This window comes from Flintibacter hominis, from assembly GCF_014287965.1.
Taxonomy (GTDB): domain Bacteria; phylum Bacillota; class Clostridia; order Oscillospirales; family Oscillospiraceae; genus Lawsonibacter; species Lawsonibacter aceti.
Genome location: NZ_JACOPO010000005.1, coordinates 1 through 225,865, shown reverse-complemented (window position 1 = coordinate 225,865; position 225,865 = coordinate 1). Strand labels below are relative to the sequence as shown.

At 58.6% G+C, this 225,865-nt stretch carries 225 protein-coding genes, 2 pseudogenes and 3 other annotated features; of the genes and pseudogenes, 155 read left to right on the top strand and 72 right to left on the bottom strand.

What is annotated here, in order from left to right:
* The 4 genes and pseudogenes from H8S11_RS14270 to H8S11_RS09605 form a co-directional block, all read left to right on the top strand.
* The coding region (locus H8S11_RS14270; protein WP_436233174.1) for a hypothetical protein at nt 1-68 on the top strand (68 nt) is incomplete at its 5' end.
* 10 nt (nt 69-78) lie between these two features.
* Nucleotides 79-777: pseudogene (locus H8S11_RS09615) on the top strand (DNA topoisomerase); the annotation flags it as partial.
* The gene (locus H8S11_RS09610) at nt 764-1,300 is read left to right on the top strand and encodes a hypothetical protein (RefSeq protein WP_117515662.1); all 537 of its coding nucleotides are present in this window, start codon (nt 764-766) and stop codon (nt 1,298-1,300) included. The pseudogene H8S11_RS09615 and the gene H8S11_RS09610, both read left to right, overlap by 14 nt.
* A 12-nt stretch (nt 1,301-1,312) precedes the next feature.
* On the top strand, nt 1,313-3,172 hold the full coding sequence (locus tag H8S11_RS09605) for an antirestriction protein ArdA (protein ID WP_117515664.1): 1,860 nt from the start codon (nt 1,313-1,315) through the stop codon (nt 3,170-3,172).
* 380 nt (nt 3,173-3,552) lie between these two features.
* On the opposite strand, the gene H8S11_RS09600 is transcribed toward H8S11_RS09605, so the two are convergent.
* Nucleotides 3,553-3,783, bottom strand: a complete 231-nt coding sequence (locus H8S11_RS09600; protein ID WP_059004488.1) for a helix-turn-helix domain-containing protein — start codon at nt 3,781-3,783, stop codon at nt 3,553-3,555.
* 157 nt (nt 3,784-3,940) lie between these two features.
* On the opposite strand from H8S11_RS09600, the gene H8S11_RS09595 reads away from it, so the two are divergent.
* Nucleotides 3,941-4,426 (top strand): hypothetical protein, encoded by a 486-nt coding sequence (locus tag H8S11_RS09595; RefSeq protein ID WP_166462244.1) that lies wholly within the window; start codon nt 3,941-3,943, stop codon nt 4,424-4,426.
* Between the two features lie 196 nt (nt 4,427-4,622).
* On the opposite strand, the gene H8S11_RS09590 is transcribed toward H8S11_RS09595, so the two are convergent.
* The 4 genes from H8S11_RS09590 to H8S11_RS09575 all read right to left on the bottom strand — a co-directional run bounded on the left by H8S11_RS09590 (nt 4,623) and on the right by H8S11_RS09575 (nt 7,305).
* On the bottom strand, nt 4,623-4,976 hold the full coding sequence (locus tag H8S11_RS09590) for a DUF6050 family protein (RefSeq protein ID WP_117515666.1): 354 nt from the start codon (nt 4,974-4,976) through the stop codon (nt 4,623-4,625).
* Nucleotides 4,977-5,068: 92 nt separating this feature from the next.
* Nucleotides 5,069-6,418 carry a relaxase/mobilization nuclease domain-containing protein gene (locus H8S11_RS09585; RefSeq protein WP_117515668.1) on the bottom strand — a complete coding sequence of 450 codons (1,350 nt, stop codon included), beginning with the start codon at nt 6,416-6,418 and terminating at the stop codon, nt 5,069-5,071.
* Entirely contained in the window at nt 6,379-6,708 is a 330-nt protein-coding gene (locus H8S11_RS09580; RefSeq protein ID WP_117515670.1) for a plasmid mobilization protein, read from the bottom strand. Before H8S11_RS09580 ends, H8S11_RS09585 begins: the two co-directional genes overlap by 40 nt.
* 240 nt (nt 6,709-6,948) lie before the next feature.
* Nucleotides 6,949-7,305 (bottom strand): helix-turn-helix transcriptional regulator, encoded by a 357-nt coding sequence (locus H8S11_RS09575; RefSeq protein ID WP_002584957.1) that lies wholly within the window; start codon nt 7,303-7,305, stop codon nt 6,949-6,951.
* A 398-nt stretch (nt 7,306-7,703) separates the two neighbouring features.
* Between H8S11_RS09575 and H8S11_RS09570 the strand changes: the two genes are divergently transcribed.
* The 6 genes from H8S11_RS09570 (at nt 7,704) to H8S11_RS09545 (ending at nt 12,437) form a co-directional block, all read left to right on the top strand.
* Nucleotides 7,704-7,889, top strand: coding sequence for a cysteine-rich KTR domain-containing protein (locus H8S11_RS09570; RefSeq protein ID WP_003431289.1), 186 nt, complete (start codon nt 7,704-7,706; stop codon nt 7,887-7,889).
* Between the two features lie 16 nt (nt 7,890-7,905).
* Nucleotides 7,906-8,889, top strand: coding sequence for a 23S rRNA (adenine(2503)-C(2))-methyltransferase RlmN (gene rlmN, locus H8S11_RS09565; RefSeq protein WP_002584956.1), 984 nt, complete (start codon nt 7,906-7,908; stop codon nt 8,887-8,889).
* A 473-nt stretch (nt 8,890-9,362) separates the two neighbouring features.
* Nucleotides 9,363-9,800, top strand: coding sequence for a sigma-70 family RNA polymerase sigma factor (locus H8S11_RS09560; protein ID WP_118359292.1), 438 nt, complete (start codon nt 9,363-9,365; stop codon nt 9,798-9,800).
* The gene (locus H8S11_RS09555; protein ID WP_003431293.1) at nt 9,784-10,026 is read left to right on the top strand and encodes a helix-turn-helix domain-containing protein; all 243 of its coding nucleotides are present in this window, start codon (nt 9,784-9,786) and stop codon (nt 10,024-10,026) included. The genes H8S11_RS09560 and H8S11_RS09555 overlap by 17 nt, the downstream gene beginning before the upstream one ends.
* Before the next feature lie 427 nt (nt 10,027-10,453).
* The gene (locus tag H8S11_RS14265; RefSeq protein WP_117515676.1) at nt 10,454-10,663 is read left to right on the top strand and encodes a transposon-encoded TnpW family protein; all 210 of its coding nucleotides are present in this window, start codon (nt 10,454-10,456) and stop codon (nt 10,661-10,663) included.
* 91 nt (nt 10,664-10,754) lie between these two features.
* Nucleotides 10,755-12,437, top strand: coding sequence for a recombinase family protein (locus tag H8S11_RS09545; RefSeq protein WP_199720393.1), 1,683 nt, complete (start codon nt 10,755-10,757; stop codon nt 12,435-12,437).
* A gap of 70 nt (nt 12,438-12,507) precedes the next feature.
* Here the strand turns inward: H8S11_RS09545 and H8S11_RS09540 are convergent, their stop codons facing one another.
* The 3 genes from H8S11_RS09540 to H8S11_RS09530 are packed head-to-tail and all read right to left on the bottom strand — an operon-like array spanning nt 12,508 to nt 13,256.
* A complete protein-coding gene (locus H8S11_RS09540) occupies nt 12,508-12,702 on the bottom strand; it encodes a hypothetical protein (protein WP_147572510.1) in 195 nt (64 codons plus the stop codon).
* A gap of 25 nt (nt 12,703-12,727) precedes the next feature.
* Nucleotides 12,728-12,937 (bottom strand): helix-turn-helix transcriptional regulator, encoded by a 210-nt coding sequence (locus tag H8S11_RS09535; RefSeq protein ID WP_147572509.1) that lies wholly within the window; start codon nt 12,935-12,937, stop codon nt 12,728-12,730.
* A gap of 4 nt (nt 12,938-12,941) precedes the next feature.
* Nucleotides 12,942-13,256 (bottom strand): DUF6442 family protein, encoded by a 315-nt coding sequence (locus H8S11_RS09530; RefSeq protein WP_186852952.1) that lies wholly within the window; start codon nt 13,254-13,256, stop codon nt 12,942-12,944.
* A 463-nt stretch (nt 13,257-13,719) separates the two neighbouring features.
* On the opposite strand from H8S11_RS09530, the gene H8S11_RS09525 reads away from it, so the two are divergent.
* Both H8S11_RS09525 and H8S11_RS09520 read left to right on the top strand, forming a co-directional pair.
* Complete coding sequence (locus tag H8S11_RS09525) at nt 13,720-14,529, top strand: AAA family ATPase (protein WP_186852951.1); 810 nt, start codon at nt 13,720-13,722, stop codon at nt 14,527-14,529.
* Nucleotides 14,530-14,532: 3 nt separating this feature from the next.
* The gene (locus H8S11_RS09520) at nt 14,533-15,729 is read left to right on the top strand and encodes a vWA domain-containing protein (RefSeq protein ID WP_186852950.1); all 1,197 of its coding nucleotides are present in this window, start codon (nt 14,533-14,535) and stop codon (nt 15,727-15,729) included.
* Between the two features lie 39 nt (nt 15,730-15,768).
* On the opposite strand, the gene H8S11_RS09515 is transcribed toward H8S11_RS09520, so the two are convergent.
* The 3 genes from H8S11_RS09515 to rpsO form a co-directional block, all read right to left on the bottom strand.
* Nucleotides 15,769-17,643, bottom strand: coding sequence for an LTA synthase family protein (locus tag H8S11_RS09515; RefSeq protein WP_186852949.1), 1,875 nt, complete (start codon nt 17,641-17,643; stop codon nt 15,769-15,771).
* Between the two features lie 207 nt (nt 17,644-17,850).
* The gene (locus H8S11_RS09510; RefSeq protein WP_147572503.1) at nt 17,851-20,001 is read right to left on the bottom strand and encodes a polyribonucleotide nucleotidyltransferase; all 2,151 of its coding nucleotides are present in this window, start codon (nt 19,999-20,001) and stop codon (nt 17,851-17,853) included.
* Nucleotides 20,002-20,266: 265 nt separating this feature from the next.
* The gene (gene rpsO / locus H8S11_RS09505; RefSeq protein WP_008982127.1) at nt 20,267-20,533 is read right to left on the bottom strand and encodes a 30S ribosomal protein S15; all 267 of its coding nucleotides are present in this window, start codon (nt 20,531-20,533) and stop codon (nt 20,267-20,269) included.
* Nucleotides 20,534-20,910: 377 nt separating this feature from the next.
* Here rpsO and H8S11_RS09500 point away from each other — a divergent pair, with 377 nt between their 5' ends.
* Nucleotides 20,911-21,063, top strand: coding sequence for a ribbon-helix-helix protein, CopG family (locus tag H8S11_RS09500; protein ID WP_186852948.1), 153 nt, complete (start codon nt 20,911-20,913; stop codon nt 21,061-21,063).
* 45 nt (nt 21,064-21,108) lie between these two features.
* Here the strand turns inward: H8S11_RS09500 and H8S11_RS09495 are convergent, their stop codons facing one another.
* The 3 genes from H8S11_RS09495 to ileS all read right to left on the bottom strand — a co-directional run bounded on the left by H8S11_RS09495 (nt 21,109) and on the right by ileS (nt 26,126).
* On the bottom strand, nt 21,109-21,621 hold the full coding sequence (locus tag H8S11_RS09495; protein WP_147572501.1) for a macro domain-containing protein: 513 nt from the start codon (nt 21,619-21,621) through the stop codon (nt 21,109-21,111).
* Between the two features lie 16 nt (nt 21,622-21,637).
* Complete coding sequence (locus H8S11_RS09490) at nt 21,638-23,002, bottom strand: Na+/H+ antiporter NhaC family protein (protein WP_186852947.1); 1,365 nt, start codon at nt 23,000-23,002, stop codon at nt 21,638-21,640.
* Nucleotides 23,003-23,348: 346 nt separating this feature from the next.
* Complete coding sequence (gene ileS / locus H8S11_RS09485) at nt 23,349-26,126, bottom strand: isoleucine--tRNA ligase (RefSeq protein ID WP_186852946.1); 2,778 nt, start codon at nt 26,124-26,126, stop codon at nt 23,349-23,351.
* 315 nt (nt 26,127-26,441) lie between these two features.
* Nucleotides 26,442-26,697, bottom strand: a binding site (T-box leader).
* A gap of 180 nt (nt 26,698-26,877) precedes the next feature.
* Here ileS and glf point away from each other — a divergent pair.
* Together glf and H8S11_RS09475 are read left to right on the top strand one after the other, a co-directional pair.
* Nucleotides 26,878-28,041, top strand: a complete 1,164-nt coding sequence (gene glf, locus H8S11_RS09480; RefSeq protein WP_186852945.1) for a UDP-galactopyranose mutase — start codon at nt 26,878-26,880, stop codon at nt 28,039-28,041.
* Between the two features lie 95 nt (nt 28,042-28,136).
* Nucleotides 28,137-29,165, top strand: coding sequence for a glycosyltransferase family 2 protein (locus tag H8S11_RS09475; protein ID WP_186852944.1), 1,029 nt, complete (start codon nt 28,137-28,139; stop codon nt 29,163-29,165).
* Nucleotides 29,166-29,245: 80 nt separating this feature from the next.
* On the opposite strand, the gene H8S11_RS09470 is transcribed toward H8S11_RS09475, so the two are convergent.
* A complete protein-coding gene (locus tag H8S11_RS09470) occupies nt 29,246-29,398 on the bottom strand; it encodes a hypothetical protein (RefSeq protein WP_186852943.1) in 153 nt (50 codons plus the stop codon).
* A 133-nt stretch (nt 29,399-29,531) separates the two neighbouring features.
* Here H8S11_RS09470 and H8S11_RS09465 point away from each other — a divergent pair, with 133 nt between their 5' ends.
* Nucleotides 29,532-29,702, top strand: coding sequence for a ribbon-helix-helix domain-containing protein (locus tag H8S11_RS09465; RefSeq protein ID WP_186852942.1), 171 nt, complete (start codon nt 29,532-29,534; stop codon nt 29,700-29,702).
* Nucleotides 29,703-29,716: 14 nt separating this feature from the next.
* Here H8S11_RS09465 and argB read toward each other — a convergent pair whose 3' ends face one another.
* The 5 genes from argB to H8S11_RS09440 form a co-directional block, all read right to left on the bottom strand.
* On the bottom strand, nt 29,717-32,080 hold the full coding sequence (gene argB / locus H8S11_RS09460; protein WP_207721965.1) for an acetylglutamate kinase: 2,364 nt from the start codon (nt 32,078-32,080) through the stop codon (nt 29,717-29,719).
* Between the two features lie 108 nt (nt 32,081-32,188).
* Entirely contained in the window at nt 32,189-32,905 is a 717-nt protein-coding gene (gene cuyB / locus H8S11_RS09455) for a cysteate racemase (protein WP_147572493.1), read from the bottom strand.
* Between the two features lie 59 nt (nt 32,906-32,964).
* Entirely contained in the window at nt 32,965-34,185 is a 1,221-nt protein-coding gene (locus H8S11_RS09450; RefSeq protein WP_186852940.1) for a carboxylate--amine ligase, read from the bottom strand.
* Between the two features lie 60 nt (nt 34,186-34,245).
* A complete protein-coding gene (locus H8S11_RS09445; RefSeq protein ID WP_147572491.1) occupies nt 34,246-35,313 on the bottom strand; it encodes an alanine racemase in 1,068 nt (355 codons plus the stop codon).
* A 212-nt stretch (nt 35,314-35,525) separates the two neighbouring features.
* Complete coding sequence (locus tag H8S11_RS09440) at nt 35,526-35,981, bottom strand: hypothetical protein (RefSeq protein ID WP_186852939.1); 456 nt, start codon at nt 35,979-35,981, stop codon at nt 35,526-35,528.
* Nucleotides 35,982-36,237: 256 nt separating this feature from the next.
* On the opposite strand from H8S11_RS09440, the gene H8S11_RS09435 reads away from it, so the two are divergent.
* The 13 genes and pseudogenes from H8S11_RS09435 (at nt 36,238) to H8S11_RS09375 (ending at nt 50,049) form a co-directional block, all read left to right on the top strand.
* Complete coding sequence (locus H8S11_RS09435; RefSeq protein WP_186852938.1) at nt 36,238-36,885, top strand: GNAT family N-acetyltransferase; 648 nt, start codon at nt 36,238-36,240, stop codon at nt 36,883-36,885.
* A 373-nt stretch (nt 36,886-37,258) separates the two neighbouring features.
* On the top strand, nt 37,259-38,674 hold the full coding sequence (miaB, locus tag H8S11_RS09430; RefSeq protein ID WP_147572488.1) for a tRNA (N6-isopentenyl adenosine(37)-C2)-methylthiotransferase MiaB: 1,416 nt from the start codon (nt 37,259-37,261) through the stop codon (nt 38,672-38,674).
* Nucleotides 38,675-38,699: 25 nt separating this feature from the next.
* Nucleotides 38,700-41,306 (top strand): DNA mismatch repair protein MutS, encoded by a 2,607-nt coding sequence (gene mutS, locus H8S11_RS09425; protein ID WP_186852937.1) that lies wholly within the window; start codon nt 38,700-38,702, stop codon nt 41,304-41,306.
* A gap of 10 nt (nt 41,307-41,316) precedes the next feature.
* Nucleotides 41,317-42,072, top strand: a complete 756-nt coding sequence (locus H8S11_RS09420) for an AAA family ATPase (protein ID WP_186852936.1) — start codon at nt 41,317-41,319, stop codon at nt 42,070-42,072.
* A gap of 72 nt (nt 42,073-42,144) precedes the next feature.
* Nucleotides 42,145-44,175: a DNA mismatch repair endonuclease MutL gene (gene mutL / locus H8S11_RS09415; protein ID WP_186852935.1), complete on the top strand. Its 2,031-nt coding sequence runs from the start codon at nt 42,145-42,147 to the stop codon at nt 44,173-44,175.
* A gap of 164 nt (nt 44,176-44,339) precedes the next feature.
* Nucleotides 44,340-45,014, top strand: a complete 675-nt coding sequence (locus H8S11_RS09410; protein WP_186852934.1) for a hypothetical protein — start codon at nt 44,340-44,342, stop codon at nt 45,012-45,014.
* Between the two features lie 21 nt (nt 45,015-45,035).
* The gene (gene miaA, locus H8S11_RS09405) at nt 45,036-45,977 is read left to right on the top strand and encodes a tRNA (adenosine(37)-N6)-dimethylallyltransferase MiaA (protein ID WP_147572481.1); all 942 of its coding nucleotides are present in this window, start codon (nt 45,036-45,038) and stop codon (nt 45,975-45,977) included.
* A 67-nt stretch (nt 45,978-46,044) separates the two neighbouring features.
* The gene (gene hfq / locus H8S11_RS09400; protein WP_147572480.1) at nt 46,045-46,281 is read left to right on the top strand and encodes an RNA chaperone Hfq; all 237 of its coding nucleotides are present in this window, start codon (nt 46,045-46,047) and stop codon (nt 46,279-46,281) included.
* A gap of 144 nt (nt 46,282-46,425) precedes the next feature.
* Nucleotides 46,426-46,512: pseudogene (locus tag H8S11_RS14260) on the top strand (RNA chaperone Hfq); the annotation flags it as partial.
* A 104-nt stretch (nt 46,513-46,616) separates the two neighbouring features.
* Nucleotides 46,617-47,882, top strand: coding sequence for a biotin/lipoyl attachment domain-containing protein (locus tag H8S11_RS09390; RefSeq protein ID WP_147572478.1), 1,266 nt, complete (start codon nt 46,617-46,619; stop codon nt 47,880-47,882).
* A 50-nt stretch (nt 47,883-47,932) separates the two neighbouring features.
* Nucleotides 47,933-48,658: a YggS family pyridoxal phosphate-dependent enzyme gene (locus H8S11_RS09385; protein ID WP_186852933.1), complete on the top strand. Its 726-nt coding sequence runs from the start codon at nt 47,933-47,935 to the stop codon at nt 48,656-48,658.
* A gap of 26 nt (nt 48,659-48,684) precedes the next feature.
* A complete protein-coding gene (locus H8S11_RS09380; protein WP_147572476.1) occupies nt 48,685-49,185 on the top strand; it encodes a cell division protein SepF in 501 nt (166 codons plus the stop codon).
* Between the two features lie 123 nt (nt 49,186-49,308).
* Complete coding sequence (locus H8S11_RS09375) at nt 49,309-50,049, top strand: DivIVA domain-containing protein (protein ID WP_147572475.1); 741 nt, start codon at nt 49,309-49,311, stop codon at nt 50,047-50,049.
* 38 nt (nt 50,050-50,087) lie between these two features.
* Here the strand turns inward: H8S11_RS09375 and H8S11_RS09370 are convergent, their stop codons facing one another.
* Nucleotides 50,088-50,309 carry a hypothetical protein gene (locus H8S11_RS09370; protein WP_147572474.1) on the bottom strand — a complete coding sequence of 74 codons (222 nt, stop codon included), beginning with the start codon at nt 50,307-50,309 and terminating at the stop codon, nt 50,088-50,090.
* Nucleotides 50,310-50,418: 109 nt separating this feature from the next.
* Here H8S11_RS09370 and H8S11_RS09365 point away from each other — a divergent pair, with 109 nt between their 5' ends.
* From H8S11_RS09365 to H8S11_RS09285, 17 genes are all read left to right on the top strand, one after another.
* The gene (locus H8S11_RS09365; protein ID WP_186852932.1) at nt 50,419-50,592 is read left to right on the top strand and encodes a ribbon-helix-helix domain-containing protein; all 174 of its coding nucleotides are present in this window, start codon (nt 50,419-50,421) and stop codon (nt 50,590-50,592) included.
* Between the two features lie 39 nt (nt 50,593-50,631).
* Nucleotides 50,632-50,845 (top strand) — a binding site (T-box leader).
* Between the two features lie 177 nt (nt 50,846-51,022).
* The gene (locus H8S11_RS09360) at nt 51,023-52,444 is read left to right on the top strand and encodes a glycine--tRNA ligase (RefSeq protein ID WP_147572472.1); all 1,422 of its coding nucleotides are present in this window, start codon (nt 51,023-51,025) and stop codon (nt 52,442-52,444) included.
* Between the two features lie 361 nt (nt 52,445-52,805).
* Nucleotides 52,806-53,582 carry a TIGR00282 family metallophosphoesterase gene (locus H8S11_RS09355; protein ID WP_147572471.1) on the top strand — a complete coding sequence of 259 codons (777 nt, stop codon included), beginning with the start codon at nt 52,806-52,808 and terminating at the stop codon, nt 53,580-53,582.
* Nucleotides 53,583-53,584: 2 nt separating this feature from the next.
* The gene (locus H8S11_RS09350) at nt 53,585-54,667 is read left to right on the top strand and encodes a metallophosphoesterase family protein (RefSeq protein WP_186852931.1); all 1,083 of its coding nucleotides are present in this window, start codon (nt 53,585-53,587) and stop codon (nt 54,665-54,667) included.
* The gene (locus H8S11_RS09345; RefSeq protein WP_186852930.1) at nt 54,664-56,916 is read left to right on the top strand and encodes an ATP-binding protein; all 2,253 of its coding nucleotides are present in this window, start codon (nt 54,664-54,666) and stop codon (nt 56,914-56,916) included. The genes H8S11_RS09350 and H8S11_RS09345 overlap by 4 nt, the downstream gene beginning before the upstream one ends.
* A gap of 68 nt (nt 56,917-56,984) precedes the next feature.
* Nucleotides 56,985-57,596, top strand: a complete 612-nt coding sequence (gene lepB, locus H8S11_RS09340; RefSeq protein ID WP_240286383.1) for a signal peptidase I — start codon at nt 56,985-56,987, stop codon at nt 57,594-57,596.
* 192 nt (nt 57,597-57,788) lie between these two features.
* Complete coding sequence (locus H8S11_RS09335) at nt 57,789-58,181, top strand: zinc ribbon domain-containing protein (protein WP_186852929.1); 393 nt, start codon at nt 57,789-57,791, stop codon at nt 58,179-58,181.
* 10 nt (nt 58,182-58,191) lie between these two features.
* Nucleotides 58,192-59,016, top strand: coding sequence for a purine-nucleoside phosphorylase (locus tag H8S11_RS09330; protein ID WP_186852928.1), 825 nt, complete (start codon nt 58,192-58,194; stop codon nt 59,014-59,016).
* A gap of 34 nt (nt 59,017-59,050) precedes the next feature.
* Complete coding sequence (locus tag H8S11_RS09325) at nt 59,051-59,323, top strand: hypothetical protein (protein WP_186852927.1); 273 nt, start codon at nt 59,051-59,053, stop codon at nt 59,321-59,323.
* A 1-nt stretch (nt 59,324) separates the two neighbouring features.
* Nucleotides 59,325-60,629, top strand: a complete 1,305-nt coding sequence (locus H8S11_RS09320; protein ID WP_186852926.1) for an amidohydrolase — start codon at nt 59,325-59,327, stop codon at nt 60,627-60,629.
* Nucleotides 60,630-60,701: 72 nt separating this feature from the next.
* The gene (locus H8S11_RS09315) at nt 60,702-62,537 is read left to right on the top strand and encodes a putative polysaccharide biosynthesis protein (protein WP_186852925.1); all 1,836 of its coding nucleotides are present in this window, start codon (nt 60,702-60,704) and stop codon (nt 62,535-62,537) included.
* Between the two features lie 97 nt (nt 62,538-62,634).
* Complete coding sequence (gene mazG, locus H8S11_RS09310) at nt 62,635-63,435, top strand: nucleoside triphosphate pyrophosphohydrolase (RefSeq protein WP_186852924.1); 801 nt, start codon at nt 62,635-62,637, stop codon at nt 63,433-63,435.
* A 76-nt stretch (nt 63,436-63,511) separates the two neighbouring features.
* A complete protein-coding gene (locus tag H8S11_RS09305; RefSeq protein ID WP_147572462.1) occupies nt 63,512-63,787 on the top strand; it encodes an HU family DNA-binding protein in 276 nt (91 codons plus the stop codon).
* A 64-nt stretch (nt 63,788-63,851) separates the two neighbouring features.
* A complete protein-coding gene (locus H8S11_RS09300) occupies nt 63,852-64,094 on the top strand; it encodes an RNA-binding S4 domain-containing protein (RefSeq protein WP_147572461.1) in 243 nt (80 codons plus the stop codon).
* Nucleotides 64,095-64,127: 33 nt separating this feature from the next.
* Nucleotides 64,128-65,165, top strand: coding sequence for an FAD:protein FMN transferase (locus tag H8S11_RS09295; RefSeq protein WP_366461046.1), 1,038 nt, complete (start codon nt 64,128-64,130; stop codon nt 65,163-65,165).
* Nucleotides 65,162-65,539 carry a NusG domain II-containing protein gene (locus tag H8S11_RS09290; RefSeq protein ID WP_186852923.1) on the top strand — a complete coding sequence of 126 codons (378 nt, stop codon included), beginning with the start codon at nt 65,162-65,164 and terminating at the stop codon, nt 65,537-65,539. The genes H8S11_RS09295 and H8S11_RS09290 overlap by 4 nt, the downstream gene beginning before the upstream one ends.
* On the top strand, nt 65,520-66,032 hold the full coding sequence (locus H8S11_RS09285; RefSeq protein ID WP_240286399.1) for a Gx transporter family protein: 513 nt from the start codon (nt 65,520-65,522) through the stop codon (nt 66,030-66,032). The genes H8S11_RS09290 and H8S11_RS09285 overlap by 20 nt, the downstream gene beginning before the upstream one ends.
* A 39-nt stretch (nt 66,033-66,071) precedes the next feature.
* On the opposite strand, the gene H8S11_RS09280 is transcribed toward H8S11_RS09285, so the two are convergent.
* From H8S11_RS09280 to H8S11_RS09205, 16 genes are all read right to left on the bottom strand, one after another.
* A complete protein-coding gene (locus H8S11_RS09280) occupies nt 66,072-67,340 on the bottom strand; it encodes a TRAP transporter large permease (RefSeq protein WP_186852922.1) in 1,269 nt (422 codons plus the stop codon).
* On the bottom strand, nt 67,337-67,822 hold the full coding sequence (locus H8S11_RS09275) for a TRAP transporter small permease (protein WP_186852921.1): 486 nt from the start codon (nt 67,820-67,822) through the stop codon (nt 67,337-67,339). Before H8S11_RS09275 ends, H8S11_RS09280 begins: the two co-directional genes overlap by 4 nt.
* A 101-nt stretch (nt 67,823-67,923) precedes the next feature.
* Nucleotides 67,924-68,991 (bottom strand): TRAP transporter substrate-binding protein DctP, encoded by a 1,068-nt coding sequence (gene dctP / locus H8S11_RS09270; protein ID WP_186852920.1) that lies wholly within the window; start codon nt 68,989-68,991, stop codon nt 67,924-67,926.
* On the bottom strand, nt 68,992-69,684 hold the full coding sequence (locus H8S11_RS09265; RefSeq protein WP_186852919.1) for a DUF2848 family protein: 693 nt from the start codon (nt 69,682-69,684) through the stop codon (nt 68,992-68,994).
* Nucleotides 69,685-69,707: 23 nt separating this feature from the next.
* Nucleotides 69,708-70,496: a carbon-nitrogen family hydrolase gene (locus H8S11_RS09260; RefSeq protein ID WP_186852918.1), complete on the bottom strand. Its 789-nt coding sequence runs from the start codon at nt 70,494-70,496 to the stop codon at nt 69,708-69,710.
* Between the two features lie 245 nt (nt 70,497-70,741).
* Nucleotides 70,742-71,392: a GntR family transcriptional regulator gene (locus tag H8S11_RS09255; RefSeq protein ID WP_186852917.1), complete on the bottom strand. Its 651-nt coding sequence runs from the start codon at nt 71,390-71,392 to the stop codon at nt 70,742-70,744.
* A gap of 242 nt (nt 71,393-71,634) precedes the next feature.
* Nucleotides 71,635-72,444 carry a helix-turn-helix domain-containing protein gene (locus H8S11_RS09250; RefSeq protein WP_186852916.1) on the bottom strand — a complete coding sequence of 270 codons (810 nt, stop codon included), beginning with the start codon at nt 72,442-72,444 and terminating at the stop codon, nt 71,635-71,637.
* Nucleotides 72,445-72,591: 147 nt separating this feature from the next.
* Complete coding sequence (locus H8S11_RS09245) at nt 72,592-74,454, bottom strand: glycoside hydrolase family 13 protein (protein ID WP_186852964.1); 1,863 nt, start codon at nt 74,452-74,454, stop codon at nt 72,592-72,594.
* A gap of 112 nt (nt 74,455-74,566) precedes the next feature.
* Nucleotides 74,567-75,505, bottom strand: coding sequence for a uridine kinase family protein (locus tag H8S11_RS09240; RefSeq protein WP_186852915.1), 939 nt, complete (start codon nt 75,503-75,505; stop codon nt 74,567-74,569).
* Between the two features lie 45 nt (nt 75,506-75,550).
* Entirely contained in the window at nt 75,551-77,008 is a 1,458-nt protein-coding gene (hemZ, locus tag H8S11_RS09235; RefSeq protein ID WP_186852914.1) for a coproporphyrinogen dehydrogenase HemZ, read from the bottom strand.
* A gap of 12 nt (nt 77,009-77,020) precedes the next feature.
* Nucleotides 77,021-77,635 carry an MBL fold metallo-hydrolase gene (locus H8S11_RS09230; RefSeq protein ID WP_186852913.1) on the bottom strand — a complete coding sequence of 205 codons (615 nt, stop codon included), beginning with the start codon at nt 77,633-77,635 and terminating at the stop codon, nt 77,021-77,023.
* A gap of 124 nt (nt 77,636-77,759) precedes the next feature.
* Complete coding sequence (dtd, locus tag H8S11_RS09225) at nt 77,760-78,200, bottom strand: D-aminoacyl-tRNA deacylase (protein ID WP_186852912.1); 441 nt, start codon at nt 78,198-78,200, stop codon at nt 77,760-77,762.
* A gap of 27 nt (nt 78,201-78,227) precedes the next feature.
* Nucleotides 78,228-78,437, bottom strand: a complete 210-nt coding sequence (locus H8S11_RS09220) for a hypothetical protein (protein WP_186852911.1) — start codon at nt 78,435-78,437, stop codon at nt 78,228-78,230.
* A 21-nt stretch (nt 78,438-78,458) separates the two neighbouring features.
* Nucleotides 78,459-80,693, bottom strand: a complete 2,235-nt coding sequence (locus tag H8S11_RS09215) for a RelA/SpoT family protein (RefSeq protein ID WP_147572443.1) — start codon at nt 80,691-80,693, stop codon at nt 78,459-78,461.
* A gap of 41 nt (nt 80,694-80,734) precedes the next feature.
* Nucleotides 80,735-82,798, bottom strand: coding sequence for a single-stranded-DNA-specific exonuclease RecJ (recJ, locus tag H8S11_RS09210; RefSeq protein WP_186852910.1), 2,064 nt, complete (start codon nt 82,796-82,798; stop codon nt 80,735-80,737).
* Between the two features lie 372 nt (nt 82,799-83,170).
* Complete coding sequence (locus H8S11_RS09205; RefSeq protein WP_186852909.1) at nt 83,171-83,623, bottom strand: hypothetical protein; 453 nt, start codon at nt 83,621-83,623, stop codon at nt 83,171-83,173.
* Nucleotides 83,624-83,914: 291 nt separating this feature from the next.
* Here H8S11_RS09205 and mnmG point away from each other — a divergent pair, with 291 nt between their 5' ends.
* The 5 genes from mnmG to secG all read left to right on the top strand — a co-directional run bounded on the left by mnmG (nt 83,915) and on the right by secG (nt 87,851).
* Nucleotides 83,915-85,792, top strand: coding sequence for a tRNA uridine-5-carboxymethylaminomethyl(34) synthesis enzyme MnmG (mnmG, locus tag H8S11_RS09200; protein WP_186852908.1), 1,878 nt, complete (start codon nt 83,915-83,917; stop codon nt 85,790-85,792).
* 16 nt (nt 85,793-85,808) lie between these two features.
* Nucleotides 85,809-86,054, top strand: a complete 246-nt coding sequence (locus H8S11_RS09195) for a DUF7336 domain-containing protein (RefSeq protein WP_147572439.1) — start codon at nt 85,809-85,811, stop codon at nt 86,052-86,054.
* On the top strand, nt 86,051-86,947 hold the full coding sequence (locus H8S11_RS09190; RefSeq protein ID WP_186852907.1) for an MBL fold metallo-hydrolase: 897 nt from the start codon (nt 86,051-86,053) through the stop codon (nt 86,945-86,947). Before H8S11_RS09195 ends, H8S11_RS09190 begins: the two co-directional genes overlap by 4 nt.
* A 105-nt stretch (nt 86,948-87,052) precedes the next feature.
* A complete protein-coding gene (locus H8S11_RS09185) occupies nt 87,053-87,430 on the top strand; it encodes a RidA family protein (protein ID WP_147572437.1) in 378 nt (125 codons plus the stop codon).
* A gap of 187 nt (nt 87,431-87,617) precedes the next feature.
* Nucleotides 87,618-87,851 (top strand): preprotein translocase subunit SecG, encoded by a 234-nt coding sequence (gene secG / locus H8S11_RS09180; protein WP_147572436.1) that lies wholly within the window; start codon nt 87,618-87,620, stop codon nt 87,849-87,851.
* Between the two features lie 105 nt (nt 87,852-87,956).
* Here secG and typA read toward each other — a convergent pair whose 3' ends face one another.
* Nucleotides 87,957-89,786 (bottom strand): translational GTPase TypA, encoded by a 1,830-nt coding sequence (gene typA / locus H8S11_RS09175; RefSeq protein ID WP_147572435.1) that lies wholly within the window; start codon nt 89,784-89,786, stop codon nt 87,957-87,959.
* Nucleotides 89,787-90,327: 541 nt separating this feature from the next.
* On the opposite strand from typA, the gene H8S11_RS09170 reads away from it, so the two are divergent.
* Entirely contained in the window at nt 90,328-90,618 is a 291-nt protein-coding gene (locus H8S11_RS09170; RefSeq protein ID WP_186852906.1) for a hypothetical protein, read from the top strand.
* 314 nt (nt 90,619-90,932) lie between these two features.
* Nucleotides 90,933-92,456: a peptidoglycan DD-metalloendopeptidase family protein gene (locus H8S11_RS09165; protein WP_186852905.1), complete on the top strand. Its 1,524-nt coding sequence runs from the start codon at nt 90,933-90,935 to the stop codon at nt 92,454-92,456.
* Between the two features lie 43 nt (nt 92,457-92,499).
* Here H8S11_RS09165 and rbr read toward each other — a convergent pair whose 3' ends face one another.
* On the bottom strand, nt 92,500-93,102 hold the full coding sequence (gene rbr / locus H8S11_RS09160; RefSeq protein ID WP_240286421.1) for a rubrerythrin: 603 nt from the start codon (nt 93,100-93,102) through the stop codon (nt 92,500-92,502).
* Nucleotides 93,103-93,291: 189 nt separating this feature from the next.
* On the opposite strand from rbr, the gene H8S11_RS09155 reads away from it, so the two are divergent.
* The 40 genes from H8S11_RS09155 to H8S11_RS08960 all read left to right on the top strand — a co-directional run bounded on the left by H8S11_RS09155 (nt 93,292) and on the right by H8S11_RS08960 (nt 116,990).
* Nucleotides 93,292-94,740 (top strand): nicotinate phosphoribosyltransferase, encoded by a 1,449-nt coding sequence (locus H8S11_RS09155; RefSeq protein ID WP_147572432.1) that lies wholly within the window; start codon nt 93,292-93,294, stop codon nt 94,738-94,740.
* A gap of 151 nt (nt 94,741-94,891) precedes the next feature.
* Entirely contained in the window at nt 94,892-95,251 is a 360-nt protein-coding gene (locus H8S11_RS09150; protein WP_366461035.1) for a PadR family transcriptional regulator, read from the top strand.
* 11 nt (nt 95,252-95,262) lie between these two features.
* Nucleotides 95,263-95,928 carry a hypothetical protein gene (locus H8S11_RS09145; RefSeq protein WP_186852903.1) on the top strand — a complete coding sequence of 222 codons (666 nt, stop codon included), beginning with the start codon at nt 95,263-95,265 and terminating at the stop codon, nt 95,926-95,928.
* 4 nt (nt 95,929-95,932) lie between these two features.
* Nucleotides 95,933-96,298, top strand: a complete 366-nt coding sequence (locus tag H8S11_RS09140) for a hypothetical protein (protein ID WP_186852902.1) — start codon at nt 95,933-95,935, stop codon at nt 96,296-96,298.
* Between the two features lie 14 nt (nt 96,299-96,312).
* Entirely contained in the window at nt 96,313-97,155 is an 843-nt protein-coding gene (locus H8S11_RS09135; RefSeq protein WP_186852901.1) for a permease prefix domain 1-containing protein, read from the top strand.
* Nucleotides 97,152-97,856, top strand: a complete 705-nt coding sequence (locus tag H8S11_RS09130; protein ID WP_186852900.1) for a hypothetical protein — start codon at nt 97,152-97,154, stop codon at nt 97,854-97,856. The genes H8S11_RS09135 and H8S11_RS09130 overlap by 4 nt, the downstream gene beginning before the upstream one ends.
* Nucleotides 97,857-98,288: 432 nt before the next feature.
* Entirely contained in the window at nt 98,289-98,600 is a 312-nt protein-coding gene (rpsJ, locus tag H8S11_RS09125) for a 30S ribosomal protein S10 (protein WP_147572427.1), read from the top strand.
* Nucleotides 98,601-98,862: 262 nt separating this feature from the next.
* Nucleotides 98,863-99,591, top strand: coding sequence for a 50S ribosomal protein L3 (gene rplC / locus H8S11_RS09120; RefSeq protein ID WP_186852899.1), 729 nt, complete (start codon nt 98,863-98,865; stop codon nt 99,589-99,591).
* A gap of 19 nt (nt 99,592-99,610) precedes the next feature.
* The gene (gene rplD, locus H8S11_RS09115; RefSeq protein ID WP_186852898.1) at nt 99,611-100,231 is read left to right on the top strand and encodes a 50S ribosomal protein L4; all 621 of its coding nucleotides are present in this window, start codon (nt 99,611-99,613) and stop codon (nt 100,229-100,231) included.
* Nucleotides 100,231-100,530 (top strand): 50S ribosomal protein L23, encoded by a 300-nt coding sequence (gene rplW / locus H8S11_RS09110; protein ID WP_147572424.1) that lies wholly within the window; start codon nt 100,231-100,233, stop codon nt 100,528-100,530. The genes rplD and rplW overlap by 1 nt, the downstream gene beginning before the upstream one ends.
* Nucleotides 100,531-100,545: 15 nt before the next feature.
* Nucleotides 100,546-101,379 (top strand): 50S ribosomal protein L2, encoded by an 834-nt coding sequence (gene rplB, locus H8S11_RS09105; protein WP_147572423.1) that lies wholly within the window; start codon nt 100,546-100,548, stop codon nt 101,377-101,379.
* Between the two features lie 14 nt (nt 101,380-101,393).
* A complete protein-coding gene (gene rpsS / locus H8S11_RS09100) occupies nt 101,394-101,666 on the top strand; it encodes a 30S ribosomal protein S19 (RefSeq protein WP_147572422.1) in 273 nt (90 codons plus the stop codon).
* 12 nt (nt 101,667-101,678) lie between these two features.
* Nucleotides 101,679-102,011 (top strand): 50S ribosomal protein L22, encoded by a 333-nt coding sequence (gene rplV / locus H8S11_RS09095; RefSeq protein ID WP_147572421.1) that lies wholly within the window; start codon nt 101,679-101,681, stop codon nt 102,009-102,011.
* 15 nt (nt 102,012-102,026) lie between these two features.
* Nucleotides 102,027-102,875 (top strand): 30S ribosomal protein S3, encoded by an 849-nt coding sequence (rpsC, locus tag H8S11_RS09090; RefSeq protein WP_147572420.1) that lies wholly within the window; start codon nt 102,027-102,029, stop codon nt 102,873-102,875.
* A complete protein-coding gene (gene rplP, locus H8S11_RS09085; RefSeq protein ID WP_147572419.1) occupies nt 102,875-103,306 on the top strand; it encodes a 50S ribosomal protein L16 in 432 nt (143 codons plus the stop codon). The genes rpsC and rplP overlap by 1 nt, the downstream gene beginning before the upstream one ends.
* Nucleotides 103,306-103,503 (top strand): 50S ribosomal protein L29, encoded by a 198-nt coding sequence (gene rpmC / locus H8S11_RS09080; RefSeq protein ID WP_147572418.1) that lies wholly within the window; start codon nt 103,306-103,308, stop codon nt 103,501-103,503. Before rplP ends, rpmC begins: the two co-directional genes overlap by 1 nt.
* A gap of 15 nt (nt 103,504-103,518) precedes the next feature.
* Nucleotides 103,519-103,779 carry a 30S ribosomal protein S17 gene (rpsQ, locus tag H8S11_RS09075; protein WP_023346506.1) on the top strand — a complete coding sequence of 87 codons (261 nt, stop codon included), beginning with the start codon at nt 103,519-103,521 and terminating at the stop codon, nt 103,777-103,779.
* Nucleotides 103,780-103,791: 12 nt separating this feature from the next.
* Nucleotides 103,792-104,160, top strand: coding sequence for a 50S ribosomal protein L14 (rplN, locus tag H8S11_RS09070; protein WP_147572417.1), 369 nt, complete (start codon nt 103,792-103,794; stop codon nt 104,158-104,160).
* A gap of 15 nt (nt 104,161-104,175) precedes the next feature.
* Nucleotides 104,176-104,493: a 50S ribosomal protein L24 gene (gene rplX / locus H8S11_RS09065; protein WP_147572416.1), complete on the top strand. Its 318-nt coding sequence runs from the start codon at nt 104,176-104,178 to the stop codon at nt 104,491-104,493.
* A gap of 20 nt (nt 104,494-104,513) precedes the next feature.
* The gene (rplE, locus tag H8S11_RS09060) at nt 104,514-105,065 is read left to right on the top strand and encodes a 50S ribosomal protein L5 (protein ID WP_147572415.1); all 552 of its coding nucleotides are present in this window, start codon (nt 104,514-104,516) and stop codon (nt 105,063-105,065) included.
* A 15-nt stretch (nt 105,066-105,080) separates the two neighbouring features.
* A complete protein-coding gene (locus tag H8S11_RS09055; RefSeq protein WP_147572414.1) occupies nt 105,081-105,266 on the top strand; it encodes a type Z 30S ribosomal protein S14 in 186 nt (61 codons plus the stop codon).
* A 706-nt stretch (nt 105,267-105,972) separates the two neighbouring features.
* Nucleotides 105,973-106,371 carry a 30S ribosomal protein S8 gene (rpsH, locus tag H8S11_RS09050; protein ID WP_147572413.1) on the top strand — a complete coding sequence of 133 codons (399 nt, stop codon included), beginning with the start codon at nt 105,973-105,975 and terminating at the stop codon, nt 106,369-106,371.
* Nucleotides 106,372-106,385: 14 nt separating this feature from the next.
* Nucleotides 106,386-106,931 (top strand): 50S ribosomal protein L6, encoded by a 546-nt coding sequence (gene rplF, locus H8S11_RS09045; RefSeq protein WP_147572412.1) that lies wholly within the window; start codon nt 106,386-106,388, stop codon nt 106,929-106,931.
* A 17-nt stretch (nt 106,932-106,948) separates the two neighbouring features.
* A complete protein-coding gene (gene rplR, locus H8S11_RS09040; RefSeq protein ID WP_147572411.1) occupies nt 106,949-107,308 on the top strand; it encodes a 50S ribosomal protein L18 in 360 nt (119 codons plus the stop codon).
* Between the two features lie 18 nt (nt 107,309-107,326).
* Nucleotides 107,327-107,827, top strand: coding sequence for a 30S ribosomal protein S5 (gene rpsE, locus H8S11_RS09035; RefSeq protein ID WP_147572410.1), 501 nt, complete (start codon nt 107,327-107,329; stop codon nt 107,825-107,827).
* Between the two features lie 14 nt (nt 107,828-107,841).
* Nucleotides 107,842-108,024 (top strand): 50S ribosomal protein L30, encoded by a 183-nt coding sequence (gene rpmD, locus H8S11_RS09030; protein ID WP_050623215.1) that lies wholly within the window; start codon nt 107,842-107,844, stop codon nt 108,022-108,024.
* Nucleotides 108,025-108,039: 15 nt separating this feature from the next.
* Entirely contained in the window at nt 108,040-108,480 is a 441-nt protein-coding gene (gene rplO / locus H8S11_RS09025; protein WP_147572409.1) for a 50S ribosomal protein L15, read from the top strand.
* A 1-nt stretch (nt 108,481) separates the two neighbouring features.
* Nucleotides 108,482-109,864: a preprotein translocase subunit SecY gene (secY, locus tag H8S11_RS09020; protein ID WP_147572408.1), complete on the top strand. Its 1,383-nt coding sequence runs from the start codon at nt 108,482-108,484 to the stop codon at nt 109,862-109,864.
* Nucleotides 109,865-109,886: 22 nt separating this feature from the next.
* On the top strand, nt 109,887-110,519 hold the full coding sequence (locus H8S11_RS09015) for an adenylate kinase (RefSeq protein ID WP_186852959.1): 633 nt from the start codon (nt 109,887-109,889) through the stop codon (nt 110,517-110,519).
* An 11-nt stretch (nt 110,520-110,530) separates the two neighbouring features.
* Nucleotides 110,531-111,295 (top strand): type I methionyl aminopeptidase, encoded by a 765-nt coding sequence (map, locus tag H8S11_RS09010; protein WP_147572407.1) that lies wholly within the window; start codon nt 110,531-110,533, stop codon nt 111,293-111,295.
* Complete coding sequence (locus H8S11_RS09005; RefSeq protein WP_147572406.1) at nt 111,288-111,587, top strand: KOW domain-containing RNA-binding protein; 300 nt, start codon at nt 111,288-111,290, stop codon at nt 111,585-111,587. The genes map and H8S11_RS09005 overlap by 8 nt, the downstream gene beginning before the upstream one ends.
* Nucleotides 111,574-111,792 (top strand): translation initiation factor IF-1, encoded by a 219-nt coding sequence (infA, locus tag H8S11_RS09000; RefSeq protein WP_020989775.1) that lies wholly within the window; start codon nt 111,574-111,576, stop codon nt 111,790-111,792. The genes H8S11_RS09005 and infA overlap by 14 nt, the downstream gene beginning before the upstream one ends.
* Before the next feature lie 247 nt (nt 111,793-112,039).
* Nucleotides 112,040-112,153, top strand: coding sequence for a 50S ribosomal protein L36 (gene rpmJ / locus H8S11_RS08995; protein WP_008982609.1), 114 nt, complete (start codon nt 112,040-112,042; stop codon nt 112,151-112,153).
* 18 nt (nt 112,154-112,171) lie between these two features.
* A complete protein-coding gene (gene rpsM, locus H8S11_RS08990) occupies nt 112,172-112,540 on the top strand; it encodes a 30S ribosomal protein S13 (RefSeq protein ID WP_147572405.1) in 369 nt (122 codons plus the stop codon).
* A gap of 14 nt (nt 112,541-112,554) precedes the next feature.
* Nucleotides 112,555-112,956, top strand: a complete 402-nt coding sequence (rpsK, locus tag H8S11_RS08985) for a 30S ribosomal protein S11 (protein WP_147572404.1) — start codon at nt 112,555-112,557, stop codon at nt 112,954-112,956.
* Nucleotides 112,957-112,978: 22 nt separating this feature from the next.
* On the top strand, nt 112,979-113,581 hold the full coding sequence (gene rpsD / locus H8S11_RS08980) for a 30S ribosomal protein S4 (RefSeq protein WP_147572403.1): 603 nt from the start codon (nt 112,979-112,981) through the stop codon (nt 113,579-113,581).
* A 134-nt stretch (nt 113,582-113,715) separates the two neighbouring features.
* On the top strand, nt 113,716-114,666 hold the full coding sequence (locus tag H8S11_RS08975) for a DNA-directed RNA polymerase subunit alpha (protein WP_147572402.1): 951 nt from the start codon (nt 113,716-113,718) through the stop codon (nt 114,664-114,666).
* A 189-nt stretch (nt 114,667-114,855) separates the two neighbouring features.
* Nucleotides 114,856-115,200, top strand: a complete 345-nt coding sequence (gene rplQ / locus H8S11_RS08970) for a 50S ribosomal protein L17 (RefSeq protein WP_147572401.1) — start codon at nt 114,856-114,858, stop codon at nt 115,198-115,200.
* Nucleotides 115,201-115,361: 161 nt separating this feature from the next.
* The gene (locus H8S11_RS08965) at nt 115,362-116,183 is read left to right on the top strand and encodes an amidohydrolase family protein (protein ID WP_186852897.1); all 822 of its coding nucleotides are present in this window, start codon (nt 115,362-115,364) and stop codon (nt 116,181-116,183) included.
* A 300-nt stretch (nt 116,184-116,483) separates the two neighbouring features.
* The gene (locus H8S11_RS08960; protein ID WP_186852896.1) at nt 116,484-116,990 is read left to right on the top strand and encodes a hypothetical protein; all 507 of its coding nucleotides are present in this window, start codon (nt 116,484-116,486) and stop codon (nt 116,988-116,990) included.
* 81 nt (nt 116,991-117,071) lie between these two features.
* On the opposite strand, the gene H8S11_RS08955 is transcribed toward H8S11_RS08960, so the two are convergent.
* On the bottom strand, nt 117,072-120,023 hold the full coding sequence (locus tag H8S11_RS08955) for an S-layer homology domain-containing protein (RefSeq protein ID WP_186852895.1): 2,952 nt from the start codon (nt 120,021-120,023) through the stop codon (nt 117,072-117,074).
* A 427-nt stretch (nt 120,024-120,450) separates the two neighbouring features.
* On the opposite strand from H8S11_RS08955, the gene H8S11_RS08950 reads away from it, so the two are divergent.
* The 5 genes from H8S11_RS08950 (at nt 120,451) to H8S11_RS08930 (ending at nt 127,501) form a co-directional block, all read left to right on the top strand.
* Complete coding sequence (locus H8S11_RS08950; protein ID WP_147572335.1) at nt 120,451-121,077, top strand: TetR/AcrR family transcriptional regulator; 627 nt, start codon at nt 120,451-120,453, stop codon at nt 121,075-121,077.
* A complete protein-coding gene (locus H8S11_RS08945; protein ID WP_186852894.1) occupies nt 121,074-122,450 on the top strand; it encodes a TolC family protein in 1,377 nt (458 codons plus the stop codon). Before H8S11_RS08950 ends, H8S11_RS08945 begins: the two co-directional genes overlap by 4 nt.
* An 11-nt stretch (nt 122,451-122,461) precedes the next feature.
* Entirely contained in the window at nt 122,462-123,631 is a 1,170-nt protein-coding gene (locus H8S11_RS08940; RefSeq protein WP_147572333.1) for an efflux RND transporter periplasmic adaptor subunit, read from the top strand.
* Nucleotides 123,632-123,637: 6 nt separating this feature from the next.
* The gene (locus tag H8S11_RS08935) at nt 123,638-126,760 is read left to right on the top strand and encodes an efflux RND transporter permease subunit (RefSeq protein WP_186852893.1); all 3,123 of its coding nucleotides are present in this window, start codon (nt 123,638-123,640) and stop codon (nt 126,758-126,760) included.
* A gap of 183 nt (nt 126,761-126,943) precedes the next feature.
* On the top strand, nt 126,944-127,501 hold the full coding sequence (locus H8S11_RS08930; RefSeq protein WP_186852892.1) for a hypothetical protein: 558 nt from the start codon (nt 126,944-126,946) through the stop codon (nt 127,499-127,501).
* Between the two features lie 91 nt (nt 127,502-127,592).
* Here the strand turns inward: H8S11_RS08930 and H8S11_RS08925 are convergent, their stop codons facing one another.
* The 4 genes from H8S11_RS08925 to H8S11_RS08910 all read right to left on the bottom strand — a co-directional run bounded on the left by H8S11_RS08925 (nt 127,593) and on the right by H8S11_RS08910 (nt 136,592).
* Complete coding sequence (locus H8S11_RS08925) at nt 127,593-130,784, bottom strand: S-layer homology domain-containing protein (protein ID WP_186852891.1); 3,192 nt, start codon at nt 130,782-130,784, stop codon at nt 127,593-127,595.
* 549 nt (nt 130,785-131,333) lie between these two features.
* Nucleotides 131,334-132,044 (bottom strand): type II toxin-antitoxin system PemK/MazF family toxin, encoded by a 711-nt coding sequence (locus H8S11_RS08920; protein ID WP_186852890.1) that lies wholly within the window; start codon nt 132,042-132,044, stop codon nt 131,334-131,336.
* A 187-nt stretch (nt 132,045-132,231) separates the two neighbouring features.
* A complete protein-coding gene (locus H8S11_RS08915) occupies nt 132,232-133,890 on the bottom strand; it encodes a ribonuclease J (RefSeq protein ID WP_186852889.1) in 1,659 nt (552 codons plus the stop codon).
* A 341-nt stretch (nt 133,891-134,231) separates the two neighbouring features.
* A complete protein-coding gene (locus H8S11_RS08910) occupies nt 134,232-136,592 on the bottom strand; it encodes a sugar phosphate nucleotidyltransferase (protein WP_186852888.1) in 2,361 nt (786 codons plus the stop codon).
* Nucleotides 136,593-136,721: 129 nt separating this feature from the next.
* Here H8S11_RS08910 and H8S11_RS08905 point away from each other — a divergent pair, with 129 nt between their 5' ends.
* The 11 genes from H8S11_RS08905 (at nt 136,722) to H8S11_RS08855 (ending at nt 149,100) form a co-directional block, all read left to right on the top strand.
* Nucleotides 136,722-136,940 (top strand): DUF1653 domain-containing protein, encoded by a 219-nt coding sequence (locus tag H8S11_RS08905; protein WP_147572394.1) that lies wholly within the window; start codon nt 136,722-136,724, stop codon nt 136,938-136,940.
* Nucleotides 136,937-137,269, top strand: coding sequence for an arsenate reductase family protein (locus H8S11_RS08900; RefSeq protein WP_186852887.1), 333 nt, complete (start codon nt 136,937-136,939; stop codon nt 137,267-137,269). The genes H8S11_RS08905 and H8S11_RS08900 overlap by 4 nt, the downstream gene beginning before the upstream one ends.
* A gap of 59 nt (nt 137,270-137,328) precedes the next feature.
* Complete coding sequence (locus tag H8S11_RS08895) at nt 137,329-138,324, top strand: helix-turn-helix transcriptional regulator (protein ID WP_186852886.1); 996 nt, start codon at nt 137,329-137,331, stop codon at nt 138,322-138,324.
* Between the two features lie 276 nt (nt 138,325-138,600).
* Nucleotides 138,601-141,636 (top strand): S-layer homology domain-containing protein, encoded by a 3,036-nt coding sequence (locus H8S11_RS08890; RefSeq protein ID WP_186852885.1) that lies wholly within the window; start codon nt 138,601-138,603, stop codon nt 141,634-141,636.
* Between the two features lie 427 nt (nt 141,637-142,063).
* Nucleotides 142,064-142,978, top strand: coding sequence for a prephenate dehydrogenase (locus H8S11_RS08885; RefSeq protein ID WP_186852884.1), 915 nt, complete (start codon nt 142,064-142,066; stop codon nt 142,976-142,978).
* A gap of 459 nt (nt 142,979-143,437) precedes the next feature.
* The gene (locus H8S11_RS08880) at nt 143,438-144,613 is read left to right on the top strand and encodes a cation diffusion facilitator family transporter (protein WP_186852883.1); all 1,176 of its coding nucleotides are present in this window, start codon (nt 143,438-143,440) and stop codon (nt 144,611-144,613) included.
* A gap of 105 nt (nt 144,614-144,718) precedes the next feature.
* Nucleotides 144,719-145,411, top strand: a complete 693-nt coding sequence (locus tag H8S11_RS08875; protein ID WP_147572387.1) for a response regulator transcription factor — start codon at nt 144,719-144,721, stop codon at nt 145,409-145,411.
* 50 nt (nt 145,412-145,461) lie between these two features.
* Nucleotides 145,462-146,889, top strand: a complete 1,428-nt coding sequence (locus H8S11_RS08870) for a sensor histidine kinase (RefSeq protein WP_147572386.1) — start codon at nt 145,462-145,464, stop codon at nt 146,887-146,889.
* Between the two features lie 30 nt (nt 146,890-146,919).
* Nucleotides 146,920-148,164, top strand: coding sequence for a S1C family serine protease (locus tag H8S11_RS08865; RefSeq protein ID WP_186852882.1), 1,245 nt, complete (start codon nt 146,920-146,922; stop codon nt 148,162-148,164).
* Nucleotides 148,165-148,300: 136 nt separating this feature from the next.
* Complete coding sequence (locus tag H8S11_RS08860) at nt 148,301-148,804, top strand: NUDIX hydrolase (protein ID WP_186852881.1); 504 nt, start codon at nt 148,301-148,303, stop codon at nt 148,802-148,804.
* A gap of 53 nt (nt 148,805-148,857) precedes the next feature.
* Nucleotides 148,858-149,100 (top strand): hypothetical protein, encoded by a 243-nt coding sequence (locus H8S11_RS08855; protein ID WP_186852880.1) that lies wholly within the window; start codon nt 148,858-148,860, stop codon nt 149,098-149,100.
* Between the two features lie 41 nt (nt 149,101-149,141).
* Here H8S11_RS08855 and H8S11_RS08850 read toward each other — a convergent pair whose 3' ends face one another.
* From H8S11_RS08850 to H8S11_RS08830, 5 genes are all read right to left on the bottom strand, one after another.
* On the bottom strand, nt 149,142-150,074 hold the full coding sequence (locus H8S11_RS08850) for an LCP family protein (RefSeq protein WP_243201004.1): 933 nt from the start codon (nt 150,072-150,074) through the stop codon (nt 149,142-149,144).
* A gap of 374 nt (nt 150,075-150,448) precedes the next feature.
* The gene (locus H8S11_RS08845; protein ID WP_186852879.1) at nt 150,449-151,915 is read right to left on the bottom strand and encodes a hypothetical protein; all 1,467 of its coding nucleotides are present in this window, start codon (nt 151,913-151,915) and stop codon (nt 150,449-150,451) included.
* Nucleotides 151,912-152,418 (bottom strand): RNA polymerase sigma factor, encoded by a 507-nt coding sequence (locus H8S11_RS08840; RefSeq protein WP_186852878.1) that lies wholly within the window; start codon nt 152,416-152,418, stop codon nt 151,912-151,914. The genes H8S11_RS08845 and H8S11_RS08840 overlap by 4 nt, the downstream gene beginning before the upstream one ends.
* A gap of 108 nt (nt 152,419-152,526) precedes the next feature.
* The gene (locus H8S11_RS08835; RefSeq protein WP_186852877.1) at nt 152,527-153,540 is read right to left on the bottom strand and encodes an alpha-hydroxy-acid oxidizing protein; all 1,014 of its coding nucleotides are present in this window, start codon (nt 153,538-153,540) and stop codon (nt 152,527-152,529) included.
* 81 nt (nt 153,541-153,621) lie between these two features.
* Nucleotides 153,622-155,313, bottom strand: a complete 1,692-nt coding sequence (locus H8S11_RS08830; RefSeq protein ID WP_147572378.1) for a Na/Pi cotransporter family protein — start codon at nt 155,311-155,313, stop codon at nt 153,622-153,624.
* Between the two features lie 348 nt (nt 155,314-155,661).
* Here H8S11_RS08830 and H8S11_RS08825 point away from each other — a divergent pair, with 348 nt between their 5' ends.
* Nucleotides 155,662-156,357 (top strand): YjjG family noncanonical pyrimidine nucleotidase, encoded by a 696-nt coding sequence (locus tag H8S11_RS08825; RefSeq protein WP_147572377.1) that lies wholly within the window; start codon nt 155,662-155,664, stop codon nt 156,355-156,357.
* A gap of 59 nt (nt 156,358-156,416) precedes the next feature.
* Here the strand turns inward: H8S11_RS08825 and H8S11_RS08820 are convergent, their stop codons facing one another.
* Nucleotides 156,417-158,012 carry an ABC-F family ATP-binding cassette domain-containing protein gene (locus H8S11_RS08820; protein WP_147572376.1) on the bottom strand — a complete coding sequence of 532 codons (1,596 nt, stop codon included), beginning with the start codon at nt 158,010-158,012 and terminating at the stop codon, nt 156,417-156,419.
* A 663-nt stretch (nt 158,013-158,675) separates the two neighbouring features.
* On the opposite strand from H8S11_RS08820, the gene H8S11_RS08815 reads away from it, so the two are divergent.
* Nucleotides 158,676-161,813, top strand: a complete 3,138-nt coding sequence (locus H8S11_RS08815) for an S-layer homology domain-containing protein (protein WP_186852876.1) — start codon at nt 158,676-158,678, stop codon at nt 161,811-161,813.
* Nucleotides 161,814-161,891: 78 nt separating this feature from the next.
* On the opposite strand, the gene H8S11_RS08810 is transcribed toward H8S11_RS08815, so the two are convergent.
* The 5 genes from H8S11_RS08810 to H8S11_RS08790 all read right to left on the bottom strand — a co-directional run bounded on the left by H8S11_RS08810 (nt 161,892) and on the right by H8S11_RS08790 (nt 165,926).
* Nucleotides 161,892-162,371: a hypothetical protein gene (locus H8S11_RS08810; protein WP_186852875.1), complete on the bottom strand. Its 480-nt coding sequence runs from the start codon at nt 162,369-162,371 to the stop codon at nt 161,892-161,894.
* A gap of 218 nt (nt 162,372-162,589) precedes the next feature.
* Nucleotides 162,590-164,317, bottom strand: coding sequence for a phospho-sugar mutase (locus tag H8S11_RS08805; RefSeq protein WP_147572338.1), 1,728 nt, complete (start codon nt 164,315-164,317; stop codon nt 162,590-162,592).
* A 93-nt stretch (nt 164,318-164,410) separates the two neighbouring features.
* Entirely contained in the window at nt 164,411-165,253 is an 843-nt protein-coding gene (locus H8S11_RS08800; RefSeq protein WP_366461012.1) for an RluA family pseudouridine synthase, read from the bottom strand.
* A 47-nt stretch (nt 165,254-165,300) separates the two neighbouring features.
* Nucleotides 165,301-165,726, bottom strand: coding sequence for a hypothetical protein (locus tag H8S11_RS08795; protein ID WP_147572339.1), 426 nt, complete (start codon nt 165,724-165,726; stop codon nt 165,301-165,303).
* Nucleotides 165,723-165,926, bottom strand: coding sequence for a helix-turn-helix transcriptional regulator (locus H8S11_RS08790; RefSeq protein ID WP_147572340.1), 204 nt, complete (start codon nt 165,924-165,926; stop codon nt 165,723-165,725). The genes H8S11_RS08795 and H8S11_RS08790 overlap by 4 nt, the downstream gene beginning before the upstream one ends.
* Before the next feature lie 172 nt (nt 165,927-166,098).
* On the opposite strand from H8S11_RS08790, the gene H8S11_RS08785 reads away from it, so the two are divergent.
* From H8S11_RS08785 to H8S11_RS08690, 20 genes are all read left to right on the top strand, one after another.
* Nucleotides 166,099-166,392: an XRE family transcriptional regulator gene (locus H8S11_RS08785; protein ID WP_147572341.1), complete on the top strand. Its 294-nt coding sequence runs from the start codon at nt 166,099-166,101 to the stop codon at nt 166,390-166,392.
* Entirely contained in the window at nt 166,389-167,651 is a 1,263-nt protein-coding gene (locus tag H8S11_RS08780; protein WP_186852874.1) for a PBSX family phage terminase large subunit, read from the top strand. The genes H8S11_RS08785 and H8S11_RS08780 overlap by 4 nt, the downstream gene beginning before the upstream one ends.
* A 97-nt stretch (nt 167,652-167,748) precedes the next feature.
* Nucleotides 167,749-168,888: a serine/threonine protein phosphatase gene (locus H8S11_RS08775; RefSeq protein ID WP_186852873.1), complete on the top strand. Its 1,140-nt coding sequence runs from the start codon at nt 167,749-167,751 to the stop codon at nt 168,886-168,888.
* Entirely contained in the window at nt 168,885-169,817 is a 933-nt protein-coding gene (locus tag H8S11_RS08770) for a hypothetical protein (RefSeq protein ID WP_186852872.1), read from the top strand. Before H8S11_RS08775 ends, H8S11_RS08770 begins: the two co-directional genes overlap by 4 nt.
* A 56-nt stretch (nt 169,818-169,873) precedes the next feature.
* Nucleotides 169,874-170,260: a hypothetical protein gene (locus H8S11_RS08765; protein ID WP_186852871.1), complete on the top strand. Its 387-nt coding sequence runs from the start codon at nt 169,874-169,876 to the stop codon at nt 170,258-170,260.
* Between the two features lie 21 nt (nt 170,261-170,281).
* Nucleotides 170,282-171,295, top strand: a complete 1,014-nt coding sequence (locus tag H8S11_RS08760; protein WP_186852870.1) for a phage major capsid protein — start codon at nt 170,282-170,284, stop codon at nt 171,293-171,295.
* A 1-nt stretch (nt 171,296) separates the two neighbouring features.
* Nucleotides 171,297-171,572, top strand: coding sequence for a hypothetical protein (locus H8S11_RS08755; protein WP_186852869.1), 276 nt, complete (start codon nt 171,297-171,299; stop codon nt 171,570-171,572).
* A 70-nt stretch (nt 171,573-171,642) separates the two neighbouring features.
* Nucleotides 171,643-171,963: a hypothetical protein gene (locus H8S11_RS08750; RefSeq protein WP_243201003.1), complete on the top strand. Its 321-nt coding sequence runs from the start codon at nt 171,643-171,645 to the stop codon at nt 171,961-171,963.
* On the top strand, nt 171,960-172,463 hold the full coding sequence (locus H8S11_RS08745; RefSeq protein ID WP_186852868.1) for a hypothetical protein: 504 nt from the start codon (nt 171,960-171,962) through the stop codon (nt 172,461-172,463). Before H8S11_RS08750 ends, H8S11_RS08745 begins: the two co-directional genes overlap by 4 nt.
* Nucleotides 172,460-173,518 carry a phage tail sheath subtilisin-like domain-containing protein gene (locus H8S11_RS08740; RefSeq protein ID WP_186852867.1) on the top strand — a complete coding sequence of 353 codons (1,059 nt, stop codon included), beginning with the start codon at nt 172,460-172,462 and terminating at the stop codon, nt 173,516-173,518. Before H8S11_RS08745 ends, H8S11_RS08740 begins: the two co-directional genes overlap by 4 nt.
* A gap of 51 nt (nt 173,519-173,569) precedes the next feature.
* Entirely contained in the window at nt 173,570-173,959 is a 390-nt protein-coding gene (locus tag H8S11_RS08735; protein ID WP_147572349.1) for a hypothetical protein, read from the top strand.
* A 53-nt stretch (nt 173,960-174,012) separates the two neighbouring features.
* The gene (locus H8S11_RS08730; RefSeq protein ID WP_207721964.1) at nt 174,013-174,345 is read left to right on the top strand and encodes a hypothetical protein; all 333 of its coding nucleotides are present in this window, start codon (nt 174,013-174,015) and stop codon (nt 174,343-174,345) included.
* A complete protein-coding gene (locus H8S11_RS08725; protein ID WP_240286547.1) occupies nt 174,339-174,593 on the top strand; it encodes an anaerobic ribonucleoside-triphosphate reductase in 255 nt (84 codons plus the stop codon). The genes H8S11_RS08730 and H8S11_RS08725 overlap by 7 nt, the downstream gene beginning before the upstream one ends.
* On the top strand, nt 174,590-175,156 hold the full coding sequence (locus H8S11_RS08720; RefSeq protein ID WP_147572351.1) for a hypothetical protein: 567 nt from the start codon (nt 174,590-174,592) through the stop codon (nt 175,154-175,156). The genes H8S11_RS08725 and H8S11_RS08720 overlap by 4 nt, the downstream gene beginning before the upstream one ends.
* A 41-nt stretch (nt 175,157-175,197) precedes the next feature.
* On the top strand, nt 175,198-175,770 hold the full coding sequence (locus H8S11_RS08715) for a LysM peptidoglycan-binding domain-containing protein (RefSeq protein ID WP_240286545.1): 573 nt from the start codon (nt 175,198-175,200) through the stop codon (nt 175,768-175,770).
* On the top strand, nt 175,767-176,717 hold the full coding sequence (locus H8S11_RS08710; RefSeq protein ID WP_147572352.1) for a hypothetical protein: 951 nt from the start codon (nt 175,767-175,769) through the stop codon (nt 176,715-176,717). Before H8S11_RS08715 ends, H8S11_RS08710 begins: the two co-directional genes overlap by 4 nt.
* An 11-nt stretch (nt 176,718-176,728) precedes the next feature.
* Nucleotides 176,729-177,115: a hypothetical protein gene (locus tag H8S11_RS08705; RefSeq protein ID WP_147572353.1), complete on the top strand. Its 387-nt coding sequence runs from the start codon at nt 176,729-176,731 to the stop codon at nt 177,113-177,115.
* Nucleotides 177,116-177,125: 10 nt separating this feature from the next.
* Nucleotides 177,126-177,500 carry a hypothetical protein gene (locus tag H8S11_RS08700; RefSeq protein ID WP_186852866.1) on the top strand — a complete coding sequence of 125 codons (375 nt, stop codon included), beginning with the start codon at nt 177,126-177,128 and terminating at the stop codon, nt 177,498-177,500.
* Entirely contained in the window at nt 177,494-178,552 is a 1,059-nt protein-coding gene (locus H8S11_RS08695; protein ID WP_207721963.1) for a baseplate J/gp47 family protein, read from the top strand. The genes H8S11_RS08700 and H8S11_RS08695 overlap by 7 nt, the downstream gene beginning before the upstream one ends.
* Nucleotides 178,549-179,112, top strand: a complete 564-nt coding sequence (locus H8S11_RS08690; protein ID WP_147572355.1) for a DUF2313 domain-containing protein — start codon at nt 178,549-178,551, stop codon at nt 179,110-179,112. Before H8S11_RS08695 ends, H8S11_RS08690 begins: the two co-directional genes overlap by 4 nt.
* Before the next feature lie 42 nt (nt 179,113-179,154).
* On the opposite strand, the gene H8S11_RS08685 is transcribed toward H8S11_RS08690, so the two are convergent.
* Nucleotides 179,155-180,093: a D-2-hydroxyacid dehydrogenase gene (locus tag H8S11_RS08685; RefSeq protein ID WP_186852865.1), complete on the bottom strand. Its 939-nt coding sequence runs from the start codon at nt 180,091-180,093 to the stop codon at nt 179,155-179,157.
* Between the two features lie 171 nt (nt 180,094-180,264).
* Between H8S11_RS08685 and recG the strand changes: the two genes are divergently transcribed.
* The 6 genes from recG to H8S11_RS08655 all read left to right on the top strand — a co-directional run bounded on the left by recG (nt 180,265) and on the right by H8S11_RS08655 (nt 187,363).
* Nucleotides 180,265-182,361 carry an ATP-dependent DNA helicase RecG gene (gene recG, locus H8S11_RS08680; protein ID WP_186852864.1) on the top strand — a complete coding sequence of 699 codons (2,097 nt, stop codon included), beginning with the start codon at nt 180,265-180,267 and terminating at the stop codon, nt 182,359-182,361.
* Nucleotides 182,362-182,371: 10 nt separating this feature from the next.
* Nucleotides 182,372-182,824: a GNAT family N-acetyltransferase gene (locus tag H8S11_RS08675; protein WP_186852863.1), complete on the top strand. Its 453-nt coding sequence runs from the start codon at nt 182,372-182,374 to the stop codon at nt 182,822-182,824.
* A gap of 19 nt (nt 182,825-182,843) precedes the next feature.
* A complete protein-coding gene (locus tag H8S11_RS08670) occupies nt 182,844-183,233 on the top strand; it encodes a C-GCAxxG-C-C family protein (RefSeq protein WP_186852862.1) in 390 nt (129 codons plus the stop codon).
* Nucleotides 183,234-183,530: 297 nt separating this feature from the next.
* On the top strand, nt 183,531-184,577 hold the full coding sequence (gene mutY, locus H8S11_RS08665) for an A/G-specific adenine glycosylase (protein ID WP_186852861.1): 1,047 nt from the start codon (nt 183,531-183,533) through the stop codon (nt 184,575-184,577).
* Nucleotides 184,578-184,623: 46 nt separating this feature from the next.
* The gene (locus H8S11_RS08660; protein WP_186852860.1) at nt 184,624-185,502 is read left to right on the top strand and encodes a radical SAM protein; all 879 of its coding nucleotides are present in this window, start codon (nt 184,624-184,626) and stop codon (nt 185,500-185,502) included.
* A 19-nt stretch (nt 185,503-185,521) separates the two neighbouring features.
* Nucleotides 185,522-187,363, top strand: a complete 1,842-nt coding sequence (locus H8S11_RS08655) for a 5'-nucleotidase C-terminal domain-containing protein (RefSeq protein WP_186852859.1) — start codon at nt 185,522-185,524, stop codon at nt 187,361-187,363.
* Between the two features lie 154 nt (nt 187,364-187,517).
* On the opposite strand, the gene rlmH is transcribed toward H8S11_RS08655, so the two are convergent.
* The 4 genes from rlmH to hemW all read right to left on the bottom strand — a co-directional run bounded on the left by rlmH (nt 187,518) and on the right by hemW (nt 191,713).
* A complete protein-coding gene (gene rlmH / locus H8S11_RS08650; protein WP_147572362.1) occupies nt 187,518-188,000 on the bottom strand; it encodes a 23S rRNA (pseudouridine(1915)-N(3))-methyltransferase RlmH in 483 nt (160 codons plus the stop codon).
* The gene (locus H8S11_RS08645; RefSeq protein ID WP_147572363.1) at nt 187,994-188,806 is read right to left on the bottom strand and encodes an MBL fold metallo-hydrolase; all 813 of its coding nucleotides are present in this window, start codon (nt 188,804-188,806) and stop codon (nt 187,994-187,996) included. The genes rlmH and H8S11_RS08645 overlap by 7 nt, the downstream gene beginning before the upstream one ends.
* A 103-nt stretch (nt 188,807-188,909) precedes the next feature.
* Nucleotides 188,910-190,205, bottom strand: coding sequence for a UDP-N-acetylglucosamine 1-carboxyvinyltransferase (gene murA / locus H8S11_RS08640; RefSeq protein WP_186852858.1), 1,296 nt, complete (start codon nt 190,203-190,205; stop codon nt 188,910-188,912).
* A gap of 260 nt (nt 190,206-190,465) precedes the next feature.
* Nucleotides 190,466-191,713, bottom strand: coding sequence for a radical SAM family heme chaperone HemW (hemW, locus tag H8S11_RS08635; RefSeq protein ID WP_262669983.1), 1,248 nt, complete (start codon nt 191,711-191,713; stop codon nt 190,466-190,468).
* A gap of 293 nt (nt 191,714-192,006) precedes the next feature.
* On the opposite strand from hemW, the gene H8S11_RS08630 reads away from it, so the two are divergent.
* The 9 genes from H8S11_RS08630 to H8S11_RS08590 all read left to right on the top strand — a co-directional run bounded on the left by H8S11_RS08630 (nt 192,007) and on the right by H8S11_RS08590 (nt 204,087).
* Nucleotides 192,007-193,152 carry a D-alanyl-D-alanine carboxypeptidase family protein gene (locus H8S11_RS08630; protein ID WP_186852857.1) on the top strand — a complete coding sequence of 382 codons (1,146 nt, stop codon included), beginning with the start codon at nt 192,007-192,009 and terminating at the stop codon, nt 193,150-193,152.
* Between the two features lie 195 nt (nt 193,153-193,347).
* The gene (glgB, locus tag H8S11_RS08625; protein ID WP_186852856.1) at nt 193,348-195,411 is read left to right on the top strand and encodes a 1,4-alpha-glucan branching protein GlgB; all 2,064 of its coding nucleotides are present in this window, start codon (nt 193,348-193,350) and stop codon (nt 195,409-195,411) included.
* Between the two features lie 77 nt (nt 195,412-195,488).
* A complete protein-coding gene (locus H8S11_RS08620; RefSeq protein WP_147572368.1) occupies nt 195,489-196,697 on the top strand; it encodes a glucose-1-phosphate adenylyltransferase in 1,209 nt (402 codons plus the stop codon).
* A complete protein-coding gene (gene glgD / locus H8S11_RS08615; RefSeq protein ID WP_147572369.1) occupies nt 196,694-197,809 on the top strand; it encodes a glucose-1-phosphate adenylyltransferase subunit GlgD in 1,116 nt (371 codons plus the stop codon). Before H8S11_RS08620 ends, glgD begins: the two co-directional genes overlap by 4 nt.
* Nucleotides 197,810-197,860: 51 nt before the next feature.
* Nucleotides 197,861-199,297 carry a glycogen synthase GlgA gene (gene glgA / locus H8S11_RS08610; RefSeq protein WP_147572370.1) on the top strand — a complete coding sequence of 479 codons (1,437 nt, stop codon included), beginning with the start codon at nt 197,861-197,863 and terminating at the stop codon, nt 199,295-199,297.
* A gap of 243 nt (nt 199,298-199,540) precedes the next feature.
* Complete coding sequence (locus H8S11_RS08605) at nt 199,541-201,976, top strand: glycogen/starch/alpha-glucan phosphorylase (protein WP_147572371.1); 2,436 nt, start codon at nt 199,541-199,543, stop codon at nt 201,974-201,976.
* Between the two features lie 93 nt (nt 201,977-202,069).
* Nucleotides 202,070-202,873: a histidinol-phosphatase HisJ family protein gene (locus H8S11_RS08600; protein WP_186852855.1), complete on the top strand. Its 804-nt coding sequence runs from the start codon at nt 202,070-202,072 to the stop codon at nt 202,871-202,873.
* A 19-nt stretch (nt 202,874-202,892) separates the two neighbouring features.
* Nucleotides 202,893-203,327: a ribose 5-phosphate isomerase B gene (rpiB, locus tag H8S11_RS08595; protein ID WP_147572373.1), complete on the top strand. Its 435-nt coding sequence runs from the start codon at nt 202,893-202,895 to the stop codon at nt 203,325-203,327.
* 271 nt (nt 203,328-203,598) lie between these two features.
* Nucleotides 203,599-204,087 carry a hypothetical protein gene (locus tag H8S11_RS08590; protein ID WP_186852854.1) on the top strand — a complete coding sequence of 163 codons (489 nt, stop codon included), beginning with the start codon at nt 203,599-203,601 and terminating at the stop codon, nt 204,085-204,087.
* 54 nt (nt 204,088-204,141) lie between these two features.
* On the opposite strand, the gene H8S11_RS08585 is transcribed toward H8S11_RS08590, so the two are convergent.
* Nucleotides 204,142-206,553, bottom strand: coding sequence for an S-layer homology domain-containing protein (locus H8S11_RS08585; RefSeq protein ID WP_186852853.1), 2,412 nt, complete (start codon nt 206,551-206,553; stop codon nt 204,142-204,144).
* Nucleotides 206,554-206,912: 359 nt separating this feature from the next.
* Nucleotides 206,913-207,147 (top strand) — a binding site (T-box leader).
* Between the two features lie 65 nt (nt 207,148-207,212).
* On the opposite strand from H8S11_RS08585, the gene ilvB (H8S11_RS08580) reads away from it, so the two are divergent.
* The 5 genes from ilvB (H8S11_RS08580) (at nt 207,213) to ilvC (ending at nt 212,778) form a co-directional block, all read left to right on the top strand.
* On the top strand, nt 207,213-208,841 hold the full coding sequence (ilvB, locus tag H8S11_RS08580) for a biosynthetic-type acetolactate synthase large subunit (protein WP_186852852.1): 1,629 nt from the start codon (nt 207,213-207,215) through the stop codon (nt 208,839-208,841).
* Between the two features lie 14 nt (nt 208,842-208,855).
* Nucleotides 208,856-209,341: an acetolactate synthase small subunit gene (gene ilvN, locus H8S11_RS08575; RefSeq protein WP_147572328.1), complete on the top strand. Its 486-nt coding sequence runs from the start codon at nt 208,856-208,858 to the stop codon at nt 209,339-209,341.
* A gap of 151 nt (nt 209,342-209,492) precedes the next feature.
* Entirely contained in the window at nt 209,493-211,196 is a 1,704-nt protein-coding gene (gene ilvB, locus H8S11_RS08570) for a biosynthetic-type acetolactate synthase large subunit (protein WP_186852851.1), read from the top strand.
* Between the two features lie 15 nt (nt 211,197-211,211).
* Nucleotides 211,212-211,778: an acetolactate synthase small subunit gene (ilvN, locus tag H8S11_RS08565; RefSeq protein WP_147572326.1), complete on the top strand. Its 567-nt coding sequence runs from the start codon at nt 211,212-211,214 to the stop codon at nt 211,776-211,778.
* The gene (gene ilvC, locus H8S11_RS08560) at nt 211,759-212,778 is read left to right on the top strand and encodes a ketol-acid reductoisomerase (RefSeq protein WP_147572325.1); all 1,020 of its coding nucleotides are present in this window, start codon (nt 211,759-211,761) and stop codon (nt 212,776-212,778) included. Before ilvN (H8S11_RS08565) ends, ilvC begins: the two co-directional genes overlap by 20 nt.
* A gap of 56 nt (nt 212,779-212,834) precedes the next feature.
* On the opposite strand, the gene H8S11_RS08555 is transcribed toward ilvC, so the two are convergent.
* From H8S11_RS08555 to H8S11_RS08540, 4 genes are all read right to left on the bottom strand, one after another.
* Nucleotides 212,835-213,074 carry a hypothetical protein gene (locus tag H8S11_RS08555; RefSeq protein ID WP_186852850.1) on the bottom strand — a complete coding sequence of 80 codons (240 nt, stop codon included), beginning with the start codon at nt 213,072-213,074 and terminating at the stop codon, nt 212,835-212,837.
* A 449-nt stretch (nt 213,075-213,523) separates the two neighbouring features.
* Nucleotides 213,524-213,754: a hypothetical protein gene (locus H8S11_RS08550; protein ID WP_186852849.1), complete on the bottom strand. Its 231-nt coding sequence runs from the start codon at nt 213,752-213,754 to the stop codon at nt 213,524-213,526.
* A gap of 290 nt (nt 213,755-214,044) precedes the next feature.
* Entirely contained in the window at nt 214,045-215,097 is a 1,053-nt protein-coding gene (gene spoIID, locus H8S11_RS08545) for a stage II sporulation protein D (RefSeq protein WP_186852848.1), read from the bottom strand.
* Nucleotides 215,098-215,162: 65 nt separating this feature from the next.
* Nucleotides 215,163-216,107, bottom strand: coding sequence for an L-lactate dehydrogenase (locus H8S11_RS08540; protein WP_147572321.1), 945 nt, complete (start codon nt 216,105-216,107; stop codon nt 215,163-215,165).
* Nucleotides 216,108-216,316: 209 nt separating this feature from the next.
* Here H8S11_RS08540 and H8S11_RS08535 point away from each other — a divergent pair, with 209 nt between their 5' ends.
* Nucleotides 216,317-216,955: a recombinase family protein gene (locus H8S11_RS08535; RefSeq protein ID WP_147572320.1), complete on the top strand. Its 639-nt coding sequence runs from the start codon at nt 216,317-216,319 to the stop codon at nt 216,953-216,955.
* A gap of 207 nt (nt 216,956-217,162) precedes the next feature.
* On the opposite strand, the gene lepA is transcribed toward H8S11_RS08535, so the two are convergent.
* Nucleotides 217,163-218,971, bottom strand: a complete 1,809-nt coding sequence (lepA, locus tag H8S11_RS08530; RefSeq protein WP_147572319.1) for a translation elongation factor 4 — start codon at nt 218,969-218,971, stop codon at nt 217,163-217,165.
* Nucleotides 218,972-219,155: 184 nt separating this feature from the next.
* A complete protein-coding gene (locus H8S11_RS08525; protein ID WP_186852847.1) occupies nt 219,156-219,851 on the bottom strand; it encodes a helix-turn-helix domain-containing protein in 696 nt (231 codons plus the stop codon).
* 239 nt (nt 219,852-220,090) lie between these two features.
* Here H8S11_RS08525 and pta point away from each other — a divergent pair, with 239 nt between their 5' ends.
* On the top strand, nt 220,091-221,065 hold the full coding sequence (pta, locus tag H8S11_RS08520; RefSeq protein WP_147572317.1) for a phosphate acetyltransferase: 975 nt from the start codon (nt 220,091-220,093) through the stop codon (nt 221,063-221,065).
* A gap of 238 nt (nt 221,066-221,303) precedes the next feature.
* On the opposite strand, the gene H8S11_RS08515 is transcribed toward pta, so the two are convergent.
* The 4 genes from H8S11_RS08515 to H8S11_RS08500 form a co-directional block, all read right to left on the bottom strand.
* Nucleotides 221,304-221,768: a helix-turn-helix domain-containing protein gene (locus H8S11_RS08515; protein WP_243201002.1), complete on the bottom strand. Its 465-nt coding sequence runs from the start codon at nt 221,766-221,768 to the stop codon at nt 221,304-221,306.
* Nucleotides 221,769-221,952: 184 nt separating this feature from the next.
* The gene (locus tag H8S11_RS08510; RefSeq protein ID WP_186852845.1) at nt 221,953-222,861 is read right to left on the bottom strand and encodes an RluA family pseudouridine synthase; all 909 of its coding nucleotides are present in this window, start codon (nt 222,859-222,861) and stop codon (nt 221,953-221,955) included.
* On the bottom strand, nt 222,848-223,333 hold the full coding sequence (lspA, locus tag H8S11_RS08505) for a signal peptidase II (RefSeq protein WP_147572314.1): 486 nt from the start codon (nt 223,331-223,333) through the stop codon (nt 222,848-222,850). The genes H8S11_RS08510 and lspA overlap by 14 nt, the downstream gene beginning before the upstream one ends.
* Nucleotides 223,334-223,422: 89 nt before the next feature.
* A complete protein-coding gene (locus tag H8S11_RS08500; RefSeq protein ID WP_186852844.1) occupies nt 223,423-224,673 on the bottom strand; it encodes a M16 family metallopeptidase in 1,251 nt (416 codons plus the stop codon).
* A gap of 147 nt (nt 224,674-224,820) precedes the next feature.
* Here H8S11_RS08500 and H8S11_RS08495 point away from each other — a divergent pair, with 147 nt between their 5' ends.
* Nucleotides 224,821-225,576 carry a M23 family metallopeptidase gene (locus tag H8S11_RS08495; protein ID WP_262669499.1) on the top strand — a complete coding sequence of 252 codons (756 nt, stop codon included), beginning with the start codon at nt 224,821-224,823 and terminating at the stop codon, nt 225,574-225,576.
* A gap of 55 nt (nt 225,577-225,631) precedes the next feature.
* On the opposite strand, the gene H8S11_RS08490 is transcribed toward H8S11_RS08495, so the two are convergent.
* Nucleotides 225,632-225,865, bottom strand: a 234-nt coding sequence (locus tag H8S11_RS08490; protein ID WP_186852843.1) for an S-layer homology domain-containing protein, incomplete at its 5' end; no start/stop codon positions are given.

Genomic DNA, 225,865 nt, shown 5'->3' with positions numbered 1-225,865 from the left:
CGAGCAAAGAAACCATGAGCGACAAAATCAAGCGGCTTATTTTGAATGACTGCGAGAAAATTTCTTAAACACCCTTGACAAAGCGTACCAGAGGACACCCTTCTGTCGGCCATGGAGAATGCGGGCAAGGAAGATATGCCGGACGAGGCAGAACGCAAGGGCCTGGGCACCCCGGCGACAAGGGCGGCCATCATTGAAAAGCTGGTGTCCGGCGGGTTCGTGGAGCGCAAGGGCAAGAACCTGATCCCTACAAAGGCAGGCGTTAACCTGGTCACGGTGCTGCCGGAGCTGCTGACCTCTCCCAAGCTCACAGCGGATTGGGAGCAGCGGTTGAACGAGGTGGCAAAGGGCCAGGCGTCGCCGGAGGACTTCATGGACGGGATCGAGGCAATGGCGGCGGAGCTGGTGCGGAAATACTCCCACATTTCCGAGGATGGGCAAAAGCTGTTCCAGCCGGAGAAAGAGACGGTGGGCCTCTGCCCCCGCTGCGGCAAGCCGGTCTATGAAGGCAAGAAGAATTTCGCCTGTTCGGACCGGGCCTGCCAGTTTGTCATGTGGAAGAATGACCGTTTCTGGACCAGCCGCCGCAAGGAAATGACCCGGAAGATGGCGGCCGACCTTCTGAAAAAAGGCCACACTTCCGTCAAGGGGATGTGGTCGGAGAAGAAAGGTTCCACCTATGACGCCGTGGTGATCCTGGACGATACCGGCGGCAAGTATGTCAATTTCAAGTTGGAGTTTCCCAAACGAAAGGATGGTGTGCATGGCAAAAAGTAAAACCGAGGTCAACTTCATGGAGCATTTGAAGCCGCTGCTCCCCGCAGGCGGTGACGCAAGCGAACTGGAGGCAGCGGCCCAGGCGCTTGCCGGACTTTCCCCGGAGGACCGTGACCTCCTGGCCGCTGTCCAGGAGTCTCCCTTCCGACTGACCACCCTGGAGCAGTTCCGGGAGTTTCCCGCGAATACCGAGTATTTCATTCTGGAGCCCAACATCCGCAAGGTGGAGGATGTGGGCTGGCGCTATCTGGCGCAGCATTTGGATGTCCTTCTGCCCCCGGAGCTGCTGGACGCCATTGATCCCGTTCCTTTCGGCAACCACGCCATGCGGGAGGAACAGGGGTGCTTCACCAGTAAAGGGTATCTCACCCTTTCCGGCGACGAGTGGGAGCATGAGCGTCCCAGGGAGAGGCAGACGGAGAAAAAGCCCTCCATCAAGGAGCGGCTGGAGCAGAGCCGGAAGGAATGTGCCAATCAGAGCAAGGCGCAGCCCCATCGGGAAAAGTCTGCGCCGGAACTGTAAGGAGGTGTCGTTATGCCCCATTATGACTATGACAAAGATTATCCCTTTGCCGCTTTCATCACCAACCTGGGCAAGTACAACGAGGGCGCCCTTGTGGGCGAATGGGTGAAGTTCCCCACCACGGCGGAGGAACTGAAAAAGGTCTTTGAGCGTATCGGGATCGGTGCGAAGGACGACTTCGGGCAGACCTATGAGGAATGGTTCATCACGGACTACGACTGCTATGTGGACGGCCTCTATGACCTGCTGGGTGAGTATGCAAACCTGGACGAGCTGAACTACCTGGCTTCCAAACTGGATGATATGAGCCAGGATGAATATGAGCGGTTTCAGGCGGCTATGGAGATCGGCGATCACACGGGCAGCATCCAGGAGCTTATCAACCTGACGGAAAACCTGGACTGTTACGATGTTTACCCCGACATCCATGACCACGATGATCTGGGCCGGTATTATATCGAGGAACTGGACGCCATGCAGGTGCCGGAGCATCTGCGCAATTACATCGACTATGAAGCCTACGGGCGGGACATCGCCCTGGAGGAAAGCGGCCAGTTCACCGACCTGGGCTATGTGCGGGATACCGGGGACAGCTTCCATGAGTATTACGATGGTGAGCGCGGTAGCATCCCGGAGGAATACCGAGTAATGACCTTCCAGGATGACATCCCCGAAGAAGAAATTTCGGAATGGGCCATGGATCTTGCCTACGATATGGACGAGTTTTTCCGGCAGAACGATCCGCAGTATGCCGCCGAGCACCCGGAGGAACACGCGGCAAAGGAAGAAATCTACGAAAACCTGATGGCCGGGCGCATCTCCGCCCTGGACGAGAAACTGGCCGCCCTGGGGCAGACCCAGGAGGACTATCTGCCTTCGGAGATCGAGAAGTTCAAGGACGCCACCGGCTATGAGGAATTTCTGGATGTGGACCCCCAGGCGATCCGGGAGGCCATTGAAAACCCGGATCAGTCCCATGTGGACGAGATGCTGTCCTTTGCGGAGCAGGCAAACCGGGAGTATGAAGCGGAGTTGTACGGGCAGCAAGCGGCGCCCACCCCGGATGACCGAGAGACCGGCGAGACGGTGCGGACTCCCAGGGGCACCTTCCATGTGACGGATATGAGCCGGGAACAGATGGAGGCGGCCGGATACGGTTTCCACCACGAGTCCGAGGACGGAAAGTATCTCATCATGGCCAACGGCAGCCGCGCCTTTGCCATCCCCAGCGGAGACGCACCCGAACATACCGCGCCGGAGAAGTTGACTGTCCTGGTGGTGGAGCCCATGAAGGAACCCTATGTGAAGGAAATCGACCCCGGCCTCCATGCGCTGCAAGCGGAGGTGGGCGGCGACATTGCCGCCTCCTATCCCTTTGACGATCCGGTGGGGCTGGTGCTGAACGACGAGGGCAAGCTCATCGGTCTGGACCTGAACCGCTCTCTCCGGGACGAGCATGGGGAGATTTACGACATTGTGGCAGGCACCTTCTTGGTGGTGGGCCTGGGGCCGGAGAGTTTTGCGTCCCTGCCCCCGGACATGATCCAGAAATACACCGAGCAATTCAAGCGGCCGGAGCTGTTCGCCAGCATCAACGGGCAGATCGTATCCGTTCCCGTGGAGCCGGAAAACCCGCTGCGCACGGCGGAAATGACCCTGGAGGATGACTACGGCATGATCGACGGGATCATCAACAACGGCCGCCGTGGTGAGGAATTGGAGAAAGCCCAGACCGAGGCGCGCAGGACCACGCCGGAGAAAAAGCCTTCCATCCGGGAGCGACTGGAGGACGCAAAACGGGAGTGCGCGGAACGGAAAAGCCCGGACAAGCCTGCCCCGCAGAAGAAGCCCCCGGAGCTGGGCGACTTATGAGCCGGAGCAAGAAATGGCGTCTGGAATGGGCGTTCTTCCTGGGCGAGAACGGCAGACGCCAGTATAACAAGCTATGCAAGGGCTGTATCCATCCCTGCAAGCAGAGTTTCCGGGCGGTGGTGTTGTCCTGTCCGCACTATCTTTCCCTCCGTTCCAAAAAGTGCGGGAATTAGGGTTCAAAACAGTCAAAGAAACCGGCTGTGACGGCTTTTCCGTGTAGGGGCAGTATGATTTCCCATGTGGAGCGGCAGGGCGTTTCTGCATAGGAAAAACGCCGGATTTTCACCTTTTATCAAGCAAAATGGGAGCGTCAACATCGGATGCAGTTATCCGAGGTTGGCGCTCCCATTCTTTTTTTGTTCTGGCTGCGTCGCAGTCGATCAGTCATCCTCTAACAGCTTGGAGGGCGGGATTTTCAGCACTTGGGCGATCTTGAACAATGTTTCAAGAGATACGCCACGAACCGTACCTGTTCCTTCTACCTGACCAACGAAGTTGACACTTTTCCCGATCCTCTCCGCAAGGACCTCCTGTGTCATCCCCGCCTTTTTTCTGTAATATGCGATCTTCAAGCCCAAAGTGATATAGCGTTCTGGAAACTCCGTTTGCATAATATCACCTCCTGATATTATGCTACCAACAAAACAGGTAAATTATAATTGAGACCAATTAAAGAATTATTTACTTTAAGTCAATGTTTGTATATAATGAGAAGTGGATTGTTTACTTTGTTGGAGGGACTGGCTTGAAAATGGCGAAGATAGAACCGTGAACATATTTACTGTTAGTTTTTTTGGACACCGGATCATCCCGGAGTTTCGTGAGGCGGAGGATCGTGTGGAGGCGCTGGTTCATGCGCTGCTTTTGGAAAAGGAGTATGTGGAGTTCCTGGTCGGACGGGACGGAGATTTTGACCAGATCGTTTCCTCCGCTGTCAAACGCCAGCAGCGACTTGTTCGGGATGACAACAGTTCCTTGATTTGGATACTGCCATATCCCACGGCGGAGCTGCGCAACAATATGGAAAACTTTGAAACCTATTATGATGAAATCGAGATATGCGGCAGCGCGGCCAGCAGCCATCCAAAAGGCGCTTTTCAAATTCGCAACCGGCAGATGGTGAAGCGAAGCAATCTCGTTGTATTCTATGTGGACCATACAGGCGGCGGAGCTTATCAGACCATGCGCTATGCGCAGAAAGAAAAAAAGAATATACTAAATCTTGCTGGGGAAGGATACGGAGAAAAAGAATGAGCGCCATCATCTTTCGGTGATGGCGCTCATTTTCAGTAGCAGTAGTAGGCGCTGTGGGAATGTGTGTAAACGGTCAAAGGGGCGGCGCTGTGGGAAACAGTGTTTGCGGGCTGTGGGAAAGCTGACAGCTTTTCCATCAGGTCGTAAATATTTGTTTTCCATCGGTGGAGCGGCCGTTTTCCACATTTCCATAGTGCTATTCTGGAATATAGGAAGTCCCTCTTGTTATGAACAGTCGATAGATGGTCAAGGGAATATACCAGGTAGACACCAGCAGTCGCCAGACCAGGACGAAACCGCCGATCACTCCGCCAATAATAAAGTTCAGCAGAAACAACGGAAGGGCGGTTCCCAAAGAGCCGCCCGGCACGATCCAGGCAAACATCCGTGGGATGCCAAAAGGCAGACCGCAAAGGATGAACAGCCATACATAGTCGGTGACTCCATCTTTTGTGCAGACGGATTTGAAAATGCAGTACAGCAAAGCCGCCACCGCCACGGGCAGCACGCTCTTTTTGAAAAACTCTTTGATTACTTCGGATTTCGTCACAGTCAGCACCTCCATTCCTGGTTCCATTATATCAGCCGGATAACCATGCGCCCAGGGGTTTTGCAAAGACTGTCAAAAGCGCCCAATCCCCGTTACTCCAAGTCGTTGCTCCGCTGCCGCTGCTGTTCCTGTTCCTTCGGCCTTTCCAGCAGGGCGTCCACATTCTGGCGGAGGGTGTCATATTCCTTTTCCTCCCGTTGTATCTTCCGAAGTTCCGTTTGCAGGGCGGCCTTGCGGGCGGAGAGTCCTTCCAGTTCTGCTTTCACCTTATCGGAGGAAGGAAGTTTGGTGAGCCCGGCCTTTTTGATTTCCCTGGCGGCCGCCTCGAATAAGATAATCTCGCTCTCAAAGCCGCGCAGGAATTTTTCCTTGTCCTTTGATGCCTTGTATCGGTCATAGACAGGTTTCAGCTTGCGGTAGGTGTCGATCTGCTTTCCCAGGAGGGCAAGGTCGGCGATCCGCTGTTCCGTATCCCGCAGACTTTCCCTGGTACGGATGGAGGCGGCGGCAACGGCGTCACACCGTTCCACCAATTCCTCATAGCTGCCGATGCCGTGTTCGGTGAGAAAGTTCATGGTGGCGGCCGCCCGTTTCAGATTCTCGATGGTTGCCCACCGCTGGTATCCGGCACTCTGCTGGGCCTTGATATTGTTCTGAATGTCAATGAGCAGGCTGACCTTCCCGCTGCGCTGTTGGGGCTGTCTGGAGGGCCTGGGACCTCCGGCAATGCGGGAGACAACGGCTGCTTCCGTGTAATCGGCGCCCAGGGTTTTGAGCCGGGTGAACCTCTCCTGGTCCGGCGCCCTGGCGGAGATATACTTTCCCCGCTTGATTTCGTACCCTTCCCGCTGCAACCGGGCAAGCAAATCTTCCAGGCTGGAGGACACGGGGATCAGCCGGTCGATGGCGGCTTTCAGCTTTGCCTTGTAGCTGGTGCCGTTCTGTGCGGCCTGATGCTCAATGTAGCTCTTGCCCTTATCCCGGCCAGGGACGATGACGGACAAGCCGTGTTCTTTGCACAGCCGGTCGCTGGCCCGGCGTATCTCGTGATAGCTGCGCTTGTTGGAATGGTAGTGCTTGTGGTCGGTGAAGCTGACCGCATTGAAAATCAGGTGATTATGGACGTGATCCTTGTCAATGTGAGTGGTGAGGACAAATTCATATTTGCCGCCCAGGACCTCCCGTGCCAGTTCCATGCCGATCCGGTGGGCTTCCTCTGGCATGACCTCCCCAGGTTCAAAGGCTTGGATCAGGTGACGGCCCAGGTGTGTGCCCTTGTCGATGGAATGGCGGCGTGTCCATTCAAATTCAATGTCGGCGGTCTCGGCGGCGCAGCCGAAGGAGGACACCAACAGCTTCCCGTCCGTCTTGTCAGGATTGCAGATATAGTCAATCGCAGCTTTCAGCGTTGACTTAATAGGATGCGTCTTTGTAACTGCCATATCTGATCCAGCCTTTCCCGGATTTCCTCCATGTCGGCCTGATAGGTGGGGCCTCCGGCGTTGACCCGCTTGGCAATCTGATTGATGTTCCGGCCAATGGCGGACAGAAGTTTGTTCATCTCCTTAATGTCCCTGGTGTCCACCTGGATGATATATCCGTCAATCGCCATCTTCCGCAGGTAGGCGCCGATCCGCTTTGTCTGGAGCTGGGCCATCTTCTGTTCCATCAGTTCCTTTTCCTCGGCGGTCACATAGAACTTCACCTGGATATTTCGTTTTCGGTTTGCCATCGTGGTATCTCGCCTCTTTTCGTATCAGGGTTTGGGATGTTCCCAACAAGCATTTTTCGGGTTTAGGGAGAGGGTTCCCTAAAGCCAAAAATCGCAAGCGGGTACTCGTTTGCTGTGCTTGCTATCTACTCCATACCCCCACCGAAAGGCGGTATTTGTTGCGCGTTCCTTTGATTTTGGACGCAAAAAAAGATTGCAGCCGCCATGCGCTGCAATCTCCCGATTTCTCATATTGTGAGGTTAATCCTCTGCTTTTTCGACTTCCGTTATCTCCCTTGCTGTTGCGGTTACAATCCGTATGCCTTTATCGCTCATACCGTCCAGCAGCGCGTCAAGCTGCCGCCGCCCGGTGGATTTCTCCGCATTGCTGTTCGGGAAGAAAAATTGATCTACCGAAATATGATACCGGGTTACAAGGTCATAGAATACCTGTAAACTCGGCTGTTGTCCCTTGTTCTCGATATTCGCAAGGTAGCGCGGGGAAATATATAACTCGTCGCTTACCTTTTTGCGGCTCTCGCCGTATTCATTTCTCGCGGCTTTTATAGCTGCCCCGAAAGCCTTAAAGTCGTACAATGGTACGGGTCTTTTTGCCATTTTCATTCACCCTGTTACATTTTACAGTTCACCTTTCTTTTTGGATATGTCCACACAATTCATATCATTAGGTTAAATACTTCCTGTTGTGTATTGACAGTAGACTGATTTTCTGATAAAATAAAATTTATGTAAAAGGAGGCGGCGTTTATGTTGCATAGCATGCGTATTAGATAAGCATTGAAAAAAAGGATTTTCCCATTTTCAACATGGGCTTTTTTGTCATGCTTATTTTGCGGATGCTATACAAAAAACTAACGACGTATAGATATAGTATAGACATAGTGCAAGCTATGCCTTAGTTTTGTTGTACTGCTCTGTGCATTATAAATGCAGGTCAATGCTCATGTTGAGGATTGACCTGCATTTTTTTGTGTAAAAAGGACGAGTGAAATATAATGCTTAAAAAATATTGGATAAAATGTCCGATTTGTAACGGAAAGACGAGAGTTCAAGTATTTCATAATACTGTATTAAAAGATTTTCCTCTTTTCTGCCCTAAATGCAAATTGACGCATATCATTGATGTAGAAAAATTAGAGATTGTAATCAAAAATACAGAAAAACAAACTTTTATTATTTAGAAGAAAGGATATAAAAATGAAACGTTTACCTAAATATACGCCTGCGGAAGTACGGAATGATCCATACGGATTTACTTACAAAGAAATGTCGGAAGTTATTGGCGAGAATGAAGCAAAAGCCTTATATGAAGAATTATATAAGCAATTACCACGCAAAAAAAATCTATCAATGTTGGTAAAAAATATTTGCAAAAGCAGTGATACTGAAAAGTATGTTTACGAACTGAAAGACAACAAATACATTGAAACGGTTTTTATCAAGCGGCGAGATGGTGGAACTGTTTGCGTGAGCACACAAGTCGGTTGTCCTGTTGGTTGTATTTTTTGTGAGTCCGGGCGAAATGGCTTTGTTCGTAATCTAACATCGTCAGAAATCGTACAACAGATTATATTGTTGCGTCGAAAAGTAAACCGTATCGTTTTTATGGGTATGGGAGAGCCTTTATTCAATTATGACAACTTGATAAAAGCAATCCATATTCTCCGAGATAGATATGGGCTCAACTTTCCAACCGACGGCATTACCATATCAACAGTTGGTCCGGTCGATCAATTAAAAAAATTGCGCGAGGAACATCTTAAAATTCAGTTGACAATATCTTTACACGCAGCAACACAATCTGCAAGAAATCGTATTATTCCTCACATGCGCATATATGCTATTGAAGATGTTGTTAAGCAAGCCTTATCCTATTCTGAAAGGCATAATCGCAAAATTGTCTTTGCGTATTTGCTTTTACCGGGTATAAATGACCGGCCCTCAGATGTAAGACAACTTGCAAAATGGTTTCGGGGCAAAAAAGTTATGATTAACGTGTTACAATACAACCCAACAAGCAATTCAAGAATTAAAGCACCACAGAAACGGGAAATAGTTGCATTCAAACATCAATTAGAGCAAGCAGGACTTGAAGTTACTATGAGAGTTTCTCATGGCAGAGAGATTAACGCGGCTTGTGGACAGTTAGCTAACACATATAATAAATTCAAAAAAAAATGATTAAAAGTGCCAGACGCATAGACGCAGAGCCGATAACGCATTAGGTCAAAAAACCTATGTGTTATCGGCTTTTTTATTTAATATTGCGCAAAAGCCGCTGTTCCCTATTATAGAATGGATTGCGGGTAGTGTATTAAAGTCGCCCTTTTTTAAGGATACGGCGGTATCGGGGAGGTATCGCCGTGTCCATTTTTATTTACTGTAACCCGCCTAATGCTTTGCGGTCAAAAAAAGCTATGCTCCGCAAGCGGGATATTCCGGCTATGAGTATGAACTGTCAATACATCTAAATACTTCTTACATTTCCTTTGCGCTCGTCCGCGTCTTGCGGACGGGCGCATTTTGCTTTTTTCAACTTTTTTCTGAAAAACGCACTCAAGAGCCATCTCCCGAACGGGTACGGAGCGAAAGGGGCAGAGAGGACAAGCCCTTAACTCCCGTCCTCTACTCCACGCGGGAAGGAGGTGAACTCTATGGAGCTATCTTCTTCCGACAAGGAAAGAATACAACATCAGTACGACGCATTAGCAAAGAAAACTTTGGTTGGCGAAGCGAAAAGCCACCGCCGCACTCTTGCGAAACGCGCAGCACGCGAAGTACCTTTTTCGGATTTGAGCGAAAGCGAACTCGCGCAGCTTTTCACAACGGACGAATACGAAAGCGATTATTTCCGTTTTCAAGTGTCCGGCTTTGATGTACTCGTCAAAAATGAACTGCTTGCCGAAGCCCTTACCGCTTTGCCTGAAAGAAAACGCGATATTGTTCTCTTGTCCTACTTCTTGGATATGAGCGACACGGAAATTGGCGAACTGCTGAATGTTGTACGCACGACGGTTTTCCGGCATAGGAAATCCGCGCTTGCGAAGATCAAACAATATTTGGAGGGAAAAGCAGATGATGAACACCGTTAGGAAATCTGAAAATCTGTTGCCGTTCCCTGTCATTTCCGCAGCGGCAAACGGCGACACAAACGCCATGTGCGCGATCTTGAAGCATTATGAGGGTTACATAGCGAAACTTTGTACCCGAACGTTGAAAGACGACGCGGGCAATACTTACTCCTATGTGGACGAAGAAATGCGTAACAGGCTGCAAGTGCGCCTTATTACCCGCACTCTTGCGTTTCATGTAGGCTAACTCTTTAAGCCCATGCGGGGAGCGTATACCCCTTTCCACGCTTCCCGTTATGGGCTGTTTGTCGTTCCGTAAAAGCATATCGGAAACGGTATGTTTTTACAGGCTGACAAAGCCTTATTGTTCCTTGACAAAGAAAGCCTTCGGGCAGAATAAGGCAGACGGATACAATTTGTCTGTGTGGAGCCGGTCGGCCGGTGCGCCATGACCCTGTTGCAAGTCCGCAGGACGGGACCCCTACCAAACAGGTGAGCGACAAAACCAGGCCGCAAAACAGGTGTGGCAGCCTGTGGGCGAGGATACGCAGACAGGATAATGAGACTCCCGCGTTGAACGCCCTCAAAGCATTGCGCGGCGCACCCATCAGCATGGGCCGGGGTGAGATTCCCGTGGAGCTGCGGCCAGCAGCCGTCCGTTTTCTGCCTCTTTTATGGTTTTAATGAAATGGCATGAAAGGGGCCTTATTATGCAGAAAATTCAATCTGAAAATAAATATGCCCCGCCTATGCGGAGCAAAAAGAAGATCGGCAACACGACCTTTATCGTCAATTCTTTTTTCCCTCAAACGGGAAATCAGACGATAGCCTCCAAACTGGAGAACCTGATAAAAGCCGATGTTCAGAAACAAACTGTGACTTGAAAACCTCTTAACAGGCAGACAGGGAAAAGAAAGCGCGGTATAATGAAGTTGGACTTCAATATCGTGTTTGACTGCCAGATAGGAGGTATTTATGTATTATCAGTCAAACACCGCTGCCGCGCTTCAATTCCCTTACACGGCTATGAGCTCCGAAGAACTTACAGCTTTGTATTGTCGCTTATCCCGTGATGATGAATTGCAGGGTGACAGCAATAGCATTGTAAACCAGAAAAAAATCCTGGAAAAGTATGCCCGTGAGCATGGATACAGCAATTTCAAATTCTATGTTGATGATGGCATCTCAGGTACGACCTTCAACCGCCCAGGCTTTCAGCAGATGATTGCAGACATTGAGGCTGGCCTTGTCAAGAGGGTCATCATCAAGGATATGTCACGTTTCGGACGTGATTATCTGCAAGTCGGCATGTATACGGAAATCATGTTTCCCGAACATGATATTCACTTTATTGCGGTGAATGATGGTGTGGACAGCACTCAGGGTGACAACGAGTTTATGCCCTTCCGCAATATCATCAATGAATGGTACGCTAAAGACACCAGCAAAAAAATCCGTGCCGTTATGAAAGTGAAAGGCAATGCAGGAGAACATTTGACTGTTTTGCCTCCGTATGGATACATGAAATCGTCTGATGACAAAAAGCAATGGGTGAAGGATGAAGAAGCCGCCCAGGTAGTTTATGAAATTGGTCTCTATATCATGGATGGTTTGGGACCCTCGCAGATTGCAAGAAAACTGACGGAAAGAAAAATTCTTACTCCGGCTGCTTACTATGCGAGCAAGGGCAGAACAACCAATGTCACAAAGAAAGGTTCTCCTTACGCTTGGGATTCTTCTACGATTGCCGACATCATGGACCGCTGGCGTGAATACCTGGGGCACACAGTTAATTTCAAAACCCGTAAAAAATCCTACAAGAGTAAAAAGACCTTGCACAATCCAGAAAGCGAATGGAAGATTTTTGATAATACCCACGAAGCCATCTGGACGGAGGCGATTGCCGATGCAGCAAGGCTCGCAAGGCAGACGCGGCGCCGACCCACAAAGATGGGAGAAATGGGTATGTTCTCCGGCATGATGTTCTGTGCCGACTGCGGCTCCATTATGTACCAATGCAGGGCAACCAATTTCCGGCGCGATCAGGAATACTATCTGTGTTCCGGCTATCGGAAAAGCCGTGATGTATGTGGGCAGACACATTCTATCCGAACTGTTATCCTGGAAGAATTGGTTCTGCAAAATCTGCGCGAGATCGTTTCCTTCGCATCACAGCGCAAAGACGATTTTGTGAAGATGGTCATGGATGCGGATATGCGCCAACGTAACCAAGATTTGGCAAAACGGCAGAAAACATTGGCCGATGCCGAAAAGCGGATTGCAGAGCTGGACACCATTTTCAAGCGGCTCTACGAAGATACTATTTCGGGAAAACTTTCTGACGAGCGTTTTCAAAAGCTCTCTACCGATTACGAGAAAGAGCAGCATCAGCTTCAAGATGTAGCGGCTGCTCTCCGTGATGAAATCGAAGCAGAGGAACAAAAAAGCGCCAATGTGGAAAGGTTTCTCTCCGTTGTAGAACGGTATACGGAAATTCCTGAATTAACCCCATGTATCTTACATGAGTTTGTCGAGAAGATCGTTGTCCATGCCGCCAGCGATCCAAAGGGCAAGAACCGCACCCAGGAAATTGACATCTACTATAAGGGCATTGGAGCCCTGGAAGTATCGAAAGTTACTTCATCAAGGCAAGAATGAGAAAAACGGCATAGCCGAAGCTATACCGTTTCTCTCTTGCCCCACGATGTTTTCTTATCGGGAGGCACCTTTATCCAGACGTCTCTTTTTTGTCGATTTGCTCCGGTTTGTCAGAATACTGGTCCGGATGGCAGAGAAAACGATTTCCACAGGTGGCGCATCCCCGGCCGCACCCCCGCTTTTTCCCATAGTCATTGTACAACAGGACCGCGATGGGGATACCAATGACCCCGATGGAAAACAGGGCTACAGCAAAATATTCCATAGAAGTCGCACCCTCCTCAAAGCCGTCAGTCAAAGTAAAAAAGGTCCTCAAATTTTTTGTCTAAGGCGATGCTCAGGACCAGAGCCAGCTTGGCCGTAGGGTTGAACTGCCCCGTTTCGATAGAGCTAATGGTCTGGCGGGATACACCCACCAGCTTGGCCAGTTCTCCCTGGGACAGATTTTTTTCCGCACGGGCTATCTTCAGCCGGTTCTTTAAGATCAGCTGGTCATCCATTTTATCACCGCCCCTGTGTAAAATATCTTACCAGACAGAATACCAGAAATGCAAGAGAAATAAGCCCAGTGATGATATCAGAAATGTTTTTTCGCTTGGTCAGCCGGTACACTCGGCTGCCCACACAACTGGCCCAAAACATGGCTAACACCTGGCTGCTAGGCAGGTCGTGGAGCCGATTATAGATGAGAATGACCAGCCCAACCAGAAAGACGAAAATCAGAGAGAAGGACTCCCCTTCCACTTGGACGGTGCGTTCCATCTCATCTTGGCGCATGTTTTCCTTCCTGCTTTTTTCTAAAATTTTCTCTTTGTCCATAACAGTTCCTCCATCTCCCCTGTGGGACGTTTTCTGATTTGAGGCCCCGGCTTATGGAGAAAGCATATCACATAGAAATTTTTGTGTCAAGTATACTTATCAAAAAAATAATAAAACTTGTCAAAATGGAGTGGGGTCATCCTCTACTGGTTAGGGAGATCGACAACTTACAGAGGTAGCCGGTATTCCCAAGAGGATATCTGTCCTGGATTGCCCTTACAGCCCTAGAGAGGGAACGCGGCGCCGTTTGCAAAGTCAGAGCAGCAGAATAAAAATTTCTCCACAGGGGGAATTATGAATAATTTCTGACCATTTTTTTGGCAAGAAATAGGTGCAGTTTTGGGGAGGTCAGGTGATTCCAGGTAATTTCAGGGAAAGGGGTTGCTTTTCTCTGCAAAAGACTATAAAATTCGGAGCATAGACTACACAGGCCCGAATCCCCGGGCCGGGAAGGATATTTGGAATGAAGGAATTTAGAGGAAGTCAGAATTATGTGGCCTCGGAGGAGCTGCTCCGGGCGGCCAATATCGCCATGGTGCTCCAGAAGCCCCTGCTCATTAAGGGGGAGCCAGGTACCGGAAAAACTATGTTGGCCGAGGCCATCTCCCAGGCGCTGGGGAAAAAGCTCATCATCTGGAACATCAAGTCCACCACCAAGGCCCAGGACGGCCTGTATGTCTACGACGTAGTCCAGCGGCTCTACGACAGCCAGTTTGGTGGACAGGGCGTGGACGATATCGAGAAGTATGTCAAGCTGGGCAAGCTGGGCGAGGCGTTTACTGACGAGGAACAGGTCATCCTCCTCATCGACGAGATCGACAAGGCGGACCTGGAGTTCCCCAATGACCTGCTGTGGGAGCTGGACCGGATGGAGTTTCATATCCCGGAGACAGGGCGAACGGTCAAGGCCAATCACCGGCCGGTGGTTATTATCACCTCCAACGCGGAGAAGGAGCTGCCCGACGCCTTTCTGCGCCGGTGTGTGTTCCACTATATCGAGTTCCCCGACAAGGAGCTGATGGCAGATATCGTCCGGGTCCACTTCCCGGACATCGACAACAAGCTGCTTACCCAGGTGTTGGAGGCATTTTACAAGATCCGCTCCCTGCCCACCATTAAGAAGAAGCCCTCCACCAGTGAGATTATCGACTGGATTCAGGCCCTTCAGCACGGCGGCGTCAATGTGGATAAAATCGTCAAGGAGGTCCCCTATCTGGGGGTGCTGCTGAAGAAAAACGAGGACATCGATACGCTTCGGCGGCAGTGGCGGTGAGCCATGTTTGAGGATTTTCTGTATCTCCTGCGGAAGAACGGCCTAAAGGTGTCCCTCACTGAGTGGATGGCCCTGGTGGAAGCCATGGACAAGGGGCTCCACAGCTCCAGTTTCACGGGCTTTTACCACCTGTGCCGCTGTCTTCTGGTGAAAAGCGAGGCGGACTTTGACACCTTCGACCGCTGCTTTCTGGAGTATTTTAAGGACGTGCCCTTCCAGCAGGAGGTGTCTCAGGAGCTGCTGGACTGGCTGAACAGGCCCGAGGTGTTGTCCGACTACGCCAGCTGGGATGAGGAACAGGCGCTGAAAAACCTGGGCTTCTCCGAGGAGGAGATCGAGCGGATGCTGAAGGAGCGTATGGAGGAGCAGACCGAGGAGCACAACGGGGGGCGTTACTGGGTAGGAACCCACGGAATGTCCACCTTTGGAAACTCTGGACTGTCCCCCAAGGGCATTCGAGTAGGGGGCCAGAGCATGTACCGACGGGCCTTCCGGGTGGCCGGGGAGCGGAAGTTTCGGGATTTCCGCCGGGATAACACCCTGGATACCCGGCAGTTCCAGGTGGCCCTACGGAAGCTGCGGCAGTTCTCCGGACTGGTGGACCTCCCCCCCACGGAGTTCGACGTGGACAACACCATCAAAGACACCGCCGACAATGGCGGCGTGCTGAAGGTGCGATACAAGCGGCCCAGGGAAAACACGGTGAAGGTGCTTCTTTTGATGGACTCCGGGGGGTCTATGGACTATTACAGTCAGCTCTGTTCAGCTCTGTTTCAGGCGGTGTCCAAGTCGGGCCATTTCAAGGATCTGAAGGTGTACTATTTTCACAACTGCGTCTATTCTCGACTGTATCAGGACCCCATGCTCATGAGCCGAAACTCAGTGCAGACAGATTGGGTGCTGTCCAATATCCCCAGCGACTATAAGCTGATCCTGGTGGGGGATGCCCAGATGGCTCCCCATGAGTTGCTGGGCGGCTACTACGGCGGCAGTCGGGAGGACGGGCCCAAGTGTGGCATGGACTGGCTGCGGCTGCTGAAGGGACGCTTTGGCCATACGGTATGGCTCAATCCCAGTGAGCGGCCGGGGTGGGGCCAGTACTGGTGCCAGACTTATGATGCCATTTCCCAGGAGTTCCCCATGTTTCCCTTGACAGTGGACGGCCTGGAGGAGGCCATGAAGAAACTCCTTGTTCGGTAATCAAAAAGGCCCCCGCCTGATATCAGGCGGGGGCCTTGTCTATTCAACGGGGAGGAGCTGGTTCTCTCTGAAATATTCGGCGGACAGAAACTGGTCCAGCAAAGCCTGATCCTCAGGCGCTAGTATATCAGTGAGCTGGCCGTCCACCAGATAGAGCCCCTGGGTGTGGACCAGGGGGGTGACGGCCCGGACCTGCCTGGACAGCTCCATAAAGCCGGGGCCAGTCCAGCCGCACTGGTCAAAGAGCTCTGTCATCAGGAAGCAGGGGGAGAAGTCTCCCCCGTCCCCCACAAAGTCCCGGCCCAGGGTCTCCTTGGCGGCAGAGTTGGCCCAAATCACATAGGGGGTGGCATAGTAGTCATAGAAGCCGTTCAGGGTGGACAAATCAAAGGTGGCCCCCATCTCAATATAGGCGGAGTTGCCGTTGCCGCCCCAGGGCTTGTGGTCGCCGAACAGGACCAGCACCACCGGCTCCTCCATCTCCTCCAGCCCCTGGACGAGAGTGGTGAGGGCCTGAAGGGTCTCGGCCACGCCGTTGAGATAATTGTTCCAAATATTACAGCTCTCCTGGCTTAGACCGGAGCCCTCTGGGGTGAGGTGCCGGGGCCCGGAGGGCAGCTCGGTACTGTATGGGCCGTGGTTCTGGTAGGATACAGAGAAGGAGAAGCAGGGGCCGCTCTGGACGCGCTCCTTCATCTGGGCCAGCAGCTCCTGGACCAACAGGGGGTCGGAGTGCCACTGGGCGAATACCGGGTCCACCAGCTCCCCATAGTGGTTCTCTGTGAACCAGTATTCCTCAAAGCCCAGGTACTGGTTCACGTTCTGGCGGTTGTAAAACCAGCCGAAGCCGGGGTGGCTGCCAAAGGTCTGATAGCCCTGGTCCTTCAAATACCACACATAGGAGTCGGTGTCCTTCCAAAACTCATCATGGGTGGAGTAGCCGGTGAGGAAGGCCCACTCGCTGTCCACCGTGCCCCCGGCAAAGATGTTGGTCAGCAGGTCGCCGGAGATGGACTGGGCCTCCAGCTGGTGCCAGGGGGCGTAGACCTGGGCCACCCCCTCCTGCCCGGCCAGGGCGTCGAAGTCGGTGAGGTCACAGAAGGCCTCCAGCATGATTCCCATGACCGATACCTTCTGACCCTCCGGGATGCTCTGGTCCTCGTACTGCTGAAGCAGGCTGTCGGCCTCCTCTTTGTCGTAGTTTTCCGGTGGGGTGGGAAGCATATCCCGGAAGGAGTGGAGAAAGGGGTACAGTCCACCCTTGGACAGATAGACCTCCACATCGGACCAGGCGTAGCGGATGGCCTGGGTGGGAGTCTGGTCATAGACAGTGGGGTTGAGGTAGAGGGACACAAAGGCGACGCCAATCAAGGCCAGACAGGACAAGGCGCCGAAGGTCCGCTCCCGCCAGCCCCGAATGCCATGGGGCATAAGGAAGATGGTAAAGAGCAGCCCGGCCACAAAGCAGAACAGGGCAAACCACACCAGCCAGGTCAGGTCCAGTGTGTAGTTGCCCACGATACCCCCGGCCTCTGCCGCCAACAGCAAGTCAGAGGCCAGCAGGGGGTCCGACCGGAGCCGGATCTTGAAGTAGTTGGCCAGAGCGATGGCCAAAACGGGCAGAAAAGTACAGATAAAGGCGGCCCAGCTCCGGCGGAACAAGAAGTAGAACAGCCAGATCAGCAGGACAGGAGGCAGAAGATTCAAGAACATGAGCAAGGGGCTGGAAAGATAGGCGCCCAGCAGATGCCAGGAGTTCAGACTGACATAGGCGGTAGCGGAAAAAAACAGGGAAAGGCCGCCGACGCAGCACCCCATTCCCGTCAGGGCCAGGGCCAGCCAGATGGTGTGAGCCCGGCCGCAGTGCTCCTGGGAGCCGTCGGGCAGTCGCATGATGGTAAGCAGCGTTTTCATTGGGAGGCACCTCTTACTATGGGGAGAAAAGGCCGGGTGGGAGAGAACGGCCGTGATTTTGGTCCCCAAATGACACTCCGTGTGGGAATTGTTGATATTATAGCACATATTTTGGAAAAGTAAAAGAAAACTCCCTCTGTGCTTTGAGGGAAAAGCAACGAGGTGGACAGCTTTGCTGTCCACCTCGTTTAAATGGTAAGAACAGATTTATTTGATGGGCTCGCCGGATTCTTTTCTGGCGCGGATCTCACGCAGGGCGTCCTTATAGGACAGGTTGACCCGGCCCTTGTCGTCAATTTCAGTGACCTTGACCCAGATCATATCGCCGATGTTGACCACGTCTTCCACCTTGTCCACCCGGTGCTCGGCCAGCTTGGAGATGTGGACCATGCCGTCCTTGCCAGGGGCCAGTTCTACAAAGGCGCCGAACTGGAGGATGCGGACCACCTTGCCGTAGTACAACTCACCCACCTGGGGGACAAAGACGATGGTCTCGATCATCTTCTTGGCGGCGTCGCAGGCCTCGGCGTTGGGGGAGGCGATGTGGATGGTGCCGTCATCCTCAATGTCGATCTGGGCGCCAGACTCGGCGGTGATCTTCTGGATGACGGAGCCGCCCTTGCCGATGACCTCACGGATCTTGTCGGGATCGATCTTGACGGTGATCATCTTGGGGGCGTACTTGCTCACCTCGGCCCGGGGGGCGGAGATGCAGGGCAGCATGATCTCGTCCAGGATGGCGAACCGGGCGTCACGGGTGATGTCCAGTGCCTCCTTAATGATCTCATGGGTCAGACCGTCGTTCTTCAGGTCCATCTGGATGGCGGTGATGCCGGCCTTTGTACCGGCCACCTTAAAGTCCATCTCGCCGTGGAAGTCCTCTACGCCCTGGATGTCAATGAAGGTAGTAAAGCCGCCGTTGTCGTCCTGGATCAGACCGCAGGAGATGCCGGCCACAGGGGCCTTGATGGGTACGCCGGCATCCATCAGAGCCAGAGTGGAGCCGCAGATGGAGCCCTGGGAGGTGGAGCCGTTGGAGGACAGTACCTCGGACACTACACGGATGGCGTAGGGGAACTCCTCCACAGAGGGGAGCACAGGCACCAGGGCCCGCTCGGCCAAGGCGCCGTGGCCGTACTCCCGGCGGTTGGTGGAGCGGGGGGCACGGGCCTCGCCCACGGAGTAGGGGGGGAAGTTGTAGTGGTGCATATACCGCTTCTCTTCCTCTTCCCAGATGGTGTCCAGCTTCTGGCTGGCGGCCAGAGTGTTCAGGGTACACACGGACAGCACCTGGGTCTGGCCCCGGGTAAACAGGCCGGAGCCGTGGACCCGGGGCAGGACGCCCACCTCGGCGGCCAGGGGACGGATCTCGTTTTTGGCGCGGCCGTCCACACGGTGGCCCTCCAGCAGCCAGGCCTTGACGATCTTCTTCTGGAACTTATAGGTGAACTCTTCCAGGTACTGGTCCATATCCGGATACTCCTCCAGATACTTCTCGTGCCACTTGTCGATCATGGCGTTCCAGCGGGTCTCCCGGACATTCTTGTCGTCGGTGTCCATGGCCTCCTTGGCCTCGTCCATGAACTCGTCCACGATCTTGTCGAACAGCTCCTGGTTGAACTGGGCGTGGTCATACTCCATCTTGGGCTTGCCGATCTCGGAGACGATCTGGTCAATAAAGTCGATCTGCTTGCGGATCTCCTCGTGGGCCTTCACGATGCCGGCGTACATGATCTCGTCGGGGATCTCGTCGGCGCCGGCCTCGATCATGACCACCTTTTCCCGTGTGGCGGCCACAGTGACGTCCATGCGGCTGGTCTTGCGCTGCTCCTGATTGGGGTTCAGGACAATCTGGCCGTCACAGTAGCCCACCTCCAGACAGCCGATGGGGCCGGCGAAGGGGATCTCAGAATAGCTGACGCAGGCGGAGGCGCCGATCATGGCGGCCACCTCGGGGGAGCAGTCGTAGTCCACACTCATGACAGTGCACTGAATGCACACGTCGTTGCGGAAGTCATAGGGGAACAGGGGACGCATAGGCCGGTCGATCAGGCGGCTGGCCAGCACGGCGGGCAGAGAGGGGCGGCCCTCCCGGCGCATAAAGCTGCCGGGGATGCGGCCCACGGCGTATAGCTTTTCCTCAAACTCCACGGACAGGGGGAAGAAGTCGATGCCGTCCCGGGGACGGGGGGACACCGTGACCGCCACATGGACCGTGGTGTCACCGTACTTGACCCAGGCGGCGGCGGAGGCCAGCTCGGTGGTCTTACCCACTTCAATGGTCAGAGGCCGGCCGCACAAGTCCATGGTCCAGGTCCTGTACTTGGGGAACTGTTTGTGCTTGATGATAGTTGACATCTCGGATTCTCCTTTGTTTCAAATTTTTCCGAACGTCCAACAACTCTTTAGCACTTGAATACAGGCCGAAACGGATAGGATCGAGCCAGAAAGTTCCTTTCCTGGGTTCTCGCCTTCGCCCCGGTCTAAGCACCCCTGCTGGGAAATTCGGCGCTTCGGCTCATATTCAACTGCTAAAAAAGTGCGGGAAATTCGGAGTTTTCGTTTGGTTTTATATGCGAACATAGGGCAGCACGCGGAACGCGCTGCCCTATGCGGCATAAACTTATTTTCTAATGCCCAGCTTGGCGATAATAGCGCGGTACCGCTCGATGTCCTTGGCCATCAGGTAGTCCAGCATCTTGCGGCGCTTACCGACCATTTTCAGCAGACCGCGGCGGGAGTGGTTATCCTGCTTGTGGACCTTCAGGTGCTCGGTCAACTCGTTGATGCGGGCGGTTAGAATGGCGATCTGGACCTCGGGGGAGCCGGTGTCAGTGGGATGGGTGCGGTTGGCCTCAATAACGGCCGTCTTTTCGTCCTTGCGAATCATGAAATTTCCACCTTTCTTAATTGCGGCATACTACTTTCCCGTCTAACGGTAAAGCCGCTTGTTGTTTTACCCTAAGGGCTGGGTAGCGGGCGGGCAGAACCCCGCGCACCTGCGCGGGCCATATCCCGGAACCAAGCCAGTGGGCATACCGACGCATTCTCATGCTGGGTTAATATATCACAATTTTCCCCCTATGTAAAGAAAAAAGTCCCGTATTCCAAGGAAATTTTTTATCTTTTCCCAGATCCGCAAGATGTAGTGGTCCTGCTGCCCGCCAGAGGCGAAGAGTTGAAGCGTAAAAATAATGCGAAATAATACAAAGTCATGCGACCGACGGAGCCTCCATTTCGGTATGATAGAAAAAAGGAGGTGATCCTGTGGCCAAGTCAGACGCTCAGATCAGCTTACGGCTGTCCAAAAAGCTCAAGGAGGAGTTAACGGCCCAGGCCAAGCGGGAACGGCGCAGCGTCACCGCTCTGATCCTTCGGGTGATGGAGGAGTATCTGAAGAACAGAGAAAGCGAAAAATAGCCTAAAAACAGCGGAAGGACCAATTTATTGGCCCTTCCGCTGTCTTTAGTTCTCTGGACAAAGCTGGCGCAGCACAGCCTGAGCCTGGGCCAGTATCTGGGGGGTGTAGAGGACCAGGGACACATCTAACTCTGGATGTTTGGCTTCAAATTTCAGGATCGCTTTTTCTGCTACTGTGAGGGCCTCCATTCTGGGTAGATGAAAGGCTCCGGAAAAGACCAGGGGGAAGGCCAGAGTTCTGCACCGGCACATCAGGGCTTGCTGCATGGCGTGGCGGTAGCAAGCCTCCATCAGCCGCTTTCCAGTTCGCAGGTCCCCCATCCACTCACCCAGGGCCACATGGATGATATACTTACAGGGAAGACCGAAGGACGGGGTGACTACTGCCGTACCCACAGGACAGCGGCGCAGTTTTTTGCAGGCGGCAGTAAGGGCCCTGGTATCAGCGGCGGCAAAAATGGCATCGCAGATGCCGGGAGACCGACGCAGATCGGGGGAGGCGGCATTGACGATGGCATCTGTCTCTATTTTGGTAATGTCACCAGTGAGTAGTTTCATAGGGTAAGACCTCCTGTCACAGTAAGAATCCGCACAGCAGATAGCCTGCCGCAGCGATGGCGGCGGCCAGCATGGCATAGGGAAACTGGGAAAGGGCGTGGTCCATATTTTCCATTTTACAGCAACTGGAGGTAAGAACGGTGGCGTCGGAGTAAAAGCAGGCGTGGCTGCCTAATACTGCTCCAGATACCACGGCTCCCATAACAACCAGCAGATTGGCATCCAGAGAAACGGCTAAGGGCAGGATAACGGGGACCACGATAGCGGGGATGCCCCACACACTGCCAGTGGAAAAGTTGAGGGCGGCTACCACCAGGAAGGTAATGCAAGGAAAAAATTCTGCGCTCATAAAGGGCTGAACCAAATTAATAATGTAGGGAGCAATGCCGATTTCGTTCATGGCCTCCTGCATGACAAAGGCAAAGTAAATGATGGCCACGGTGGGGATCATATTGCAGAAGCCGTGCATGGCCAAGTCGCAAGCCTTGGACAGGGACATGATCCGCTGGGGGACATACAGGAGCAGGCAGATAGCGATGGCGGCTATGACGGCCAGAAACAGCTCACCCCCCACGATAGCCAGGACGATGAGTACGCCGATGGGAATGACGAAGTTCCATACATTGCCCTGTATATCAGGGGCATCATCCTCGCCCTCCAAGTTCATCAGTTCGCTCTCTGGGGAGTAGACCGCTCCGGTCTTCGCCGCCCGCTGGTAGGCCGCCCGCATCTTGCCCATAGGTGGGATGACGGACAGGGCGAACAGGGGCACGATGACCACAGCGGCGATAGCATAAAACACAAAGGGAATGACCCGGTAAAAGGTAGAGATGCCGCTCCCGTAGCCCAGTTCTGGGACGCCGGCCTCAGCAAAGAAAAGACCGGAAAAGAACACAGCCCAAGTGGAGAAGGGGAGCAGAGCGCAGACCGGGGCGCCGGTGGAATCGATAACATAGGAGAGGGACTCCCTGGGGATATGGTGTTTGTCCGTTTCTTTTTTCATGCAGATGGATAGAGTCATGATGTTGAGATAGTCGTCTACAAAAATCAGGATGCCCATAATCCAGGTGATAATCAGTGTGCTTTTTGGCCCTCGGCACAGCTTGTCCAGTATTTTGGAAAAGCCCATGGTGCCGTGGGAGGCCCCCAGGAGGGCAATGAGGCTGCCAAACAGTAAACAAACCATAAATACCCACTGGTGGTCATAGCTGGTGGCCACCCGGAAAAAGGCGTCCATCCAGCCGAAGATAAATTTGGGTCCATCAATGATCAGATAGGCAACCAGGGTGCCCGCGATTAGGGGCTCCAGAGTTCGTCGGGTTTTTAATGCGATAGCCACCACTGTTACGATGGGCAGCAGGGTCAAGATGCCGTGATTCATATGAGGTACCTCCCTCTGTTTGGCACAAGTATAGTGTCAGAGGGATTAAGGAGGGCAAAGAGTTTGTCCGGAGGCATTAAAATAAAATAAGGAGGCGCCTGTGGAGTGAAGGGAAGGACTAGGGCAGTCCGATGATACGGCCGGTGTTATGGCGTAGCGGTGGATGATTGGGGTCTCCTGAGGGGAGAGTACGACTTGGGCGGAATAGACTCATGGACAAAAGAAAAAAGTTGCCTGGACATCCGTCCAGGCAACTTTTTTCTTTCCAGTTCCATTGCGCTTCCTGCGTGAAGCGATCATTATTTGAAGGTTCGGCGCAGGAGAACGAATCGAGAGGGGGTGGCTGTTAAAGCGCCTCAAAAGAGGTAGACTTTGCGATGACGCCTGCGCATCTGGGGCAGAGTGTGGGATGAGCCATATCGGCACCCACCAGGGGATGGTGCTTCCAGCAGCGCTCACACTTCTGACCGGCGGCCTCGGACACAGAGACAGCCAGCTCGCCGCCCACCGTGATCTCCACCTGGGAAACGATGAACAGGTCGGCCAGGAGGGCGCTGTCCATCTCGGCCAGGAAGGCGTCCTCGGACGGGACGGTGAGGGCCACGTCGGCCTCTAGGCTCTTACCGATCTTCTTCTCGTTCCGGGCTGCCTCCAGAGCGACGTTGACCGCGTCCCGGACGGCAATGATCTTATCCCACTGGGCCATCTGCTCCTGGGTGAGGGCATAGTCGGCAAAGGGCTTGTTCATCTCGTTGAGAAGCACGTTCCGGCCGTCGTCCTCCGCCCGGTGGGGCATGGCCAGCCAGATCTCGTCGCAGGTGAAGGCCAGGATGGGGGCAAACAGCTTGGTCATGGTGTCCAGGATAAGGAACAGGGCGGTCTGGGCGGAGCGGCGCTCCAGGCTGTCCTTGCCCTCGCAGTACAGCCGGTCCTTGATGATGTCCAGATAGAAGGAGGACAGCTCCACCACGCAGAAGTCATTGATGGCGTGGGACACCACATGGAACTCGTACTCATCATAGGCGGCGAAGCACTTTTCAATGAGCTGGTTCAGCTTGGTAACGGCCCAGCGGTCCAGCTCCAGCATCTCCCCAGGCTGGACCAGGCAGTTGGGGTCAAACCCATCCAGATTGCCCAGGCAGTAGCGGGCGGTGTTGCGGAACTTTAGATAATTCTGACTGAGCTGCTTGAAGATATTGTCCGAGCAACGCACGTCCACATGGTAGTCGGCGGAGCCGGCCCACAGGCGGATCAGGTCGGCGCCGTACTTCTTAAAGATGTCGGCGGGGTCTACACCGTTGCCCAAAGATTTGTGCATGGCCTTACCCTCGCCATCCACGGTCCAGCCGTGGGTGACGCACTCCTTAAAGGGAGCGCCCTGGCCCAGAGCGCCCACGGCGGTGAGCAGGCTGGACTGGAACCATCCCCGGTACTGGTCCAGGCCCTCCATATAGACGGTGGCGGGCCAGAAGCCCTGGTCCTTCTTCATGGAGGCGTAGTGGGTGGAGCCGGAGTCGAACCACCCGTCCAGAGTGTCCTCCTCCTTGGTAAAGCCTGCTTTGCTCCCACAGTGGGGACAGGAGAAGCCGGCAGGCAGAATGTCAGCGGCCTCCATCTCGTACCAGGCGTTAGAGCCCTTCTCACCAAAGAGCTTGGACACGGCGGAGATGGTGTCGTCGTTGCAGATGGGCTTGCCGCAGTCCTGACAGTAGAACACGGGGATGGGCAGACCCCAGCGGCGCTGGCGGCTGATGCACCAGTCGGCCCGCTCCCGGATCATGGACTTCATCCGGTCAATGCCCCAGCCAGGGATCCACCGCACGTCGTCGCAGGCGGCCACGGCCTGCTCCTTGAAGGCGTCTACAGAGCAGAACCACTGGGGGGTAGCCCGGAAAATGATGGGATTCTTGCAGCGCCAGCAGTGGGGGTAGGAGTGGACGATGTCCTCGCTGGCGAAGAGGGCGCCGCTCTCCTTCATATCGGCCAGAATGACGGGATTGGACTCCTCGGTCTTCATGCCGGCGTATTTTCCGGCGTAATCGGTGTGGCGGCCCCGGTCGTCCACGGGCACCACCATCTCGATTTTGTAGCGTTTGCAGGTCTCGTAGTCGTCTGCGCCAAAGCCGGGGGCGGTGTGGACACAGCCGGTGCCTGAGTCCATAGTGACATACTCGGCGGTGCAGAGCTGGCTGGTCTTGTCCAGGAAGGGATGCTGGGCCAGCATATACTCAAAGTCAGCGCCCTTGAACTGCTTGACGATCTCATAATTCTCAAAGCCGCCGATCTTCATCACCTTGGCGCACAGGGCCTCGGCCATAATATACATTTCGCCGTTGTCCGCCTTTACCAGCACATAGCTCTCCCGGGGGTGAACAGCGATGGCCAGGTTGCCAGGCAGGGTCCAGATGGTGGTGGTCCAGATCACAAAGTACATTTTGGACAGATCGCCGTACTGACTGAGCTTGCCCAGATCGTCCCTGACCTGGAATTTGACATATACGGTGGTACAGGGGTCGTCCTGATACTCGATCTCCGCTTCGGCCAGGGCGGTCTCATCCTTGGGGCACCAGTACACAGGCTTCAGGCCCTTATAGATGTAGCCTTTCTTGTACATCTCGCCAAAAACCTTGACCTCCTCTGCCTCGAAGCCGGGGTCCATTGTGAGGTAGGGGTTCTCCCAGTCCCCCACCACGCCCAGCCGCTTAAAGCCCTCCCGCTGGATATCCACATACTTCTGGGCGTAGTCGTGACAGGCGGTGCGGAATTCGGGGACGCTCATCTGCTTGCGGTTGAGTTTCTGCTCCTTGATGATAGCGGACTCGATGGGCATACCGTGGTTGTCCCAGCCGGGGATATAGGGGGTGTAGCGGCCCCGCATGGCCGCGGCCCGGACCATGAAGTCCTTGATGGACTTGTTCAGAGCGTGGCCCATGTGCAGATTGCCGTTGGAGAAGGGAGGGCCGTCGTGCAGGGAGAACAGGGGCTTGCCCTCGTTCTTCTTCAGCAGCTCGTGATACAGGTCCAGCTTCTCCCAGCCCTCCAGCATACCGGGCTCCCGGGCGGGCAGTCCGGCCCGCATGGGGAAATCGGTCTTGGGCAGGTTGATGGTCTTGTTGTAGTCCATTGGTTTGCTTCCTCCTATTTCAGGTCTTTTTTAGACTTTTCTATCAGATTACATGGGAATGTGACTAAGCCGCAGTGCCGGCAGAGCATCGTATGGGGAAATTGGGGAAACGGGTCCCGGGTAAACATACTGGTGGTATCGTCACCGTGGGGCCCCAGCTCCACCACGTCCGTCGGACCGCGGAAAAACCGTAATTCCTGTTGAGTCCAGAAGGGGTATTTTTAGGTGTGCATCGTCCCCTCCTCCATAGGGCGTCCACATTGGGGGCAGTCATAGAAGCCGCTCCTTTCAAAAAAGAAAACGCCTCTGTCCCCCGAAAGAGACAAAGGCGAAACATCCTCTGCGGTACCACTCTTCTTGCCGCGGGAAAAGACCACGGCCACTCAAGCCTGCCTGGTAACGGGGGCGTCCGGAGGCGCTTACTGTCAGGGAAGCCTGATCTCACAGCGCTTCCCGGTTCGGCCCTCTGCTCCAAGGTGATTTTCCCCTCCCCCTCCTGTCCGCCTCGCACCGGACCGGCGGCTCTCTGTACCATTCAGGGGTGGATACTCGTCCTTTTCATCGCGTGTTTCTATATGCAGTTGATATCTTATCTGCTTTTTCGGGGAATGTCAAGGGGGATGGAACAGCATATTACGCTTATTTTATCCAATCTTCAAGGAATTTTAATTTCCTTTTCCGGGAAAGTGTGATATGATACAAAGGAACATCTATAACGGCCAGCAGGCCGGAAAACGAGGTGGGATGGAGCTTGGAGGAGAAATTTGACGTTCTGGCCGTGGGAGCGGGCTATGCCGGCGCCGTGGCCGCCCGCGCTTTGGCGGATCAGGGGAAACGGGTCCTGGTGCTGGAGCGGAGGGACCACATTGGCGGCAATGCCTATGACCGTCCGGACCAGGCGGGGGTGCTGATCCACCAATACGGCCCCCATATCTTCCACACCAATGACAAACAGGTCTTTGACTGGCTTTCCCGGTTCACCCGGTGGCGGGACTACCAGCACCGGGTGGTGGCCAATATCCCGGACGGCCGGGGCGGACGGATAACCTATCCGGTGCCCTTCAACCTGACCTCCCTGGAAACGGCCTTCGGTCCGGAGGAGGGGAGACGGCTGGGGGATAAGCTGACCGCCGCCTATGGAGCGGAGAAAAAGGTCACCATTCTGGAACTGCGGCAAAATCAGGACCCGTCAATCGCCGCCCTGGCGGATTATGTGTACGAGCACGTCTTTGTCCACTACACCATGAAGCAGTGGGGCCAGAGGCCGGAGGACATTGACCCAAATACCACCGCACGGGTGCCCGTGTTCCTGTCCAGGGACGACCGCTATTTTCAGGATACATACCAGGGGATGCCTTTGGAGGGCTATACCCCCATGTTTGAAAGGATGCTGGACCATCCCAGCATCACCGTGGAGCTGGGGACGGACGCCTTGGGTCGGTTGGACCTGTCCGGTAACACACTGAAGGTAGACGGCGCCCCCTTTGACGGCCAGGTTATCTACACCGGCCAGGCGGACGAGCTGTTTGGCTTCCGGTTCGGCCCCCTCCCCTACCGCACGCTGGATTTTGCCTTCGAAACGCTGGAGCAGGACGACTTCCAGGGGTACGGCACAGTCAATTACACAGTGGACGAGGACTTTACCCGCATCACTGAGTTCAAACACCTGACCGGCCAGGCGGCGCCCGGCGTGACTACGATTGTAAAGGAATATTCCAAGGCGTATACCGGGGAGAGGGGCGAGATCCCCTATTATGCGATCATCAACCCGGAGAACAACGCCCTATACGCGAAATACAGGGCGGAGGCGGACCGGTTCTCCAACCTCCATCTGCTGGGCCGTCTGGCCGAATACAAATACTATAACATGGACGCGATTGCCGGGAAAGCACTGGAGCTGGCAGAAAAACTCTAGCCAATTCGGAGCCCGGCGGGGCGACTGAGAGGCTAAAAGCGCGGCGGGAACTTGGTTCCTGCTGAGGAAATCCACGTACAATGGGAGAGAAAGACATGGAAAAGCTCATTACTTTCGCGGTCCCCTGCTATAACTCGGCGGCCTATATGGAGCACTGTGTGGACACACTGCTCCAGGGAGGGGACGATATTGAGATCATCCTGGTGGACGACGGCTCCACCAAGGATGAGACCCCGGCCATCTGTGACCGTTACCAGGAGCGGTATCCCGGTATTGTCCGGGCCATCCACCAGGAGAACGGCGGTCATGGAGAGGGAGTCAACCAGGGCATCCGAAACGCCCAGGGCGTCTACTATAAAGTAGTGGACTCGGACGACTGGGTGGACGTGGACGCGCTGAAAAAGGTGCTGGACAAGCTGCGGCAGTTCCAGCGGGACGAAAAGCCCATCGATATGATGATCGCCAACTATGTCTATGAGCATGTGGAGGACAACACCCAAAAGGTAGTGAACTACCGGAACGTATTTCCCGTGGGCCGGGTCTTTGGCTGGGAGCAGATCGGGCGGTTCCGTCCCTCCCAGTATCTGCTGATGCACAGCGTCATCTACCGCACTCAGCTGCTGCGGGACTGCGGGCTGGAGCTGCCCAAACACACCTTCTATGTGGACAATATCTTTGTCTATCAGCCCCTGCCGGCGGTGAAGAATATGTACTACATGGATGTGGACTTGTACCGCTACTTTATCGGTCGGGCGGACCAGTCGGTCAACGAGAAGGTGATGGTCACACGGGTGGACCAGCAGCTGCGGGTCACCTATCACATGATCGGCTCTCACGATCTGCGCCAGGTCAGCGCCCAGCACAAGAAGCTGGGCCGCTATATGTTCAACTACCTGGCCATGATGATGGCTATTTCCTCCATTTTCCTGATTATCGACAATTCCCCCGAAGCACTGGGTAAGCGGACCCAGTTGTGGGAGTACCTGCGGACGGTGGACAGCGCGGTGTACCACAAGATGAAGTACCGGGCGGTCTCCGCCTTTACCGCCTTCCCCGGCTACCAGGGGCGGCGGCTGTCGGTGGGGCTCTACCGGCTGGCCCGGAAGATTTATAAGTTCAATTAAAGAGCGCGGGGCCGCCCATGGCTGTCATGGGCGGCCCCGCCGGCAATATGGGGCAGTCCTCTCCCCCGCGCCCCGCGCCTTCACTCCTCTGGTGGAAGCCGGCGGATGTGTTCCCGCAGGAGCTTTCGGATGTAGCTGGGGACAGAGCGGCAGTCCCGGTCCGCCAGATCCTTCAGGGCGGTGTAGAGCTCCTGGGACATTCGGACGGATACAGTTTTGTATGATTGTTCCATAGTATCACCTCAAGCAAACGATACCATATAGTTACCATGAAGTCAATATATGGACACTACTTGACGGTGAAAAAAATTACTGTTACCCTAATGACAGTAGATAGTAACTATATAGTACATAGGTGATGCGATTATGGGAGAAGCAGTATTGGTCAATCGAAAAAAACTCATCACATCCCTTGCCAATGAGCTGGTAGAGCCCTTTGACAAGCTGTCTAAAAAGACAAGGGTCCCCAAATCCCGCCTGATTGACGAGGCTGTGGAGGACTTGTTGAAAAAATATGAAAAAAGGATGGCCGAGTAGGCCATCCTTTTTGTTTATCCTGTGATCGTCGTTCCAGAGGCCCGCTGGCCCAGCATATGGAGCAGCAGGGAGTGCTCCACCCGGCCGTCCAAAATGGACACCTGGCCCACTCCGGCCCGAATGGCGTGGATGCAGCCCCGCACCTTGGGCACCATGCCCCCGGCGATGAGGCCCGTGTCGATGAGCTCCTCCGCCCGCTTGACGTCCATGTGGTCCACGGCGGTCTTGCTGTTGTGGCTGTCGATCAGGATGCCCCCCACGTCGGTGAGAAAAACCAGGCTCTCCGCCCCCAGAGCCTCGGCCACCGCCCGGGCGGCGTCGTCAGCGTTGCAGTTCAGGCCGTCGCCGTCTTCTCCCAGGGCGATGGGAGAGACCACGGGCACAAAATCCCCATCCAGCAGGGTGGTCAGCACTCTGGGGTCTACACGGGTGATGCTTCCCACCCGCCCCAGAGCCGGGTCCTTGACCACGGCGGTGATGAGCCCGCCGTCCTTGCCCGAAATGCCCACACCGGAGACCTCTAACCGGGCCAGGTCCCGGACGATGGCCTTGTTCACCTGGGCGGACAGGGCCATCTCCGCCGCCTCCAGGGCGGCCTCGTCAGTGACCCGGTAGCCGTTCTCAAAGCGGGTGGGCACCTGCAGCTTGTCCAGCAGGGCAGTAATGTGCTTTCCGCCCCCGTGGACCAGCACCACCCGCATACCCACCATCCGAAGGGCGGCCACATCTTGGAGGGTGGTGTCCAGGGCGGCCTCCGCCCCAATGGCGGAGCCACCGTACTTGACCACTACGGTCTTCCCCTCATGCCGATTCAGAATGGGCAGGATGGACAGCAGATTGCGTACCTTTTCCATGCCGTCCAGACCATGCTGGACATCGTACTCCCGCAGGAAAGCCTGGACATAATCCACGTCAGAGGGGGTGTCCACATACTCATTCCCCCGCTTCTGGCGGGTCTCCGCCCCCTTTCCAGTGATGAGCAGGACGGAGGGGACATGACAGCCCAGGACAGCCTGGCGGATAGCCTCCCCCCGGTTGGGCTCAATGGACCACTCGCAGTTCTGTCCGGCCACATAGGAGGCGATCTCCCGGCAGATGTCCAGGGTGTCCTCCTCTCCGCTGTCCTCCTCGGTGAGGACCACCAGATCGGAGTATTTGCCCGAAATCTCCCCCAGGTCCTTCCGCCGGTCCAGGGCCTTTTTCCCCGGACAGCCAAAGACGGTGACGATCCGCCGGCCGGGATATTCCGCCTGGACAGAGCGGAACAGCGTTTCGAAGCTCATTCGGTTGTGGGCATAGTCTACGATGGCGGTGACCGTTTCATCAGCATTAGAGTAAATCTCCATCCGGCCGGGGACCCGGGCCTTCATCAGCCCCACATAGACACACCGCTCCGGGATGTTCAGCGCCTCGCACACGGCGATGGCGGCCAGCGCGTTCTCCACGTTGAACAGGCCGGGCATAGTCAGCCGAAATTCCCGCAGATAGCGCCGGGTGCGGACCCGGAACAGAATGTCGTTCCCCCGCTTGCGGACCTGGGAGGCGTAGACATCCGCCTCCTGATCCTTCTGAGAAAAGGTGAACAAGGGCCTGCCCGCCGCCCGGGCCGCCTCTAGCACCCGGTCGGCGTAGTCGCAGTCCAGGTTGACGCAGTTGACAGCCCCTTGGGAAAAAATTTTCAGCTTGGAGGAGAAGTAGTCCTCAAAGTCCGGGTGCTCAATGGGTGAGATGTGGTCAAGGCCGATGTTGAGAAAGCAGGCGGCGGCGAACTCGGTACACAGAGTCCGGTGGTATTTCAGGGCCTGGCTGGATACCTCCATGGTGAGATACTCCATCCCCGCTTCCACCCCGTGGGCAAAGTGGCGTTGGAGCTCCAGCGGTTCGGGTGTGGTGAGGTGGGACTCGAACCGCTCCACCCCGTCATAGGTGTCAATGGAGGAGATGATGCCGCTCTCCGGCTTCTCCCGCTCGGCCATATACTCATCCAGGATATATTTCAAATAGTAGGCGGTAGAGGACTTCCCCTTGGTGCCCGTCAGGCCGATGACCTTCAGCTTTCCGGAGGGGTGGCCGTAGAACAGGTCGGCCAGGGGAGCGATGGCCGAGCGCATATCATGGACTTGAAGGCAGGGCAGGTCAGACTGGGGATAGGGGACCTGGCTCACATAGGCCAGCGCCCCTCTCTCCTGGGCCATTTCCAGAAATTCCGGCTTAAAGTGGGCTCCCTTGCAAAGAAACAGGGTACCGGGGACCACCTCTCGGGAGTCGTAAGACACCAGAGCCACCGGGGCGGTCTGGTCTATTTCCCTGGGAATGGGGGCGGCTAAGAGGCCGGAGCGATCCAGCAGGGCGATGTAGTCCTTCAGAATGTGCGCCATGATGAACACCTCGATTTCAGGGTTGAGAGGGAAGATATTGTGTTTGTCCCAGGCAAACCGATTTTAAGGCGTCCGGCAGGGCCGGACACAAAATCTCTATGCTTCACGCTATTTGATGAAGATGTGCCGCAGGGGCTTGCGGCAGGCCTGGACCGACCGCTCGGCCAGGACGGCCATGGCGTCTGTGTAGAAGGGAGGCAGGTGGTGCCTGTCGGCAAAGACGGACAGCTCGGTGCAGGCCAGCACGCCACAGTCGCAGCCCTGTTCCTCCAGGTCCCGGTGGATGGCGGCGAACTTCTGGGGGTCCCCGTCCCGACCGGACTTCACATCGTCGTAGATCAGGGACATGACCAGCTTCTGGGCCGGCGGCGTGGGTACTGTCGCCTGAATCCCCACAGCCTCAAATTCCTTTTGGTATAATCCGGACTGAATTGTACCATCCGTAGCGAGGATGCCAGGGCGCTTCAACCCCTGGGAGGCCAGCAGACGGGCGGTTTCCCGTATCATGTGGAGGATGGGCACCCCTACCTGCTCCTGCACCCTGTCCAAAAAGAAGTGCGAGGTGTTGCAGGGGACGGCGATGACGGTACAGCCCGCTCCCTCCAGCAGGCGCGCGTCGGCCAACAGCCGTTGAAAAACAGCCTCCCGTTCCCCCTCGCTGCCTAAAATAGCCTCGGTGCGGTCGGGCATCTGGCTGTCCGAGAGGATCAGGGCGTTGACGTGCTCCTGGTCACAGGAGGCCTCCGTCCGGTCAATGACAAATTGATAAAAGGTATTGGTTGCCTGGGGGCCCATTCCCCCCAGAACGCCTAAACGATATTCCATAAAATCACCATGGTGGGAAGAAGAACAGCAAAAAAGAGGAGCCGCAGGTCCTGTGCCGGTCAATCCTCCGCGGGTATCTTGTTATACTGGTCGAACCGCTTGATATTCCCCAGGTGGTTTTTCATCACCCGGAGCCGCCGCTTGAGAGAGCCATCCTTGTCGTAAACCAGGGAGTGGCTGTCCGCCCCGGCTTTAATGAGGGCCCGCATCTCCTGGTGGTACTGCTTTGGGGTGAATTTGAAGGCCACCTTCCGGGGAACCATGCGCCACAGGGAGCGGTTGCGGGTCATCTCAAAGGGCAGGTCCTTCCCCTCCACACGGTCCTGGACGACCATCTTGGCGATGTTGTGGCCCGCCCCGGTGACGTAGTAGTTGCTCCGCCCCTGGCGGCAGTTGATCTCAAAGGCCTTGTACTTCCCGTCCCGGCTGTCGTACTTGATGTCAAAGTTGGAGAAGCCGGTGAAGTGAAGGGCCTCCAGGAGAGTTTTGATTTTCAGCTCTAGGGCCTCGTCGCACTCAGTCAGGATGACGGCGTGGTTTCCGATGCCGTGGGGGGAGTGTTCCTCCAGCAGCACATGGCCCAGGCACATGGTGGTCACCCGACCGTTCCGGTCGGAGTAGCTGGTCAGCACCCGCATATAGCTGTCATCTCCGGGGATGAACTCCTGAAGGACCATGTGGTCCGGGTAGCCGGCGGCATATACATGGTCCAGAGCGGCCAGCAGCTCCTCCCAGCTCTGACAGATGTAGACCTTGGCCAAGGAGTGGTCCCCACAGGCCCAGTAGGCCACGCTGTCAGCGGGCTTGGCAATGTAGGGCGGACCCCAGGGGAGCTGAAAGTCGTGGCCCATGGACTTGTCGTAGATAAAGGTGGCCGGGTGATCGATGCCATGCTGGTCGCACAGGGCGTAAAACTTTTCCTTGTTGATGAGGGTGTCCAGCAGGTCTCCGTCAATGTAGGGGGCGATGACGTTGGCCGGCAGGCTGTCCTTACAGTGGGCGGCCAGCTGGACATAGCTGTCCCCGCAGCCCAGCAGGAGGACTTTTTTGTCCGGAAACTCCCTGGCTACCGCCTCTGTGTTCCGGCGGAAGGCCGCCTCGCTCTCGTTGTCGGGGCACACCCGGTAGTCGAGGATGGCGGAGCCGTGGCAGGGGAAGGAGGGATATTTGCCATAGGCCACGCTCCTTACCCCATAGGCCTCATGAAAGGCCCTGGCCACGGAGTACACGTTGATGTCCCCGCCAAAGAGGAGGGGCTGAAATTGTAAAGGATCGGACACTTGATAGGACTCCTTTTTCTCAAGAGTAAAGGGTAAAGAGGGGGCGTGCCAAAAGGCAGGTCAGCGGTACTCAATGACAAAGCCCCTGGCAAACAGAGGGTCCATCTCAAAGACCGCCAAATCCCCATAGGCGCATTTCATGTTGGTTACATCCAGAATAGTCTCGCTGGCGCCCACGGGGCCCAGCACCCGGGCGCGCTGCTCTCCGACGCGGACGGTGCGTCTCCGGCTCCGGCGCCACTGGGCCAGCAGGGCGGTCAGGCCGGACTGCCGGGGGCGCTCCACGCCAAAGCCGTTCTGATAGCCCACGGGTAGGACGGCCACTCGGGTAGGCTTTTTCAGCACAAGGGGCTTGTCCGCCCCGATGGTGTGGCCCCTGGGCAGCCAGCGGACCTCGGCCAGAGGGGCTTCCCCATAGCCAACGGTTCGCAATCCGTCGTCCCGGGTCCGTCGGCACCGCCCCAAAATAGCGGAGCCGGCCCGCACGCCGTCCAGCCGGGCGCTGTCGTCGTGGAGCAGAGAGAAGGAGCCGGCGGCATGGACCACTCCGGTCTCAAAGCCGGCGGCATGGATCGTGTCCAGCACCTGGTGGAACTGCTCCAGCTGCTGCTTGGCCTCCGGGTCGTTGGGCTGGGCGGCGTGGAGCTGAGTATAGATGCCAGATAGAGCCACATTGGGGAGAGAGCGATAGGCCAGCAGGATCTTCTCCGGCTCCCCCACCAGAAAGCCTCCAAAGCCCATCCCGGTGTCCACCTGAATGTGGGCCTCCACCACGGTGGAGCGGTTCTCCGCCAGCGCGTTCAGAGCCATCCCGGTGTCCACCGAAGAGATGGTGCACACCGCGTTTAGGTCCACCAGCCGCTCCAGCTCCTCCCGGTCAGTGGTGGAACGGAGCATCAGGATTTCCTCGTCCACAAAGCCGGCCTCGCGCAGCGCCTGGGCCTCGGACACTTCAGACACCGCAAAGTGGCCGATACCCTCGTCCCGGAGAAGCTGGGCCAGGGCCGCGATGCCGGCGCCCCCTCCGTCCCCAGACAGCACGCCATAGATCACCGCCCCGGCGGCCCGCTCCTTGATCACCGCCAGGTTGTTTTTGACCGCCGACTTTTCGATGACTAATTTACGCATATGGATGGCTCCCCTCTATCTCTCCAGGATATATCTTACCCATATTAACGCTTCATTTTACCACTATTTGAAATAAAAGGCAACGGATAGATGGCGCCTCCCCTTTCCCCTTTGGACCGATTTAGGCTTACCTAACAATTCGTTCGTCGAAATGACGAAGAGAGGCATATTCTCAGTTGATAACTGATACATAAGTCGGAATTTCCTTGTTATTATCGCTTTATTTCCATGCAATAAAAGGAAGGCCTATTTGGATGCATTTTATCCGGGGTATTCCAAATATCTGCACTATCAATGTCCTTGATATGTTTTGTGGTAAGATCAGAAATGGATATTGTTCTTCTGTGAACTACAGGGCTGTCCTCAAATTCATAGCAGTCCATCAGCCACACATGCCAGAGCTCTATAGAATCAGTATTTTGCAGCGCGTTTTTTATATATGCAATTATTTGCTTGGCTCTGCCATCGGTATAATTCCATTCCAGATAGACAGCGTTTCTCTTTTCGGTATAGTCCTCAACATCTGTAAAGGTGTACAGGCAATAGTTATCATCCGCGCCGCCATCATGTACTGTGCCATCATCAATATGTATATCCAATGGGTAATCCTGTGAAGGTTCTATTTCAGTCAAAGGATAGTCTGAAGCGATAAATGTACATACACTCATTGGAGATGCCCCCTTAAAATATTCCAATCTGTCCTTTTGGTTTAATTTATCACATTGTTTTGTTTGTATCAATGCTTGGTAAAATCGATGGAGTTAGACTCCATGCATTCAAAAGGAAAAAGGGATAATGGATCTCACCGGGACATCCCTATGGAGAAAAAGGAAGCGGACCTCTGTTGTACGGGGGAAGAAAGCGTGGTAAACTAAACAATACGGGCACGGCCAGACAGCGGCCCGCAGGATCGGAGGAACATCTATGAGAAAAGACATTATTATCCGGAGGGAAACAGAGGACGACCGGCCCAGGGTAGAGGAGATCGTCAGGCGGGCCTTTTATAACTTGTATATTCCCGGAGCCGCGGAGCACTACCTAGTCCACATCATGCGCTCCCACCCGGACTTTATTCAGGAGCTGGACCTAGTGCTGGAGCTGGAGGGACAGGTCATCGGAGCGATCATGTACACCAGAGCCCACTTGGTGGACGAGCGTGGGAAGGAGCGGGAGATCCTCACCTTTGGTCCGGTATGCGTTTTGCCGGAGTATCAGCGCATGGGGTACGGAAAGAGGCTGATGGAGGCATCCTTCCAAAAGGCGGTGGAGATGGGCTACGACACCATTGTAATCTTCGGCGCACCGGGCAACTATGTGAGCCGGGGCTTTAAGAGCTGCAAGAGGTACAACGTCTGCCTGGAGAACGGCTCCTTCCCGGCGGCCATGCTGGTAAAGGAGCTGGTCCCCGGCTCCCTGGACGGCAGGAAGTGGGTGTACCGCCAGAGTCCCGTCTTTGAGTTTAGCGAGGAGGAGGCCCTGGCCTATGACGACACCCTGGAGCCCCTGGAGAAAAAGGAACTGCCCTGCCAAGAGGAGTTCTATATCCTAAGCAGCGCGATGCTGCCGGAATAGACCGATATAAAAAAGCAGGCAGCTCGTCGAAAAAGTAGAAATACCCCAAATTTTGTGTAAGAGCCTCGCGGAGTTCCATCGTCCGCAGACGACAGAATGAAATTTGTTTTTCCGAGGATATGCGCCTGGAAAAAACACTTCTCAGCCTGCAAGTGTGCGAGCACAGCGAGTGCGACGCAGCAGGCTGCAGGTCTTCGAAAGAAATGTTTGCGTTTTGGAGAGGGCCTGTTGACTTTGTCGAAAGGCCTGAGAGGGGGCGCCAGATCGGCGCCCCCTCCTTCTTGTGTTTCCGCTCAATAAATGCTATAATATAATGATTCAGTATGTGCGCCCGAAACAGGGCGGCAAATACCCCTGTATCGGGAGGAACAACATGGAAAAGACCACTACGATCATCCCCCAGGGCGACGTAGAGCGCCAGCTTTGGTACTGCGAACAGGTCGCCGCCGTCACCGCCCAGTGGCCGGAGCGGCCTCTGGCCTTTGTGGACACCTATGGCTGCCAGCAGAACGAGGCGGACAGCGAGCGCATCCGGGGCTATCTGAAAAAGATGGGCTTCGGCTTTACGGACGACGAGGAGCGGGCCCGGATCATCGTCATCAACACCTGCGCCATCCGGGAACACGCCGAGCAGCGGGTGCTGGGCAACGTGGGCGCGCTGGTCCATGTGAAGCGCCGCCACCCGGAGCAGCTGATCTGCCTGTGCGGCTGTATGATGCAGGAGCCTCATGTGGCTGAAAAGATACGCCAGTCCTACCGCCATGTGGACCTGGTCTTTGGCCCTCACGCACTGTGGAAGTTTCCGGAGATGATCTACACCCTGCTGACCCAGCGGGGCCGCATCTTCTCCAACGCTGACGAGGCGGGTTCCATCGCTGAGGGCATTCCGGTAGTCCGCCAGGATAAGGTGAAGGCATGGGTGTCCATCATGTACGGGTGCAACAACTTCTGCTCCTACTGCATTGTGCCATATGTCAGGGGGCGGGAGCGGTCCCGGAGGCCGGAGGATATCCTCCAGGAAGTGGAGGAGCTGGCGCGGGAGGGCTATAAGGACATCACCCTGCTGGGTCAGAATGTGAACTCCTACGGCAAGGATTTGGAGGAGCCGATGGATTTCGCCGACCTGCTGGAGCGGGTCAACGCTATCCCTGGGGAGTTTCTCATCCGCTTCATGACCTCTCACCCCAAGGACGCCACCCACAAGCTGTTTGAAACCATGGCTCGGTGTGAGAAGGTGGCCCCCGTCCTCCACCTGCCCTTCCAGGCGGGAAATGACCGGGTGCTGAAGGTGATGAACCGGAGGCATACCAGAGAGCAGTATTTAGAAAAGATTCGGGACCTAAAGTCCCTGATCCCCGATATCGTACTGACCTCCGACATCATCGTGGGCTTCCCTGGGGAGACCACCGAGGAGTTTGAGGACACCTTGAAGGTGCTGGAGGAGGTCCGCTTTGACGCCCTGTTCACCTTCATTTTTTCCCCCCGGGTGGGGACCCCGGCGGCCAACATGGACGATCCCATGCCCCGGGAGGAGAAGCTGGCCAACTTCAACCGGCTGACCGCCCTTCAAGACGCCATCTCCGAGGAGAAGCACCGGGCCTATGTCGGCAGGACCGTGCGCTGTCTGCTGGACGGACTGTCCGACGACGAGCGGTACGACCTTACCGCCCGCACCCCCGGAAACCGCCTGGTCCGAGTGGTGGGCGGCAGGTCCGCCCTAGGCCAGTTCCGGGATGTGAAGATCACCGACGCCAACAAGTGGTCCCTGTTTGGGGAGCTGATTGAGTAGAGAGAGAAGAAAGTAGGTGCCCCCTATGCCGGCAGAAACCACCCCCATGATGCAGCAATACCTGGATATCAAGGCCCAGAACCCGGACTCCATCCTATTTTTCCGGCTGGGCGACTTCTACGAGATGTTCAACGAGGACGCCAAACTGGTGTCCAAGGAGCTGGACCTGACGCTGACCACCCGGGACCGGAACAAGCCCCCGGAGGAGCGCACCCCCATGTGCGGGGTCCCCTATCACTCCTGTGACAGCTATATCGCCCGGCTCATCGCCAAGGGCTACAAGGTGGCCATCTGCGAGCAGACCGAGGACCCGGCTCTGGCCAAGGGCCTGGTAGACCGAGAGATCATCCGGGTTATCACTCCGGGCACCGTCATCGCCTCCTCCATGCTGGAGGAGGGGAAAAACAACTACATCTGCGCCGTCTACGCCGACTCGGCCGCCTTTGGCCTGTGCCTGTGCGACATCTCCACCGGCGAGGTGTACGCCACCTCTTTCCCCGCCGGAGCGGAGGCCCTGGACCACCTGGAGAACGAGCTGGGTAGATTTCACCCCGCCGAGGCGGTGCTGTCCGACGGGGCGTTTCAGCTTGACGGCCTGGTTCCCTTCCTGCGGGAGCGGCTGGACTGCCCCTGTGAGAACGGTGGGGAGGCCAGGTTCCGCCTGGACGCCGCCCGTCCCCTGGTGGAAAAGCAGTTTAAGGCCGGGCTGGACACCCTGCCTCGGGGGGACGAGGGGGCGGTCCAGGCCGCCGGCGGCCTGCTGACCTATCTCTACGAGACCCAGAAGACAGACCTGTCCCACATCGCCAACTTTACCTACTACACCGCCGAGCAGTTCATGGAGCTGGACCTGACCGCCCGGCAGACCCTGGAGCTCACCTCCACCCTCCGGTCCAAGGACAAGAAGGGCTCCCTGCTGTGGGTGCTGGACAAGACAAAGACCGCTATGGGCGGCCGCCTGCTCCGGGGCTGGATGGAGCGGCCCCTCCTCTCCCCAGTCCAGATCGGCCGGCGGCAGCAGGCCGTGTCCGACCTGGTGGAGGACATCATCACCCGGGAGGAGCTGGCCCTCACCCTGCGGGAAGTCACCGACCTGGAGCGGCTCATCGGCCGGGTGGTCTATGGCTCCGCCGGCGGGAGGGACCTGGTGGCCCTGTCGGGCGGCCTGGCCCGACTGCCCCGTATTCGGGAACTGCTGGGCCACTGTCCCTCCGCCCTGCTCCAGTCCCTCCGGGAGGAGCTGGACGACCTGCCCGAGGTCCGGGACCTGCTGGACCGGGCCCTGGTGGACGAGCCCCCCTTCTCCGTCCGGGAGGGCGGCTTTATCCGGGATGGCTATGATCCGGAGGTGGACGAGCAGCGCAACCTGCTGGAGCACTCCGCCGAGCTGCTGGCCCAGCTGGAGGCCCGGACCAAGGAGCAGACGGGCATCAAGAACATGAAGATCAAGAGCAACAAGGTCTTTGGCTATTACATCGAGGTGGCCAAGTCCCAGATCGACCTGGTGCCCCCTGAGTGGGCCCGGAAGCAGACTACGGTGAACGCCGAGCGGTACATCTCCCAGGAGCTGAAGGAGCTGGAGCACGCCATCCTGTCCGCCCAGGATAAGGTGACTGCCCTGGAGTACCAGATCTTCTGCCAATTAAAGGGGGCCGTGTGCGCCCAGGTCTACCGGGTGCAGAAGTCCGCCGCCGCCGTGGCCCAGGTGGACGTGCTCAACTCCTTCGCTGCTGTGGCCGCCGCCAACGGCTACTGTATGCCTCAGGTGGACGCCTCCAACTCTCTGACCATTGTGGAGGGCCGCCACCCCGTTGTGGAAAAGGTGTTGAAAAATGCCCTCTTTGTCCCCAACGATACCCACATGGACTGCGGCCAGGATATGTGCGCCATCATTACCGGCCCGAACATGGCGGGCAAGTCCACCTATATGCGCCAGGTGGCCCTCATTGTCCTCATGGCCCAGATGGGCTCCTTCGTCCCAGCCAAGTCGGCCCATATTGGGGTGGTGGACCGGGTGTTTACCCGCATCGGAGCCAGCGACGACCTGTCCGCCGGCCAGTCCACCTTTATGGTAGAGATGACCGAGGTGGCCGCCCTGCTGAAAAACGCCACCCGGCGATCCCTGCTGATCCTGGACGAGATTGGCCGGGGCACCTCCACCTATGACGGCATGGCCATCGCCCGGGCGGTGCTGGAGCACTGCGCCGACCCCAGGCGGCTGGGGGCCAAGACCCTGTTCGCCACCCACTACCATGAGCTTACTGCTCTGGAGGGCCAGATCCCAGGGGTGAAGAATTACAACATCGCCGCCAAGAAAAAGGGCTCTGACGTCATCTTTCTGCGGAAGATCGTCCGGGGCGGGGCCGATCAGAGCTACGGCGTGGAGGTGGCCAAGCTGGCCGGGGTGCCCGACCGGGTGGTGCGCCGGGCCAGGGAGATTCTGGAGGAATTGGAGGCAGGAGTACCCCAGCCCGCTGCCGGGACACAGCCATCGGTTGAGGAGCAGATCTCCCTGGGCGACCTGGGGGGCCAGACCGTGCTGAAGAAGCTGCGGATGACCGATGTGAACGTCCTCTCCCCCATCGAGGCGCTGAATCTGTTGGCCGAGCTGAAGCAGGATCTGGCCCAGTGAGGGGAGCGCCATGGACCGCCGCTATATCGACCGTATCTACTTAAATCAGCCTGTCCCGGCGGACAGCTATCTTGCCGCCCTCCCGGCCGTCCGGGCCCTGGGGGGCCGGGACCACCCCCTGACCTTCCCCGCTCCCGTCACCTTTTTGGTGGGGGAGAACGGCACGGGCAAATCCACTCTGTTGGAGGCCATTGCGGTGGCCTGTGGCTTCAACGCCGAGGGAGGCACCCGAAATTTCAGCTTTTCCACCCGTGACACCCACTCTCCCCTGCACCGCTATCTGACGGTGGGGCGAAGGAGCTACCCACGGGACGGCTTTTTTCTTCGGGCGGAGAGCTTCTATAACGTGGCTACCAACATCGATGAGATGGACGAGGAGCCGGGGCCGGGCGGACGGGTCATTGACAGCTACGGCGGGGTGTCCCTCCACCGGCAGTCCCACGGGGAGAGCTTCCTCTCCCTGGTGGAGCACCGCTTTGGCGGCCAGGGCCTATACCTGCTGGACGAGCCGGAGGCCGCCCTCTCCCCTGCCCGGCTGATGACTCTGCTGGTCCACATCCGCCATCTGGTGGGACGGGACTCCCAGTTTCTCATCGCCACCCATTCCCCGATCCTGATGGCTTACCCCGGCGCCTGTATCTATCAGTTGTCAGAAACAGGGATCTCCCAGGTGAACTATCGAGATACAGAGCACTATCAGCTGACACGGCGGTTTCTGGAGGCCCCGGAGCGGATGATGGAGCTGCTGTTTCAAGAGGAGGGCTGACCATTTCCCGGAAGGTCGCCATGGAAAGCGGCCCCTCCGCCCCACAGCTTAGAACAGAAAAAGAGGTATATCATGCCAAATATCCAAGTGTTAGACCCCCATGTTGCCGACCTGATCGCCGCCGGTGAAGTCGTAGAGCGGCCCGCCAGCGTGGCCAAGGAGCTGATGGAGAACGCCATCGACGCTGGGGCTTCCGCCATCACGGTGGAGATCTCCCACGGAGGAATGACCTTCCTCCGGGTGACGGACGACGGGAAGGGCATCCCCGCCGGGGAGCTGAAAACCGCCTTCCTCCGCCACGCCACCAGCAAGCTGCGCACTGAGTATGACCTGGAGGCCATCGGAACCCTGGGCTTCCGGGGGGAGGCTCTGGCCGCCATCTCCGCCGTGTCCCGTGTGGAGGTGATGACCCGGACAGCGGACGCCCCTCTGGGGGCCTCCCTGGCCCTGGAGGGCGGAGTACCGGGACAGGTGGAGGAGGCGGGCTGCCCCCTGGGCACCACCATGGTGGTGCGGGACCTGTTCTACAACACCCCCGCCCGGCTGAAATTCATGAAAAAGGACGCCGCCGAGGGGGCGGCCGTCTTTGCCGTGGTCCAGCGGGCGGCCCTGTCCCACCCGGAGGTGAGTGTGAAATTTATCAGGGACGGCAAGCAGGAGCTGCTCACCCCCGGTGACGGACAGCTCCAGTCCGCCGTCTATTCCGTCCTGGGCCGGGAGCTGGCACTGGGCTTCCGCCCGGTGAAGTCCAGCGGCGAGGATATGACTGTGACCGGCTTCGTGTCCATGCCCGCCTGCTGCCGGGGCAGCCGGAGCTGGCAGTTCTTTTTCGTCAACGGCCGCCAGGTGAAAAGCCCGCTGATGGCCGCCGCCCTGGAGCAGGCATATCAAAACCAGAAGATGGTGGGCAAATTTCCAGGCTGTGTCCTCCATCTGGAGTTGAGGCTGTCCGCTGTGGATGTGAACGTCCACCCCGCCAAGACCGAGGTGAAGTTCGGCCAGGAGCGCCAGGTATTTTCCGCCATATACCACGCGGTCCTCTCCGCCCTGGAGCGCGACCGCTCCCACCCCCAGGTGGAGCTGAAAAACACCGTCCTGGCCGGGGTGAGGCCCCAGGATACGGTTACGCCGAACCAGACCCGGCTCGGAGGTCCGTCCTGGGCGGCGGAGGGACGGCAGGGGGAAAGGCCCCCCGTCCCACCCCAGCCCCCCCGCCGGGAGAGCGTCCCGTCCGGCGTGGTCCAGGTCCATGACACCAGCTACCAGGGTCGACCGGCCGCCCCCGCCGGAGAGAGGAAGCCCGTTGGGCGCTTCAGCCCCAGCCCTCTGGCCGCCGTCCTGACCCCGGCCGCCCCGGCGAGGCGGGAGGAGGCGCCCGGCCGTGCCACAGGGAGCCCCATTCCGCCAAAGGGCGATTCCACCGGGCAGGGGGAGCTGCCCCGTAGGAATCAGGAGGCTCCGCCGCAAGTGACGGTGGCGGAGGAGCGGCCTGGTCAAGAGCGGGACGCCTCCGCCGGGGACACCCCCCTTATCCCCCAGGAGGAGGGCTGGCGCTTGGCCGGGGAGGTGCTCAACACCTATATCATCGTGGAGCGGGGGGACACGGTGTATTTGATCGACAAGCACGCCGCCCATGAGCGGATGAACTTTGACCGGATGAAGGCGTCGGGCTATGACCCCATGGCCCAAAGCCTGCTGGCCCCCGCCATCTGCCGCCTGTCCGCCCAGGAGCGGGAGGTCCTGCTGGCCCACGGGGCGCTGCTGGAGGAGTTCGGCTTTGAGGTGGACCAGCTGGGGCAGGACCTGGCGGTCCGTCAGGCCCCCTTTGACGTGGCGGTGGAGGATATCCCCGCCACCCTGGAGGAGATCGCCCAAAAGCTGCTGACTACGGGCGGGGCGGACCCCGCCGCCGCCCGGGATGAGCTGCTCCACACCATGGCCTGCAAGGCGGCCATCAAGGGGGGCTGGAAGACCAGTCCTCAGGAGCTGGAGCGGGTGGCCCAGGCGGTCATGGAGGGCAGCGTAAAATATTGTCCTCACGGTCGGCCGGTAGCCATCGAGCTGACGAAAAAGGAATTGGAAAAACAGTTTAAAAGAGCCTGATAGGGCAATATTTTACAGGCGCAGCCGCCGCAGGGGGGAATCTATTTTCCCCGAGGAGAAATCAAAAAAGGGCTCCCGGCGTGGAAGCCCCCTTTCCATAAGGAAACGGAGCGTCGAAAAGCGAGGGGCGGCAGACCGCCCCCGGTGGTTGGAGGTGAAGATCCATGGCGATCGAATGGAATCGGTATCTGGCCCGCTACCAGCAGGAGCGGGGCGGCTATTTCTTCGGCAACGGAGACTCCTGCTGGGACGGATATCTGGTACTGGCGGAGGGGGAAAAGACCCCCCTTCTGGTCTGGTTTGACACGGAATTCACCGGAGGGAGCAGCAGAGACGTGCTGAGGGCCCGGACCATGGTGTGGCTGGATGGGGAGTATACGTTACACATCCGGGCCAAGAGCGTGGTGGGGGCGGGGGTTCAGAACGTGATGGGTCTCGTGGGCGGAGATATGGAGTTTGGATATCCTGAGGCCACCCGTGGCCGGATCATCACCACCAACAGCCCCGCCTTTACCAAGCTGGTGCTGGGAGATCTGGCCCTCCGCAACGCTTTGGCTATGCGGGAAAAAGATTCCATCCAGGTGGGAGAGGCCCCCCAGAGCGGGGGCTGGCATAGGATAGAAGTCAATGCCGGCGATGTGTTCGGCACAATAGGGGGCGCCTCCCCCTGGATCAATGAGGCTATGGCCGCTGATACCCTCTATATGGACCCGGAGGACAAGGAAGCCCTTTTACAGGCGGGCAGCAGGTGCTTTAATACTCAAATGGACGGGTTTTTAGGGCTCCTCCGGGCGGCACGGGACGGGGTGACCATGTGGCCTATGCCCAAGACAACGTAACTGACAGCGGAGGTGGCTCTTATGCCCCCAAAAATCTTAGTCATCAGCGGCCCCACCGCCTCCGGCAAGACAAAGCTGGCGGTGGCGCTGGCCAAGGCCCGGGGCGGCGAGGTGGTGTCCGCCGACTCCATGCAGATCTACCGCCGCATGGACATCGGCACCGCCAAGCCCACCCATGAGGAGATGGAGGGTGTGCCCCACCATATGCTGGATGTGGCCGAGCCGGAAGAAAACTTCTCTGTGGCCCGGTATGTGGACATGGCCGCCCGCTGTGTGGACGACATTCTCGCCCGGGGCGGTCTGCCCATCGTGGCCGGAGGGACCGGACTGTATATCGACTCCCTGCTTTCCGGGCGGACCTTCGCCCACTTTGACCCGGACAGCGCCCTCCGTGCCCAACTGGAGGAGCGGGTCCGGCGGGAGGGGGGCCAGGCCCTGCTGGACGAGCTGGCCAGGGCGGACCCGGATACCGCCGCCCGCCTCCACCCCAACGATGAGAAGCGGATCGTCCGTGCCCTGGAGGTCTATCTGTCCACGGGAAAGACCATCACCCAGCACAACAGGGAGACCCTGGCCCTGCCCCCCCGCTATGACGCCCTGACCATCACCCTGGCCTTTCAGCGCCGGGAGGATATGTGGGCCCGCATCGACCGCCGGGTGGACGAAATGATGGAACGGGGGCTGGCACAGGAGGTCCGCTCCCTGCTGGACAGCGGCGTGCCGGAGAAGTGCACTGCCATGCAGGCCATCGGCTATAAGGAGATGGCCGCCGCCCTGCGGGGAGACGGGGATGTGGACCGGGCCGCGAGGGAGATCCAGCTGCGCTCCCGTCAGTACGCCAAGCGGCAGCTCACCTGGTTCCGCCGGAACGGGGCGGCCAAATGGATCACCTGGGACTCTGAGCCAAATTTTGCCCAGGCCCTCCAGGTTTCGACAGGATATCTGGAAGATTTTGGTATATAGTGGAAGCACTCAAGGGTGGAAAACAAATCTGATTTCCCCCTTAAAGAAAAAAGGAGTGCTACATATCATGCAGAAAACCAACAACCTTCAAGAAATCTTCCTGACCCAGGTCCGCCGGGACCGCCGGCCCGTCACCATGTTTTTGATGAACGGCTTTCAGATGCGGGGCTATGTCACCGGATTTGACGCCTTTACTGTAGTGCTGACCAGCGATGGCAAGCAGCAGATCATTTATAAACACGCCATTTCCACCATCGTTCCGGAGCGGCCGGTGCCCCTGTGCGAGCCCGGGGAGGGAGACTAATCTGCTGCTTGCCGCGGGAGCGCCAGCGACCCGCGCGAAGCGCGTAAAATTGCCGGCCGAGCCGGCAATTTCCGGAGGGGCAATTCATTTGCCCCGAGGATATAAAAAAACGGGACCCCATGGGGGCTTGCCCCCCCATGGGAAAAGCAGCAGATCATTTATAAACACGCCATTTCCACCATCGTCCCGGAGCGGCCGGTGCCCCTGTGCGATCCGGGGGAGCTGGAATGACCACCGCCTGTCCCAAGGGCGGTCTAGTGGCTCCAGGGCTGTGAATTGCGGGTCCTCCGGGGTTCCGCCGGGGCAGGCACGCTGTACAGAAAGAGAGAATACCCATGAAGCAAGGACAATCTGTCATCACACTGGTGATGGTCCTCATCGCCGGGGCGCTGGCCATCTACTTTGGCTACTACGTCTTTGACACCTTGAACGACCCCTTCACCACCACTCTGGCCTACTCCTACACGGTCAACGACAGCGTGGAGGCCGATGGCCTGCTGGTCCGTGAGGAGAAGGCGCTGTCCGGTCAGGCCGGCATCCTGGACGTGACCCGGACCGAGGGAGAGAAGGTGGGCGTGGGCCAGACCGTGGCTCTTATCTACCGGGACAGCCAGGCCCAGGCCGACCAGGCCGAACTGGACAGGCTGTCCATGGAGATCGAGCTGCTCCAATATGCCGCCGCCCAGAGCGGCGATGTGGAGTCGGCCGCCCGGCTGGATGAGGATATCCTCCAGTCCGTGGTATCTCTGCGGGCCTCTACGGCCCTGGGGGACTACGCCGATCTGGAGGATCAGGTGCGGGAGGTAAAGAGCGGCGTCCTGAAGCGGGGCTATACCTACGGCGACGGCCTCACCTCCGCCGATTTGACGGCCCAGCTCCAGAGCCTGAAGAGCCAGCGTTCCGCCCTGTACAAGCAGTCTTCCGGGGCCACGACCCGGATCACCGCCGACCGGTCCGGCGTGTTCTCCAGCCTGGTGGACGGCTATGAGAGCTTGCTGACTCCGGAAACGGTGTTCCAGCTCACCCCCTCCTCCCTGGCCGCCATGATGGACAGCCAGAGCGCCGACGAAGGCGCGGTGGGCAAGCTTATCACCTCCGACCGGTGGTACTTTGCCGCCAGCCTGCCCAACGAGGCGGCGGAGCGGCTGCGGGAGGGGGGAACGGCCCTCCTCCGGTTTACCGGGGACTTCTCCCAGGACGTGGACATGCGGGTGGAGCAGGTGGGTCCCACAGAGGGAGAGGTGACCCTGGTGGTCTTTTCCTCGGACCGGTATCTGGCCCGTACCACTCTGCTGCGCCATCAGACGGCAGAGCTGATTTTTGAGAGCTTCTCCGGCCTGCGGGTGCCCAAGGAGGCAGTCCGTATGATAAAATCTACCCAGAAAGATGAGGAGACCGGCGAGGAGCGGGAGGTCAGCAAGCTGGGCGTCTATGTGCTGGTGGCCGGCCGGGCGGAGTTTAAGGGCATCCAGGTGGTGACGGAGGGCGGCGACTACTATGTGGTCAAGCCTACTTCCACCAGCAGCGATGCCCTGCGGGCCGGGGACGAGGTCATCACCCAGGCCATCGGACTGTTTGACGGCCAACTGCTTCAATTCTAGAGAGGATTAAAAGGGGAAGATCCCTTGAGATAGAGAGAAGGTCATATTTTATGGAGCTGGCACAAAATATTCAGGCGGTGCGGGCAAAAATCGCCCAGGCGGCGGCTGACGCCGGCCGGACGCCGGGTGAGATCACCCTGTGCGCCGCCACCAAGGTACAGACGGACGAAACCATCCGGGCGGCCATTGCCGCCGGGGTCCAGGTGTGCGGGGAAAACCGGGTTCAAGAGCTGACCGCCCACCTGGAGGCCGGGGCCTATGAGGGGGCCGGGGTCCACTTTATCGGCCACCTCCAGACCAACAAGGTCAAGCAGGTGGTGGGAAAGGTGGAGCTCATCCATTCGGTGGACTCGGAGCGCCTACTCCGGGCCATCCACAGCCAGGCGGAGAAGTTGGGCATCGTCCAGGACATCTTGCTGGAGGTCAATATCGCCGGCGAGGAGAGCAAGGGAGGCTGCTCCCCCCAGGAGGCGGAGGAGCTGGCCCGGCTGACGGCCCAGCTTCCCCATGTCCGGCTCCGGGGCCTGATGGCTATTCCTCCGGTCTCGCTGGAAATTGGTTCCAACCGGCCATATTTTCAGGCCATGCGACAGCTTTTTGTTGACATAAAGGAGAAAATGTCGGATAATCAAGCTAGTATAGACTGTCTGTCCATGGGGATGAGCGGCGACTACGCCGACGCCATCGCCGAGGGATCTACTCTTGTCCGGGTGGGCACCGCCCTGTTTGGGCCCCGGCCTCCCATGGGCACGCCCCGGACGGACATACACAAATGACGCGCTGAAGAAAAGAGGAACGTGTGATGGGACTTTTTGACGAATTTAAGCGTTTGGCCCACCCCTATGAGGACGAGGAGCCCGACGACGACTTTGATGGCTTTGACGACTTCGACGCCCCCGCCCCACGGGCAGAGCGCCGGGAGCGGCCCGAGCGGTTGGAGCGGTCCTCCCGGAATGTGGACACCCTGTACGGCTCCTCCCAGGAGGAGGAGCGCCGGAGCAACAAGGTGGTCAACATCCGGGCGGCGACCCAGCTCCAGGTGGTGCTGGTCAAACCGGAGAAGTTTGAGGACGCCTCCGCCATCGCCGACCATCTGCGGGAGAAGCGAACGGTGGTGCTGAACCTGGAGTCCACCAACAAGGAGATCGCCCGCCGCCTGCTGGACTTCCTGTCCGGCGTGGCCTACGCCAACGAGGGCAAGATCAAAAAGGTGGCCATCTCCACCTATATCATCACCCCTTACAACGTGGATATCCTGGGCGACCTGATCGACGAACTGGAGAACAACGGGCTATATTTCTGAGATCGCCGCCCAAGCCCCGTCACGGATGGGGCGGCGCGGCAAGCGCCGTAAATTGGAAGGGCCGGCATACCCGTCGGCCCGCTTCCCTTTTGGCAGTAGAAAGATTTTAGGAGGGATCACACTATGCTTACGCCCCAGGAAGTGTCTGAGCGCGCCTTTCAAAAGGCCACCTTCAACGGCTACAATATGTCCCAGGTGGACGAATTTTTGGATATTCTGACGGCGGATTACTCCGCCCTGTACAGCGAGAACGCCGTGCTGAAAAGCAAGATGAAGGTGTTGGCCGACAAGGTGGAGGAGTACCGGGCCACCGAGGACGCCATGCGGCAGGCCTTTATGATTGCCCAGCGCCGGGCGGATGATCTGGTCCGGGAGGCGGAGCAGAAGCGTGCCGCCCTGATCCACGAGGCGGAGGGCGAAGCGCGCCAGCGTATGGAGAGCATTACCAAGGAGGTGGAGGCGGAGGAGTTCCGGCTTCAGCAGGCCAAGAACGCCACCGCCGCCTTTGTGGATAAGCTGCGGGCCATCCACGCCAAGCAGGAGGAATTTTTGGACCAGCTGGGCGAGATGTGTCCCGACGCCCAGCCCCAGCCGGCCCCTGATCCGGTGGAGGAAACGGTGTCCGAGATAGACGACAATGTTCAGCGATTGCTGAACCAGGCCATGCTGGAGGCCACGGCGGAGAATTTGAAGGCCCGCCAGGAGGCGGAGGAGGAGCCTGAGGATCTGGAGGATACCGCCGAGTTTGGCCCCGTGTCGGGCGGCGAGGCGGAGGACGAAGATGAGGAGGATCTGCCCCCAGTCCGGGGCAGCCGCATTAACTTCGGTGAGCTCCAGTTCGGCCGAGACTATGAGATCAAATGAAGAGAGCCGGACTTGTCCGGTGTGAAATAAGCGGCCTCTCAACCGATTTCCGGCTGAGAGGCCGCTTCACGCTGTCCATCTTCCGCGCCGCCGCGGAGGAGGGTAAAGATGGGCTCCTCCTGAGGCGGGGTCCCCCCCGCCGCCTGCCATCCAGCGGCAAAGGCCAGACGGGCCAGGGTGAACATCTGGTTCGCCGCCTCGTCATAGTCCCTCCGCTCTAAAAAGCAGGAGAAGGCGGCTTCAAAATCATTGGAATACATATGCATCACCTCTTGATAGACATGATACTACATTATTTGACATTAATCAACATGAATTAATCGTACTTTACCATAAATAATAGTATTATCTCCACAATGAGGTGGTACGATGAAGCCATTAAAAAAATCTGTGACAATTACATTAGATGACCCAATACTGGAGCAGACAAAGCGTCTGGCTGAAAGAGAGGACCGCTCTTTGTCCAGCTATATCAATCTGCTCCTGAAGGCCCATCTGGAGCGGATGGAAAAAAACGGGGCTGACGGGGCGAAAAAACCGTAAATTCCCTTGACAACGGGGAAAAACTGTCATACAATACGCTTCAAAGCAAGGACAGAGAATAGTACCCAGCGGCGGGGCTTCAGAGAGAGGATGGCTGGTGAAAATCCTCCAAAGCCGCGAAGGGAAGGCGCCTCTGGAGCGCGGGCAGGAAATGGCCCGCCGGTCCCCCCGCCGTTACCGGGAACGAAGCGCGTGTCAGCCAGACACGAATTCAGGTGGAACCGCGGATATTTGTAACATATTCGCCCTGAGCCCAAAGGGCTCGGGGCGCTTTTTTTGCTCTGGGCCATGAGAAGAACCCATGATCCTGGTAGGGCGGGGGCTTGCCCCCGCCGTTCTATCGGTTCATGTCCTGTGCCGGGGGCGGGGGCAAGCCCCCGCCCTACCGTCTTCTTCTCAACGAAAAAACAAAGAAAAAGGAGCAAGCATCATGAAAAACACCGAAAAGACCATGGAGAAGATCGTCAACCTGTGTAAGGGCCGGGGCTTCATTTTCTCCGGCAGCGAGATCTACGGCGGACTGGCCAACACCTGGGACTACGGCCCCCTGGGTGTGGAGCTGAAAAACAATGTGAAAAAGGCATGGTGGAAGAAGTTCGTTCAGGAGAACCCCTACAACGTGGGCCTGGACGCCGCCATTTTGATGAATCCCCAGGTGTGGGTGGCCTCCGGCCACGTGGGCGGCTTCTCCGACCCCCTGATGGACTGCAAGGAGTGTAAGGAACGCTTCCGCGCCGACAAGGTCATCGAGGATTGGTGCCAGGAGAACAGCTTTGACCTGGGCCACAGCGTGGACGCCATGAGCCAGGCCCAGATGAAGGAGTTTGTGGAGGAGCACAACATCCCCTGCCCCTCCTGCGGCAAGCACAACTGGACCGACATCCGCCAGTTTAACCTGATGTTCAAGACCTTCCAGGGTGTTACCGAGGACGCAAAAAACACCGTCTACCTCCGCCCCGAAACCGCCCAGGGCATCTTTGTCAACTTCCAGAACGTCCAGCGCACCACCCGCCGGAAGCTGCCCTTCGGCGTGTGCCAGGTGGGCAAGTCCTTCCGCAACGAGATCACCCCCGGAAACTTCACCTTCCGTACCCGTGAATTTGAGCAGATGGAGCTGGAGTTCTTCTGCACCCCCGGCACCGAGCTGGAATGGTTCGCCTACTGGAAGGACTTCTGCCATCAGTGGCTGTTGAACCTGGGCATGAGGGATGAGAATTTACGCCTGCGGGACCACGACCCGGAGGAGCTGTCCCACTACTCCAACGCCACCACTGACTTTGAGTTCGTATTCCCCTTCGGCTGGGGCGAGCTGTGGGGCGTGGCCAGCCGGACCAACTTCGACCTGACCGCCCACCAGAACACCTCCGGCAAGGACATGACCTACTTCGACCAGGAGAAGAACGAGCACTATATCCCCTATGTGGTGGAGCCCTCCCTGGGCGCCGACCGGGTGACACTGGCCTTCCTGGTGGACGCCTATGACGAGGAGGTGGTGGATGCCGAGAAGAACGATGTCCGCACTGTCCTGCGCCTCCACCCTGCCCTGGCCCCCTTCAAGTGCGCCGTGCTTCCCCTGTCCAAGAAGCTGGCCGACAAGGGCCGGGAGATCCAGGCCGAGCTGTCCAAGTATTTCATGGTGGACTACGACGACGCCGGCTCCATCGGCAAGCGTTACCGCCGGCAGGACGAGATCGGCACCCCCTACTGCATCACTGTGGACTTCCAGACCGTGGGCAGCGACACCGATGAGGCGGACAACGCCGTTACCATCCGGGACCGGGACACCATGGAGCAGGTCCGTGTTCCCATCAGCGAGCTGAAGGGCTGGCTGGAGGAGAAGCTGGCCTATTAAGCAGACGGCCGCCACCTGCTCCATGCCGCCTGCTGAAGCGGCGGTTTAAAAATTCGACCGCAGGGAGAATTTCCGGAGGGCGGATCCATTCCGTCCGAGGATTTTAATTGCCTTGGGGCCCCACACAAAGCGAGCTTTGTGTGGGAGCGCAGGTCCGTGTTCCCATCAGCGGGCTGAAGGGCTGGCTGGAGGAGAAGCTGGCCTATTGATTTGCCCCTCCGCCCCGCAATCAGGCCCTCCGTGCCGCCCATGACCTCCATGGGCGGCGCTTTCTTTTGCCTCCGGTGGTTGCGGACCGGCCTGGGATACGGTATAATCCATTTGAATAGAAGTGGTACCAACTTGGAGGAGGGGCTTTGTTATGCTGTTGAAGATACTGGCCGTGGGGGATGTGGTGGGCGAGGGAGGCCAGGATATCCTGGCCCGCCGGCTGCGGGAGCTGCGGGAGGACACCGGGGCCCACTTTGCCGTGGTCAATGGGGAGAACGCCTCTGGTGTGGGCATCACCCCCGCCCAGGCCCGGCGGATGCTGGAGGCGGGGGCCGACGTTATCACCCTGGGCAACCACACCTGGAACCGTATCCAGATCGGCGAATTTTTGGACAAGGACCCCCATATCCTCCGTCCGGCCAACTACGCCGGCCGGGTGCCGGGCCGGGGAATGGGGATATACCAGTGCCAGGGCCAGCGCGTCGCTGTCCTGAACCTGATGGGCCGGGTGGAGCTGAACCCCAACCTGGACAGCCCCTTTAAGGCCACCAATTTCCTCCTCCGGGGGCAGGACTACGACCTGGCCCTGGTAGACTTCCACGCCGAGGCCACCAGCGAGAAGGGGGCCATGGCCTGGTATCTGGATGGGAGGGTCCAGGCCGTCTGGGGCACCCACACCCATGTGCCCACCGCCGACTGCCAGATCCTGCCCAAGGGCACGGGCTTTGTCACCGACCTTGGAATGACAGGTCCCAAGCGGTCCGTGCTGGGCATACGGCCGGAGCACTCCATCAATCTGTTCCTGGGAGGACTGCCCCGGCGGTATGAGGAGGCGGAGGGGAACTGCAAGCTCAACGCCTGCCTGTTTACCATCGACACGGAGAAGAAGCGGTGCGTGGAGGTCCGCCGGGCGGACCTGGAGGAATAATCATGATTAGAATAATCCATGGGGCTGACTTCCACCTGGACAGCCCCTTTTCTGGCCTCTCCCCGGACCAGGCGGCACGGCGGCGGGGAGAGCAGAGGGAGCTGCTGGGCCGCATGGCCCAGGCGGCACGGGAGAGGGCGGCCGACCTGGTGCTGCTGGCCGGAGATCTGCTGGACTCGGAGCGGGTCTTTCAGGAGACGGCCCAGGCCCTGGCCCGGGCCCTGGGGGACATCCCCTGCCCGGTGTTCCTCTCTCCGGGAAACCACGATTTCTGGTCCCCCCGGTCGGTGTACGCCACCCTGGACTGGCCGGAAAACGTCCATATTTTCTCCTCCCCACAGATGGAGGCGGTAGAGCTGCCCCAGTTGGGCTGCACGGTCTGGGGCCGGGCCTTTTATGACAGCCGCCAGACAGACAGCCCGCTGGCCGGCTTCCGGGCCCCAGAGGGGAAGGGTGTGCAGATCATGTGCGTCCACGGCGACACGGCGCCCCAGAGCGAGTATGGGCCCCTCTCCCCCGCCGAGATCGAGACCAGCGGCCTGGACTACCTGGCCCTGGGCCATATCCACCAGGGGAGCGGCCTGCGGCGGGCGGGCCGGACCTTCTGGGCCTATCCCGGCTGCCCGGAGGGCCGCGGCTTTGACGAGCTGGGACAGAAGGGCGTGCTCTATGTAGAGCTGGAGGAGGGCCGGGCCCAGGCCCAGCTCCTCCCCCTGGGCCGCCGCCAGTATGAGATTCTGCCGGTGGATGTTACGGGAAAGGAACCGCTGGAGGCCGTACTGGCCGCCCTGCCCCAGGACACCAGCGAGCACATTTACCGCATTGTGCTCACCGGCGAGGGAGAGAGCCCAAATCTGCCGGCGCTGGAGCGGGAACTGGCTCCCCGGTTTTACGGCCTGACCCTCCGGGACCAGACAAGACTGCCCACAGACCTGTGGAAACGGCGGGAGGAGGACACCCTGACTGGCCTCTTTCTCCGGGCCATGTGGACAAAATGTCAAGAGGAGCCGGAGGAGCGGACCTATCAGATGGCCGCCCGGTTCGGCCTGGCCGCCCTGGAGGGCGGGGAGGATGTGTCCCTATGAAGATAAGATCCATGACGGCCACTTTCGGCAAGCTGGACCACGCCCGGCTGGAGCTGGGGGATGGCTTAAATCTGATCTATGCCCCCAACGAGGGGGGCAAATCCACCTGGGCCGCCTTTTGGAAGGCTATGCTCTATGGCATCGATACCCGGGACCGGGATAAAAAGGGGTATTTGGCGGACAAGAACCGGTATCAGCCCTGGTCCGGCGCCCCCATGGAGGGGACTATGGACCTGGAGTGGCAGGGCCGGGACATCACCCTCCGCCGGGGTCCCAAGGGCAGCGCTCCCTTCGGGGCCTTTTCCGCCGTCTACACCGGGACGGAGGAGGCGGTCCCCGGCCTGACTGCCGCCAACTGCGGCGAGCTGCTCACCGGTGTGGGACGGGAGGTCTTTGAGCGGTCGGCCTTCATTGGATCGGGTGGAGATCTGGCGGTTACAGCGGCCCCGGAGCTGGAGCGGCGTATTGCCGCGCTGGTGTCCTCCGGGGAGGAGGACGTGTCCTACTCCCAGACCGAGGGGAGGCTGCGGGAGTGGCTCAACCGCCGAAAGGTCAACCGAAGCGTGGGGCTGATCCCCAGGCTGGAGGGAGAGCTGCGGGAGGTGGACCAGGCCCTGGAGCAGTTGGAGGAGCTGTCCGGCCGCATCGCCCTGCTGGAGGGGGAGCGGACCGCCCTGTCCGCCCGTAGAGACCTGCTGGCCGCCGAGCGGGCGACCCACCGCCGATTGGCCCAGCGAGAGCTGGACCGGCGCTTTGCCCAGGCCAGGGAGGAGCTTGAGGCGGCCAGGAGCCAACTGGCCACCCTGGAGGGGGAGACGGCCAAATACGGCCCGCTGCCCGACAAGGACCTGCTGAAGAAGGCACAGGGAGAGCTGCAATATTTGAAGGTGCTGGACGAGGAACTGCGCCAGGGCGAGGCGGCCCGGAAGGAGGCGGAGGAGGTCTATGTCCAGGCACAGATCGCGGCCCAGGACGACCGCTTTCCTGGCATGACCTGGGAGGAGGGGGTCCAGGCCGTCCAGAAGGCCCTGTCCGACTACAACACCGGTCTGGCCACCGCGCGGGTCAAGGGGATGGCGTCCAAGCTGTTCCCTGCTCTGGGCCTGCTGTTTGCCCTGATTGCCGGTGTGGTCGGCGGGGTCCGGGAGGGACAACTGCTGTCCTATCCCCTCTACGCCGGGGGCTTCATCTTTCTGCTCACCTTGATGGCGGGGTTTGTCAACCACACCGGCCGACGGGCCTGGGAGGACCGGTGCGCCAAGCTGCTGGAGCGGTACCGGGTGCAGTCCCCCCAGGAGCTGGAGGAACTGGCCCAGGACTACCGGCGGCGGTGCCAGGCGGCGGAAGAGGCGGCCCGCCAGGTTCGGACCATCCGGGGAACGTTGAGCGACCGGCAGGCCCGCCGGGACAACAGCCGGACGGACCTGTTGGACTTTGTCCACACTTTCTCCCCCCAGGTCACCGACCTGTTCGGCTGCTCCGCCGCCCTGTCCAGAGGGCTGAATCTGGACCACGAGCTGTCCCTGGCGCGGGAGCGGGTGGAGGAGCGCCGCCGCCGTCTGGATGACTTAGAGGCCCAGGGAGGCGGGCTGCCTGAACCCGTTGGAGAGGCGGAGCCCCCCGCCCGGACACCGGAGGAAACAGAGCGGGCCCTGGCGGAGACGGAGCGCCGGCTGGCCCAGACTGACCAGGACCTGAATCAGGCCCTGGGACAGCGGAAGGCGGTGGGCGATCCGGCGGCCCTGGCTGCCCGTCGGGAGGAGTTGGCAGCACAACTAGACCGCCGACAGGAGGAATATCGTGCCCTGGCTGTTGCGCTGGAGGCACTGAAAGAGGCCAACGCCCAGCTCCAGCAGCGATTCTCCCCGGAGCTGAACCGGCTGTCCGGCCAGTATCTGGCCCGGCTCACCGGGCAGCGGTACCAGTCGGTGGCACTGAACCGGGAGCTGGAGGGTGCTGCCGCCCGGATAGAAGATGTGTCGCCTAGAAACGCGCTGTTCCTGTCCCGAGGGACCGCGGACCAACTGTACCTGTCGGTGCGGCTGGCGGTGTGCGGCCTATGTCTGCCTGAGAAGCCCCCCATCCTGCTGGACGACGCCTTGGCCGCCTTTGACGACAGGCGGATGGTCCTGGCGCTGGAGCTGCTGAAGGAGCTGGCCCGTGAGCAGCAGGTCCTCCTCTTTACCTGCCAGCGCCGGGAAGGGGCTGCCCTGGAGGGGACGTCTGCGGTTACCCGGTTGGAATTATAAGTTGAATTTGGATGGAAAAGCGGCTATAATAGCAGGGCTTCACGGTGATACAGAAGGAGGGATACCCTTTGTCAGAAGAGATGGATCAGTTCCTGGACCAGAAGGACGAGGAGCCCCAGGAGGTGCGGCCTCTGGGGTCGGAGCTGTATGAGTGGCTCCAGATGCTGATGGGCTGTGTCCTGGCCGCGGTGCTGCTGTTTACCTGCTTGGGCCGTCTGACCCGGGTGGATGGAGAGTCTATGAACAACACCCTGCAGCACGGGGAGATGATGCTGGTCTGGTCCCTGGGCTACCAGCCCCAGCAGGGGGATATCGTGGTTGTCAACAAGACCACGGCTGAGTTTTTAGGGGGCAAGGCCATCGTCAAGCGGGTCATCGCCACCGGCGGTCAGACCGTGGATATCGACTATGGCACCAGTACGGTCTATGTGGACGGGGTGGCTCTGGACGAGCCCTATATCAGAGAGCCTATGGGGGTGCCCTATACCCCCTCCGCCTACGACTCCACGGGAGTTCAGACCCACTGGGAGGTGCCTGAGGGCTCTATCTTTGTGATGGGAGATAACCGGAACAAGTCTACCGACAGCCGGGATGCCCGGCTGGGCGCCATCGACGAGGATTATGTGCTGGGCAAGGTGGTGTGCGGCCTGTGGCCCCCTTCCAAGATCGGTCCCCTGTAACGGAATATCGGCTTCAGCCCGTCCGCGCCCGGCGCGGGCGGGCTATTTTTTACGGAAAACCGCCGGCTGCACAGGGATTTGTTGCAATCACAGGGGGATTGGTGTAAAATAACAGGGAACTGTCACGGGTGGAGAGTGGTCTCCTCCCCTCTGACGAAACTGAAATACAGATGCGGGAAAGGAGCGCATAGTATGGACGACAAGGTGAAGGAACTGCTGGATAAGATCCGCGGCACTGCCTCTGTGGCCGCCGACGCCGCCGCCGACACCGCCAGGGTGGCGGGTAAGAAGGCGGGCCAGATGGTGGACGTGGCCAAGCTGAATGTCCAGCTCTTTGATCTGAACGGAGATTTCAACGACATCCTGCGCCGACTGGGCCAGGTGATGTATGACACCCACAGGGGCCAGACCCCTGAGGGAGACCCGGTGACAGAGCTGCTGGCCGAGGCCGATGAGACCGCGGCCAAGGTGGAGGAGGTCAAATCCCGCATCGCCGACCTGCGCCAGTCCCGCAGCTGCCCCACCTGCGGCGCGCCCTGCGGTAAAGGGGACAAGTTCTGCCGCAGCTGCGGCGCCTCTCTGTAAGGAGGGGGCCATGGGCTATACGATGGAGCAATACCGGGCCAGCGCCAAAGCGATCCGGGACCGCCTTGGAGACTTTATCCCCAAGGTGGCCATGGTGTTGGGCTCCGGTCTAGGCTATATGGGGGACGAGGTGGAGGGTGCCGTCGCCATCGACTACTTGGATATTCCCAACTTTAAGGCATCCACCGCGCCGGGACACAAGGGGCGGCTGGTCTTCGGCACTCTGGAGGGGCAGCGGGTGGCGGTCATGCAGGGCCGAACGCACCACTACGAGGGCTACTCCTATGAGGAGGTGTCCTACGCCGTCCGGGTGCTGCGCCTGCTGGGGTGTGACACCCTGATCGCCACCAATGCCGCCGGATGCGTCAACACCAGCTGGCAGGCCGGGGACCTGATGCTCATTACCGACCACATCAAGATGTTTTCCGAGTCTCCCCTCCGGGGGGAAAATCTGCCCGAGTTCGGGGTCCGATTCCCCGACGCCTCCCATCTGTACACCCCCCGCCTCCGGGAGCTGGCCCGCCAGACGGCCCAGGAGCTGGGCATTCCTCTGCGGGAGGGGGTCTACTTCTACTGCTACGGGCCTCAGTATGAGACCCCGGCAGAGGTCCGGGCCGCCCGCGTCCTGGGGGGCGACGCCGTGGGCATGTCCACCGCGCCGGAGGTCATCGTGGCCGGCCACTGTGGCATGGAGGTGCTGGGCCTGACTCTGCTGTCCAATATGGCTGCCGGCATCCTGGACCAGCCTCTCAGCGAGCAGGAGGTGCTGGAGGCCGGCGAGGCGGCCCGTGAAAAGTTCTCCGGTCTGGTGCGGGCGTGTCTGAGGAAGATGTGATCTCTTTGCCCGGCGATGAAAGGTGGCTTTGTCCATGATTACGATCTTCAACCGCGCAGAGCTGTTCCTGACCTATGACCTCAGCCGCTTTAACCAGGTGCGCGACACCCTGGAGGGGGCGGGGCTCGACTATATCTACCGGAGCAAGGATCTGACCAGCCCCACTATGTGGGAGGGGCTGTGCGGCGGCAGCAGCCGGGGCCGCACCGGCACCTTCGGTATGAACGACGGGGCCTGGGTGGAATATAAGCTCTATGTCCGCCGGAAGGATCTGGACTGGGCCAGAGCGATACTGAGAGGGATCTGATATGTCACTGTTGTTGGAACATGTCACCGCTGTGACCATGGACTCGGCCCAGCCGGTCCTGAAAGACGCCTTTGTAGCGGTGGAGGGCACAAAAATCTCCTCGGTGGGTACTGCCCGCCCCCAGGGGGAGTTTGACCGGGTCATTGACGGGACTGGCAAGGTGCTCATGCCCGGCCTGGTCAACGCCCACACTCACGTGGCCATGGCCCTCCTGCGGGGATACGGCGGCGGACACGACCTGTACCACTGGCTGAACGACTATATCTTCCCGGCCGAGGACAAGCTGGATGCCCGATGCGTTGCCGCGGGCACCGCTCTGGGGCTGGCCGAGATGATTGCTAGCGGCACTACCTGTATCGCGGATATGTATATGTACACCGACGCCATCGCCAAAACTGTGCTGGAGGCGGGCATCTCCGCCAATCTGTCCTGCGGCGGGGTCTATTTTGGCGCGCCGGAGGACTTTTCTCCTGACAAGTGCGGCGACTGCCAAAACCAGCTTCGGCTGGTGGAGGAGTGGCATGGCGCCGGTGAGGGGCAGATCCTAGTGGACGCATCCATTCACGCGGAGTATACCTCCTGTCCCTCACTGTGGGAGTGGACGGCTGACTTTGCCCGGAGGCATGGCTTAGGGATGCAGGTCCACATCTCTGAGACCCAGTCAGAGCATGAGAACTGCTGGAAGAAATATGGGAAAACCCCCGTCGCCCTCCTGGACCAATACGGAGTGTGGGAGCGGGGGGGTATCGCCGCCCACTGTGTCTGGGTGTCTGACCAGGATATGGACATCATGGCCCAGAAACACATCACCGCCGTCCACAACCCGGTCTCCAATTTGAAGCTGGCCTCCGGCGTGGCCCGAGTTCCCCAGATGCTAAAGGCCGGGGTCAACGTGGCCCTGGGGACCGACGGGGTGGCCTCCAACAACAGTCACGACCTGTTTGAGGAGATCAAGCTGGCCGCCCTCATCCACAAGGGAGTCGGCCTGGACCCGGAGGCGGTCACGGCCCAACAGGCCCTGGAGATGGCCACGGTCAATGGGGCCAGGGCCCTGGGCCTGGATACCGGAGTCATCGCCCCCGGCAAGACGGCCGACCTGATCCTGGTGGACTTTTCCGCCCCCAACCTGTTCCCCTGTCACGACGCGGTGGAAAACTTGGCCTTTTCTGCCCGAGGTTCCAACGTGGTCATGAATATGGCCAGGGGGAAGGTCATATATGAGAAGGGGGAATTTTTCACCCTGGATCTGGAGAAGATCCGGGCCGAGGTGGAGGGCTACGCCCTGCCCCGAATCTTTGGCATATGAAGCGATACCCACGGAGAGGTGGGAAAGCGGAGCTCTCTCCCCTCTCTGTGCCCAGCATAAAGGAGGCTGCCTATGTCCCAACGAGATACCGCCCCCCGCCGGATCAGCGGTCAGAAACAAAATACCTTTTTTGGCGGAGCGGCCATCCTGGCTGTGGGCATCCTGGTGGTCAAGCTCATCGGTATGTTCTACAAGATCCCCCTGGTCAATATCATTGGGGAGCAGGGGAACACCGACTTTACCAACGCCTATAATATCTATGCGGTCCTGCTGACCATCTCCACTGCCGGCCTGCCTGTGGCCGTGTCCAAGCTGGTCAGCGAGGCCAGTGCCCTGGGTCGCCACAATCAGATGCGCAAGACCTTTCGGGTATCGATGCTCCTGTTTTTGTCCCTGGGTCTGATCTCCTTTTTAGTGATGTATTTCAAGGCCGATACGCTGGCCGCCATGATGAACGACACCAAGGCCGCCGCCGGCATCAAGGCGCTGGCTCCCGCCGTAGTGTGCGTGGGCTGTCTGGCCGCCTTCCGGGGGTATTCCCAGGGACACAGCGACATGGCCCCCACCTCCATCTCCCAGATCATTGAGGCCCTTTGCAAGCTGGTCATCGGCCTGTCCCTGGCCTACTGGCTGATTCAGGCGGGGCAGCCCGCCCATGTGGCCGCTGCCGGCGCTATTACCGGCGTGACGGTGGGTACTGTGGTGGCCCTGGCCTATATGCTGCTCAGCTACGGCTTTGGCCGGGCCCGTGAGCCCCGGCTGTCCCGAGATGTGCCAGACGGCGCGGGCAGTATTTTGAAGGATATCCTGCGCATCGCCATTCCAATCACCCTCAGCTCCTCTATGGTGGGCATCGTTACGGTCATCGACTCCTCGCTGGTCCAGGGGCAGCTTCAGCGGGCACTGGTGGAGGACCCCGCCAGTTGGGCGCTGTATGCCGACTTTGTGGACTTTGGCGCCCTGGAGAACGCACTGAACACATGGAAGGAAACTCTGGCTGCTGGGGCCGCCGCTAACATGGCCTCTTTGACCCAGCAGATGGCCCTGGAGGCCCCGCCGGCCGCTGCCCAAGCCCTGAGCGACGCGGTGCAGGATGTGAGCCGGACCCTCTACGGGAATTATGGCGGGGCGCTGAATATCTATAATTTGCCTACTTCCCTTATGGCTGCCATCACTGCCTCGGTCATCCCAGCCGTTTCTGGCGCGCTGGCCCGCCGGGACCGCCGGGGAAGCGCCAAGATCACTGGCTCCGCTCTACGCATCACCGCCCTTTTGGCTTTCCCAATGGGAGTGGGCCTGTTCGTCATGGGCCAGCCTATCATGCGGCTGCTTTTTACCAAGCTCAACCCGGATCTGGCTGGTCCCCTGCTGTCCACTCTGGGCCTGGCTACTGTCTTTGTGTGTATGATGCTGGTGTGCAACTCCATCCTCCAGGCCCATGGGTTTGTCAACCTGCCCGTGTTGGTCATGGTGCTGGGTGGGGTGCTGAAGATCGTGACCAACTATAACCTGGTGGTCCGGCCCGAAGTCGGTATCTTCGGCGCACCGGCGGGTAATATTCTGTGCTTCGGCCTATGCCTGGCGCTGGACTTGCTTATTATTTCCCGGGTCATCCCCAAGAGGCCCCGGTATCTGCCTATTTTTGTTAAACCGCTGGCAGCTTCCGCTCTGATGGGCGGAGCCGCATGGGTAGTCTACCGTGTGCTGGCCCGGTTGCTCAGTGCGGTCCCCGAGGGGGGGACGGAGGCGGTCCTCAGCAGGATGGGCAACGCTGTGGCCACCTTGGCGGCTATCGGAGTGGCTATGGTGGTCTATCTGGTGCTGGTGGTGGCCCTGCGGGCCATCTCACGGGAGGACCTGTCCCTGATGCCCAAGGGGGATAAGCTGGCCCGGTTGCTCCGGCTGTAAGCGCAAATTCCATAATGTGGCATTATTTCAAAGATTTTAGGTATTTTTCCTGAAAAACTTGAAAATATATAAAATGACTTGATAAGGAAGCGAAATTGTGGTAAATTTTCAGTGTATGGACCACTATTCCATGGAGGACCTTCTCCGCATCATGGAGCTGCTCCGCGCTCCGGAGGGGTGCCCCTGGGACAGAGAGCAGACCCACCAGTCCATCCGGCGCAATATGCTGGAGGAGGCCTATGAGGTGGCCGAAGCCATCGATAACCGGGACACAGCCAACCTGAAGGAAGAGCTGGGCGACGTACTGCTTCAGGTGGTGTTTCATTCCCGCATGGCCCAGGAGGAGGGGCTGTTTACCTTTGACGATGTGGTGGACGGCATCTGCAAGAAGCTGGTATTCCGCCACCCCCATGTCTTTGGCACTGTAGAGGCCGGGGATGCGGACGGCGCTCTTACCGCCTGGGAGAAGCAGAAGCGGGAGGAGAAAGGACAGAAGACCGCCGCTGATTCTCTGGATGGTGTGGCCCGTTCTCTGCCAGCGCTGATGCGGGCGGAGAAAATTCAGGACAAGGCCAAAAAGGCGGGATTCGACTGGCCGGATATCAGTCCGGCGCTGGACAAGCTGTCCGAGGAGCTGGGAGAATTGAAGACGGCCGCGGCCCAGGGCTCCAACGTGGAGGAGGAGCTGGGCGATCTGCTGTTCGCTGCAGTCAAGGTCGGCCGGTTTCTGGGACTGGACAGCGAGCTGGCACTCCACGCGGCCTGTGAAAAATTTATCCGGCGCTTCCGCCGGACAGAAGAGCTGGTCGGGCAGCCGATGACCCAGATGGAGCTATCTGATTTGGAGCGGTTCTGGGCACAGGCAAAGCGGGATAGCGACTCCACTTCGATGACTTAACATCCCCCGGGATTTAAGTATAATCACGGCGGCGGCGCGCTGGCGCTGCCCAAATTCACAGGAGGAGAAAACCACCATGAACAAGACCGAACTTATTGCTGCTGTTGCTGAGAAGGCCGAGCTGTCCAAGAAGGACGCTGAGGCCGCCATTACTGCCACCATCGACGCCATTACTGACTCTTTGAAGAACGGTGAGAAGGTACAGCTGGTCGGCTTTGGATCTTTTGAGGTTAAGGCCCGCGCTGAACGTGTCGGCCGCAACCCCCTGACCAAGGAGACCATTCAGATCCCCGCCTCCAAGACCCCTGTTTTCAAGGCCGGCAAGGCTCTGAAGGATGCTGTGTCCAAGTAAGTTCCGTAAATAGAACGGGGACGCTGTATACAGCGTCCCCGTTTTCCGTAAAGGAGATCATTCTATGCGATTGGACAAATGGTTGAAGGTTTCCCGCCTCATCAAACGCCGCACCGTGGCTAATGAGGCCTGTGACAATGCCCGGGTGGTCGCCAACGGCCGTCCAGTGAAGGCCAGCTATGATGTAAAAGCAGGAGACATCCTGGAGCTCCGCTTTGGAGAGCGCGTTGTCAAGGTAGAGGTGCTGGTGGTGGCCGATAATGTTGGGAAAAGCGACGCGGCGGCTATGTATCGTGAGGTTCTGTAAAGCCTGAGCGGAGAAGGAAAAGGAGGGACCTCTGTGGTCAAAACGCGCATATGGACTGCCGCCCTGGTCCTGGGGCTGTTCCTCTCTCTGCCGGCAGGCTGCCAGGTGGAGGATGTCGAGGAGGAAAGCCGAATCTTTGCCATGGATACGGTCATGACCTTGACCTACCATGGGCAGGACCGAGAGAGCGGACGGGAGGCCCTAGAGGAGGGGGTGGCGGAGGTCTATGAACTGGAGGACCTGCTGTCCGTCACTGCCCCAGACAGCGAGATATCTGCCCTTAATGAAGCGGGACAGGCGTACCTCTCTCCTGACACGGCCCAACTGCTCTCCGCCGCTCTGGAGCTGTGTGCCCTCACCGGGGGGGCGCTGGATATCACAGCCTACCCCGCGGTGGAGGCATGGGGTTTTACCACCGGGGAGTACCGAGTACCCAATCAGGCGGAGCTGGAGGAGTTGGGTGACCATATCGACTATACGCGAGTGAGCCTGGACCAGGAGAGCGCCTCCCTGCCCGATGGGATGAAATTGGATCTGGGGGCTGTGGCCAAGGGATACACGGCTGACCGTCTGGCCAAGCTAGCCCAGGAGCGAGACATCACCTCCGCCCTGCTGGACCTGGGCCAGAGCACCATTTTGGCCCTGGGAGCCAAGCCCGATGGTTCTCCCTGGCGCATTGGAATCCAGGATCCCCAGGGAGAGGGCTATCTGGGCGTTCTGGAGCTGGAGGGGCAGGCCATGGGCACCTCCGGCGGCTATCAGCGGTACTTTGAGAGGGATGGAGTGCGTTACTGGCACATTATTGATCCGGCCACCGCTGCTCCAGCCCGAAGCGGTCTGCTCTCGGTCACAGTAGTATCCCCCTCCGGCCTTGCATGTGACGGCCTGTCCACCGCTCTGTTCGTTATGGGACTGGAGCGGGGGACACAATTTTGGCGGGATTACCCCGAACTGGAGTTTGAGGCCCTCTTTATTCTGGAGGACGGCTCTTTGGCCCTTACCTCTGGGCTAAAGGACAGTTTTACTCTGGCGCAGGGCTATGAGGACCGGGAGGTAGAGGTGCTGTCATGAATAAAAATACCAAGATCATCCTGGCCCTGCTTGGGGCAGCGGTAGTTGCCTCTGCCCTGGCGGTGTTCTTGAAGCAGGAACGCCCCGAGGCCCCTGTGGCTGTTATCACCCAGCATGGACAGGTGCTCCAAAAGATAGAGCTGGACAAGGTGTCCGCGCCCTACTCCTTTGTACTGTCTGACGGAGCGGGCGGCACAAATACGGTACAGGTGGAGCGGGGGCGTATCCGGATCAGTCAGGCCAACTGTCCCGACCAGGTTTGTGTGGACCAGGGCGCCATATCCGACGGTACGGTACCCATCGTCTGCCTGCCCCATCAGCTTATCATCGAGATTACAGGAGGGGGTGGCGGCCTTGACGCGGCCACCGGCTAGGGGGGCCCGCAGGCTTACTCTGCTGGCCCTATTTACCGCTATCGCCCTGACGATTTTTATGGTCGAGGCCCAGATCCCCGTGCCGCTTCCGATTCCAGGAGTGAAGCTGGGGCTGGCCAATATTGTCACCGTGTATGTGATGTTTGTCCTGGGGCCCGGTGATGCCCTGCTGGTGCTGTCCGCCAGGGTTTTCCTGGGCGCGGTGTTCTCCGGACAGATGAGTACATTGTTGTACAGCGCCGGAGGCGGACTGCTGTGCTGGCTGGCCCTATGCCTGCTGAGAAGGGTCCTCTCCAGAGACCAGATCTGGCTGTGCAGTCCTGTGGCTGCCATATTTCACAACCTGGGCCAGCTCCTGGTGGCAGCCGGAGTAATGAAGACCTGGGCGGTTTTGGCCTATCTCCCCTATCTGGTCATGGCCGGCGCGGCGGCCGGTCTGTTTACCGGCCTATGTGCCCAGGTGCTCATCCGACATTTGGAGAAAATACATTAAAAAACTCCCGACACAACGTGTCGGGAGTTTTTTATAAGGTTAACCCACTAGATTGGGCAGTAAGGTAACCGTACCAGGGATATAGGTAATGATGATCAGAACAATGAGCAACACACCCAGCATAGGCAGCAGGTCCTTCATCTGCTCCTTCAAGGAGACTCGGCCAATGGATCCAGCCACAAATAGGCACACACCCAGAGGAGGAGTACACATACCGATAGTCAGGTTTACCGCCATAACCAGGCCAAAGTGAATCAGGTCGATACCCATGGACTGAACCAGGGGCAGGAACAGGGGAGTAAAGATGACCAAGGCGCTGGTGGTGTCGATAAAGGTGCCGGCGATGAGCAATACGATGTTGATGACCAGCAGCAGAACATACTTGTTGCTAATGGTAGCGGACAGGAAGGAGCTAACCATCTGAGGTACCTGGGCCACAGTGATGATCCAAGTAAACAGAGATGCGCAGGCCACCACCAGCAACACCTGGCCGGTGGACTTAGCACAGTCAACGAACAGGCCAAAGAGATCCTTCAGCTTCAGCTCACGATAGACGAAGATGCCCAGGATGAGGGCGTAGGCGCAGGCAATGGCACCGGACTCGGTGGCGGTAAAGACACCGGACAGGATACCGCCAATGATAATAATGGGCATAATCAGAGCCAGAATGGCATCCTTACCGGTGGAAAGAATCTCCTTCATAGAGGCGCGGGTCTCACGGCCGACATAGTGGCGCTTCTTGCCGATGAAATAGCTGAGGATCATCAGTCCAACGCCCATGATGATGCCGGGGATGAAGCCGCCGATAAACAGCTTGCCCACGCTGACGCCAGCCATGGTGCCATAGAGCAGCAGAGGGATAGAGGGGGGGATGATGGGGCCGATGGAGCCGCCGCAGGCAATTAGAGGAGCGGAAAAGGTGTTTTCATAACCCTTTTTCTCCATGATGGGCATCATAATTCCGCCGATTGCCGCGGTAGCCGCAATGGCGGAACCAGTAATGGCGGCGAAGAACATACAGGCTAAAATACTCACCAAGGCCAGGCCGCTGGGCAGGTGGCCAATCAGGGCATCGGCAAAGTCGACAATACGCTTGGAAATGCCGCCCTGTACCATCAGACCGCCAGCCAGGATGAACAGAGGAATAGCGATCAGTGCGGTGCTGTCAGCCCCGGTAAACAGGCGCTGGATGACTACGGTAAGGGGATAACCGCCGGCAACGATGCCACCCAGGGAAACCAGCCCCAGGGAAAAGCAGATAGGAATACCAATGAGGAAGAGAACAAAGAGCAACAGAATATAAATCATTTCTTTTCCTCCTCCTTATTAAAGTTACGGAACTGGCCGATAATATTCTTGATCATGTAGTACAACATCAGCACGGCAGCGCTGGGGATGCTTGCGTAATAAGCGGTCATGGGCAGGGGCAGATAAGAGGTGGTCTGGCGCATACCGCCGATTGCGAACTGATAGCCAATAACAATCAAAAAAACAAAGAAGCCGCACAGAACCAAGTTAATTATTATTTCCACTACCTTCTGGACCTTATTGGGCAGAGAGGTAAGGATTACGTCTACATTCAGATGGTTCTTGTCGCGGACACACCAGGCGGCGCCCCAAAATACTAGATAAGTAAAGGCAAGGCGGAGGATATCCTGGCTCCAGGGTAGGGGGGACTTCAAAACATAGCGGCAGAGGACCTGGGCAAAGGTAACGCCGAAGACGGCGATAGCGCTGACGCCCATGACCAGCCGTGCAAGGAAGTCGACGATTTGGTCAATTACTTTCATATTTTCTCCTTCCCTTAGTACAAAGGAACGTCCGGCGCAGGCTCTGCCTGCGCCGGACATCGTCTTGCAGGCCGATTCCCGAAATAGATCCGGGGAGAGGCTTACTTGTTGGCGTTGAACTCGGCGACCTTGGCCATGACAGCCTCCGTCAGAGAGGGATCGACCAGCTCAGCCACCTCAGGCAGCTTGTACATATCAGCGGTGGCATCCTTGAAGGACTGGATGTCAGGATCCTCGCACACGATGGTGCCGCCGTCCTTGATCTGCTGCAGGTACTCGGCCTCAACAGCGTCAACGGCCGCGCGCTGGGTATCTCTGGCATAGGCAGCAGCCTCGTCCACCCAGGCCTGCTGCTCAGGGGTCATGCCGTTGTACAGATCCAGGTTCATAATGATGCTCTCGGCACCATAGGTGTGGCCGTCCATGCACATATACTTCTGGACCTCACCAAAAGCGGAGGTGGCAATAGAGGCAATGGGGTTTTCCTGGCCGTCCACGGTGCCCTGCTGCAGAGCGGTGTACAGCTCATTAAAAGCGATGGGGGTGGCGATAAAGCCCAGTGCGTCGGCCAGAGCGAACCAGATGGTGGCCTCCTGAACACGGATGGACTGGCCCTTCAGATCAGCGGCGGACTTGATCTCCTTGCCGTTGGTAGTGAAGTGACGGAAGCCCAGCTCACAGAATGCCAGGTGCTTGATGCCCTGCTCCTCGAACAGAGGGGCAAACTCGTCCTGCAGGAAGTTGTCCAGCACATAGTAGGCCTCTTCCTTGGTTTCAAACAGGTAGGGCATAGACAGGACCTGGGTTTCAGGCACCCAGTTGGGCAGAGTGCCGTCAGTGGTCACGACAGTCATCTCCAGAGAACCCATCTGCACGCCCTCAGCGGCCTCACGCTCGCTGCCCAGGGAGGAGTTGGGATACACCTCACCCTTGATCTGGCCGCCGGAGAGCTCCTCGACCTTCTCGGCAAAGGCGCGGGCGGCGATGGTGGACTGGTGATCTTCGTTACCAGTGGTGGCGATCTTCAGGGTGTAGGATTTACCCTCAGAGTTGGTGTTGCTGGCGCCGCTGGAGGTGTTCCCGGCGGAGCTCCCGCCGTTCGTGCTGCCGCAGGCGGCCAGAGAAAGTGTCATGGCGGCGGCCAGGGCGAAACTCAAAATTCTTTTCATTTATCTTTCCTCCTCAGAAATAGCGATTACGTTGTAGTCAGAAGTAATCTTGCGGTTCAAAACTTCGTCCACCATCTCATAACGGAAATTGGTGCCGAAGGTAAACCCATTCAAAAGGGGCACGGTGCCAGAGAAGATGACCACGTTGTCAATGCCGCCTACACGCTCGTCCAGCTCCTTCAGGATGAGGTCGGGGGGCAGGATGTCGGCCAAAGTACCGTCTTGATAGGCGATCTCTTTGCCATCCACAGTCTGATAGGAGCGCAGCTTAATGCCATCCCAATGGTCCTTCATATCCTCATAGTCCCAGACCTGGACGGCAATGGGCTTGGCACAGGCCTGCTTGGACTTGGGAACGCTGGCGCTCTCCAGGGCACGGTCGGTGTGGTCACTGCCCACGCCAATGTAACGCTTGCCGTTTTTGATGATAATGACGTACTCCACCTCACCACAGGTCTTCTCGCCCACAAAGTGCAGGTCCTTCTCCTGAGTCAGGGTGTAGTTGCCACACTGAAAGATGGTGGGGATGCGCTTGGGGGCGGGAACACCCAGCTGCTCCTCCAGCTCCTTGATGTGCTCCATGGTTTTTTCCATGTTGCGTCCGGCATAGCCGATGGCGAAGACACGCTCATAGTTCAGCTCGAGAGCCTCACTGCCATTTGCCTTCTCCAGAGTAAAATTGATTTTGCTCATGTCAATCCTCCGTATCTATGAAGTCAGTTGACTTGATAAAGACCGGGCTGGCGGTCCCTATACACATTGATGCTGCTGCGGATCCCCTTGATGATGTTCAAATCCATGTCGGTGGTCAGAATCATCTCATTAGGGCCGCAGCCGCCGACCAGTTCGCCCCAGGGGTCGTAGACGGCGGAGTAGCCGGCGTTCTTGGTTTCTCCAGCGGTGCCGCAGGAATTGGTGCAGGCTACAAAGCACTGGTTCTCGATGGCCCGTGCCTGGTTCAGCGCCTGCCAATGGAAGCGGCGCAGAGAGGGCCACTGGGCCACGACAAACAATACGTCGATTCCTTGGACGGTAATGGTACGGATTAGCTCCGGGAAGCGGACATCATAGCAGATAATTAAGCCGCAGGGGACGCCATCCAACTCAAACCGGACGGTATGGTCTCCGGACTGAAAGTATTCATGCTCGCCGGAGGGAGAAAACAGGTGCGTCTTATCGTACTCGGCGACGCAGGTTCCCTTGCGGTCAAAGACAAAGGCGGTGTTATAAATCTTGCCATCCCGGACATTAGACACAGAGCCGGCCACGATGTTTACGTTTAGCTCACTAGCCAGACGGGAGAAGGTCTCCTTCACACGGGCGCCGTCCTTGTCGCTGAGTTCTGCCAGGTTCTCCTTGGGGAAGAAGCCTACGTTCCAGGTTTCCGGCAGGGTGATCACATCTGGGTGGCTCTGGGCCGCCTGACGGATCAGCTCTTCCGCGTGGGCGAAATTCTCGTCAGGAGAGGCGAACTTCATATCCATCTGGATCAGACTGACTTTCATATCTCATAACTCCTTTTTGAGAAACTTGAGAACAGTAATTTTGAATTTTGTATACCAAATTCAAAATTCCAACATAGATTTTATACGCAGGGCATTATTTTGTCAAGAATTACGCAGCCTTTCTTGCATGATTGTAGATTTTCACGAAAGAATATTTGCTTTTTTGTATAAAACTATCAACATACGAAGTAAAACACACGACAGGGGTTTGACCTGCCGTGTGTCTGCTGCCATATAAAAAAGATTCAGTCTATAGAGGTGTTATGCTGAACATTACAGTGAGTCTGCTCCATGTGGAGTTTCATGGCCCGGACTGCCTGGTCCGCGTTCCGGCAGCGCAGCGCCTCCAAAATTGCGGCATGTTCTCGAATGGTAGATTGGCGCCGAGGCGCGCCGGACAAAGCCTTGGTAGCGGTGACAAAAATCATATCGTTCAAGTTGCCTAACAGGTCGATTAGGGTATTGTTGCCACTAAGCTCATAGATGCTCTGGTGAAAGAGGCGGTCAAGTTGGGCGAAATCCAGATTGTTTGAGGAGTCCATAGCTGCGACCTGCTGCTGATAGGTCTGTTCAATAGCGGCGAAAGTTTCGTCAGTAATATTTTTGGCCGCGTCTTCCACAGCGGATAACTCCAGAGCTGTACGGACTTTCATTAAATCAGCCAGATATTTTCTACCAAAGCTGCGAATGACCGCCCCTTTGTAAGTTTCAATACTCACCCAGCCGTTGTGTTCCAGCATCTGAATCGCTTCACGGACAGGGGTGCGGCTGACCCCCATAGTCTCGGCCAGCTCTCGCTCGTTCAGTTCTTCTCCAGCCTGATACTTCCCGGAAAGGATATCCTCCTTAATGATCTCATATACTTTATATTTGTAAGGGAGTTGCTTTTCAATCAATGTTTTCATCCTCCAGAAGTAACGTCTTCCTCTTGACGGGCAAGGGTCAGTTCCGCATACTCTTGCCGTCACAGTAAAATATTATACTAGATGGAGGACCTTGTCAAGAAACCGATGCTTTCCTCTTTCCATAGGTACTTTTGTAGAGAATTGTAGTCTTTTATAGAAGCTCAGTAGGGCGGCAACGTGTCGTCTGGGCGGAGCACACTGCCGGCTCATCGTTGCCGACCAGGGAGGTGGGGTCATTGGAGCGCTAAGAGTTCCGGCTCCTCTTTGATCTCGGGAGGGTGTTGGCCGAAGGAACTGCTGCCCGCCTCTATGATCCAGTCAATGCCCCGTCCGGTGGGCTCCAGCCGCAGCAGAGCGTGGGTCCCCTCCAGTTCCCCCTTGGAGTAGGTTAGGGAGATGACGGCGGCTTTATGATAGCGGAAGGGGAGGTTTTCCAGGACCAGAGTGGCCGTTTTGTTGCGGAAGGCGACAGGAAATTCCTCCTGGTGATAAGAGGGAGCAGGGATGACTGTGGTGTTTCCATCCTGATAGGATGGCTGTTCCGGAAGGACTGTAAAGAGGGATACCTGGGTGTCATAGCCCCTAAGCCCGCCATTCTCCGTCAGGGAGAGCGCTAGGTCATAGGTCATGGTTTCGTAGTCAGGCCGGACGGCATACAACACCTGCTGAACGGGGGCAGACGGGGCTTGAGGTGGGTCCAGGATCATGAGGACCCGGTAGCGATAATAAAAATTGAAGCCCAGAGATACTGCCAAAACCACGGAAAGGAGGGCGCACAGGGCGGCCAGCAGGCGGGACCGCCTGCCATGAGACACCTGTTTTGCTTCCGACACCGGCTGTTCTGGCTCCTCTACCCCCAAAAGCTGGTTCAAAGAAACTCCAAAGAGCCTGGCCATGGCGATGAGTTTGTCCACCTCGGGGACCGCCCCGTCCATCTCCCAGCGGGAGATAGCCTGTCGGGAGACACCCAGCCTCTCCCCCAGGCCCTCTTGGGACAGGCCGTGCTGCTTTCGCAACGCCTGAATACGCTGGCCAAGGGTCATGTTCTCATCTCCCTGTTCAGAATATGGCAGGCTCGCAGGCCCCCAACTTTTTTCTGTGAAAAACATAGCATAAAGGGACGAATGGGGTCTACCATCCGTCCCTGACAAGTTGTCAATCTGTGGTTGCCCCCTTGGGCCTCAAGGCTTTCAGCCTTCGTGGACCAGGAAGGCCGCGCCGGACAGAGGGGGGATAGTCAGGGTGGGCCCCTCCTCCCCGGGGTCCACATGGGCCCGGCCCAGCAGGGGCGTCAATTCCCTGGGAAAGCCCAGCTCCATGGCGGCGGGCCCATCCCCGGCGTTGCAGGCACACAGGATGGTCTCCCCTGCCGCCGACCGGGTGAAGGCCAGCAGAGGCCCCTGGCCGGCCACATACCGGATGTCCCCCCGTCGAAGGGCGGGGTGGTCCCGGCGCAGGGCGCCCAGAGCCCGAAACCAGTCCACTAGCTCCCGGTCCTCGCGGCCCCAGGGGTAGGTCTGGCGGTTGAAGGGGTCCTCAAAGCCTTCCATCCCTGCCTCGTCTCCGTAGTACACGGTAGGGGAGCCGGGAAAGCAGAACAGCAGAAGGGCCGCCGCCCGGAGCAGGTCCTTGCCCCGCCGCCTCTGTTTAGGGGACAAACGGAAGTGGGCCCGCCAGTCTCTGGACTGATCCCGGTACTCCCCTCCTGCCCCCAGCAGGGTGAGGATGCGGGGGGTGTCGTGGGTGCCCAGGGAGTTCATGGCGGAGTAGAAGGCGGAGGGGGGATAATTCTCCCGAATGGTCTCCATGGCCGATACGAAGTGCTCTCCTCCGCCGCCGCGGAAAAAGGCAAGGATCGCGTTGCGCAGGGGGTAGTTCATCAGCCCGTCACAGTGGCCGCCCAGAATGTGCTTGCGCCGTACTCCGTAAGCTACTTTGGTGGAGCCGTCCTCCCACACCTCGCCGATGACCAGGGCGTCGGGCTTCTCTGCCCGGGCGGCCTGGTGGATGCCCGCTACGAAGTCGTCGGGCAGCTCGTCGGCCACATCCAGCCGCCAGCCGTCCGCTCCGGCCCGGAGCCACCGGCGGACCACACTGTTCTCCCCGGCGAAGATAAAGTCCCGGTAAGAGGGACAGCTCTCGTTGACGGCGGGCAGGGAGTAAATGCCCCACCAGCTCTCGTACTTCTTGGGCCACTGGATGAAATTGAACCAGGGGCGGTAGGGGGAGTCCCAGCTCTGGCTGGCCCCCACGTCGGGATAGAAGCCGTCCCCGTTGAAGTAGCGGCTGACATAGCCGGTGTGGTTGAACACCCCGTCCAGCATCACCCGCATCCCCCGCCTGTGGGCCTCGTCGCACAGCCGGGAGAAGTCCTGATTGCTGCCCAGCATGGGGTCGATCTTGTCGTAGTCGGCGGTGCCGTAACGATGGTTCTCCGATGCCTCAAAGATGGGGTTAAAATAGAGGGTCTCCACTCCAAGGCCCTTCAGATAGTCCAGCTTTTCCATGACGCCCAGCAGGTCGCCGCCGAAAAAGTCCCGGTTCCGGATCTCTCCACGCTGGTCAGGCCGCCACTCAGGCAGTTCCTCCCAATCCTGGTGGACCCAGCGTCCTCCTACCATCCCGGCGGGATCGGGGACACGGGAGCGGAGAAAGCGGTCCGGAAAGATTTGATAGGTCATCCCCTCTCCAAACCAGGAGGGGACCTCCTCCGCCTGATAGACGGTGAGTTGATAGGGGCCCAGTTCCTGGCGGCCTCCATCCAGCCGCTCCAGCAGGAAGGAGTACCACACCAGCCCCACATAGTCCCCAGTGTCCAGGCTGCCCTGAAACAGGTCCCGATCCAGCTCCAGACCGCTCCAGAGCATCGGGAGGGACTCAATCTGATCCCCACGACTTTCAAAGCGGGCGGAGAGGGTGGCGCGGGAGAAGCCCTCCACCCTTCCAGGGCGGAGGGTGAACCGGACCTGTGTCCCGGAGGGGACCGCCCCGTAGGGCGTCTTGTACCGGGAGTCCCGGGAGTTATAGATAGGCTGGTCGGTCAAGTCGATCACTCCGGAAATAGGATAAAAGCTTTGCTGGAGCCCACCGCGGAAAGAGAAGTCAGGGCCGGGGGCTGGAGACTTTGCCCCTCCCCGCGCAAGACAGCGCCATGGATTTGATAGGTCAGTGATACTGGTAGCTCCCACCGCCGATGAACTCCCGCAGCAGGGAGTCCTTGGGCACCAGGGCCGGGTCAATGGCCTCGAAATGCTGAAAGGCGTCCACCAGCTGGAGCATCTCGTCATGGCGCTCGTTCTCTTGGGGGACAGAGCGGAGGATGGGGATGGCGTAATTTTTCATAACCGGCACTTCATAGGGGAGGGAGGAGTCAAAGATGATATCCGCCCGGCCCTTAAAGGGGGAGATATACAGCTTCTCTCCCCGGCGGACATTGGCCCACATCTCCAGAGTTTCGGCTACCCCGGTGCCCCGGAAGTTGTAGTCCCGGACCGCCCGGCGGGTCAGCCGCATCCAGGTGCCCTTGAAGCGGAGGACGGCCCCCTCGTTCACGTTGGACCGGGCGGAGATATAGAGCTTGGTGGCCTCTGGGTGGCGGCCGGCGATGTCGTCATTCAGGGCGTGGATGCCCTCGAAAATGGCAATCTCGTTCTTCTCTAGCCGAAGGGGGCGGCCCAGGGAGTCGTTGCGCATCTGGCGGGCAAACTCGAACTTGGGAATGAGGATCTCCTCTCCACGGGACAGGGCGGCAAAGTGCTCATCCAGCAGTTCCATGTCCAGGCACAGGGGGGACTCATAGTCGATGTCTCCCTCCGGGGTGCGGGGGGCGGTTTTTTTGTTCATGGTCTTGAAGTAGTTGTCCATGGCCACCGCGTGAGAGTTGACTCCGCGGCGCCGAAGCTCCTCGGCGATCTTCAGGGCAGTGGTGGTCTTGCCGGACCCGGAGGGCCCGGACAAAAGCACGATGGGGCTGTGCTCCAGATTGCCCAGGATCTTGTCTGCCGCCAAGGACACCCGTTGGGCGTAATTTTCGTCGCACTCGGTCAGGAAGGCGGTCACGTCAGTCTGAATGCGCCGGTTGATCTCCTGCAGTTGATAAGCCATTTGGAACTCCTTTCCCTTGGGCAGGCTGCCCAGCGGTATAGATGGTCAGCGGAAAAACGCCAGCATCTCCCTCTGCTGCTCCGCCAACTTTTCCCCGGCGGACAGGTAGTCCTGGGGATACTTCGGGTTGGACAGCCGGAGGAGCCGGCCGCTCTGGGGATCGATGAGCTTGGTAACGCCGCCCGCCCCCAGAGAGATGACAGTGTGGAGCTCCTCCATCATGACGATGTTGTACAAGCTCTCCGTGCCCGGCCTTGCCCAGCCCACATTTTCCAGAGAGCCGGACATGTACTTCTGCCGATAGAGGTAGTAGGGAAGATAGCCGCCGGACAGGGTCGTGCGGGAGTAGTCCAGCATTTGGGCCACCTCCTCCCCGCCGGGAAGGGCGCCTTTCCTCTGAATCAAAGCGGAGCCCTTCTTCATGGCCAGGGTGTGGACGGTGATATTCTCCGGCCCCATGGCCAGCACCCCATCCAGAGAGCGGCGAAAGCCGTCCAGGGAGTCCAGAGGCAGGCCGGCGATCAGGTCCATGTTGATGCAGTCGAAGCCCACCTTGCGGGCCAGGTCGTAGGCAGTCTGAATATCCCCCGAGGAGTGCTTTCTGCCAATGGCCTCCAGCACATGGTCCTCTAGCGTCTGGGGGTTGATGGAGACGCGGCCGACACCGTGGGCCCGGAGCACCTCCAGCTTTTCCCGGTTGATCGTGTCCGGCCGGCCCGCCTCCACCGTAAGTTCGGTGCATCCCTCCAGAGGGAGGACCTGCTCACAGCGGGTCAGGACCCGGTCCAGCTGCCGGGCGCTTAGGGTAGTCGGGGTGCCGCCCCCCATGTAGAAGGAGCGGATGGTCCTGCCACTCTCCGTCAGTACACGGGCCGTCCCATCGATTTCTTTCAGCAGGGCGTCCACATAGGGCTCCACCAATGTTAATGTCCGGCCCACGTCGGCGGATACAAAGGAGCAGTAGGCGCACCGGGTGGGGCAAAAGGGGATGCCGAGGTACAGGGATACCTCCCCTTCCTTCAGCGACCGCTGGGCGGCGATGCTGGCCTGGGCGCAGTCCACCGCCAGCGCGGCCCGGTCGGGAGAGACATAGTATTCCTCCCTTAGCTCCTGCTTGGCCTGAAGGGGTGTGGCCCCGGACAGCAGGGCGCGGGTGGGCAGTTTCACCGGACGGACACCGGTAAGCATCCCCCAGGGAGGCGTATGGCCGGTGAGCGCACGGGCGGCCAGAAAAAAGCACTTGCCGATGGCCCGGCGGCGGATGCCCTCCCGCTGGAACTCGCCGCCGACCAGAGGAACATCCAGGGAATAGGGCAGGGACTTGCCGCGGAAGCACAGCTCTACGGTGACATGGCAGCGGTCATCTTCCCGGAGGGTGACAACGGCCCAGCTGTCATCCCCAGGGCCGATGGGCTCATAGACGGGACGCTCGCCGGGAAAGAGATTGAGCATTCCCTGCTCTACAACATACCGCTCATCATGCCCGTTCAGAACCAATTTCATAAGATAGTCTCCTCATTGCCCCATGGCTTCCCGGAGGAAGGGGTTGTACTGCCGCTCCCGCTCCAGAGTGGAGGTCTGGTCATGGCCGGGGCAGACGTGGAAGTCCCCTTCCAGATGCCCCAGGCGATTTAGAGAGGACATGATCTCCTCATAGCTGCCTCCCCGCAGGTCGGTACGGCCGCAGGAGCCGCAGAACAGGGTGTCCCCGGTAAACAGCACATCCCCGACCTGGAGGGTGACGGAGCCCTTGGAGTGGCCTGGGGTGTGGAGGACCTGGATAGTGAGAGAGCCCAGAGTGAGGGTATCCCCCTCGTTGTAGTATTTCAAGTCCGCTACCTGCCCGGCCAGGGGAAAGAGCTGGCTTCCAGCCCCGTTGGCGTCCGCCTGGTGGATATAGACCTCCGCCTGGGGCAGGGCCCGGATCAGTTCGGGAACAGCGGTAGTGTGGTCGTAGTGGCCGTGTGTCAGGAGGATATACTCCACCTGTACCCCGTCCTCTTTTAGAACAGACAGGATGCGGTCCCCCTCGTCGCCGGGGTCGATAACGGCGGCCTTGTTGGTGGCTTCGTCCTCTAAAATATAACAGTTTGTGCCGATGGGACCGACCTGCATGACTTTGACTTTCATGAAAACACCCCTTTAGGTTGAACGTGGAGAGTTAAAAGTAGACAGTGGGGGTGGCCGAAGGCGAACAGCCCGCCCAGCGCGGCCGGATATGGTATCTCCGCGCTTCATACTTTTGGCTTTCCTCTTACTGGTCTGTATCGTATAAAATGGTGACCGGCCCGTCGTTAACAGAGGCCACCTGCATATCCGCTCCAAATCGGCCGTGGGCCACCTGAAATCCCCTGGCCCGGCACTGGTCGATAAACCGCTCGTACAGTGGGACGGCAAGGTCAGGCTTGGCCGCCCCGGTAAAGCCGGGGCGGCGGCTCTTGGTGTCGGCATACAGAGTAAATTGGGACACCACCAGCAGAGAGCCGCCAACCTGAGACAGATCCAGATTCATTTTGCCGTTTTCGTCCTCGAAAACCCGCAGGTTGCAGATCTTTTCTGCCAGCTTATCACAGACCGCCGGGGTGTCGCTGGGGCCCACCCCCAGCAGGATCAGGAAGCCCCGGTCAATGGTCCCCTCCACCGCTCCGCCGATGGTGACAGAGGCGGAGGAAACTCTTGTGACGACTGCGCGCATAATTTGACCTCGCTTTCTTAACAATGTTTACAGCAGTGCGAACAGCGAGCTGAACCCGCCCAATATGACAGCAAAGAACAGGGCGGCCCAAAAGGTATACAGGACGGACTTGTGGTCTTGGCCGTCTCCCGCCTCCTGGATAGCCCTAGAGATAGCGGCTACTAGACAAAAAACAAACAAAAAAGCCCATAAGATCCAGGTCCATGCGAAAAAGATTCCGAATACTTTAAACAGCATATTGCTTCCTCCCTGTGGATGTTATTTCCCGGAAGACCGGGCCACATAATAGACCCCCTGGATGTTGTTCAGCTTGTTGATGACGGCGCTCAGTTCCGCCTTGTCCTTGACCTCCACCACGATGTTGACCGTGGCGTGTCCGTCCGGCTGGGAGCGGGCGGACAGGGCGGTCACCTTTACCTTGGCGGCGGACAGAGCCATGGCCACATCCAGCGTCAGGCCGTCCCGGTCCTTAGAGGCCAATTCCAACGCTGTTTTATAATTGGGAAGGTCGCTCTCCACCCAGGACACCTTGACCCAGCGGTCCGCTTCTTCTGGCCGGCGCTTGTCGGGGGAGGCGTTGGGACAGTCCGCCCGGTGGACGGACACGCCGTAGCCGCGGGTGATAAAGCCGATGACCGGGTCGCCTGGCACGGGGGTGCAGCACTTGGCAAATTTGACCAGACAGTTGCCCAGTCCCTCCACCACAATACCGGAGTCAGAGTGCTTGGGCTTGACCTGGCCTGCGGCGGGGGCTGCGCCGGTTCCGGGGACGATCACGCTCTCCTCCAGACTCTTGGAGGAGGCCGCCGCCTTCTCCGCCTGGAGCCGGCCCAGCCGAAGCAGCTCGTCCTTCACCCGCGCCACCGCCTTGACCGCAGTGGTGCCGCCATAGCCGATGGAGGCGTACAGCTCGTCCAGAGTGCCAAAGCGCACTTTGTGGAGGATGTGAGGCAGCACCTCCTCCCCAGTGATGGCGGACAGGGGGATCTTTACATGCTTTAGCTCTGCCTCGAAGGCAGCGCGGCCAGTGGCGATATTTTCTTCCCGCCGCTCCTTTTTGAACCACTGGCGGATCTTGTTCCGGGCCTCGTTGGATTTGCAGATTTTCAACCAGTCCCGGCTGGGGCCTTTGGCGGATTTGGAGGTCATGATCTCCACGATGTCGCCGTTTTTCAGAGGCGTTTCATAGGTGACCATCCGGCCGTTGACCCGGGCGCCCACCATGTGGTTGCCCACAGCGGAGTGGATGTTATAGGCGAAGTCAATGGGGGTGGCCCCGTTGGGCAGGTTGATGACATCGCCGTTGGGGGTAAAAACGAACACCTCGTCGGCGAACATATCCACCTTCAGGGTGCGGACGAACTCCTCAGCGTCGGTATCCTGCTGGCTCTCCAGCAGCTTGCGCACCCACTCAAAGTCCTTCTCTGTCCCCAGCTTTTGGTTGGCCATCCCCTGTTTGTACTTCCAGTGGGCGGCGATGCCGTACTCGGCGGTCTGGTGCATCTCCCAGGTGCGGATCTGTACCTCAAAGGGGATGCCCTCCCGGCCGATGACGGTGGTGTGGAGGGACTGGTACATATTGGGCTTGGGGGTGCCGATATAGTCCTTGAACCGCCCCAGCACCGGCTTGAACATATCGTGGATGCAGCCAAGCACATTGTAGCACTCCGGAATGTCGTCCACGATGACCCGGAAGGCGTACAGGTCGAAGATCTCGTCCAAGGTCTTATTCTGGGCGAACATCTTGCGGTAAATGGAGTAGATGTGCTTTACCCGGCCGTAGACGGTGCAGTGGATGCCGTCCTGGGCCAGCCGCTGCTGGATCTTATGCTGGATGGAGGTCATAAACTCCTCATGGGCGGAGGAGCGGCGGGCCAGCTCGTCCTCGATCTCCTTATAGCCAATGGGGTCCAGATAGCGCAGAGAAAGGTCCTCCAGCTCCCACTTCAGCTTCTGCATACCTAAGCGGTGGGCGATGGGAGCATAGATCTCCATGGTTTCCAAGGATTTTTCCCGCTGCTTTTTGGGGGACTGGTACTCCATGGTGCGCATATTGTGCAGCCGGTCACACACCTTGATGAGGATGACTCGGATATCACGGCTCATGGCCATGAGCATCTTGCGCAGATTTTCCATCTGCTCCTCTTCCTTGGTGACGAACTGCATCTTGGTCAGCTTGGTGACGCCCTCCACCAGCTCGGCCACAGAGGCGCCGAATTTTTTGGCGATCTCCTCATGAGTGGAGGCGGTGTCTTCGATGCAGTCGTGGAGCATAGCGGCGATGACGGAGTCCACGTCCAGCCCCAGGTCGGCGACGATCTCCGCCACAGCCAGGGGATGGATGATATAGGGCTCTCCGCTCTTGCGCAGTTGGCCCTTATGGGCAGCGTCGGCATAGGTGAAGGCGTCGAACAGCCGCTTGGTATCCAGATTTGGGGTATAGGAGGCCACCTTGTCCTCAAGGGCCTGATAACGGACCAGAATAGGGTCCATAAGATCACCTCGAAGTAGAGTAAAAGTTTGAGGAGCTCGCCTTATTCACGCAGGACATCCCGCAGCCGCCGCAGCAGCAGAGAGGCGTCCAGATCCACCTTCCCCTCCAGCCGGTTCAGGGTGATCTGAAGGCGGCCGGCGCTGCGGCCCAGCTGGATCAGGCCCCGCTCCTCCAACACCTCCAGACACAGGAGGGTCCGGGCAGGCACCTCGACCTGCCTTCCGGAGCGGGCCACCGCCCGGGAGATCCGGGGCAGGGTGTCCTCCAGTGGACCACTGGGGGAGCAATGCCGGTCCAGCCATTTCCACAGGCAGACAAATTCCTCCCGGCTGGGCAATAAGAACCGGGCCTCCTGGGGAGTCAGGGCCTCGTCCCGGCGATACTTGTCATAGATGGCCTGCTCCAGCTGTGCCCTGGAGGGGGCGGGGCGCAGGTCGATGATCTGGAGCTGCACGGAGCGACAGCCGCGAAACTCGTTGATCTGGGGATAAAAAGCCGCGTCCACCCGGCAGCCGGGGGACAGGCCCAGCTCCCCGCCGTCGGCGGAAAACCAGATGGCGTCCAATAGAATGCCACGGGACTCCAGTTTCAGCTTCAGGTGCCGGCCCCGGCCCACTTGAGCCATAGAATGGATCTGCACTCCACTGAGGACCAGCACGGGCCGCGGGTTTCCAACCCCACAGGGCTCCAGCCGGTCCAGGGCGGATACCTCCTCCACGGTGAGCAGCTCCGGTGGCACTACCCCATCCGCCTCCAGAACAGAGGGCAGCTCGGTCCCCTGGGCTCGCTCCGCCACCGCCTGTGCTAGAGCCTGCGCCAGGGCGGGGATGCGCTCCTCCCGGACGGTAAAGCCGGCGGCCAGGGCGTGGCCCCCAAAGCTCTCCAGCAGAGGGGCGCACTCCTCCAGGAGTTCAAACAGATTGATTCCGCCCCAGGAGCGGCAGGAGCCCTTGCCCATCCCCTGGTCCAGGCAGATCATAAAGCAGGGCCTAGCATATTTTTCTGCTAGGCGGGAGGCCACGATGCCCACTACCCCTTGGTGCCAGGCCCGGCCAGCCAGCACGAGGGCCTCGGCCTGGGGAGCCTCCCCCAGCCGCTGGACGCACTGCTGGAAGATCTCGCCCTCTACGGTCTGGCGCTCCCGGTTCAGGGCGCACAGCTCCTGAGCCAGCTCCTCCGCCCGCTCCGGGTCCCCGGTCATGAGCAGCTCCAGGGCGGCCTCTGCCCGCCCCATCCGGCCGGAGGCATTGATCCGGGGGGCCAGGGTATAGCCCACCGACACAGAGCTGATGGGGCGGTCCCCCTGTCCGGACAGAGAGATGAGCCGGGCCAGCCCCAGCCGCCGGGAGGGGTTCAACCGGGCCAGGCCGGCGCTGACGATGCGCCGGTTTTCCCCGGTCATAGGCATCACGTCGGCCACGGTGCCGATGGCGGCCAGGTCGCAGGAGGACTCCCACACCTTGCAGGCTCTCTCTGAACCGGCCACGGCCATGGCCAGCTTGAGGGCCACTCCCACGCCGGCCAGCCCCTTGAAGGGATAGGGACAGCCGGGCTGGTGGGGGTCTACCACCGCCACGGCATCAGGCAGAATACCCTTGCAGGTGTGGTGGTCGGTGATCACCACGTCCACACCCAACTGACTGGCGAAGGCCACCTCATCCACGGCGGTGATGCCGCAGTCCACAGTGACGATCAGCGTGACGCCCTGTCGGGCCAGGGAGGCGATGGCCTCCCGGTTCAGGCCATAGCCCTCCTCCAGCCGGCCGGGGATATAGGGCAGCACAGCGCCCCCTTCGCCGGACAGAAATTCGGTGAGCAGACAGGTGGCGGTGATGCCGTCCACATCATAGTCCCCATAGACCGCTATCTGCTCTCCCCGCTCCAGGGCCAGCCGGACCCTTGCCGCCGCCTGATCCATGCCCAGCATCAACAGAGGAGACAGAAGGGACTCCCCTCCGGGGGATAGCAGTTGCTGGGCCTGGTCCCCGCTATGAATGCCCCGGGCAGCCAGGATGGAGGCCAGCAAGGGGGGCAGTCCCGCCCCTTCCAGGGCGGAGCGAAGGGCCGCGTCGGGGGACGCCACTGACCACTGTCTGTATTTCATTGGCATCCACCTCCAGACCATGCAGGATCCCGCCAAAGGGCGGATATGGGGAGTATTAACTTATCTATTATATCACAGTGGCGGAGGGACCATCAAGACAAAATCCCGTTCAGCACCTCTTTTTGCCTGTTTTGTCTCAGTTTTTTCCACGTTGCGGGCTCCCTTTTACCTTTTGGACTGATTTAGGCTTACCTAACAATTCATTCGTCAGATGCACAGAAAAAGCTCCGCCATTGAACAGGCGGAGCTTTTCCCTGGTCTGTGTTCGACCTGTATGCCGAGAGCCTTAAAGGACACATACCAACATACTGATGAAAATTTAGCATGCGCCCTTTCAGATAAGCCCAGTTCACAAATTAAAATGGGTCCGGCTTACTTCGGCAACTCGCTTTCTTCAACGGAAACTGCTTCAAGGTCGATATCGTTCCAATAAGATCCAATGTCTGCACTTGTAAAGTATTCAAAATTACCTGTTGAGGATTTTAGCTTGCCACTCTTTACTCCATAGCAGACATAGATCAATTCATAGGTTGTTCCGTCGGATAGATTAAATCTGAAACTGGTTATCTTCCCGCCTGTGGTTTCTTCTGTCTCTTTGAGTTTTAAGGTTAAACCCTCGAACCTATCATACAAGTCTTTTATGGTTTCTTCTGCGTCAATAACTTTCTTTTCTGCTGAAACAGGCGCCCCCGCATAGCGATACAGTTCAATGGTTTCAACATCTCCGACCTCAAATGGAAAGTCGATATTGACCGTTTTTTCCTTGCAGCCGACCAGCCCAAGCATTAAAATCAACGCTAAAACTAACGCTATGTATTTTCTCATACAGATTACCTCCTTGTTATAGTTCTATTTGCATAGACAATATCAATAAAAAATCTGAAAAACATCTCGGTTTTTATATAATATACCATTCTCGTGATTCTTTCAATGCTTGAAAATAGGCCGTTTTAGCTAAAGCGACAGAGTTAGGACCCATCAGTCCAAATGTAAAAGGGACGTTGTGGACCACCTCTTGCGGCAGGGGGGAAATCGTGATACAATACCCCCCGAATTAGACGCCTGCCTGGACAGGGTGCCAGACAGGCGCGCGATCATACCAAAGGATAGAGACCTATGACGACTTATAACGCCGGACAATATGATATCGCTATCATTGGGGCGGGCCACGCCGGGATTGAGGCTGCCCTGGCCGCCGCCCGGATGGGCCTGCGGACGCTGTGCTTTACCATCAACCTGGACGCGGTGGGTAATATGCCCTGCAATCCCGCCATCGGGGGGACAGGCAAGGGCCACCTGGTCCGGGAGCTGGACGCCCTGGGGGGAGAGATGGCACGGGCCGCCGACCAGGCCTGCATCCAGTACCGACTGCTCAACCGGAGCAAGGGCCCCGCTGTCTGGTCCTTACGGGCCCAGGCGGACCGCCGGGAGTACCAAAAGGTGATGAAACACACCTTAGAGCGCCAGGAGAACCTGTGGGTCAAACAGGCAGAGGTGGTTCAGGTGCTGACGGAGGGGGGAGCCGTATCCGGGGTGGTGACCCACACCGGGGCGGTGTACCAGGTCAGAGCCGCGGTCGTCGCCACCGGCACCTATCTGGGGGGGCGGACCATCGTGGGAGAGGTGGTCCGGGACTCCGGGCCCGACGGACTGGCGGCCGCCCTGCCGCTGACCGCCTGCCTAGTAGAGTTGGGCCTATCGATCCGTCGATTCAAGACGGGTACGCCCCCACGGGTCAACCGCCGTTCGGTGGATTTTTCGAAAATGGAGCTTCAGGAGGGGGACCGGGACGCCCAGCCCTTTTCCTTCTGGACGGACCACCATCTGGAAAACCGGGCTGTATGCTATCTCACCTACACCAATGAGAGAACTCATTCGGTGATCCGGGCCAATCTGGACCGCTCCCCTCTCTATGACGGCACCATTGAGGGCATCGGTCCCCGCTACTGCCCTTCTATTGAAACCAAGGTGGAGCGGTTCCCAGACAAGGAGCGCCACCAACTGTTCATTGAACCCATGGGGCTGGATACCGAGGAGCTGTATATTCAGGGCCTCTCCTCCTCCCTGCCGGAGGAGGTCCAGATTCAGATGCTCCACACGATTCCCGGCCTGGAACAGGCCGAGATGACACGCCCCGCCTATGCCATCGAGTACGACTGCATGGACCCCACCGGCCTGCTCCCTACCTTGGAAACAAAGACGGTGTCCGGCCTATATGGAGCGGGACAGTTTAACGGCTCCTCCGGCTATGAGGAGGCGGCGGTCCAGGGCTTTGTGGCCGGTGTCAATGCCGCCCTGAAGATACTGGGAAAGCCCCCCCTGGTCCTCCGGCGGGACCAGGGATACATCGGCGTCCTCATCGACGACCTGGTGACAAAGGGGACCAACGAGCCGTACCGCATGATGACCTCCCGCACAGAATACCGCCTTCTCCACCGCCAGGACAACGCCGACCGGCGGCTGGCCTCCATCGGGCGGGAATTGGGGCTGCTCTCTGAGACGCAATATGGGCGAGTGCTGGAAAAGGGCCGGGCGGTGGAGCTGGAGGTCCGCCGTCTGGAACACACGGGCACCCCGCCCTCCCCTGAGCTGGACCGGCTGCTGGAGGAGCGGGGCGAGCCCCAGGTGAGGAATGGGGCCAAGCTGGCCGACCTGCTGCGCCGGCCCAGGCTGACCTACGCTGATCTGGCCCCCTTTGACCCGGACCGCCCGGACCTGGCCCCCGCCGTGGCCAGCGAGGCAGAGATCACCATTAAATATGAAGGCTATATCCAGCGGCAGCTGCGCCAGGTGGAGGAGGTCAAGCGGCTGGAGGCCCGGCCTCTGCCTGCGGACCTGGACTACCAGTCCATCCAGGGACTGCGGCTGGAGGCCCGGCAGAAGCTGAATGATATCCGCCCCCAAAACCTGGGCCAAGCCAGCCGGGTGTCCGGGGTATCCCCGGCGGACGTGGCGGTGCTGATGGTATATTTGAAGCAAAATAACAGCATCTGATTTTGGAGGACCATCCATGGATGTTTTTATGCTATGGCACATATACGAGCAAAGAGATGGCACTGGTATTCATAATGAGGAAAAGCTGATCGGCGTTTTTTCCTCGAAGGCCAACGCGCGGGAAGCAATAGAACGATTAAAAGATAAGGAAGGATTTCGGGATCTCCCCCAATGCTGTTTTGAGATTCATAAGACAGAGATGGACCGGATCAGCTGGGAAGATGGATTTACTACGATCCGTTGGAGGGAAGCTGAACCATGAACCTGACACAAATCAAGGGCAATACCTGGGTGCTGGAGGGACAGGAGTTTATCCCTCTTTATAGGCTGGATGAGCGCCGCTGCGTCCTGCTGGACAACGGTCTGGTCCAGGAGCAGGAGGAGCTGGAGGAGAGCCTGAAGGGGGCCGGACTGGTCCCGGCGGGCATCCTGTGCTCCCACGCCCATATCGACCACTGTGGAAACAGCGCCTATCTCCAGCGGAAATACGGTATACCGGAAGCGCTTACCGCTCCGGAAGCGGGGATGTGCGCCAATCTGCTGACGCTGAAGTGCTATTTTCTCACCCTGCCGCCTGAAACGGTGGCGGAGGAGTCCTCCAATATGATTCATACCCCCGACGTGATTATCCCGCCAGGGGACGGCCCCTTCTCCTTCTGCGGCGCGGAGTTTCACATCGTCCACACCCCAGGCCACTCCGCTGGCCACATCTGTACGGTCACGCCGGACAATGTGTGCTATACAGCTGACGCCCTGTTGAGCTATGAGATGATAGAGGCCAAGCTGCCATACAGCTTGAGCCACCAGGCGGCTATTGATAGCCGGGAAAAGCTGCGGGGGCTGGGGTGCGACTACTATATTATGGCCCATCGGGGGGTGTGCGGTTCCGGGGAGATCGACACGCTTATTGAGGAGAACCAGAAGCTGGTTCGGCGCCGGGCCCAGGAGATATTCGAGCTGGTGGACCGGCCCATGACGGCCAGTGAGATCGACCAGGCCGCCTGCGCCCGCTATGAGTTGTACACCAGAAAGAACCGGCGGGCCCTGCGCTTTGAGCGGAATATCCGCTTCTTTGTGGAGTATCTGGTGGATACAGGGCAGCTGGAAATGTCATGCCAGAGGGGCGTAGTGCTGTACAGCCGTCCCAAGGCTTGAGCCCCCTTCGGTCTCTGACAGAAAAAGATAGACAGGCGCTTGTGGAACGGAGCAGTTCCTGATATACTGACTCTAGCTTATGCAAATATGAAAGGAGCTTTTGTCATGAAAGAGATCATTTCCACCGAAAAGGCGCCTGCCGCCATCGGACCCTACTCCCAGGCGGTCAAGGCCGGAAACCTGCTGTTCATTTCGGGGCAGATCCCCGTGGACCCCGCTACCGGCGAGGTGGTAGAGGCCACTATCCAGGCCCAGACGGCTCAGTCGCTGACCAATCTGAAGGCCATCCTGGCCCATGCGGGCGGGACGATGGGCCATGTGGTGAAGACCACAGTGTTTCTCAGCGATATGGAAAACTTTGTGGAGATGAACCGGGTATATAAGACCTTTTTTGAGGCCGAATGCCCCGCCCGCTCCGCTGTCCAGGTGGCCCGGCTGCCCAAGGACGTACTGGTGGAGATCGAGGCCATCGCCGTCCTGTAAGAACTATCCTGCGCTTGCGGCCTGGTTTGGATATATAAGCTATGGTGTTTCAGGCGCGCGTCGGAAGAAAATCGCGGAAAAGGCTTGCAATCCGGGAAAAATTGTGGTACACTTTCCTGTACTTCCGGGTTCGCCTGGATAATTTCTGGAATCTGTGCCCCACCGGGCGTTGAAAGGAACGAAAACAATGCTGAATATGATTCTTACTGTCCTCCAGGTCCTGTGTGGTCTGGCTGTTATCGCTGTGGTTATGCTCCAGTCTGGTAAGAGCGCCGGCCTGTCTGGTGCCATCGCCGGTGGCGCGGACACCTTCCTGTCCAAAAATAAGGCCAAGAGCGTGGATGCCAAACTGGCCAAGATGACCAAGTGGGTGGCCATCCTCTGGATCCTGCTGACCTTGTCCCTGAGCATCGTACACTGATCAAAAAGCGCCCCGTCCATCTGGACGGGGCGCTCTTCTTATCTCCAGGATAAAATACACCGTGTTCTGGCCTCCGTCAGAACACGGTGCAGCTTATTTTTGCAGTCAGGACTTCTTTCGGGAAGCCTCCCGCATCCGGTCGCCGTGGTCCAGCAGCCGCTTGCGGAGACGGAGATTCTCCGGGGTACACTCCAACAGCTCGTCGTCAGCCAGGAACTCCAGGCACTGCTCCAGGGACAGGACCTTTGGGGGCACCAGGCGGAGGGCCTCGTCAGAGCCGGAGGCCCGCATATTGGTCAGCTGCTTCTTCTTGCAGACATTGACGGAGATATCCTCCGCCTTGGGGCACTCGCCCACGATCATGCCGCCGTAGACAGGGGTGCCGGGGCCGATAAACAGCTGGCCCCGCTCCTGGGCGTTAAACAGGCCGTAGGTCACCGCCTCGCCAGTCTCGAAGGCCACCAGCGAGCCGGTGGAGCGGCGGCTGATCTCCCCCTTCATAGGGGCGTAGCGGTCAAAGACAGAGGCCATGATGCCCTCTCCCTTGGTATCAGTGAGGAACTCGTTGCGGTAGCCGAACAACCCGCGGGAGGGGACCAGAAATTCTACCTTCATCCGGTCGCCCACAGGGGTCATCTCCACCAGATCCCCCTTCCGGGAGCCGATCTTCTCCATCACGGCGCCTACACAGTCAGAGGGGACGTCCACCACCAGCCGCTCAATGGGTTCGCACTTCACTCCGTCGATCTCCTGGTACAACACACGGGGCGGGGAGACCTGGAGCTCATAGCCCTCCCGGCGCATGGTCTCAATGAGGATGGACAGGGACATCTCTCCCCGGCCGGCCACGTTGAAGGAGTCGGTGGAACCCTCCACCTCGCTTACCTTTAAAGATACGTCCTTCATAGTCTCCCGGAACAGGCGCTCCCGGAGTTGCCGGCTGGTGACGAACTTGCCCTCCCGGCCGGCAAAGGGGGAGTCGTTGACGGAGAAAGTCATCTCGATGGTGGGCGCGGAGATCTTGACAAACTCGATGGGTTCCACCTTGTCGGGGGCGCAGATGGTGTCCCCAATGGTGATATCCCCAATGCCGCTCATGGCTACGATGCTGCCCGCCTCCGCCTGCTGGACGGGCACCTTGGACAGGCCGTCAAACTCATACAGGGCGGACACCTTGGCCTTCTTGGGGGCGGCGTCCGGGTCGTGGTAGTTACACACCGCAATCTCCTGGTTTTGGCGGATAGTGCCCCGCTCAATCCGGCCGATGGCGATGCGGCCCACGAACTCGTTATAATCAATGGAGGACACCAGCATCTGGAAGGGGGCCTCCAGGTCCACCTCGGGGGCGGGGATGTAGTCAATGATGGTATCAAACAGGGGCTTCAAGTCGCTGCCCGCCACATCGGGCTGGACGGAGGCAGTGCCTTGCCGGCCGGAGCAGAACAGCATAGGGCTGTCCAACTGCTCGTCAGTGGCGTCCAGGTCCAGCAGCAGCTCCAGCACCTCGTCGATGACTTCGTATACCCGCTGGTCAGGGCGGTCGATCTTGTTGACCACCACGATGACCCGGTGGCCCAGCTCCAGGGCCTTAGACAGCACAAAGCGGGTCTGGGGCATGGGCCCTTCGGCGGCGTCCACCAGCAGGATGACTCCGTTAACCATCTTCAGGATGCGCTCCACCTCGCCGCCAAAGTCGGCGTGGCCCGGCGTGTCTACGATGTTGATTTTTACATCGCCGTACTGGACGGCGGTGTTCTTGGCGGTAATGGTGATGCCCCGCTCCCTCTCCAGGTCGTTGGAGTCCATGACCCGATCCACCACGGCCTGATTTTCCCGGTAGACACCGGACTGCTTCAACAGCTCGTCCACCAGGGTGGTCTTGCCGTGGTCCACGTGGGCGATGATGGCGACATTTCTCAACTTTTCATTTTTCATGCAGTGATTCTCCTTACCTATGGCAAAACCACTCGGAGCCCTATTGCCCATGGGGCGCGCCGAATGGCGTGTATAAAATACTGCGCGGGGCAGGAGCTCGTCGGTGGAGAGACCAGCGCCCGCCCAACATCCATTAATAATTTCTCCGAGACACAGGGTCACAGGAGGGACTTGTTCCATGTGGCAGAGGAAGCTTGAGTTTCAGACGTGGTATTATATCTCCAATCCGAAAAAAAAGCAACGGCTTTCCAAAAAAATCAGACTCTATCCACAATCGTTGGCACCATGTTACAGGTTTTTCGCAAAGAAAGGAAACCTATTTCGTCAATTTTCGTCTGACGAAATAGAAAGGCCCTACTGCTTCCCTGGAAGGGGCACCCAGAAAATCGAAAAAATGTTCGAAAAATGTCTTGACAGACTCGAACATCTGTTGTATTTTTAAAACAGAACATTTGTTCCGTTTTGGAGAGACTGAAAAAAGTCCGTTTTATAGGACGTTTTATTTTTTATAGTAGGTTCAAAGCGTTAGGAGGGATCTTGGATGCAGACGATCTATTATACTACCACCCATTTTGTCCGCCACACAGGAAATGTGGTAGATTTGGAGGAGTACCGCCGGAAGCTAGCCCTGACTAGAGAGGGCAACTTGGCCCCTCTGCCGGAGGAGCGGGAGGAACCGGAAGCGCCCCGCCTGCATCTGGTGGCACTTCAGGACCGACGTGCCCGGAACTCCAACAGGGCGGCCCGCCGGGCTTGGGCGCTGGATATTTGTGCCAGCATGGGTGTGCTCCTCATGACACTGACGTTTACCCTTCGTGTGCTGGCGTTGTAAGGCCGTTTTGGATGCTTCCCGCTCATTTCTTCCCTCATCCCGGCAAAATCACTGAAATTTTGGCGGAGGCCGCTCCAATTTTGGGCGGCCCCCGCCTTTTTGTGGTAATTTCCGCCGATGGAAAGAAAAAATACAATATTTTATTGCGGATGCCGGGCTATAAAATTCCCCCCGATTGAGGAAAACGAACTCGTCGAGTTTTGGCAAAGGGGTTGACGTGACGGCGGAAACCGTGTATATTCTACTTTGTAACCAAATTGTAACTCTTTTATCCGATCTGTAATTTTTTCGCGTCGTCGATTGCGAGGGATACCATGAGCGAATATCGGGAGCGGTCACGGAGGAGGTCCTCCGGTCCGCGGCCAAATCAAAAGCAGCCAAAGGAAAAGATCAACTGGGCGCAGCTCCGTCTTGGACTGATCCGCCAGTGCAAAGGGACGGGCGAGTGGGCCCGCATCCATTTCCGCCGCTGGGTCCATGTGCTCCACAGCGAATCGGGCGGCCGGTGGACTGTGGGGCCCGCCTCCTTTTTGGGTGTGTCCGCTGCCCTAGGGCTGGCGCTGACCATCACCACTCTCTACTCCTCCAGTTACGCCGTCACCGTAGACGGAGAGAAGGTGGGCGTGGTGGCCGACCAGGATATCGTATCCGCCGCCATTCAGGAGGTGGAGGCGGAGGGATCCTCCCTGCTGGGCTATGACTACCAGGTGGAAGGGGACATCGACTATCAGTTTACCCTGACGCTGAAGACCGAGCTGGACGGAGAAAAGGAGATCGAAAATTACTTTTACGACCAGCTCAACTCGGTCAGCAACCATCTGCGCAAATACCAGGTGTCCGTGGATGGAGAGGTCATCGGCGTGGTCAAGGACGAGGCTGCCCTCAACGAGATGCTGGACCAGATGCAGGACCAGTACGTCACAGAGAATACCGTATCCGCTGACTTCGTGGAGGATGTATCGGTAGACTATATCTACTCCGCCGACAATATGATGACTGTCGAGGAGATGCACCAGGCCCTGACGGCCAATACCACCGGCGAGACCACTTACACCGTGGTCAAGGGGGATACCTATAACGGCATCGCCTACGCCAACGACATGTCCCTCAGTGATCTGATGGCCCTCAATCCCCAGGCGGATATCAACCGGCTGATGATCGGAGACGTGGTCAACGTGAAGGAGGTCATCCCCACCGTATCGGTGGAGACCGTGGAAGAGGTCACCTATCACGAGGCCATCGCCTGCCCCGTGGAGACCCAGGAGGACAGCTCCATGTATAAGGGGGACTCCAAGATCCTCGTTCAGGGCGAGGAGGGCGAGGCGCTGGTAGAGGCCACCGTTACCTATGTGAACGGCGTGGAGAAGGAGCGGGACATCCAGAGCTCCACCACGCTCCGGGAGCCCACCACCACCATTAAAGCGGTGGGGACCAAGGAGAAGCCTAAGACAGCCTCCAAGGGCTATTTCATCTGGCCCATTAAGGGGAAGATCAACTCCTACTTCGGCGGCCGATATATTTTTGGCAGTTACAGTTACCACTCAGGTCTGGATATCAAGGCCAGCTACGGCGCCTCCATCAAGGCAGCGGACGGCGGAACCGTCACCTTCGCGGGCTGGAAGGGTACCTACGGCAATCTGGTCATTATCACCCACGACAACGGGACGCAGACCTATTACGCCCATAACTCCTCCCTTCTGGTCTCCGCTGGGGAGAAGGTGTACCAGGGCCAAGTTATCGCCAAGGCGGGCAGCACTGGCCGGTCCACTGGCAATCACTGCCACTTCGAGGTCCGCGTGAACGGCAGCGCTGTTAACCCCTTGAATTATCTGAAATAAAAAAGGCCGCGGTCTTTATAGACCGCGGCCTCTTTGTGCCTTTTTAGTTCCAGGGGGCCAGCTCCACCCGGACAAAATAGCCCTGGGGATGGCGGCAGACAGGACACTGAGCCGGGGCGGCCGTGGAGGTGACTACCCAGCCACAGTGGAGGCAGGTCCATTGCACTTCCACGTCAGAAAAGAACAACTGGCCTTTCTCCAGCAGGTCAGCGAATTTTCCGAACCGGTCTCCGTGAGTCTGCTCTACCCGCGCGATATTCTCAAATAGCTTACCGACCAGGGGGAAGCCCTCGGACATGGCCACCTGGGCAAAGTGCTGGTAGTCGTGCTCCCACTCCTGATACTCGTTATGCTGGGCCGCCCGCAGATGGGCCAGCAGGTTGTCATACAGGTCCACGGGGTAGGTGCCGTCGATCTGGATGGTCTGGCCGTTAAGCTGGGCCAGTTGGCCATAGAACTGCTTGGCGTGGGTCTTTTCCTGGTCGGCGGTGAACAAAAAGACACCCCGGAGCACCTCCAGCCCCTCCTTGTGGGCAATGCCGGCGGCGATGGTATAACGGTTCCGGGCCTGGCTCTCCCCCGCGAAAGCACGCATCAGGTTCTCCCTGGTCTGGCTGTGGGCAAAGGCCTGCATATTGTCGGACATAAAGCTCCCTCCTCGGTATAAAATATGGATTCCCCCACAGTATGCCCAGGGAGCGGAACCTTTACTCCCGGCAAGAGCGGGATGTCCTGGGCTTTTTTTGGCCTTTTTCTTGCCTTTTCCGTAGAGGGGCATTATAATAGGAGCAATGACGGGGTGTCTTGTCACCCGAAACTAAGGAGGCTTTCTCAAATGAAAGCAAAGACCAACTTGACCATGCTCTGCGACTTCTACGAGCTGACGATGGCCAACGGCTACTTCCAGACCGGGCTGGCCGACCGGATCTGCTATTTTGACGTGTTCTATCGCTCGGTCCCCGACAAGGGCGGCTTTGCCCTGGCCGCCGGCCTGGCCCAAGTCGTCGAGTATATCCAGGAGCTGCGCTTTGACGAGGAGGACCTGGGCTATCTTCGGAGCAAGGGCTGCTTCAGCGAGGAGTTCCTCGACTTCCTCCGGGACTTCCGGTTTACCGGCGACATCTGGGCCGTGCCGGAGGGCACCCCCGTATTCCCCGGCGAGCCCCTGCTCACTGTTCGGGCGCCCGCTATCCAGGCCCAGTTTATCGAAACCTTCCTGCTGCTCACCCTGAACCACCAATCCCTGATTGCCACCAAATCCAACCGTATCGTTCGGGCGGCGGAGGGCCGGCCTGTGGCGGAATTTGGCTCCCGCCGGGCCCACGGGCCGGACGGCGCCCTGCTGGGCGCCCGTGCCAGTTATATCGCCGGCTGCTCGGCCACGGCCTGCACCATGGCCGACCAGTGGTATGGTTCCCCCGCCACCGGCACCATGGCCCACTCCTGGGTCCAGATGTTCCCCGACGAGTACACCGCGTTTAAGACGTACTGCCAGCTCTACCCCAACAACGCCACCCTGCTGGTGGACACCTATAACGTGCTCAAGTCCGGCGTGCCCAATGCCATCCGGGCCTTTCAGGAGGTCCTGCTGCCCCAGGGGATCACCAAGTGTGGGATCCGGCTGGACTCCGGCGACTTGACTTACCTGTCTCAGAAGGCGCGGGAGATGCTGGACGAGGCGGGGCTGACCGGCTGCAAGATCGTGGCCTCCAATGCCCTGGACGAGTATATCATCCGGGACTTGGTCCGCCAGGGGGCCCGTATTGACTCCTTTGGCGTGGGCGAGCGGCTCATTACCTCCCGCTCTGAGCCCGTCTTTGGCGGGGTGTATAAGCTGGCTGCCATCGAGGACGGCCAGGGCAATATCATTCCCAAGATCAAGATCAGCGAGAACGCCGCCAAGATTACCACACCTCATTTTAAGAAAGTATACCGCATTTTCTCCAAGGACACAGGAAAGGCGGAGGCCGACCTGATCTGCCTCCACGACGAGGAGTTTGACTTTGACCAGCCGCTGGAGCTCTTTGACCCGGACGCCACCTGGAAGCGAAAGGTCTTTACCAGCATCGAGGCCCGGGAGCTGCTGGTTCCTGTGTTCCGGGGAGGCGAGCTGGTGTACCAGGTCCCCGACCTGCAGACCAGCCGGGCCTACTGCCAACGGCAGGTGGATGCCCTGTGGGACGAGGTCAAGCGGTTCGAGAACCCCCATAACTACTATGTGGACCTGTCTCAGAAGCTGTGGGATATCAAGCAGGGTTTGCTGAACAGCCACGAGATGAAGTAAACAGGATCAAATGAGCCCTCCGGCCAAACGGCCGGAGGGCTGTTTTTCTATGATATTTGTCAAAAGGCACTTGACATACCTCGTTTCTCTAGGTATTCTATACCTAGAGAAACGAGGTATTTGGCCTGGAAGATTTCCCAGGAAAGAAAGGATGAACGAAATGAAGTTTGACAAGGGCCTGATGGCGGGGAGCAGTACGCTGCTGGTGCTGTCCCTGCTGGAGAGCGGAGATATGTATGGCTATCAGATGATTGAGGAGCTGGCCCGCCGATCTAATGACACCTTCCAGATGAAGGAGGGCACTCTCTACCCTATCCTCCATGCCCTGGAGCAGGGCAAGTATCTGACCTCCTACCAACAGGAGGCCCCCACGGGACGGCAGCGGAAGTATTACCGCCTGACCAGGCGGGGACGGGAACTGCTGGCCGACAAAAAGGAGGAGTGGAAGAACTTTCGTCAGGGCGTCAGCGACGTGCTGTCCGGCGGGGCCAACGCCCTGGGGCTGGCGTGAGAGGAACAGCCATGAAGAAAAGCGCCTTTCGGTTGACCCGTGGACAGAGGACTGTGCGAAATGTGGTAATTTTCCTGCTGGCTGTGGCTGTTTGGGTCGCTTTGCCCAAGATCCCACTGTGGATTATCGAGGGGCAGATCCGGGCAGAGGCCCGGCGGGATGGAGTGGAGCGGATCGAGGTGCTGTGGGCGGGAGCCATAGCCTGTGAGTCTGGCGACGGCGGCCATTTTCCCCTCTATGAATACAGCCTGCCAATGGTGCTGGCTCGGGGCGGAGGCCGGCTGTGGAGGGGTTATCTGACTACCTATGAAGGGGACGCCCATTTCGGCGGGGTCAGTAGTTGTCCGGAGCCCCAGGGGCCGGCCCTGGTTTACCTGGCAGAGCCGGGAAATGGTGGGATCATTCCGGAAAATCCCCTCATCGGGGCGTGGATGGCGGCGGTGGATGTGCCCGAGGAGGCGGCTGCCGTCAAGTCCATTCTGGATTTCCGGGGAGGCGGCCTTTCCTATGTCACCAGCGACCGGGAATCCGACGACCGGGTGATTCTGACCACCATTCCCCGTCAGGTGACGGAGGTCAACGGAGGTTCCGATTTTCCCTATATCCTGGAGCTGTTGGACAGCGAGGGCGCTGTGTTGGGGCAAGTCCGGGGCAGTCTGACCGACCAATGGAGGTGAGGGAGTGGAGCGGGGAAACGTGCCGATAGACCGGTGGCTCGATCAAGCGGTGTCCGGCATCCGCTTTGGACCGGACCGGGCGGCAGTTCGGGCGGAGCTGGAGGCCCACATGGAGGACAAGGCGGCGGACCTTCAGCGGATTTTTCCGGATATCTCCCGCGAGGAGACAGAGGAACGGACCCTGTCAGAGATGGGAGATCCGGCGGAGATCGGGAAGAAGCTGGCCAGGATCCACAAGCCCTGGCTGGGCTGGCTGTGGCAGTTCTCCAGGTTTCTGGCCCTGGCCGCGCTGCTCCTGCTGGCAGTGGAGGCGGCTATTGTGCTGCCCGTGGCTTGGGACCTGCTGTGGGCTTGGGCGCGGAGAGGATAAGGCGAGGGAGCGCGATGGAAAGAAAAAATGAGGCCGCCGTCAGCTGGCTGGACACGGCGGTGGGCGGCATCCGTTTTGGACCGGACCGGGCGGCGGTGCGGGAAGAGCTGGAGGCCCACATGGAGGACAAGGCGGCGGACCTTCAGCGGATTTTCCCGGGTATCTCCCGCGAGGAGGCGGAGGAACGGGCCCTGTCAGAGATGGGAGATCCGGCGGAGATTGGGAAGGAGCTGGCCAGGGTCCATAAGCCCTGGCTGGGCTGGCTGTGGCGGGCTTCCGGGGTGCTGCTGGCCCTGGTTCTCATCGCCTTTCTGGGGCTAAATTTCGCCCTGGGGGACGATGCCTTTCTGGGGGACGACTCAGATGCGGAGTTTTGGGACTTTGACGCTATGCCCTTTGACCGGGGGCGGATGGACTGGTATGAAACCACCTATCTGCACGGCGAGGATCCCGGCCAGCTCCTTACCTTCTCCCCCGGCTTGGAGCAGGAGGCGGCGGGGCAGAGGATCTCGGCCCTGCGGGGCGCGCTCTGGGAGGAGGAGGGGACACAGGTACTCTACCTCTATCTCCGGGTGGACACCTGGAAATTCTGGGCGCTGGGAATCCTGAAGGAGGAGTGGATGACGGTCACTGACGACCGGGGGAATAGATACGGCCTGGGACTGGATGCTCCCCGGGATCCAAGTGGCGGGCTGCTCAGTTCCCTGTCCGGCGGGGCGGGCAAGGGCCCCTTCCACCGGGGATATACCCTGCGTGTCTGGGGAATAGACGCACAGGCGGAAACCATTTATCTGAGCTACGGCCCCGGAGATCCGGTATTTACCTTTACCTTAGACCTTGAGGAGGGGGCGGCATGAAGAAAAAGTGGAGGGAACTCTGGTCCCGCCGTCCCCGGCTGGGGCGCGGGGGAAGGACGGTCCGGAATCTCCTTTTGACGGCGGCCCTGGCCCTGATGATCTGGGGACAGTACGGCTGTCCCCTGCCCACGGCGGAGATGGAATTTCGGCGGCTGGAGCGGCAGTATCTGCTGCCACGGAGCGAGATTGTGTATCAGACGGGCTTCTGGAACATCGGGGATGTTGAAGAGATTAAAAGCCGGGATGGAACTTACCTCAGTGTGTTCCAGCCGTTTGTGGCGGGAACGATAAAGGATCAGGTATACGCCGCCACGCTGTATGCGCCTGGGGATCATGTGATGAATGTCGTCCCTCTGGGCGAGGGACCGACCCCAATTCCAATCAACAGCGTGATTGCCTGGGTCCCGGAGCCCGGAAAGACATGGATGAGCGGATGCAACCTCCTGTTTTATCAGATCCCCGGAGAAACCACCCGGACGGAGCTGGATGTAGACACGGTGCTTTTGGGAGGCGAGAGATTCGCCCGTTATGCCCAGGAAGGCATCTGTCTGGAGGAGGGGCTGTGGCTGTTTTCCATGAAGTCCCCGGAGGGGGCATATTCCCAAGACTGGTATGCGGGGGCATCTTATGCCCTGCGGCTGTACGGCGAGGGCGGGGAACTTCTGCTGGAGCGGGAAGGCGTCCTGCCGGAGCCGATGTAAAGGAGAGGGGCCGAAGCGCCCCTCTCTCCTTTTGGCGTTGCGTGACAGATGGAAGAAAGATACAAGATATAGTGCCTGAAAAGGCCGGAAAAGGGGCCGGAAGAAAACGACAAAAAAATTTTTAAAAAATGCTTGACACACACGGCGGTGTTGTTGTATGATAACCAAGCGCCTGCTAGGGCGCAGTCTGCGATGATGCGGGAGATTGCTCAGAAATGAGGTAACTTCCGCGGAGTATGTCCGATAATCGGGCGGCTGAGAGCTTCGTGCCACGGCGTATATCGTCTGGCGGGAAGGAACCGGCCTGTCATCATGCCGGTTTTTTTGTGGCCGGGAGTGATACGCACGAAAGCGTGGTAACACGAAAGGGCTCTCACCGTACGAAGGCTGGACAAAGTCAACTTTCGTATGTATTTAAGGAGGAAACCCAAAATGGCTCAGAAAGAAATGATCCGCATCCGTCTGAAGGCCTACGATCATCAGCTGATCGATCAGTCCGCTGAGAAGATCGTGGAAACCGCCAAGCGTACCGGCGCCGCCGTTTCCGGCCCCATTCCCCTGCCTACCAAGAAAGAGGTCGTTACCATCCTGCGGGCTGTACACAAGTATAAGGACAGCCGCGAGCAGTTTGAGCGCCGCACCCACAAGCGCCTGATCGACGTGATCAAGCCCTCCCAGAAAACTGTCGAGGCCCTGATGAGCCTGGAGCTGCCCGCTGGTGTGGAGATTGAAATTAAGCTGTAATTAAGGCTTGGTCTCAAAAATGTGCGGCGCAGCCGCGCGACCAAACCGAAGCCCGGCGATAGCGGGTTCGGTTTGGAGAGGAAAAGCAAGGAAGCGAACGAGGTTTTCGCCGCAGGCGGAAACGGAGTTTAGCGAACTTTGCTTTGACGATGTGTACCCGCTGCCTGTCGCCTATTGAGACAGGCGGGTCAAGTTGGAAAACCAATAGGAGCCCAATGCCCCAAGTTTTTCAACCAATAACCTTTATAGGAGGAAATCCAACATGGAGAAAGCGATCATCGGCAAAAAGATCGGCATGACCCAGATCTTCGATGAGGCTGGCAAGGTGATTCCCGTCACCCTGATTCAGGCCGGCCCCTGCACTGTGGTGCAGAAGAAGACCGCCGAGAAGGATGGCTATGAGGCCATTCAGCTGGGTTATCAGACCGTTCCTGAGCGCAAGCTCACCAAGCCCGAGCTGGGCCACCAGAAGAAGGCCGGCCTGGAGGAGCTGAAGAAGGTCCTCAAGGAGTTTGCCCTCAACGACTGCTCCAAGTTCGAGGTGGGCGACCAGCTGACCGCCAACATCTTTGCCGCCGGCGACTTTGTTGACGTCACCGGCATCAGCAAGGGCCACGGCTTCCAGGGCGTTGTCAAGCGCCACGGCGCCGCCATCAAGCGCATGACCCACGGCGGCGGCCCTGTCCACCGTCACCAGGGCTCTCTGGGCGCCGGCACCACCCCCGGCCACATCTATAAGGGCCGCGACGGCGCCGGACAGATGGGCAACGTACAGGTCACCGTCCAGAATCTGGATGTGGTCCAGGTGGACGAGGAGCTGGGCTTGATCGCCGTGCGCGGAGCCATCCCCGGCCCCAAGGGCGGCGTGGTCTTTGTGAAGAGCACCGTCAAGACCAACGTGGAGAAGAAGGCCGCCGAGATCGGCCGCGTCAACCCGCAGAAGGCTTCCGCCCGTGTCAACCCGCAGAAGGCTTCCGCCCGCAACAAGTAAGGAAAGGAGAGATTGAGTCATGCCTAAAGCTAACGTGTTCAACATGGCCGGTCAGCAGGTCGGCGAGATCGAGCTCTCCGAGGCCGTGTTCGGGATCGAGCCCAACCAGGCTGTGGTCCACGAGGTGGTCAAGAACCACCTGGCTAACTGCCGTCAGGGCACCCAGAGCGCTTTGACCCGCGCCGAGGTTTCCGGCGGCGGCAAGAAGCCCTGGCGTCAGAAGGGCACCGGTCACGCCCGTCAGGGCTCCACCCGGGCTCCCCAGTGGACCCACGGCGGCATCGTGTTTGCCCCCAAGCCCCGGGATTACAGCTATACTCTGAATAAGAAGGTCAAGCGTCTGGCCCTTAAGTCCGCTCTGTCCGCCAAGGCTGCCCAGGGCGCCGTTCTGGTGGTAGACGGTCTGAAGCTGGAGGAGATCAAGACCAAGGCCATGAAGGAGATGCTCAACAGCATCGGCGCCTCCAAGTCCGTGGTCATCACCCCTGAGGTGGATCAGATCGTGGTCAAGTCCGCCCGGAACATCCCCGGCGTGGTCACCACCACCGCCAAGATCCTCAGCGTCTATGACATCGTAAACGCCAAGCAGCTGGTCATTGACAAGGCTGCCCTGGCTATCATCGAGGAGGTGTATGCGTAATGGCTACCACTGCTTATGACATCATCAAGCGCCCCATCATCACCGAGCAGTCCATGGAGCAGACTGAGATGAAGCGCTACACCTTCGAGGTCGCCAAGACCGCCAACAAGATCGAGATCGCCAAGGCGATTGAGGAGATCTTCGGCGTCAAGGTCGCCAAGGTCAACACCCTGAACATGCAGGGTAAGGAGAAGCGGATGGGGATGCGCCCCGCCGGCCGCCGGCCCAGCTGGAAGAAGGCCATGGTCACCCTGACCGCCGACTCCAAGTCCATCGAGTTCTTCGAGGGTATGGTGTAAGGAGGATATTGACAAATGGCTATTAAGACTTTTAAGCCCACAACCCCCTCCCGCCGTCACATGACTGTGTCCGCCTTCGAGGGGATCGATAAGAAGGCCAAGCCCGAGCGCGCTCTGACCGAAGTGCTGAAGAAGCACGCCGGCCGCAACAGCTACGGCCGCATCACCGTCCGTCATCACGGCGGCGGAAACAAGCAGAAGTATCGTGTGATCGATTTTAAGCGGGATAAAGAGGGTAAGGCAACTGTGGTCAATCTGCAGTATGACCCCAACCGCTCCGCTAACATCGCCCTGATCGAGTATGAGGACGGCGAGCGCCGCTATATCCTGGCCCCCAACGGCCTGAAGGCCGGCCACATCATCATGACCGGCCCCGACGCCGACATCCTGCCCGGCAACTGTCTGCCCATCGCCAACATCCCTGTGGGCGAGGAGATCCACAACATCGAGCTGTACCCCGGCAAGGGCGCCCAGCTGGTCCGCGCCGCCGGCGTGGCCGCCCAGCTGATGGCCAAGGAGAACGGCATGGCTCAGATCCGCCTGCCCTCCGGCGAGGTGCGTTATGTCCGCGAGAACTGCAAGGCCACCATCGGCCAGGTGGGCAACACCGACTGGGCCAACATCCAGATCGGTAAGGCCGGCCGCAAGCGCCACATGGGTTGGCGGCCCACCGTCCGCGGCTCTGTTATGAACCCCAATGACCACCCCCACGGCGGTGGTGAGGGCAAGAGCCCCGTCGGCCGTCCCGGCCCTGTCACCCCCTGGGGCAAGCCCGCCCTGGGCTACAAGACCCGCAAGACGAAGAACCGCACTGATAAGTTCATCGTCAAGCGCCGCAATGCCAAGTAAGGAGGCTGTGAAAGATGAGCAGAAGCATTAAGAAAGGCCCCTTTTGCGCCCCCGAGCTGCTGAAGCGGGTCGATGAGATGAATGAAAAGAACGAAAAGAAGGTCCTGAAGACCTGGAGCCGCGCCTCCACCATCTTCCCCTCTTTCGTTGGACACACCTTTGCTGTACACGACGGCCGCAAGCACGTGCCCGTCTATGTCACCGAGGACATGGTCGGCCACAAGCTGGGCGAGTTTGTGCCCACCCGCACCTTCAAGGGCCACGCGGGCAGCAAGACCGGTAAGTAAGGAGGAGAGAGCATGGAAGCGAAAGCAAATCTGAAATATCTGCGGATCTCTCCCCGTAAGGTGAAGATCGTCCTGGACCTGATCCGGGGCAAGGATGTGGGTACCGCCACCGCCATCCTGCTGCAGACCCCCAAGGCCGCCTCTGAGCCTGTGCTCAAGCTGCTGAAGAGCGCCGCCGCCAACGCGGAGAACAACCACCAGATGGACCCTGAGAAGCTGTATGTGTCCGCCTGCTACGCCAACCCCGGCCCCATTATCAAGCGCATCATGCCCAGGGCTCAGGGCCGCGCGTACCGGATCAACAAGCGCACTTCTCACGTCACCATTGTTGTGAGCGAGCGCTAAGGGAGGAGGAACAATATGGGACAGAAAGTTAATCCCCACGGACTGCGCGTGGGTGTCATTAAGGATTGGGACTCCCGCTGGTATGCCCGCAACGAGAAGGTGGGCGACCTGCTGGTGGAGGACAAGAAGATCCGTGACTACCTGAAGAAGACCCTCTACGGCGCCGGTATCCCCAAGATCGAGATCGAGCGGGACAACGCCAAGACCCGCATTTACCTGCACTGTGCCCGCCCCGGCGTGGTCATCGGCAAGGGCGGCGAGGACATCAAGAAGATCGAGGCCCAGCTGGTCAAGATGACCGGCAAGCCTGTGGATCTGAAGATCGTAGAGGTTCGTGATGCCGATACCAATGCCCAGCTGGTGGCTGAGAACATCGCCCAGCAGCTGGAGAAGCGGATCGGCTTCCGCCGGGCGATGAAGAACGCTATGGGCCGCGCCATGCGCGCCGGCGCCAAGGGCATCAAGACCTCCTGCTCCGGCCGTCTGGGCGGCGCTGAGATCGCCCGCACCGAGCACTATCACGACGGCACCATTCCCCTGCAGACCCTCCGGGCCGACATCGACTACGGCTTTGCTGAGGCTGCCACTACCTACGGACGCATCGGCGTGAAGGTGTGGATCTACAAGGGCGAGGTGCTCACTCAGGCCCTGCGTACCACCCCCCGCACTCTGGATACCAGCAAGCCCTACCAGGAGCGCCGTGACCGTCCCCGCCGTGACCGCCGGGATGGTGACCGCCGTCAGGGCGGCTTCAACCGTGACCGCCAGGGCGGGTTCAATCGTGACCGCCAGAACGGCGGATTCAACCGTGGCCCCCGCCCCGCCGGTCAGGCCAACACTCCTAAGGAAGGAGGCGCTCAGTAATGCTGCTCCCTAAGCGCGTAAAGTACCGCCGCGTCCACCGCGGACGCATGAAGGGCAAGGCCATGCGCGGCAACACCATCGCCTACGGTGAGTTTGGCCTGCAGGCTATTGAGCCCGCGTGGATCACCAGCAATCAGATCGAGGCTGCCCGTATTGCCATGACCCGTTATACCAAGCGTGGTGGTAAGGTCTGGATCAAGATCTTCCCCGACAAGCCCGTGACTGAGAAGCCCGCCGAGACCCGCATGGGCTCCGGTAAGGGCTCCCCTGAGTACTGGGTGGCCGTGGTCAAACCCGGCCGTGTGATGTTCGAGATCGCCGGCGTTTCTGAGGAAACTGCCCGTGAGGCCCTGCGCCTGGCCAGCCACAAGCTGCCTGTCAAGTGCAAAATCGTCAAGCGTGAAGAGACCGAGAAGGGTGGTGAAGCGTAATGAAGGCCAATGAAGTCCGTAAGATGTCTGCAGCGGAGCTTGAGAACAAGCTGAAGGATCTGAAGAAAGATCTGTTCAACCTGCGCCTCCAGCACGCCACCAACCAGCTCGATAATCCGATCCGGATCGCTGAGGTCAAGAAGGATATCGCCCGGGTCAAGACCATCATTCGCGAGCAGCAGCTCGCCGGCCGCTAAGAGGAGGAATAGAAGATGGAAAACAGAACTTCTTCTCGTAAGACCAGAGTCGGCCTGGTGGTTTCGGACAAGATGGATAAGACCGTTGTGGTCGCCATCGCCGACCGCGTGGCCCATCCTCTGTATAAGAAGATCGTGAAGAGAACCTATAAGCTGAAGGCCCATGATGAGAACAACCAGTGTGGCGTGGGTGACCGCGTCAAGGTCATGGAGACCCGCCCCTTGTCCAAGGACAAGCGCTGGCGCGTGGTTGAGATCATCGAGAAAGCGAAGTAAGGAGGTGTCGGTATGATTCAGGAAGAAAGCTATCTGAAGGTGGCCGATAATACCGGCGCCAAGGAGATCAAGACCATCCGGGTGCTGGGCGGCTCCAAGCGCAAGTTCGGCAACATCGGTGATGTGGTGGTCGCCTCCGTCCGCAAGGCCGCTCCCGGCGGCACTGTTAAGAAGGGCGAAGTGGTCAAGGCCGTCATCGTCCGTTCCGCCAAGGGCGTCCGCCGCGCCGACGGCTCCTATGTCCGTTTCGACGACAACGCCGCCGTCCTCATCAAGGACGATAAGAATCCCCGCGGCACCCGTATCTTTGGCCCAGTGGCCCGTGAGCTGCGCGACAAGGACTATATGAAGATCTTGTCCCTGGCTCCCGAAGTGCTGTAAGGGAGGGCAATGAAGATGAATAAGATGAGCATCAAGAAGGACGACCTGGTTGTCGTCCTGTCCGGCAAGGACAAGGGCAAGCAGGGCAAGGTCCTGGAGGTCATGCCCAAGGACGGCAAGGTCATTGTTGAGAAGATCAACATGGTCTCTCGCCACACCAAGCCCCGCAAGCAGGGCGATCAGGGCGGTATCCTGCAGAAAGAGGCCCCCCTCTACGCCTGCAAGGTGCAGCGTGTCTGCCCCAAGTGCAACAAGCCCACCCGTCCGGCCCACAAGCTGCTGGCTGACGGCAAGAAGGTCCGCGTCTGCAAGAAGTGCGGCGCCGAGATTTAAGAGAGGAGGAACGATTCGAAATGGCTAATACCCCTAACCTGAAGAAGCTGTACCAGGACGAGGTCGCTCCTGCTCTGATGCAGAAGTTCGGCTATAAGTCCGTGATGCAGATCCCCCGCCTGGAGAAGATCGTGGTCAACGTTGGCTGCAGCGAGGCCCGTGAGAACGCCAAGGTGCTGGATGCCGTGGTCAATGACCTGACCACCATCACCGGCCAGAAGGCCGTTATCACCAAGGCCAAGAAGTCTGTGGCCAACTTCAAGCTCCGTGAAGGTATGCCCATTGGAGCGAAAGTTACCCTGCGGGGCAACAAGATGTGGGAGTTCCTGGACCGCCTGTTCAATGTGGCCCTGCCCCGTGTTCGTGACTTCCGCGGCATCTCCGCCGACGCCTTCGACGGCCGCGGCAACTACGCCCTGGGCGTGAAGGAGCAGCTGATCTTCCCCGAGATCGAGTACGACAAGATCGACAAGATCCGCGGCATGGACATCGTGGTGTGTACCACCGCTAAGACCGATGAGGAGGCCCGTGAGCTGCTGAAGCTGGTGGGCGCTCCCTTTGCCGGCCGCTAAGGAGGAGGAAGAGTTATGGCTAAGAAATCTATGATCCTGAAGCAGCAGCGTGCGCCCAAGTTCTCTAGTCGGCAGTACAACCGCTGCAAGCTGTGCGGTCGTCCCCACGCCTATCTCCGGGACTACGGCATCTGCCGTATCTGCTTCCGTGAGCTGGCCTATAAGGGCGAAATCCCCGGCGTGAAGAAGGCATCCTGGTAATCTTTCTGTTATGCTTTGGTTGGGGTGGCCTGCCGTACAATAAGTGCGGCGGCGGCCCCCATCACCGAACAAAATCGTTGCCAGGAAGAAGGCGCCTTTTTTCAAGGCGCTCCGCCCTCCCTCTTAGGAGAAGCGCGACAAAATCTGCGGTTTTTACAGTCCGGAACGTGGGAAATTTCCCCGTTCCGGCGTAAATCTCTCCACCTGCCCGTGTGTGCGAGGCAAAAAAACCTTGCTATATCAGGCTGTATGGAGTATAATAAATTGTTGTCGCCCCTTGGGAAATGACACAATAAACTCCCAACGTAGTCGGGAGTGCGCACCCGGAACCGCCAGTCAGAAAAAGATTGGCGGCTGCGGGGATTTGTCCTGTCCCCTATCAAAGACCGGAGACCGGCGCCGAAAGCGCTCCGTCCGGAAGTGGGACAGGGTATCCAGGTCGATCCCACCTCAGGTGGTATTGATAACTGCGCCTGCCCCAACCAGGCGCAAAGACGGTCAACAGGTCGGGAACCACCTAATTCTCGATACCTTGCCGTCTGTACCGGGAAGTGCTGCGTCGCTTTGGAAAGCGCGGTGAGACCAAAGAGAGGGACACAAATCGGAAGGGTCCGCTCAGACGATTGTGTTCTGATATGGAGGAAAGCTGTGTGCTCCCAGGGTAACAATGCACGACAAGGTAAACTTAATATAGGAGGTAAACTTCATGCACATCACCGATCCCATTGCGGATATGCTGACCCGCATCCGCAACGCGAACAACGCCAAGCATGACACCGTGGACGTCCCCGCGTCCAACATGAAGAAGGCCATCGCGCAGATCCTGCTGGATGAGGGCTATATCAAGAACTTCCAGCTGATCGACGACGGCACTCAGGGCGTGATCCGCGTCACTCTGAAGTACAATGCCGGCAAGGAAAAGGTCATCTCCGGTCTGCGCCGGGTGTCCAAGCCCGGTCTGCGCGTCTATGCCGGCGCCGATGAGCTGCCCCGTGTTCTGCACGGCCTGGGCATCGCCATCGTATCCACGTCCAAGGGCGTCATGACCGATAAGGCCGCTCGTGCGGCCCATGTCGGCGGCGAAGTCCTGGCATTTGTCTGGTAAGGAGGGTCATAGGAATGTCTAGAATTGGTAGAGCTCCTATCGCCATTCCCGCCGGAGTGGAGATCAAGGTAGAGGACAACAACGTTGTCACTGTCAAGGGTCCCAAGGGCACCCTGACCCAGCAGTTTAACCCCAACATGGCTATCGCCATGGAAGAGGGCGCACTGCACGTCACCCGTCCCAATGACGCCAAGGAAAACCGTGCCCTGCACGGCCTGACCCGCACCCTCATCCACAACATGGTGGTGGGCGTCACCGAGGGCTACAAGAAGGAGCTGGACGTCAATGGCGTCGGCTATCGTGTGGCCAAGGAGGGCAACAAGCTGGTCATGAACCTGGGCTACTCCCACCAGGTGGTCGTGGAGGAGATCCCCGGCATTGAGATCGAGGTCCCCGGCCCCAACAAGATCATTATCCACGGCTGCGACAAGCAGCAGGTGGGCCAGTTTGCCGCCGAAGTGAGAGAGAAGCGTCCCCCTGAGCCTTACAAGGGCAAGGGCATCAAGTATACAGACGAGGTCATCCGCCGCAAGGCTGGTAAGACCGGCGCCAAGAAGTAAGAAGGAGGTGTGCCACTATGATCAACAGACCCGATACTCGTTCTCAGCGTATCAAGCGCCACAAGCGCGTGCGTGCTAAAATCTCCGGCACGCCCGAGCGTCCCCGGCTGAACGTATTTCGCAGCGAAACCAATATCTACGCCCAGATTATTGACGATGTGAGCGGAAAGACCCTGGTTTCTGCGTCTTCCCTGGAGAAGGACTTTGCCTGCGAGGGCACCAAGACCGACGCCGCCAAGCAGGTGGGCGTCACTGTGGCTGAACGTGCCAAGGCCAAGGGCATCGAGAACGTGGTCTTTGACCGCGGCGGCTATGTCTATCACGGCCGCGTGAAGGCTCTGGCCGAGGGCGCCCGTGAGGGCGGCTTGCAGTTCTAAGGGAGGAGGAAACGATAAATGGCTAGATTTGAGAGAGAACCCAGCGAGTTCGTGGAGAAGCTCGTTTCCCTGAACCGCGTGTCCAAGACCGTCAAGGGCGGTCGTGTCATGAAGTTCGCCGCCCTGATGGTGGTGGGCGATGAGAAGGGCCGCGTAGGCTTCGGCACCGGTAAGGCCGCCGAGGTCCCTGAGGCCATCCGCAAGGGCATCGAGGATGCCAAGAAGCACATGGTCAACGTGTCCCTGTCCGGCACTACTATCCCCCACGAGGTGATTGGTGAGTTCGGCGCCGGCCGCGTGCTGATGAAGCCCGCTGCCCCCGGTACCGGCGTTATCGCCGGCGGCCCGGTCCGTGCCGTTATGGAGGCTGTCGGAATTAAGGACATCCGTACTAAGTGCCTGCGCTCCAACAACCCGCAGAATGTGGTCTCCGCGACCTTCGAGGGCCTCAAGTCCCTGAAGAGCCCCGAGGAAGTGGCCCGTATCCGCGGCAAGAGCGTGGAAGAGATCGTGGGTTAAGGAGGGCGTTCACCATGGCTAATCTGAACATCAAGCTGGTCAAGAGCCTGAACGGCCGCATCGCCAAGCATCAGGCGACCGCCGAGGCCCTGGGCCTCCGTAAGATCGGCGATACCACCGTGCAGCCCGACAACGCGGCTACCCGCGGCAAGATCGCCCACATCGGGTACCTGCTCCAGGTCACCGAGGAAAACTAAAAGGAGGCGCGACACATGAATCTGCATGAACTTTCCCCCGCCGCCGGCTCCAACACCAAGGCATACCGCAAGGGCCGGGGCGCCGGCTCCGGCAATGGTAAGACCGGCGGCCGCGGCCAGAAGGGCCAGTGGGCCCGCTCCGGCGGCGGCGTCCGCGTGGGATTTGAGGGTGGCCAGATGCCTCTGAGCCGCCGTATCCCCAAGCGCGGTTTTAACAACATCTTTGCGAAACCCCTGGAGGCCATCAATGTCTCTGCCCTCGATAAGTTTGAGGACGGAGCTGTGGTCGATGCCAAGGCTCTGCTGGAGAAGGGTATCCTCTCCAAGTGCGAGTACGGCGTCAAGATCCTGGGCAACGGCCAGATTTCTAAGAAGCTGACCGTCCAGGCTTCCGCCTTCTCCGCCTCCGCTAAGGAAAAGATCGAAGCTGCGGGTGGTAAGGCGGAGGTGATCTGACATGATCCAGACGATCCGTAACGCATGGTCCGTCCCTGAGCTGCGGAAGAAGATCCTGTTCACCATCTTTGCCCTGCTTATCTTCCGTCTGGGTTCGGCTATCCCTGTTCCCTATATCAATTCCGAGCAGCTGGGATTCTATCTGGAGGCTCAGAGCGGTACGATTCTGGGCCTGATGAACGCCATGAGCGGCTCCGCCTTCTCTATGGCGACGGTCTTTGCCCTGTCCATCCAGCCCTATATCAACAGCTCCATTATCATCCAGCTGCTGACGGTGGCCATTCCCGCTTTGGAGCGGTTGGCTAAGGAGGGCGGCGAGGAGGGCCGGAAGAAGATCGCCTCTATCACCCGTTATACCACCGTGGCCATCGCCCTGTTGCAAGGTTTTGGTTATTACTCCCTGATCAACAGCTATGGTCTGGTCCAGGGCGGCAGCCTGAACGCTTTCTGGGTTGGAGCGGTCATCGTCCTCTCCTTTACCGCCGGCTCCGCCTTCCTGATGTGGCTGGGTGAGCAGATCACTGAGTTCGGCATTGGAAATGGTATCTCCATCATCCTGTTCGCCGGCATCGTGTCCCGCTTCCCCACCATGGTGACTGACAGCATAAAGGGTGTAACCATCTGGAACAGCGTCCAGGACGGCACTATGACCATGGATACGCTGACCGCGGCCGGCATGACCACTCAGCAGGCTGAGGCCCAGCTGAAACTGGCCCTGGCGCCTTGGATGATCCCGGTCATCGTTATCGGCCTGCTGGCTCTGGTGGTGTTCATCGTGTTCATCTCCAACGCCGAGCGCCGCCTGCCTGTCCAGTATGCCAAGCGGGTAGTTGGCCGGAAGATGTATGGCGGCCAGTCCACCCATATCCCCATGAAGGTGAATATGTCCGGCGTCATGCCTATCATCTTTGCCCAGTCCATCGCCTCCCTGCCCGCCACCATCGGCGCCTTTACCGGGGCTACCGTGGAGAGCACTGGCTTTGGCGGAGCCATGATGCGGCTGTTTGACACCAGCAAACCCTTCTACTCCGTGCTGTATTTCTTCCTGATCGTTGGCTTCAGCTACTTCTACGCCAGCATGACCTTCAACCCCATTGAGGTGTCCAATAACCTGAAGAAGAACGGAGGCTTCATCCCCGGCATCCGGCCCGGTAAGCCAACTGCCGACTTCATCACCCGGGTGTTGTCCAAGATCACTATGTTTGGCGCTCTGTATCTGTCTGTCATTGCCATCGCCCCCATTATCACTGGAAATATCGTGGGCTATAGTTCTCTGGCGATCGGCGGCACCTCAGTCATCATCGTGGTGGGCGTGGCCCTGGAGACCGTCAAGCAGCTGGAAGCCCAGATGCTGATGCGGCATTACAAGGGTTTCCTTGAATAAGCGGGAGGTTGGAGATATGGGAATGAAGCTGATCCTGCTGGGCGCTCCGGGCGCCGGCAAAGGAACTCAGGCTGAGATCCTCAGCGCCAAGCTGGGAATCCCGACCATCTCCACCGGCAATATTCTGCGTGCCGCCATCAAGGAAGGCACATCCATCGGCTTAGAGGCCAAGTCCTATATGGATGCGGGCAAGCTGGTCCCCGATTCCGTTATCATCGGCATCGTTGCCCAGCGGTTGGAGCAGCCTGACTGCTCCGGGGGCTTCATCCTGGACGGAGTGCCCCGCACCATTGGCCAGGCCCAGGCTTTGGCCCAGGCAGGCGTGACCTTTGACCATGTGGTGTCCATCGAGATCTCCGATGGGGAGATCGAAGAACGCATGACCGGCCGCCGGGTCTGCCAGAACTGCGGCGCGCCCTACCATGTGAAGGCCAAGCCCCCTAAAGTGGAAGGTGTGTGCGACACCTGTGGCGGACCCCTGGTACAGCGGGAGGACGACAAGCCGGAGACTGTGCGCCACCGGCTGGAGGTCTACCACGCTGAGACCGAGCCCCTGAAGGGCTACTATGAGGAGAAGGGTATCCTGACCCCCGTAGATAATCAGTCTACCATTGAGGATACCACCAAAGCGATCATGGAGGCCCTGAGTATCTGATGGGTTTGGAAATGATTTCACTAAAATCTCCCCGAGAGATCGAGGCCATGCGCCGGGCTGGGCGCCTTACCGCCCAGGCCCGGGCTCTGGCTGGCTCTATGATCAGACCCGGAGTCACGACCCATGAGATCGATACAGCGGTCCGCCGCTTTATCGAGAGCCATGGGGCCAAGCCCTCCTTCCTGGGATACGGCGGTTTTCCCGGCTCCGCTTGTATCTCGGTGAACGAGGAGGTTATCCACGGCATCCCTGGGCCCCGAAAGCTGAAGGAGGGCGACATCGTCAGCGTAGATGTGGGCGCCTTTATCGGCGGCTTCCATGGTGACTGCGCCGCCACCTACCCATGCGGGCAGGTGAGCGACGAGGCCAAGCGCCTGATTCAGGTCACCCAGCAGAGCTTCTGGGAGGGCATGAAATTTGCCCGCCAGGGTTGCCGGGTCTCTGACATCGGCCACGCGGTCCAGGTGTATGTAGAGGCCAACGGCTTTTCCGTCGTCCGGGATTTTGTGGGACATGGCGTGGGCGCCAGACTCCATGAGCCCCCGGAGGTACGCAACTTCGGACCTGCCGGCCACGGTCCCCGGCTTCAGCCTGGCATGACCCTGGCGGTAGAGCCTATGGTATGCGCCGGAGACTGGAGGGTGAAGGTGCTGTCAGACAAATGGACCACCGTCTCTCTGGATGGGTCCCTGACAGCCCACTATGAGAACAGTATCCTGATCACAGAAGAGGGCCCTGAGATCCTGACCGTCACAGAGGATGGAGCTTATGTATGATTATACGGGCTGGATTGTAGAGGCCGCCGCTGGCCGGGACAAGGGCGGAGTGTTCTGTGTGGTGGGAGTGGACCAGGAGCGGTCCATGTTGCTGCTGGCCGATGGAAAGCGCCGTAAGGTCGCCAATCCCAAGGTCAAAAAGCTGGGCCATGTGCTCCCTCTCACTGATATGGAGCATCCATTTGACCACCCGACCATCCAAGGGCTGAAACGCGGGACACCGCTGTCCGACAGAGCATTGAGAAGGGCGCTGGCCGCCTTCAAGGAGGGAAACACGCTTGGCGAAAGATGATATGATCGAGCTGGAGGGAGTCGTTACCGAATCCCTGCCCAATACCACCTTCCATGTGGATATTGGAAACGGACACATCATCCTGGCACATATTTCGGGCAAGCTGCGCATGAATTTCATCCGTATCCTGCCCGGCGATAAGGTGACGGTCCAGATGTCGCCTTACGACCTCACCCGAGGCCGTATTACCTGGAGATCTAAGTAACTATCAACGACCGAATCGTCCGGCTTTTTCCGGAAGCCTTGCCTTCCGGGGTCCGCCCAGACTCCCGTCCCCCCGCGGGGACAAGCGGCCGCAAGGCCGCTCCCAAATGCGAGCCCAGCGAAGCGGGTCGCATTTGGAGAGGAGAAACAGCGGAGTGACTGAGCCCTCACACACGTGTGGGGGCGAAGGATACGGAGCTTGTTTCGACGAGGAGGGGCCATCAAGGCATTCATAGGAGGTTTTAACAATGAAAGTCAGACCGTCCGTGAAGCCCATGTGCGAGAAGTGCAAAGTCATTAAGCGCAAGGGCAAAGTCATGGTTATTTGCGAAAACCCCAAGCATAAGCAGAGACAAGGTTAATTGGAGGTGCTGTAAAAAATGGCTCGTATTGCCGGTATTGACCTGCCGAGAGAGAAAAGAATCGAGATCGGCCTCACTTATATCTACGGCATTGGGCGCACCAGCGCCAACAAGATCCTGGCCCAGGCCGGGATTAACCCCGATACCCGTGTGAAGGACCTCACCGAGGAGGATGAGGCCAAGCTGCGCGAGGTTATCGGTCATGAGTATACGGTCGAGGGCGACCTGCGCCGCAACGTGGCGATGGACATTAAGCGGCTGACTGAAATCGGCTGCTACCGGGGCATCCGCCACCGCAAGGGGCTGCCTGTCCGCGGCCAGCGTTCCAAGACCAACGCCCGTACCCGTAAGGGTCCCAAGCGTACCGTAGCCAATAAGAAGAAGTAAGGGAGGGATATACAATGGCTGCTAATACCAAGGGTAAGAAAGTGGTGCGTAAGCGCCGCGAGCGCAAGATCGTGGAGAAGGGCCAGGTGCATATCCGCTCCTCCTTCAACAATACCATGGTCACCGTCACTGACGCGCAGGGCAACGCCCTGTCCTGGGCCTCCTCCGGCGGTCTGGGTTTCCGTGGATCCCGTAAGTCCACCCCCTTCGCCGCTCAGACTGCCGCCGAAACGGCTGCAAAGGCTGCGATGGAATACGGCCTGAAATCCGTCGAGGTCTTCGTGAAGGGCCCCGGCGCCGGCCGTGAGGCCGCTATCCGCGCGCTGCAGGCCGTGGGCCTGGAGGTCACCATGATCAAGGATGTGACCCCGGTTCCCCATAACGGCTGCCGCCCGCCCAAGCGCCGCCGCGTCTGATCAGAGAAGGAGGTTATGACACATGGCTAGAAATATGCAGCCCATCGCTAAACGGTGCAAGGCTCTGAACCTGTCCCCTGCCGCTATGGGCTATGCCAAAAAGACTACCAATCGCAATCCCGGCGGGAATATGCGGAAGAAGAAGTCCGAGTATGCCCTGCAGCTGACCGAGAAGCAGAAGGTCAAGTTTGTCTACGGCATTATGGAAAAACAGTTCCATATGTACTATGAGAAGGCCTCTCGTATGCAGGGTAAGACCGGTGAGAACCTGCTGACCCTCATTGAGCGCCGTCTGGACAACGTGGTGTACCGTCTTGGCTTTGCTAAGACCCGCCGCGAGGCCCGCCAGCTGACTACCCATGGCCACTTCACTGTCAACGGCCAGCGGGTGGACATCCCCTCCTACCTGGTGAAGGTGGGCGACGTGATCGAGGTTCGGGAGAAGAGCCGCTCCTCCGTCAAGTTTAAGGGCCTGCTGGGTGAGGATGCCCCTATGGTCACTCTGCCCAAGTGGCTGACCCGTGACAAGAATACCCTCCAGGGTACTGTCGCTGCCATGCCCGCCCGGGACGACATCGACTTCCCCGTGGAAGAACACCTCATCGTCGAGCTGTATTCTAAGTAATCTATTTTTGCGGGTCTCTCCAGACGAGCTGGAGAGACCTGGCAAAAGACCAGACTTAGACAACCCTCAGATATTGGTGAGCTGAATCAGGCGGTGGCAAGTACACCGCCGAGAAAAGGAGGGTATCCTAGCATATGGTAGAAATCGAAAAGCCCCGCATCGAATGTGTGGAGAATCCCGGCGACGCCTCCTACGGCAAGTACGTTGTGGAACCCCTTGAGCGGGGTTATGGCACCACCTTGGGCAACTCCCTGCGTCGGATCCTGCTGTCCTCTCTGCCTGGTACCGCGGTGACCTCCATCAAGATCGCCGGTGTCCAGCACGAGTTTACCACTATCCCCGGCATCAAGGAGGACGTGACCGAGATCGTCCTGAACGTGAAGGGGATCATCGCCAAGCTGTACTGCGAGGGAGTGAAAACCGTCCACATCGAGGCCGCCGGGGAGTGCAAGGTCACTGCCGGTGACATCAAAGCGGACGCTGATGTGGAGATCCTGAATCCTGATCTCCATATCGCAACCCTGGGACCTGACGCCACCCTGTCGATGGAACTGACCCTGGCCCACGGCCGTGGCTATGTTTCCGCCGACAAGAACAAGCCGGCCCAGTCCATTATCGGGACCATCCCCGTAGACTCCATCTATACCCCCGTCCGTAAGGTCAATTACACCGTGGAGAACACCCGTGTGGGCGATGCCACGGACTATGACAAGCTGACGCTGGAGGTGTGGACCAACGGCACCATCGATGCTCGGGACGCTGTTTCCCTGGGGGCGCGCATCCTGTGCGACCACTTCACGCTGTTCACCGACCTGTCCGAGACCATGGGTAACAAGTCTACGGTGGTGGAGAAGGCGGAGACCCAGCGGGATAAGGTGATGGAGATGACCATCGATGACATGGATTTGTCTGTCCGCTCCTATAACTGCTTGAAGCGGGCCAACATCAATACGGTGGAGGACCTGATCTCCAAGACAGAGGAAGAGATGATGAAGGTTCGGAACCTGGGCCGTAAGTCCCTGGAAGAGGTTATCAACAAGCTGGCGATGATGGGCCTGTCCTTGGCCAGCGAGGAAAATAACTAAGAAGCGCCGAATCATCAGACAAAAGAAGGGGTATCGTACTTCGCGATACTTCAAAGGACAGCCCGGAAGTAAGTAACGTTCCTGTCCGGGTGCGGGGTTCCTGTCCCCTCAGCGGGGTGTCCCGGCCCTAGTGGCCGAATGAACGAATTTATGGAGATCTCGCCACGCGAGGTCGGAGGAGTGTTTCTCATGTCTCAGAAGAACCGCAAGCTGGGCCGCACCAGCGATCAGCGCCGCGCTATGCTGCGCGCCATGGTCACCTACCTGCTGGAGAACGGCCAGATTAAGACCACTGTCACCCGTGCCAAGGAAGTGGCTCCCGTGGCCGAGAAGATGATCACCCTGGCCAAGGACAACACCCTGGCCTCCTACCGCCAGGCCCTGTCCTACATCACGAAGGAGGATGTGGCCAACAAGCTGTTTAAGGAGATCGGCCCCAAGTATGCCGAGCGCAACGGTGGTTACACCCGCGTCGTCCGCATCGGCCCCCGCCGCGGCGACGCCGCCGAGATGGCGATTATCCAGCTGGTGTGATAGACATTTGCAAGCCCCCTGGCATATGCCAGGGGGCTTTTGCGTCGACGGCGGCGGAAAACCAGGCGGGCGCCTCCGGTGGGGAAAAGCAGCCAGCCCCCTTTTTTTGACCCGCGCTATCTGCTATAATAGAAAAAAACGTGCCAAAGGAGCGCCTTCCTATGAAAATCATTGATGCCCACCTCCATCTCTTTCCACCCGATGAGCGAACTAACGCCATGGCCCAGGGAGTGGGACATATCAACTCGGTGGACCACCTGCGGGATGTCTATGGGGAACTGGAGATGGTACATGGAGTGGTCATGGGCAACCGGAGCTTGGACCCGGTCTACCATGCCTATCCGGCTGATCTGTTCCACTACTGTATCGGGCTGGACAGCTCCCTGCTGGAGGGTGGAAAGCGGCTCATCCCGGATCTGGCTGACCGTGTGGAGGAGAACCTGAAGCGGGATAACTGCTGCGGGGTGAAGCTCTATCCGGGCTATAATAAGGTCTGGCTCACCGACCCTGTCTATGAGCCTGTCTACGCCCTGGCGGCCCGCTATGACAAGCCTGTGGCCGTCCATATGGGGCTGACCTCGTTTTCCCGGGCCCATCTGAAATACTGCCACCCCCTCGCCCTGGATGAAGCCGCCGCCGACCATCCAAAGACCCGGTTTGTCATGTGCCACTTTGGGAACCCTTTTTTAGAGGCGGCCGCAGCGGTGGTGGAGAAGAACCGGAACGTATCCGCGGACCTGTCCGGTCTGTTGGAGGGGCGGGTGAATCTGACGCACTATTTTCAGGAGCAGGCAGGCTATGTATCCCTTCTCCGGACCTGGCTCACCGCTATCCTCCAGTGGGATGATATTATGTATGGTACGGATTGGCCTATCGTCAATTTGGAGGAGTATATTCGCTTCATTCAGGGGATTGTACCAGAGGAGCATTGGGAAAAGGTGTTTTTCCACAACGCAAACCGGATCTATGGACTTGGTCTGTGACCAAATATGAGAGAGGGCGCACCCCCTAGCAGGGGGCGCGCCCTCTTTTGAAAATAACGGTCCCCTAATTTCCAAAAAATGTATGAAACCGTCCCACTCCGGGGCGGTTTTTTGTGTTAGATAGAAGGGGTCACGCTGCGGCTCCGGCCCGGCTGACCGGCAGAGGGGCGCATGCAGGGCGTGACAACTAGGCGTGCCGTATTTTACAGGCCCCTTCAGACAATCATGTCAAAGTGTATAAAAAAGGCGTACCCCGCAAAAGCCACACCCTTAACCTTACTCATTAAAGGAGGAACCATCATGTCAACCAACAAGACCCAACACTACCAGCTTAACCAATGGGAGGCGGAGGATAAGGTGCTCCGCACAGAGTTCAATGAGGACAATCAGAAGATAGACCAGGCGCTCCAGGAAAAGGCGGACCAGGAGGCGCTGACCGCCCTTCAAAGCCTAGTGTCTCAAAAGGCGGACAGCACCGACCTGGAGGAGATGCGGAGCAATTTAGTACAGATCGCGGCGGGGGCTTATACGGGGGACGGAGCGGCCAGCCGGCTGATCTCCCTTCCATTCTCACCTAAGGCGGTCTATCTGTGTGACAAGCAGGGCAGGACCTACGCCAGCGGCGCCAATCTGGCTGCTTACTATTACGGAGGACTGGCGGTAACTGGGAATCCGGCAACCGCTGGAGAGACCGCTTTGGTCACCTTGGAGGCGGGGGGCTTCCGGGTGGTACACAAAAGTTCGAACGGCGATTATTATGCCTCGAATGAAAAGAATACTGTATTTCACTATTTGGCCTTGGGATAAGAGGAAAAGCACCCCCGGAAATACCGGGGGTGCTTTCAGTTTAGGTGTCCAATCGCTCTAGAGTTCTAAAGAATAGAATTCTTAGGCCTCAGGAACGGTCATGGAGCCGGTGAAGAACTCGATATCACCGATGGTCTTGTTGCTCAGAGTCAGGGTGACACGGATCTTATCGCCGGAGGACAGCAGGTCGCTGCTGAAGTTGATGCCGTCGTTGTCAGCGACAACAGACTTCTCAGCGGTGAAGTCCTCTTCCACAGTCTCCAGCTCATCCCAGCCCTTGTTGTAGAGCTCAATCTTGGCGGACAGGGTGACATCGCCCAGATTCTCGTAGTTCTCGTCGCCCTTCTGGACCTTGACATTCTTCAGAGTGAACTCGCCATTCTTATCAACGGTGAGCTCAATCTTCTTGCCAGAGAGAGAAACGACCTTGTAATCGCCGTTGTTGTTGTCATCCTCAATCACGGTGTCCTCGTCGGGCACGATGACCAGAACGACCTCGGCCATAGGAGTATCGTCGCCGTCATCCTCAACGGTGACCACGAACACGCCGGTACGGCCTTCCGCGTCGGTCTCGATGTCGCTGACACCGCCCACATAGACGGAGTCCACGTCGGTGTTGTCCTTCTTCAGCTCCACGACCACGAAGGTGGTGTCGTTGTTATAGCTGAAGTCAGACTGGCTGCCAGCGGTCAGGTTGCCATCGCCGTCATTCAGGGACAGGATGTCCTTCTTGGCGTAGGTGGCATAGGACTCAAAGGCCTTCAGAGCGCCGCTCTCGTAGTTGCCCTTCTTGTCGGCAGTGGCGTCCACAACCAGCTTTACCTCGGTGGCGTGATCGTCGTTGTCACGCTTGGTGACCTGGTACAGGCCCTTGGTGACAATGTCGTCCTTAGCGGAGCTGCTGGAAACAATGAAGCCGCCCTCGACCTTCTCGCCGTTGATGTAGGCGCTGTTGTACTGGTACAGCTTGTCGCCGTTGTCGTTGACGACCTCAGGATCAGTGCCGCTGATGAAGACGAAGTCGTCGTCCTCGGCGGAGGAGCCGCTGGAGCTGGACATGAACAGGATGGTGATCACGCCGTCATCCTTCACAGCGGCGCCCACGATGTCCTCCTGGCTGGAGACGTTCTTATAGCCAGTCCACACCTTGTCGTCGTCGGTGTTGATGAACACGGTGTCGCTGTCAGCGGTGCCGATACGGTCGCTGCCACGATACACGGAGGCGTTGTCGCGCTCCACCTTGCCCTTACCATTGGAGGCATCAAACAGGATCTGCTCGAAGTTAGCATAAGAGGCGGATTCCAGGTCGTACTCGCTGCCGCTCTGGTTCCACTTGTAGATGTGGCCTTCAGTGGGGACGCGCTTGTCACCGGTGTCCTTCCAGTAAGCATCCACACCGTCGATTTCGTCGATGTCGATCTTCTCCTCGGTGCCGTCAGCGAAGACGACCTTGGCGGACACGTCGCCATAGGCGGAGTCAACGCCAGTGACGAACAGGTAGTCGTCCACGGAGTCCTCAGCGCCCTCGATGGCCACGGCGTTGCCGTAGGTATCCAGGTACAGAACGACCTCGTTGTCAACGTCAGGGTTGGTGAAGTTGTCACCGTCGTCCAGGTTGACCAGGCCCTTAGCGGAATTGATCACGGTGGTGCAGTAAGCGCGGTTGTAGTTGTAGGTGGTGCCGTCCAGCTTCACATAGTCGTTGTCCTTGACGGAGCTGACGGTGCCCTCAACGATCTCGGCCTTGGCCATGGACTGAATCTCAGTTCCGCCGATGGTCAGGACCACGATGTCCTCCTTGGAGAACTTCTGATCGGTGTCAAACTCGTTCTCGGCCTTGGAGGGCTTATCGCTCTTGTAGGAAATGGTCACGGTGTAGTCGTCGCCATTGTCCTCCACCTTGGTGACCTCAGCCACGAAGGTGTCGATGATGGTCACAACCACATCTTCCTCAGTGGAGTCCACATACAGCTCGGTCAGCACGCCGTTGCCAGTCTCCTGCCAACGCTCGCTGCTGGTCTTGCCATAGTCCAGAACGTCCTTGCCGTTTACGCGGTCCATGTCCTCAACGACCTCGCCGTTGCGGTACACAGTCCACTTGTAGTTGTCATAGGCGGCGGAACCAGCGGCAGTGTACAGGTCCTTCTCGCTGACCTTGCCAGTCCAGGTCTGGTCGGCAGAGTCGGAGTAGGTGCCGATGGTAGAGCTCTTGTAGCTCCAGGTGGTGGCGGGACGGCCGAAATCGTCGGTCTCGTCCTTGCACTCCAGGTCGCCGTCATACAGGTCCTCGCCCAGCTCCTTGGTGTAGCCGGAAACGTTGGACATGCTCAGGCCGGTGCGGTCGTCAATGGCCTTGTACATCTTGTCATTGCTGACCAGCTGATAGTACTTGACGCTGCCGCCGCTGACGGACACGCCGTTGCCATTGACATTGATGGTGTCGTTGTCAGCCTCAACCTGATAGGACTTCAGGGTGTTCAGAGCCAGCTGGGCAACATCGTTGCGGGTCATGGGGGCCACAGCGGTGGCGTTCACGTCCTTGTACAGGTCGATCTTGTTGGCCTCGCGGATGGTGGCCATCTGCCAGTCCTCGCCGAAATCGGACTGATACTGGAAGTAGCCCAGGGCCTTCATCATCATCAGAGCGGCCTGAGCGGCGGTGACGGAGTCGCTGCCGCCAAAGGTCTTGGCGTCGTAGCCGGAAATGATGCCGTGGGTGTAGCAGGCGGCCACATAGGGTTCAGCCCAGGAAGGCACGTCGGTAAAGGGAGCGGTGCCAGCGTAGTTGGACACCTTGTAGTCCAGCATGTTGGACATGATGACGGCCATCTCGTTGCGGGTGACGTTGGCGTCGGGGTTAAACTTGCCGTTCTCGTCGCCGGTCATGACACCGACTTTCTGGAGAACTTCGATGGCTTCCACGTTGTTTTCGGAAGACACATCGACGTAGCTCGCGCCGGAACCGACTACCATCAGGCCCATGACCATGACGGAAGCCAGAGCCAGGCTAAGAGCCCGCTTCAGGTTTCTCATTCGGGATTCCTCCTTAAATTTTTTCGGGGTGATTTCTTGAAAATCCCCCGCATTTTTGAGGTTTTGAGGACTTTTAGGGACACTTAGCCCTGTATAACGCCCCTTGCACAGAAAAAAAGGTGAGGAAAACCCGCTAAGAGCAAATAAAAAAGGGGGCTTTTTCAAAGAAAAAGTGCCCTTGGTAGACATCTGGTAGACACCCAGAAAATGGAAAAGCGGGAAAGCCCTGTTTCCCAGCGCTTTCCCGCTTTTTTTGGTAGACATTTGGTAGACATAGAAGAGAAAAATAATTTGGGATGTCTACCTAATAGGGTCTAAAAAAATTCACAAAATCGTAACAGGTCTTTGAGTTGACACAGGGGGAGATGGTGTGTATAATATGCGACAGGCTGTCACAAGCGACAGGTCGTCATAAGGGAGGACGCATATGCCAACCAGTACATTTTTTCGCCTGCCGGAAGAAAAACGGCTGCGGCTGATGGACGCCTGCTGGGAGGAATGTACCCGGGTCAGATTCACTGATGTATCTATCAACCGTATCATTGCGGCTGCCCACATTCCAAGGGGTAGCTTCTACCAATACTTTACCGATAAGGAGGACATGATCCGTTACTTACTAAAAGGTGTACGGGAATATTTTATCCAAAGCCTGCGGGATATTTTGCATACCCATGAAGGTGATTTATTATCCCTTCCTCTTGGGGCGTTTGACCGTTTAGTTCAACAAAGAGGAGTCGCTGACCCAGTGCTGGCACGTTTTATTCAGGTCCTGCGCCTCAATCCGGGGATAGAGACCCAGAGCTTTTTGACAGAACGACCAGGATTGATGCCAGAACCTTTATGGGATGAGACGGATATGACCGGGCTGCGGCAACAGAATAGAGAGTATGCGGAACATATCTTTTTCCTGGGCATGGCTATTTTAGGCGGTGCTGTCGTGGAAACTCTACAGGAATATAGTCAGCGGGAGATACAACGTGATATCCTGCAAGCAAGAATCGATTTGCTGCGCTATGGCTGCGCAGCCCGGACACATGAGGAGGAAACCACATGAAACATAGGACCATCGCGCTGCTGCTGGCGGCGGCGCTGGGGCTGTCCCTGATTGGCGGGGCGGCTCTGGCTGTGGAGGACGACGCTGCGTCCTCCGGGAGCACCGCTGCCCAGACTGACGGAGCCCCAACCTCTGGAGAACCGGATGTTTCCCCGGAAAATACGGAAGGCGCCGAGGAGATGGAGAGCGCCGTCTATGGAGCGGACGCTGGGGAAGCGGAGGAGGAACAGGAGGAACAGCCGCCCGCGGAGGAATACATACCTGATCCGGTGGGCTCTATCAGTTTTACCAACTTGGAGCACCGCCTGCGGGAGAACAATCTGAATCTGTTAGCCTTGGAGGAGAGTATCCAGGCCATCGAGGCCATAGATTATGAAAAAATGACCGACGATATCCGCAAGCAGATTAACCAGATTGCCCAGGCCCAGTGGGGAATGATTGTCACAGGAGGTGCTGTGGGCTCTATCGCCGCCTCCTCTATGGATGCCGCCTACGATTCCCTGCGGGATACCTTTGACGATTTGAAAGATGGAAAGATCCAGGAGGACAACGCCGCTGTCATCCGCCAGCTGGAAAACGCCCAGGAGCAGATTATAATGGCAGCTGAATCCCTATATGTGGCTTTGGTGGATTTGGAGTTGAATGACAGCGCCCTAGACCGCCAGCTGACTGCCCTGGACCGCACTATCCAGGAAATGGAGCTGCGCTATGAGCTGGGCCATATTTCTTCCCAGACACTGCGTCAGACACAGGCCAGCCGCACGGCCCTGGTCAGCGGTCAGCAAACACTGGAGATGAATATCTCCAACTACAAGGCACAGCTTGAGATGCTGATCGGAGCGGAGCAGACCGGGAACATCCAGCTTCAGGGGCTGCCCCAGGTCACCAGCCAACAGCTGGAGGAAATGGACCTGGAGGCGGATTTGGCTGCCGCCAAGGAGGTCAGCTACGATCTGTTTGCCGCCCAGCGCACCTTGGAAGACGCCCAAGAGGACTTTAAGGACGCTGGAAAGGATTACAATTACAACGAGAAAAAGTATCAGTATGTTTCCGCCCAGCACACCTGGGAATCTGCCCAATATACTTATCAGGCGACATTACAGAGCTTTGAAAACAGCTTCCGCTCCCTGTACCTCCAAGTGAAGGACTATAAGCAGGTACTGGACGCCGCCAGGACCGCCTTGGCGGTGGAGCAGGACAATTACTCCGTGGCCCAACTGAAGCATAGCCAGGGCAGCTTGTCCGACAACGGGCTGTTGGAGGCGGAGGACAAGGTGAAGAGCGCCCAGGAAACGGTGGAGGGCGCTGAGGTCGACCTGTTTACTGCTTATAACAATTACCGCTGGGCCGTGGACTACGGCATTTTGAATTGAAGGAGAGCACCATGAAGCACACTCGTACGATTTCCACTGTCCTGGCGGCCGCCATGATCTTGTCCCTTGCCGCCTGCCAGTCTGGGGAGGAGGACAGCTCCCAGACAGATGTCCCCGCCGGCGTGGCGGTTCAGGTGGAGGAGGTATCCCGCCAGACCATCTCCACAGAGAACAAGGTGTCTGGCAAGGTGGTCGCTGACGGACAAGAGTCCATTTTTGTGGCTGTCAATGCCCAGTGTACCGCTGTCTATGTGGAGGCGGGTGATACCGTATCTGCCGGGGAGAAAATCTGCACACTGGATATGGCGAGCACCCTCTCCTCTTACAACGCCGCCAATATTAGTTACAGTTCCGCTGTTCAAAGCTACCAGGATCAGAAGGCAGTCTTTGACAGCCAGATCGCCTTATATGAGAAAAACCTCAGCGACCTGAAGGCGCTGAAGGAGATTGGGGCGGCTTCTCAGCTGGAGATCGATCAGGCTGAACTCCAGCTGGAGAGCGCCGTTGCAACCCGCAACTCCACGCTCTCCCAGTTAGAGGCTGGGATGCAGAGCTATAAATCTAATGTGGAGCAGCTGGCCACTGTTTTAGAGAATGTAGACAGTGGTGGAAATGTGATTTCCCCCGTTGCCGGGACTGTGGTTACTTTAAATGCCACAGAGGGTGGCTATGTATCTGCCTCTATGCCGGTAGCCGTGGTGGAGGGAGTGGACACCATGAAGGTCCAGGTGTCTGTGTCGGAGGCTCTGGTACCCAAGCTTGGCCAGGGAGATGAAGCCGACGTGACCATCAGTTCCCTAGGCGTATCCACGGTGGGGACCATCCGGGGCATCGAAAAGGCGGCCAATGCGCAGACCAAGCTATATACCGTCACTGTAGCCTTGGACGAGGACATCGAGGGCCTGCTGTCTGGTATGTTCGCCGATGTGACCTTCCACACGGACACCTCTGCGGACGCTGTGGTAGTTCCCACTGAGGCCATCCTGACCAGCGGTTCGACCCAATATGCCTTTGTAGTGGAGGATGGCGTGGCCAAGTACACCGAGGTGACGATTGGGCTGACCGGAAACGGTGTAACCGAGGTGACCTCTGGCCTGAGCGAAGGGCAGCAGCTCGTAACTGTGGGCCAGTCCTATCTGGCTGACGGCACTGCGGTGCGGATCGTATCCGGGGAGGATTGAGCCCTGATGAATACTGCAAAAGCCTGTATCCGCCATAAAGTAGCGACATTGTTGGCAGTCATCATGGTGGTCATCTTCGGTGTCCTTTTCAGCGCCCGCCTGCAAATGGCTCTGATGCCTAATATGGAAATGCCCATGGCTGTGGTGATGACTACCTATGTGGGTGCCAACCCCAGCGACATTGAGGATCTGGTGACCGCTCCATTGGAATCCGCTATTATGTCGGTTTCCGGTGTGGATGAGATCCAATCCACTTCGTCAGAGAGCGTCAGTACCATTCAAATTACTTACGAGGAAGGAACCGACCTAGACATTGCGGCTACCAAGCTGCGGGAGAAATTTGACATGGTTTCCCTGCCGGAGGACGCCGCAGACCCCATGATCATCAACATCAACGCCAGTGAACTGATGCCCACAGCTATGATTGCCCTGATGGGCGAGGACCTGTCCCAGCTCCAGACTCTGGCGGAGGATGAGATTGCTCCCGCCCTGGAGCGCATCGACGGAGTGGCACAGGTATCCGTCGGCGGCGGAAACGCGCAACAGATCGCCGTGGAGATTGACCCGGCCAAGGCGGCGGGCTTTGGCCTGTCTAACAGCTATATCAGTCAGTTCTTGGCAGGACAGAACCTGCTGTACCCCGGCGGCGATCTACAGAGCGGCTCGAAGAAGCTGACGGTGTCCACCGACGCCAAATACACCTCACTGGAGGATGTTGCCAACACCCTGATTACGCTGCCGGCCGGCGGGACAGTCCGTCTGTCCGAGGTGGCCGATGTCAGGATGGAGGCGGAGGACCTGGACGCGGTCGCTAAAGTAGGGGGAACCTCCTGCGTTATTCTTCAGGTATCCAAGCAGGCGGGCGGAAATGAAATGGCCGTGGCGCGGGCTGTGGAAACACGGCTCCAGGAGCTGGCGGCGGAGAACCCAAATATTCGTTACTCTGTCCCCTATATCGCCAGTGATTACATTGACCAGTCGGTGAACTCTGCCTTCAGCAACATCTGGCAGGGCGTCCTGCTGGCCGCTGTCGTGGTGCTGCTGTTCCTGCGCCGGGGAGGCTCTACCCTAACTATTTGTATCTCCATGCCCGTGTGCATCCTGTCTGTGTTCGTTCTGATGAGCGTGCTGGACCTGACCTTAAACATGATGAGTCTGGGCGGCATCGCCATGGGCGTAGGTATGATTGTGGACAACTCCATCGTCGTACTGGAAAACATCAACCGTTTTTCTGACGAAGGACACGATCGGTTGAGTGCCTGTGTCGATGGAACCCAGGAGGTCACCTCCTCTGTGGTAGCCTCCACCCTCACCACTCTGGCCGTGTTCGTCCCCTTGGGACTGGTGGAAGGTATGGCGGGGGATATGTTCCGCGACTTCTGTCTGACCATCGCGTCGTTGATCGCGGCTTCTTTGATTATCTCTCTCACACTGGTGCCCCTTCTGTGCTACTTTACCCTGGATGAGGAGAAGGTCCGTCGCCGCAGGGAGAAGCAGGCCGCCCGGGCCCTGAAGAGGAGCGGTGGAGCTACCTTCTCCACCCGCCTGTTCCAGCGGATCTATCACGGCTATATGGGCCTTCTGGGCTATTTCGTCCGCCATCTGAAGATGGGGATGCTGGCCTCCCTTGGTCTGGTGGCAATATTTGTTCTCACCCTGGCCAACACCAAGATGGTCATGATCCCGGAAATGGATCAGAACAGCGTTTCCATCAGTATTGGAATGCCTATCGGCTCCTCTGTGGAGGAGGCCACCGCTATCTCCGATCGTGTCGCCGCCATTGTGGAGCGGGAGGTCCCGGAGATGGAAGATATGTATTACATCGCCCAGGGAGGCGGCTCCTCCATGATGTCCTCCGGAAACTCTGTGACCATGGGTGTCAACCTTGTGGGAAAGAGTGAGCGGGAGCGCAGCGCCTTTGATATTGAGGACGATCTGCGTCTGGCCCTGCAGGATATCGCGGGCTGCGAGATCACGGTCAGCGCCTCCAGCTCCATGACTATGATGAGCGGCAACGATATCAACGTAGAGGTCTCTGGCGATGACTATGATACGCTGGAGATGATCGCGAACGATCTGAAGGACCAAATTGCCGCCCTGCCTGACGCCGTGGATGTGGAGAGTTCTCTGTCCGAGGCTGTGGATCAGGTCAAGGTATCCATTCGGAGGGAGGCGGCCGCCCAATATGGCCTGACCGCCGCGTCTATTGGCTCCGCGGTCCGGTCGGAGCTGACCGGCGTCACCGCCACAACAGTTACCATTGACAACAAGGAGTATGATGTAGTGGTCAAGGGCGACGGGGCCGCCTCCGCCAGTCTGGATGCCCTGAAGTCCATGCCGGTTCCTTCCAGCTACGGGGGGACCATCCCCCTGTCCTCGGTAGCGGAGGTGACTGTGGAGCAGGCGCCCCAGAGCATCACACGCAGCAACCAGACCAGACAGGTCACCATCACCGGTGATACCATCAGCGGCGATACGACAGCGATGACCGCCGCCATCAATGAGATCCTGGACGGGTATGCCATGCCCCAGGGCTATGAGGCCCAGACCGCCGGCTCCTATGAGGATATGATGGAAAGCTTTGCTGACTTGGGCTTTGCTCTGGTGGTTGCGTTGCTGCTGGTCTACTTTGTGCTGGCGGTCCAGTTCGAGTCCTTTGCCATGCCGGTCATGGTCATGCTGATCCTCCCGGTGGCCTTTACTGGCGCTCTGTTCGCCCTGCCCCTCACTGGGCGGGACCTGTCCATCCTGGCGCTGGTGTCTATTATTATGCTGGCCGGTACGGTGGTCAACTCCTCTATCATCCTCGTGGAGTACATCAAGATCCGCCGCTCCAAGGGAGAAAGCCGGGAGGAGGCCATCCTCCACGCCTGCCCTCTGCGCGTCCGGCCCATTCTGATGACCACCCTGACTACGGTGATTGCCATGATCCCCATGGCCCTTGGTATTGGGGAGACCAACGAGATGATGACCGATATGGGCGTCACGATGATCTCAGGCATGGTCATATCTACGGTGATAACCCTGGTATTTACTCCAGTGTATTACTCAGTCATCGACGACTTGAGCCATACCTTCCGCCGGAAAAAGAAGGAGGCCGAGCCCCCTGTCCCCGCTGAAGTGGGCTGAACCGGCCTAATAAAAAGCTCCCCTGTCCTGGACAGGGGAGCTTTTTTGAAAAGGAATAAAGTTGGCTTATAATTTCCAAAAAATGTATGAAACCGTCCTACTCCGGGGCGGTTTTTTGTGTTAGATAGAGGGAAAGACCGGCGCCCCAACAAAAGATTTCAAACGCAGAAAGGACGATGGAATATGGCAAGCAGTTACACGGAATATTTCCAGCTCAATCAATGGGCGGCGGAGGCGGAGGGAAAAGCGGACCGGGCCCAGCTGACCGAGCTGTCTGCCAGAGTAGAGCGCGCGGAGCAGGCGGCGGAGGAAAACAGGACGGCGCTGGAGGCGGCCGAACAGGCATGGAGGGATCAGAATGCGCTCCACCTACTGAAGACGGCCACGCTGTCCACCGGCGGGGACAATTTTCAATTTTCCCTGATCGGGGTGGACTGGTCCCTCTGGCGGCTGGTCCATCTGGTGATCGAGCCGAAGGTCAGGGATCAGCAGGGGGTCTCCCTCTATCTGGACGGGGGGAAGCAGCTGCTGTCGCTGGTCGGTTACGGAAAGACCCACATCGTCCTGTACCCCTGGCACAGCGGCGACTGGCCCTTCCAGGGGTGGGCCGTGTCCGGCGGCTGGAGCCATTTTGAAGATCCCCACTATTTCAGCAGCGTCACGGGGCTGACCCTGATCAAAAGCTTCCCGGATTATCCCCTTCTGGCCGGGTTCAAGATCACCATGTACGGGGAGAAATAAAACGGGGAAAGGAGCAGCCCCGCTCCAGAAGGAGCGGGGCTGTTTGAAACATTTACCTCAATGCGATCATTCCCGTTTCCGGGTAATAATCTTACTTGAACTGAATGGTCACATTGGCGGTAACATTGTCCACGGAGAGGCTATTAAAGTTGGTAAAGGTAGCACCGGCGGAGTTGTCACTGTCAAATTCCACGGTCTTGCCCATCTCAGCCTCATAGGTTACCTTAAAGCTGCTGCCAGCGGCAACACTCTTGAAGGTCTCGGTAGCACCCTTGGCAACTACCTTGGTTTCATCACCGATGGTGACCTGAATGGCGGAAGTAGAAGAAGTATTCTTAACGGAAACGGTCTTCATATCCGCAGACTTCACAGCCACATATACAGGATTGGCATTGCCGTTAGCATTGCTAGCAGTAATGCGGGTCACGATAACCTCGTTGGCAGCACCACCAATCGTGTAAGTGGGAGTGTTGGGGTATTCGGCGACAAAATCGCCACCCTTATAGTCGCCGTCTACATCATAGGCAGAGGTAGTAGCATTGGCGATGGTTGCGTTGACTGTGACGCTGGTGCCAGTACCGAGGACAGTAGCGTGAGCCACGGCGTCAGCGATGGTGGCATAGCCAGTTACGGCATTACCGTTCACAGTAACATTGCTGATGGAAGGAACAGAGGTGGGACGCCCAGTAGCGGCGGTCACAGTGACATACAGCTCTTCCAGCTCGGAGCCGTTCTTCTCAGTGGCCTTCAGCTCGTAGTTGTAAGTCACATTGTAGTCCTTGACCCGGTCGCTCAGCTCCTTGGCGGTGACGATCTGGGCCTCGTAATCGGCGCTCTTGTCCTTGTTCATCGCGTTGGCGGACTTCAGGACCACCAGAGTGATCTTGCAGTTGTCAGCCAGGGTGTAGCCCTTGGAGCCAACAGTCAGGGTGCCGGCGCTGTAAGACAGGCCATTGCTCACACCGTCAGCGGCGATGAACTTCTCGCCAGCGCCAGTGGGCATGGGCAGAATGGTAGTGATCTCGTCGTCGCTGTTGGTGCGGGCCTTGTAATAAGCGGAGTAGAGAGTGCTGGTGCCCAGAACCTGGCTGTCAGCCTTGACGATCTCTTCCTTGCCGTCCACCAGTACCTTGTAGGTGTAGTAGATCTCGTTGTCGGTGGTCTTGTGCTGGCCGTCGTACTTCACGAAGTAGACCATCGTGGAGTCCTCGCCGCCGGAGATGGAGGAGGAACCAGTGACATTGATGAACACATAGGCAGCGTAGCTGTTGCTGGTCTTGTAAACGGCGTTCACAGTAGCAGCACCAGCAGCCTTGCCGCCGGCAGCAGCCTTCAGAACGACATCGGGCAGGTTCTTGACGCCGGTGTAGTAGGTGACCTCGTCGCCGTCGTCCACCACGATGATGGTGTCGTTGTTGGCCTTGATGGCAGCGCCGTTCAGACCAGTGGCGGAAGCACCGTTAGCCAGGAAGTTGACCTCGTTGTTATAGGCAACATCGGTCTGGCCGGGATGAGCGTAGCCAATCTTGGAGGTGCTGTACTTAGCCTCGATGGCGTACAGGCTGTACTCATCGTTGCTGTTCTTGCTGTAGGTGTACCAGCCGGCCTTGGCAGTCTTGTCGCCTCCGGGGATCATATTGGCCTTGTTGGAGTCGCCCATCAGGTCCTTGATGGTGATATCGTCGGTGGTGCCGTCGGTGAAGTAGGCGTGGCCCACGACCTTGCCGTTGGACAGGCCGGAGGGCTGAGCGAACTCAGAAACGAACACATAGTTGGAGGACACAACGGCCTCGTCCACAGCGATGACATAGCCATAGGCGTCCAGAACCACAGCGGCGGTCTGGCCCACGGTGTACTGGGTGTTCTGCTCGCCGGTCTTGGCGGTGGTCAGGGAGTACTTATAGGTGGTGCCGTCGATGATGACGGAATCCTGGATCTTATAGCCGTCCACAGAGCCGGTCAGGACCTCAGCCTTGGCCACGGTCTGAACATCGTAGGTGCCGTTAGCCTGCTTGGCGGCGGTGATCAGCAGATAGTCGTCGGCCTTGACATCCTTGACATCAAAGTCGTCCTGCTCCAGAGTGCGGTTGTCCAGAGTGATCTCGGTGTCGCCGGCGGAAACCACATCCACAGACTCCTTGCTGGTGTTATAGTCGGTGGAAGCCTGGAACACATAGGTGTTGATGGACACGATGGTGACCTTCTTGGCGCTGGTGTCCACATAGACCTCGGTCAGCATACCGTTGCCGGAGCCGTTGACCTTGGTGGTGTTGTTCTTGTCAACGAAGTTGCCGATATTGGCAGTGACCTGGCCGCCCTCGCCGTCGATGTAGTTGTACAGAGCGTAGGTGCCGTCCTCCAGGTCGTCAGCAGTGCTCTTGCCCACCACGGAGTAGATGTTGGCGGCGGTGACCTTCTTGGTGTAGACGGCGTCGGCCTTGTCGGTGAAGGTGCCGATGGTGTCGTTGACATACTTCCACTCGGTAGCGGGACGCTGGAAGTCGTCAGCGGCCTCGTCGTTCATCTGCAGGTCGCCGGAGTACAGATCCTCACCCAGCTGGACGGAGAAGCGGGCGGCGTTGCCGTCGGCCTTCTCGTTGGTGATCTTGCCGTACTTCTTGTCGGTGCTGGTCCGGGCGTCATAGACAGCCTTGGTGACCCAATTGCCCTTGCCGTCGGTGGTCACATCGTGGTCAACGATCTCGACCATCTCGGCCTTCAGGGCGTTCAGCACCAGCTGAGCCACCTCGTTGCGGGTCAGAGCGTCCCGTGCGGCGGTGTCAACACCGTCGAACAGGTCAATCTTGGAGCCCTGAGCGACAGTGGCGACCAGCCAATCCTGGCCGAAGTCACCGGCCTCCTGGAAATAGCCCAGAGCCTTCAGCAGCATCAGAGCGGCCTGGCCAGTAGTGACGGAGTCGCTGCCGCCGAAGGTCTTGGCATCGTAGCCGGCGATGATGCCGTTGGTGTAACAGGCAGCCACATAGGGCTCGGCCCAGGAGGGCACGTCGCTGAAGGGCGCAGTGCCCTTGTAGCTGGACACGGTGTAGTCCAGCAGGTTGGACATGACCACGGCCATCTCATTACGGGTGACGTTGGCGTCGGGGTTGAAGTTGCCGTTCTCGTCGCCAGTCATAACACCGACGGCCTGGAGAACTTCGATGGCTTCCTGATTCTGCTCGGAAGACACATCGACGTAGCTCGCGCCGGTGCCGACTACCATCAGGCCCATGACCATGACGGAAGCCAGAGCCAGGCTAAGAGCCCGTTTCAGGTTTCTCATTCGGGATTCCTCCTTAAATTTTTTCGGGGACTTTTCTGACAAAATCCCCATTTTTTCGAGGCTTTGAGGACTTTTTATGGCATCAGCCCTGTATAACTCCCCTTGCCTCGTGATTATCTTAGCAGAAGTCAAATTTGAAGTCAACGGGTTTGATACAAGTGTAACAGAACCGTAATATTGCGTCCGGATTGTTACAGCAGAGGAAATCAGCGGCTTTTCAGGGGATCTCTGCCTGGGGCGGGGAACCCGCTGCTTGGGGCTGCTGTTCCCCGTGCTACCACACATCTCCAGGACATGAGATCACGGTCCCCTTACATTATAATAACAGCCCCCCGGGCGTGTGGCACAGGACCGTACACCCAGGGAAAAAGGTGAAGGGGTCACCCACAGATGTGAGTGACCCCTTCGGATGATTTTTCAAGTGCCGGCAAGCGGCAATGTCTTTTCCAGTGCCGGTAAACGGCCCTGTTGACATCATCATCCTATCATAATATATGTATAAAGTCAAGGAAAATGCACAGTTGCGTACACTTTACCATATTTGGTATGTCACTTCTGATAGGTATATAATGCTTTGAGTTTCGTGTCCAGCTTTTCCAGAGAATCGGAAGAGAGGCGGATGTTGCTCAATACATCAGAAGGATAAAGAGGATCGTAGATTCGCAGCTTACTGACAGTGGTGATCTGCCCTACAAGAGCGATGCTGCCCTGCTTCATCTTCTGCACTTCCTGGAGCATTTTTTTGCAGCGCGCTGCTCGCTCCTTCATCGATTCTATCTGAATGTTGATGCTCTCCAGCTGAAGCCGGCGTTTGGCCGACAGCATTTCATAATTTTCGTCCTTTTGGTCAACCTTCTGGGCCAGCAGCGCCTTCTGCTGGGTGAGGATATCCTCCTGGAGGCAGAGTGTCTGCTTTTGGTACTCTTTCAACTCCTCCAGCAGCTTGACAAAAATCTCGTCACCCAAAAAGACTTTGGAGGAATGGAGATGATCCAGATCCGTATCGGGCTTTATGGATGTTAAGGGGATCACGGTGGCCACCGGATTGGACAGCTTGTTGTCCACGTCCATTACCACCGCATAGTGCAGTCCACCCTCTTCACTGCCTACCCGGTACCCCAAATGGACCTTTACAATGGCGCCACGCTTATAGCGGATTAATTTTTTGGGGTCAAATCCGGGTTCCCGTTTCAGAAAACGCACATAATCGGAGATCCAGTAGGCCAGCTTGCTCCCCTGGTTTTCTCCTAAGGAATCCATATAAGAGGAAAGCGCTGTCAGTGCCTCTTTTTTTAGTATGGAATATTCCTTTTTCATGCTGCACACCCCGTAAATGTTCTCATTTTCACAAATGTACCATCCTTTTCCCCAAAAGTCAACGCTATATAACGTAGAACAGCGCCCCCTTCTATGTGGAAGGGGGCGCTGTTCATTTTTATATGGTCCGTCAGACCTCCATGATGACAGGCAGGATCATGGGGGACCGCTTGGTCTTTTTATAGAGGTAGTTGGACAGGTCGCCCTTGATGGCCCCCTTGATGGCGGACCAGTCGGTGGCGTATCGGCCGTCCACGGACTGGATGGCCTCCAGGGCCACCTGGCGCAGCTCCTCCATCAGCCCCTCGGACTCCTTCACATAGACGAAGCCCCGTGTGATGATATCCGGGCCGGACACCAGAGCGCCGTCCTCGCCGGACATGGACAGGACCACCACGATCATGCCGTCCTGGGCCAAGTGCCGCCGGTCCCGAAGGACCACGCTGCCCACGTCGCCCACGCCGTAGCCATCCACAAAGACCTGCCCGGCGGTGACGGTACCCGCCAGCTTGGCGGAGGAATGGGTCAGCTCAATGACCCGGCCGATGTCGCCGATGATGACCTGGTTGGGGGTCATGCCCATCTGCTGGGCCAGCTTGGCGTGGATCTGGAGCATCCGCTGCTCCCCGTGGACGGGGATGAAAAACCTGGGCTTGACCAGGGCGTGGACAATTTTCAGCTCCTCCTGACAGGCGTGGCCGGATACATGGAGGGTCATCTCCCGCTCGTTCATCACCTCCACGCCCTTGCGGTACAGCTCGTTGACCACGTTGCCGATGGCGTTCTCGTTGCCTGGAATGGCGGAGGCGGAGATAATGACCCGGTCTCCGGGGAGCAGGTCCACCTGGCGGTGGGTGTTGAAGGCCATGCGGGTGAGGGCGGACATGGTCTCGCCCTGGCTGCCGGTGGTGATGATGCACACCCGGTCCTTGGGCAGTGACTTGATGTGGTTCAGGTCCATGAGCACTCCGTCTGGGATGTTCATATAGCCCAGCTCGGAGGAGACCTTCATCACGTTCTCCATGGACCGGCCGGTGACCGCCACCTTCCGGCCGTACCGGGCCGCCACGTCGATGATCTGCTGAATGCGGTCCACGTTGGAGGCAAAGGTGGTGATGATGATGCGCTCCTCACACCCCCGGAACAGGGCGTCAAAGGAGGCGCCCACGCTGCGCTCGCTGCGGGTATAGCCGGGGCGCTCCACATTGGTGGAGTCTGCCAGAAGGGCCAGCACGCCCTCCTTGCCCAGCTCGCCCAGGCGGGCCAGGTCCATCATCCCCCCCTGGATGGGGGTGGTGTCGATCTTAAAGTCGCCGGTGTGGACACAGGTTCCCACAGGGCACTTGATGGCAAAGGCCACCGCGTCGGCAATAGAGTGGTTGACGTGGATAAATTCCACGCTGAATTTCCCCGCCTTGACCACATCCCCCGCCTCGCAGGTGATGAGCTTGGTCTTATCCAGCAGACGGTGCTCCTCCAGCTTCAGCTTAATGAGGCCCGCGGACATCCGGGTGGCGTAGATAGGGGCGTTGATGGAGCGGAGGACATAGGGCAGGGCGCCAATGTGGTCCTCATGTCCGTGGGTGATAAAGATGCCCCGAATCTTCTGCTGGTTCTTAATGAGATAGCTGACATCGGGGATGACTACGTCGATGCCGTACATATCGTCGTCGGGAAAGCCCATGCCGCAGTCCACCACCACGATGTCGCCGCCGTACTCGTAAACCGTGAGGTTCTTGCCGATCTCGTTGAGGCCGCCAAGAGGAATGATTTTCAATTTTTCAGCCATAAATACTCCTTATCGTCGTTTTAATTTGGATGTAGCGGCGAAAGGACCCACAAAAACCAGCCGTGCCCCACGGCACAGCTACTGGACGGAAGGACTGCCCCCCTCCGGCCCTGCCTCGCCGGAGGGGAAAATGGTCCCTTCGCCTGTCTAGTGGATCTCGCCTTGGTCCCCTGTGGGCCGGCCCCGCCTGTTACTCACGGTTTGGGCGCACAGGATATATTTAAACGCGCGGGCCTGGGGCCCATACGCGCATAAATCAAAAACAAAGCCAATTACTGGCACAGATAGTATACCACACTTTTTTCTAAAAGTATACTATTGCTTTCAAGAGAACAAAAGAACTACTTTTTATCCCTTTCTTGGGCACATTGTTCAGAAATGGCCCGGTCCAGCTGGGCCGCCCGCCCGGCGTAGAAATCGCACAGCTCGGCGGCGATCTCCAGGTCGGGGCCCTCGCCCACCACCCGAAGGGCGGACCGGCGGGCCAGGGGGACCAGATAGACCCAGCCACCCCCGGTGTGGACACGTAGGCCCTCGCCCCCGCAGGTCCGGCCCTGCTCCCGAACCATAGCCTCCATGACCCGCCCCCGGTCTGAGGAGAGGGGGACCTCCCGCCGCCAGGAGGAGAAGCGGGGGGTCTTGGAGATCAGCGCGTCCAGCTTTTGGCCCGATACGCCCATCCGAGCGCAAATCCGGGCTGCGGCGCTGGGCGCCGACCAAAACCAAGGTTGAGCGGCATACAGGTCTCTGGCTGGCTTTCCGTCCCGGTCCAGCCGCAGGACGGTCCCGTCATAACCGGCGGCTACCAAGTCCACCGCGGCGCTGGCCCCGGAGGGGACGGCCAGTCTGCCAGAACCGTTCTCCATCTCGATGAGGGCCACCAGGGCCAGCAGCTGGCTGGAATCCAGGATGGCGCCCCGCTCATCCTGGGCGGTAAGACAGAAGCCGCCGTGGCTGGCCCGGAAGGCCGGGATGCCCGGCCGCCAGCGGTCCTCCACCTGGCAGCCCAGGGACAGGAGGACCGCCCGTATGGCCCGGTCATCCGGGCCATTTCCCTCCACCGCTACCGTCACCCGGCGGAGGGCGGGGTGACCCAGTGAGGCGGCGGCAGCCACTTGGTCGGCCCACTGCCTCCGCGTTAGTTCCAGACGCTCCATCTGCCCCACCTGCCGGGCTCGGACCCGCCGGAACTCCCCCTGGAGAAGGGCGTGCTCCAGCTTCCGCTCCCTGGCCCGCTCCAGAGGCAGGCCCTGGCGGTCAAAGAAATGGAGAAAGACGCGCTCCTCCCCTTCCTCTATAAAGAGGGAGATGGGCAGCATACGGCTGGCGGACACCCAGGCTCCCTGGACGGGGCTGTCCAGGCCATAGGTCAGCACCTGACCACCTGCGGCCGCGGCTCCCGCCGCGGCCGCCCGGGCCAGCATTCTGGCTCCGGGAGTATTGGAACATCCTAGTCCAACCTGGCCCTCCACACCCAGGACGCTGCCGATCCCCAGCAGGGCGTCTGGCCCCAGATCCTCGCCCAGCACGCCCCGGATCACCCCGCCATCCCCGAAGCGGTGCACTCCCTTCTGGCTGCCGCTGGTGATAGATCGGGCCAGCCGACAGCCAGCGGGGGCTGTCTGCCCAGGCCACAGACGCACCCGCTCCAACAGGATGGCCCCCTCCTCCGCCAGGGCGTTGTCCCCCAGCACAGCTCCATCCTTCAAAATAGACTTCTTTTGAGCGGCAGAGCCGGGGCATAAAATGGTGCCGTCCAGTGAGGCCCTAGAGTCTACGGCGGTTCCTTCCAGCAGGACGGACCGCTGGACCACCGCCCGTTCTCCCACCCGGCACTCTCTGCTGATTACCGCATAGGGGCCTACAATGGCGCCTGGTTCCAGTTCCACATCCCGGTCGATCCAGCAGGGTGGCGTCAGCGTGATTCCTTGGGGAAGAGATTGGGCGGACCAGATTCCGTCGCTCCGCTGGGGAATATTCAGGTCCATTGTTACCCGTCCATCCAGGGTGTCCTGAACACACTTAAGGTAGGCTCCGCAGTCCCCCATATCGCACCAGTAGCCCTCCAGGGGACAGCCGTACAGAGGCATCCTCTGTTCCAGCAGGGTAGGGAACAGGTCCTTGCCAAAGTCAAAGGGGCCCTGCTGGGGCACCAGCTCCATAGCCCGTGGGGATAGGATATAGATGCCCGTATTTACCATGTTAGTGACCACCTGGCCCCAGGAGGGTTTTTCCACAAACCGCTGTACACGCCCCTGCTCGTCGGTGAGGACCAGACCGTACTCCAGAGGCTTGGGGTGGGCGTAGAGCACCAGAGTAGCGCAACTCTCCCGCTCCTGATGCGCCTGGATGGCTTCAGTCAGGTCCAGGTCGCAGACACAGTCCCCGCTGATGACCAGGAAGTCCTCCCGCCCCAGGTGGGACAGGCAGTTTCTAACACTTCCGGCGGTCCCCAGAGGCTCCTCCTCTACAAAATAGGTCAGCTGGACGCCCAGCTGTTCCCCACTGCCAAAGTAGTCCATCACTGACTGGGGTTTGTAGCACAGAGTGACACAGATATCGGTGATGTGGTGGCGCTTTAACAGGGTGATAATGTGCTCCATTACCGGCCGCCCGAACAGGGGAGTCATGGGCTTTGGGACACCAAGGGATAGGGGCCGCAACCGGGTGCCTTCCCCGCCGGCCATAATAACTGCTTTCATGGACCGCTACCGTCCTTTCCTTTGTTAGTAACGGTTAGTATGGTCCGGCCGGTTGCCTTTCATGCCAACCGGCAGCTTGTCCAGTTCAATTGAATATGATATACTTTGGAAAAACAGGAGGGACTGGATATGGACATCAAGCCGGGGCGCTACCGCCATTTTAAAGGGAGTGAATACCAGGTGCTCGGTTCCGCCACGCACTCGGAGACCGGGGAGGCTATGGTGGTCTACCGGGCCTTATACGGGGAGGGCGGACTGTGGGTCCGGCCGGCCGTTATGTGGAGCGAGTGGATAACGCGGGACGGGTATTCTGGCCCTCGTTTTATCTTTGTGGGGGATATAGGATGAATATTCAGATTTTTGGAAAAAGCAAGTGCTTCGACACCAAAAAGGCGGAGCGATGGTTTAAGGAACGGCGCATCAAATTTCAGGCTGTGGACGTAAAAAAGTATGGCATGAGCCTGGGGGAGCTGACCAGCGTGAAAAACGCCGTGGGACTAGCCACCATGGTAGACACGGGCCACCCGGACGCGGCGCTGCTGTCCTATCTGGCCTCCGACCAAGCTAAACTGGAGAAGCTCTACCAGGACCCGACTTTGCTCCGCACCCCAATCGTCAGGAATGGCAGGCAGGCCACCGTGGGCTACTGTCCCGACGTCTGGGCCCACTGGCAATAAAGTCCTATTTATCGGACATAGGCTCTGCTATCCTTGAGTCGAGAAAGGAGAGATGCCCTGTGGCAAAAAGCGCCAATCAAAAATCCAAGCTGCTCTATCTGTCCAAGATCCTGCTGGAGCAGACGGACGAGGATCACCCCATCACCGTCCCTGAGATGATTCAGGAGCTGGCCAAGCGGGACATCAAAGCGGAGCGAAAGAGTATCTATGACGACCTTGAGACACTCTCCTTGTTCGGCCTGGATGTTCAGAGCCGCAAGGGCCGTTCACCAGGCTGGTTCATCGGTTCCCGAGAGTTTGAGCTGCCAGAGCTGAAGCTGCTCATGGACGCAGTGCAGTCCTCCCGTTTTATCACCCAGAAAAAGAGCGACGCCCTGATTCGCAAGCTAGAGGGGCTGGCTAGCATCCACCAGGCCCGGCAGCTCCAACGCCAGGTCTATGTCAGCGGGCGGATCAAGGTGATGAACGAGAGCATCTATTATAATGTAGACAGGCTCCATGGGGCGCTGTCCGCGCAGAAGGCCATCACCTTCAAATATTTCGACTACGACATTTCTCGCCAGAAGGTCTTTCGCCGGGACGGCAAGCGGTATACTGTCTCCCCTTATGGCCTGATTTGGGACAACGAGAACTACTACCTGGTAGCCTTTGATCATGTCAATCAGGAAATGCGCCACTACCGGGTGGACAAGATGGCAGATATCGTAGTCACCAATCTTCCTCGCTCCGGCCAGGAGCAGTATCCCAACTTTCAGGTGGCCTCCTACGGCCAGAAGCACTTTGCCATGTATTCCGGCAAAGAGATGACAGTTACCCTTCGGGGCCGCCAATCTATGGCCGGCGTGGTCTGGGACCGCTTCGGACAGGACATCATTCTGGTCCCTGACGGGGAGTCCCACTTTCGGGTCACCCTCTCTCTAGTCATGAGCCCCCAGTTTTTAGGCTGGCTTTTTGCCTTAGACGGTATCGAGCTGGTGGCCCCCCAGGAGGCTGTGGATTTATACCGCCAGCGGCTCGTCTCTATTCAAGCGGCATATCAAGATGTAAGTTTGTGATCTTGTCTACCAAATGTCTACCAAAAAAAGCGGGAAAGCGCTGGGAAACGTGGCTTTCCCGCTTTTCCATTTTCTGGGCGTCTACCAGATGTCTACCAAGGGTACTTTTTCTTTGGAAAAGTGCCCTTTTTTATTTGCTCTTAGCGGGTTTTCCTCACCTTTTTTGCTGTGCAAGGGGCGTTATACAGGGCTGATGCCATAAAAAGTCCTCAAAGCCTCGAAAAAATGGGGATTTTGTCAGAAAAGTCCCCGAAAAAATTTAAGGAGGAATCCCGAATGAGAAACTTGAAACGGGCTCTTAGCCTGGCTCTGGCTTCCGTCATGGTCATGGGCCTGATGGTAGTCGGCACCGGCGCGAGCTACGTCGATGTGTCTTCCGAGCAGAATCAGGAAGCCATCGAAGTTCTCCAGGCCGTCGGTGTTATGACCGGCGACGAGAACGGCAACTTCAACCCCGACGCCAACGTCACCCGTAATGAGATGGCCGTGGTCATGTCCAACCTGCTGGACTACACCGTGTCCAGCTACAAGGGCACTGCGCCCTTCAGCGACGTGCCCTCCTGGGCCGAGCCCTATGTGGCCGCCTGTTACACCAACGGCATCATCGCCGGCTACGATGCCAAGACCTTCGGCGGCAATGACTCCGTCACTACTGGCCAGGCCGCTCTGATGCTGCTGAAGGCCCTGGGCTACTTCCAGTATCAGTCCGATTTCGGCGATGACTGGCTGGTGGAGACCACCAAGCAAGGCTCCTTGGCTGGCCTGTTCGACGACGTGGACACCGGCGCCACCCAGGCTCTGACCCGCAACGATGTGGCCCAGATGGTCCTGAACGCTCTGGAGGCCACAATGGTCCAGTACAGCGGCAACGGCGGCACCACCATCAAGGGCGACGGCTATGAAATCACCACTGGCAAGGCCACCTATGATGACCGCACCAGCACCGACAAGAAGTACGGCAAAATCAACGACGAGAGCGCCAACAACAATGGCAAGTACATTGTGCAACTTGGCGAGGACCTGTACGACGGCGATCTGACCAAGCGTCCCGGCAGCGACGACTTTGGCCGTCCCGCCAACTCCTGGAAGTATCAGAGCACCGAGGTCGGCACCTACTCCGAGGCCCCCGACTACACCTATGTGGGCAAGGTGACCAAGGGCACCCTGTACTCTGACGTGGGCAAGACTGTTGTCAACAACATCAACTCCACCATCGGTACTGCTGACGTTAACAATCAGAAGTACGGTGTCACCGTGTCTGTGGACGGCACCCCCGTCACTGTCAGCAAGGGCGATCTGTTTGACTCCAACAGCTCCGCCCACATCCAGGGTGATGGCAAGAACCTGACTGGAAACGGCGTACAGACTGAGGTCTATGTGGACAACAGCGCCTACACCATTGAGATCTGCGTGATCAACACCTATGTGATGCAGGCCACTGGCGACTACAACGAGTCCAAGGAGACTCTGAACGTGGATGTCCTGTCCGGCCCCGCCAAGGAGAACTCCCTGGATCTGGAGGACTTTGACACCCTGGCCGCTTACGGCGAGGATGACTATATCCTGTATACCTACGCCAACAATGAGGTGCAGACCATCGCCAAGGCCACCCTGGTCCAGGGCGAGGTTGAGTCCTCCACCAAGAACTCCGTCACCATCGACGGCACCAGCTACAGCTACGCCAAGGTCCGCTCCGATGATACTGCCGCTGGCGGCGAGGACGGCCTGACCGCTTTCACCGCCGGTGAGAACGCCAGCATCGTGCTGGACGCCTATGGCAAGCTGATCTGGGTGGACGACGCCAGCCTGTCCGTGGGCAACTACATCTATGTGGACGCCGCCGACACCACCATGCTGGGCAAGAACGCCGTGGCCGGCGCCTACACCGCCGACGGCACCTATGACGAGATCACCGTTAAGAAGATCAAGGGCGATAATGTGGGTGGTTCCGGTGTGGACGAGATTACCGATGCCACTGAGATTTACGAGTATCTCACTGGTAAGGGTGCTTCTGCCCCCTTCAATACCGCACACAAGAACTGGTATTCCTATACTGTGGACTCCAGCGACCGCTACACCCTGACTGTCACTTCCACCGGCAAGACCGTTAAGAGCGATGTGGTGGGCGAATCCGTCCGCTTCCTGACTGCTGACACCAGCATCCGGGGCAACAGCGACACCGTGTTTATCGTGGACGACGGCAGCGATATCACCGTCTACACCGGCGTGAACAGCGCCCCCACTGTTACTGCAAAGAGTGGTGAAGATGTCATCGTGTCCTACCTGAAGGTGGACGACAAGGCCAGCAAGAGCTACGCATCCCTGGTCTTTGTGGACGCCTCCGATGCCACTATTGACGACAGCACCGCTTCCAGCGACCTGATGTTCGTGCTGAAGCTGAACAAGACCTACAAGGACGCCAACGACACCGTGAACGTCTATGATGTGGTGCTGAACGGCGAGAAGACCACCGTGGAGTCCACCGACACTCTGACTGTGGGCGAGATGTACTACAAGATTAAGACCGACAGTGATGAGCGCGTCACGGATGACAGCAAGGTGTTCACCACTGCTGCTGGCGGTGAGTACCGAAAGGTCGCTCTAGTCAACGCTACTGTAGAGTACAGCTCCGGCGCTCTGCGCGTGGGCACCACCGACTTCACCGTTGCTGAGGACGCCCAGATCAACCTGGTCCTCATGAAGGGCGCCGGCGATGTGATGACCGACAGCGCCGCTGATTTCGAGGTCTACTCTGTTTCCGCCCGCGGCCTGGAGAGCTCCCTGAAGGGCTATGCCGTTTCCGGCACCTTCTACGCTGTCACCACCGAGGATGACAACGACGAGCTGGGCACTCTGTATGTGGTAGTCAAGGGCTCCAGCGATGGTATCACCGGCTCCACCCTGACTCCCGATGATATTGATAACATGAACGAGATGGAAGCCGGCGACGTGCTGGTGGGCGACAAGGATGACATTGATGGAATCACTGGCGCTCCCTCCGACATGGCCGAGGGTGGCCACGTCTTCCTGGCCTTCGAGGCTTCCAAGGGCGACGAGATCACCCTGACCATCACCGACTCCGATGGTGATGTGGTTTACAAGGAAGAGACCGGCGAGATGAGCAAGGGCGGCACCTTCCGCTTCTATGTCAGCCTGACCGGCCATAACGCCGCCACTGGCGGTAAGAGCGGCGCCTGGGTCAGCGAGGACGCCGGAAATGCCACTCCTGGTGAGGAAGCTGCCAAGGGCACCTACGCCTTCTCTATCATCGGCGGTACTGATGACGTCTACGGCGCTTTCACCGTGGAATAATCTCACCCGCTGAAACAGCAAATACCAACGGCCCCCTTTGGCCCAAGCCAAAGGGGGCCCTTTAATTATTAGAGTTGTTGTTTTGGCTCCCCCAGAGGGGAGCTGTCAGCCATAGGCTGACTGAGGAGGCGACCAGGGCAGGTTTTGCCCCCTCCACACGGCGGCCACATGGAGCCGCCCCTGCAAGAGGACTGAGGGGTCCGGTATCGGGGCACACAGCTCGGCACCCTCCCCACAGGGGGAGGCTTTGGACTGCCGCCCAAGCCCTCTCTATCCAACACAAAAAACCGCCCCGAAATGGGACGGTTTCCTACATTTTTGGGGAAATTACAGTGCCCTTCTGCCTTGAATACCATCTTGATTTCGGCGGGCAAATGTGATACAGTTCCGTTATTCACCGGACACGGTGTGGAAACGAGGTTATATCATGAAAAAGCGTCTGGTCATTGTGGGGCTGGGCCTGATCGGCGGTTCCCTTGCCAAGGCCCTCCGGGGCTTTGAGGACTATGAGATCATCGGCGTGGACGTGAGCCAGCCCACCCTTCGCTACGCCATGGAACAGGATATCGTGGACCGGGCCGAGGCGGACCCAGTCCGGGCGCTGGCGGAGGGCGACCTGGTATTTTTATGCCTCCATCCCCAGGGCATCGTAGAATTTATGACCGAGCACCGGAACCATTTCAGGCCTGGCTCCATGGTGACCGATGTGTGCGGGGTAAAGGGGGCCATTTTGAAGGGGGCCGGGGTACTGCCTGACACTGTTTCCTTTGTGGGAGGGCACCCCATGGCGGGTACGGAGTTCTCTGGCATTCAGCACGCCCTGGCCAATATGTTCCACGGGGCCCACTATATCCTAACCCCGAATAACCAATCCAGCCCGGAGCATCTGGCTCTTATGGAGCGGCTGGCTCGGTACATCGGCTGCGCGGATGTGGTCCAGACCACGGCGGAGCAGCACGACGCCATCATCGCCTACACCAGCCAGATGATGCACGTTATCGCCGTTTCCGTGTGCGACGACCCTAGCCTATTCGACTATCAGGGCTTTGAGGGGGACTCTTTCCGGGGCTGCACCCGGGTGGCCGCTCTGGATGTGCCCCTGTGGACCCAGCTCTTCTCCATGAACGCTGAGGCCTTGGGCCGGGCCCTGGAGCAGTTGGAGGAGAACATCCGACAGTACCGTCAGGCTATCCAGTCCGGGGACCTGGAGGGGTTGAGCGAGAAGCTGGCCCGCTCCTCCGCACGGAAGCGGAAAATGAACCGGATGGAGGCCAGCAGCGGCGCTGTGGGCCGGGACCGCTGGGAGGGTTCCAGAGATGGGGCCACGACATCGGAATCCTGAACGACAAAGGCCCCTGACCTTCCTGGTCAGGGGCCTTTGTCTGTGTGTTGTAAAAGGGAGGAGAAAAAGGAAGATATCTTGAGTACGGATTTATTATAAAATAGAATTAAGGCAATACTATGTCCTCCCCATGAATTTTTTGTAAACACTGTCAGTCCTATAAACGACGAAGACCTCCGGCATACCGGAGGTCTCCATCTGTGTGTTGTAAAGGAGAGGGAGAAATGGAAGATGCATTTTGTTCCCTTGGAACGGTTTTATCATAGAATAGAATTAAGGCAAAACAATGACCCTGGTATGAACAGTTTGTAAATACTTCTCTCCGGCCTTCCAAGAGGACGGAAAAATTTACCTGTCCGGCCCCGCCTTTTTCTTGACGGAGGCCAGTTGCCGTGGGATAATAAAACGATACAGATCAATCCGGTCATCCTTGGCCGGTTCGGGAGGCATCTGTCCGCTATGAACTTTTTGATCCGTGCCTGTCTGGGGGGCGGCGCGCCCCAGGCTCCTGCCACCAGGCTTCTCTGCGGCACCATCTCCGGCGCCGCAGGCATCTTTCTCAATGTGCTGCTGTTTCTGGGTAAGGTGATCGCCGGCACGCTCACCTCCTCTGTGGCCATGGTGGCTGACGCGGTAAATAACTTATCTGACGCCGCGACCTCGGTGGTCACCCTCATCGGCTTTCGGCTCGCTGGCCAGGAGGCGGACGAGGACCACCCCTTCGGCCACGGGCGCGTGGAATATATTGCCGGACTGATCGTGGCGATGGCTATTCTGCTCATGGGGGTGGAGGTGGGCCGGTCTGCCCTGGAGTCCCTGTTCGGCCAGTCTGAAACTCAATATTCGCCAGTGGCTCTGGTCATTCTAGCGGCGGCCATCCTGGTGAAATTTTGGATGTACTGGTTCAACCGCAGCCTGGGCCGGGCCATTGACTCCGCCGCCATGGAGGCCACCGCCGCAGACTCCCTGTCCGACTGCCTGTCCACCGGCGTAGTCCTTCTCTCCACCCTTGCCGATCATTTCTGGGGGCTTCAGGTGGACGGATTGGCCGGCCTGCTGGTGGCCGCCTTTATTCTCAAGACAGGGTGGGAGGCCGCCAGGGACACCCTGGACCCTTTGCTGGGGCGGCCCATGGACCCGGAGCTCGCCGCGGACATCGACCGCATCGTGCTGGGCCACGACCACATTTTGGGCATCCACGACCTGGTCTACCACGATTATGGCCCCGGTCGAGCCATGATGTCCTTCCACGCCGAGGTCCCAGCGGACGGAGATTTTTTGGAGCTCCATGACATTATCGACCATATCGAGCGGGAACTGAAGGAGAAGCACCACATTGACACCTCCATCCATATGGACCCGGTCGTATGTGACGACAGCACCTCCGCTCTTCGAGAGCAGGTGGCCGCCATCGCCCGGGAGATCGACCCCGTGCTCACCATCCATGATTTCCGCATTACCCCTGGCCCAATTCACACTAACCTAATTTTTGACGTCATGGTGCCATATGGGTTCCGGCTGAAGGATGCCCAGGTGCGGGAACAGCTTACCGAGGGAATTAAGGGGCTGTCCGGCCATTACTTCCCCGTCATCCAGGTGGACCACTCCTATGTGGCCTCCGGTGACCAGGGGTAGGGGAAATGTGGGAGCAATTTACAAATTATTCACCTAACACTGGGGTTTCGCGCTATAATAAAGGTATCCCATACACAAATTACATTGAGAAAAGAGGGTACGGCTATGCCAAAGAAGGTTTTGATCGTGGAGGATGATGGCAACATCGCCGAGCTGCTCCACCTCTATCTGGAGAAAGAGGGGTTCGAAACCCAGGTAGCCCAGGATGGCGGTAAGGGTGTAGAGCTGTTTCGCTCCTTTCAGCCCGATCTAGTGCTTCTGGATATTATGCTCCCCATTATGGACGGCTGGTCTGTGCTGAAGAAGATTCGGGAGGGGGATAAGACCCCTGTTATTATGCTCACCGCAAAGGGCGAAACGGAGGACAAGGTCACAGGTCTGGAGCAGGGCGCCGATGACTACATTGTCAAACCCTTCGAGATGAAAGAGGTGCTGGCCCGTATCCATGCCGTTCTGCGCCGCACCATGGGGGAGGAGGAGCAGACCAGCAAAAAGCTGACCTTCGATAAGCTGGTCATCAACCTGGATTCCTATGAGCTGTTGGTAGACGGCCAGCGGGTGGATACGCCCCCCAAGGAATTGGAGCTGTTGTTCCATCTGGCCTCTGCTCCCAACCGGGTATTTACCCGAAACCAGCTTCTGGACGAGGTATGGGGCTTCGATTATTTCGGTGACAGCCGGACTGTGGACGTCCATATCAAGCGGCTTCGGGAAAAGCTGGAGAATGTCAGTGACCAGTGGCGGCTGAAGACTGTTTGGGGTGTGGGTTATAAATTTGAGGTGGGCGGAAATGCCTGAACCCGCTGACATCGGACGGATATGACAAACTGCCTAAGGAGGTGAAGCCTTTGCGTTCGTTATATAAACGTCAGCTAGCTATGATGGTGGGGATTGTCGCGCTGTCCTTTACTCTTCTGTCCACCGCCTTTATGATGCTCTCTTACCGCTATATCATTTCAGAGAAACGGGACGCGATGGAACGCAATGCCGGCTATATCGCTATGTTTGCCTCCTCCTTTTATCAGCAGCTTCGCAGTGAGCCGTTCCAGAACTATGTCGCCTCCATCGCCCTGATCTCAGATTCTTATGTGATTGTAGCCGCCCCGGATGGCGAGATCATCTATGCTACGGACGGCGTCAATTTTTATGCGTATGAAAACAGCAAAGTCCCTGAGTCAGTGGTGTCCCAGGTGCTGGAACGGGGCTCTTATGCCGGTATGACCAGTCTGGGCGGAATCTTCCCGGAGCGGCGCTATCTGGCCAGCCTGCCTATTACCGTCAGCTTGAATAACCTGTCAGTCACCCAGGGGCTGGTGCTGGTGTCTGCCGACGCCTCCAGCCTAGCGGAGATGTGGTCGGCCACCGCCACCATTTTCTTTTTTACCGCTGTGGTGGTGCTGCTGATTGCCTTCGTCGCCAGCTCCCTCTTTTCCGCCCACCAGGCCCGGCCTCTAAACGAGATGGCCGAGGCAGCCCGAAAATTTGGCCGTGGAGAGTTTGATGTCCGGGTCACTAGCTATGAGGGGCGGTGTGATGAGATCAGCACCCTGGCCGAGGCGTTCAATACCATGGCCAACTCCCTGGCCAAGGTAGAGAGCCAGCGATCAGAATTTATTGCCAATGTATCCCACGAGCTGAAGACCCCCATGACCACCATCTCCGGCTTTGCCGAGGGAATCCTGGACGGGACCATCCCGCCCGAACGGGAGAAGGAATCTCTACAAATCGTGGTATCTGAAACCAGGCGATTGTCCCGGCTAGTCCGGCGGATGCTGGATCTGGCTCGGCTCAACGCCCTGACAGAGAACACCGTCACCGCCCAGGAGCAGTTCGACCTCACCGAGGTGGTGTCCCAGGTTATCATTAGCCTGGAGAGCAAGATCACCGGCCGGAATTTGGATGTAGACGTCCAGATGCCCGACGAGAAGCTAATGGTCTGGGGGGACCCGGATTCCATCACCCAGGTCTGCTATAATCTTTTGGACAACGCGGCGAAGTTTGCCGCCGCCGGTACTGCTATCACTGTCCAGATCACAAAGAAGGATGGGAAGGCTTACACCACCATCCGAAATCTGGGCTCTACGATCCCCAAGGATGAACTGCCCCTCCTCTTTGAGCGATTCCACAAGGCAGACTACTCCCGCTCCATGGACCGTGAGGGTGTGGGGCTGGGGTTGTATATCGTCAAGACGATTTTGGGCAACCTAAAGGAGACTATCACAGCGACCAGCGAGGACGGCGTCACTCAGTTTACCTTTACCCTGACGTTGGCCTGACATTTGGACATCCCGGTTTGGAGGGAGTTTATGGACAACAAACATGACGGTCTCTGGCAGGGCGGCCCCTGGGAACAGCCCAGTCAGCCGGTGCCCAACCTGCCCTACATCCCTGTCCCAGCAGCGGGGATTCCCGTCCTGCGCCCCAGAAAGAGGAGGAGAAAGTGGCCTTGGATCACCGGGCTGGCCATTTTGGTCCTTGCCCTGTGTCTGCTTACTATTGTGCTGGGGCGCCACCTGTCCTTCTCTTTGAGCGGGCCGGGTTATCTGCCCGCAAGCCCAGGGGAGGACTGGTGGGCCCAGCAGGAGGAATACAGCACTGACCCGCCGAACATCCGGCAGGCGCCCACGGGGACCGGGGTGACCCTTCCGCTCCAGGCAGCTGACGGACCGGCGCTGACCTATACCCAAATCTATGAGAAGAACGCCCCCTCCATCGTGTCCATCGAGTCCCAGAGCCAGTCGGAGTATGGCACGGGTACAGGTATCATCATGACGGAAGACGGCTATATTATCACCAATGCCCATGTAGTAGCTGGCGCTGACGAGGTCCGGGTGGCCCTGTCGAACAACAGCGTTTTACAGGCCAGCCTGGTAGGATTCGACGCGGATGAGGACTTAGCTGTGTTGAAGGTGGATGCCTCCGGACTGACTCCGGCGGAGTTTGGGGACTCCGCCGCGCTGCGCATCGGCGATCCGGTCGCCGCCATCGGGGACCCGCTGGGCTACCGCTCCACCATTACGGACGGCATCATCTCCGCCCTGGACCGGGAGGTAGAGGTAGATGGTACTACCATGGTGTTGATCCAGACCAGCGCGGCTATCAACTTTGGCAACTCCGGCGGCGCCCTTATCAACCAATATGGCCAGGTGGTGGGGGTGACCACCATTAAGATCGTCACGGAGGACGGCTCTGCCGAGGCACTGGGCTTCGCTATCCCCACCACGCGGGTGAAATATGTGGTGGACCGGCTAATCGACGGACAGGTCATCCACACCGGAGTCTTCGGCTTTACTGTGTACACCTTTCCCGCAGAGGGCGGGGGCCTGGAGATCATGGATGTGACCCCATCCAGCGACGCCTACGCCAAGGGCATCCGCCCCGGCGATATCCTATTGGCCGCCAACGGCCAGACCATCACCAGCACCCAGGATCTGACCCGGCTGAAGCAGTCCCTGGGGCTGGGCGATACGGTATCCCTGACCTATCTCCGGGATGGACAGAGCTACACAGTAGATGTGGCTCTGGTAGACCCACAAGAAGACAACAGATGACCCTTCAGCGGGGTTGTCCAGCCGGCGCTTACACGGGAGAATACCTCCCTGGTGAGGGTCGGCCTTCTCATGTTCTTAGTTTTTGGTTGCCCTAGGCCGGACGTCATGGTATACTTTGAGAGAAAAGAGGGATCGTATGATCAATACCACCCTGTGCTATCTCCAGCGGGGCGAGGAATACCTCATGCTCCACCGGGTCAAAAAGGAAAACGATCTGAATCAGGACAAGTGGATCGGTGTAGGAGGCAAGTTCGAGGACAAGGAGAGCCCGGAGGACTGTGCCTTGCGGGAGATACGGGAGGAGACCGGCCTTACCGCGACAGGCTACCGCTACCGCGGACTCGTCACATTCCTCTCCGACCGCTGGCCCACTGAGTATATGCACCTGTTTACTGTCCACAGCTGGACAGGTGAGCTGAAGGAGTGCGACGAGGGGGATCTAGAGTGGGTCCCCAAAGCCAGGCTAAAGGAGCTCCCCCTCTGGGATGGGGACCACATCTTTCTCGACCTTTTAGACCAGGACGCCCCCTTCTTTTCCCTGAAGTTGAGCTATGTGGGGGACAAGCTGGTGGAGGCCGTTCTGAATGGCCGGCATCTGAAGGGAGGGCCTATGGGTGGGGACCTTAGCTACTCAGAATGAGGGTGCGTGCCCTGCACGAGTCCTTGTTTCCAAGACAGAAAGGAGGGTTGAGCATGAAGCCTGAATACGCCAATACCTTTGGTATCCGCAAGGTGTCGGACAAGGACGGAGAGGTCCTGGAGGTCACCTTGGATATCGCCTATAAATATATGGAGACCGCCATGACCGTCACACCAAAAGGTATGGAGAATATCTCCACGCCCGCCGCTGACTATGTGGCGTCCATCGTAATGAACCGGCAGAGCGCCATCTCCCTACGCAATCTGCTGATTCAGACCCTGGGGACTGAGCCGTAAAAAGAGAGCGGATACTTCTGTATCCGCTCTCTTTTTATCTCTTATGACTGGGGCAGGTGGAGATCCGCCTCGGTCAGAGGGGTGTCGTAGGGATTGACCAGCTCATTGAGCGTTGGCAGGATATCCTCCGCCTGGTAGAGGAAGCAGTATGAAAAGCCCTTATAGGTCTTGGTGCCGTCCCCCTTTAGCGTGTCCTGGCGGATCCCAGTGGAGAGATCTACCTGGAGGGCCTGGGTAGCAAAGTAGATCATTTCCTCCAGTTCCAGGTCCGTTTTAACATAGGTCTGGAAAATCTTGATAAATTCTGTTACCCTTGTGACTGAGTTCCAGGACACCACCTTCTTGGCCAGTTGGGTCAGCAGCTGCCGCTGCATCTCCCCCCGCTGTACATCACTGTACCACTGGTTAGCCCTATAATTGGGACTGTCCTCATTGTCGTGGCGGTAGCGGACCGCCTCCATGGCGCCCTGCCCGTCCACCTTGTGGACCCCCTTGGTAAAATGAATATGCAGATTCTGGTATGGGTCATCGTAGTTCATATCTAAGGGGATATCCAGTTCTACGCCGCCCAGCTCATCCACCAGGGCTATAAAGCCCTCCAAGTCCACCAGAACGTAGTAGTCAATGGGGATGCCAAAGGTGTGCTCGATCTCTTCCTTCAATACGTCCGGCCCTGCCCCGTAGAAAGCCCCGTTAATTTTGGGATTTTTGCGCCAGGTCCGCTCCACCGCCGTGTCCCGCGGGATGGAGATCATTCCCACTTTCCGATTTGGAATGTCAAAGCTGACCACGATGATGCTGTCCGTGTTGCCACTGTCCACGTCTTTGCCCAGTAGGACGAAATTATACACCAGCTCCCGGCGCTGGGGCCCCTGAGGCGTGCTAATATCGGTATCTCCGCTCCCATCCTCCTGCCCCCCGTTGATCACGGGGGGCGGATCAGGGGTCTGGATTGGGGGCGGCTTGATGGTCATTGTCCAGCCCACATAGACGGCTACGATTACAGCGGAGAGAAAAACCAGGAATTTATAAAATCCCCAGAATAAGGATTTGTGCCCGCTGCCTTTCCTGGGCGGCCCTCCCCGGCGCTGGGGACGGGCCGGCTCCCGCCTGGGTGCTGTCCGGCGAGCACCACCCTGGCGGGATACGCTGACATATTTTTCTTCCAGGGCGATCCTCCCCCTTCCCGTGCGAATACCCTTTCAGTATAGCGGTTTCGTCTGCCTTCGACAAGGGGGAAAGAGGTGTATTCATAAAAAATTAAATTTTTCCAGCCCCGCCCCAAAACTTTGACAGAGCGCGGTCGGGGCATACAGGCAGGCATCCGCCTACTGAATCGACCCGGAGTTCACACCAATGTTTCCTCCACCAGCGCCCATACCTGTTCTATGGAAAGCCCCTTGCAGGAGTAGGTCACCAGGGCTCCGTCATCATGGAGGACGGAAAAGCTCACACGGGGGCCGTCGGAATCCCCCTGGTCAGCCAGGGTATAGGCCCTGGCTTCCACTATCTCCCGGCTCATGTCCACTGCCCGGAACACTGGGGAATGGAAGGTGTCGTAGTATTCTTCCGGCACACTGTCCGCCCAGGGGATGGAGTACAGGCGCACATCGTAGGTTTCTGGCCGGGCCGTATCCACCAGATTTCCCCACTCCGCATCTCCCTCGGGCAGCTCCACCCGGATAGTCACATCGTCATATCCCCAGCTCCAACGCAGGTACAGTGTGTGCTCGCTGCCCTCCTGGTAGGTCATCCTGCTGTAGAACTCGTCATAGCCGGAGAGATCTTCCGCAGGAAGATAGGAGACGAAATCCACCTCCTGCCGGGCATCCTCCAGGGAGGAAAATTCCGCCGCCCGCCACTCCGGCACCTCCTCCGCCTTCAACAGGTGGTCCAGGTACAGGCCGCCGTCCTGGGACAGGGCCTGCCGCACCAGCAGGGCATTGAACATCTGTGCGCCTCCCTGGACCAGCGAGGCACTCTCTCCATATTCCGAACCAAAAATTCCACCTGAATTTTCAAACCGGACGCCCACCTCTCCGGCCATGAACTCGCTGCAGCAGGTATAAAGGCCGCCTTCTTCTCGGCTCCAGCCGGTGACCGGGGTCCCCATCACATCGGTACTCTCTACATCGGAGTAAAGACCGCACTGGAGGGGCAGCTCCCCCGGCCGCAAGGTCAAGGTAAAAGAACTGTCCGCCTCCTCATTTTCCCCCCAAATATTCAGCCACAGCAGGCTCCCGCTCCTGTCGTACAGGGCCGAGCCGGTGAGTGTGTAGCCCTGCCAAAACAGCATCCAGGGCAGATTTCCTGAATCGTTTTTTGGGTTTTCTACCTCCGGCTTGCCCTCTGGCCCCCAAAAGGTCCTTTGGATCTGCTCTTTTGTCAGTTCCTGGGAGAAAGAACCCTCTATCAGATACCGGGCCGGGGCGGCGTCCGCCGCCAATTCTCCGTCCACCCTCTGGTAGTCCACATAGGGAATACATGGCAGCATCATTTTTTCTCCGTCAGGCCCCTCTGCCACAGTGAACCCAGACGGGGGTTCCTCCCCAGGGCCGTAGGTGTCTTTGATCCCTGGATAGATGGCGTCGGCAGCCGTCTGTCCCCCTGGCGGGGCTGGTTGGGCCAAATGCCACACGCCCAGTCCCAGGGCCAAGGCACAGCAGGCCGCCAACGCCCCCCACCTGTGTCCCCACCTTGTCCGACTGGGGGCTGCCCGGCCTGTTGACAGACTATTTTCTCCCAGGGCCAGGAGCCGTTTATGGGTTTCCTGGGAAATTTCCTGCCGTTCAAGATACGATTTGTAATATTTCATTTAAATTCTCCTTTTCGTTGTCCGCTCTTGCAGTCCTCTTCTGACTCCAGCAGCTTCTTCAGCCTCTGTCTGGCTCTGGTCAGACGGGAGCGGACTGTGCCCGGCCGCTGTCCGGTCATGTGGGCAATCTCCCGAGTGGAGTATCCCGCATAGTAGAAAAGATGGATGACCGTTCGGTCCTCCGGGGGGAGAGAAAACAGCTCCTCCAGCGCTGCCCTCTCCTCCAGGGCGGGGGCGGGCAGCGTGTCCGGCAGGGGGCCCACCCGCCGCCAAGCGAGTCTAAGGCGGCTCTTACAGCCGTTGACCAGCACCCGCATCAGCCAGGCGTCCGGACGATCCAGGTCCGCCGGGGCTTTTTCCAAAAATACCAGAAAGGCATCCTGCACCGCGTCCTCCGCCTCCTGAGAATCACCCAGAATGGCCAGCGCTGCCCGATACAGGCGGTTTTCGTTGTCTGTGACTAGGGCTTCCCAATCCACCGGCCGGTTGGATATATGGGGCATAGGGCCACCTCCTTTCGTAAATTTAGACGTTTTAACAGGGCATTTTGCTGCACGGCGGTAAAAATATTTGAAAAAAGAGCCGCCCATCGGGCGGCTCCCACACTGTTTTTAAAAGATAATATCCCGGCTGATCTCAGCCAGGGAGTGGACACCGCACATGGCCATGGTGTCCTCCAGCTCTCCCTTCAGCTTCCGCGTCAGCGCCTTGACGCCCTCAATCCCACCGCCGTAGACCGCGGTGACATAGGGCCGGGCCAGAATGACCGCGTCAGCCCCCAGGGCCAGCGCCTTGCACACATCCACGCCAGTGCGGATGCCGCCGTCCACCAGGACTGTCATCTGGCCTTTTACCGCATCCGCAATGGCAGGCAGGACGGCCGCGGTGGCGGGAACTCCATCCAGCACACGTCCTCCATGGTTGGACACCACAATACCAGCGGCGCCCGCCTCCAGGGCTTTTCTGGCTCCCTTGACGGTCATGACACCCTTGATGAGAAAGGGCACGCCCGCATAGTCGATGATCTCTCGAAGCTCTGCCACCGTCTTGGAGCCCGCCGGCGGGGTCAACCCCTTCAGGAAGGGCAGTCCCGCAGCGTCGATGTCCATGGCAAATACTTTGGCGCCGGAGGCCTTGGCATCATCCAGCTTGGCAAAAATGGTATCCCGGTCCCAGGGCTTGACAGTGGGGATCCCCTTCCCGCCGTTCTGTCCAATGGCCTTGGCGGCCCCGGCAAAGACCTCCGGGTCTGCCCCATCTCCGGTAAAGGCGGCGATCCCCGCCTGGGCACAGCCGGGGACCAGGATGTCGTTGTAGGCCAAGTCGGTGAGCTTGTCCCCGTAGTGGAGCTTGACCGCGCCCACTGGGCCGGCAAAGACAGGCAGCTCATACCTCTGGCCGAAAAAGGTATAGCTAGTGTCTACCAGCTGGTTGACTGTGATGGTATCCATATTCAGACAGATGTCCTGCCATGCCTCGTAGTTTCGGATGGCCACAGTGCCGCTGCCCTTTGCTCCGGGGCCCGGCATGGTATTCTTACAGGCCCGGCCATTGCATACGGGGCAGGCTTTACAGTATGGGCCGCTGCAGGTGCGGGCTGCCTCCAGTATCTCTTGATAGGTCATAAAAAACCCCTCCTCACTTTTCTCTCCCAATCATACCGTTCTCCCGGTCATTCGTCAAGAAAAAGTGGAAGGGGTCCGTAATTACAGGCCGGTCTGGGCCTTGGTCAGCTCCTCTGCGATGTTGAGCACATGGTCGCCAATGCGTTCAAAGTCGGTGAGCAGCTCGGAGTAGAGGATGCATGCCTCCTGGTTGCAGGTGCCCTCCTTCATTCGCTGCAGCTGACCGCGGCGGAAGCTGTCGGTCATATCGTCGATCTTCTGCTCCATCTGGGCCACCTCGGACAGCCACTGGGGCTGACCGGCCTGGTAGTGGAGCAGGGCGGAGATGGCCTCCAGAGAGATGTCACGCATAGCACTGATCTCACTCTGGGCGGTTTCGGAGAAGGAGATGTTTTTGCCCACCAGCATCCGGGTATAGCCAGCCAGATTGTCCGCGTGGTCGCCAATACGCTCGATGTTGCCAGAGATGGTGAAGAAGCTGCTGACCACAGCGGAGCCTTGCTCGTTGGTTTCAATCGAGATCAGGTGAGACACATAGCGGGAGATCTCCCGGTTCAAAAAGTCGATATACTCCTCCCGCTGCTCCACCTGGACCAGCTGCTCCTGATCCCGGGCCAGTACGGCCCGGAAGCTGTCCGCCACGTTGTCCCGTGCCATGGACAGCATCCGGTTGAGCTCGTTGCGCAGTTGATCGATGACAATGGCAGATACACCCAGGCCGCCCTCTTTGCCTCCGGCTTGGATGGGGGTGAGATAGGCCAGGGTCATGCTCTCTTGGTCTTCGGTCTCCACAGCCTGGTCAGGTAGGATGCGGATAGCCAGCTTGGCCAGATAATTGCCCAGAGGAAGCAGGACCAGGGTAGTCGTGATGTTAAAGACAGTATGGGTCATGGCGATTTGAGCCATGGGGTCAGTGGGGATCAGATGGGACAAGGTCCTGCCCACCTCACCCGGAAGAACTAAGGTGCCTTCTACCACGGCAGCGATAGGAAAGAGAACAAACAGAGTGGTAAAGATCGCGGTGCCAATCAGGTTGAACATCAAGTGGATAAGAGTAGCCCGCTTGGCATTCCGGTTGGTACCGATGGCTGCCAGCACGGCGGTGATACAGGTGCCGATGTTCTGACCGAACAGGACAAAAACTGAGCTGGCATAGCTGATCACGCCGCTGCTGGCCAGAGCCTGGAGGATACCCACCGAGGCGGAGGAGGACTGGATGACGGCAGTAAAGGCCGCACCGGCCAGGATTCCCAACAGAGGATTAGAGAAGGTGGACATGATACGGATAAAGGGTTCGGAATCCCGCAATGGAGACATGGAGGAGCTCATCATGCCCATTCCGATAAACAACACGCCCAACCCGGCCAGGATCTGGCCGATGTGCTGGAGCTTCGGCTCCTTGACAAAGACCATCAGCACCACGCCCACAAAGGCAAACATAGGGGCCAGCTCACCCACATCCAGGGCAATGAGCAGGCCGGTAACCGTGGTACCAATGTTGGCGCCCATGATGATCCAGACCGCCTGGCCCAGAGTCATCATCCCGGCGTTTACAAAGCCTACCACCATCACTGTGGTAGCGGAGGAGGACTGGATGACAGCGGTGATGGCCGCACCCACCAGCACGCCCAAAAAGCGGTTGGCGGTAAGCCGCTCCAGAATACTCTTCATCCGTGCGCCGGCGGCAGCCTCCAGGCCGGAACTCATCATCTGCATCCCATGCAAAAACAATGCCAGGCCGCCCAGCAGCCCCAATATTTCTGAAATGCCCATCTCTTTCTTCCCTTTCTCTCGCAGCCCTTCCCGGCAAGAAAAAAGACACAGCCCGCGCCTGAATGTTCAGGAGCAGGTCATGCCTCATATCCTCTTCCTCCGCTGATCTGGTACCAGTCGGCTGGCTGCATCATGACGATTTCCTCTTAGTCTTTCAATTTTTGGCAGTATTTATTATAAAATCCCCCGTGTCAACCGTCAACAGATTTAACACAGGTTTAACATTTCTTTACGAAAAAGAAACGCATCCTTTTTGAGTATGCCATGGGCAAGAATTTTCTTGACTTTTTTTGCGGGACCGATATCATGGTATCCATACCATATATCCAAATGGAGGGGGATCTCAGGATGATCCAAGTCATTTTATGGGATATCGACGGCACACTGCTGGATTTCGGCTTGGCAGAGAAGGCGGCGATCCGGGCCTGCTTTATCCGCTTCGGCCTGGGGGAATGCCCTGACGATATGCTGGCCCGATACTCGTCTATCAACCAGAAATATTGGAATGCCCTGGAGCGGGGAGAGTTGACCAAGCCCCAGGTACTGTCCGGCCGCTTCCAGGAGTTTTTCCAGTCAGAGGGCATCGAGTTCTCCGATATCGAGGGGTTTAACCACGCCTATCAGATTCAGCTGGGAGAAACCGTGGTCTTTCGGGATCACGGCTATGAGCTGGTCAGGGACCTGAAGGGCCAGGTCAGGCAGTATGCCGTTACCAATGGCACTGCCGTCGCCCAGCAGCGGAAGCTGGACAAGTCAGGGCTCATCCGGCTGTTTGACGGGGTGTTCATCTCTGAGCAGGTAGGGGCCGAAAAGCCCAGCCCAGATTTTTTCCGGGCGGTATTTAACCATGTCGGCCCCATCGCCCCAGAGGAGGTCCTGATCGTGGGGGATTCTCTGACCAGCGATATTCAGGGGGGCAATAACGCCGGTATTCTGTGCTGCTGGTACGACCCAGAGGACCGCCCTCTGCCCCAGGGACTCACGGTCCACTACCACATCCAGGACTTGAACCAGGTGAGAGAGATCCTGACGTTGTCCCTGTAAAAAAGAGCCGCTCATGGACTCCCATGAGCGGTTCTTCTCTCTGGCTGTTGCGAAAAATCTTACTCGGCCTTCTGGCTCTCCAGATACTCGTCATAGGTGGTCTTCCGGTCGATGAGCTTTCCATCGGCAGTGAAGTCAAAGACTCGGTTACATACCGTTTGGATGAGCTGGTGGTCGTGGGAGGCTACGAGCACGTTGCATTTCACGGCCTCCAGTCCCTTGTTCAGGGCGGCGATGGACTCCAGGTCCAGGTGGTTGGTGGGCTGGTCCAGCAGGAGGACGTTGGCCCCAGAGAGCATCATCCGGGACAGCATACAGCGCACCTTCTCACCGCCGGAGAGGACCTTCACCGGCTTGTATACCTCGTCCCCGGAGAAGAGCATCCGGCCCAGGAAGCCCCGGAGGTACTGCTCCTGGGGATCGGGGGAGAACTGGCGCAGCCACTGGACCAGGTTGTCGTCGTTGTCCTGGAAGTAGGGGGTGTTATCCTTGGGGAAGTAGGAGAAAGTGGCGGTCTGTCCCCACTTCACGGTGCCCTCGTCTGGCTCCATTTCTCCGGCCAGGATCTTGAACAGGGCGGTGTGGGCGTTCTCGTTGTCGCCCACAAAGGCGATCTTGTCCCCGTGGCCTACGATGAAGGACACCTTGTCCAGCACCTTTACCCCGTCAATGGTCTTGGATACGTCGGTGACAAAGAGGATATCCTTGCCCACCTCTCGGTCGGGAGAGAAGGCCACCCAGGGATAACGGCGGGAAGAGGCAGGCATCTCCTCCACCGTCAGCTTATCCAGCAGCTTCCGTCGTGCGGTGGCCTGCTTGCTTTTGGACTTGTTGGCGGAGAAGCGGGAGATGAAGTCCTGCAGCTCCTTGATCTTCTCCTCGTTGCGCTTGTTTTGATTCTTAATCAGCTGCTGCACCAGCTGGGAGGACTCATACCAGAAGTCGTAGTTGCCCACATACATCTTAATCTTGTTATAGTCGATGTCCACGATGTGGGTACATACAGTGTTCAGGAAATGGCGGTCATGGGATACCACAATAACCGTGCCTTCAAAGTCTAGCAGGAAGTCTTCCAACCAGTTGACCGCGTCAATGTCCAGGTTGTTGGTGGGCTCGTCCATCATCAGCAGATCGGGATTACCAAACAGGGCCTGGGCCAGCAGCACCTTCACCTTCAGCCGGGGGTCCAGAGTGGCCATGTCGTTGTAGTGCAGCTCCGTACCGATACCCAGCCCCTGGAGGATGCGGCTGGCGTCTGATTCCGCCTCCCAGCCCCCCAGCTCGGCGTACTCCTCCTCCAACTGGCAGGCCAGCATACCGTCCTCGTCGGTCATCTCCTCTTTGGCGTAGAGGGCCTCCTTCTCCTTGCCGATGTCGTACAGTCGCTGGTTGCCCATGATTACGGTGTCCATTACGTTGTAGGCGTCATAAGCATTCTGGTCCTGCTTGAGGACAGACATACGGATATTGGGCAGGATATTTACTTCTCCGGATGTGGAGTCCAGTTCACCGGACAGAATCTTGAGAAAGGTAGACTTGCCAGCGCCGTTGGCCCCGATGATGCCATAACAGTTGCCCCGGAGGAATTGCAAGTCCACGTGAGAAAACAGCGGGGTGCCGCTGTAATTCAGGCTTAAATCGGTGACAGTGATCATGTCGTCTTCTGCTCCTTTTCCAAATCGTCAAAATTATCCGTATATCATCTTAACATATGCGCTCCAAAAAAGATAGCACCTTTTTGATCGAAATCGTAGGCTGATTGTGGGGACAACTGTGATACCTGACCGAAAAGGCCTAAAATGCTCTTTTGCCGCCGACGCACACTTTTTTCTCATTGGTCTACCAAATGTCTACCAAAAAAAGCGGGAAAGCGCTGGGAAACAGGGCTTTCCCGCTTTTCCATTTTCTGGGCGTCTACCAGATGTCTACCAAGGGCACTTTTTCTTTGAAAAAGCCCCCTTTTTTATTTGCTCTTAGCGGGTTTTCCTCACCTTTTTTGCTTTGCAAGGGGCGTTATACTCCGCTGGGCCGACTATTGGGCGAAAACTCCCCTGTTTTGAACGAAAAAAGCGCGAAAATTCAGGCGTTTTCCCCTAACAATGACCGCTGTAAAATAATGGCTCTCTACTCGAAACAGGTCGGAGGGCGGCCCCTGAACGTTGCCATGGAGCGCTCCACAGGGCCTCTGCTGACGGTCGGCACAGGAAGGGGCAGCTCTCCCGCCTGTTTCGGGTTCCGGGGCGAAAAGCGGTCAGTTGAGATATGGTCCGAAAGGCTGCACAGGTCCGAGGGCCAAAAAATTTAAGGAGGAATCCCGAATGAGAAACCTGAAGCGGGCCCTTAGCCTGGCTCTGGCTTCCGTCATGGTCATGGGCCTGATGGTAGTCGGCACCGGCGCGGCCTACGACGATGTGTCTTCCAAGCAGAATCAGGAAGCCATCGAAGTTCTCCAGGAAGTCGGTGTTATGACCGGCGACGAGAACGGCAACTTCAACCCCGACGCACTGGTCACCCGTAATGAGATGGCCGTGGTCATGTCCAACCTGATGGACTACCGCGTAGCCAACTACAAGGGCACCAGCCCCTTTACCGATGTCCCCGCATGGGCTGAACCCTATGTAGCCGCCTGCTACACCAACGGCATCACTTCCGGTGTCAGCGCCACCACCTACGGCGGTGACCAGTCTGTCACCACTGCCCAGGCCGCTCTGATGCTGATGAAGGCCCTGGGTTACTTCCAGTTCCAGTCCGACTTTGAGAATGACTGGCAGTTCTCCACCATCAAGCAGGCCAACAAGATCGACCTGTTCATCGATGTGGAGTCCGGCGTCATCGAGCCCATGACCCGCAACGACCTGGCTCAACTGGTGCTGAACACCCTGAAGGCCGGCACTGTTGAGGCCGACAACGACACCATCAAGGTCGACGCCGACGGCGTCAAGGTTGAGGCTGGTAAGGTCAGCTACAACTTCATCACCAGCGGCGAGTCCTATGCCGGCGCCATCAAGGGCCTGACCACCGCCGGCACTGTTGTCAACTCCGGCACCCGGATCGTGGAGCTGGGCGAGAAGCTGTATCAGGGCGATCTGAAGATGTACGAGGATCGCAGCGACGACTTCGGCCGTCCCGGCACCCGCTGGACCTACAAGACCACTACCATTGGCACCTACTCCGATACCCCCGCCGCCACCTACACCGCCAAGATGAGCAAGGACGACCTGTACGACCTGCTGGGCAAGGACGTGGTGGACGACTATCGTCTGGATCTGTTCGTTGACGGTGTGAAGGTGGCCGACGAGGTCGCCATCACCACCACCTACGCTCAGGCCAACTCCTCCTCCGCCTCCTGCCAGAGCGGCAAGGGCGTGCTGACCGAGGTGTATACGGACGCCGACAAGGAACTGGTCACCGTCACCGTGTCCAACACCTATCTGATGCAGGCCACCGGCGACTACAACGAGAGCAAGGGCACTGTGGCTGTCACCACTCTGACCACTCCCATTGGCGGTCTGACCAACAGCGTCAACTCCCTGGCTGACGACGATTTCGACTCCGTCAAGGATATGGCCGAGGACGACTACATCCTGTACACCTACGCTGGCGGCAAGGTTCAGTCCGCTGTGAAGGCTGAGGTCCTGACCGGCGAGGTCACCGCTTACTCCACCGCTACCAAGACCTATGGCGACGCCGGCGGCAACGTGACCATCGACGGCACCAAGCACGACTATGCCAAGTTTGCTGATGTCACTGCCGAGAATGGCTGTGCCACTGAGTTCTCCGTGGGCAACAACGCCGCCATCGTGCTGGATCAGTACGGCTACGCCCTGTATGTGGACGACGCCGCTCTGTCTATGGGCAACTACGTCTACATCGACGCCGTGGCCAAGGAGACCAACCTGTCCACCAAGATGATCGCTGACGCCTACTTCTCCGATGGCTCCAACGAGACCATCACCCTGAAGCCCGGCTCTACTCTGACCGACACCAGCCTGACCAATAACCGTGCTGATATCCATGATTGGTACTCCTACAGCAAGAACAGCAAGGGCGAGTACACTCTGACTGTTGCTGATACCACCGAAGTTGCCAATCTGCTGAACCCCAATGTTGAGGGCACTCATAAGGTGATCAAGAACAACAAGGTTGTTCTGTTCAACAACGAGGATAACAATGCTGGCGTGGCTGGCAACAGCAACACTGTGTTCATCGTAAAGGATAAGGACGATGAGATCACCGTGTACACTGGCATCGTCAATGTGCCTGATCTGACCATCGCAAATGCTGACGGCTATGCTGTGTATATGCGCGACAAGGACAACGGCAACAAGTCCGCTTCTCTGGTCTTCGTGGACGTGGGCGCTACCGGCCGTGTGAAGAGCACCACCGACAGCCTGCTGTACACCGTGAAGAAGGACACCACCTTCGTGGACAACAGCGACAACGAGAAGGTGGAGCGCTGGTTCGTGGTTCTGGACGGCGAGCTGACCAAGGTGGAGACCAAGGAGCAGTGGACCAAGGGCAAGCTGTACGAGGATTACTCCATCGACGCTGACGGCTACTATGAGACCGGTTCCGCTTTTGACACTCCCGATGATTCCGATAAGGATACTGTTACCCTGAACGGCAAGATCACCCAGAGCGGCGACACTCTGACCATTGCCGGTTCCTCCGCTGAGAGCTATGGCACTTCCTATGTGATTGGCAGCGACAGCAAGATCACCCTGATCATGATGCCCACTAACAAGGGCGACCGCTACCCCCTGTCCGGCGAGGTCATGAACGACAACAACGCCGACTATCAGGTGGAGCAGAACATCGCTGCCAAGACCTTGGCCAACACCTTCAAGGATCGCAACCTGACCGGTACTGCCTATGTCATCTATGATGACAAGAACGACAGCGATCTGGCTGCCCGGATTTATGTGGTCGTGACTGCCTGCACCAAGGTAGACGGCACCACCGTGACTCCTCCCACCGGCCCCAGCAACTACACCGCCAAGGCTGAGATCACCGGCGTCGGTGAGATTACTGTCAAGGCTCAGAATGGGACCTCTGCTCTGGAGGTTCAGAATGTCGCCATCCAGATGCTGCAGAAGGACGGCTATTCCGACATCAGCGTCAATAAGACTGGCGATTTGACCGCTACCAAGAATGGAGTACAGCAGACCTTTGCTATCACCGTAAAGTATGCTTACAAGCTGACCGTGGCTACCACTAAGGCACCCGGTGCTGTAACCTTTGAGCCCACTGCGGTCTATGCCGCTGAGGGTGACAAGATTACCGTTTCTGCTACCAATGTGAACAGCACTTGGAACAGCGCCCGTACCTGGACTGACAATGCGAGCAAGGTGACCTGCGGCACTGCCACCGGCACCGGCAAGGTTCAGAGCTTTGAGATTACCGTAAGTGCTGGCCTTTCCGGAGATGCGACTCTGGACCTGCAGTGGACTGACTAAGTGGTTTGATCATCAAATCGTTTTCATGCCACAAAGCAATCGTCCCCGTTCCGAATTTTCGGAGCGGGGGCTTCTAATTTATCCAATGGCCAGATAGTGATAGGTGGTATCCGCTGAATTGCAGGATACCCCGGCGTACTCCCCTATTCTGGTTTCGTACACCGTAAAGCCCGTATCCGTCACCTCCACACCGGGGTAATACTCATAGGGGGAGGAAATTGACCGGCGATATCGGTGGCTGGCAGAATGGCCGGGGAGGGCCAGACCGCCGAACATATAGCCGGAGGAATTGGGGCTGTACATCAGGCCGCTCTGGGTCATGGTCAGGACCGCCTTGGGAGCAAAGCCCAGGGGGATGGTCTGGCTGGCCGCTCCATTCCCCTGATAGGTCCCGGTGACAATTTTGGGGATGGCGGAGCGAAGCTCCGCCCGCTCCTGGGCCGCCTGGGCCATGGCGCTGTCCAGCTTGGCGTTGTCCTGGTTGAACTCCGCACGGAGCACCTTGTCCTCCGCCTCCCATTGGTTGAGGTGGTAGTGTTGTGTCTTGTTCGTTGACATGGTAGTTCCTCCTTTAATTAAAGTTATTGTTTTGGCTCTCTTTTTTTGGAGGGGCTGTCAGCCATGGGCTTCCACCGAAGTGCCCTCTACCCGACACAAAAAAACGCCCCGGAGTGGGACGGCTGCATACATTTTTTGGAAATCATAGGGCAATTTTGTCCAAAACAAGGCCCGCCGGTCCCATGGACCGGCGGGCCTTGTTTGATTCACTCACAGGTTCAGCCTTTGAGACTCTCCGCCCAGACGGAGTATTTGGACACCTTTTCGTCGCACTCAGCCTGGGTCTGTCCATTGGCCAGGATATAGACCTTGACCTTGGGTTCGGTGCCGGAGGGTCGGACAATCAGGCTGGTCCCGTCGGTCATCTCATAGCGCAGGACATTGGAGCCGGACAGCTCCATAAAGGATTTGGAACCATCGGCCACAGCGACTACGGAGCCATCCTGGTAGTCCTTCTGCTCCTTTACCGCCACACCGGCAATCTCCACCGGGGGCTGGGAGCGCAAGGACGCCATGAGCGCGGCCATCTTCTTTAGCCCGTCCAATCCAGGCATGACCAGATTCAGGGTCTTTTCCCCGTAGCAGCCGTACTTTTGATAGAGCGCCTGGAGGGCATCGTAGAGCGTCATGCCCTGAGAGGCGTACCAGGCAGCCATCTCGGTGAGCTCCACACTGGCGGACACAGCGTCCTTGTCCCGCACATAGTCACCCAGCATATAACCGTAGGACTCCTCGTAGGACATGATGACGCTGCCCTGGCCGCTTTCCTCCAGCTGGTCCTTCTTCTGGGCCAGGAACTTGAAGCCAGTGAAGGTGTCATAGCACTGAAGGCCGTTGACCTCGGCCACCTTACGGGCCATCTCGGTGGTGACGATGGTTTTCAGAGCTACGGGCTTGTCCGGCATCCTGCCTGTGCGGCGCTTGGCTCCGATCAGGTAGTCAAGCAGCAGTACGCCGGTCTGGTTGCCGGAAATGACCTTAAAGTTGCCGTCCCCGGTCCTGACCATGATGCCCACCCGGTCCGCGTCCGGGTCGGAGCCCAGGATAAAGTCCGCCCCATGCCGCTTCGCCAGCTCCACCGCCAGGGCAAAGCCCTCTGGGTTTTCCGGGTTGGGGGAGACCACGGTGGGGAAGTTCCCGTCCACCACCATCTGCTCCGGAACGCAGATGACGTGCTTCATGCCCAGACGGCGCAGGGCCTCGGGAATCAGTTGGTAGCCGGTGCCGTGGAAGGGGGTATACACCATTTTAAAGGTGTCCGCCACCTGCTCCACCACGGCTTTGTCATTGACCTGCTCCATGACGTTGGCCAGGAATTTCTCGTCGGTCTCCGCCCCCATGAGGACGATTTGGCCGCTGGCTACGGCCTGGTCGTAATCCATGGTTTTTACACAGGCAAACACGTCCAGCTCCTTCATCTTTTTGGCCACCTCGTCGGCGTGCCTGGGAGGGAGCTGGGCCCCATCCTCCCAGTAAACCTTATAGCCGTTATACTCCTTGGGGTTATGGCTGGCGGTGACATTGATACCGGCGATGCAGCCATACTCCCGAACGGCAAAGGAAAGCTCCGGCGTGGGGCGGAGCGCCTGGAACAGACGGACAGGGACGCCGTTGGCGGCCATGACACAGGCGGCCTCTTTGGCAAAAATATCAGAATTGTTCCGGCAGTCAAAGCAGATCGCCACCCCCCGGGCGGCAGCTTGGGGCCCCTCCTCCAGAATCACCTGGGCAAAGGCCTGGGTGGCGTGGCGGATGACATGGACGTTCATCCGGTACAGTCCCACCCCCATGGTGCCCCGCAGGCCGGCGGTGCCAAAGGAGAGCTGATCGAAGAAACGGGATTCGATCTCCTTGGGGTCGTTCTGGATGGACTCCAGCTCCGCCTTCTCCGCGGCGGAGAGGGCAGGGCTGTGGAGCCACTCCTGGTATCTATCTTGATAGGACATAGAAAAATCCTCCTCTGGTGGTAAGATCAGGTTTCGCCCACAGTATAACACAGAAAAAGGGAAATTTCCAGCCGCATTTGGGGGAAAACACCTCTAATCAGAGAGCAGGGCGGCCATATCCCCTGGCATCGGGCGGGAGAAGGACAGAAGGCGGCCAGTCAGGGGGTGAAGGAAGGAGAGCTCCGCCGAATGAAGGGCCGGGCGAGAGATCAGCGTCCGGTCTTCCCTCCCATACAGGAAGTCCCCGGTAAGGGGGTGGCCGAGATAGGCCATGTGGACCCGAATCTGGTGGGTTCGGCCGGTATCCAGCTCCAGACGGAGGAGGGAGCGGCCACTGTGGGCGGACAGCACTCGATAGCGCGTGCGGGCCGGCTTGCCGTCTGGGCGGACCATCTGCTCCACCAGAGACCCGTCCTTCGGCCCCAGAGGGGCGCTGATGAGGCCGGAGGGGGGCTCCGGCCTGCCTTCACAGACCGCCAGATAGGTCCGTCGGAATCCCTCTGTGTGGAGTTGGCGTTTCAGAATCTCCTGGGCATGAGGGTGTTTGGCCGCCACCAGCAGGCCGGAGGTGCCACGGTCCAGCCGATGGACCGGGTGAAAGTCCGCAGAATCTCCCTCCAAATCGTAATGCCAGAGCAAAAAATTACCCAGAGTATCATTATAATGCCCCGGACCGGGATGGACGGGGACACCGGGGGCCTTATTCACTACTATCAGGTCTTCATCCTCGTAGACGAGGTCCAAGGGGCCGGGGGCCGGGACAATGCCGCTGCGCCGCTCCAGGTCATCCAGCCGGACGGAGAGAAGCTGGCCCACCTGGGGGCGGGCATCAGTTTGAACCCGCTGTCCATCCAGAAGAATGCCGTCCGGCCACCACTTAATCCGGCGGACCACCGTGCCCGACAGTCCCAGCCGCTTTTTTAAAATAGTGTCCACTTTGCTCCCCTCCAGCTCCGGGGAAATGGACAACTCCAACCGGCGGCTCACAGCTTTTTGGTCCAGCGGTTCACATTGACCATGTAGAACACACAGTGGAGGGTGATGACGACCGCCACTAGAGCGGTGGGAAATCCGCTGCCCAGCACCAACGTAAGAAAAAATACCGCCCACAGAAGATATAACGTCCAGTACCAGCTGGAATAGGCCGCCTTTTCCCGGATGGATACGTTGCGTTCGTCACGCTCCGCTCGCTCAATCTCCTTCCGCTCCTCCGGGGTCCAGGTCCGGTCAAAGTGGGCCATGAGGAGCCGGCTGCCGGAGAGACCGCCCAAAGCTCCGGCCAGGCCAAAGCACAGCCCACTGATAGGGGCCGTGAGGCGGTCCCCCAAAATAACCGCCGCTACGCCAAGTCCAACGGCGATCCCCAGACCGATCCCAGGGAAAAAATTTTTTGGTGGAAATTTTTTCATGGCTCATCCTCCTCAAACAAAAAGACTTCCTCGATGGTCAACCCAAAGTATTTGGAAATGCGGTGGGCCAGGAGAAGCGAGGCATTGTACCGGCCGTTCTCCAGGGAAATAATGGTCTGACGGGTGACGTCCACCTCGTCCGCCAGCTCCGCCTGAGAGATACGGCGCTCCTTCCGAAGCTCCGCGATGCGATTGGTCACCCAGACACCTCCTTTCGAGATGTAAAGCGCACTTTACAACAAGAAGTATAGCACACTTAACATTTTGTGTCAAGCTGACTTTACTATTTAGAAAAAATTTTCATTTTTGCTCCTGCATGGACGGGAAGATACAACTTTTGGGGCGGGAGGGCAGAGGGTGAGGAGGGATAGGGTGGCAAAGAAAAAGCTCCCTGGGAGGGAGGATATTTTAGAACGGATGTGGAAGCTGGCTAACGCCAGGGTGGAGGACGCGGTACGGCTGGCCTGCTGGCCGGAGGAGGAGCCGGGGCGGCTGGAGAAGTTGGAGCTGGACGGGCTCACCGAATTTAAGCGGGGGGCGAATGGGGTCATTGAGCTGAAGTTTACCGACCGGGCCAGATTGCTGGAGCTGCTGCTGGACGCGGCGGAACACAGCGGTCAGGAACAGGTGGATCGGTTCCTCCAGGCTATGGAGGGGCAGGAGTGAGAGAGCTGGTATTTTCCCCAAAACAACGGCGGGTGCTGACCTGGTGGCGGCCAGGATCTCCGGACCGGGACAGGCAAGCTATTCTTTGCGACGGGGCAGTACGAAGCGGCAAGACACTGTGTACTGGCCTGTCCTTTTTTTGCTGGGCCATGGTGTCCTTTCACCGGAAGAACTTTGCCCTGTGTGGCAAGACCATCCAGTCCATAGGCCGCAATCTGCTGGAGGAACTGCTGCCTCTGCTGGATGATATGGGATTCCGGTGCGAGAAAAGGACGTCCAAAAACCTGCTCACCGTCCGACTGGGGGGACGGGTCAACACCTTTTATCTGTTTGGAGGGCGAGACGAGGGTTCAGCGGCTTTGATCCAGGGGATTACGCTGGCGGGAGCCCTGCTAGATGAGGTGGCGCTCATGCCTCGGTCCTTTGTGGAGCAGGCTGTGGCCCGGTGCTCGGTGGCGGGCAGCAGACTGTGGTTCTCCTGCAACCCGGAGTCTCCAGCCCACTGGTTTTATCAGGAGTGGGTACGAAAGGCGGAGGAGAAGAAAGTCCTGCGCCTCCCTTTTTCTATGGAGGACAATCCTGGGCTGACCCCTGAGGTACGTGAGAGATACCGTACCATGTTTCAGGGGACCTTTTACCGGCGGTTCGTTCTGGGAGAGTGGGTAGCCGCCGAAGGGCTGGTCTACGACTTTCTGGACGAGAGCTTTTGGAAAGAGGCCCCGGAGAACGGATTGGAGCGGTGGCACATCTCTGTGGACTATGGTACGGCCAACCCCACCTCCATGGGGTTGTGGGGACAGCGAGATGGAGTCTGGTATCGGGTAAAGGAGTATTACTACAACTCAAGAGAGGAACACCGGCAAAAGACCGACGAGGAGTACGCCGACGACCTAACGGCTCTGGCGGGTGGACGGTCCATCCAGGGAGTAGTGGTAGACCCGGCTGCGGCCAGCTTCCTGGAAACTCTGCGCCGCAGGGGATGGCGGGTGCTGCCGGCTGACAACCGGGTCCTATCAGGTATTCGTCTTACTGCCAGGCTGCTAAAGGCCGGAAAGCTGGTCGTCTGCGCGGGATGCACGGCCGCCATCCGGGAGTTTTCCCTTTACCACTGGGACCCGGACTGCCAGGGGCGGGACCAGGTAAAAAAGGAGCACGACCACGCTATGGACGAAATCCGGTATTTCGCTGCCACGGTAGCCGCCCGAGAGGAGAGACGAGGCGGTCTCTACGCCGGAGTGGTAGAGCGGAGCGGGTTTTAAAGACATAGTTCTCCCTTATTTTTGCGGCGGGAGATCAGACCCTGATTACCAATAGAGGCTGGTACTCTCAGATAATCCATAGAAAGGAGCAAACAGCATGAAATGGTGGGAACGAAAGCGGCGGGAGCCTCCCGCCCCGGTGGTCCAGGTACGTCAGGGAAAGGGACAGCCCTTCGGGGCGCTGGACCGTTATGTGCCCCTGAGCTCCGGTGAGGTGGAGCTGTACCGGGCGATCCGGGAGGGGGTCCCCCTAGTGGACGCCGCCATCTGGAAGCTGGTACGGCTGTGTGGCGGGACGACTCCCCGGTGTGGAGACGGCAGGGCTCAGGCGGGTCTGGATTGCTTTTGGCGAACTGTGGACACGGGCTGGGGGCAGCGGGGCGTCCAATCCTTCTTGGACCGGTATCTGGACGACCTGTTCACCTGCGGCCACGGTCTGGGGGAGATGGTGCTGTCCGGCGACGGCAGGGATATCGCCGCCCTGCTCTGCGCCGATCCAGAGCAGGTAGAGGCGCGGCTGGGGGACAGCCCCATGGACTTCCTCCTGTGCCGAAGAGAGGCGGGGGCAGTCCGGGAGCTGCCGTGGCAGGAGCTGCTCCTGTTTACACCATTCCAGCCCACAGGAGACGCCCCCTGCGGGGTATCCCTGCTGCGCTCCATGCCCTTTCTGGCAGGCATCCTGCTGAAGATTTTTCAGGCCACCGGCCAGAACTGGGAGCGGGCAGGTAACCTCCGCTTTGCGGTGGTATGCAGGCCGGGTCAGGGCGAGGAGCCCTTTGCCCAGGAGCGGTGCGGCCAGATCGTCCAGGAGTGGTCCTCCGCCATGGCCGCCGGCCGGGAGGGTCAGGTGCGTGACTTTGTAGCGGTGGGGGACGTGGACATCAAGGTCATCGGGGCGGACAGTCCGGTGCTGGACAGCCAAGTACCCGTGCGGCAGATTCTGGAACAATTAGTGGCCCGGACAGGCATCCCGCCCTTCATGCTGGGCCTGTCCTGGTCGGCCACGGAGCGGATGAGCGCCCAGCAGGCCGACCTGCTGACCAGTGAGATCACAGCCATCCGCCGGACGGTGGAGCCGGCCCTGCTCCGTGTGGCGGAGCTGTGGCTGCAGCTCCACGGCTTTGACGACCGGGTGGAGCTGGAGTGGGAGGACATCGACCTGCAGGATATGGTGGAAGAAGCTCGGGCCGAGCTGTACCGGGCCCAAGCGGACAAGTTGAGGGAGGAAATGGCATGAAGATCATAAAAGAGAGCCAGGGGGGGCAGGAAACAGAGGTGAGTCCGGAGGACCTGGCCCTGATCAACCAGCTGGCCCGCAAAGAGCTGAAGGCGGAGGAAGTGTACACCTTTTCCGTTCGACTGTGTGACGACCAGGTGGACCGGGACTTTGAGCGGTTTTCTCCACAGACTTTGGAGGAGCTGGCCGGACTGTTTGTGGGCAAGAGCGGAATTTTTGACCACCAGTGGTCCGCCCGGGGGCAGTCGGCCCGGATCTATAAGACGGAGGTGATCCGGGAGCCGGAAAAAATCACTCTGGCCGGGGACGGTTACTGCTGGCTGAAGGGCTACGCCTACATGGTGCGGACCGAGAGCGGCCGGGACCTGATCGCGGAGATCGAAGGGGGGATCAAGCGGGAGGTCAGCGTGGGCTGCGCCGTGGAGCGGGCGGTGTGTTCCATCTGCGGCGGGGACCTGCGGACTGGGGACTGCGGCCACCGGAAGGGCCAGGAATACGGCGGAAGGCTTTGTTTCGCCAGTCTGGAAGGGGCGAGCGACGCCTATGAGTTTTCCTTCGTAGCGGTACCCGCCCAGCCCCTGGCCGGGGTGGTCAAAGGGGCGGGGCGGCATACCAGCCTGAAGGAGCTGGTCCGTCAGGCCCCCGGCTGTGCCCTGGAGCTGGAGCGGCTGGAGGAGGAGGCTGAAACAGGGCGGCGCTATCTCTCCCGGCTACGGGAGGAGGTAGTCCGGCTTGGCATGCTAGCCCAGATAGGACTGGACCGGGACACCTTAAAAGGTGTGGCGGCCAAGCTGTCCTGGGAGGAGTTGCTGGCGATGGAAGATGGCTGCCGTCGCCGGGCGGCGGAGCGGTATCCGCTGCTCCCCCAGCTCCAATATCAGCAGGACCAGGCCCCGGAGCGGGACAGGGACAGGGCGTTTTTGATTTGAGGACAGCGGCGGGGGATTTGCCCCGCCCTGCCAAATAAACAGAGGAGGACATGAGGATGAGCAAATTTTCCTTTGAAGAGATGGGAGCGGTGACGGTCAGCTTTGCCGCCGACACCGGCGTGAAGGGCGGCCAGGTGGTCAAGGTGACAGAGGATGGCACAGTTGGTCCCTGCGCGGATGGGGACGCCTTCTGCGGCGTGGCTCTGGAGCCCAGAAATGGGGCGGCGGCCGTCCAGGTGAAGGGCTTTACAAAAGTGTCCCGCACTGGGCAGATGAACCTGGGCTGGGTGGAGCTGGTGGCGGACGGGCAGGGAGGCGTAAAGGCGGCCGAAGCCCCTTCGGTGACTGTGGAAAGCGGAGCGGTCACACTGCCCTCCCCCGCCGGGGTCAGGGCCCTGGTGGTCAGCACGGCAGAGGACGGCACTGCTGTCCTCTGCCTGTAATTTGGAAAGGAGCGTGTGAGCATGGCGTTTTGTTACGATAATCTGAAGCTGGACAAGGGGATGTATCAGGAGGCGGGCAGTACCTTCACCCAGGTGCTAGAGCGCCAGGACCCCAGCGACCAGTACAAGGGAACCAGCCTGGAGGGGCTGGACGCTTTCCAGCGGCAGCTCAAGCGGTTTGATATCCGGGTAAAGGGAGCTGGCAGCGACGTAGTGGAAAAGTTTTTCCGAACCGCCGATTCCGCCGTCCTCTTTCCAGAGTACATCGCCCGGTCGGTCCGGCAGGGTATGGAGGAGAGCGACATTCTCCCCCACATCACTGCCGCCGTGACCCGTTTTGACGGCATGGACTACCGCTCCATCACTGCGGAGGCGGGAGGGGACAGTAAGGAGCTGCGCCACGTGGAGGAGGGCGCCTCCATCCCCGCCACCACAGTGCAGGTCCAGTCCAACCTGGTCCGGCTCCACAAGAGAGGACGGATGCTGGTAGCCAGCTATGAGGCGGTGCGCTATCAAAAGTTGGACCTGTTCTCGGTCACTCTGCGTCAGATGGGGGCCCACATCGCCCGGACACTGTTGGCCGACGGCGTGGAAGTGCTTATCCATGGGGACGGCAACGACAATGGGGCCGAGGCGGACCAGGTTAAGTCAACCGGCACTCTGACGTATGAGGACCTGGTGGACTTCTGGGCCAAATTTGACCCCTATGAGATGAACGCCCTGTTAGTGTCCGGGGATGTTATGGTCAAGCTGCTCAAGCTGACGGAGTTCCAGAACCCTCTTACCGGCCTGAATTTCCAGGGGACGGGCAAGCTGACCACCCCCCTGGGCGCCCAGCTGCTGCGTACCTCGGTCCTGCCTAGCGGCACCGCTATCGGGCTGGACAAGCGATTTGCCCTGGAGATGGTCCAGGGGAGCGACGTAATGGTGGAGTATGACAAGCTTATCGACCGGCAGCTAGAGCGGGCCGCCATCACCACGATCTGCGGCTTCGCCAAGATCTTCCAGGGAGCCAGCCGGGTACTGGAGGTGTGACATGACGGAGGAGATCATGGCTCTGTGCCGAGCCATGGGAGCCACCGAGGACCAGGAGGGGCTGTTGCTCCCCTTGGCTCAGGCCAGTGCGCAGGCTTTGGAGCGGCGGCTGAAGCCGGGGACCTCCCCCGGCTTGTGTGGTCCCGCCTTCCCTCTGGCTGCCGCCATGCTGGCTATGGATGGGCTGGAGCGGGCCGTGGGAAGCGGCCGAGTGTCCTCCTTCACCGCCGGAGAAGTGTCCATCCGTATGGGGGAACGGCCGGAGAGGGCGGCCTGACCGCTACGGCGGAACGGCTGCTGGCCCCCTGGCTGGGAGAGACCGGCTTTGCCTTTCGGGGGGTGCGGGGATGATGGAGCGGGAGTGGCGCTCCCTTCTGGCCATGTACGGCCAGGAGGTGACACTGCGCTTGGAAGGGATGGAGGACCGGCCTCTGCGGGCTTTCCTCCAGCCAGTGCTGGACCAGGAGAGGGAGCAACGCCTCCCTTCTCCCCTGGGCCAGCGTCCGGAGGACCGGTATCTATATCTAGGACCTGCCGACATCCCGCTGGAGGCAGGGCGGAGCCAAGTGGAGTGGAAGGACCGGGCCTTTGAGGTGCAGTCGGCCCATCTGGTGGGGGACAGCCACTGGTGGGCCCTGCTGCGGCCCAGGGACAGGGAGGCAACATGAGCGGAGGACTGGAAAACATCCGGGAACAGATGGTGGATTACCTGAAAGAGCGGGGAGTTCAGGCGTTCGCCGCCTGGCCCGCCGGGGAGCGCCCAGTTCAAGAAGGAGCACTGGTCGTGGTGTCCCTCCGGGGATGTCAGGCCGGTCCCGCCGGCTTTCAGCACTACCTGGGAGAGCGGTATGACGAGAGGAGCGGCCTGTGGCAGGAGCTGTACGGCCGAAAGGCCGCCCTGACATTTGGACTGGACTTGTACGCCCCTCGGGGACAGGGGGATGTGGGCATTCAGACGGCCTTTGACCAGGTGGTCCAGGCTTTCGCACAGGGCGCTCCCCAGGGGCTGGCCGTTCAGGAGGTGGCCTGCGGAGAGACAGTCTACGACGGCCAGGCCAAGCGGATGAAGCGGCCCGCCCAGGTGGTATGCCAGGCCTATCTCTACGCCGCGGCCCAGCCCGGAGGGCTCTTTACCGACTTTGAACTGAGAGGTGGAATCAAACCATGAGCATAACAGTACATGAGCGTCCGGGGGTCTACTCCTCCTACGATGCCTCATCCCTGGTCAGCGGCCGGGGAAGCGGACGGCTGGTGGGACTGGCGGCAGTCAATACCGTAGCCGCTCCCGGAGAGACGCATATTATCACCAGCTATGACAGGGCGGTGGCCGCCTTTGGCTCGGAAGGGGCGGAGGGCATGGCGGAGCTGATTCGGCTAGCCCTGAAAAACGGAGCCTCCGGTGTGGCCGCTGTGGCGACAGCGGACGAGGCGGGCTATAAGGCCGCCTTCGCGCAGCTGTCAGAGGTGGAGGATATCGCCATAGTCCTCTGTGACAGCACCGACACAGAGATACAGAAGCTGCTGCTGGACAGCGTGAAAGCGGCCTCGGCGGACCGCCGGGAGCGCCTTGCCCTGTTGGCTGGAGCCAAGGGGGAGAGTGTGGACGACCTGATCGACCGAGCAAAGGGACTGAACTCGGAGCGGGCGGTCCTGGTGGCCCCCGGTGGATTGGACCAGGAGGGAGAGGACATTTCCGGGCTGACCGTGGCGGCGGCGGTGGCTGGAGCCCTGGCGGGGGAATCGGATCCGGCAGTCCCTCTGGGCGGAGCGGAACTGCTTGGACTGTACGGCCTGGAGGGCCGCTATGGAGAAAAGGACCTGGACCGGCTTATCCTGGGGGGCGTTACCCCGGTAGAGCAGGTAGGCGGCACAGTCAGCGTGGTACGGGGTGTGACCACCCGGACTGCCACCGGGGCTGCGGCGGACCCCACCTGGCGGGACCTGGCCACCATTCGGGTGGTGGACGACGTGATCCCATCCCTGCGCCAAGCGCTGGCGGCCAAGTTTCGAAGAGCCAAAAACACACCCCAGAGCCGCGGCGCGATCCGAGCCCAGGTAGTGCTGGAGTTGGAGCAAAAGCTGTCCAGGGAGATTATCACTGGCTATGAGGATGTGGCGGTGAGCGCTGACCCTGAGGAGCCCACCCGATGCCTAGTGGACTTCTCCTTTACAGTGGCCCACGGTCTCAACCAAATCTGGCTGACCGCCCACATCACGGTATAATGGCCCCGCTGAAAAAAGACTGAGGCACAAGAGCGAGAAGGGGGTATTGATATGAGTATCGCTGGCTTTCCCACCAGCAGTGACATCTATCTGGAAGTGGATGGCACCCGGGTTGCGGTAGTCCAGAGTTACACCGCACGGGCTACCAAATCCAGCACCGCCGTGGAGGCCTTTGGGGAGTCGGAGCCGGTGGCCACCGTCCCCGGACAAGCCACCCACGTAGTAGAGCTGACTCGGTTGTACGCCACGGACGAGGCCGTCCGGGACGGCATTGACTTTTACAAGCTGTCCGGTTTCTCCCTGGTGATCTGTAAGCCGGATAAAAAAATCATCTACTCCGACTGCCAGTGGAGCGCCATTCAGGAGAGCGCCACTCTAGGCTCCATGGTGTTGGAGAAGGTAACCCTGGTAGCCTCCCGGCGCATCGAAACGGGGGTATAGGGGTGGACAGTTCTATTTTGGCACGGCAGGACCGCGTCCACCTAGATAACGGAATGGATTTGCGGCTATTGTCCGCTCTGGAGGTGCTCCAGGCCAGACGGGAGGCCGGGGAGCTGGCCTGTGAGGACCGGGAGCGGGCCCTGTGCTCCAACGCCTGCCTGCTGGCCAGGGCCCTGGAGCGGACAGAGAACCACACCCCCGTCTTTCCAGATGGGCAGAGCGTGTTGGCCGGACTGACGGTGGAGGAAATTGGGGCGCTGGCCGCCCGGTGGGCCCAGCTGCGCCGCCGATCCGATCCTGGACTGGATGTGAGCCAAACGGAGTTGGAGGAACTAAAAAAAAACTTCGCGGGGCCCCCGCTGAACGGCTCCGATGGCGGGTGCTGAAGGAATTTCACGCCCTGCCCACCGAGGAGCGGGCCAGGGAGATGAAGGGAAGGGACTATCTCTGGTGCCTAGTCCATACTCTGCTGGACCGGGAGGATGAGCTGGAGCGTTTTTGCCCAGAGTGCAGGAGCCGGGGAGCGGAGGAGCGCTGCCCTGTGTGCGGCCGGCCGGCCTCCAGTTGGGCGGAGGGGAGCGTAAACATCTCCTTTGACATGGAGAAATTTGAACAGGGAGCTGGGAAGCCATGACCGACTATTTGGAAGAAGGGCCCGGCCAAGGGGAGGCGCTGCTCCAAGCGCTGGAGGCGATGGTCCTGTGGATCCCGGTCCCGGACGGCCGGACGGCGGAGGCGGATGGGGGCACCTCCCTCCCTGCCACGGATCTTTGTATACAGGGCAGTTTCGTTTCCCCGGCGGATCGGCGGGAGCTGGGCCAGGAAGGTACCCCAGGGGCTTCCACCGGGGCGGAGGCCCCGCTCATCAGAGGGGGAAGGGAGGATGGGGAGGAAGCCCTCCCGCTGCTCTCCGTCCTCCTGGAGCGGGAACGGGCAGCGGCGGCCCTGAATGAAATCAGAACCGCCCAGGAGGCTTCCGGTATGCGCCGGTCCGGAGGAGGCCTAGAAGCTGGGCCTATCCCGCTCCACAGGCCATTTTCCCAAGTTGGCGGGCTGGGAATGGGCCCAGACAGCCGAAGACCGGAGCCGGACTGGGCGAGAGAGGCGGAGAGTTCCTCCGGGCCGTCCATTCGGCAGATGGACCAGGCCTTTCGCCGGGACAGCCGCCGCTATGACGGGGGCTTTTTCCTCTATTGAGCGGGCAGTCAGGCCCGCCGCCACAGAAGGAGGTATGCAGAATGGACCTGTCACCCATGCGTTACAAGAGCTACACCTGGCCCCACAACCCCAGGGTGTACTCCATCGACTATGAGAGAAAGATGGCCGTTCACAAGACACCCTTCGGCCTGTTCCGCCTCCAGGACCTGGGGCGGACCAACCGGATCATGGAGGGGGAGGGGGAATTTGTGGGCCCGGACGCATACAGCCAGTTTGGGCAGTTGGCCAATATGTTCTACAACGGCGGTCCGGGACTGCTGATCCACCCGCTGTGGCAGGCGGCCAACGCCTATTTCGTGTCTTTGCGGCTGGAACAAGAGCCCCGGCCTGACTTTGTGCGCTATTCTTTCACCTTTTGGGAGGACGACAGTTGGTACACCGGCCTGGCGGTCCGGCAGAACCAGGGCGGAGCGGGCGGCCAGACCGCCCAGGAGTGGGAGCCGTCCGCCGTCTACCACCGGGTGGTGTCGGGGGACACCCTGTGGGCGCTGGCGGGACAGTACGGCCTGTCCCTGGACGAGCTGGTAGCCCTCAATCCCCAGATTAAAAACCCGAATCTTATCCGGGTGGGCGAGGAGGTTCGAGTGCGGTGAGAGGCTATGTGACAGACTGGCGGGGCAGGGAGTGGCTGCTGCCCTATCCCACTCAGTGGGAGCTGGAGTATACTGCCGGGGTGCCCTGTGACAGCTTTACTTTTCGCTGTCCTTGGGAGATGGGGGGAGAGACCGCCCCTGGAGACTGGGTCCGCTTTTCCGCCCGGTACCAGGGAAAAGATATGTTCAACGGAGTGGTGGACGAGTGCCAGGTCACGCTGGACCAGGGAGGCTGCCAGCTGGAGATCAGCGGCCGGGGGCTGGCGGCCCTGCTGCTGGACAACGAGGCCATTGGGCAGGACTACGGCACCGCCACCCTGGCGGACATCCTCCGGGACCATGTGACGCCCTACGGCATCCAGACCGCTCCAGGGGCGGCGCTGCCCGCTGTAACCCGCTTCTCCGTGGCCACAGGAAGCAGTGAGTGGTCGGTGGTCTATGATTTCGCCCGCTATTACGGCGGCGTATGTCCCCGGTTTGACCGCCTGGGCCGTCTGGTCCTGTCTGGCTGGCAGGACAGCCAGGAGCGGCTCGTAGAGGATGGAACTCCGGTAACCACTCTGGTCCGCCGGGACCGGCGGTATGGGGTTCTATCCCGAGTGCTGGTCCGGGACCGGTGGTCCGGGGCGGTACAGCGGGTGGATAACGGGGATTTTCTGTCCCAGGGAGGCAGTGCTCGGAGAGTGCTGACTATGCCAGGCCGGAGCAACTATAAAACGATGCGGTACAACGGCCAGTTTCAGCTGGACCGGTCCGCCTCGGAACAGGAGCGGGTGGAACTGACCATCGCCCAGCCCTTCTGCGCCTGGCCTGGAGACCTGGTCTCCATCCGGCGGAGCAAGTGGGACTGGAACGGGCGATACCGGGTACTCCAGTCTGCCACAGGGATGGGTATGGAGGGCGCATGGACCAGGCTGGAACTGGCGCTCCCGGATTTTGTGGTCTGAGGTGATGGAATATGTGGACATCGGAGCGGGGCCGCCTGCCCCAGAGCCAGGAGCCGGCGGCAGAGGTAGGCGTAGTCACGCTGGGAGGAGACCCTGCCGCCGTGGAGTTAGGGGGAGAGCGGCGGTGGCTGCCGGTCTGCGCCCCAGGCGGCTATTCCTGGCAGCCCGGCGCCGGGGACAAGGTGCTGGTACTCAAGGCGGGCGTGGAACGGGAGAGCCCCTATATCCTGGGAAAGATCCAGGAGAATGTTGAGGAGGCGGGACCGATCCGTCTGTTCGGCCCAGGCAGCGCCCTTGGGCTGGACCAGGGCAGAGTGGAGCTGGAGGGGACGGTCTATCTCAACGGCCAGACTCTGGAGGCATATATCCAAAAAATTGTGGCCGAGATGCTGGGGTGAGGAGGAAGATATGGAACGAAAGCTGATTGAGGGGGACTATGTGCCCGACGGGGCGGGAGGACTGACCACCCTCACCGGCAGCGAGGAGGTACTGGCCCGGGCGTTGTACAGGCTCACCGCCCGGCGGGGCGGGCTGCCCTTTCTGCCTGAGCTGGGCAGCCGGCTCTACCAGGTGCCGCGGGAGAAGCCATCGGTCCGGCAGTCCTTGGCTGCCCGGTATGTGGCCCAGGCCTTAGAAGGAGAGCGGGAATTGAAGGTCAAAGACGTAGCCCTGGCACAGACAGGAGACAGAGCGGAGCTTCGGGTACAATTGGAATGGCAGGGTCAGCCGCTCTCCCTGGACCTGGAGCTGTCCCCCCGTGAAGCGATGGAGGTGACATGGTGAAGACTGTGGAGGAGATCTATCAGGAGATGCTCTCCGCCTATGGAGAGAAGACAGGGGTGGCCCCGGCAGAGGGGTGTGATCTGTCCGCCCGCCTGTATGCCTGCGCCGCTCAGGTCTTTTCCCTTTATGTCCAGGCTGGCTGGGTGGCACGGCAGGCTTTTCCCCAGACGGCGGAGGGGGAGTATCTGGACCGCCACGCCCAGCTCCGGGGGCTGGAGCGGAAGGAGCCGGTGGCGGCGCGGGGTGTAGTCCGTTTTGCTGGCGAAATTTCAGAGAATACGGACCGGCCCATTCCAGCGGGGACGGTCTGTATGACAGCCGGCCTGATCCGCTTTGAAACGATCGAGGATGGTCTGCTAGCCGCTGGACAGGCCCACGTGGATGTTCCGGTCCAGGCTCTGGTCCCCGGCATTTCTGGGAATGTGGCAGCAGGAACCATCCTGTCCATGGCGGTAGCGCCCGCTGGAATATCCGCCTGCTCCAACCCGTCGCCTTGCCAAGGGGGAGTGGACCGGGAGGGGGATGAGCAGCTGCGTCAGCGGGTGCTGGATACTTTCCAGCGGCTGCCCAACGGGGCCAACGCCGCCTTTTATCAGCAGGGGGCCCTGTCCTTTGACCCGGTGGCGGCGGCAGTGGTAGTGCCCAAGCCCAGGGGAACAGGGACGCTGGATGTGGTGGTGGCTACCCACCAGGGGCTTCCAGACCGGGACCTGTTGGATGAATTGGCCAAGTATTTTCAGCGCCGCCGAGAGATTGCTGTGGAGGTCCAGGTGCGGGCGCCCCAGACACAGGCTGTCCAGGTGGCCGTCCAGGTGGCGCCCCACTCCGAATACCGGGCGGAGCAGGTGTTGGAGGAAGTAGAAGATGCGGTCCGGGGCTGGTTTACCGGACAGCGCCTGGGGCATGATGTATTGCTGGCCCAGTTGGGCAGCCTGATCTACGGCTGTGATGGCGTGGCAAACTACGCCATCCTCTCCCCCACCGCTGACGTGGAGGTGGAGCAGGATGTGCTGCCCGTTCTGGATACCCTAACTGTGGAGGAGATGCCATGAGCCACAGCCAATACCTTCGAGATCTGCTGCGTCCCCTGGGAATCTATGACCTAGAGGCACCCTTCAACGGCGGTGAGCTGGATGCCCAGGGGGAGGCTCTGGACAGGGCTATGGCCGCCCTGGAGGAGATCCAGCGGGAGAGCAGCCTGACCACGGCAGAGAGCTGGGGACTGGAACAGGTGGCCCGGCTGTTTCTCCGGCGGCCAGTAGCCACCCAGCCCCGCCCGTTGGCAGATGCCTTGGCTGCACTGCTGCGCATCGGCGGGGACAGCTTTACCCTCGAGGCGATCAACGACACCATCCTGGGCTGCGGCATCCCCGCCAAAGTGGAGGAGCTGGGGGCCGCCGCGGTGGCGGTGTCCTTCCCCGGAGTGGCGGGAGAGCCCCCTGGCTTCGGGGAGCTGAAGCGGATCATTGAGGACATCCTTCCCCCTCACCTAGATATTCAGTACCACTTCTGGTATTTAACCTGGGCGGAGTTGGAGGATAAGTTCTCCTGTTGGCGGGATATCGAGGACCGGGACCTGACCTGGTCTGGTCTGGAGACTTGTGTAATATAGAAAAGGGGCCCAACTCCTGGGAGTTGGGCCCCTTTTCTATATTCATCGGACTCGGTTTTTCAGCGGTTCTCCCGCCAGATAGCGCCGTAGGTTATCCTGGGCCATCTGGATACAAACGCGGCGGGTCAACTCCAGACGCATCCCTCCGGCCACATGGGGGGTGATGATTAGATTAGGAATATCCCACAGTGGGCTGTCGGTGGGAAGGGGTTCGGGCTCGGTCACGTCCAGGGCAGCACCCCATAGCCTGCCTCCCTTCATGGTCCGAGCCAGGGCCTCCTGGTCCAGCACAGAGCCCCGCCCGCTGCTGATGAGAATAGCGTCCTCCTTCATCAGGGACAGGCGGCCCTCATCCATAAGCCCGACAGTCTGGGCGCTGTGGGGCAGGACCAGCACCACCACGTCCGCCTGGGGCAGCAGGTCGTCCAAGTGGTCGATGGAAAATACCTCATCAAATCCGGCAATGGGGCCGTTCACTGTACGCTTCAAGCCGATGGTATGAGCCCCCAGCCCCCGGCACATCGCGGCGTAGGTAGCGCCGATGTTTCCAGCCCCTACCACCAGGACGTTGGCGCCAAAGATGGTCTTCATAGCCCCGTGGTCCTCCCAGCGGTGGTCCCTCTGGGCGTCCCGGTAGGTGGGCAGGCGGCGGCAGAGGGCCAGGGTGAAGGAAAGGATATGCTCGGCCACCGACTGGCGGTTGGAGCCGCTGGAGGAGGTGAAGATGACTCCGGAGAGCAGGATGCCCTCCCCCTCGTACTCGTCGGTGCCGGCCCACATGGTCTGGAACCATTTGAGGCGGGCCGCCCCCTTTATGTCCCTGGGCCTGGGCCAGCCCAGGATAACGGTAGCCTGGGCAATCTGCTCCGAGGTGAGCGTCCTTCGGCCAGCATAGACATGAACGGCATCTGGTGCGATGGCCTCAAACTCCGCCTTTTCTGCCTCTGTAACCGGAAGGAGGTTTAGGATATATTCAGACATAGTATTCTCTCCTTAGAGGGAAGATAAAACGATTTTAGAAGAATTACATCCATCATACCACACTCTGTCCCCCGCCGCAAGACGGGACAAAAGACATTCTTCGCCTTTACTCCCATCGTGTTCTATGATAAAATAATTTGTTAGAATATTCCGGAAAAGGGGGGGACAGAGATGGCCGTCGGTCCGGATACACCCATTACCCAGTTAGCCGGCGTGGGAGAGGCGCGGGCGAAAAAGCTGACCAAGCTGGGGCTGGCCCAGGCCGCCGACCTGTTGACCTACTATCCCAGGGACTATGAGGATCGGAGGAAGATATATACTCTGCGGGAGGCCCCTGTGGGACAGCGGGTATGTGTGGCCGCCATGGCGGCGGAGCACCCGCGGAAGGCCCGCATCCGCCAGGGGCTGGAGCTGGTCCAGCTGAAGGTGGTGGACCACACTGGAGCCCTTCACCTCACCTTCTTTAACCAGGGATATGTAGAGAAAGCCCTCCGGGCCGGGGAAGAATATATCTTCTTCGGCACTGTCGAGGAGCAGGGCCGCCGCCGCGCCATGGTCAATCCCATCTTCGAGCGGGCGGACAGCCAGTCCTTTACCGGCCGCATCATGCCCATCTACCGGCTGACTGCGGGGATCTCCAATCACCTGATGGCCTCCCTGATACGGCAGGTCCTCCCGTGCGCCGACAGCCTGGCGGATACCCTGCCCCAGCGCATCCGCCAGGAGCAGGGGCTGGCCTCCACCCAATTTGCTGTCCAGAATATCCATTTCCCCGCTGACGAGGAGGCCCTGGAGCTGGCCCGGAAGCGGCTCACCTTTGAGGAACTGTTTTATTTCTCCGTGGGGCTGTCTTTCCTGAAGGGGCGACGGGAGGGGGAGTGTTCCGGCTGCTCCATCCTGCCCCGTCCTTTGGAGGAGTTTCGGGCCCTGCTCCCCTTTGAACTCACCCAGGCCCAGCGCCGGGTGATGGAAGAAATGGCCGCCGACATGGCCGCGGGCCGCCCTATGAACCGGCTGGTCCAGGGGGATGTGGGCTCCGGGAAGACAGTGGTGGCCGCCTATGCGGCCTGGCTGACAGTGAAAAATGGTCACCAGGCCGCCCTGATGGCCCCCACAGAGGTATTGGCCGAGCAGCACGCCAGATCCCTGTCCAGCCTGCTCTCCCCGGCCGGAGTCCAAGTGGCTCTGCTCACCGGCTCCATGGGGGCGGCGGAGAAAAAACGGGTCCGGACAGCACTGGCTTCTGGTGACATCGACTTTGTGGTGGGTACCCACGCCCTGATCTCGGACGGGGTGGAGTTTCGGGACCTGGCGCTGATGGTGGCTGACGAGCAGCACCGGTTCGGCGTCGCTCAGAGAGCTGCGCTGGCAGCCAAAGGGGACAGGCCCCCCCATGTGCTGGTCATGTCCGCCACACCCATTCCCCGTACCCTCGCTCTGATCGTATATGGGGATCTGGACATATCTGTTATTGACCAGTTGCCGCCAGGACGGACTCCGGTGGAGACCTTTGTGGTTCGTGAGGATAAGCGCCAGCGGATGTATGGATTTGTCCGCAAGCAAGTCCAGGAAGGCCGGCAGGTCTATATCATCTGTCCGGCGGTAGAGGAGCGATCTGAAGAGGAGCTGGCCCTCGCCGCCCGTGAGGGAGCCTCGCCGCCCATGGACCTGAAGGCGGTAAAGACCTACGCTGTCCAGCTCCAGGAGCAGGTGTTCCCCAATCTGAAGGTGGACTTCCTTCACGGCAGGATGAAGTCCCGGGAAAAGGAGGCCGTGATGGCCGCCTTCCACCGAGGAGATACCCAGGTGCTGGTATCCACCACCGTAGTCGAGGTGGGGGTGGACGTGCCCAACGCCTCTCTCATCATTGTGGAGAATGCTGACCGCTTCGGCCTCAGTCAGCTCCACCAGCTGCGGGGCCGGGTGGGCCGCGGCAGGCACCAGTCCTACTGCGTCCTCATCACCGCTACCCGTAATCCGGAGTCCATGGCCCGGCTGCGGACGCTGGCCTCCACCACAGATGGGTTTAAGATCGCGGAGGAAGACCTGAAGGCCAGGGGGCCGGGCGACTTCTTCGGCAACCGGCAGCATGGCCTGCCCCAGATGAAGATTGCTGACCTGGCTGGGGATATGAGGCTGCTGAATCTGGCCCAGGAGGCGGCGAAGCAGCTGCTGGAGGAGGACCCGGAGCTGTCTGCTCCGGAGGACCGGCCTGTGCTGGAGCGGGTGCGGCAGCTCTTTGCCGCTACCCCTGATATTTTCAACTAGGAGAGATACTATGCTGACTTTTCGTAACATGACCATACAGGACCGGGACCTGGTCCTGCCCATGGTGGAGACCTTCTATCAATCGGACGCGGTGGATCACCCCGTGGAACGGGAGATCCTGGAGCGGTCCTTCCAGGCCGCTGTGGACCCCAGCGAACCCCTGCTCCGGGGAATCCTGGTGTACCAGGGCCAGGAGCCGGCAGGATATATTTATGTGACCCAGTGCTACTCCGCCGAGGTGGGGGGCAGGTGCGTTTTTATCGAGGAGATATTTTTAGCCGCCCCCTTCCGGGGACAGGGGTTAGGCAGGGAGATTATGGCCTGGCTGGAGCGGGAATACCCCGCTGCCCGGCGTTTCCGCCTGGAGGTGACCCAGATCAACCAGGGGGCTATCCGGTTATATGAGAAGAGCGGATACCAGTATCTGCGGTATGACCAGATGGTACTGGATAAGATCAAATAAAAGAGAAAGGGAGATAGAAATGAGCCACATAGAGCGAGTGAAAGAGGTGCGGGCCATTGTGGAGCCCCACTACAACTGCGGTCAGTCTATCCTGGTTCCCTTCTGTAAGGAGCTGGGCATGACTGAGGAGCAGGCCTATGCCCTGGGGGTCCACCTTGGGAAGGGAATGCGCCACGGCGGCACCTGCGGGGCCCTATCCGGCGCCCTGCTGGTGCTGGGTGCCATGGGATTTAGCGAGGAGGAGGCCGCAGCGTTTATCCAACAATTTCAGAAGCGCCGCGGGGACACCGCCTGCGGTGTGCTGATCAGCGGATTTTCTGATCCAGACAGCCAGGACCGCAAGGACTTCTGCAACGACCTGGTCCTGGAGACCGCTGCCGCTCTGGACCAATTGACTGCCCAGAAATGAACGATCAAACCACAGAGGGACGCCCATACAGGCGTCCCTCTGTGGTTTGATCTGGAAGGATGGATGAAAAAGGAATGTTAGGACGAAAGGACTTTCCCGACATTCGGAAGAGCGGCCACCGAATATCGTTAAATTTTTAACCCTTGTCCTGCAATTAATTTACCACTGGGCCCTGGAAATTGCCATCCCCAAATCCGTTATACTCAACATTACGAAAAGGTTATAATTTCTCCCGTTGCCCGCATCCAAAAACCGGAGTATAATCAGGGGGAGAAATCTTGCGCCAGGAGGTCTGCTTTGAAGGAATTGGAACAGCTTGTTATCCCGCTGCTGGTGTGGTACCGGGAAAACGCCAGGGTCCTGCCCTGGCGAAGTGATCCCACCCCCTACGGGGTCTGGATCTCAGAGATTATGCTCCAGCAGACCAGGGTGGCCGCGGTATTGGACTACTATCGCCGTTTTTTGGAGGCCGCCCCTGCTGTGGCCGACCTGGCCGCCATGCCGGAGGATCAGCTGATGAAGCTGTGGCAGGGACTGGGCTATTATAGCCGGGCCAGAAATTTACAAAAGGCCGCCCGCCAGATCATGGAGACTCATGGCGGGGTATTCCCAAATACTTATGAGGAAATCCGGGCCCTGTCCGGAGTTGGGGATTATACGGCAGGAGCCATCTCATCCATTGCCTTTCACCTGCCTGTACCCGCGGTGGACGGCAACGTACTGCGGGTGGCAGCCCGCGTTTGTGGAGATAGCAGCGACATTACCACGCCCGCCATGAAGAGGAAGGTGACACAGGCGCTGGCCCAAATCATTCCTCTGGAGGCACCGGGAGATTTTAACCAGGCCATGATGGAGCTGGGGGCCACGGTCTGTCTGCCCAACGGCGCGCCACTGTGCGAGCGGTGCCCCGCCGCCCCCTTCTGTCGTGCTTTTCAGGAGGGGAGGACAGGGGAGCTGCCCGTCAAAGCCGCAAAGAAGGCACGGAAGGTGGAGGTACGGACTGTCTATCTCCTGTTCTGCCAGGGCCGGGTGGCCCTTCGCCGCCGAGGGCCAAGAGGACTGTTGGCCGGATTGTGGGAATATCCCAACGAGCTGGCGGACGGCACGGACTGGCCAGCCTCCTGGGGCCTGGATACGGTGCCGTTGGAGCGGCTGGGCGCTGGAAAGCACATCTTTACCCACATCGAGTGGCATATGACCGCCATGGGTGGGGAGCTGGGCAGCGCCGATCTGCCGGAAGGCTGGGTTTGGGCCGACCGGCGGGAACTGCGGGATATCTACGCCATCCCCAATGCGTTTCAAAGCTTTGCCCAGGTCGTGGCTGACCAGTTGGGCCGGTTTTGAATTTGGGCGGAAGCTCAACCCTTGATTTTGAGAAAGAAGGCGTTCTATGCTCTGCACCCAATGCCCCCGGAGCTGCGGGGCGCTCCGTACAGACACACGGGGAGACGGACTGTGTCGGATGCCTGCTCTGCCGGTTTTGGCTCGGGCGGCTCTCCACCACTGGGAGGAGCCCCCGATCTCCGGCACCAGAGGATCGGGGACCATCTTTTTCTCCGGCTGCTCCCTGGGCTGTGTGTTCTGCCAAAATGAGAAAATCAGCCATCAAGATTTCGGAAAGCTGGTGACGATGGCCCGCCTGCGGGACATCTGTCAGGAGTTGGCGGACCAGGGGGCACACAATTTGAACTTTGTCAACCCCACCCACTACGCCCATACGCTGCGGGAGCTGCTGGAAAACTGGCGGCCGCCCATTCCCGTGGTTTGGAACTCCGGAGGGTATGACCAGGTGGATACACTCCGTTCCCTAGAGGGGTTGGTAAACATCTACCTGCCCGATTTGAAATATTTGGACAGCGGAGTGGCCGCCCGGTATTCCGGGGCGCCGGACTATCCCGAAGCAGCTGTCGCTGCCCTCCGGGAAATGGTAAGGCAGACGGGTCCCTGTCAATTTGACGGGGATGGCCTGCTGAAAAGTGGGACGATTATCCGCCACCTCATCCTGCCCGGTCAGGTGGGCGAAGCCAAGGCGGTTATGGACTGGATATCTGCGGAATTTGCGCCGGGGACGGTGCTTTTCTCGTTGATGAGCCAGTATACTCCCTGGGGGGATCTGGAACGCTATCCAGAGATCAGCCGTCGGCTACGGACCAGCGAGATGCGGGCAGCTCTGGAATATATGGAAAATCTAGGTCTGGCGGGCTTTACCCAGGAGCGAACCTCGGCTAAGGAAGAATACACCCCGCCCTTTGACCTGACGGGGATATGATAAGAGAAAGGAGCATCCTATGAAGAAGCTGTGCCGGTTTTGTCTGCTTGCCGTTCTGCTGCTGGGGCTGGTCGTCCCTTCCCTGGCGGCTGGGCCTGACAAGGAGGGACCCATTGTAATCCTCCATACCAACGATGTCCATGCCAGCCTGGACCACTACCCCGCGGTGGCCGGCTATAAGAAGCGGCTTGAGGCGGAGTACGGCGCCGACCGGGTGTTTCTGGTGGATGCTGGCGATGCCATTCAGGGCGGCCCCATCGCCACACTGACCCAGGGGGCTAGTGTAGTGGACATGATGAACTTCGTGGGCTATGATCTGGCCATCCCAGGCAACCATGAGTTTGACTATGGCATGGACGTGTTTCTGGACCTGGCGCAAAATCAGGCGGAGTACCTCTACCTGTCGGAAAATTGGAAGGGAAGAGATGCGTACGCCGGATGGACCACTGTGCTGCCCGGAGCTTATATGGCCAGATGTGGGGATACAAGCATCGCCTTCGTTGGAGTCACCACACCGGAGACCCTGACCAAATCCGATCCCACCCACTTTCAGGACGGAGAGGGAAACTATGTCTACACATTTTCAGAAGGGGACGGCGGCCGGGCGCTCTATGAGGATATCCAGCAGACCGTGGATTCCCTGCGGACCGCCGGCGGAGCGGACTATGTGATCCTGCTGGCCCACCTGGGCATAGAGGGTATTACTGAGGAGTGGACCTCCGCCGCCCTGATCGCCAGCACCACTGGTATCGACGCGGTCATCGACGGGCACTCCCACGAGGTATACCAGCAGCATGCGGCCAACAGGGACGGCCAGCTTATCCCTCTGACTCAGACCGGAACAAAGCTGGCCAGCCTGGGCTGTCTGATCCTGGACCCGGATACTGGGGAGATCTCCACCCAGCTTCTGCCCTTGGAGGGGGAGGGCGTCCCGGCAGACCAGGAGACACAGATCTATCTGGACCAGTTGAGCAGCCAGTTCCAGGTCCAGCTGAATCGGGTGGTCGGCACTGCGGCCGCGGATCTGATGGCCACCGAGGCTGACCAGTGGAACTGGGCTGTCCGTGTCCGGGAAACCAATCTGGGGGACCTGGTGGCCGACGCCTACCGGACGATGATGGGCGCCGATATAGGCTTTGCTAACGGGGGCGGCATCCGGGCCAATGTCGCGGCTGGCGATATCACCTATGGGTCGCTGATCTCCGTCCAGCCCTATGGGAACGAGCTGTGCCTGGTCGAGACCACCGGGCAGGACATTCTGGATGCCCTGGAGCTGGGGGCCAGCCGCTATCCGGAAAGTAGCGGCGGCTTCCTTCAGGTGTCCGGCCTGACCTATACCCTGGATCCCTCCACTCCCTCCTCGGTGGTTCTGTCAGACAAGGGCATGTTTCAGCGGGTGGAGGGATCCTACCGGGTATCCGACGTAAAGGTGGGCGGCCAGCCCCTGGTGCTGGACCAGGTATATACTGTGGCCTCTCACAACTATATGATCAAGTCTGGAGGAGACGGCTTTTCCATGTTCCAGGACGACCGACTGCTGAAGGACTGTACCATGCTGGACAACCAGGCCCTTATCGGCTATGTGGCAGAGGAGCTGGACGGGCTGGTAGGCGCGGCCTATCAGGACCCCGCCGGACAGGACCGCATTACCATCTTGTCCGATGTGTCAGAACCAGAGCCAGTGACAGGAACACAGCCCCAGGACCGGACTTATACGGTCCAGAAAGGGGACTGCCTGTGGAGCATCGCCGCGCGGCAGTTGGGGGACGGCCGCCGCTGGCAGGAGATCTATGACCGGAATCGGGACATCCTCTCCAATCCCCACCGTATCTATGTGGGTCAGCAGCTCAGGCTGCCATAGCCGCCATGAAGCGCCGGTATTTGATTGGCGGTCCCACGGCCGCGGACAAGGCCTCCGGCCTGACACTGGGGGAAGCGGCACAGTGGCTTCAGAGATTCGATTCAAATATTAAGAAAGAGGGAGGCGCTGCCCAACGGCAGCGCCTCCCTCTCTTTTATTTATGATAGTTGGAACCCTCATTGATTTTAAAGGCCCGGTAGAGCTGCTCCAGCACCATAACCCGTGCCAAATGGTGGGGAAAGGTCATGGGGGACATGGACAGGCGCACCCAAGCCTCCGCCTTCAGGCTCTCCGCCAGCCCAAAGGACCCTCCGATGACAAAGGCCAGATGCTTGGCGCTGTTGTGCTCCCAGGTTTGGACCAGGGAGGCCAGTTCCTCGCTGGACCGAAGCCTGCCCTCCACACACAGGCAGACGAGGCTGGTGTTGGGGGGGAGCTTGGAGCGGATGGCCTGTCCCTCCTTCTCCAAGGCGGCATCGATCTGCCCCTGGGATGGGGACTGTGGCAGTCGCTCCTCCGGCAGCTCCAATAAAGTCAGCTTGCAGTATGGGGACAGCCGCTTTAAGTACTCAGCGCAGGCATCCTGGTAGAACCTCTCCTTCAGCCTGCCTACACAGACTAGATATATACTCAGCACAGGACAGCCTCCTCCCGGTTCATCTGGCACACCGGCCCCATTTCGCTCCGGGGGGCCACCCACAGGGCGATGTCCCGCTCCGGGTCACAGCCCATGGCGGACAGGCGGCGGCAGACCGTCTGCCGGGCTCGGGAGGGAGTGTTATTCTCGGCGGACAAGTGGGCCAGCGCCACCTGCCGGGTGCCAGACTCCACGGCCAGAGCGGCCAGTTCCGCCCCCGCCTCGTTGGACAGATGGCCCCGGTCCCCCAGGATGCGGGCCTTCAAGTGATAAGGATACGGGCCTGAGCGGACCCAGTCCTCGTCGTGATTGGCCTCGCACACTAACAGATCGCAGCCCCGGACGGCCTGTTTCACCTGGTCGGTGACATAGCCAAGGTCGGTGCAGAGTACCACCCGATGGCCGCCGCCGGTGATAGAGTATCCTACGCTGCCCGCCGCGTCATGGGGCGTGGGGAAGGACTCTATCCACAGATCCCCTAGCTGGATGCCGGTTCCAGGCTCCTGCTGTCGGATCAGGTCGTCCATGAATGGGACACGGTAGCAAAGCTGCCGTCCGGTGGGGCCGGAGGTGACAACGGGGAGCCGGAACCGCTTGGTCAGCACCTGGAGCCCGCTGATGTGGTCGTGGTGCTCATGGGTGATCAGGACGGCGGCCAGAGCTTCGGGCGCTATGCCCAATGACTTTAGCCCGGCGGTGATGCGCTTGGCCGATATCCCGGCGTCCAGCAGTACATGGGTATTTCCACAGGATACCAGGGCGGCGTTGCCGCTGGAGCCGCTGGCCAGTGTTGTAAATGTAAGCAAATCAGATCCCTCTCAAAAAATCAGGAATTAGAAATGAGGAATCAGGAATGGGACCATAGACCGGTTCCTGATTTCTAACTCCTAATTCCTGATGCGGTGCTGCTTATCCTACCTGTGGCTGGCTCTCCTCGTCAGGCACGGTGACGGTCTGGATCTGGGCGCCCACAGCGGCCAGCTTCTCCACAAGAGTTTCATAGCCCCGCTCGATATGATGGATGCTGTCGATCTCCGTGACCCCCTGTGCGGCCAGCCCGGCAATGACCATGGCGGCCCCCGCCCGCAGGTCGCAGGCATGGACCGGCGCCCCAGTCAGTGCCTCCACCCCTTCAATAACGGCTACTTTTCCATCCACCTGGATCTGGGCGCCCATGCGGCGGAACTCATCCACATAGCGGTAGCGGTTTTCCCATACTCCTTCTGTCAAAACGCTGGTCCCCCGTGCCAGGCACAGGACTGCGGCGATTTGAGGCTGCATGTCAGTGGGAAAGCCAGGATAGGGCATGGTCTTCACATTGACCCGGCTGATGGGGCCATTCCGGCGGATGAGCAGCGCGTCGTCCTGCTCCTCCACCTCTACCCCCATCTCCACCAGCTTGGCGGTGATGCAGTCCAGGTGCTTGGGGATGACGTTTTTGATCAAAACCTCGCCCCCAGCGGCAGCTACTGCGGCCATATAGGTGCCCGCCTCAATTTGGTCGGGAATGATGGAATAGGAGCCACCCCGCAGCCGCTCCACACCCCGGATCTTGATGACATCAGTACCGGCGCCCATGATGTCGGCGCCCATGGAGTTGAGAAAGTTGGCCAGGTCTACAATATGGGGCTCCTTTGCGGCGTTCTCAATCACAGTCATGCCGGCGGAAAGGACTGCGGCCAGCATAATATTCATAGTCGCACCCACGGACACCATATCCAGGTACACCTGTCCCCCAGCCAGACGGCCGCCGCCGGGCACCTGGGCGTAGATCAGGCCGTTGCGCACGTCCACCTCGGCCCCCATGGAGACAAAGCCTTTGATGTGCTGATCAATGGGACGGCCGCCCAGATCGCAGCCGCCGGGCAGAGGTACCTCCGCCCAGCCAAAGCGGCCCAGGAGAGCCCCGACCAGATAATAGCTGGCCCGGATCTTCCGCGCCAGCTCATAGGGGACCTGACGGTTGCGGATGTGGGAGCAGTCCACATCCACAGTCGTGCGGTTGACAGTCTTTATATCCGCCCCCAGCTCCCGCAGGATCTGGAGGATCAGGGTCACATCGCTGATCTGAGGGATATTCTCAATGCGGCACACCCCATCTACCAGCAGAGCGGCGGGGATGATAGCCACAGCGGCATTTTTGGCGCCGCTGATCTCGATAGTACCGTGCAGGGGCCTTCCGCCACGGATCTGATACTTGGTCAAATATTGCACCCTCTTTTGCTCCAAATGGTGGAATTTATGGATTATACGGCCAAAACGGCCATATGTAAGTCAAAAAAAGCCCTGTATCTTCACCAGGGCGCTATAAAACAAATATATTATAGCACTATTATATCCGAGTAGCAACAGATTTTACATAGCCGGCCTCGAATTGTAAAAAAATACAGAGCGGTCTCATAAAATGGCCTTTGGGCTGTCTGATGGCGCAAAAAAAACGGTCTGTTTTTGACGAACTTGGGTCCTTACTCCCCCTTTCGCTTGGTAAACTGCTGTCGGGCCCGAGGCAGCAGGTCAGACAGTTCGGACTGCTCCTGCCGCTCCAACAAATCACCGATGAGCTGGTTAGACAGCAGAAAGCCCTGGGGCGTCAACCGCCAGCGGCCCTCCGCCGTCCGCTCCGCCCAGCCCTTATCACAAAACTGCTCCAACCGGGCCTCCAGGGGGGCGAAATCCATAAAATAGGTTCCCCGGTACTCCCACTCCTCGATGCCCTGGGCGGTACGCAGGCGGAGCATCAGATACTCCCCGCTCCGCTCCCGGCGGGGAATCAGTTCCTCGCTGTCGATGAGGCTGCCCCCGCGGAGCACACCATCAATATATCCGTCCAGGTCCCGGACAAAGGAGTAGCGCCGTCCGCCGAAGTCGGAGTGGGCCCCGGGCCCAAATCCGATATAGGGCCGGGTGAGCCAGTAGCGCAGGTTGTGCCGGGACTCCATACCGGGCTTGGCAAAATTGGAGATCTCATATTGGGGCAGACCGGCCCGCTCCAAGCGGCCCACGGTCCACAGGTACAGGTCCGCCTGGGCGTCGTCGTCGGGCAGCTGCTCCCCCGCCGCCACCCGGGCGGCCAGCCGCGTGCCCTCCTCCACCTTCAGCCCATAGCAGGACAGGTGCTGGGGAATGAGGGACAGGGCGTGTTCCACTGTGGCCTTCCAGCTGTCCATGGTCTGGCCCGGCAATCCGTAGATCAGGTCCAAGGACAGGTTTTTAAATTTAGCTTTCCTAGCCGCAGCCACCGCCTGGTCTACCTGCTGGACGGTATGGGGGCGGTGGACCGATTCCAGCTCCGCTGGGCAGGCGGACTGCATCCCTAAGGAAAGTCGGTTGAAGCCTGCCTTGCGGAGGCGGCGCAGGGCCCGGACATCCACGCTGTCCGGATTGGCCTCCAGAGTGATCTCCGCGTCCTGGGTAAGCTGGAACTGCTTTTGAATGGCTCCCAGCAGTTCCCGCAGCCGCTTATCCCCAAAGAAGCTGGGGGTACCGCCGCCGAAATAGACCGTGTCCACCGGGATCCCCTGGGCCAGGGGAGCTGTCTCTTTGATGTGGGCCAGCAGCGCCTTCTGATAGCTGTCCATCCGGTCCTCTCGACCGGCCACAGAGTAGAAGTCGCAGTAGTCACATCTGCTACGGCAAAAAGGGATGTGGATGTAAATGCCAAGACTGTCCCCTGTGGGGGCCTTGGGTTGGGTTTCTTTCTTTTTTCCAAACACGGGGCGTCCCTCCCTCTTTCTCATCAGTATTATATCGAATGTGAGCGAAAATGCAAATGGGGGAGAAAAATTTTGATCCGCAGAAGCGTGTGGACAAGCGGCAGAGGCAATAAAATCCAAAATTTACCATTCCAGGCTCCTTTCGCCCGCCTTCGACACATCTTGCCGTCTCTATGCGCTATGGTAATAAGTGAACAGCCAGAAAAAAATACCGCAGTTTCTCTCTGTATAGAAAAGTTTCTCTCTCCATATCCTGACCTTACCGACAAATGAAGGATCAGGAGGAACCTTTTATGAAACGCTTGTCCACGATTTTTCTGGCTGTCCTGCTGCTCGCCGGCCTGTTTCCCGCGGCTGCTGTGGGGGAGGATGCGGGACTATCCCTGTCCTGCCCCTCGGCCATCCTGATGGAGAAGGAGACCGGGACCATCCTCTATGAGCAAGATGCCCACCAGAAGCTGGAGCCCGCCAGTGTCACCAAGATCATGACCCTTCTGCTGGTGATGGAGGCGGTAGACAGCGGCAGGATTGCCCTGGACGACACCGTCACCGTTTCCGCCTATGCCGCTGGAATGGGCGGTTCCCAAGTCTATCTAAAGGAAGGGGAGCAGATGTCGGTGGCCGAGATGATCAAATGTGTCACCGTGGTGTCCGGCAACGACTGTGCTGTGGCTCTGGCCGAGCATCTGGCCGGCAGTGAGGGGGCCTTTGTTTCCCTGATGAACCAGCGGGCCCAGGAGCTGGGGATGGCGGACACTACCTTCCTCAACTGCACCGGGCTGCCCGCCCAGGGACATCAGACCTCCGCCCATGATATCGCTCTCATGTCTCGGGAGCTCATTCTGAACCATCCCTCCATCCGGGAGTACACCACCATCTGGATGGACTCCATCCGAAACGGCGCCTTCGGCCTGACCAACACCAACCGCCTCATCCGCTTTTACCAGGGAGCCACCGGCCTGAAGACCGGCTCCACCGACTCAGCGTTGTACTGTATGTCCGCTACCGCGGAGCGGGATGGCATGGAGCTCATCGCCGTGGTCATGAAGGCCCCCACCACCGCCCAGCGCTTTGACGACGCCAAGGCCCTGCTGGACTATGGCTTTGCCAACTATGCCCTGGTGGATGTGTACCCGGACGCCCCCCTGGCTCCGGTAGATGTGCTCCTGGGTACAGTGAAGCAGGTCCAGCCGCAGCTCAATCGTGACTGCCGCCTGCTGGTCCGCAAGGGGGAGGAGAGCCAGGTGACCACCCAGCTGACCGTGGCTCAGGACGTGGAAGCCCCTGTGGACCAGGGTCAGACTCTGGGGCAGATGGAGGTCTATGTGGGCGGGGAGCTGCGGGACACCATTCCCATCGTCTCCGCGCAACAGGTGGACAGGCTTACTGTCCCTGGCATCTTTGGCCAGCTGCTACGGCAGTTGCTCATGGCGCGCTGAACCAGGCCGGGCTTATTTGCCCGACCCTACATAGCGGCGAGAATATTGAAAGAAAATGGGAGGCTTTACCTCTATTTTACTTGACGTGGCACCACCGCCGTTGTATAATTTATATAAATATACTATCAAACTATCCGTTTAATATTGTTACTTTGGCCGATAGGCGGCGGAAGCACTTATTTTTGAGGTGAAAAAATGTTGAAATATCAGGGAAGTTTGTCTTCTTTTGACTTGTTTTTGGAATTGGAGGCATTTTCAGAGGGACGTTCCACCCATGCGTGGCGGTGTTTCGGCGCCCACCCAGCGGAGGACGAGGCCGGCAAAGAGGGCTATCTGTTCCGGGTGTGGGCCCCCAACGCCCCTAAGGTCACCATCATCGGCGACTTCAACGGCTGGGACCTGGAAGCCACCCCCATGACTAAGCTGGAGGGCGGCATCTGGGAGGCGTTTGTCCCAGGGCTGCGCCGCTATGACGCCTATCAGTATGCCATACATAAAGAGGACGGCTCCTTCGTGGGCAAAGCCGATCCCTATGGCTTCCACGCCGCTACCCGGCCCGATGTGTCTACCAAGATCTATGATCTGTGGGAGAACGCCTACCAGTGGGGCGACCAGTCCTGGCTGGAGTATCGGTCCAAATATGTCCCCTATACCGGCCCGATGAATATTTATGAATGTCACCTGGGCTCCTGGCGGCGCACCGGCGAGGGGGAGTTCCTCAGCTATCGGGATATCGCTTCCTATCTGGTACCCTATGTAAAGGAGATGGGGTTCACCCATGTGGAGCTCCTGCCGGTCACCGAGCACCCCCTGGATGCCTCCTGGGGCTATCAATGCACCGGATACTTTGCCGCTACCAGCCGCTTCGGCACCCCTGACGATCTCAAGTATCTCATTGACCAACTCCACCAGGCGGGTATCGGGGTCATCATGGACTGGGTCCCGGCCCACTTCCCACGGGATGCCTTTGGGCTATATCACTTTGACGGCACCCCCACCTATGAGTATGCCGACCCCAGGAAGGGGGAGCACCCGGACTGGGGCACCCAGGTCTTTGACTATGGGCGAAACGAGGTCCGCTCCTTCCTGTTCTCCTCGGCCATGTTCTGGCTGGAGGAGTACCACATGGACGGCCTGCGGGTAGACGCGGTGTCCTCCATGCTCTATCTGGACTACGGCCGACAGGACGGGGCCTGGATGCCCAACATCCACGGCGGCAAGGAGAACCTGGAGGCCATCGAGTTTTTCCAGCAGCTGAACACCGCCGTCTTTGCCGCCCATCCCGATGTGCTGATGATCGCCGAGGAATCCACCGCCTGGCCCAAGGTGACCAAGCCTGTCCATGACGGGGGTCTGGGGTTCAACTTCAAGTGGAACATGGGCTGGATGAACGACATCTGCCATTACATCAAGCTGGACCCCTATTTCCGGCAGTACAATCACCGGGATATCACCTTCTCCCTGATGTACGCCTTTTCTGAGAATTACATCCTCCCCCTGTCCCACGACGAGGTGGTCCATATGAAGGGCTCCTTCTTTGGCAAGATGCCGGGGGACAACCCCATGAAATTCGCCGGAGTCCGGGCCTTCTATACCTATATGCTGACCCATCCGGGGAAAAAGCTTACCTTCATGGGGGCAGAGCTGGCTCAGTGGAACGAGTGGCACTACGAGTACTCCCTGGACTGGCACCTGCTCCAGTACGAGCCCCACCGCCAGACCCAGGCATTTTTCAAAACGGCCAACAACTTTTACCTCTCCCAGCCCCCCCTGTGGGAGCAGGACGACTCCTGGCAGGGCTTCCAGTGGCTATGTGCCGATGATAATCAAGCCGACACCATTTCCTTCCTCCGGTGGGACAAAAAGGGCAACCCTTTGATTGTGGTGTGCAACTTCTCCCCGGAGCACCGGGACGGCTATCGGGTAGGCGCCCCCTTCGGCGGGCGGTGGGCCGTGGTCCTCAACACCGACGACCAGCAGTTCGGCGGCCAGGGACTGGGGGACAAGGAACCGCTTAAAACTGAGAAGGTCCCCTGCCATGACCAGCAGCAGTCCCTGGTTATCGACCTGCCTCCCATGTCGGCGGTCATTTACCGCTGTGTGCGGAAAAATCCGGCACGCAGGTCCAAGGCAGACAAAGAGGAGGGGGCAAAGGCTGAGAAGGCGGCCCCTGTCAAAGGCAAAAAAGCGCCAGCCAAAGAAAAAAAGGCTCCCACCAGGGGGAAAAAGACCCCTGCCGGGAAAAGCCCTAAGCACTGATTGGAAATTCCAGAGCTCCGCACCCTGATTTCACGTTTTCCTTCCCCCGCGCTCGAAACAGACAAGAGGTGAACAGCATGAAGAAAGAAGTTGTGGCCATGTTGCTGGCCGGCGGCCAGGGCAGCCGCCTCTACGCTCTGACCAGCCATGTAGCCAAACCTGCCGTCCCCTTTGGGGGCAAGTACCGCATCATTGATTTTCCCCTGTCCAACTGTGTCAACTCCGGCATTGATACCGTCGGTGTCCTGACCCAGTACCGTCCCCTGGAGCTGAACAGCTACATCGGCAACGGGCAGCCCTGGGACCTGGACCGGTCTGACGGCGGCGTACACATCCTCCCCCCCTATATGAGGGAGGGCGACCAGGGCACCTGGTACAAGGGTACGGCAAACGCCATTTACCAGAACATTGGCTTTCTGGACCTGTATGACCCGGAGTATGTGGTCATCCTGTCCGGTGACCACATCTATAAAATGAACTACGCCGACATGGTGGACCTGCATAAGAAGTCCGGGGCGGCCTGCACCATTTCCGTCCTGGAGGTCACGATGGAGGAGGCCACCCGCTTCGGCATCATGAATGTGGACGAAAACGACCGGATCTACGAGTTTGAGGAGAAGCCGGCCCAACCCAAGAGCAATCTGGCCTCCATGGGCATTTATGTGTTCACCTGGTCCAAGCTCCGGCAGTACCTCATTGACGACGAAGCTGACCCGGCCTCTACCAACGACTTCGGGAAGAACATCATCCCCAACATGCTCGCCGCCAACGAGGTGATGATGGCCTACCGCTTCCACGGCTACTGGAAGGATGTTGGCACCATCAATTCTCTGTGGGACGCTAACATGGATATGCTGGCCCCCCGGAACAGCATCGACCTGTATGACCCAGACTGGCCCATTTACGCCAGAACTCCCGTGAAACCTCCCCATGTCACAGGCCCCAACGCCCACATCTCCCACTCTCTGGTGACCGGCGGCAGCCGGGTGGACGGGACGGTGGAGAACTCTGTACTGTTTCACTCTGTCACTGTAGAGGAAGGAGCCAGCGTTCAGTACTCCATCCTCATGCCAGGGGCGGTGGTCCGAGCCGGAGCCCAGGTGTCTTACGCCATTGTGGCAGAGGCTGCCGTCATTGAGGCGGGCGCCGTAGTGGGCTCCGCTCCCAACGATGATCCCAAATGGGGCATCGCCGTGGTGGCCAGCGGCGTCACCGTGGGGGAACAGGCTGTGGTGTCCCCCGGCGCCATGGTTCGGGAAGCGGTGAAGGGAGGTGATCGGGCATGAATGATCTCCACGGCATTCTCTTCGCCTATCGCTCTAACGCCAATCTGGGAGAGCTGACCAGGCCCCGCAACACCTGCTCCCTGCCCTTTGGCGGGCGGTACCGCCTGATCGATTTCATGTTGTCCAGCTATGTCAACGCGGGTATCACCGACGTGGGGCTGGTGGTCCATGAGAGCTATCAGTCTTTGCTGGATCACCTGGGAACCGGGAAGGACTGGGACCTGTCCCGCAAACACGGCGGCCTGCGCATCCTGCCCCCCTTCGGATATCAGGGCAAGGGAGGCGGCGAGTATCGGGGCAACATGGAGGCTCTGGCCGGCGTAGCCGGATATCTTCAGAATATCCGCCAGGACTATGTTATCATGGGCTGGGGCGATATCGCTGTTAACCTGCCCGTGGCCCAGGTACTGGAGCAGCACATCGCCTCCGGGGCCGACGTGACTATGGTGTGTACCCCCACCCTGAAAGGGGCTCCTCAGTTTTCGGAGTATGTGGAGGTCAGCGGGGAGGGCCGGATCACGGATCTGTCCATCCATCCCACTACTGCGGACCAGGCCCTGGAGTCCCTGGAGGTGTACATCCTGTCCAAGCAGCTGCTGCTGGATATGGTAGAGTACTGTTCCGCGCACGATATCCACAGCTTCAGCCGAGGTGTCCTGCGCCCCCGGCTCAAGAGCTTGAAGATGATGCCTTACATCCACCAGGGCTATGTGGCCCGCTTCCAGTCTGTAAGCGACTACTTCCAGCACTCCATGGATCTTCTGGATCCCAAGGTCCGCGCTGACTTGTTCAACATCAGCCGCCCCATCCGCACCAAGGATCAGTCCAACCCCTCCACCTACTACGGGCCCGACGCGGTGGCGGTCCAGTCCCTGGTAGCCGACGGCTGCTATATTGAGGGCGTGGTGGAAAACTCCATCCTCTCCCGCGGCGTCATTGTAGAAAAGGGCGCCAAGGTGTCCAACAGCGTATTGATGCAGGGTACGGTGGTCAAAGCCGGAGCTTCTCTGGCCTATGTCATCGCGGACAAAAACGTGGTGATCAATGAGGACCGGATGCTCATGGGCCACGCTACATATCCCCTGGCCATCGCCAAAAATTCGGTGGTATGACCGTCTCTTTCATCCACTCCAGTTTGAATCTTTTGAAAAGAGGAATCGTCTATGAAGATCCTATTTGCCTCCTCCGAGGTTGCTCCCTTTATTAAGACCGGCGGACTGGCCGATGTGGCCGGTTCCCTGCCCCAGGCTCTGGCCCGGGAGGGCCACGAGGTCAAGGTCATCCTTCCTCTGTACGAGGGCATCGGCCAGGAGTGGCGGGAACAGATGACCTTTCTCAAATACTTCAATGTCACCCTGTCCTGGCGGCAGGTCTACTGTGGCATCTTCCAGCTGGAGCGGGAGGGGGTCGCCTACTGGTTTGTAGACAACGAATACTACTTCAAGCGTTGGCAGCTCTATGGACATTTCGACGACTGCGAGCGGTTCGCCTTCTTCTCCAGGGCTATCATCGAAACTCCGGGACAGCTGGACTGGGCCCCAGATATCATCCACTGCAACGACTGGCAGACCGCCCTCGTCCCCGTCTATCTGCTGGAGGAGAAATACCGCATCCCTCAGCTGGGAGGGACCAAGAGCGTCTTTACCATTCACAACATCGAGTACCAAGGCCGCTACGGCGACCAGGTCCTTCAGGATGTCATCGGTCTGGACAAGAGCTATCTCAACGAGGGGATGCTGGCCTACCATCGGGACGTGAACCTGATGAAGGGCGCTATTATGGCCTCCAACTTCGTCACTACGGTATCTCCCACCTATGCCCAGGAGCTGCGCACTCCCTTCTACGCCCATGGGCTGGACGGGGTCATCAATCAGCAGAGCGGCAAGCTGGAGGGCATTCTAAACGGCATCGATGTGGACCTCTACGATCCAGCCACCAACCCTGGCCTTGCCGCCAACTTTACCCCCCGCGCCTTGGTCAAGGGCAAGAACCAGTGTAAGCAGGCCCTGCAGCAGGCCGTTGGCCTTCAGGAGAATCCTGATGTGCCCATCATCGCCTGCGTGTCCCGTCTGGTTGGCCACAAGGGCTTCTCCCTGGTGACAGACTCCCTTCAGGAGATCATGGGCCTGGACGTGCAGATGGTGGTGCTTGGCACCGGCGACTGGCAGTATGAGGAGGCGTTCCGCCACGCTCAGAGTCAGTACCCCGGCCGCTTCGCCGCCCAACTGACCTATTCCGCCCCTCTGTCCACCATGATCTATGCCGGAGCCGACCTGTTCCTGATGCCCTCGGTCTCCGAACCCTGCGGCCTGTCTCAGATGATCGCCATGCGCTTCGGCACCATCCCTGTGGTTCGGGAGACTGGCGGCCTGAAGGACACCGTTGTCCCCTACAATAAGTTTGATGGGACCGGCCGTGGCTTCACTTTTGCCAACATCAACGCGGGGGACATGGTCTGGGTGCTGCGGGAGGCCGTAGACCTCTACCACAGCAACAAAAAGGCTTGGCGGGCTCTGCAAAGAGAGGGAATGACTGCCGACTTCTCCTGGGACAACTCGGCCAGGCAGTATCTGGACATCTATCAGCGCATCCTCGGCTGACAGCTCTGTCTGACACAATCAGAGGGCCCCGGACGATGTGTATAGCGTCCGGGGCCCATCGATTTTTACAAGGCATCTTTTCTTATGAAAAATGTTGAGAAATCCCCGGAAACGCCCATATCTTGGGCGTTTCTGCCCATTGACGCTCCTGCCCAAACCTGATACAATGGCTGGGCAAAGACCGCTTTTTGCAATTTTTCCTGCGTGCGGAAGCACCGATTTTGATATTACAGGAGGCTCTCTATGGCAGAATATACCAAGGCCCAGCTCACCGAGATGATTATCGGTAAGCTCCAGCGCAACTTCGGCCGCACTGTGGAAGAGGCCACCCCCAACCATATGTTCAAGGCCTGTGCCCTAGTCCTCCGGGACATCATGTCCCGCCATCAAATCGAAACGGGCAACCAGGTGTGGGAGGGGCAGCGGCGTCAGGTCCACTACCTGTCCCTGGAGTTCCTCATGGGCCGCTCTCTGGAGAAGAACGCCTATAACTTGGGGCTGCTGAATACACTCAAGGAGACGCTGGAGGGGCTGGGCTTCTCCGCCGCCGATCTATTTGAGCAGGAGCCCGACGCCGGCCTGGGCAACGGCGGCCTGGGCCGCCTGGCCGCCTGCTATTTGGACTCCATGACCACCCTGGAGATTCCCGCCACCGGCTACTCCATCTGCTACGAGCTGGGCATCTTCAAGCAGAAGATCATCGACGGCAAGCAGGTAGAGCTGGCGGACAACTGGCTAGGTCTGGGGGACGCCTGGCTCATCCCCAAGCTGGATGAGACGGAGGAGGTCCGCTTCGGCGGAAAGATTGAGGACCGATGGGATGAAAACGGCGTCAACCACCCTGAGCATGTGGGCTATACCGCCGTGCTGGCCATTCCCCGGGACATGGAGATCGCTGGCTACCAGACCCGGCATACCAACACCCTGCGCCTGTGGGACGCCAAAAGTCCGGTCCCGGTGGATATGTCCCTCTACTCCCGGGGCGAGTATCTCAAGGCTGTGGAGCAGCAGGCCATGGCGGAGGTCATCGCTAAGGTCCTCTACCCCGACGACAACCACTACGAGGGGAAATCCCTGCGCCTGAAGCAGCAGTATTTCTTTGTATCCGCCACGGTCCAGTCCATTGTCCGCAAGCACCGGGCCCAGTATGGTACCCTCCACAATTTCCATGAAAAGCATGTTATCCAGATCAACGACACCCATCCCACCCTGGTCATCCCGGAGCTAATGCGCATCCTGTTGGACCAGGAGGGCTATTCCTGGGACGAGGCATGGCATATTGTCACCCATACCGTGTGCTACACCAACCATACCGTCTTGGCCGAAGCTCTGGAGCGGTGGCCCCAGGCCTTGATTGAGAGTCTGCTCCCCCGTGTGTGGCAGATCCTGAAGGAGATCGCCCACCGCTACCAGGGGGAGCTGGAGCGGCGCTACGGCAGCGACCAGGGCAAGATCGCCCACATGGCCATCATCTGGGGGGGCGAGGTGCGCATGGCCAACCTGTGCGTCTGTGCCTGCCAGTATATCAACGGCGTTTCCGCCCTCCACTCCGATATCCTGAAACGGGAGGTATTCCATGACGCTTATCTGGCCGCCCCGGGTAAGTTCAAGAATGTGACCAACGGCATTGACCACCGCCGCTGGCTGTCTCAAATTAACCCCAAGTTGGATGCCCTGATCCGGGACTGCTCCGGAGGAGACGAGTACCTCATCCACCCGGAGGCCATCCGGAAGCTGGAGAACTGCAAGGACGACAAGTCCGTGCTGAAGCAGCTGGAGGCCATCAAAGGGGAGAACAAACGCCGCTTTGCCGCCTATGTGGCACGGGAATCCGGCGTTATCCTGAACACCGACGCCATCTTCGATGTCCAGGTCAAGCGCCTCCACGAGTATAAGCGCCAACTGCTCAATGTCCTCCACATCGTCTACCTGTATCAGCAGTTGCGGGATAATCCCAACATGGATTTTACCCCCCAGACCTTCCTCTTTGGCGCTAAGGCTGCCCCCGGCTACCATGTGGCCAAAGAGATCATCCAGCTCATCAACTCCCTGGCAGCCCAAATCAGCAGGGACCCGGTCTGCAAGGATAAGCTTCAGGTGGTTTTCCTGGAGAACTACCGGGTGTCCCTGGCGGAGAAGCTGATGCCCGCCAGTGAGCTGTCCGAGCAGATCTCCACCGCCGGTAAGGAGGCCAGCGGCACCGGCAACATGAAATTCATGATGAACGGCGCGCTGACCATCGGTACTCTGGATGGCGCCAATGTGGAGATGCACCAGCAGTTGGGGGACGAAAATATTTTCCTCTTCGGCCTGACCGCCGAGCAGGTGAACCAGCGCAAGCGGGAGGGCTACCGCTCCCTGGACCTCTACCAGCGGGACCATGGGCTGAAGCGGGTCATTGACCAGATCGCCGCCGGCTTTGACGACCATGTGTCGTATAGCAGCATCACCGACCGCCTCCTCTTTGGCGTTGGGGGCTCTATGGCGGATGAATATATGCTGCTGGCCGATTTCTCTAGCTACTGCCAGGCTCACAAGCGGGCGCTGGAGGCCTATGCCGACCGCCAGCGATGGAATCAGATGTCCCTCATCAACATCGCCCGTTCCGGCCTCTTTGCTGCCGACAGGTCAATCAGCGACTACGCCAGAGAGATCTGGCATGTTCCTGTCCGAAAATAATGGGAAAAGCGGGCCCGGAGGGCCCGCTTTTCCATCCTTCCCCCTTGCAAAAACAGGGGAAAGGCACTACAATAGGGAAGAAGGAGGTGGGCCATGTATCTTACAGACTACCACACGCACTCCTGCTGTTCACCGGACAGCACCGCCCGGCTGGAGGACATGGTCCGGGCGGCACGCAGGGCCGGCCTCCGGGAGCTGTGTACCACCGACCACTGTGACCTGCAGGACGAAAACGGAGCTCCTCTGGGCGGCTGGGACTGGACGCCCATCTTGGACCAATACTGGCGGGCCCGTGACAAAGGCGGCAGCGAGGTGAAGGTGTTGCTGGGCCTCGAGCTGGGCGGGGCCTATACGGACCCCGGCCGGGCTGAGGCTCTTGTGGCCGCCGCACCCCTGGATTTTGTCATCGGCTCCATCCACAATCTGAGCCCAGAGGCGGGAGGTCGAGATTTTTTCTATTTGGACTACCGTTCCGAGGAGGCGTGCTACACCACGCTGGATGACTATTTCGCCAGTATGCTGGCTCTGACCCGGCTGGACTGCTACGACGCCCTGGGCCATATTATCTATCCCCTCCGCTATATGAACGGCAGAGCAGGCTGGCACATCACCTTGGACCGGTATGGGGACCAGCTGGACCAGCTGCTCCGTGCCGTCATCCAAAACGGGAAGGCAATCGAGGTCAACACCCACGGCGGCCGGGAGGTGGAGGATTGGCGCCCCATCCTTAGACATTACCATCAGTTGGGGGGCGAGTTGGTCACTACCGGCTCTGACGCCCACTCCCCCGGAAATGTGGGACGCGGCATCTCCCAGGCTGTGGCCCTCCTTCGTGAAACAGGATTCCATCGCTTTGCCGTCTATCGGAAGCGGCGGCCTGAATGGATCAAACTATAAGAATTGGAGGATATTTATTATGATCGCAATCGCATCTGACCATGGCGGCTATAATTTGAAGGAGCATATCAAGGCCTATCTGGTAGCCAAGGGCATCTCCTGCCAGGACTTCGGTACAGACAGTACCGCCAGCTGTGACTACCCTGTATTTGGCAAGGCCGCTGCCGAAGCTGTGGCTTCCGGCGCCTGTGAGAAGGGGATTGTCATCTGCACCACCGGCATCGGCATCTCCATCACCGCCAACAAGGTGAAGGGAATTCGCTGCGCCCTGTGCGCCGATCCCCTGTCCGCCGAGTTGACCCGCCGCCACAACAACGCCAATATGCTGGCGATGGGCGCGGGGATGATTGGGCCCAACCTGGCCGAGCGCATCGTAGACGTGTTTTTGACCACGGACTTTGAGGGAGGGCGCCACGCCCGCCGCGTGTCCCAAATCATGGATATGGAGAAATAAAGGGCAAGGACCTGGGGGCGTGGCCTCCAGGTCCCTTTTATGGGAAGAGACCCGATGGCAGACTCTCTTTGAACAGAATTGTATTATAATTTCCAAAAAATGTATGAAACCGTCCCACTTCGGGGCGGTTTTTGTGTTAGATAGAAGGGGTCACGCTGCGGCTCCGGCCCGACTAACCGGTCATGCAGGGCGTGACAACCCAAAGCGGGAGAAAAAGGTGTACCCCGCAAAAGCCACATCCCTGATCTTAATCATTAAAGGAGGAACCATCATGTCAACCAACAAGACGCAGCATTACCAGCTCAACCAATGGGAGGCGGAGGATAAGGTGCTCCGTATGGAGTTCAATGAGGACAACCAAAAAATCGATACAGCTCTTTTTGGGAAAGCCAGCCGGGAAGCCATGGACCAGCTGACACAGAAGGCCGCTGTTCTCGCAGCGGATATGGCCGGAAAAGGAAACTGTCAGGTAGTGGCGGGGAGCTATGTAGGGACCGGAGGCGCCGGAGCCAGTGCCCCAAACCGCCTGACCTTCCAGCGAAGACCGATGCTTCTTTACGTCTATGGCAGCTGGCGGTTGCTCTGCGGCCGCGGGGAAACCTCTGCGGCGGCCCAATCTACGGTCAACAATGACCGGACAAACACGGTAACATGGGAGGAGCGGGCCATATCCTGGTATAATGATGAGGGCAAGGCATCGCCCCAGCTAAACGACGCGGGCAAGACCTATCACTATCTAGCCCTTCTGGAAATGGAATGAAAGAAGGACCCCGGAGCTCTGGCTCCGGGGTCCTTTGGGGTTGCGGAAAAGAAATTACTTGGTCAGATAGACGATAACGAACTCGTTGTCATCCTCGTCCAGCTGGATTAGAGTGACGTTGTCAAAACCGTCCTTGGTTACGCGGTTCTCGATGGAGCCGGCGCCAATGGACTTGACGGTGGTGCCGTCGATGGTGTAGACCTTCACGTCATCAGCCAGCAGGTAACCCTCGCCGTCCAGAGTCAGGGTGCCGTCCTCGTAGTCGACATTGGTCACATCGCTCTCGGTCTTCACCAGATCGCTGTCAACGCTGTCCTTGAATTCGGCATAGAGGTCGTCCTCGTAGCCCTTGATCTGGTACAGTCCCTTGTCCAGGTCATCCTCACGGGTCATCAGGGTGGTCTTCTCGCCGTCCATGAAGACGTCGTACTCATAGTACTCCTCGTCATCGTCGTCCAGACCCACAGCGTAGTTGTCGGACAGGACATAGACCAGCTCGTCAGCGCTGGTGCTGGCGGAGCCCTCATTCTTAGCGTACACAACGACCAAGCGGGCACCATCATAGATGTAGTAGACAGGACCAGCCTCAACCTCGGGGGCGTTCTTCACACCGGTGTAAACCTTATCCTTAGCGATGAACAGAGTGGAGGAGTTACCAGTCAGGGAAACGCCGGAGATGGGCTTGGCGACGTTGTCCACAGTGGCGCTTGTGGTAGAAGCCTGATTCTTGACAACCTCTAGCTCATACTCGCCGTTCTTCTTCTCCTTAAAGGTGTAGAAGGCGTTACCAAAGTTGGCAGTGTTCCAACTTGTGGTGTCACCGTCGATCTCGGAGCCATTTACCTCGCTGACAGTAATGCTCTTGGAGGTGCCGTCCATAAACATGACTTTAGCGATAGCATCAAAGCCAGAGGTGCTGGCTGCCTTCACGAAGACATAGTCATCGATCTTGATCTCGTCGTTGGCAGCCTTGGCGCCAATCACAAAGCCGTTCTCGTCCAGGAAGAAGTCATACTCGTCGCCCGCGTTGATCTCGACATTGTTGTAGCCGGAGGCCAGGGTGTACTTGGTGCCGTCCAGAGTGAAGCTGCCGTTGTAGCCATTCTCCATATCGTCAGTGATCTTGACGGTCTTGACGGTGCCGCTGACGGTCTCTACGTCAGACACGGCCAGCACATCGTTATCGTCGTTCACGTCGGCGGCCTCAATGAAGATGACGAAGTAGTCGTCCACGTCATAACGCTTGGACAGGCGGTCGAACCAGTCGTCGTCATCCTTGCTGTTGTCCTCAACCGTGAAAGAAACGGCCTCGTCGTCATTATTCAGCCAGGGGTTGTAGACGTCCATGGTGACATCCTCGTCGTCCATGTCGGTCACCTGAGCCAGGTAGCCCTGGAGCAGGACAATCCGGTCGATCTTCTTGTCGTCATCTTCAGCAGCGTACAGCTCAATGACGGTGCCCTTGTACTTGCGGGCGGCCAAGTCTGCGACGCTGTCCAGCCCGGTCTCAACAGAGCCGTTGACATAGATGGTGGCACCGTCGAAGTCGTAGCCGTCCTTCTCCAAGTCCTTTACCTCGTCCTTGTCAAAGTCCTTGACATAGGTCATGACGGGCTCCTCACCAGCGTACTTGCCGATCTCGTCGCCCTCGTAGGACCAGATAACGGCAGGACGGCCGAAGTCGTCGCTGTCGTCGGCTATCTTCTTCAGCTCGCCAGCGAACAGGTCCTCGCCCAGCTCGGCGGAGTACTTCTTGCTCTCGTCCTGCTCGGCGCTGATGCTCTTATAGCGGCTGCCGGACTTGTACAGGTCGCTGTACTCAGCGGAGCCCAGGTACACGGTGGTGCCGTCGGGGGTGACCACCTTGCCGGGCTCACGGCCCACGATGACCTGAGTGGCCTCCAGGGTGTTCAGAGCCAGCTGGGCCACGTCGTTCCGGGTCATGGCCTCGATAGCGGCAACATCCACGTCGTTGTACAGGTCGATCTGGTTAGCCTGACGGATGGTGGACAGCTGCCAGTCGTCGCCGAAATCGGACTGATACTGGAAGTAGCCCAGGGCCTTCATCATCATCAGAGCGGCCTGGGCGGCGGTGACGGAGTCGCTGCCGCCAAAGGTCTTGGCGTCATAGCCGGAGATAATGCCGTGGGTCCAGCAAGCGGCCACATAGGGTTCAGCCCAGGCGGGCACATCGGTAAAGGGGGCGGTGCCAGCGTAGTTGGACACCTTGTAGTCCAGCATGTTGGACATGATGACGGCCATCTCGTTGCGGGTGACGTTGGCGTCGGGGTTGAACTTGCCGTTCTCGTCGCCGGTCATAACACCGACGGCCTGGAGAACTTCGATGGCTTCCTGATTGTTCTTGGAAGACACATCGACGTAGCTCGCGCCGGTGCCAACTACCATCAGGCCCATGACCATGACGGAAGCCAGAGCCAGGCTAAGAGCCCGTTTCAGGTTTCTCATTCGGGATTCCTCCTTAAATTTTTTCGGGGATTTTTCTGACAAAATCCCCATTTTTTCGAGGCTTTGAGGACTTTTTATGGCATCAGCCCTGTATAACGCCCCTTGCACAGCAAAAAAGGTGAGGAAAACCCGCTAACAGTAAATAAAAAAGGGCGCTTTTCCAAAGAAAAAGTGCCCTCGGTAGACATCTGGTAGACGCCCAGAAAATGGAAAAGCGGGAAAGCCACGTTTCCCAGCGCTTTCCCGCTTTTTTTGGTAGACATTTGGTAGACATGGTCAAGCAATAAAAAACGGAGAAATTTCCGGGGAAAGGGAATTGACAAATCCGACAGAATAGAGTATGATTGTGAACAATCATCATAAACGCGATGAACGGGATAGTAGGCTTGTCTGGATGCGAAGAGAGGGCGCGGTCGGTGTAAGCGCTCGTGAAGGACCTCCCCCGAAGCTCGCCCGTGAGCAGTCCTTCTGAACTGGCGGCGTGCCATAGTAGGTTGGAACGGTTCTCCCACCGTTATTGGGGAAATGAGCGCATAACCAGCCAAAGGTTATGAATTTAGGTGGTACCACGGAGCATCCGGCTTCGTCCTATCTGTATAGATAGGACGAAGCCGCTTTTGTTTTTTTGAGTCAAAGCACACCAATGGAGGTGAAGTTCCATGAATGGAGCGCACGCGTTGATTGAAAGCCTGCTGCGCGAGCAGGTAGACCATATTTTTGGCTACGCCGGAGCCACCATCTGCCCGGTGGTAGACGCCCTAAAGGAACATCCGGAGATCGGCTATACCCTGGTGCGGACGGAGCAGAACGCCGGCCATATGGCCTCCGGCTATGCCAGGGTCAGCGGCAAGGTAGGAGTATGCATGGTCACCTCTGGTCCCGGGGCCACCAACCTGATTACTGGTATCGCTACAGCCTACATGGATTCTATCCCCATGGTGGCTATCACCGGACAGGTGCCCAGCCATCTTCTGGGCCGAGATATCTTCCAGGAGGTGGATATCACCGGTGCCGTGGCGCCCTTCTCCAAGCACAGCTATCTGGTGAAAAACGCCAACGACATTCCCCGGGTGGTCCGAGAGGCCTTCCATATCGCCTCCACTGGTCGTCCGGGCCCGGTCCTCATTGATATTCCTATCGATGTCCAGGAGCAGACGTTAAAGAAGTTTGACTGGCCCGAGGAGGTCAATATCCGGGGGTACAAGCCCAGCGTCAAAGGAAATGACCTCCAAATTAAGCGTGTAGTGGAAACCATCGCCAAGGCCCGCCAGCCTCTGATTTGCGCTGGCGGCGGTGTGTGGCTGGCCGACGCACAGGAGGAGCTGCTGGAGCTGGCGGAGACCGCCAATATCCCGGTTGTCAAGACCATGATGGGCATTGGCCTGATGCCCACGGACCACCCACTCAACCTGGGCATGATCGGAGCCCACGGCAACCACTGCGCCAACAAAGCCCTGGCAAAGTCCGACCTGCTCATCATGGTGGGCACTCGGGCTGCCGACCGGGCCATCATCTCCCCCGACGAGATACAGCGCAGGATGGCCACCATTCATATCGACGTGGATCCGGCGGAGATCGGGAAAAATATGCAGGCCGCCGTCCCCCTGGTAGGCAACGTGAAGGTCATCCTTCGCCAGATCCTGGATATGGGTGTTTCCAGCACCGATTCTGCCGACTGGCTGGCCATGCTTCGGGACTACCGGAAGGCCGAGTTGAGCCGGGTCTTTCCCAAGCGTCCCGGTTCTGTGTTCCCTGGTACTGCCATCCGTAGGCTGGGGGCCAAGCTGGATGAGGACGCCGTGGTGTGCGTGGATGTAGGCCAGAATCAGATCTTTACCTGTAAGTATTTTCCCCAAAAGCACGGCCGACTGCTGACCAGTGGCGGCCTGGGGACCATGGGCTACGCCCTCCCCGCCGCGATTGGCGTCAAGGTGGCGAAGCCGGGCAGGCAGACCGTCGTTGTCTGTGGAGACGGCTCTTTCCAGATGGCCATGAACGAACTGGCCGCCATACGGTGCGCTGATTTGGATATCAAGATCCTTGTGTTTCAGAACCATACCCTGGGTTTGGTCCACCAGATCCAGAAATCAGTTCCTTATCACGGCCCCTTTGGGGTGGATTTGGACGGTTCCCCGGACTTTGCCGCCATTGCCGCCGCTTACGGGATCCCCAGCATTATGGTCCGCGAGGAGGAAGAACTGGACGAGGCCATCGAGCGCTTTCTGTCCACCAAAGGCGCCTGCCTGATGCTCTGTGAAGTCCACCCCGACGTGGGCACCAACGATTAAAGGAGGGGGACCAGATGAAACAGACAATCTCCGTGCTGGTGGAGAACCAGGCGGGCGCTCTAAACCGTATTACTGGGTTGTTTGCCCGCCGAGCCTTCAACATCGAATCCCTGGCCGTGGGTGTCACCGACGACCCTACCATCTCCCGTATCACAATCATCGTGGATAGCGGCAACAGCGTGGTGGAGCAGGTGGAAAAGCAGCTCAACAAACTCATCGAGGTCATCAAGGTCCGCACTTTGGAGGAGACCAACTTGATTGGCCGGGAGCTGATGATTTTAAAGGTAAACGCCAACAATAAAACCCGGCAGGATATTATGACCATCTGTTCCATCTACGGGGCTAAGGTGGATGATATCTCTCCTACCTCTATGACTCTGGAACTGTCCGACACGCCGGATCGTCTGGATACCTTCCAGGCCATGATGCGGCCCTTCTCCATTTTGGAGGTTGCCCGTACCGGCGTCATCGCCGTGCAGAAGGGCGGAGGGAAAATTTGAGCGCGGAGCTTGGAGCGGAGCGGCGAATACAAACCAGGGCAGGCGAAGTCCGGCCGTTTGTGTCCAGAGCCGCAGCGAGAGCGCCCAGACCGCATGCGCAAAGCGCAGCGTAACATCACACTTCTATCTCACCCAAAGGGGGTCAGCCGTTTTGAAAGTACGCGCCACTCAGGCCATCATGGAGTGTCTGCTGGAGCAGGAGGTGGACACTGTTTTCGGATATCCAGGTGGAACGATCCTGAATCTCTATGATGAGCTGTATAACTATCAGGATAGGATCCACCATATCTTGACCGCCCATGAGCAGGGGGCTGCTCACGCCGCCGACGGCTATGCCCGTTCCACCGGGAAAGTGGGGGTCTGTTTCGCTACCAGCGGCCCTGGCGCCACAAATCTGGTCACCGGGATTGCCACCGCCTATATGGACTCTTCTCCCATTGTGTTCATCACCTGCAATGTGACGGAGCAGACGCTGGGGAAGGACGCCTTTCAGGAGGTGGACATTACCGGCATCGCTATGCCTATTACCAAAGCCACCTATCTGGTCCGGGACGCCCAGACCATCCCGGACGTGATGCGTCAGGCATTTGCCGTGGCGGCCACCGGCCGGCCCGGCCCGGTGCTCATCGATTTCCTGAAAAATGTTACGTTTCCCAGTGTGGAGATCGACTATGAGTTTGTCCCTTGGAGCAGGAACCGCTCCTGCAGCTCCATCCAGTCCCTGGCCACCAGCCACGAGCTGAAGGCTCCAGAGCCCAACAAAGGGGACATTGAAACCCTGGTGGAGATGATTGCCCAGTCCAAGCGGCCGCTGCTCATCTGCGGCGGCGGTGTGGTCCGGGGCCGTGCCCACCGGCAGTTCCGGGAGTTTGCCGAGAAGCTGGACGCTCCGGTGGCCATCACTGTTATGGGGGGCGGCGGCTTCCCGGGCGGACATCCGCTGACGACAGGGATGATTGGGATGCACGGCTCTCAGGCATCCAATGTGGCGTGCAATGAGTGTGACCTGCTCATCGCCGTGGGCTGCCGCTTCTCAGACCGGGTGGCGCTCCAGCCGGAGACCTTTGCCAGCCAGGCCAAGGTCGTCCAGATTGACATTGACCGGTCTGAGATTGACAAAAATGTCCTCACGGACCACCACATCATCGGTTCAGCCCGGCGGGTGTTGGAGATGCTCAACGCCAAGCTGCCCCAGTACAGCCATCCGGAATGGAAGGAGCAGGTCCTGCCTCTGCGGGTCCCCTCGGTGGCGGAAACGGGAGATAAGCTTACCCCCAAGCAGGTGCTGGAGACCATCCGGCGTCTGGCGCCCCAGGATACCATCGTGGCCACCGATGTGGGCCAGCATCAAATGTGGTCCATTCAGCACTTCCATTTTGACTATCCTGGGCAGCTGCTGACCAGCGGCGGTTTCGGGACCATGGGGTTCGGGCTGGGAGCGGCCATCGGGGCCAAGCTGGGCAACCCGGACAAGGTGGTGGTCCATACCACCGGAGACGGCTGCTTCCGCATGAACTGCCATGAGCTGGCTACGGTAGAACATTACCACCTGCCTATCATTACAGTAGTGTTCAATAACGGCACCCTGGGTATGGTTCGCCAGTGGCAGAATCTGATCTACCATCAGCGGTACTCGGAGACCACCTTGGACCGAGGCCCGGACTTTGTCAAGTTGGCCGAGGCCTATGGCCTGAAGGGCTTCCGGGTAACCAGTATGGCGGAGATGGAGGCGGCCTTCCAGGAAGCGCTGACCGCTGGCCGCGGCTGTGTCATCGACTGCCGCCTGGATATGGATGAGATGGTCCGGCCCATGGTAGCCGGCGGCGCCCATATCACTGACTTCTTACTCAAATAAGGGGGCTAGGGGGATATGAAACGGGAATTTGATCCAGAAAAAAAGCTGTATACCCTGGCCATCCTGGTCCAGGACATCCCCGGCGTATTGAGCCAGGTGGCCCGGTTGTTTGCCCGTAAGGGGTATAACATCGAGTCCATTGTCACCGGCGGAACCGACCGGCCCAACACCGCCCGCCTGGCGATCAGCATTCTGGCGGACGAGCTGATGATAAACCAGATTGCCGACCAGTGCCGTAAGCTTATCCCTGTGCTGGCGGTAAAGATCTTGGACGAGGCCACCTCTATCCAGAGGGAATTTTCTCTCATCAAAGTCCGGGCCACGGACCGCAATTCCAGGGATGAGGTCATTCAAATGGCCAACATCTTCCGGGCCAACATCATCGATGTGGGCCGGGACACCCTGACAGTAGCTATCTTCGGTGACCGGTCCAAGACCAGGGCACTCACAGACCTGCTGGCCGACTTCGGCATTCTGGAGATCGCAAAGACGGGTACTCTCGCCATCGAAAGAGGGCGTAGCACTATATATGATGACAACAAACTGAAGGAGGAATACAACTATGGCAAAAATGTACTATGAGAAGGACTGTGATCTGAGCTATCTGGACGGGAAAAAGATTGCCATTATCGGATACGGCTCCCAGGGCCACGCCCACGCCATGAATCTGAAGGACTCCGGCTGTGATGTCTGCGTCGGCCTGCGCCAGGGCTCCAAGAACTGGGCCAACGCTGAGAAGGCCGGCCTGCAGGTCAAGACAGTGGAGGAGGCCGCCCAGTGGGGGGATATCGTCATGATCCTGATCAATGACGAGGTCCAGGCCGAGGTCTATAAAAAGTCCATCGCCCCCAACCTGTCCTCCGGCAATATGCTGATGTTTGCCCACGGCTTCAATATCCGCTATCAGCAGATCGTTCCCCCCGCCGACGTAGACGTAGTTATGATCGCCCCCAAGGGCCCCGGTCACACCGTCCGCTCCACCTATGTCAACGGCAAGGGCGTGCCCTGCCTGATCGCCGTAGAGCAGAACGCCACCGGCGACGCCTATAAGCTGGGACTGGCCTATGCCGCCGGCATCGGCGGCGCCCGGGGCGGCGTGATGGAAACCACCTTCCACGATGAGACTGAGACCGACCTGTTCGGTGAGCAGGCCATTCTGTGCGGCGGCGTGGTGGAGCTGATGAAGCTGGGCTTTGAAACTCTTGTCGAGGCCGGCTACGAGCCCGAGAACGCCTATTTTGAGTGCATCCACGAGATGAAGCTTATCATCGACCTGATCAACAAGGGCGGCGTGGCGGCCATGAACTACTCTATCTCCGACACCGCAGAGTATGGCGAGTATGTGTCCGGTCCCCGTGTCCTGCCCTATGAGGAGACCAAGAAGAACATGAAGGCAGTTCTGAAGGACATCCAGGACGGCACCTTTGCTGGTAAGTGGATCGCCGAGAACAAGAACGGCCGCACCTTCTTCAACTCCATGCGGGCCAATCTGGCCAAACACCAGATGGAAACCGTGGGTGCCGAGCTGCGGAAGAATATGATCTGGGGCGGGGACACCGATTTGGATACTGCTTCCAACTAAATACTGCTCCGCATCAAAATTCAGGCCCCCCGGCATAAGCCGGGGGGCCTGCTTAGTTAAGACATGAGCTCAAGGAGCTTTTTGACCACCAAAATACCGTCCAAGATCCCCGCTACGAGCAGTACCGGCACAATCCAGCCTTTCGGCCGATCTACGATCAAAGCGCCGAAACATTCAATCAAAAGTGATGTGTAGAATATGAGGCTTACTGCCTTCATACTGAAAAAAATCCCGGCTGCTATCATGATTACGAGAACAGTGACGCGGTAGCGGTAACGGTACTTTTTACGGTCCATATCCGAGCCCTCCTGACATCAGCAGTCGTATCCGCCTTAAATGGGTTCCATGGCGTAAGCTGGGGGTTCCCTCTATTTTTTTAGGGCTGGTGATAACTCCCGAAGCAGAGCGACGAAGGATAAAATGATAAGGGGGAGATAAACCAGGGCCCGAACATAATGCTTCTTTTTTATTGTACAGATACACCCAATGCCCCCATAAAGAAAGATGCCAAAACAATAAATACAGATAGCATACGTAATACCTGCAAATAAGAGGGCAATCAGGGAGGAACACAAGGCTAGTATCAAAATATATTTATCTATGTTCCGATCAGATCCCATTTTTACCAGTCCTCCAATGGTGCGCTGGTATTTTGGTGCGGCCTATGCCCAAGCACCTGTGACATCAGCGGCCGTATCCATCTTGAACTGCTCCCCTGGCAACACCGGAGGTTCTAGTTTTTCAATTACTCGGATAAGAGTCCAACAAATTCCCGGACGGTGAACACGCTGCCCAAAACCACCATGACGAGCAGCATCAGGGCGAGCCAGCGATTCCCCCGAAATTTGATCAAACAGACGATGCCTTCTATCAAGATTGAGAGGGAGAATACAAAACTTCCCACCTCCGGGCCGTAAAGAAATGCGGCTGCTGTCATGACCGCCAAGCCAGCGATCTCATATTTCATAGAATCCATCCCCAGTCACTCCCTTACTGCCGGCAGCGGTCGTATCAGTCTTGAAGTGGGTCCCCCGGTTTTGGTGGGGAATCAGCATTTAGCCCATCGAGCTGCTCCTTCCGCCGCCTCCGTGGGTACAGGATATCAGGAAGATATTACTGTCTTTATTTTAACGAGATTTATGCAATTTGTAAATAATTGCCATGTAAATGAGATATATTTATTAAAAATAACCAAATCAAGGTGCCGCCTTTTGCTGACTGGAACAGAAGCAGCCCTCCCGGCTTGCCGGGAGGGCTGTGCCTTTCTCACCAGAGAGCGTCTACCTGGGTGCCGGTATAGTACCAGGTCAGGATGTCTGTAAAATTTTTCCCCTCTTTGGCCATGGCGTTGGCTCCATACTGGCTCATGCCTACCCCGTGGCCGTAGCCAGTAACGTCGAAGGTAAAATTTTCCCCGTCCCAGGTCACGGTAAAGGCGGCGGACCGGAGGGACAGCATGGACCGGACCTGGCCGCCGGTGAGGGTAAGGCCGCCAAAGGGGATGGAGGTGACGGTGCCGCCCTCGTCCCGGACGGCCTGACCAAACCAACTGGAGGGCTCCCCGGACAGATCCGCTCCGGGGTAGGCGGCCAAAGCCGCCTCTTGGACCTGCTGAGAGGAGAGAACGACCTGGCTGTGGTAGTTGGGGACCTCATCCCCCTCTGGGCTGTCCACGCTTTTCAGATAGTCCACACTGTTGCCCCACACCGCCACAGCGTCCACGGTCCGGCCGGCGGCGGAGGAGAAGAACAGTGCCTGAATGGGCTGCCCCTCATAGAGAATACCCAGCCCGTCGGTCCCCTCCACCGCCTGGGAAATCTTTTCCTCATACTCCTGGGCGTTTAGTCCCCAGCGGGCCAGGGCCGCCTCCCGCTCGATATAGGCCTGACAGCAGGTGCTGTCTTCACAGATATCCGCTCCCGGGTGCTTGTCAGAGCCGGAGTTCTGCCTGATTACCGTATAGGTTCGCGCGGCGCAGGCTTGGGCTTTCAGGGCCTCTAGTTCAAAGGAGGCCGGCATTTCAGCCGCCACTACCCCCCACAGGTAGTCAGACATAGACAGCTCCCGGATCGTTCCGTCGTCCATCTGCAGCCGTACAGCTCTCCCGCGGTCCCGGGAGGCGGCCTGTACTCCACCGGAGGCTGCGTCCCCGGACGGAGGAAGTGATTCAACCACCTCGGATCCTTGATATAAGGGATCTCCCCGGATTAGAATTCCGGGCAGACAGAACAGTACGCCCACGCTCAAGAGAGCGGCCGCCACCACCTGCCGCAGAGACCGCCCCAGCCATATTTTTGCCCGTGCCCGCTGTATCCTCATCCCGCGCCCCTCCTTGTCCTTTGGGACAACTTATGGGACGGCGGGCTTTTTTATGCCTGTTACCGTTACAGGTCCAAAGACTCGATGGCCTCCTTCATCTGGCGGGCGGAGTCCTCCAGCGCCTGACGCTCCTCCCCGTTCAGCGGGATTTCCAGCACTTCCTCCAGGCCGTTCCGCCCCACGACAGAAGGGATGCTGAGGGCCAGGCCCTCCAAGCCGTACTGTCCCTCCAGCACCACGGACACCGGGAGAACAGAGTGTTCGTCCCGCACCAGGCACTGGGCGATGCGGCCTACTGCCATGGCGATGCCGTAGTAGGTAGCCCCTTTTCGTCGGATGATCTCATAGGCGCTGTCCCGCACCCGTCGGTACAACTGGTCCAGGTGGCAGTTGTCCACTCCGCCCCGAAGCTGACAAAACTGGTCCAGATCGATGCCCGACACATTGGCCCCGCTCCAAACCGCCAGCTCGCTGTCCCCGTGTTCCCCAATGATAAAGGCGTGAATATTTCGGCTGTCCACCGCCAGCTCCTCGCCCAGCAGCTGCTTCAGCCGTGCGGTGTCCAGCACGGTACCCGAGCCGATGACCCGGCCTCTGGGACAGCCGGACAGCTTCCAGGCCGCATAGGTCAGTACATCTACCGGATTGGAAACGATCAGCAGGATACCCTGAAAGCCGCGGGCGTTAATTTCAGTGAGAATACTTTTGAGGATGGCGGTATTTTTGCCGATCAGGTCCAGCCGGGTCTCACCGGGCTTCTGGTTTGCCCCGGCGGTGATAACGACAAGAAAACAGTCAGCCAGATCGTCATAGCCCCCGGCCGATATTTCCATGGCGGAACCGTAAGGCAGGCCGTCACTCAGGTCCATGGCCTCACCCTCCGCCTTGGCCCGGTTTACATCTACCAGCACCAGCTTGGAAAACAGGCCCTGCTGCAAAAATCGGAAGGCGATGGAGGCACCCACCGCACCGCAGCCAATGATGGCCGCCTTTCTGGGATCTGTAGTCATGATTGTTCTCCTTTCTCAGGCCTAAAAGCCCTCTGGCTTTTAGTTGTGCCTGATTTTTCGAGCTGCTATTCCTGAAGATTCGGTGTTCACTTTCAATTAGAGGATGGGAAGGGTTATGAGTTCCTGATTTTTTTGACTGTCTCTTGATCTGGGCTGCGCTTTCTCCTCACGTTGTCTTATGATGGTAGAAAACGAAGGAGGGAAGCAAATTGATTTATGGCTATATTCGTGTGTCCAGCACGGACCAGAACGAGGACCGGCAGCGGTTGGCCCTGCTGGCTGCCGGGGTACCATCAGACAGTCAATATATGGATAAGCTGTCCGGCAAAAACTTTGAGCGGCCAGCTTATAAGCGGATGCTCAGACGGTTACGGGCAGGGGACCTGCTGTATATCCTAAGCATCGACCGCCTGGGCCGCAATTACTCCGAAGTGCTGGAGCAGTGGCGGGTGCTGACCAAAGAAAAGGGAGTGGATATTGTGGTGCTGGATATGCCTCTTCTGGACACCCGACGGGGCAAAGACCTGATGGGTACCTTTATCGCCGACCTGGTGCTTCAGATCCTGTCCTTTGTCGCGCAGAACGAGCGGGAAAATATCCGCAAGAGACAGGCCGAGGGCATTGCCGCCGCCAAGGCCAGAGGAGTGCGGTTTGGCCGGCCGTCCCAGGCTTTGCCGGATAATTTCTACCTGATCCATAAGGCATGGCGGGAAAAGAGCATAACCCTCCCCCAAGCAGCCCGTGCCTGTGAAATGCCCATCGGTACCTTTTATGCCAAGGCCAGGAAGCTGGAGGAGCTGTCCTCCATGATCCGGAGTTCCAAGAGGTTGTCATCAGAACGAGGATAGAAAAAACCGGGCGGTACATGAAAAAATCATGTACCGCCCGGCCTCACCACTGTTTTGGCGGAATCGGCCCGGTTTGCCGGGGGCTCTGAGGGTGATTTCAATGCTTGGGTGGGAATAAACGCAATTTTCCGCTTCGCCGCGAATTTACGGCGCACAGCGCCGCCCCATCAAAGATGGGGGCCCAGGAAGGCAGACGAAAATGCCCGTTTACTCCTCGTCCAGCTTGAGGACTGCCATAAATGCCTCAGTGGGCAGTTGGACGGTGCCCAGAGTACGCATTTTCTTTTTGCCTTCCTTCTGCTTCTCCAGCAGCTTTTTCTTTCGGGTGATGTCACCGCCGTAGCACTTGGCCAGCACGTCCTTCCGCATGGCCTTCACCGTCTCCCTGGCGATGATCTTGCCGCCGATGGCCGCCTGAACGGGCACCTCAAAGAGCTGGCGTGGGATATTCTCCTTTAGCTTCTCGCAGATGCGCCTGGCCCGGCCATAGGCCTTCTCCCGGTGGACAATAAAGGACAGGGCATCCACCTGGTCCCCATTGAGGAGCAGATCCACCTTCACCAAATCGCTCTTCTCATAGCCCTCTAGCTCATAGTCCAGGGAGGCGTACCCCTTGGTGCGTGCCTTTAGCGCATCGAAGAAATCATAGATGATCTCCCCGATAGGCATGGAGTAGTGCAGTTCCACCAGATTGGTGTCCAGATACTGCATGTCCTTAAAAACACCTCTACGGTCCTGGCACATAGGCATAATATTACCCACATAGTCCGGGGGCGAGATGATGGATACCTTGGCGTAGGGCTCCCGCGCCTCACTGATGGAGCCGGGGTCGGGGTAGTTGTGGGGGTTGTCCACACGGACCACTGTGCCGTCGGTCTTTGTTACCTCATAGATAACGGAGGGCAGGGTGGTTACCAGGTCCAGGTCGAACTCCCGCTCCAGCCGCTCCTGTATGATCTCCATGTGGAGCATCCCCAAAAATCCACAGCGGAAGCCGAAGCCCAGGGCAATAGAGGACTCCGGTTCAAAGGACAGGGAGGCGTCGTTGAGCTGGAGCTTTTCCAGGGCGTCCCGCAGGTCGGGGTATTTGGAGCCGTCCTCGGTATATATGCCGCAGTAGACCATAGGCTGGGCGGGCCGGTAGCCGGGCAGAGGGGCCGCCGCCGGGACCTCCGCCCCTGTGATGGTATCGCCGACGCGGGTATCCTTCACATTTTTAATGGAGGCGGTGAACCAGCCCACCTCGCCGGCGGTCAGCTCTTGGCAGGAATCCATGCCTAGGGGGCGCAGATAGCCGCAGTCCAGCACCTGATAGGAGGCTCCGGAGGCCATCATCCTGACCTGCATCCCCTTTTTCAGTGTTCCCTCCATTACCCGGAAATAGACCACCACTCCCACATAGGGGTCATATTGGCTGTCGAAGATCAGGGCCTTCAGCGGGGCTGAGGGATTTCCTTGGGGAGCGGGAATATTTTGAACAATATCCTCCAGCACGGCGGAAATATTGATTCCCTGCTTGGCGGAGATCTCTGGAGCGTCCTCGGCGGGGAGAGCCAGGATGTTCTCGATCTCCTCCTTTACCCGCTTAGGGTCGGCGGCGGGCAGGTCGATCTTGTTGATTACAGGCAGGATCTCCAGATCATGCTCCATAGCCAGATAAGTATTGGCCAGGGTCTGGGCCTCGATGCCCTGGGAAGCGTCTACAATAAGCACCGCCCCCTCGCAGGCGGCCAGAGAGCGGGACACCTCATAGTTGAAGTCCACATGCCCAGGGGTGTCGATCAGGTTGAGGGCGTAAGTGTTCCCGTCCTCCGCCCGGTAGTCCAGCCGGACAGCCCGGGCCTTGATGGTGATGCCACGCTCTTTTTCCAAGTCCATGTTGTCCAGCAGCTGGGACTCCATCTGCCGCTGCTCTACCGCTCCGCACAGCTCGATGAGCCGGTCAGACAGTGTCGATTTGCCGTGGTCAATGTGGGCTATGATAGAAAAGTTGCGGATTTTAGATTGATCGGTCATAAGCATAAACCTCCGGTAGGAAATCAAACCAAATCAAAGCCAAACGACTGCACATCTGTCAGCGATTTATCGCTTGCGGAGTGGAGCCCCCCTTGTGAGCAGATGGATCTGATATGGAGAGGGCGAGCGGTTGAAGCTTGAGAGGTGGAGGGGAAAATGAGCAAGTGGGAAAAACGCGCCCGCCTCACTTGCTCTTCCGGCCTTCCAACAGCCCATTGACCCGCTCTCCGGTGTTATGGACGATTTGGAGCAGGGATTGATACAGCACCGGGTAATCACGGGCCAAAATATCATTGGACAGCTCAGGCAGGGGGGCCTTCTCTTTGACCTGGGCCGCCAGGGCAGCAGAAAACTCCGACTCGGAGCAGCTCATGTCCGCGTCGGCCAGCCCGCCTTCAAACAGGTGGGGGGGTACGGAAAAAAAGTCCGGGTTGTTGGCTGGATTGGCCTGATACAGCCGGCGGTACATTTTATAGACCGCCCCGGACAGATAGTTGGCGCAGGCGCGGATGGCCTCCCGGCTGCCCGTCTTGGCCAACAGGTCGAACAGTACGCCGATGGAGTTGACCAGCAGCTTTTTAGACAGGAGGGCCAGGACGCCCCCGCGCAGAGAGTTGTCCTTCTCGTCGCTCAGGTCGTACAGCTCCTCGGGGGCAATGGTGGTGCCGTCCCGGCTAAGGGTGCGCCCCAGGAGAAAATCAGCGGACACGCCGTAATAGTCACAGGCCCGGACCACAAAGGGCAGGCCAGGCTCCCGAATACCGTTTTCATAGTGACTGAGCAGGGCCTGGGAGATGCCCAGGGCTGTGGCGGCGGTGCGCTGGCTCACCCCTTTCTCCTGCCGCAGCAGGGAGAGGGTGCGGGAAAATTCTTCATTCATATCTCTCACCTCAACGCGCTCCAGGGGAGCGACAATACACTTGGTATAGTATACCTGAAACCTATACTTGTCGTAAAGAGCAAAACTGAAAAATTTTGTTCCCGCCGAACAAAGATTTTTCACAGGATACACGGGAAAAACAGGCGAAAGCCCCTTGCATTTCGGGTCCGAAAATGCTACCATAGGGACCAGGAATTGGCGCTTTTCCGCGCCTGATTTTTGATTTGGAGGAAGTCGTTATGTTTAGAAAGCTCATTGAGATCCTGAAGGCCCATCCTCGCAAGATTGTATTCACTGAGGGGACCGATCCCCGTATCCTGGAGGCATCTGCCCGTCTGCTCTCCGGGACCTTCCTGACCCCCATTCTCATCGGCAACGAGGCTGAGATTCTGGCTGCCGCCGAGGACGCCGGCTTCAATATCCGGGGTGCCATCATCGTAGACCCTGAGAACTATGAGAACATGGAGGCCATGGTGGCCCGCATGGTGGAGCTGCGCAAGGGCAAGATGACCGCCGATGAGTGCCGCGCCATGTTGAAGAAGGGCAACTACTTTGGCACTATGCTGGTGGCTATGGGAGAGGCCGACGCCCTGCTGGGTGGCGCTACCTACTCCACTGCCGACACCGTCCGTCCCGCCCTGCAGCTGGTCAAGACCAAGCCCGGCAATTCCATCGTGTCCTCCTGCTTCATCCTGGTCCGTCCTTCCGCCACCGGCGAAAACGATGTGCTTGCCATGGCTGATTGCGCCATCAACATCAAGCCCACTGAGGACGAGCTGGTGGAGATTGCCTCTGAAACTGTGGACTGCGCCAAGATCTTTGGCATCGACCCCAAGGTGGCCTTCCTGTCCTACTCCACCTTTGGCTCCGGCAAGGGCGAGGATGTAGACAAGATGCGCAACGCCGCCGAGAAGGCCAAGCTGGCTATGCCCAACGTGCCTATCGAGGGCGAGCTGCAGTTTGATGCTGCCGTGTCCCCCCGTGTGGCCCAGACCAAATGCAAGGGCTCCAAAGTGGCCGGCTATGCCAACACCTTTATTTTCCCCGACATCAATGCCGGCAACATCGGCTATAAGATCGCCCAGCGCCTGGGCTCCTTTGAGGCATACGGCCCCATTCTGCTGGGCCTGAACGCCCCCATCAACGACCTGTCCCGCGGCTGTAACGCCCAGGAGGTCTACTCCATGGCAATTATTACCGCGGCCCTGGCCTGATTTAATAAAAGCGGAAGGAACGCTCTTCGGAGCGTTCCTTTATTGTCTGCTATGGAGTGGCCTGCCACCCCACAGGCGGGGCGCGCTGTGAGCCGCAAAGCGGAGCTATCCGCGCTACAAGTCGTAGCGAAAGCGGCCCAGCATCGAAGAGACCAAGACATTACAACACTGCCGTTGAAAGGGGAGCGCCCAGATAGGCGCTCCCCGCGTTTGTATTGATGCAATTTCCTTCCCCACACTACTCCAGGTCGTCGTTTTCCCGGTCCTCTGTGTGGTCATAGTAGTCCCGGTTTCGGATCTCATCCTTCAACCCACAGTAGCAGAACATCATGACGATGGCTAAAAAGAGCTGACCGCACAGCACAATAGCTGTATCAGTAAAAGTGCCTGCTACCAGGCTCATGGGGATGGGCAGAACCCAGAATACCATAACATAAAACATGGGGATCACGCCCAATACCGGCCAGAAAGACACGCCGCGGTAGACCCGCCCCCGGCCGCTGTCCTCGCCGTAAAGCAGCCGCTCCGGCTCCACCCCCAGTAATTGGGCGATCTGCCCCAGAACGTCCAGACCTGGTTGGGCTATTCCCCGCTCCCAGGCGGATACCGTCTGCCGCGTCACATGAAGGGCCTGGGCAAGCTGTTCCTGGGACATCCCTTTTTCTTTCCTAAGCCTGCGGATATTTTGAGAGATCTGTTTCATAAGCCCCCTCCTGTTCTTGTGTTCTGGGTTCAGTATATCTGAACCGGCCTGCCCTGACAAGCAAATCATATTTGCCCGCCGCTTTCAGCGAGGGAAAAAGCCCGCCGCTCCTGTGATCCTAGTATGGAAATCCAGATACCCATGAAAAAGCTCCTGTATCGGCCATAGGCCAGCACAAGAGCTTTTAATGTTCCAGCTTTTCCAAGACATCCCGGAACCAATCAGGCAGCGGACACTCCAGTTCCAGCGGCTCCCCGGTGGATGGGTGGACGAACCGGAGCCTGCGGGCGTGCAGGCATTGGCCGGTCAGTCCGGGCCATGGCTTTTTGCTGCCGTACACCGTATCCCCCAGCAGCGGATGGCCGATGGAGGCCAGATGGACCCGAATCTGGTGGGTACGGCCTGTTTCCAGCCGGCACTCCACATGGGTATAGCCAGGATAGCGGGCCAGAACGGACCAGTGGGTCACCGCCTCCCGGCCGTTTTTGCGGTCAACGGCCATCTTTTTCCGGTCCACCGGATGGCGGCCGATGGGAGCGTCCACAGTGCCACAGTCCTCCCGAAAGCCTCCCACCGCCACCGCCTCGTACACCCGGGCCAGGGAGTGATCCTGGAGCTGGGCGGCCAGGGCCAGATGGGCACGGTCATTTTTAGCGGCGACGATCAGGCCAGAGGTGTCCCGGTCAATGCGGTGGACGATGCCGGGGCGAAGCTCCCCGTTGATTCCGGAGAGAGAGGTCCCACAGTGGTACAGCAGGGCGTTGACCAGGGTCCCGTCTGGGTGTCCGGGTGCCGGATGGACCACCAGCCCCACCGGCTTGTTGACCACAATCACATCGTCATCCTCATAGATCACATCCAAAGGGATGTTCTGGGGGACCAAGTCCACGGGCTGTGGTTCGGGCAGACAGACTGTTAGGCTGTCCCCAAGCCTGGTCTTGTCATTTTTTTTGGCGGCCCGGCCCCGGAGGGTGACCGCCCCCCGCTCCAGCAGCCGCTGGGCGGCGGAGCGGGTCAGGTCGGGGACAGAGCGGGCCAAAAAGGCGTCCAATCGCTCCCCCTCCCGGTCGGCCGTCAAATCAAGCGGGATCATCGTCAGTCTCCCTGCCCGGATGGGGCTCCAATTTATCCGCCAGGAAGAGATAGTAGAGGGCGGCGGCAATGCCCCCCACCACCACACAGATGTCCGCCACATTAAAGACGGCAAAATTCATGAACAGCACGTTGAACATATCCACCACGAAGCCCCTGAAGACCCGGTCGATAAGGTTGCCCACCGCCCCGGCCAGCAGCAGGGTCAGGATGACCTTTCCCAGTGGATGATGAAAAAAATTCTTCCAGATAGCCAGGGCCAGCAGCACGGACATGACCAGGGACACCAGGGCGAGCAGCCAGGTGTGCTCGGAAAAAATAGAAAAGGCCGCCCCAGTATTTTTTACATAGGTCAGTTCCAGCAGATGGGGAATAAAGGGCACATGGGCCCCCAGCTCAATGTTTTGCAGGACCAGATATTTCACCAGCTGATCCAGGGCCACCAGGACAGCCGCAAGGATGGCATAGGGCATGGACTTCTCCTCCAGGCACGTTCTTTTTTTCTATCATAACACATGGACCGGGCGAGAAAAAGCCCCTTTTCCAAAAAGCGGGAGAAAAATCACCCCTCCAGCCAGCGGCGGTACTGGTCCCCGGCCTCCACCCGTCCTAAAGCGGACAGGGAGGCCAGGTCCCAGTGGAAGATCTCACGGGCCAGATCCCTCAACTGCGCCCGGGTGGCGCTGTCATAGAGGGAGATGATCTCCTCGGTCTCCTGCACCCTGCCGTACAGGAGGGCGGAGGCCCCCAGGTGGCTCATCCGGGCCTGAATAGACTCAGCGCCCATCAGGAGATTGGCCTTGGCCTGATCACGGGCCCGGTCAAGCTCCTCCTGGGACGGCCCCTCCTGGAGCAGCCGCTCCACTACGTCCCGGACCGTGTCCAGGGCCTGGCGCTCCTGCTCTTTTCCAACGGCGGTATAGATGCCAAGAAGCCCTGTATCCTGGTGGTCGGCCACATAGGAGTAGACGGTATAGCACAGGCCGCGCTTCTCCCGGACCTCTTGAAACAGGCGCGAGGAGCACCCTCCCCCCAGCAGGGCGTTGAGCAGCTGGAGCTGCCGCCGCCTGGGGTCCAGATAGGTCGGGGAGGGAAAGGCCAGGATCAGGTGGTTTTGCTCAATGGCCTTCTTCCGGGCGGTGACCGCCGGGCGGTAGGCGGCTGGCTTCTGGACAGGAGCGACCCCCGGCTCCAGAGCGGACAGGCAGTCCTTCAGCTTGTCCACTTGGCTGTCCGTAAAGCTGCCTGCCAGGGCGGCAACCAGGACTCCTGGTCGGTAGTGCTCCCGCCGCCACTGGTCTAGCCACGCTCCGGTCATGGGGGCCAGGGTGGATTGGGTGCCTAGGATGGGACGGGCCAGGGGGGATCCCTTGTACACGGCGGCGGCCAGCCGCTCGGATACCAGGTCGTCCGGGGCGTCCTCATACATTCCAATCTCCTCTAGGATGACGCTCCGCTCCATCTCCACATCCTTCTGGGCGAATCTGGAGTGAAAGAGCATGTCGCTCAAAATATCCAGGGCCTGGTCCAGGTGACGGTCAAGGCTCCGGGCGTAGAAGCAGGTGTGCTCCTTGGTGGTATAGGCGTTGACCTGACCGCCAATGGCGTCCATGTCTCGGGCCAGCTGGGCAGCGGACCGGCGGGCTGTCCCTTTGAACAGCATATGCTCAATGAAGTGGGCGGCCCCATTCTCCACAGCCGATTCGTGTCGGGAGCCAGCGCCGACAAAAAAGCCCAAGGCCGCCGACCGCGCGCCGGCCACCCGCTCTAGTAGAATCCGGGCTCCATTAGACAGTGTTAGTTCTTGATACATCTGGACCTCCCGAGAACTGTAATTGATTTTTAAGCAGTATACCATAAAAAGAAGGATTCGTCCATGGCCGGCCCGGCCAGAAAATTTTTGCCTGCCATGTATAACCACTCCTTCCGCTGTCCACAATAGGCTTCGGAGGTGCATTTTGTGAAGAATCGAAACCTGATACAACGTCTGGGCGACTTCATGCTGGGAAAGGGCTTTTACATAGTCCTGTTCCTGTGCGTCGCCACCATAGGAATCTCGGGCTATTATCTCCTCAACTCCATCGCCGGTGATATGGGTGGGACCTCGCCGGTGACCGGGAACCCCACCGTGGTCCTGCCTGACTCCGAGGCCAACGGGCCCGATCCCGCGGGCACCATTACCCCGCCGGTCTCATCAAAGCCGGATGACCAGCCCACCGGCAATCCGGAACCGGTGACCCAGCCGGATGACCCAGAGCCGGTCAAGCAGCCCGCCGAAACCACGCCCCAAGAGGACAAGCCTACCGCCACCGTTTTCACCTGGCCTGTAAAGGGAGAGATCTTACGGGAGTTCAGTGTGGAGACGCTGCTGCTGGACCCCACACTTGGGGACTGGCGTACCCACGGAGGGTTGGATCTCTCTGTCCAGGCGGGCACCCAGGTGCTAGCCATGGGCGACGGCACTGTGGTCCAGGTCTTTGAAGATGGCCTGATGGGTACGTCCGTGGTCATTGACCATGGGAACGACCTGACCTCAACCTACTGTAACCTAGACCAGGTCCTGGTCGCGGAGGGAGATACGGTGGAAACAGGTACCGCGATTGCCACCGTCGGTGCCACAGCCATCGCGGAGAGCAACATGGGCTCCCACCTCCATCTGGAGACTGCGGTGGACGGTGTGGTGGTAGACCCCGCCGAATACCTGCCCCAGCGGTGAACAAAAGGGCCTCTGCCATTCGGCAGAGGCCCTTTCCTCTTATTTTAATGTCCGCTTACTTGGCAATGTTCTCACAGAAGTTCATGAAAATCTGTGCTACCTCGGCGCGGGTGGCCCCGGCGGTAGGCGCCAGGGTGTTGTTCCCCTTGCCGGACAGCAGACCGGCGTTCACCGCCCAGTCCATGGCCTTCACGGCATAGCTGGAGATGGAGGAGGCGTCCAGATAGCCCTCTGTCCCCTTGCCGCTCTGGCTGGTCTTGTACCCCTCGTTCTGGGCGTAGCGGTACAG

Bases quoted from the DNA above. Each gene is read 5' to 3' on its own strand.
- H8S11_RS09610 (WP_117515662.1), top strand. From the start codon at position 764: ATGGCAAAAAGTAAAACCGAGGTCAACTTCATGGAGCATTTGAAGCCG.
- H8S11_RS09605 (WP_117515664.1), top strand. From the start codon at position 1,313: ATGCCCCATTATGACTATGACAAAGATTATCCCTTTGCCGCTTTCATC.
- H8S11_RS09600 (WP_059004488.1), bottom strand. From the start codon at position 3,783: ATGCAAACGGAGTTTCCAGAACGCTATATCACTTTGGGCTTGAAGATC.
- H8S11_RS09585 (WP_117515668.1), bottom strand. From the start codon at position 6,418: ATGGCAGTTACAAAGACGCATCCTATTAAGTCAACGCTGAAAGCTGCG.
- H8S11_RS09580 (WP_117515670.1), bottom strand. From the start codon at position 6,708: ATGGCAAACCGAAAACGAAATATCCAGGTGAAGTTCTATGTGACCGCC.
- H8S11_RS09575 (WP_002584957.1), bottom strand. From the start codon at position 7,305: ATGGCAAAAAGACCCGTACCATTGTACGACTTTAAGGCTTTCGGGGCA.
- H8S11_RS09570 (WP_003431289.1), top strand. From the start codon at position 7,704: ATGCTTAAAAAATATTGGATAAAATGTCCGATTTGTAACGGAAAGACG.
- rlmN (WP_002584956.1), top strand. From the start codon at position 7,906: ATGAAACGTTTACCTAAATATACGCCTGCGGAAGTACGGAATGATCCA.
- H8S11_RS09560 (WP_118359292.1), top strand. From the start codon at position 9,363: ATGGAGCTATCTTCTTCCGACAAGGAAAGAATACAACATCAGTACGAC.
- H8S11_RS09555 (WP_003431293.1), top strand. From the start codon at position 9,784: ATGATGAACACCGTTAGGAAATCTGAAAATCTGTTGCCGTTCCCTGTC.
- H8S11_RS14265 (WP_117515676.1), top strand. From the start codon at position 10,454: ATGGTTTTAATGAAATGGCATGAAAGGGGCCTTATTATGCAGAAAATT.
- H8S11_RS09545 (WP_199720393.1), top strand. From the start codon at position 10,755: ATGTATTATCAGTCAAACACCGCTGCCGCGCTTCAATTCCCTTACACG.
- H8S11_RS09540 (WP_147572510.1), bottom strand. From the start codon at position 12,702: ATGGAATATTTTGCTGTAGCCCTGTTTTCCATCGGGGTCATTGGTATC.
- H8S11_RS09535 (WP_147572509.1), bottom strand. From the start codon at position 12,937: ATGGATGACCAGCTGATCTTAAAGAACCGGCTGAAGATAGCCCGTGCG.
- H8S11_RS09530 (WP_186852952.1), bottom strand. From the start codon at position 13,256: ATGGACAAAGAGAAAATTTTAGAAAAAAGCAGGAAGGAAAACATGCGC.
- H8S11_RS09525 (WP_186852951.1), top strand. From the start codon at position 13,720: ATGAAGGAATTTAGAGGAAGTCAGAATTATGTGGCCTCGGAGGAGCTG.
- H8S11_RS09520 (WP_186852950.1), top strand. From the start codon at position 14,533: ATGTTTGAGGATTTTCTGTATCTCCTGCGGAAGAACGGCCTAAAGGTG.
- H8S11_RS09515 (WP_186852949.1), bottom strand. From the start codon at position 17,643: ATGAAAACGCTGCTTACCATCATGCGACTGCCCGACGGCTCCCAGGAG.
- H8S11_RS09510 (WP_147572503.1), bottom strand. From the start codon at position 20,001: ATGTCAACTATCATCAAGCACAAACAGTTCCCCAAGTACAGGACCTGG.
- rpsO (WP_008982127.1), bottom strand. From the start codon at position 20,533: ATGATTCGCAAGGACGAAAAGACGGCCGTTATTGAGGCCAACCGCACC.
- H8S11_RS09495 (WP_147572501.1), bottom strand. From the start codon at position 21,621: ATGAAACTACTCACTGGTGACATTACCAAAATAGAGACAGATGCCATC.
- H8S11_RS09490 (WP_186852947.1), bottom strand. From the start codon at position 23,002: ATGAATCACGGCATCTTGACCCTGCTGCCCATCGTAACAGTGGTGGCT.
- ileS (WP_186852946.1), bottom strand. From the start codon at position 26,126: ATGGACTACAACAAGACCATCAACCTGCCCAAGACCGATTTCCCCATG.
- H8S11_RS09475 (WP_186852944.1), top strand. From the start codon at position 28,137: ATGGAAAAGCTCATTACTTTCGCGGTCCCCTGCTATAACTCGGCGGCC.
- H8S11_RS09470 (WP_186852943.1), bottom strand. From the start codon at position 29,398: ATGGAACAATCATACAAAACTGTATCCGTCCGAATGTCCCAGGAGCTC.
- H8S11_RS09465 (WP_186852942.1), top strand. From the start codon at position 29,532: ATGGGAGAAGCAGTATTGGTCAATCGAAAAAAACTCATCACATCCCTT.
- argB (WP_207721965.1), bottom strand. From the start codon at position 32,080: ATGGCGCACATTCTGAAGGACTACATCGCCCTGCTGGATCGCTCCGGC.
- cuyB (WP_147572493.1), bottom strand. From the start codon at position 32,905: ATGGAATATCGTTTAGGCGTTCTGGGGGGAATGGGCCCCCAGGCAACC.
- H8S11_RS09445 (WP_147572491.1), bottom strand. From the start codon at position 35,313: ATGCGTAAATTAGTCATCGAAAAGTCGGCGGTCAAAAACAACCTGGCG.
- H8S11_RS09440 (WP_186852939.1), bottom strand. From the start codon at position 35,981: ATGAGTGTATGTACATTTATCGCTTCAGACTATCCTTTGACTGAAATA.
- H8S11_RS09435 (WP_186852938.1), top strand. From the start codon at position 36,238: ATGAGAAAAGACATTATTATCCGGAGGGAAACAGAGGACGACCGGCCC.
- miaB (WP_147572488.1), top strand. From the start codon at position 37,259: ATGGAAAAGACCACTACGATCATCCCCCAGGGCGACGTAGAGCGCCAG.
- mutS (WP_186852937.1), top strand. From the start codon at position 38,700: ATGCCGGCAGAAACCACCCCCATGATGCAGCAATACCTGGATATCAAG.
- H8S11_RS09420 (WP_186852936.1), top strand. From the start codon at position 41,317: ATGGACCGCCGCTATATCGACCGTATCTACTTAAATCAGCCTGTCCCG.
- mutL (WP_186852935.1), top strand. From the start codon at position 42,145: ATGCCAAATATCCAAGTGTTAGACCCCCATGTTGCCGACCTGATCGCC.
- H8S11_RS09410 (WP_186852934.1), top strand. From the start codon at position 44,340: ATGGCGATCGAATGGAATCGGTATCTGGCCCGCTACCAGCAGGAGCGG.
- miaA (WP_147572481.1), top strand. From the start codon at position 45,036: ATGCCCCCAAAAATCTTAGTCATCAGCGGCCCCACCGCCTCCGGCAAG.
- hfq (WP_147572480.1), top strand. From the start codon at position 46,045: ATGCAGAAAACCAACAACCTTCAAGAAATCTTCCTGACCCAGGTCCGC.
- H8S11_RS09390 (WP_147572478.1), top strand. From the start codon at position 46,617: ATGAAGCAAGGACAATCTGTCATCACACTGGTGATGGTCCTCATCGCC.
- H8S11_RS09385 (WP_186852933.1), top strand. From the start codon at position 47,933: ATGGAGCTGGCACAAAATATTCAGGCGGTGCGGGCAAAAATCGCCCAG.
- H8S11_RS09380 (WP_147572476.1), top strand. From the start codon at position 48,685: ATGGGACTTTTTGACGAATTTAAGCGTTTGGCCCACCCCTATGAGGAC.
- H8S11_RS09375 (WP_147572475.1), top strand. From the start codon at position 49,309: ATGCTTACGCCCCAGGAAGTGTCTGAGCGCGCCTTTCAAAAGGCCACC.
- H8S11_RS09370 (WP_147572474.1), bottom strand. From the start codon at position 50,309: ATGTATTCCAATGATTTTGAAGCCGCCTTCTCCTGCTTTTTAGAGCGG.
- H8S11_RS09365 (WP_186852932.1), top strand. From the start codon at position 50,419: ATGAAGCCATTAAAAAAATCTGTGACAATTACATTAGATGACCCAATA.
- H8S11_RS09360 (WP_147572472.1), top strand. From the start codon at position 51,023: ATGAAAAACACCGAAAAGACCATGGAGAAGATCGTCAACCTGTGTAAG.
- H8S11_RS09355 (WP_147572471.1), top strand. From the start codon at position 52,806: ATGCTGTTGAAGATACTGGCCGTGGGGGATGTGGTGGGCGAGGGAGGC.
- H8S11_RS09350 (WP_186852931.1), top strand. From the start codon at position 53,585: ATGATTAGAATAATCCATGGGGCTGACTTCCACCTGGACAGCCCCTTT.
- H8S11_RS09345 (WP_186852930.1), top strand. From the start codon at position 54,664: ATGAAGATAAGATCCATGACGGCCACTTTCGGCAAGCTGGACCACGCC.
- H8S11_RS09335 (WP_186852929.1), top strand. From the start codon at position 57,789: ATGGACGACAAGGTGAAGGAACTGCTGGATAAGATCCGCGGCACTGCC.
- H8S11_RS09330 (WP_186852928.1), top strand. From the start codon at position 58,192: ATGGGCTATACGATGGAGCAATACCGGGCCAGCGCCAAAGCGATCCGG.
- H8S11_RS09325 (WP_186852927.1), top strand. From the start codon at position 59,051: ATGATTACGATCTTCAACCGCGCAGAGCTGTTCCTGACCTATGACCTC.
- H8S11_RS09320 (WP_186852926.1), top strand. From the start codon at position 59,325: ATGTCACTGTTGTTGGAACATGTCACCGCTGTGACCATGGACTCGGCC.
- H8S11_RS09315 (WP_186852925.1), top strand. From the start codon at position 60,702: ATGTCCCAACGAGATACCGCCCCCCGCCGGATCAGCGGTCAGAAACAA.
- H8S11_RS09305 (WP_147572462.1), top strand. From the start codon at position 63,512: ATGAACAAGACCGAACTTATTGCTGCTGTTGCTGAGAAGGCCGAGCTG.
- H8S11_RS09300 (WP_147572461.1), top strand. From the start codon at position 63,852: ATGCGATTGGACAAATGGTTGAAGGTTTCCCGCCTCATCAAACGCCGC.
- H8S11_RS09290 (WP_186852923.1), top strand. From the start codon at position 65,162: ATGAATAAAAATACCAAGATCATCCTGGCCCTGCTTGGGGCAGCGGTA.
- H8S11_RS09280 (WP_186852922.1), bottom strand. From the start codon at position 67,340: ATGATTTATATTCTGTTGCTCTTTGTTCTCTTCCTCATTGGTATTCCT.
- H8S11_RS09275 (WP_186852921.1), bottom strand. From the start codon at position 67,822: ATGAAAGTAATTGACCAAATCGTCGACTTCCTTGCACGGCTGGTCATG.
- dctP (WP_186852920.1), bottom strand. From the start codon at position 68,991: ATGAAAAGAATTTTGAGTTTCGCCCTGGCCGCCGCCATGACACTTTCT.
- H8S11_RS09265 (WP_186852919.1), bottom strand. From the start codon at position 69,684: ATGAGCAAAATCAATTTTACTCTGGAGAAGGCAAATGGCAGTGAGGCT.
- H8S11_RS09260 (WP_186852918.1), bottom strand. From the start codon at position 70,496: ATGAAAGTCAGTCTGATCCAGATGGATATGAAGTTCGCCTCTCCTGAC.
- H8S11_RS09250 (WP_186852916.1), bottom strand. From the start codon at position 72,444: ATGACCCTTGGCCAGCGTATTCAGGCGTTGCGAAAGCAGCACGGCCTG.
- H8S11_RS09240 (WP_186852915.1), bottom strand. From the start codon at position 75,505: ATGGCTTATCAACTGCAGGAGATCAACCGGCGCATTCAGACTGACGTG.
- hemZ (WP_186852914.1), bottom strand. From the start codon at position 77,008: ATGAAATTGGTTCTGAACGGGCATGATGAGCGGTATGTTGTAGAGCAG.
- H8S11_RS09230 (WP_186852913.1), bottom strand. From the start codon at position 77,635: ATGAAAGTCAAAGTCATGCAGGTCGGTCCCATCGGCACAAACTGTTAT.
- dtd (WP_186852912.1), bottom strand. From the start codon at position 78,200: ATGCGCGCAGTCGTCACAAGAGTTTCCTCCGCCTCTGTCACCATCGGC.
- H8S11_RS09220 (WP_186852911.1), bottom strand. From the start codon at position 78,437: ATGCTGTTTAAAGTATTCGGAATCTTTTTCGCATGGACCTGGATCTTA.
- H8S11_RS09215 (WP_147572443.1), bottom strand. From the start codon at position 80,693: ATGGACCCTATTCTGGTCCGTTATCAGGCCCTTGAGGACAAGGTGGCC.
- recJ (WP_186852910.1), bottom strand. From the start codon at position 82,798: ATGAAATACAGACAGTGGTCAGTGGCGTCCCCCGACGCGGCCCTTCGC.
- H8S11_RS09205 (WP_186852909.1), bottom strand. From the start codon at position 83,623: ATGAGAAAATACATAGCGTTAGTTTTAGCGTTGATTTTAATGCTTGGG.
- mnmG (WP_186852908.1), top strand. From the start codon at position 83,915: ATGACGACTTATAACGCCGGACAATATGATATCGCTATCATTGGGGCG.
- H8S11_RS09195 (WP_147572439.1), top strand. From the start codon at position 85,809: ATGGATGTTTTTATGCTATGGCACATATACGAGCAAAGAGATGGCACT.
- H8S11_RS09190 (WP_186852907.1), top strand. From the start codon at position 86,051: ATGAACCTGACACAAATCAAGGGCAATACCTGGGTGCTGGAGGGACAG.
- H8S11_RS09185 (WP_147572437.1), top strand. From the start codon at position 87,053: ATGAAAGAGATCATTTCCACCGAAAAGGCGCCTGCCGCCATCGGACCC.
- secG (WP_147572436.1), top strand. From the start codon at position 87,618: ATGCTGAATATGATTCTTACTGTCCTCCAGGTCCTGTGTGGTCTGGCT.
- typA (WP_147572435.1), bottom strand. From the start codon at position 89,786: ATGAAAAATGAAAAGTTGAGAAATGTCGCCATCATCGCCCACGTGGAC.
- H8S11_RS09170 (WP_186852906.1), top strand. From the start codon at position 90,328: ATGCAGACGATCTATTATACTACCACCCATTTTGTCCGCCACACAGGA.
- H8S11_RS09165 (WP_186852905.1), top strand. From the start codon at position 90,933: ATGAGCGAATATCGGGAGCGGTCACGGAGGAGGTCCTCCGGTCCGCGG.
- rbr (WP_240286421.1), bottom strand. From the start codon at position 93,102: ATGTCCGACAATATGCAGGCCTTTGCCCACAGCCAGACCAGGGAGAAC.
- H8S11_RS09155 (WP_147572432.1), top strand. From the start codon at position 93,292: ATGAAAGCAAAGACCAACTTGACCATGCTCTGCGACTTCTACGAGCTG.
- H8S11_RS09150 (WP_366461035.1), top strand. From the start codon at position 94,892: ATGAACGAAATGAAGTTTGACAAGGGCCTGATGGCGGGGAGCAGTACG.
- H8S11_RS09145 (WP_186852903.1), top strand. From the start codon at position 95,263: ATGAAGAAAAGCGCCTTTCGGTTGACCCGTGGACAGAGGACTGTGCGA.
- H8S11_RS09135 (WP_186852901.1), top strand. From the start codon at position 96,313: ATGGAAAGAAAAAATGAGGCCGCCGTCAGCTGGCTGGACACGGCGGTG.
- H8S11_RS09130 (WP_186852900.1), top strand. From the start codon at position 97,152: ATGAAGAAAAAGTGGAGGGAACTCTGGTCCCGCCGTCCCCGGCTGGGG.
- rpsJ (WP_147572427.1), top strand. From the start codon at position 98,289: ATGGCTCAGAAAGAAATGATCCGCATCCGTCTGAAGGCCTACGATCAT.
- rplC (WP_186852899.1), top strand. From the start codon at position 98,863: ATGGAGAAAGCGATCATCGGCAAAAAGATCGGCATGACCCAGATCTTC.
- rplD (WP_186852898.1), top strand. From the start codon at position 99,611: ATGCCTAAAGCTAACGTGTTCAACATGGCCGGTCAGCAGGTCGGCGAG.
- rplW (WP_147572424.1), top strand. From the start codon at position 100,231: ATGGCTACCACTGCTTATGACATCATCAAGCGCCCCATCATCACCGAG.
- rplB (WP_147572423.1), top strand. From the start codon at position 100,546: ATGGCTATTAAGACTTTTAAGCCCACAACCCCCTCCCGCCGTCACATG.
- rpsS (WP_147572422.1), top strand. From the start codon at position 101,394: ATGAGCAGAAGCATTAAGAAAGGCCCCTTTTGCGCCCCCGAGCTGCTG.
- rplV (WP_147572421.1), top strand. From the start codon at position 101,679: ATGGAAGCGAAAGCAAATCTGAAATATCTGCGGATCTCTCCCCGTAAG.
- rpsC (WP_147572420.1), top strand. From the start codon at position 102,027: ATGGGACAGAAAGTTAATCCCCACGGACTGCGCGTGGGTGTCATTAAG.
- rplP (WP_147572419.1), top strand. From the start codon at position 102,875: ATGCTGCTCCCTAAGCGCGTAAAGTACCGCCGCGTCCACCGCGGACGC.
- rpmC (WP_147572418.1), top strand. From the start codon at position 103,306: ATGAAGGCCAATGAAGTCCGTAAGATGTCTGCAGCGGAGCTTGAGAAC.
- rpsQ (WP_023346506.1), top strand. From the start codon at position 103,519: ATGGAAAACAGAACTTCTTCTCGTAAGACCAGAGTCGGCCTGGTGGTT.
- rplN (WP_147572417.1), top strand. From the start codon at position 103,792: ATGATTCAGGAAGAAAGCTATCTGAAGGTGGCCGATAATACCGGCGCC.
- rplX (WP_147572416.1), top strand. From the start codon at position 104,176: ATGAATAAGATGAGCATCAAGAAGGACGACCTGGTTGTCGTCCTGTCC.
- rplE (WP_147572415.1), top strand. From the start codon at position 104,514: ATGGCTAATACCCCTAACCTGAAGAAGCTGTACCAGGACGAGGTCGCT.
- H8S11_RS09055 (WP_147572414.1), top strand. From the start codon at position 105,081: ATGGCTAAGAAATCTATGATCCTGAAGCAGCAGCGTGCGCCCAAGTTC.
- rpsH (WP_147572413.1), top strand. From the start codon at position 105,973: ATGCACATCACCGATCCCATTGCGGATATGCTGACCCGCATCCGCAAC.
- rplF (WP_147572412.1), top strand. From the start codon at position 106,386: ATGTCTAGAATTGGTAGAGCTCCTATCGCCATTCCCGCCGGAGTGGAG.
- rplR (WP_147572411.1), top strand. From the start codon at position 106,949: ATGATCAACAGACCCGATACTCGTTCTCAGCGTATCAAGCGCCACAAG.
- rpsE (WP_147572410.1), top strand. From the start codon at position 107,327: ATGGCTAGATTTGAGAGAGAACCCAGCGAGTTCGTGGAGAAGCTCGTT.
- rpmD (WP_050623215.1), top strand. From the start codon at position 107,842: ATGGCTAATCTGAACATCAAGCTGGTCAAGAGCCTGAACGGCCGCATC.
- rplO (WP_147572409.1), top strand. From the start codon at position 108,040: ATGAATCTGCATGAACTTTCCCCCGCCGCCGGCTCCAACACCAAGGCA.
- secY (WP_147572408.1), top strand. From the start codon at position 108,482: ATGATCCAGACGATCCGTAACGCATGGTCCGTCCCTGAGCTGCGGAAG.
- H8S11_RS09015 (WP_186852959.1), top strand. From the start codon at position 109,887: ATGAAGCTGATCCTGCTGGGCGCTCCGGGCGCCGGCAAAGGAACTCAG.
- map (WP_147572407.1), top strand. From the start codon at position 110,531: ATGATTTCACTAAAATCTCCCCGAGAGATCGAGGCCATGCGCCGGGCT.
- H8S11_RS09005 (WP_147572406.1), top strand. From the start codon at position 111,288: ATGTATGATTATACGGGCTGGATTGTAGAGGCCGCCGCTGGCCGGGAC.
- rpmJ (WP_008982609.1), top strand. From the start codon at position 112,040: ATGAAAGTCAGACCGTCCGTGAAGCCCATGTGCGAGAAGTGCAAAGTC.
- rpsM (WP_147572405.1), top strand. From the start codon at position 112,172: ATGGCTCGTATTGCCGGTATTGACCTGCCGAGAGAGAAAAGAATCGAG.
- rpsK (WP_147572404.1), top strand. From the start codon at position 112,555: ATGGCTGCTAATACCAAGGGTAAGAAAGTGGTGCGTAAGCGCCGCGAG.
- rpsD (WP_147572403.1), top strand. From the start codon at position 112,979: ATGGCTAGAAATATGCAGCCCATCGCTAAACGGTGCAAGGCTCTGAAC.
- H8S11_RS08975 (WP_147572402.1), top strand. From the start codon at position 113,716: ATGGTAGAAATCGAAAAGCCCCGCATCGAATGTGTGGAGAATCCCGGC.
- rplQ (WP_147572401.1), top strand. From the start codon at position 114,856: ATGTCTCAGAAGAACCGCAAGCTGGGCCGCACCAGCGATCAGCGCCGC.
- H8S11_RS08965 (WP_186852897.1), top strand. From the start codon at position 115,362: ATGAAAATCATTGATGCCCACCTCCATCTCTTTCCACCCGATGAGCGA.
- H8S11_RS08960 (WP_186852896.1), top strand. From the start codon at position 116,484: ATGTCAACCAACAAGACCCAACACTACCAGCTTAACCAATGGGAGGCG.
- H8S11_RS08955 (WP_186852895.1), bottom strand. From the start codon at position 120,023: ATGAGAAACCTGAAGCGGGCTCTTAGCCTGGCTCTGGCTTCCGTCATG.
- H8S11_RS08950 (WP_147572335.1), top strand. From the start codon at position 120,451: ATGCCAACCAGTACATTTTTTCGCCTGCCGGAAGAAAAACGGCTGCGG.
- H8S11_RS08945 (WP_186852894.1), top strand. From the start codon at position 121,074: ATGAAACATAGGACCATCGCGCTGCTGCTGGCGGCGGCGCTGGGGCTG.
- H8S11_RS08940 (WP_147572333.1), top strand. From the start codon at position 122,462: ATGAAGCACACTCGTACGATTTCCACTGTCCTGGCGGCCGCCATGATC.
- H8S11_RS08935 (WP_186852893.1), top strand. From the start codon at position 123,638: ATGAATACTGCAAAAGCCTGTATCCGCCATAAAGTAGCGACATTGTTG.
- H8S11_RS08930 (WP_186852892.1), top strand. From the start codon at position 126,944: ATGGCAAGCAGTTACACGGAATATTTCCAGCTCAATCAATGGGCGGCG.
- H8S11_RS08925 (WP_186852891.1), bottom strand. From the start codon at position 130,784: ATGAGAAACCTGAAACGGGCTCTTAGCCTGGCTCTGGCTTCCGTCATG.
- H8S11_RS08920 (WP_186852890.1), bottom strand. From the start codon at position 132,044: ATGGATTCCTTAGGAGAAAACCAGGGGAGCAAGCTGGCCTACTGGATC.
- H8S11_RS08915 (WP_186852889.1), bottom strand. From the start codon at position 133,890: ATGGCTGAAAAATTGAAAATCATTCCTCTTGGCGGCCTCAACGAGATC.
- H8S11_RS08910 (WP_186852888.1), bottom strand. From the start codon at position 136,592: ATGAAAGCAGTTATTATGGCCGGCGGGGAAGGCACCCGGTTGCGGCCC.
- H8S11_RS08905 (WP_147572394.1), top strand. From the start codon at position 136,722: ATGGACATCAAGCCGGGGCGCTACCGCCATTTTAAAGGGAGTGAATAC.
- H8S11_RS08900 (WP_186852887.1), top strand. From the start codon at position 136,937: ATGAATATTCAGATTTTTGGAAAAAGCAAGTGCTTCGACACCAAAAAG.
- H8S11_RS08890 (WP_186852885.1), top strand. From the start codon at position 138,601: ATGAGAAACTTGAAACGGGCTCTTAGCCTGGCTCTGGCTTCCGTCATG.
- H8S11_RS08885 (WP_186852884.1), top strand. From the start codon at position 142,064: ATGAAAAAGCGTCTGGTCATTGTGGGGCTGGGCCTGATCGGCGGTTCC.
- H8S11_RS08880 (WP_186852883.1), top strand. From the start codon at position 143,438: ATGAACTTTTTGATCCGTGCCTGTCTGGGGGGCGGCGCGCCCCAGGCT.
- H8S11_RS08875 (WP_147572387.1), top strand. From the start codon at position 144,719: ATGCCAAAGAAGGTTTTGATCGTGGAGGATGATGGCAACATCGCCGAG.
- H8S11_RS08865 (WP_186852882.1), top strand. From the start codon at position 146,920: ATGGACAACAAACATGACGGTCTCTGGCAGGGCGGCCCCTGGGAACAG.
- H8S11_RS08860 (WP_186852881.1), top strand. From the start codon at position 148,301: ATGATCAATACCACCCTGTGCTATCTCCAGCGGGGCGAGGAATACCTC.
- H8S11_RS08855 (WP_186852880.1), top strand. From the start codon at position 148,858: ATGAAGCCTGAATACGCCAATACCTTTGGTATCCGCAAGGTGTCGGAC.
- H8S11_RS08850 (WP_243201004.1), bottom strand. From the start codon at position 150,074: ATGACCATCAAGCCGCCCCCAATCCAGACCCCTGATCCGCCCCCCGTG.
- H8S11_RS08845 (WP_186852879.1), bottom strand. From the start codon at position 151,915: ATGAAATATTACAAATCGTATCTTGAACGGCAGGAAATTTCCCAGGAA.
- H8S11_RS08840 (WP_186852878.1), bottom strand. From the start codon at position 152,418: ATGCCCCATATATCCAACCGGCCGGTGGATTGGGAAGCCCTAGTCACA.
- H8S11_RS08835 (WP_186852877.1), bottom strand. From the start codon at position 153,540: ATGACCTATCAAGAGATACTGGAGGCAGCCCGCACCTGCAGCGGCCCA.
- H8S11_RS08830 (WP_147572378.1), bottom strand. From the start codon at position 155,313: ATGGGCATTTCAGAAATATTGGGGCTGCTGGGCGGCCTGGCATTGTTT.
- H8S11_RS08825 (WP_147572377.1), top strand. From the start codon at position 155,662: ATGATCCAAGTCATTTTATGGGATATCGACGGCACACTGCTGGATTTC.
- H8S11_RS08820 (WP_147572376.1), bottom strand. From the start codon at position 158,012: ATGATCACTGTCACCGATTTAAGCCTGAATTACAGCGGCACCCCGCTG.
- H8S11_RS08815 (WP_186852876.1), top strand. From the start codon at position 158,676: ATGAGAAACCTGAAGCGGGCCCTTAGCCTGGCTCTGGCTTCCGTCATG.
- H8S11_RS08810 (WP_186852875.1), bottom strand. From the start codon at position 162,371: ATGTCAACGAACAAGACACAACACTACCACCTCAACCAATGGGAGGCG.
- H8S11_RS08805 (WP_147572338.1), bottom strand. From the start codon at position 164,317: ATGTCCTATCAAGATAGATACCAGGAGTGGCTCCACAGCCCTGCCCTC.
- H8S11_RS08795 (WP_147572339.1), bottom strand. From the start codon at position 165,726: ATGAAAAAATTTCCACCAAAAAATTTTTTCCCTGGGATCGGTCTGGGG.
- H8S11_RS08775 (WP_186852873.1), top strand. From the start codon at position 167,749: ATGAAATGGTGGGAACGAAAGCGGCGGGAGCCTCCCGCCCCGGTGGTC.
- H8S11_RS08770 (WP_186852872.1), top strand. From the start codon at position 168,885: ATGAAGATCATAAAAGAGAGCCAGGGGGGGCAGGAAACAGAGGTGAGT.
- H8S11_RS08765 (WP_186852871.1), top strand. From the start codon at position 169,874: ATGAGCAAATTTTCCTTTGAAGAGATGGGAGCGGTGACGGTCAGCTTT.
- H8S11_RS08760 (WP_186852870.1), top strand. From the start codon at position 170,282: ATGGCGTTTTGTTACGATAATCTGAAGCTGGACAAGGGGATGTATCAG.
- H8S11_RS08755 (WP_186852869.1), top strand. From the start codon at position 171,297: ATGACGGAGGAGATCATGGCTCTGTGCCGAGCCATGGGAGCCACCGAG.
- H8S11_RS08750 (WP_243201003.1), top strand. From the start codon at position 171,643: ATGATGGAGCGGGAGTGGCGCTCCCTTCTGGCCATGTACGGCCAGGAG.
- H8S11_RS08745 (WP_186852868.1), top strand. From the start codon at position 171,960: ATGAGCGGAGGACTGGAAAACATCCGGGAACAGATGGTGGATTACCTG.
- H8S11_RS08740 (WP_186852867.1), top strand. From the start codon at position 172,460: ATGAGCATAACAGTACATGAGCGTCCGGGGGTCTACTCCTCCTACGAT.
- H8S11_RS08735 (WP_147572349.1), top strand. From the start codon at position 173,570: ATGAGTATCGCTGGCTTTCCCACCAGCAGTGACATCTATCTGGAAGTG.
- H8S11_RS08730 (WP_207721964.1), top strand. From the start codon at position 174,013: ATGGATTTGCGGCTATTGTCCGCTCTGGAGGTGCTCCAGGCCAGACGG.
- H8S11_RS08720 (WP_147572351.1), top strand. From the start codon at position 174,590: ATGACCGACTATTTGGAAGAAGGGCCCGGCCAAGGGGAGGCGCTGCTC.
- H8S11_RS08715 (WP_240286545.1), top strand. From the start codon at position 175,198: ATGGACCTGTCACCCATGCGTTACAAGAGCTACACCTGGCCCCACAAC.
- H8S11_RS08705 (WP_147572353.1), top strand. From the start codon at position 176,729: ATGTGGACATCGGAGCGGGGCCGCCTGCCCCAGAGCCAGGAGCCGGCG.
- H8S11_RS08700 (WP_186852866.1), top strand. From the start codon at position 177,126: ATGGAACGAAAGCTGATTGAGGGGGACTATGTGCCCGACGGGGCGGGA.
- H8S11_RS08695 (WP_207721963.1), top strand. From the start codon at position 177,494: ATGGTGAAGACTGTGGAGGAGATCTATCAGGAGATGCTCTCCGCCTAT.
- H8S11_RS08690 (WP_147572355.1), top strand. From the start codon at position 178,549: ATGAGCCACAGCCAATACCTTCGAGATCTGCTGCGTCCCCTGGGAATC.
- H8S11_RS08685 (WP_186852865.1), bottom strand. From the start codon at position 180,093: ATGTCTGAATATATCCTAAACCTCCTTCCGGTTACAGAGGCAGAAAAG.
- recG (WP_186852864.1), top strand. From the start codon at position 180,265: ATGGCCGTCGGTCCGGATACACCCATTACCCAGTTAGCCGGCGTGGGA.
- H8S11_RS08675 (WP_186852863.1), top strand. From the start codon at position 182,372: ATGCTGACTTTTCGTAACATGACCATACAGGACCGGGACCTGGTCCTG.
- H8S11_RS08670 (WP_186852862.1), top strand. From the start codon at position 182,844: ATGAGCCACATAGAGCGAGTGAAAGAGGTGCGGGCCATTGTGGAGCCC.
- H8S11_RS08660 (WP_186852860.1), top strand. From the start codon at position 184,624: ATGCTCTGCACCCAATGCCCCCGGAGCTGCGGGGCGCTCCGTACAGAC.
- H8S11_RS08655 (WP_186852859.1), top strand. From the start codon at position 185,522: ATGAAGAAGCTGTGCCGGTTTTGTCTGCTTGCCGTTCTGCTGCTGGGG.
- H8S11_RS08630 (WP_186852857.1), top strand. From the start codon at position 192,007: ATGAAACGCTTGTCCACGATTTTTCTGGCTGTCCTGCTGCTCGCCGGC.
- glgB (WP_186852856.1), top strand. From the start codon at position 193,348: ATGTTGAAATATCAGGGAAGTTTGTCTTCTTTTGACTTGTTTTTGGAA.
- H8S11_RS08620 (WP_147572368.1), top strand. From the start codon at position 195,489: ATGAAGAAAGAAGTTGTGGCCATGTTGCTGGCCGGCGGCCAGGGCAGC.
- glgD (WP_147572369.1), top strand. From the start codon at position 196,694: ATGAATGATCTCCACGGCATTCTCTTCGCCTATCGCTCTAACGCCAAT.
- glgA (WP_147572370.1), top strand. From the start codon at position 197,861: ATGAAGATCCTATTTGCCTCCTCCGAGGTTGCTCCCTTTATTAAGACC.
- H8S11_RS08605 (WP_147572371.1), top strand. From the start codon at position 199,541: ATGGCAGAATATACCAAGGCCCAGCTCACCGAGATGATTATCGGTAAG.
- H8S11_RS08600 (WP_186852855.1), top strand. From the start codon at position 202,070: ATGTATCTTACAGACTACCACACGCACTCCTGCTGTTCACCGGACAGC.
- rpiB (WP_147572373.1), top strand. From the start codon at position 202,893: ATGATCGCAATCGCATCTGACCATGGCGGCTATAATTTGAAGGAGCAT.
- H8S11_RS08590 (WP_186852854.1), top strand. From the start codon at position 203,599: ATGTCAACCAACAAGACGCAGCATTACCAGCTCAACCAATGGGAGGCG.
- H8S11_RS08585 (WP_186852853.1), bottom strand. From the start codon at position 206,553: ATGAGAAACCTGAAACGGGCTCTTAGCCTGGCTCTGGCTTCCGTCATG.
- ilvB (WP_186852852.1), top strand. From the start codon at position 207,213: ATGAATGGAGCGCACGCGTTGATTGAAAGCCTGCTGCGCGAGCAGGTA.
- ilvN (WP_147572328.1), top strand. From the start codon at position 208,856: ATGAAACAGACAATCTCCGTGCTGGTGGAGAACCAGGCGGGCGCTCTA.
- ilvN (WP_147572326.1), top strand. From the start codon at position 211,212: ATGAAACGGGAATTTGATCCAGAAAAAAAGCTGTATACCCTGGCCATC.
- ilvC (WP_147572325.1), top strand. From the start codon at position 211,759: ATGGCAAAAATGTACTATGAGAAGGACTGTGATCTGAGCTATCTGGAC.
- H8S11_RS08555 (WP_186852850.1), bottom strand. From the start codon at position 213,074: ATGGACCGTAAAAAGTACCGTTACCGCTACCGCGTCACTGTTCTCGTA.
- H8S11_RS08550 (WP_186852849.1), bottom strand. From the start codon at position 213,754: ATGGATTCTATGAAATATGAGATCGCTGGCTTGGCGGTCATGACAGCA.
- spoIID (WP_186852848.1), bottom strand. From the start codon at position 215,097: ATGAGGATACAGCGGGCACGGGCAAAAATATGGCTGGGGCGGTCTCTG.
- H8S11_RS08540 (WP_147572321.1), bottom strand. From the start codon at position 216,107: ATGACTACAGATCCCAGAAAGGCGGCCATCATTGGCTGCGGTGCGGTG.
- lepA (WP_147572319.1), bottom strand. From the start codon at position 218,971: ATGACCGATCAATCTAAAATCCGCAACTTTTCTATCATAGCCCACATT.
- H8S11_RS08525 (WP_186852847.1), bottom strand. From the start codon at position 219,851: ATGAATGAAGAATTTTCCCGCACCCTCTCCCTGCTGCGGCAGGAGAAA.
- pta (WP_147572317.1), top strand. From the start codon at position 220,091: ATGTTTAGAAAGCTCATTGAGATCCTGAAGGCCCATCCTCGCAAGATT.
- H8S11_RS08515 (WP_243201002.1), bottom strand. From the start codon at position 221,768: ATGAAACAGATCTCTCAAAATATCCGCAGGCTTAGGAAAGAAAAAGGG.
- H8S11_RS08510 (WP_186852845.1), bottom strand. From the start codon at position 222,861: ATGATCCCGCTTGATTTGACGGCCGACCGGGAGGGGGAGCGATTGGAC.
- lspA (WP_147572314.1), bottom strand. From the start codon at position 223,333: ATGCCCTATGCCATCCTTGCGGCTGTCCTGGTGGCCCTGGATCAGCTG.
- H8S11_RS08500 (WP_186852844.1), bottom strand. From the start codon at position 224,673: ATGTATCAAGAACTAACACTGTCTAATGGAGCCCGGATTCTACTAGAG.